209 protein-coding genes, 3 tRNA genes and 4 pseudogenes (2 of these 216 running past the window's edge) are annotated in these 226,226 nt (G+C 63.3%); 114 read left to right on the top strand and 102 right to left on the bottom strand.

Annotated elements, in window-relative coordinates; translation table 11 throughout:
• From ACVWVY_RS07400 to ACVWVY_RS07360, 9 genes and pseudogenes are all read left to right on the top strand, one after another.
• Positions 1–409: the final stretch of a glutamate-5-semialdehyde dehydrogenase gene (locus ACVWVY_RS07400; RefSeq protein ID WP_456625753.1), read on the top strand. The gene continues 884 nt to the left of window position 1, outside the view; 409 of the gene's 1,293 nt are visible here — the last part of the coding sequence; its start codon lies beyond the left edge, outside the window; it ends in the stop codon at positions 407–409.
• A 31-nt stretch (positions 410–440) separates the two neighbouring features.
• Positions 441–1,071 (top strand): annotated as a pseudogene (locus ACVWVY_RS07395) (nicotinate-nucleotide adenylyltransferase).
• Between the two features lie 225 nt (positions 1,072–1,296).
• Positions 1,297–1,650, top strand: a complete 354-nt coding sequence (gene rsfS, locus ACVWVY_RS07390; protein WP_456625752.1) for a ribosome silencing factor — start codon at positions 1,297–1,299, stop codon at positions 1,648–1,650.
• 95 nt (positions 1,651–1,745) lie between these two features.
• Complete coding sequence (gene rlmH, locus ACVWVY_RS07385; protein ID WP_247782619.1) at positions 1,746–2,228, top strand: 23S rRNA (pseudouridine(1915)-N(3))-methyltransferase RlmH; 483 nt, start codon at positions 1,746–1,748, stop codon at positions 2,226–2,228.
• Positions 2,229–2,324: 96 nt separating this feature from the next.
• A complete protein-coding gene (locus ACVWVY_RS07380) occupies positions 2,325–3,647 on the top strand; it encodes a murein hydrolase activator EnvC family protein (RefSeq protein ID WP_456632133.1) in 1,323 nt (440 codons plus the stop codon).
• The gene (locus tag ACVWVY_RS07375) at positions 3,644–5,002 is read left to right on the top strand and encodes a S41 family peptidase (RefSeq protein WP_456625751.1); all 1,359 of its coding nucleotides are present in this window, start codon (positions 3,644–3,646) and stop codon (positions 5,000–5,002) included. Before ACVWVY_RS07380 ends, ACVWVY_RS07375 begins: the two co-directional genes overlap by 4 nt.
• A gap of 222 nt (positions 5,003–5,224) precedes the next feature.
• The gene (locus ACVWVY_RS07370; protein WP_456625750.1) at positions 5,225–6,418 is read left to right on the top strand and encodes a divergent polysaccharide deacetylase family protein; all 1,194 of its coding nucleotides are present in this window, start codon (positions 5,225–5,227) and stop codon (positions 6,416–6,418) included.
• A gap of 97 nt (positions 6,419–6,515) precedes the next feature.
• Positions 6,516–7,019, top strand: coding sequence for an RNA pyrophosphohydrolase (locus tag ACVWVY_RS07365; protein WP_456625749.1), 504 nt, complete (start codon positions 6,516–6,518; stop codon positions 7,017–7,019).
• A 51-nt stretch (positions 7,020–7,070) separates the two neighbouring features.
• Positions 7,071–7,568 (top strand): RNA pyrophosphohydrolase, encoded by a 498-nt coding sequence (locus ACVWVY_RS07360; protein ID WP_456625748.1) that lies wholly within the window; start codon positions 7,071–7,073, stop codon positions 7,566–7,568.
• 373 nt (positions 7,569–7,941) lie between these two features.
• On the opposite strand, the gene ACVWVY_RS07355 is transcribed toward ACVWVY_RS07360, so the two are convergent.
• The 6 genes from ACVWVY_RS07355 to ACVWVY_RS07330 all read right to left on the bottom strand — a co-directional run bounded on the left by ACVWVY_RS07355 (position 7,942) and on the right by ACVWVY_RS07330 (position 14,862).
• The gene (locus ACVWVY_RS07355) at positions 7,942–9,609 is read right to left on the bottom strand and encodes an adenylate/guanylate cyclase domain-containing protein (RefSeq protein WP_456625747.1); all 1,668 of its coding nucleotides are present in this window, start codon (positions 9,607–9,609) and stop codon (positions 7,942–7,944) included.
• 184 nt (positions 9,610–9,793) lie between these two features.
• Positions 9,794–10,201 (bottom strand): F0F1 ATP synthase subunit epsilon, encoded by a 408-nt coding sequence (locus ACVWVY_RS07350; protein ID WP_456625746.1) that lies wholly within the window; start codon positions 10,199–10,201, stop codon positions 9,794–9,796.
• A gap of 96 nt (positions 10,202–10,297) precedes the next feature.
• Positions 10,298–11,740: a F0F1 ATP synthase subunit beta gene (gene atpD / locus ACVWVY_RS07345; protein ID WP_456625745.1), complete on the bottom strand. Its 1,443-nt coding sequence runs from the start codon at positions 11,738–11,740 to the stop codon at positions 10,298–10,300.
• 58 nt (positions 11,741–11,798) lie between these two features.
• Positions 11,799–12,677, bottom strand: coding sequence for a F0F1 ATP synthase subunit gamma (locus tag ACVWVY_RS07340; protein WP_456625744.1), 879 nt, complete (start codon positions 12,675–12,677; stop codon positions 11,799–11,801).
• A 95-nt stretch (positions 12,678–12,772) separates the two neighbouring features.
• Entirely contained in the window at positions 12,773–14,302 is a 1,530-nt protein-coding gene (gene atpA / locus ACVWVY_RS07335; RefSeq protein WP_456625743.1) for a F0F1 ATP synthase subunit alpha, read from the bottom strand.
• The gene (locus ACVWVY_RS07330) at positions 14,302–14,862 is read right to left on the bottom strand and encodes a F0F1 ATP synthase subunit delta (RefSeq protein ID WP_456625742.1); all 561 of its coding nucleotides are present in this window, start codon (positions 14,860–14,862) and stop codon (positions 14,302–14,304) included. The genes atpA and ACVWVY_RS07330 overlap by 1 nt, the downstream gene beginning before the upstream one ends.
• Positions 14,863–15,605: 743 nt before the next feature.
• On the opposite strand from ACVWVY_RS07330, the gene ACVWVY_RS07325 reads away from it, so the two are divergent.
• Entirely contained in the window at positions 15,606–16,040 is a 435-nt protein-coding gene (locus tag ACVWVY_RS07325) for a septal ring lytic transglycosylase RlpA family protein (RefSeq protein WP_456625741.1), read from the top strand.
• Between the two features lie 273 nt (positions 16,041–16,313).
• Here the strand turns inward: ACVWVY_RS07325 and ACVWVY_RS07320 are convergent, their stop codons facing one another.
• Positions 16,314–18,524, bottom strand: coding sequence for a primosomal protein N' (locus ACVWVY_RS07320; RefSeq protein ID WP_456625740.1), 2,211 nt, complete (start codon positions 18,522–18,524; stop codon positions 16,314–16,316).
• A gap of 132 nt (positions 18,525–18,656) precedes the next feature.
• Here ACVWVY_RS07320 and ACVWVY_RS07315 point away from each other — a divergent pair, with 132 nt between their 5' ends.
• Together ACVWVY_RS07315 and ACVWVY_RS07310 are read left to right on the top strand one after the other, a co-directional pair.
• Entirely contained in the window at positions 18,657–19,628 is a 972-nt protein-coding gene (locus ACVWVY_RS07315; protein ID WP_456625739.1) for a tyrosine recombinase XerC, read from the top strand.
• A 115-nt stretch (positions 19,629–19,743) separates the two neighbouring features.
• Positions 19,744–20,334 (top strand): DUF4337 domain-containing protein, encoded by a 591-nt coding sequence (locus ACVWVY_RS07310; protein ID WP_456625738.1) that lies wholly within the window; start codon positions 19,744–19,746, stop codon positions 20,332–20,334.
• A gap of 144 nt (positions 20,335–20,478) precedes the next feature.
• On the opposite strand, the gene ACVWVY_RS07305 is transcribed toward ACVWVY_RS07310, so the two are convergent.
• The 12 genes from ACVWVY_RS07305 to ACVWVY_RS07250 form a co-directional block, all read right to left on the bottom strand.
• A complete protein-coding gene (locus ACVWVY_RS07305) occupies positions 20,479–21,009 on the bottom strand; it encodes a hypothetical protein (protein WP_456625737.1) in 531 nt (176 codons plus the stop codon).
• A gap of 138 nt (positions 21,010–21,147) precedes the next feature.
• Complete coding sequence (lpdA, locus tag ACVWVY_RS07300) at positions 21,148–22,551, bottom strand: dihydrolipoyl dehydrogenase (RefSeq protein ID WP_456625736.1); 1,404 nt, start codon at positions 22,549–22,551, stop codon at positions 21,148–21,150.
• Between the two features lie 34 nt (positions 22,552–22,585).
• Positions 22,586–23,332, bottom strand: coding sequence for an SDR family oxidoreductase (locus ACVWVY_RS07295; RefSeq protein WP_456625735.1), 747 nt, complete (start codon positions 23,330–23,332; stop codon positions 22,586–22,588).
• 80 nt (positions 23,333–23,412) lie between these two features.
• Positions 23,413–24,651: a 2-oxoglutarate dehydrogenase complex dihydrolipoyllysine-residue succinyltransferase gene (odhB, locus tag ACVWVY_RS07290; protein WP_456625734.1), complete on the bottom strand. Its 1,239-nt coding sequence runs from the start codon at positions 24,649–24,651 to the stop codon at positions 23,413–23,415.
• Positions 24,652–24,819: 168 nt separating this feature from the next.
• Positions 24,820–27,780 (bottom strand): 2-oxoglutarate dehydrogenase E1 component, encoded by a 2,961-nt coding sequence (locus ACVWVY_RS07285; protein ID WP_456625733.1) that lies wholly within the window; start codon positions 27,778–27,780, stop codon positions 24,820–24,822.
• Positions 27,781–27,915: 135 nt separating this feature from the next.
• The gene (gene sucD / locus ACVWVY_RS07280) at positions 27,916–28,800 is read right to left on the bottom strand and encodes a succinate--CoA ligase subunit alpha (protein WP_426530920.1); all 885 of its coding nucleotides are present in this window, start codon (positions 28,798–28,800) and stop codon (positions 27,916–27,918) included.
• A gap of 39 nt (positions 28,801–28,839) precedes the next feature.
• On the bottom strand, positions 28,840–29,316 hold the full coding sequence (locus ACVWVY_RS07275) for a DUF1579 family protein (RefSeq protein WP_456625732.1): 477 nt from the start codon (positions 29,314–29,316) through the stop codon (positions 28,840–28,842).
• A 2-nt stretch (positions 29,317–29,318) separates the two neighbouring features.
• Positions 29,319–30,515 carry an ADP-forming succinate--CoA ligase subunit beta gene (gene sucC / locus ACVWVY_RS07270; RefSeq protein ID WP_456625731.1) on the bottom strand — a complete coding sequence of 399 codons (1,197 nt, stop codon included), beginning with the start codon at positions 30,513–30,515 and terminating at the stop codon, positions 29,319–29,321.
• A gap of 134 nt (positions 30,516–30,649) precedes the next feature.
• Positions 30,650–31,618, bottom strand: a complete 969-nt coding sequence (gene mdh / locus ACVWVY_RS07265) for a malate dehydrogenase (RefSeq protein ID WP_456625730.1) — start codon at positions 31,616–31,618, stop codon at positions 30,650–30,652.
• A 191-nt stretch (positions 31,619–31,809) separates the two neighbouring features.
• On the bottom strand, positions 31,810–32,991 hold the full coding sequence (gene zapE, locus ACVWVY_RS07260) for a cell division protein ZapE (protein WP_456625729.1): 1,182 nt from the start codon (positions 32,989–32,991) through the stop codon (positions 31,810–31,812).
• A gap of 199 nt (positions 32,992–33,190) precedes the next feature.
• Entirely contained in the window at positions 33,191–33,727 is a 537-nt protein-coding gene (thpR, locus tag ACVWVY_RS07255) for an RNA 2',3'-cyclic phosphodiesterase (RefSeq protein ID WP_456625728.1), read from the bottom strand.
• A gap of 181 nt (positions 33,728–33,908) precedes the next feature.
• Positions 33,909–34,643 carry an arylesterase gene (locus ACVWVY_RS07250; RefSeq protein ID WP_456632132.1) on the bottom strand — a complete coding sequence of 245 codons (735 nt, stop codon included), beginning with the start codon at positions 34,641–34,643 and terminating at the stop codon, positions 33,909–33,911.
• Between ACVWVY_RS07250 and ACVWVY_RS07245 the strand changes: the two genes are divergently transcribed.
• The 4 genes from ACVWVY_RS07245 (at position 34,642) to ACVWVY_RS07230 (ending at position 39,571) form a co-directional block, all read left to right on the top strand.
• Positions 34,642–35,355, top strand: coding sequence for an ABC transporter ATP-binding protein (locus ACVWVY_RS07245; RefSeq protein ID WP_456625727.1), 714 nt, complete (start codon positions 34,642–34,644; stop codon positions 35,353–35,355). The two genes, ACVWVY_RS07250 and ACVWVY_RS07245, sit on opposite strands and share 2 nt — an antisense overlap.
• On the top strand, positions 35,352–37,922 hold the full coding sequence (locus ACVWVY_RS07240) for an ABC transporter permease (protein ID WP_456625726.1): 2,571 nt from the start codon (positions 35,352–35,354) through the stop codon (positions 37,920–37,922). Before ACVWVY_RS07245 ends, ACVWVY_RS07240 begins: the two co-directional genes overlap by 4 nt.
• 242 nt (positions 37,923–38,164) lie before the next feature.
• Positions 38,165–38,956 (top strand): Bax inhibitor-1/YccA family protein, encoded by a 792-nt coding sequence (locus ACVWVY_RS07235; protein ID WP_456625725.1) that lies wholly within the window; start codon positions 38,165–38,167, stop codon positions 38,954–38,956.
• An 84-nt stretch (positions 38,957–39,040) separates the two neighbouring features.
• Entirely contained in the window at positions 39,041–39,571 is a 531-nt protein-coding gene (locus tag ACVWVY_RS07230) for an N-acetyltransferase family protein (protein WP_456625724.1), read from the top strand.
• Positions 39,572–39,717: 146 nt separating this feature from the next.
• Here ACVWVY_RS07230 and ACVWVY_RS07225 read toward each other — a convergent pair whose 3' ends face one another.
• From ACVWVY_RS07225 to acnA, 3 genes are all read right to left on the bottom strand, one after another.
• On the bottom strand, positions 39,718–40,089 hold the full coding sequence (locus ACVWVY_RS07225) for a DUF2794 domain-containing protein (RefSeq protein WP_456625723.1): 372 nt from the start codon (positions 40,087–40,089) through the stop codon (positions 39,718–39,720).
• A 501-nt stretch (positions 40,090–40,590) separates the two neighbouring features.
• Positions 40,591–41,352 carry a DUF1223 domain-containing protein gene (locus ACVWVY_RS07220; RefSeq protein ID WP_456625722.1) on the bottom strand — a complete coding sequence of 254 codons (762 nt, stop codon included), beginning with the start codon at positions 41,350–41,352 and terminating at the stop codon, positions 40,591–40,593.
• A gap of 148 nt (positions 41,353–41,500) precedes the next feature.
• Entirely contained in the window at positions 41,501–44,221 is a 2,721-nt protein-coding gene (gene acnA, locus ACVWVY_RS07215; RefSeq protein WP_456625721.1) for an aconitate hydratase AcnA, read from the bottom strand.
• 223 nt (positions 44,222–44,444) lie between these two features.
• Here acnA and ccmA point away from each other — a divergent pair, with 223 nt between their 5' ends.
• The 6 genes from ccmA to ACVWVY_RS07185 all read left to right on the top strand — a co-directional run bounded on the left by ccmA (position 44,445) and on the right by ACVWVY_RS07185 (position 47,920).
• On the top strand, positions 44,445–45,047 hold the full coding sequence (gene ccmA, locus ACVWVY_RS07210) for a heme ABC exporter ATP-binding protein CcmA (protein ID WP_456625720.1): 603 nt from the start codon (positions 44,445–44,447) through the stop codon (positions 45,045–45,047).
• The gene (ccmB, locus tag ACVWVY_RS07205) at positions 45,044–45,712 is read left to right on the top strand and encodes a heme exporter protein CcmB (RefSeq protein ID WP_456625719.1); all 669 of its coding nucleotides are present in this window, start codon (positions 45,044–45,046) and stop codon (positions 45,710–45,712) included. Before ccmA ends, ccmB begins: the two co-directional genes overlap by 4 nt.
• A gap of 91 nt (positions 45,713–45,803) precedes the next feature.
• Positions 45,804–46,535 (top strand): heme ABC transporter permease, encoded by a 732-nt coding sequence (locus ACVWVY_RS07200; protein ID WP_456625718.1) that lies wholly within the window; start codon positions 45,804–45,806, stop codon positions 46,533–46,535.
• A gap of 4 nt (positions 46,536–46,539) precedes the next feature.
• Positions 46,540–46,716 (top strand): heme exporter protein CcmD, encoded by a 177-nt coding sequence (gene ccmD / locus ACVWVY_RS07195; RefSeq protein ID WP_456625717.1) that lies wholly within the window; start codon positions 46,540–46,542, stop codon positions 46,714–46,716.
• Complete coding sequence (locus tag ACVWVY_RS07190; RefSeq protein ID WP_456625716.1) at positions 46,716–47,315, top strand: DsbE family thiol:disulfide interchange protein; 600 nt, start codon at positions 46,716–46,718, stop codon at positions 47,313–47,315. The genes ccmD and ACVWVY_RS07190 overlap by 1 nt, the downstream gene beginning before the upstream one ends.
• A 245-nt stretch (positions 47,316–47,560) precedes the next feature.
• The gene (locus ACVWVY_RS07185) at positions 47,561–47,920 is read left to right on the top strand and encodes a ComEA family DNA-binding protein (protein ID WP_456625715.1); all 360 of its coding nucleotides are present in this window, start codon (positions 47,561–47,563) and stop codon (positions 47,918–47,920) included.
• A gap of 56 nt (positions 47,921–47,976) precedes the next feature.
• Here the strand turns inward: ACVWVY_RS07185 and ACVWVY_RS07180 are convergent, their stop codons facing one another.
• Complete coding sequence (locus ACVWVY_RS07180; RefSeq protein ID WP_456625714.1) at positions 47,977–48,579, bottom strand: septation protein A; 603 nt, start codon at positions 48,577–48,579, stop codon at positions 47,977–47,979.
• 83 nt (positions 48,580–48,662) lie between these two features.
• The gene (gene ftsY / locus ACVWVY_RS07175) at positions 48,663–49,613 is read right to left on the bottom strand and encodes a signal recognition particle-docking protein FtsY (RefSeq protein ID WP_456625713.1); all 951 of its coding nucleotides are present in this window, start codon (positions 49,611–49,613) and stop codon (positions 48,663–48,665) included.
• 178 nt (positions 49,614–49,791) lie between these two features.
• Between ftsY and ACVWVY_RS07170 the strand changes: the two genes are divergently transcribed.
• Complete coding sequence (locus tag ACVWVY_RS07170; protein WP_456632131.1) at positions 49,792–50,427, top strand: RluA family pseudouridine synthase; 636 nt, start codon at positions 49,792–49,794, stop codon at positions 50,425–50,427.
• A 152-nt stretch (positions 50,428–50,579) separates the two neighbouring features.
• Here ACVWVY_RS07170 and mtaB read toward each other — a convergent pair whose 3' ends face one another.
• Positions 50,580–51,845, bottom strand: coding sequence for a tRNA (N(6)-L-threonylcarbamoyladenosine(37)-C(2))-methylthiotransferase MtaB (gene mtaB, locus ACVWVY_RS07165; protein ID WP_456625712.1), 1,266 nt, complete (start codon positions 51,843–51,845; stop codon positions 50,580–50,582).
• A 5-nt stretch (positions 51,846–51,850) separates the two neighbouring features.
• Positions 51,851–52,723 (bottom strand): diaminopimelate epimerase, encoded by an 873-nt coding sequence (gene dapF / locus ACVWVY_RS07160; RefSeq protein ID WP_456625711.1) that lies wholly within the window; start codon positions 52,721–52,723, stop codon positions 51,851–51,853.
• A 184-nt stretch (positions 52,724–52,907) separates the two neighbouring features.
• Between dapF and ACVWVY_RS07155 the strand changes: the two genes are divergently transcribed.
• Positions 52,908–53,618: a GyrI-like domain-containing protein gene (locus tag ACVWVY_RS07155; protein WP_456625710.1), complete on the top strand. Its 711-nt coding sequence runs from the start codon at positions 52,908–52,910 to the stop codon at positions 53,616–53,618.
• A gap of 5 nt (positions 53,619–53,623) precedes the next feature.
• A complete protein-coding gene (locus ACVWVY_RS07150; RefSeq protein WP_456625709.1) occupies positions 53,624–54,328 on the top strand; it encodes an SIMPL domain-containing protein in 705 nt (234 codons plus the stop codon).
• A gap of 176 nt (positions 54,329–54,504) precedes the next feature.
• Here the strand turns inward: ACVWVY_RS07150 and ACVWVY_RS07145 are convergent, their stop codons facing one another.
• A complete protein-coding gene (locus tag ACVWVY_RS07145) occupies positions 54,505–55,569 on the bottom strand; it encodes an MBL fold metallo-hydrolase (protein WP_456625708.1) in 1,065 nt (354 codons plus the stop codon).
• A gap of 516 nt (positions 55,570–56,085) precedes the next feature.
• Here ACVWVY_RS07145 and ffh point away from each other — a divergent pair.
• From ffh to ACVWVY_RS07105, 8 genes are all read left to right on the top strand, one after another.
• Complete coding sequence (gene ffh, locus ACVWVY_RS07140; protein ID WP_456625707.1) at positions 56,086–57,633, top strand: signal recognition particle protein; 1,548 nt, start codon at positions 56,086–56,088, stop codon at positions 57,631–57,633.
• 48 nt (positions 57,634–57,681) lie between these two features.
• A complete protein-coding gene (gene rpsP, locus ACVWVY_RS07135; protein ID WP_108520681.1) occupies positions 57,682–58,014 on the top strand; it encodes a 30S ribosomal protein S16 in 333 nt (110 codons plus the stop codon).
• Between the two features lie 19 nt (positions 58,015–58,033).
• Complete coding sequence (gene rimM / locus ACVWVY_RS07130; protein WP_456625706.1) at positions 58,034–58,558, top strand: ribosome maturation factor RimM; 525 nt, start codon at positions 58,034–58,036, stop codon at positions 58,556–58,558.
• 10 nt (positions 58,559–58,568) lie between these two features.
• The gene (gene trmD, locus ACVWVY_RS07125) at positions 58,569–59,288 is read left to right on the top strand and encodes a tRNA (guanosine(37)-N1)-methyltransferase TrmD (RefSeq protein WP_456625705.1); all 720 of its coding nucleotides are present in this window, start codon (positions 58,569–58,571) and stop codon (positions 59,286–59,288) included.
• 103 nt (positions 59,289–59,391) lie between these two features.
• A complete protein-coding gene (gene rplS / locus ACVWVY_RS07120; protein ID WP_057852665.1) occupies positions 59,392–59,772 on the top strand; it encodes a 50S ribosomal protein L19 in 381 nt (126 codons plus the stop codon).
• A 195-nt stretch (positions 59,773–59,967) separates the two neighbouring features.
• A complete protein-coding gene (locus ACVWVY_RS07115; RefSeq protein ID WP_276326586.1) occupies positions 59,968–60,102 on the top strand; it encodes a hypothetical protein in 135 nt (44 codons plus the stop codon).
• A 77-nt stretch (positions 60,103–60,179) separates the two neighbouring features.
• Positions 60,180–61,586 carry a 3-isopropylmalate dehydratase large subunit gene (gene leuC / locus ACVWVY_RS07110; protein ID WP_456625704.1) on the top strand — a complete coding sequence of 469 codons (1,407 nt, stop codon included), beginning with the start codon at positions 60,180–60,182 and terminating at the stop codon, positions 61,584–61,586.
• Between the two features lie 99 nt (positions 61,587–61,685).
• On the top strand, positions 61,686–61,895 hold the full coding sequence (locus tag ACVWVY_RS07105) for a hypothetical protein (RefSeq protein ID WP_456625703.1): 210 nt from the start codon (positions 61,686–61,688) through the stop codon (positions 61,893–61,895).
• 184 nt (positions 61,896–62,079) lie between these two features.
• Here ACVWVY_RS07105 and ACVWVY_RS07100 read toward each other — a convergent pair whose 3' ends face one another.
• Positions 62,080–62,370 (bottom strand): hypothetical protein, encoded by a 291-nt coding sequence (locus ACVWVY_RS07100; RefSeq protein WP_456625702.1) that lies wholly within the window; start codon positions 62,368–62,370, stop codon positions 62,080–62,082.
• Positions 62,371–62,498: 128 nt separating this feature from the next.
• Entirely contained in the window at positions 62,499–62,729 is a 231-nt protein-coding gene (locus tag ACVWVY_RS07095) for a hypothetical protein (RefSeq protein ID WP_456625701.1), read from the bottom strand.
• A gap of 215 nt (positions 62,730–62,944) precedes the next feature.
• On the opposite strand from ACVWVY_RS07095, the gene ACVWVY_RS07090 reads away from it, so the two are divergent.
• On the top strand, positions 62,945–63,169 hold the full coding sequence (locus tag ACVWVY_RS07090) for a hypothetical protein (protein WP_456625700.1): 225 nt from the start codon (positions 62,945–62,947) through the stop codon (positions 63,167–63,169).
• A 7-nt stretch (positions 63,170–63,176) separates the two neighbouring features.
• On the opposite strand, the gene ACVWVY_RS07085 is transcribed toward ACVWVY_RS07090, so the two are convergent.
• Positions 63,177–63,503: a hypothetical protein gene (locus ACVWVY_RS07085; RefSeq protein WP_456632130.1), complete on the bottom strand. Its 327-nt coding sequence runs from the start codon at positions 63,501–63,503 to the stop codon at positions 63,177–63,179.
• A gap of 109 nt (positions 63,504–63,612) precedes the next feature.
• Between ACVWVY_RS07085 and ACVWVY_RS07080 the strand changes: the two genes are divergently transcribed.
• The 5 genes from ACVWVY_RS07080 (at position 63,613) to ACVWVY_RS07060 (ending at position 66,622) form a co-directional block, all read left to right on the top strand.
• A complete protein-coding gene (locus tag ACVWVY_RS07080) occupies positions 63,613–64,011 on the top strand; it encodes a metallopeptidase family protein (protein ID WP_456625699.1) in 399 nt (132 codons plus the stop codon).
• Between the two features lie 97 nt (positions 64,012–64,108).
• A complete protein-coding gene (gene leuD / locus ACVWVY_RS07075; RefSeq protein WP_456625698.1) occupies positions 64,109–64,714 on the top strand; it encodes a 3-isopropylmalate dehydratase small subunit in 606 nt (201 codons plus the stop codon).
• A gap of 71 nt (positions 64,715–64,785) precedes the next feature.
• Positions 64,786–65,574: a hypothetical protein gene (locus tag ACVWVY_RS07070; RefSeq protein ID WP_456625697.1), complete on the top strand. Its 789-nt coding sequence runs from the start codon at positions 64,786–64,788 to the stop codon at positions 65,572–65,574.
• A 256-nt stretch (positions 65,575–65,830) separates the two neighbouring features.
• A complete protein-coding gene (locus tag ACVWVY_RS07065; protein WP_456625696.1) occupies positions 65,831–66,244 on the top strand; it encodes a DUF6455 family protein in 414 nt (137 codons plus the stop codon).
• A gap of 24 nt (positions 66,245–66,268) precedes the next feature.
• Positions 66,269–66,622, top strand: coding sequence for a c-type cytochrome (locus ACVWVY_RS07060; protein ID WP_456625695.1), 354 nt, complete (start codon positions 66,269–66,271; stop codon positions 66,620–66,622).
• Here ACVWVY_RS07060 and ACVWVY_RS07055 read toward each other — a convergent pair.
• Positions 66,619–67,497 (bottom strand): HpcH/HpaI aldolase/citrate lyase family protein, encoded by an 879-nt coding sequence (locus ACVWVY_RS07055; RefSeq protein ID WP_456625694.1) that lies wholly within the window; start codon positions 67,495–67,497, stop codon positions 66,619–66,621. The genes ACVWVY_RS07060 and ACVWVY_RS07055 overlap by 4 nt on opposite strands.
• Before the next feature lie 116 nt (positions 67,498–67,613).
• Here ACVWVY_RS07055 and ACVWVY_RS07050 point away from each other — a divergent pair, with 116 nt between their 5' ends.
• Positions 67,614–68,258: a carbonic anhydrase gene (locus tag ACVWVY_RS07050; RefSeq protein WP_456625693.1), complete on the top strand. Its 645-nt coding sequence runs from the start codon at positions 67,614–67,616 to the stop codon at positions 68,256–68,258.
• Between the two features lie 113 nt (positions 68,259–68,371).
• Here the strand turns inward: ACVWVY_RS07050 and ACVWVY_RS07045 are convergent, their stop codons facing one another.
• Positions 68,372–69,406 carry an aspartate-semialdehyde dehydrogenase gene (locus tag ACVWVY_RS07045; protein ID WP_456625692.1) on the bottom strand — a complete coding sequence of 345 codons (1,035 nt, stop codon included), beginning with the start codon at positions 69,404–69,406 and terminating at the stop codon, positions 68,372–68,374.
• 117 nt (positions 69,407–69,523) lie between these two features.
• Between ACVWVY_RS07045 and ACVWVY_RS07040 the strand changes: the two genes are divergently transcribed.
• Complete coding sequence (locus ACVWVY_RS07040; protein ID WP_456625691.1) at positions 69,524–70,327, top strand: hypothetical protein; 804 nt, start codon at positions 69,524–69,526, stop codon at positions 70,325–70,327.
• 219 nt (positions 70,328–70,546) lie between these two features.
• A complete protein-coding gene (locus ACVWVY_RS07035) occupies positions 70,547–70,930 on the top strand; it encodes a hypothetical protein (RefSeq protein ID WP_456625690.1) in 384 nt (127 codons plus the stop codon).
• A 234-nt stretch (positions 70,931–71,164) separates the two neighbouring features.
• Here the strand turns inward: ACVWVY_RS07035 and ACVWVY_RS07030 are convergent, their stop codons facing one another.
• Together ACVWVY_RS07030 and leuB are read right to left on the bottom strand one after the other, a co-directional pair.
• Entirely contained in the window at positions 71,165–71,809 is a 645-nt protein-coding gene (locus ACVWVY_RS07030) for a DapH/DapD/GlmU-related protein (protein ID WP_456625689.1), read from the bottom strand.
• A 126-nt stretch (positions 71,810–71,935) separates the two neighbouring features.
• A complete protein-coding gene (gene leuB / locus ACVWVY_RS07025) occupies positions 71,936–73,048 on the bottom strand; it encodes a 3-isopropylmalate dehydrogenase (protein ID WP_456625688.1) in 1,113 nt (370 codons plus the stop codon).
• Between the two features lie 256 nt (positions 73,049–73,304).
• On the opposite strand from leuB, the gene ACVWVY_RS07020 reads away from it, so the two are divergent.
• The 5 genes from ACVWVY_RS07020 to ACVWVY_RS07000 all read left to right on the top strand — a co-directional run bounded on the left by ACVWVY_RS07020 (position 73,305) and on the right by ACVWVY_RS07000 (position 79,571).
• Complete coding sequence (locus tag ACVWVY_RS07020) at positions 73,305–74,168, top strand: EamA family transporter (RefSeq protein ID WP_456625687.1); 864 nt, start codon at positions 73,305–73,307, stop codon at positions 74,166–74,168.
• Between the two features lie 92 nt (positions 74,169–74,260).
• Complete coding sequence (locus tag ACVWVY_RS07015) at positions 74,261–75,454, top strand: YbfB/YjiJ family MFS transporter (protein ID WP_456625686.1); 1,194 nt, start codon at positions 74,261–74,263, stop codon at positions 75,452–75,454.
• 202 nt (positions 75,455–75,656) lie between these two features.
• Entirely contained in the window at positions 75,657–77,315 is a 1,659-nt protein-coding gene (locus tag ACVWVY_RS07010) for a tetratricopeptide repeat protein (RefSeq protein WP_456625685.1), read from the top strand.
• Between the two features lie 196 nt (positions 77,316–77,511).
• Complete coding sequence (locus tag ACVWVY_RS07005) at positions 77,512–78,540, top strand: putative zinc-binding metallopeptidase (RefSeq protein ID WP_456625684.1); 1,029 nt, start codon at positions 77,512–77,514, stop codon at positions 78,538–78,540.
• Positions 78,537–79,571, top strand: a complete 1,035-nt coding sequence (locus ACVWVY_RS07000; protein WP_456632129.1) for a D-alanine--D-alanine ligase family protein — start codon at positions 78,537–78,539, stop codon at positions 79,569–79,571. The genes ACVWVY_RS07005 and ACVWVY_RS07000 overlap by 4 nt, the downstream gene beginning before the upstream one ends.
• A 21-nt stretch (positions 79,572–79,592) precedes the next feature.
• On the opposite strand, the gene ACVWVY_RS06995 is transcribed toward ACVWVY_RS07000, so the two are convergent.
• From ACVWVY_RS06995 to ACVWVY_RS06980, 4 genes are all read right to left on the bottom strand, one after another.
• On the bottom strand, positions 79,593–80,378 hold the full coding sequence (locus ACVWVY_RS06995) for a molybdopterin-dependent oxidoreductase (protein WP_456625683.1): 786 nt from the start codon (positions 80,376–80,378) through the stop codon (positions 79,593–79,595).
• A gap of 14 nt (positions 80,379–80,392) precedes the next feature.
• Positions 80,393–81,022: a cytochrome b/b6 domain-containing protein gene (locus ACVWVY_RS06990; RefSeq protein WP_456625682.1), complete on the bottom strand. Its 630-nt coding sequence runs from the start codon at positions 81,020–81,022 to the stop codon at positions 80,393–80,395.
• Between the two features lie 182 nt (positions 81,023–81,204).
• Positions 81,205–81,759, bottom strand: coding sequence for a fasciclin domain-containing protein (locus tag ACVWVY_RS06985; RefSeq protein WP_456625681.1), 555 nt, complete (start codon positions 81,757–81,759; stop codon positions 81,205–81,207).
• Between the two features lie 335 nt (positions 81,760–82,094).
• A complete protein-coding gene (locus ACVWVY_RS06980; RefSeq protein ID WP_456625680.1) occupies positions 82,095–82,856 on the bottom strand; it encodes an SDR family oxidoreductase in 762 nt (253 codons plus the stop codon).
• Between the two features lie 89 nt (positions 82,857–82,945).
• Between ACVWVY_RS06980 and ACVWVY_RS06975 the strand changes: the two genes are divergently transcribed.
• A complete protein-coding gene (locus ACVWVY_RS06975) occupies positions 82,946–84,472 on the top strand; it encodes a malonate--CoA ligase (protein WP_456625679.1) in 1,527 nt (508 codons plus the stop codon).
• A 144-nt stretch (positions 84,473–84,616) separates the two neighbouring features.
• Here the strand turns inward: ACVWVY_RS06975 and ACVWVY_RS06970 are convergent, their stop codons facing one another.
• A complete protein-coding gene (locus ACVWVY_RS06970; protein WP_456632128.1) occupies positions 84,617–85,468 on the bottom strand; it encodes a sulfite exporter TauE/SafE family protein in 852 nt (283 codons plus the stop codon).
• Positions 85,469–86,053: 585 nt separating this feature from the next.
• On the opposite strand from ACVWVY_RS06970, the gene sdhC reads away from it, so the two are divergent.
• The 9 genes and pseudogenes from sdhC to ACVWVY_RS06925 all read left to right on the top strand — a co-directional run bounded on the left by sdhC (position 86,054) and on the right by ACVWVY_RS06925 (position 96,119).
• The gene (gene sdhC, locus ACVWVY_RS06965) at positions 86,054–86,452 is read left to right on the top strand and encodes a succinate dehydrogenase, cytochrome b556 subunit (RefSeq protein ID WP_456625678.1); all 399 of its coding nucleotides are present in this window, start codon (positions 86,054–86,056) and stop codon (positions 86,450–86,452) included.
• A gap of 14 nt (positions 86,453–86,466) precedes the next feature.
• A complete protein-coding gene (sdhD, locus tag ACVWVY_RS06960; RefSeq protein WP_456632127.1) occupies positions 86,467–86,841 on the top strand; it encodes a succinate dehydrogenase, hydrophobic membrane anchor protein in 375 nt (124 codons plus the stop codon).
• A 3-nt stretch (positions 86,842–86,844) separates the two neighbouring features.
• Positions 86,845–88,701 carry a succinate dehydrogenase flavoprotein subunit gene (sdhA, locus tag ACVWVY_RS06955; protein WP_456625677.1) on the top strand — a complete coding sequence of 619 codons (1,857 nt, stop codon included), beginning with the start codon at positions 86,845–86,847 and terminating at the stop codon, positions 88,699–88,701.
• Between the two features lie 24 nt (positions 88,702–88,725).
• Positions 88,726–89,511 (top strand): succinate dehydrogenase iron-sulfur subunit, encoded by a 786-nt coding sequence (locus tag ACVWVY_RS06950; RefSeq protein WP_456625676.1) that lies wholly within the window; start codon positions 88,726–88,728, stop codon positions 89,509–89,511.
• 521 nt (positions 89,512–90,032) lie between these two features.
• On the top strand, positions 90,033–92,171 hold the full coding sequence (locus ACVWVY_RS06945) for an ATP-binding protein (protein WP_456625675.1): 2,139 nt from the start codon (positions 90,033–90,035) through the stop codon (positions 92,169–92,171).
• Positions 92,172–92,249: 78 nt separating this feature from the next.
• Positions 92,250–94,245: pseudogene (locus tag ACVWVY_RS06940) on the top strand (ABC transporter ATP-binding protein/permease).
• Positions 94,246–94,462: 217 nt separating this feature from the next.
• On the top strand, positions 94,463–95,290 hold the full coding sequence (locus ACVWVY_RS06935; protein WP_456632126.1) for an FkbM family methyltransferase: 828 nt from the start codon (positions 94,463–94,465) through the stop codon (positions 95,288–95,290).
• 42 nt (positions 95,291–95,332) lie between these two features.
• Complete coding sequence (locus ACVWVY_RS06930) at positions 95,333–95,719, top strand: VOC family protein (protein WP_456625674.1); 387 nt, start codon at positions 95,333–95,335, stop codon at positions 95,717–95,719.
• A gap of 169 nt (positions 95,720–95,888) precedes the next feature.
• A complete protein-coding gene (locus ACVWVY_RS06925; protein ID WP_456625673.1) occupies positions 95,889–96,119 on the top strand; it encodes a hypothetical protein in 231 nt (76 codons plus the stop codon).
• 680 nt (positions 96,120–96,799) lie between these two features.
• On the opposite strand, the gene ACVWVY_RS06920 is transcribed toward ACVWVY_RS06925, so the two are convergent.
• Positions 96,800–96,937, bottom strand: coding sequence for a hypothetical protein (locus ACVWVY_RS06920; RefSeq protein ID WP_456625672.1), 138 nt, complete (start codon positions 96,935–96,937; stop codon positions 96,800–96,802).
• 238 nt (positions 96,938–97,175) lie between these two features.
• Here ACVWVY_RS06920 and ACVWVY_RS06915 point away from each other — a divergent pair, with 238 nt between their 5' ends.
• Positions 97,176–98,354 carry an OmpA family protein gene (locus ACVWVY_RS06915; protein WP_456625671.1) on the top strand — a complete coding sequence of 393 codons (1,179 nt, stop codon included), beginning with the start codon at positions 97,176–97,178 and terminating at the stop codon, positions 98,352–98,354.
• Between the two features lie 155 nt (positions 98,355–98,509).
• Here ACVWVY_RS06915 and ACVWVY_RS06910 read toward each other — a convergent pair whose 3' ends face one another.
• Positions 98,510–99,466, bottom strand: coding sequence for a homocysteine S-methyltransferase family protein (locus ACVWVY_RS06910; RefSeq protein ID WP_456625670.1), 957 nt, complete (start codon positions 99,464–99,466; stop codon positions 98,510–98,512).
• Between the two features lie 229 nt (positions 99,467–99,695).
• Between ACVWVY_RS06910 and ACVWVY_RS06905 the strand changes: the two genes are divergently transcribed.
• Complete coding sequence (locus ACVWVY_RS06905) at positions 99,696–100,316, top strand: TetR/AcrR family transcriptional regulator (RefSeq protein WP_456632125.1); 621 nt, start codon at positions 99,696–99,698, stop codon at positions 100,314–100,316.
• A 24-nt stretch (positions 100,317–100,340) separates the two neighbouring features.
• Here ACVWVY_RS06905 and ACVWVY_RS06900 read toward each other — a convergent pair whose 3' ends face one another.
• The 7 genes from ACVWVY_RS06900 to ACVWVY_RS06870 all read right to left on the bottom strand — a co-directional run bounded on the left by ACVWVY_RS06900 (position 100,341) and on the right by ACVWVY_RS06870 (position 108,227).
• Positions 100,341–102,098, bottom strand: a complete 1,758-nt coding sequence (locus ACVWVY_RS06900) for an alkaline phosphatase (RefSeq protein WP_456625669.1) — start codon at positions 102,096–102,098, stop codon at positions 100,341–100,343.
• Positions 102,099–102,255: 157 nt separating this feature from the next.
• Positions 102,256–103,602, bottom strand: a complete 1,347-nt coding sequence (argG, locus tag ACVWVY_RS06895; protein WP_456625668.1) for an argininosuccinate synthase — start codon at positions 103,600–103,602, stop codon at positions 102,256–102,258.
• A gap of 112 nt (positions 103,603–103,714) precedes the next feature.
• Positions 103,715–104,473 (bottom strand): phosphatase PAP2 family protein, encoded by a 759-nt coding sequence (locus ACVWVY_RS06890; RefSeq protein ID WP_456625667.1) that lies wholly within the window; start codon positions 104,471–104,473, stop codon positions 103,715–103,717.
• A gap of 93 nt (positions 104,474–104,566) precedes the next feature.
• Positions 104,567–105,058, bottom strand: coding sequence for a hypothetical protein (locus ACVWVY_RS06885; protein ID WP_456625666.1), 492 nt, complete (start codon positions 105,056–105,058; stop codon positions 104,567–104,569).
• A 134-nt stretch (positions 105,059–105,192) separates the two neighbouring features.
• Complete coding sequence (rlmN, locus tag ACVWVY_RS06880; protein WP_456625665.1) at positions 105,193–106,410, bottom strand: 23S rRNA (adenine(2503)-C(2))-methyltransferase RlmN; 1,218 nt, start codon at positions 106,408–106,410, stop codon at positions 105,193–105,195.
• A gap of 163 nt (positions 106,411–106,573) precedes the next feature.
• Complete coding sequence (locus tag ACVWVY_RS06875; RefSeq protein WP_456632124.1) at positions 106,574–107,182, bottom strand: invasion associated locus B family protein; 609 nt, start codon at positions 107,180–107,182, stop codon at positions 106,574–106,576.
• Between the two features lie 205 nt (positions 107,183–107,387).
• On the bottom strand, positions 107,388–108,227 hold the full coding sequence (locus ACVWVY_RS06870; protein WP_456625664.1) for an SDR family oxidoreductase: 840 nt from the start codon (positions 108,225–108,227) through the stop codon (positions 107,388–107,390).
• Positions 108,228–108,348: 121 nt separating this feature from the next.
• On the opposite strand from ACVWVY_RS06870, the gene ACVWVY_RS06865 reads away from it, so the two are divergent.
• The 3 genes from ACVWVY_RS06865 (at position 108,349) to ACVWVY_RS06855 (ending at position 111,995) form a co-directional block, all read left to right on the top strand.
• Positions 108,349–109,323 carry an NADPH:quinone oxidoreductase family protein gene (locus ACVWVY_RS06865; protein ID WP_456625663.1) on the top strand — a complete coding sequence of 325 codons (975 nt, stop codon included), beginning with the start codon at positions 108,349–108,351 and terminating at the stop codon, positions 109,321–109,323.
• A 344-nt stretch (positions 109,324–109,667) separates the two neighbouring features.
• The gene (locus ACVWVY_RS06860) at positions 109,668–110,780 is read left to right on the top strand and encodes a hypothetical protein (RefSeq protein ID WP_456625662.1); all 1,113 of its coding nucleotides are present in this window, start codon (positions 109,668–109,670) and stop codon (positions 110,778–110,780) included.
• A gap of 33 nt (positions 110,781–110,813) precedes the next feature.
• Positions 110,814–111,995: a TAXI family TRAP transporter solute-binding subunit gene (locus tag ACVWVY_RS06855; protein ID WP_456625661.1), complete on the top strand. Its 1,182-nt coding sequence runs from the start codon at positions 110,814–110,816 to the stop codon at positions 111,993–111,995.
• Between the two features lie 61 nt (positions 111,996–112,056).
• On the opposite strand, the gene ACVWVY_RS06850 is transcribed toward ACVWVY_RS06855, so the two are convergent.
• On the bottom strand, positions 112,057–112,443 hold the full coding sequence (locus ACVWVY_RS06850; RefSeq protein ID WP_456625660.1) for a YkvA family protein: 387 nt from the start codon (positions 112,441–112,443) through the stop codon (positions 112,057–112,059).
• Positions 112,444–112,548: 105 nt separating this feature from the next.
• The gene (locus ACVWVY_RS06845) at positions 112,549–112,854 is read right to left on the bottom strand and encodes a 4a-hydroxytetrahydrobiopterin dehydratase (protein WP_456632123.1); all 306 of its coding nucleotides are present in this window, start codon (positions 112,852–112,854) and stop codon (positions 112,549–112,551) included.
• Positions 112,855–113,072: 218 nt separating this feature from the next.
• Here ACVWVY_RS06845 and ACVWVY_RS06840 point away from each other — a divergent pair, with 218 nt between their 5' ends.
• Both ACVWVY_RS06840 and ACVWVY_RS06835 read left to right on the top strand, forming a co-directional pair.
• Entirely contained in the window at positions 113,073–114,494 is a 1,422-nt protein-coding gene (locus ACVWVY_RS06840) for a TAXI family TRAP transporter solute-binding subunit (protein WP_456625659.1), read from the top strand.
• Positions 114,495–114,584: 90 nt separating this feature from the next.
• Positions 114,585–116,159 carry an alkaline phosphatase D family protein gene (locus tag ACVWVY_RS06835; protein WP_456625658.1) on the top strand — a complete coding sequence of 525 codons (1,575 nt, stop codon included), beginning with the start codon at positions 114,585–114,587 and terminating at the stop codon, positions 116,157–116,159.
• A gap of 50 nt (positions 116,160–116,209) precedes the next feature.
• On the opposite strand, the gene ACVWVY_RS06830 is transcribed toward ACVWVY_RS06835, so the two are convergent.
• Positions 116,210–116,590 (bottom strand): response regulator, encoded by a 381-nt coding sequence (locus tag ACVWVY_RS06830; protein WP_456625657.1) that lies wholly within the window; start codon positions 116,588–116,590, stop codon positions 116,210–116,212.
• A gap of 202 nt (positions 116,591–116,792) precedes the next feature.
• On the opposite strand from ACVWVY_RS06830, the gene ACVWVY_RS06825 reads away from it, so the two are divergent.
• From ACVWVY_RS06825 to ACVWVY_RS06810, 4 genes and pseudogenes are all read left to right on the top strand, one after another.
• Positions 116,793–117,548, top strand: coding sequence for a Crp/Fnr family transcriptional regulator (locus tag ACVWVY_RS06825; RefSeq protein ID WP_456625656.1), 756 nt, complete (start codon positions 116,793–116,795; stop codon positions 117,546–117,548).
• A 338-nt stretch (positions 117,549–117,886) separates the two neighbouring features.
• Positions 117,887–119,713, top strand: coding sequence for a translational GTPase TypA (typA, locus tag ACVWVY_RS06820; RefSeq protein WP_456625655.1), 1,827 nt, complete (start codon positions 117,887–117,889; stop codon positions 119,711–119,713).
• A 163-nt stretch (positions 119,714–119,876) separates the two neighbouring features.
• Positions 119,877–120,059, top strand: a pseudogene (locus tag ACVWVY_RS06815) (FAD-dependent oxidoreductase); the annotation flags it as partial.
• Complete coding sequence (locus ACVWVY_RS06810; RefSeq protein ID WP_456632122.1) at positions 119,971–121,137, top strand: flavin monoamine oxidase family protein; 1,167 nt, start codon at positions 119,971–119,973, stop codon at positions 121,135–121,137. The pseudogene ACVWVY_RS06815 and the gene ACVWVY_RS06810, both read left to right, overlap by 89 nt.
• Before the next feature lie 140 nt (positions 121,138–121,277).
• On the opposite strand, the gene ACVWVY_RS06805 is transcribed toward ACVWVY_RS06810, so the two are convergent.
• Genes ACVWVY_RS06805 through ACVWVY_RS06790 form a run of 4 tightly spaced genes read right to left on the bottom strand, consistent with a single transcriptional unit; the run spans position 121,278 to position 124,409 of the window.
• Complete coding sequence (locus tag ACVWVY_RS06805; RefSeq protein WP_456625654.1) at positions 121,278–121,685, bottom strand: thiol-disulfide oxidoreductase DCC family protein; 408 nt, start codon at positions 121,683–121,685, stop codon at positions 121,278–121,280.
• A 34-nt stretch (positions 121,686–121,719) separates the two neighbouring features.
• A complete protein-coding gene (locus ACVWVY_RS06800; protein ID WP_456625653.1) occupies positions 121,720–123,039 on the bottom strand; it encodes an SDR family oxidoreductase in 1,320 nt (439 codons plus the stop codon).
• A gap of 6 nt (positions 123,040–123,045) precedes the next feature.
• Positions 123,046–123,513 carry a DUF2269 family protein gene (locus ACVWVY_RS06795; RefSeq protein ID WP_456625652.1) on the bottom strand — a complete coding sequence of 156 codons (468 nt, stop codon included), beginning with the start codon at positions 123,511–123,513 and terminating at the stop codon, positions 123,046–123,048.
• Positions 123,510–124,409 carry an alpha/beta hydrolase family protein gene (locus tag ACVWVY_RS06790; protein WP_456625651.1) on the bottom strand — a complete coding sequence of 300 codons (900 nt, stop codon included), beginning with the start codon at positions 124,407–124,409 and terminating at the stop codon, positions 123,510–123,512. The genes ACVWVY_RS06795 and ACVWVY_RS06790 overlap by 4 nt, the downstream gene beginning before the upstream one ends.
• Before the next feature lie 287 nt (positions 124,410–124,696).
• Between ACVWVY_RS06790 and ACVWVY_RS06785 the strand changes: the two genes are divergently transcribed.
• From ACVWVY_RS06785 to ACVWVY_RS06775, 3 genes are all read left to right on the top strand, one after another.
• A complete protein-coding gene (locus ACVWVY_RS06785) occupies positions 124,697–125,206 on the top strand; it encodes an N-acetyltransferase family protein (protein ID WP_456625650.1) in 510 nt (169 codons plus the stop codon).
• 98 nt (positions 125,207–125,304) lie between these two features.
• Positions 125,305–125,835 carry an inorganic diphosphatase gene (gene ppa, locus ACVWVY_RS06780; protein WP_456625649.1) on the top strand — a complete coding sequence of 177 codons (531 nt, stop codon included), beginning with the start codon at positions 125,305–125,307 and terminating at the stop codon, positions 125,833–125,835.
• Between the two features lie 165 nt (positions 125,836–126,000).
• Positions 126,001–127,482, top strand: a complete 1,482-nt coding sequence (locus ACVWVY_RS06775) for a M20 family peptidase (protein ID WP_456625648.1) — start codon at positions 126,001–126,003, stop codon at positions 127,480–127,482.
• A gap of 139 nt (positions 127,483–127,621) precedes the next feature.
• Here the strand turns inward: ACVWVY_RS06775 and folD are convergent, their stop codons facing one another.
• From folD to ACVWVY_RS06760, 3 genes are read right to left on the bottom strand one after another with little or no spacing between them, the layout of a single operon-like run.
• Positions 127,622–128,506, bottom strand: a complete 885-nt coding sequence (folD, locus tag ACVWVY_RS06770; RefSeq protein ID WP_456625647.1) for a bifunctional methylenetetrahydrofolate dehydrogenase/methenyltetrahydrofolate cyclohydrolase FolD — start codon at positions 128,504–128,506, stop codon at positions 127,622–127,624.
• Between the two features lies 1 nt (position 128,507).
• The gene (locus ACVWVY_RS06765; protein ID WP_456625646.1) at positions 128,508–128,840 is read right to left on the bottom strand and encodes a DUF167 domain-containing protein; all 333 of its coding nucleotides are present in this window, start codon (positions 128,838–128,840) and stop codon (positions 128,508–128,510) included.
• Between the two features lie 41 nt (positions 128,841–128,881).
• The gene (locus ACVWVY_RS06760; protein ID WP_456625645.1) at positions 128,882–129,172 is read right to left on the bottom strand and encodes a YggT family protein; all 291 of its coding nucleotides are present in this window, start codon (positions 129,170–129,172) and stop codon (positions 128,882–128,884) included.
• A gap of 181 nt (positions 129,173–129,353) precedes the next feature.
• On the opposite strand from ACVWVY_RS06760, the gene ACVWVY_RS06755 reads away from it, so the two are divergent.
• A tRNA-Ala gene (locus ACVWVY_RS06755) sits at positions 129,354–129,429 on the top strand.
• Positions 129,430–129,541: 112 nt separating this feature from the next.
• On the opposite strand, the gene ACVWVY_RS06750 is transcribed toward ACVWVY_RS06755, so the two are convergent.
• The 5 genes from ACVWVY_RS06750 to ACVWVY_RS06730 form a co-directional block, all read right to left on the bottom strand.
• Positions 129,542–130,354, bottom strand: a complete 813-nt coding sequence (locus tag ACVWVY_RS06750) for an enoyl-CoA hydratase (RefSeq protein ID WP_456625644.1) — start codon at positions 130,352–130,354, stop codon at positions 129,542–129,544.
• A 24-nt stretch (positions 130,355–130,378) separates the two neighbouring features.
• The gene (locus tag ACVWVY_RS06745; RefSeq protein WP_456625643.1) at positions 130,379–130,885 is read right to left on the bottom strand and encodes a nuclear transport factor 2 family protein; all 507 of its coding nucleotides are present in this window, start codon (positions 130,883–130,885) and stop codon (positions 130,379–130,381) included.
• Between the two features lie 108 nt (positions 130,886–130,993).
• Positions 130,994–131,791, bottom strand: coding sequence for a glutamine amidotransferase (locus ACVWVY_RS06740; protein ID WP_456625642.1), 798 nt, complete (start codon positions 131,789–131,791; stop codon positions 130,994–130,996).
• Between the two features lie 168 nt (positions 131,792–131,959).
• Entirely contained in the window at positions 131,960–132,739 is a 780-nt protein-coding gene (locus ACVWVY_RS06735; RefSeq protein WP_456625641.1) for an SDR family NAD(P)-dependent oxidoreductase, read from the bottom strand.
• Between the two features lie 233 nt (positions 132,740–132,972).
• Positions 132,973–133,479 (bottom strand): tellurite resistance TerB family protein, encoded by a 507-nt coding sequence (locus ACVWVY_RS06730; protein ID WP_456625640.1) that lies wholly within the window; start codon positions 133,477–133,479, stop codon positions 132,973–132,975.
• Positions 133,480–133,846: 367 nt separating this feature from the next.
• Between ACVWVY_RS06730 and ACVWVY_RS06725 the strand changes: the two genes are divergently transcribed.
• Complete coding sequence (locus tag ACVWVY_RS06725) at positions 133,847–134,323, top strand: hypothetical protein (protein WP_456625639.1); 477 nt, start codon at positions 133,847–133,849, stop codon at positions 134,321–134,323.
• Positions 134,324–134,326: 3 nt separating this feature from the next.
• Here the strand turns inward: ACVWVY_RS06725 and ACVWVY_RS06720 are convergent, their stop codons facing one another.
• The 3 genes from ACVWVY_RS06720 to ACVWVY_RS06710 form a co-directional block, all read right to left on the bottom strand.
• The gene (locus ACVWVY_RS06720) at positions 134,327–135,736 is read right to left on the bottom strand and encodes a DUF5939 domain-containing protein (RefSeq protein WP_456625638.1); all 1,410 of its coding nucleotides are present in this window, start codon (positions 135,734–135,736) and stop codon (positions 134,327–134,329) included.
• A gap of 127 nt (positions 135,737–135,863) precedes the next feature.
• Positions 135,864–137,249, bottom strand: a complete 1,386-nt coding sequence (locus tag ACVWVY_RS06715; RefSeq protein WP_456625637.1) for a cytochrome P450 — start codon at positions 137,247–137,249, stop codon at positions 135,864–135,866.
• Positions 137,250–137,391: 142 nt separating this feature from the next.
• Positions 137,392–138,765 carry a hydrolase gene (locus ACVWVY_RS06710; RefSeq protein ID WP_456625636.1) on the bottom strand — a complete coding sequence of 458 codons (1,374 nt, stop codon included), beginning with the start codon at positions 138,763–138,765 and terminating at the stop codon, positions 137,392–137,394.
• Positions 138,766–138,914: 149 nt separating this feature from the next.
• On the opposite strand from ACVWVY_RS06710, the gene ACVWVY_RS06705 reads away from it, so the two are divergent.
• The 4 genes from ACVWVY_RS06705 to ACVWVY_RS06690 all read left to right on the top strand — a co-directional run bounded on the left by ACVWVY_RS06705 (position 138,915) and on the right by ACVWVY_RS06690 (position 144,505).
• Positions 138,915–140,606, top strand: coding sequence for an MFS transporter (locus ACVWVY_RS06705; protein WP_456625635.1), 1,692 nt, complete (start codon positions 138,915–138,917; stop codon positions 140,604–140,606).
• Between the two features lie 233 nt (positions 140,607–140,839).
• Complete coding sequence (locus ACVWVY_RS06700; RefSeq protein ID WP_456625634.1) at positions 140,840–141,979, top strand: TRAP transporter substrate-binding protein; 1,140 nt, start codon at positions 140,840–140,842, stop codon at positions 141,977–141,979.
• Positions 141,980–142,091: 112 nt separating this feature from the next.
• Positions 142,092–142,760: a TRAP transporter small permease subunit gene (locus ACVWVY_RS06695; RefSeq protein ID WP_456625633.1), complete on the top strand. Its 669-nt coding sequence runs from the start codon at positions 142,092–142,094 to the stop codon at positions 142,758–142,760.
• Complete coding sequence (locus tag ACVWVY_RS06690) at positions 142,757–144,505, top strand: TRAP transporter large permease (RefSeq protein WP_456625632.1); 1,749 nt, start codon at positions 142,757–142,759, stop codon at positions 144,503–144,505. The genes ACVWVY_RS06695 and ACVWVY_RS06690 overlap by 4 nt, the downstream gene beginning before the upstream one ends.
• A gap of 15 nt (positions 144,506–144,520) precedes the next feature.
• On the opposite strand, the gene ACVWVY_RS06685 is transcribed toward ACVWVY_RS06690, so the two are convergent.
• Together ACVWVY_RS06685 and ACVWVY_RS06680 are read right to left on the bottom strand one after the other, a co-directional pair.
• Positions 144,521–144,742 (bottom strand): hypothetical protein, encoded by a 222-nt coding sequence (locus ACVWVY_RS06685; RefSeq protein WP_456625631.1) that lies wholly within the window; start codon positions 144,740–144,742, stop codon positions 144,521–144,523.
• A 259-nt stretch (positions 144,743–145,001) separates the two neighbouring features.
• Complete coding sequence (locus ACVWVY_RS06680; RefSeq protein WP_456625630.1) at positions 145,002–145,283, bottom strand: hypothetical protein; 282 nt, start codon at positions 145,281–145,283, stop codon at positions 145,002–145,004.
• Positions 145,284–145,492: 209 nt separating this feature from the next.
• On the opposite strand from ACVWVY_RS06680, the gene ACVWVY_RS06675 reads away from it, so the two are divergent.
• Positions 145,493–146,527 carry a polysaccharide deacetylase family protein gene (locus ACVWVY_RS06675; RefSeq protein WP_456625629.1) on the top strand — a complete coding sequence of 345 codons (1,035 nt, stop codon included), beginning with the start codon at positions 145,493–145,495 and terminating at the stop codon, positions 146,525–146,527.
• A gap of 169 nt (positions 146,528–146,696) precedes the next feature.
• On the opposite strand, the gene ACVWVY_RS06670 is transcribed toward ACVWVY_RS06675, so the two are convergent.
• Positions 146,697–147,140, bottom strand: coding sequence for a hypothetical protein (locus ACVWVY_RS06670; protein WP_456625628.1), 444 nt, complete (start codon positions 147,138–147,140; stop codon positions 146,697–146,699).
• A 191-nt stretch (positions 147,141–147,331) separates the two neighbouring features.
• Positions 147,332–147,823, bottom strand: a complete 492-nt coding sequence (locus ACVWVY_RS06665) for a hypothetical protein (protein ID WP_456625627.1) — start codon at positions 147,821–147,823, stop codon at positions 147,332–147,334.
• A gap of 258 nt (positions 147,824–148,081) precedes the next feature.
• On the opposite strand from ACVWVY_RS06665, the pseudogene ACVWVY_RS06660 reads away from it, so the two are divergent.
• Positions 148,082–149,269: pseudogene (locus tag ACVWVY_RS06660) on the top strand (patatin-like phospholipase family protein); the annotation flags it as partial.
• A gap of 444 nt (positions 149,270–149,713) precedes the next feature.
• On the opposite strand, the gene ACVWVY_RS06655 reads toward ACVWVY_RS06660, so the two are convergent.
• The 7 genes from ACVWVY_RS06655 to ACVWVY_RS06625 all read right to left on the bottom strand — a co-directional run bounded on the left by ACVWVY_RS06655 (position 149,714) and on the right by ACVWVY_RS06625 (position 158,619).
• Entirely contained in the window at positions 149,714–153,298 is a 3,585-nt protein-coding gene (locus tag ACVWVY_RS06655; protein WP_456625626.1) for an AAA family ATPase, read from the bottom strand.
• 607 nt (positions 153,299–153,905) lie between these two features.
• On the bottom strand, positions 153,906–154,034 hold the full coding sequence (locus ACVWVY_RS06650; RefSeq protein ID WP_456625625.1) for a hypothetical protein: 129 nt from the start codon (positions 154,032–154,034) through the stop codon (positions 153,906–153,908).
• A 340-nt stretch (positions 154,035–154,374) separates the two neighbouring features.
• Positions 154,375–154,515 carry a hypothetical protein gene (locus ACVWVY_RS06645; RefSeq protein ID WP_456625624.1) on the bottom strand — a complete coding sequence of 47 codons (141 nt, stop codon included), beginning with the start codon at positions 154,513–154,515 and terminating at the stop codon, positions 154,375–154,377.
• A gap of 48 nt (positions 154,516–154,563) precedes the next feature.
• A tRNA-Thr gene (locus ACVWVY_RS06640) sits at positions 154,564–154,639 on the bottom strand.
• A gap of 93 nt (positions 154,640–154,732) precedes the next feature.
• Positions 154,733–156,511 (bottom strand): heme biosynthesis HemY N-terminal domain-containing protein, encoded by a 1,779-nt coding sequence (locus ACVWVY_RS06635; RefSeq protein ID WP_456625623.1) that lies wholly within the window; start codon positions 156,509–156,511, stop codon positions 154,733–154,735.
• A gap of 22 nt (positions 156,512–156,533) precedes the next feature.
• Complete coding sequence (locus tag ACVWVY_RS06630; RefSeq protein ID WP_456625622.1) at positions 156,534–157,739, bottom strand: COG4223 family protein; 1,206 nt, start codon at positions 157,737–157,739, stop codon at positions 156,534–156,536.
• Between the two features lie 133 nt (positions 157,740–157,872).
• Positions 157,873–158,619, bottom strand: a complete 747-nt coding sequence (locus tag ACVWVY_RS06625) for a uroporphyrinogen-III synthase (RefSeq protein ID WP_456625621.1) — start codon at positions 158,617–158,619, stop codon at positions 157,873–157,875.
• 137 nt (positions 158,620–158,756) lie between these two features.
• Between ACVWVY_RS06625 and tsaD the strand changes: the two genes are divergently transcribed.
• The 3 genes from tsaD to ACVWVY_RS06610 are packed head-to-tail and all read left to right on the top strand — an operon-like array spanning position 158,757 to position 161,228.
• Positions 158,757–159,830: a tRNA (adenosine(37)-N6)-threonylcarbamoyltransferase complex transferase subunit TsaD gene (gene tsaD / locus ACVWVY_RS06620; protein ID WP_456632121.1), complete on the top strand. Its 1,074-nt coding sequence runs from the start codon at positions 158,757–158,759 to the stop codon at positions 159,828–159,830.
• A 1-nt stretch (position 159,831) separates the two neighbouring features.
• Positions 159,832–160,812 carry an NAD(P)H-dependent glycerol-3-phosphate dehydrogenase gene (locus ACVWVY_RS06615; RefSeq protein WP_456625620.1) on the top strand — a complete coding sequence of 327 codons (981 nt, stop codon included), beginning with the start codon at positions 159,832–159,834 and terminating at the stop codon, positions 160,810–160,812.
• 2 nt (positions 160,813–160,814) lie between these two features.
• Complete coding sequence (locus tag ACVWVY_RS06610; RefSeq protein WP_456632120.1) at positions 160,815–161,228, top strand: EVE domain-containing protein; 414 nt, start codon at positions 160,815–160,817, stop codon at positions 161,226–161,228.
• A gap of 113 nt (positions 161,229–161,341) precedes the next feature.
• On the opposite strand, the gene ACVWVY_RS06605 is transcribed toward ACVWVY_RS06610, so the two are convergent.
• Entirely contained in the window at positions 161,342–162,502 is a 1,161-nt protein-coding gene (locus tag ACVWVY_RS06605) for a DNA topoisomerase IB (RefSeq protein ID WP_456625619.1), read from the bottom strand.
• A gap of 384 nt (positions 162,503–162,886) precedes the next feature.
• Here ACVWVY_RS06605 and acs point away from each other — a divergent pair, with 384 nt between their 5' ends.
• Entirely contained in the window at positions 162,887–164,839 is a 1,953-nt protein-coding gene (gene acs / locus ACVWVY_RS06600; protein WP_456625618.1) for an acetate--CoA ligase, read from the top strand.
• Between the two features lie 344 nt (positions 164,840–165,183).
• Positions 165,184–165,696: a L,D-transpeptidase gene (locus ACVWVY_RS06595; RefSeq protein ID WP_456625617.1), complete on the top strand. Its 513-nt coding sequence runs from the start codon at positions 165,184–165,186 to the stop codon at positions 165,694–165,696.
• Positions 165,697–165,744: 48 nt separating this feature from the next.
• Here ACVWVY_RS06595 and ACVWVY_RS06590 read toward each other — a convergent pair whose 3' ends face one another.
• Both ACVWVY_RS06590 and ACVWVY_RS06585 read right to left on the bottom strand, forming a co-directional pair.
• Positions 165,745–166,344, bottom strand: a complete 600-nt coding sequence (locus ACVWVY_RS06590; protein WP_456625616.1) for a thermonuclease family protein — start codon at positions 166,342–166,344, stop codon at positions 165,745–165,747.
• Between the two features lie 49 nt (positions 166,345–166,393).
• Positions 166,394–166,603: a DUF1674 domain-containing protein gene (locus ACVWVY_RS06585; RefSeq protein WP_456625615.1), complete on the bottom strand. Its 210-nt coding sequence runs from the start codon at positions 166,601–166,603 to the stop codon at positions 166,394–166,396.
• A 159-nt stretch (positions 166,604–166,762) separates the two neighbouring features.
• On the opposite strand from ACVWVY_RS06585, the gene ACVWVY_RS06580 reads away from it, so the two are divergent.
• The 3 genes from ACVWVY_RS06580 (at position 166,763) to purH (ending at position 171,691) form a co-directional block, all read left to right on the top strand.
• The gene (locus tag ACVWVY_RS06580; RefSeq protein WP_456625614.1) at positions 166,763–168,112 is read left to right on the top strand and encodes an RsmB/NOP family class I SAM-dependent RNA methyltransferase; all 1,350 of its coding nucleotides are present in this window, start codon (positions 166,763–166,765) and stop codon (positions 168,110–168,112) included.
• A gap of 160 nt (positions 168,113–168,272) precedes the next feature.
• The gene (locus tag ACVWVY_RS06575) at positions 168,273–169,988 is read left to right on the top strand and encodes a heparinase II/III family protein (protein ID WP_456625613.1); all 1,716 of its coding nucleotides are present in this window, start codon (positions 168,273–168,275) and stop codon (positions 169,986–169,988) included.
• A 110-nt stretch (positions 169,989–170,098) separates the two neighbouring features.
• Complete coding sequence (gene purH, locus ACVWVY_RS06570; RefSeq protein ID WP_456625612.1) at positions 170,099–171,691, top strand: bifunctional phosphoribosylaminoimidazolecarboxamide formyltransferase/IMP cyclohydrolase; 1,593 nt, start codon at positions 170,099–170,101, stop codon at positions 171,689–171,691.
• 147 nt (positions 171,692–171,838) lie between these two features.
• Here the strand turns inward: purH and ACVWVY_RS06565 are convergent, their stop codons facing one another.
• Positions 171,839–173,224 carry an MFS transporter gene (locus ACVWVY_RS06565; protein WP_456625611.1) on the bottom strand — a complete coding sequence of 462 codons (1,386 nt, stop codon included), beginning with the start codon at positions 173,222–173,224 and terminating at the stop codon, positions 171,839–171,841.
• Between the two features lie 129 nt (positions 173,225–173,353).
• Here ACVWVY_RS06565 and ggt point away from each other — a divergent pair, with 129 nt between their 5' ends.
• The 3 genes from ggt (at position 173,354) to ACVWVY_RS06550 (ending at position 177,489) form a co-directional block, all read left to right on the top strand.
• Positions 173,354–175,096, top strand: coding sequence for a gamma-glutamyltransferase (ggt, locus tag ACVWVY_RS06560; protein WP_456625610.1), 1,743 nt, complete (start codon positions 173,354–173,356; stop codon positions 175,094–175,096).
• A 74-nt stretch (positions 175,097–175,170) separates the two neighbouring features.
• Positions 175,171–176,067 (top strand): SDR family oxidoreductase, encoded by an 897-nt coding sequence (locus tag ACVWVY_RS06555; RefSeq protein ID WP_456625609.1) that lies wholly within the window; start codon positions 175,171–175,173, stop codon positions 176,065–176,067.
• A gap of 33 nt (positions 176,068–176,100) precedes the next feature.
• Positions 176,101–177,489, top strand: a complete 1,389-nt coding sequence (locus ACVWVY_RS06550) for a serine hydrolase domain-containing protein (RefSeq protein ID WP_456625608.1) — start codon at positions 176,101–176,103, stop codon at positions 177,487–177,489.
• Between the two features lie 122 nt (positions 177,490–177,611).
• Here the strand turns inward: ACVWVY_RS06550 and ACVWVY_RS06545 are convergent, their stop codons facing one another.
• Positions 177,612–178,277 carry a glutathione S-transferase family protein gene (locus tag ACVWVY_RS06545; protein WP_456625607.1) on the bottom strand — a complete coding sequence of 222 codons (666 nt, stop codon included), beginning with the start codon at positions 178,275–178,277 and terminating at the stop codon, positions 177,612–177,614.
• 149 nt (positions 178,278–178,426) lie between these two features.
• On the opposite strand from ACVWVY_RS06545, the gene ACVWVY_RS06540 reads away from it, so the two are divergent.
• The 4 genes from ACVWVY_RS06540 (at position 178,427) to panE (ending at position 182,283) form a co-directional block, all read left to right on the top strand.
• On the top strand, positions 178,427–179,035 hold the full coding sequence (locus ACVWVY_RS06540) for a DUF2239 family protein (protein WP_456625606.1): 609 nt from the start codon (positions 178,427–178,429) through the stop codon (positions 179,033–179,035).
• Between the two features lie 82 nt (positions 179,036–179,117).
• Entirely contained in the window at positions 179,118–180,482 is a 1,365-nt protein-coding gene (locus ACVWVY_RS06535; protein ID WP_456625605.1) for an MATE family efflux transporter, read from the top strand.
• Positions 180,483–180,585: 103 nt separating this feature from the next.
• A complete protein-coding gene (locus tag ACVWVY_RS06530) occupies positions 180,586–181,191 on the top strand; it encodes a DsbA family protein (RefSeq protein ID WP_456625604.1) in 606 nt (201 codons plus the stop codon).
• 171 nt (positions 181,192–181,362) lie between these two features.
• Entirely contained in the window at positions 181,363–182,283 is a 921-nt protein-coding gene (gene panE, locus ACVWVY_RS06525; RefSeq protein WP_456625603.1) for a 2-dehydropantoate 2-reductase, read from the top strand.
• A 151-nt stretch (positions 182,284–182,434) separates the two neighbouring features.
• On the opposite strand, the gene ACVWVY_RS06520 is transcribed toward panE, so the two are convergent.
• From ACVWVY_RS06520 to ACVWVY_RS06505, 4 genes are all read right to left on the bottom strand, one after another.
• The gene (locus tag ACVWVY_RS06520) at positions 182,435–183,019 is read right to left on the bottom strand and encodes a c-type cytochrome (RefSeq protein ID WP_456625602.1); all 585 of its coding nucleotides are present in this window, start codon (positions 183,017–183,019) and stop codon (positions 182,435–182,437) included.
• 145 nt (positions 183,020–183,164) lie between these two features.
• The gene (locus tag ACVWVY_RS06515) at positions 183,165–184,424 is read right to left on the bottom strand and encodes a PQQ-dependent sugar dehydrogenase (protein ID WP_456625601.1); all 1,260 of its coding nucleotides are present in this window, start codon (positions 184,422–184,424) and stop codon (positions 183,165–183,167) included.
• 333 nt (positions 184,425–184,757) lie between these two features.
• Positions 184,758–187,055 (bottom strand): DUF2235 domain-containing protein, encoded by a 2,298-nt coding sequence (locus ACVWVY_RS06510; RefSeq protein ID WP_456625600.1) that lies wholly within the window; start codon positions 187,053–187,055, stop codon positions 184,758–184,760.
• Between the two features lie 168 nt (positions 187,056–187,223).
• A tRNA-Gly gene (locus tag ACVWVY_RS06505) sits at positions 187,224–187,298 on the bottom strand.
• Positions 187,299–187,829: 531 nt separating this feature from the next.
• On the opposite strand from ACVWVY_RS06505, the gene trxA reads away from it, so the two are divergent.
• Positions 187,830–188,753, top strand: a complete 924-nt coding sequence (gene trxA / locus ACVWVY_RS06500; protein ID WP_456625599.1) for a thioredoxin — start codon at positions 187,830–187,832, stop codon at positions 188,751–188,753.
• A 75-nt stretch (positions 188,754–188,828) separates the two neighbouring features.
• Entirely contained in the window at positions 188,829–189,503 is a 675-nt protein-coding gene (locus ACVWVY_RS06495; protein ID WP_456625598.1) for an LON peptidase substrate-binding domain-containing protein, read from the top strand.
• Between the two features lie 11 nt (positions 189,504–189,514).
• Here ACVWVY_RS06495 and ACVWVY_RS06490 read toward each other — a convergent pair whose 3' ends face one another.
• The 3 genes from ACVWVY_RS06490 to ACVWVY_RS06480 form a co-directional block, all read right to left on the bottom strand.
• Positions 189,515–189,937 (bottom strand): PaaI family thioesterase, encoded by a 423-nt coding sequence (locus tag ACVWVY_RS06490; RefSeq protein WP_456625597.1) that lies wholly within the window; start codon positions 189,935–189,937, stop codon positions 189,515–189,517.
• Positions 189,934–190,737, bottom strand: coding sequence for a crotonase/enoyl-CoA hydratase family protein (locus ACVWVY_RS06485; protein WP_456625596.1), 804 nt, complete (start codon positions 190,735–190,737; stop codon positions 189,934–189,936). The genes ACVWVY_RS06490 and ACVWVY_RS06485 overlap by 4 nt, the downstream gene beginning before the upstream one ends.
• A gap of 66 nt (positions 190,738–190,803) precedes the next feature.
• Positions 190,804–191,154: a hypothetical protein gene (locus ACVWVY_RS06480; protein WP_456625595.1), complete on the bottom strand. Its 351-nt coding sequence runs from the start codon at positions 191,152–191,154 to the stop codon at positions 190,804–190,806.
• Between the two features lie 93 nt (positions 191,155–191,247).
• Between ACVWVY_RS06480 and ACVWVY_RS06475 the strand changes: the two genes are divergently transcribed.
• Both ACVWVY_RS06475 and ACVWVY_RS06470 read left to right on the top strand, forming a co-directional pair.
• Positions 191,248–191,784 carry a TetR/AcrR family transcriptional regulator gene (locus tag ACVWVY_RS06475; protein WP_456625594.1) on the top strand — a complete coding sequence of 179 codons (537 nt, stop codon included), beginning with the start codon at positions 191,248–191,250 and terminating at the stop codon, positions 191,782–191,784.
• A 49-nt stretch (positions 191,785–191,833) separates the two neighbouring features.
• Positions 191,834–192,031 (top strand): Trm112 family protein, encoded by a 198-nt coding sequence (locus ACVWVY_RS06470; protein WP_456625593.1) that lies wholly within the window; start codon positions 191,834–191,836, stop codon positions 192,029–192,031.
• 49 nt (positions 192,032–192,080) lie between these two features.
• Here the strand turns inward: ACVWVY_RS06470 and ACVWVY_RS06465 are convergent, their stop codons facing one another.
• On the bottom strand, positions 192,081–193,301 hold the full coding sequence (locus tag ACVWVY_RS06465) for a ubiquinone biosynthesis hydroxylase (protein ID WP_456625592.1): 1,221 nt from the start codon (positions 193,299–193,301) through the stop codon (positions 192,081–192,083).
• 134 nt (positions 193,302–193,435) lie between these two features.
• On the opposite strand from ACVWVY_RS06465, the gene tesB reads away from it, so the two are divergent.
• Entirely contained in the window at positions 193,436–194,296 is an 861-nt protein-coding gene (tesB, locus tag ACVWVY_RS06460; RefSeq protein WP_456625591.1) for an acyl-CoA thioesterase II, read from the top strand.
• Between the two features lie 2 nt (positions 194,297–194,298).
• Here the strand turns inward: tesB and ACVWVY_RS06455 are convergent, their stop codons facing one another.
• Positions 194,299–195,186: a DUF4339 domain-containing protein gene (locus tag ACVWVY_RS06455; protein WP_456625590.1), complete on the bottom strand. Its 888-nt coding sequence runs from the start codon at positions 195,184–195,186 to the stop codon at positions 194,299–194,301.
• A gap of 246 nt (positions 195,187–195,432) precedes the next feature.
• Here ACVWVY_RS06455 and ACVWVY_RS06450 point away from each other — a divergent pair, with 246 nt between their 5' ends.
• The 9 genes from ACVWVY_RS06450 (at position 195,433) to ACVWVY_RS06410 (ending at position 205,658) form a co-directional block, all read left to right on the top strand.
• Positions 195,433–195,771 carry a P-II family nitrogen regulator gene (locus ACVWVY_RS06450; protein WP_108520132.1) on the top strand — a complete coding sequence of 113 codons (339 nt, stop codon included), beginning with the start codon at positions 195,433–195,435 and terminating at the stop codon, positions 195,769–195,771.
• A gap of 91 nt (positions 195,772–195,862) precedes the next feature.
• Positions 195,863–197,170, top strand: coding sequence for an ammonium transporter (locus ACVWVY_RS06445; protein WP_456625589.1), 1,308 nt, complete (start codon positions 195,863–195,865; stop codon positions 197,168–197,170).
• 310 nt (positions 197,171–197,480) lie between these two features.
• Entirely contained in the window at positions 197,481–197,819 is a 339-nt protein-coding gene (locus tag ACVWVY_RS06440) for a P-II family nitrogen regulator (protein ID WP_456625588.1), read from the top strand.
• Positions 197,820–197,857: 38 nt separating this feature from the next.
• Positions 197,858–199,306, top strand: a complete 1,449-nt coding sequence (locus tag ACVWVY_RS06435) for an ammonium transporter (protein WP_456625587.1) — start codon at positions 197,858–197,860, stop codon at positions 199,304–199,306.
• Between the two features lie 184 nt (positions 199,307–199,490).
• Positions 199,491–199,892 carry a GFA family protein gene (locus ACVWVY_RS06430; RefSeq protein WP_456625586.1) on the top strand — a complete coding sequence of 134 codons (402 nt, stop codon included), beginning with the start codon at positions 199,491–199,493 and terminating at the stop codon, positions 199,890–199,892.
• 171 nt (positions 199,893–200,063) lie between these two features.
• A complete protein-coding gene (locus ACVWVY_RS06425; protein ID WP_456625585.1) occupies positions 200,064–201,287 on the top strand; it encodes an aminotransferase class I/II-fold pyridoxal phosphate-dependent enzyme in 1,224 nt (407 codons plus the stop codon).
• Between the two features lie 13 nt (positions 201,288–201,300).
• Positions 201,301–203,754, top strand: a complete 2,454-nt coding sequence (locus ACVWVY_RS06420; RefSeq protein WP_456625584.1) for a DNA translocase FtsK — start codon at positions 201,301–201,303, stop codon at positions 203,752–203,754.
• A 124-nt stretch (positions 203,755–203,878) separates the two neighbouring features.
• The gene (locus tag ACVWVY_RS06415; protein ID WP_456625583.1) at positions 203,879–204,703 is read left to right on the top strand and encodes an outer membrane lipoprotein carrier protein LolA; all 825 of its coding nucleotides are present in this window, start codon (positions 203,879–203,881) and stop codon (positions 204,701–204,703) included.
• 139 nt (positions 204,704–204,842) lie between these two features.
• Positions 204,843–205,658 (top strand): exodeoxyribonuclease III, encoded by an 816-nt coding sequence (locus ACVWVY_RS06410; RefSeq protein ID WP_456625582.1) that lies wholly within the window; start codon positions 204,843–204,845, stop codon positions 205,656–205,658.
• Positions 205,659–205,783: 125 nt separating this feature from the next.
• Here ACVWVY_RS06410 and ACVWVY_RS06405 read toward each other — a convergent pair whose 3' ends face one another.
• Positions 205,784–206,224 (bottom strand): cyclic nucleotide-binding domain-containing protein, encoded by a 441-nt coding sequence (locus tag ACVWVY_RS06405; RefSeq protein ID WP_456625581.1) that lies wholly within the window; start codon positions 206,222–206,224, stop codon positions 205,784–205,786.
• 51 nt (positions 206,225–206,275) lie between these two features.
• Positions 206,276–206,962: a response regulator transcription factor gene (locus ACVWVY_RS06400; RefSeq protein WP_028348340.1), complete on the bottom strand. Its 687-nt coding sequence runs from the start codon at positions 206,960–206,962 to the stop codon at positions 206,276–206,278.
• 271 nt (positions 206,963–207,233) lie between these two features.
• On the opposite strand from ACVWVY_RS06400, the gene ACVWVY_RS06395 reads away from it, so the two are divergent.
• Positions 207,234–207,803 carry a L,D-transpeptidase family protein gene (locus ACVWVY_RS06395; protein ID WP_456632119.1) on the top strand — a complete coding sequence of 190 codons (570 nt, stop codon included), beginning with the start codon at positions 207,234–207,236 and terminating at the stop codon, positions 207,801–207,803.
• Positions 207,804–207,818: 15 nt separating this feature from the next.
• A complete protein-coding gene (locus tag ACVWVY_RS06390; RefSeq protein ID WP_456625580.1) occupies positions 207,819–208,604 on the top strand; it encodes a 2-keto-4-pentenoate hydratase in 786 nt (261 codons plus the stop codon).
• A 130-nt stretch (positions 208,605–208,734) separates the two neighbouring features.
• On the opposite strand, the gene ACVWVY_RS06385 is transcribed toward ACVWVY_RS06390, so the two are convergent.
• Positions 208,735–209,424 carry a YggS family pyridoxal phosphate-dependent enzyme gene (locus ACVWVY_RS06385; RefSeq protein WP_456625579.1) on the bottom strand — a complete coding sequence of 230 codons (690 nt, stop codon included), beginning with the start codon at positions 209,422–209,424 and terminating at the stop codon, positions 208,735–208,737.
• A gap of 104 nt (positions 209,425–209,528) precedes the next feature.
• Between ACVWVY_RS06385 and ACVWVY_RS06380 the strand changes: the two genes are divergently transcribed.
• The gene (locus ACVWVY_RS06380) at positions 209,529–211,220 is read left to right on the top strand and encodes a diguanylate cyclase domain-containing protein (RefSeq protein WP_456625578.1); all 1,692 of its coding nucleotides are present in this window, start codon (positions 209,529–209,531) and stop codon (positions 211,218–211,220) included.
• A 57-nt stretch (positions 211,221–211,277) separates the two neighbouring features.
• Here ACVWVY_RS06380 and ACVWVY_RS06375 read toward each other — a convergent pair whose 3' ends face one another.
• Entirely contained in the window at positions 211,278–213,365 is a 2,088-nt protein-coding gene (locus ACVWVY_RS06375; RefSeq protein WP_456625577.1) for a M4 family metallopeptidase, read from the bottom strand.
• A gap of 272 nt (positions 213,366–213,637) precedes the next feature.
• On the opposite strand from ACVWVY_RS06375, the gene leuS reads away from it, so the two are divergent.
• Genes leuS through holA form a run of 3 tightly spaced genes read left to right on the top strand, consistent with a single transcriptional unit; the run spans position 213,638 to position 217,834 of the window.
• Positions 213,638–216,262: a leucine--tRNA ligase gene (gene leuS / locus ACVWVY_RS06370; RefSeq protein WP_456625576.1), complete on the top strand. Its 2,625-nt coding sequence runs from the start codon at positions 213,638–213,640 to the stop codon at positions 216,260–216,262.
• On the top strand, positions 216,249–216,800 hold the full coding sequence (gene lptE / locus ACVWVY_RS06365; RefSeq protein ID WP_456625575.1) for an LPS assembly lipoprotein LptE: 552 nt from the start codon (positions 216,249–216,251) through the stop codon (positions 216,798–216,800). The genes leuS and lptE overlap by 14 nt, the downstream gene beginning before the upstream one ends.
• A 5-nt stretch (positions 216,801–216,805) precedes the next feature.
• Positions 216,806–217,834, top strand: a complete 1,029-nt coding sequence (gene holA, locus ACVWVY_RS06360) for a DNA polymerase III subunit delta (protein ID WP_456625574.1) — start codon at positions 216,806–216,808, stop codon at positions 217,832–217,834.
• 111 nt (positions 217,835–217,945) lie between these two features.
• Here the strand turns inward: holA and ACVWVY_RS06355 are convergent, their stop codons facing one another.
• The 7 genes from ACVWVY_RS06355 to hemJ form a co-directional block, all read right to left on the bottom strand.
• Complete coding sequence (locus tag ACVWVY_RS06355) at positions 217,946–218,839, bottom strand: ParB/RepB/Spo0J family partition protein (protein ID WP_456625573.1); 894 nt, start codon at positions 218,837–218,839, stop codon at positions 217,946–217,948.
• A 146-nt stretch (positions 218,840–218,985) separates the two neighbouring features.
• On the bottom strand, positions 218,986–219,837 hold the full coding sequence (locus ACVWVY_RS06350; protein WP_456625572.1) for a ParA family protein: 852 nt from the start codon (positions 219,835–219,837) through the stop codon (positions 218,986–218,988).
• Complete coding sequence (rsmG, locus tag ACVWVY_RS06345; protein ID WP_456625571.1) at positions 219,834–220,526, bottom strand: 16S rRNA (guanine(527)-N(7))-methyltransferase RsmG; 693 nt, start codon at positions 220,524–220,526, stop codon at positions 219,834–219,836. Before rsmG ends, ACVWVY_RS06350 begins: the two co-directional genes overlap by 4 nt.
• Before the next feature lie 200 nt (positions 220,527–220,726).
• Positions 220,727–222,610, bottom strand: coding sequence for a tRNA uridine-5-carboxymethylaminomethyl(34) synthesis enzyme MnmG (gene mnmG, locus ACVWVY_RS06340; RefSeq protein ID WP_456625570.1), 1,884 nt, complete (start codon positions 222,608–222,610; stop codon positions 220,727–220,729).
• Positions 222,611–222,738: 128 nt separating this feature from the next.
• Positions 222,739–224,070: a tRNA uridine-5-carboxymethylaminomethyl(34) synthesis GTPase MnmE gene (mnmE, locus tag ACVWVY_RS06335; RefSeq protein WP_456625569.1), complete on the bottom strand. Its 1,332-nt coding sequence runs from the start codon at positions 224,068–224,070 to the stop codon at positions 222,739–222,741.
• Positions 224,071–224,371: 301 nt separating this feature from the next.
• Positions 224,372–225,637: a transcription termination factor Rho gene (gene rho, locus ACVWVY_RS06330; protein ID WP_108520089.1), complete on the bottom strand. Its 1,266-nt coding sequence runs from the start codon at positions 225,635–225,637 to the stop codon at positions 224,372–224,374.
• Between the two features lie 262 nt (positions 225,638–225,899).
• Positions 225,900–226,226: the 3' portion of a protoporphyrinogen oxidase HemJ gene (gene hemJ, locus ACVWVY_RS06325; protein WP_456625568.1), read on the bottom strand. Its footprint extends 120 nt past the window's final position; only the last 327 of its 447 coding nucleotides appear in the window; its start codon lies beyond the right edge, outside the window; the stop codon is at positions 225,900–225,902.

Here is a 226,226-nt window from a genome sequence, read left to right as displayed (position 1 = left end):
CGAATCCGGCTGCGAGGTGCGCGGCGACGACGCCGTGCAGAAGATCGACGCGCGCGTGAAGCCGGCATCCGACGATGACTGGGACACCGAGTATCTCGACGCCATCATCGCCGCGCGCGTCGTCGACGGTGTCGACGGGGCGATCACACATATCCAGAACCACGGCTCGCGCCACACCGATGCGATCGTGGCCGAGGATATCAAGGCCGCTGAGAAATTCCTCAGCGAGGTCGATTCGGCGATCGTGCTGCACAACGCATCGACGCAGTTCGCCGATGGCGGCGAGTTCGGCTTCGGCGCGGAGATCGGGATTGCCACCGGCAAATTCCACGCCCGCGGCCCTGTCGGCGCCGAGCAGCTGACGAGCTTCAAATATCGCGTTCACGGCACCGGGCAGACGCGGCCGTGAACACAACCCCGCGCGCGCGGTGACCCGGCTGATGCACTCGCAATCCGCCGCGCAGGCCATCCCCTTCCATACCAACGGCATGCGCATCGGCCTGCTCGGGGGCTCGTTCAATCCGCCGCACGCGGCGCATCGCGCCATCAGCCTGTTTGCGATCAAGCGCCTGAAGCTCGATCGCGTCTGGTGGCTGCTGACGCCGGGCAACCCGCTCAAGGACAACGGCCGACTGCACGACCTTTCCGAACGCGCCGATGCCGCCCGAAAAGTCGCCGACGATCCGCGCATCGATGTCAGTTGTCTCGAAGCTGTCATCGGCACCAGATACACTGTCGATACGATCATCCATTTGCGCCGCCGCGTTTCCGGCGTGCGCTTCGTCTGGGTCATGGGCGCCGACAATCTCGCGCAATTTCATCGCTGGCAGAACTGGCGGCGCATCGCTTCCGAGGTGCCGATTGCGGTGATCGACCGCCCGCCACAGAGTTTTCGCGCGCTAGCCGCGCCGTCTGCGCAGGCCCTGGCACGTTATCGCCTGCCCGAGAATCAGGCGGCCCGGCTAGCGGACCAGCACGCTCCCGCCTGGGTTTTCCTCACCGGACTGAAACTGGACATGTCGTCGACCGGCCTGCGGAACCCGGGACGGGAGCTGGAAGGCAAAGAAGTGACAGTTTAGTTCGAACCGGCGGGTGGGATTCACTGGAATATTGAAACCGTTAACCCCACATGCCTAATATGGTCCGCAACGCCGGGATTCGGCGTTCGCGATACAGTGAAAGGAATGGTCCCTGGCCACATCTGTATTGTCCAAGTCTGTTTTACCCAAGGCTCCCAGCAAGGCTCCTAGTAAGTCTGCCAAGACCCCGCGTAAAACATCGACGAAAGCTGCAGCCTTGAAGGCGCAACCCGACGCCGACAAGACGCTGAATATGATCCTCTCCCGCCTCGACGATATGAAGGCGGAAGAAACGGTCACCATCGACCTTCGCGGCAAATCCGCCTTTTCCGATTACATGATCGTCACCACGGGCCGGGCCAACCGGCATGTCGGCGCGATCGCGGAAAACGTCACGAAAGCCCTGAAGGAAAACGGTATCAGGAACATCCATGTCGAGGGCTTGCCCAATTGCGACTGGGTGCTGATCGATTCCGGCGATGTGGTCGTGCACGTGTTCAGACCCGAGGTGCGCGAATTCTACAATCTGGAAAGGTTGTGGACGCAAAACCCGGCGGCGGCAGCGATCTGAACTCTCGGCCGATGCGAATCGGCTGAGGCGCATGTAGTCTGCTTGCGCGCGCTAAAAGCGGGCGTGCCGGAAGGTGCACGCCAGAAACAGCATTCATGCGCCTTGTCGTGGTCTCAATCGGCCGGCTGAAGCAGGGCCCGGAGCAGGAGCTGGCCGAACGCTATCGCGAGCGCTTCGAGGACATCGGCCGCAAGCTCGGCTTTCGCGGCCTCGCGATCCATGAAATTCCGGAAAGCCGCGCGCGCGACACCGCGACCCGGATATCGGAGGAAGCCGCGGCGATTGCGGCGGCGATACCGGAGAAATCGGTGCTGGTGGCGCTGGACGAGCACGGCAAGAGCATCGATAGCGCGACCTTCGCCCGGCAGCTCGGCGATTGGCGCGATCAAGGGATCGCCAACACAATTTTCGCGATCGGAGGCGCGGACGGACTTTCGCCCGATTTGCAGCGCAAGGCTAAATTACGCATTGCGTTCGGCTCGGCGACCTGGCCGCATCAAATGGTCCGCGTCATGCTTCTTGAACAGATTTACCGGGCCGCGACCATTCTGGCCGGCCACCCCTACCATCGTGCCTAGGCACGGTGGCGTGAACACAGATAACGCCGAATAGACCGGATGCATTCAACACGGGACATTCACCCATTCGACACCACAGGCCGCGGCATGCCGCCGATGTCGGCTGTCTGGCTTTCACTGCACCTGCTTTCCGCAAGCCTCGCTGCGGCGGCGCTTTCGCCGGCGGTAGCGCAGTCCGCGGCGCCCGTGCAGCAAGCAGCGGCCGGTTCCCCCGATGCCATCAAGCAGCGTGAGGAGGAACTGGAGGCCACGCGCGAGCAGCAGCGCAAGGCGGCCGAACTGCAGCAAAAACTGAAGGCCGATATCGCGGCGATTGGACAGGACCGTGCCAAGCTCAACCAGCAACTGATCGACATCGCCACCCAGGTACGCACCGTCGAGACCCGCATCGGCGAGACCGAGGCGCAGCTGCGCCCGCTCGACAGCCGCGAGCAGCAGGTCAGGGCTACGCTCGATTCACGCCGCACCGAAATCGTCGAGGTGCTGGCGGCACTGCAACGCGCCGGCCGGCGCACGCCGCCGGCGCTGCTGGTCCGGCCCGAAGACGCCCTGCAATCGCTGCGCACCGCCATGCTGCTCGGATCGGTCGTCCCCGAACTGCGCGGACGTGCGGAGAAACTCGCCGCCGATCTCGGCGAGCTGGTGAGCTTGCGCCAGCGCATCGCCACCAAGCGCGACGAACTGGCGCGGGACCGCGACAGGCTGAAGGACGATTCTGTCCGGCTGGCTGCCCTGGTGGACGAGCGGCAGCGCAAGCAGAGCGCCATCGAAAAGGACGTCGAGGCTGAAGGCGCGCGCGCCATCAACCTGTCCAGGCAGGTCGAAGGCCTGCAGGGCCTGATCACGAAAATGGAGCAGGATTTGAAGAGTGCGGCCAAGGCGGCCGCGACCGCCAGCCTGCAGGGCGCCCCGGCTGCCCCGGGCGGCAGGCCCAATGTGGGGGCGCTGAAAGATCCCGCGCGGTTGAGCCCGGCGATCGCCTTTGCCTCCGCCAAGGGGCTGTTCGCCTTTCCGGTTAATGGCCGCAAGATTCGCGATTTTGGCGGTTCCGACGGCTCGGGCAGCGTGGAAAAAGGCATTTCTTTGGCAGTCCGGGCCGGGGCTCAGGTCACAACACCGTGTGACGGCTGGGTTGTTTACGCTGGGCCCTTCCGCAGCTACGGACAACTCTTGATCCTCAATGCCGGGGGCGGGTATCATGTCCTGATCGCCGGGATGGAGCGCATTTCGGTAAACATCGGCCAGTTTGTACTTACCGGGGAGCCGGTCGCGATCATGGGATCGACGTCCCAGGTTGCATCCATTCTCGCGACGACTGCGAGCCAGCCGGTGCTCTATGTCGAGTTCCGTAAGGACGGCACTCCAATCGATTCAGGCCCATGGTGGGCCGCTAACGAAGGCGAAAAGGTTCGCGGATGATGCGCAAGACTTCTGTAATTCTTCTCAGCGCCGCCACCGGTGCGGCTTTGACGCTCTTCGTCACGCAGCCTCGTTCCGTGCTGATGGGATCGAGTGCGCGTGCGGCGACCTCGGACACCTATCGCCAGCTCAATTTGTTCGGCGACGTGTTCGAGCGCGTGCGCAGCGACTATGTCGAGAAGCCCGACGACTCCAAGCTGGTCGAATCGGCGATCTCGGGCATGCTGGCCGGCCTCGATCCGCATTCGAGCTACATGGACGCGAAAAGTTTTCGCGACATGCAGGTGCAGACCCGCGGTGAATTCGGCGGGCTCGGCATCGAGGTCACGATGGAAGACGGCCTGATCAAGGTGGTCTCGCCGATCGACGACACTCCGGCGTCGAAGGCCGGCATCATGGCCAACGACATCATCACCAATCTCGACGACGAAGCCGTGCAGGGTCTCACCCTCAATCAGGCGGTCGAGAAGATGCGCGGACCGGTCAACACCAAGATCCGCCTCAAGATCGTCCGCAAGGGCCAGGACAATCCGATCGAAGTCACCCTGGTGCGCGACAACATCCGGGTCCGCTCGGTGCGCGCCCGCGTCGAACAGGACGACATCGCCTATATCCGCGTCACCACCTTCAACGAGCAGACCACCGAGGGCCTGAAGCGCGAGATCGGCACCCTCTCGAATCAGATCGGCGACAAGCTCAAGGGCTACATCATCGATCTGCGAAACAATCCCGGCGGCCTGCTGGAGGAAGCGGTCACCGTTTCCGACACCTTCCTGGAGCGCGGCGAGATCGTCTCGACCCGCGGCCGCAATGCCGAGGAAACCCAGCGCCGCGCGGCGCACACGGGCGACCTGACCAAGGGCAAGCCGATCATCGTACTGGTCAATGGCGGCTCGGCCTCGGCCTCCGAAATCGTCGCCGGCGCGCTGCAGGACCACAAGCGGGCCACGCTCGTCGGCACGCGCTCGTTCGGCAAGGGCTCGGTGCAGACCATCATCCCGCTCGGCAGCGGCAACGGCGCGCTGCGGCTCACCACCGCGCGCTATTACACGCCGTCAGGCAAGTCGATCCAGGCCAAGGGCATCGTGCCCGACATCGAAGTGCTGCAGGATGTGCCGGAAGAATTGAAAGCGCGCACCGACACCAAGGGCGAGGCCTCGCTGCGCGGCCATCTGAAGAACGACGGCGACGAGAAGACCGGATCGCAATCCTACGTGCCGCCGGACGCCAAGGACGACAAGGCGCTGAAGACCGCGGCCGACCTGCTGCACGGCATCAAGTCGACCGCGACCGCAGCACCCGCAACCGGTGACAAGGCGGCGATCGACAAGCCGGCCACCAAGGCCGCGAACTGATCGGCTTCATCGGCGAGCATTCGAAAAAAGGGCGGCCTTCGGGTCGCCCTTTTTGCTGGGCGGCCTAGAACCCCGTTCCGATGGGATCGGAAATGGGGCTCTGGATTTTGTCTTGACGCGTTTTCTTGACGCGAACCGGTTTCCACTGCGCTGGAAAACGCTCTAGCTGCCGTGGCCCTGCCCCGCCGTGGTATCGTCAGCCCCGGTGATTCGGGGAGGTCCATGACGGAAATGACCGACGATCTGAGCACACCGCTCGGACAGAAGACGGAGCGCCAGAAGCGCCGGTTCCGGCTGCCCTTCACGGCGGTGCAGGCGCTGGCTGTGCTGCTCGGTCTGTTCCTGATCGCCTTCCTCAGCATAGCCCTTTTCACCGACAACCCGTTCGGCGGCGAGCCGGTCGCCCGTATCGCGATGCGCACGCCGGCGGCGGACGAAAAGCTGCCCGCAGCTGCCTCGGGCCGCCCCGAGCCGGCTGCGAAATCTGCTCAGCAGGCGCCAACCGGCGACAGCAAGACCGTCACCATCATCGACGGCTCCAGCGGCAAGCGCCAGGATGTGGTGATCGGCAGCGATGCCGGTGACAAGTCGGGCGCCGAGCCGGCGCCGGCCATGGTCGGTATCGACCAGCGGCTCCTGGAAAAGTCCCGTTACGGCATGATCCCGGTGGTTACCGACGGCCTGAAGCCGTTCACGGTCTATGCGGCCGACGCCGACCGCACCAAGGCCGCCAAGATGCCGGTCATCGCCATCGTCGTCGGCGGGCTCGGTGTCGGCGCCGCCAAGACGGCCGATGCCATCATGAAGCTGCCACCGGCCGTGACGCTGGCGTTCACCCCTTACGGGGCCGACCCCGCCAAGCTGGCCGAGCGGGCCCGTGCGCAGCGCCACGAGATCCTGCTTCAGGTTCCGATGGAGCCGTTCGACTATCCCGACAATGACCCGGGCCCGCAGACCCTGCTCACGACGCTGACACCGGAACAGAACATCGACCGGCTGTATTGGCACCTCAGCCGGTTCCAGGGCTATGCGGGGATCGCCAATTTCATGGGTGCGCGTTTCACGGCCACAGATGCCGTGATGCAGCCGGTCGTCCGCGAGGCGGCCAAGCGCGGCCTCGGCTATCTCGATGACGGCTCCTCACCGCGCAGCGCTGCGCCGTCGCTGACGGCGGCCCAATCGATGCCCTTCGCCAAGGCCGATTTCACCATCGACGCCGTGCCGACCTCGGCCGAGATCGACCGGACGCTGGTCAAGCTGGAGACGCTGGCCAAGGAGCGCGGGCTGGCCGTGGGTGTCGCCTCGGCGCTGCCGATTTCGATCGAGCGGCTTGCCGCCTGGATCAAGACGCTCGACAGCCGCGGCATCATGCTTGTGCCATTGACAACGGCGATGCTGAAATCAAAATCAAGCTAGAGATCAAGCTGATGGCGGCGATCCGGACTTTCCCGGACCCGCGTCGGACCGACCGATTGCAGGCGGAGTTGATGCAAGCAAAGGAATCATGAGGCACATGGCGCGCTACGAGGATCTGCCTTACCGGACCTGCGTCGGCATGATGCTGATCAACGCAGCGGGGCTGGTCTTCATTGGCCGCCGCGCCGGCGGCATCGAACATGTCGATGAGACCCACGTCTGGCAGATGCCGCAGGGCGGGGTCGATCCCGGCGAGGACACCTGGGAGGCCGCGAAGCGCGAGCTTTACGAGGAAACCAGCGTCCGCTCGGTGGAGAAACTCGGCGAAGTCCCAGATTGGCTGATCTACGACATTCCACGCACGGTCGCCGGTCGCGCCTGGAAGGGCCGCTACCGCGGGCAGCGGCAGAAATGGTACGCGGTGCGCTTTACCGGCAAGGACGCCGAAATCAACGTCTCAAGCCCCGGCGGCGGACACAAGGCCGAATTCGTGAACTGGCGCTGGGAGCCGATGAAGAATCTCCCCAACCTGATCGTTCCGTTCAAGCGGCCGGTCTATGAGCGCGTGGTCAAGGAATTCTCCAACCTCGCGGGCAGCTAGCTCTTTTCGTGTTGTGCTATCGCAGCGCTCCCTCGTATCCCCTTAAACACCATGTCCGACAAACCCTATCGCCCCAACGTGGGAATCGCGCTGTTCAACCCCTCGGGCGAGGTGCTGATCGGGCGGCGCTTTCGCGACGACGGACCGGAAATCATTCTTCCCGGGTTGGAATGGCAGATGCCGCAGGGCGGCATCGACGCCGACGAGAACCCGCGCGATGCCGTCATGCGCGAACTCTGGGAAGAGACCGGGGCGGTCAGCGCAGAATATCTCGGCGAGACCGATTGGATAAAATATGAATTTCCGGCCTATGACGGACCATCCACGCATCGTCTCGCCCGGTTCCGCGGCCAGCGGCAGAAATGGTTCGCGCTGCGGTTCACGGGCCGCGACGACGAGATCGACCCGTTGACGCCGCGCAACGGCCAGCCGGCCGAATTCGATTCCTGGCGCTGGGAGCGGCTCGACCGCGTCGCCGACCTGGTCGTGCCGTTTCGGCGCGAGGTGTACCGGATGGTGGCGCGGCATTTTGCGGAATTCGCCCGCTAGATTGCATGGCCTTGCCGCGTTCGCGGCATGAGGTGCCGCCCGATACCGTCGGTGTCTGGTATCAGCGAACCTTTTGGTATCGACAGCAGACTAACAGGCTCGGCTTTGAAATAACCCGCCTCGTACGGTGTCTTGCCTCGCATGATGGAAGTGACTGTCGCCAAGCGCCGCCGGAGTTGGGAGTGGCGGGTGCACAACTCCAATGGCACGCTGCTCATGCACGGGCGCGAACGTACCCGTCCGGCTGCCCGCTACCAGGGGTACCGGAGCCTGTTCATGCTGCTGGCCATCGGTCGGAGACCCACGGCCTTCAGGGCTTCCGAGACGTTCCCAACGACAGATCAATCGAATTCTGGCGCCAGCAGGTCGTGGTCTAGTTAGGTCCGACCGAAAATGGACCGATGGCGATGACCCGACAATTGCCGTCGCGCTTGGCGCATTCGGCGAGCGCATCACTGACCGCGGCCTGCTCGGTCGCCGCTTTCAATCCCAGCCCGGGCCGGCCAGCCGCGCCGACCGCGACGGCATTCCAGCCGCTTTGCGCATCCGCCAACTGGCGGGCGACATCGTCGCGTGCATCGGCTGATATCATCGGATTGCCGGCGGCCTTGAAGAAACCGGTGACCTTCAGTGTGGCTGGAATCGGAACCACGAAATTGTCGTTGAGCGCGACGATCATGCAGGGAACCCCGGCGATTCCACCGCACGATTCGAGCGCACGCCTCGCGGCTTCCTCGACCGTTTCGAGGGCAATCGGAAAGAAAAACGTGTTGCTGGGACCAATCGCGAGCACTTTGTTTTTTCGTGCCGGCGCATAGACGTTTTCAAGACGCGTCTTGCCGGCCTCGCGGGTAAGCGGGACGTTTTTCGCGACGAAAGGTTGCTCGGTCGCGGCGTCATGCCTGATCCAGGGCAACGGCGGCATTGGCGGCCTGCCATGTGCGTACACGACGGTGTCGCCAACTGCGTAGAGTTCGCATTTTCGCGGCGACTGCGCGGTATCCGCGCGCTTCTGGCATTGCTCGATGGCGGCAGACTTCGCCGCCTCCTCGCTCGGCTGCCCGGTGACAAAAGCATTGAACCCGCCGACATTGAGCGAGAACGCCTTGAAATCGGCAGCCGGCGCGTAGTCGGAAGCGAGCGTGGCGCGGGCCTTGTCGCCAATGAAGGGAATGCTGGCGGCGGCAAGTTTTTCCGACGATACGGCTATCGGCGGCGATGCGGACGGCGCAGGCACCGCGGCCTTTGCAGCGGGCGCCGGTGAAGCGGCTGGAGCGGAAGCAGGCGTTGCCGCTGGAGCAGGCGTTGCCGGAGGCGCCGCCGCGGCCGACGGCGCCGGACCGGCGGTGGTGCTGGAGGCCACGACCTTGGGCGCCGACGTATCGAGCTTGGTGAAATAGAGGAAGCCGCCGACACCGATGGCGGCCAGACTTATCACCGTGACCGCGACCGGCCACATCCAGTTCGGTTGCGCCGCGTGCGCCTTGGCGGGCTTCTTGACCTGCGGCGTAGCGTAGGTGCCGTCCGCGCGGCGCATCGCCACCATGTAGGCATGCACCGGCGTCGGGATGTTCTTCACCTCCTGCGCACCGATATCGGCGAACTGCACCGACAGCTTGTTGACGACCTGCTCATGCACCGCGCGCGAGATACAGATGCCGCCGACTTCGGCGAGGCCCTCCAGCCTGGCTGCGATGTTGACGCCATCGCCGAGGAGGTCGCCGTCGCGTTCGACCACGTCGCCGATCGTGATGCCGATGCGAAAGGCCATCTGCCGGCTGGGCGGATAGGCCATGTTGCGGGTACGGAGACTCTCCTGGATATCGATCGCGCAGCGCACGGCTTCGACCGCGCTCGGAAATTCGGCAAGCACCGCGTCTCCGGCAGTATTGAAAATGCGGCCGCCGCCTTTGGCGATGAAATCGTCGGTTACCTGACGGTAGGACGCCAGGCGACGCAGCGTCTCCTCTTCGTCCTCGGCAACCAGTCTTGAGTAGCCGGCAATATCGGCCGCAAAAATCGCCGCGATCTTGCGTTTCATCGAGAGCAGCCTCGAACCACGGTCTGGTTGCAGCAGAATGCCGCCAGAAGTTCCCCGGCGCAACCATGGCGGTTCCGATCGGTGCCCGGGGGCGTCGCCAAAGCAAATACTGCGCAAAAAAATCAGCGCCCGTCACGGGGTGACGAGCGCTGGTGTTATCAGGGCCTTCATGGCGCCCCGGGGCTTAGTGCATAGCCGTCGAAGTGAGCTCCTGCTGGATGCTCTTGTAGTGGTCGAGCCGCTCGATGGCGCGATCGAACTCGGAGCCTTCCTTCTCGGCGAGCTTGGCCTCCATCTCGGCAATCGTCTCGGCGAACTGCGCCCGGTCGACGTCTTCCAACGAGGTAGCGACGTCGGCAAGCACGGTGAGGCCGCTCTCCGACATCTCGGCAAGGCCGCCGAGCACGATCACCTTCTGACGGGTGCCGCCGGCGCTGATGGTCAGGATGCCCGGGCGAACCGCGGCGACGACCGGCGCATGTCCGGACAGCACGCCAAAATCGCCCTCCACGCCGGGAACGTCAACCTGATCGACCTCGCCGGAGAAGGCGAGCTTTTCGGGAGAGACGAGATCGAAGTGGAAGGTGGCCATGGAAAACCTGCAAATAGCGAATTGCGAATGGCGAGCAGCGAAGGGGGCGGGAAATAGCGCTTATCTATTCGCTACTCCCTATTCGCCATTCGCCTCTTAAGCTGCTTCAGCCGCCAGCTTCTTGCCCTTCTCGACGGCTTCTTCAATCGTGCCGACCATGTAGAAGGCAGCTTCCGGCAGGTGATCGTACTTGCCTTCGCAGATCGCGCGGAAGCCCTTGATGGTGTCGGCGAGATCGACGAACTTGCCGGGCGAGCCGGTGAAGACTTCGGCGACGTGGAACGGCTGCGACAGGAAGCGCTCGATCTTGCGGGCGCGGGCCACGGCGATCTTGTCCTCTTCCGACAGCTCGTCCATGCCGAGAATGGCGATGATGTCCTGCAGCGACTTGTACTTCTGCAGCACCTGCTGAACCATGCGCGCGGTGTTGTAGTGATCCTCGCCGACGACCAGCGGGGAGAGCATGCGCGAGGTCGAGTCGAGCGGATCCACCGCCGGATAGATGCCCTTTTCCGAGATCGCGCGGCTCAACACCGTGGTCGCGTCCAGATGGGCGAACGAGGTCGCGGGCGCCGGGTCGGTCAAGTCGTCGGCCGGCACGTAGATCGCCTGCACCGAGGTGATCGAGCCCTTGTGCGTGGTGGTGATGCGCTCCTGCAGCGCGCCCATGTCGGTGGCAAGCGTCGGCTGATAGCCCACGGCCGACGGAATACGGCCCAACAGCGCCGACACTTCGGAGCCGGCCTGGGTGAAGCGGAAGATGTTGTCGACGAAGAACAGCACGTCCTGGCCCTGGTCGCGGAAGTGCTCGGCGACGGTCAGACCGGTGAGGCCGACGCGGGCGCGGGCGCCGGGGGGTTCGTTCATCTGGCCGAACACCAGCGCGCATTTGGACTTCACGTTCGGATCGGGATTCTTCGGATCGGCGTTGACCTTGGATTCGATGAACTCGTGATAGAGGTCGTTGCCTTCGCGGGTACGCTCGCCGACGCCGGCGAACACCGAGTAACCACCATGGGCCTTGGCGACGTTGTTGATCAGTTCCTGAATCAGCACGGTCTTGCCGACGCCGGCGCCGCCGAACAGGCCGATCTTGCCGCCCTTGGCGTAAGGCGCCAAGAGGTCGACGACCTTGATGCCGGTGACGAGAATTTCAGCTTCGGTGGACTGGTCGGTATAGGTCGGCGCTTCCTGGTGAATGGCGCGCCTGCCTTCGAACTTGATGGGACCTGCTTCGTCGATCGGCTCGCCGATGACGTTCATGATGCGACCGAGCGTGCCGTCGCCGACCGGAATCGCGATCGGCTGGCCGGTGTCGGTGACTTCCTGACCACGGACCAGACCCTCGGTGGTGTCCATCGCGATGGTACGCACCGTGGACTCGCCGAGATGCTGCGCCACTTCGAGCACCAGACGGTTCCCGCCGTTCTTGGTTTCGATGGCGTTCAGAATGGCGGGCAGATGTCCCTCGAACTGCACGTCGACGACGGCGCCGATGACCTGCGTGATGCGTCCGGTCTGGTTGGCGGATGTGGCCATAAACTCTCTCCTTCGAATTCTATCTAGACGACCGTCAGTTTGATCGTGCCTGTCGACGTTACATCGCCTCGGCGCCGGAGATGATTTCAATCAGCTCCTTGGTGATCATGGCCTGACGGGTTCGGTTGTAAATCAGGGTCTGCTTGCGGATCATGTCGCCGGCGTTACGGGTGGCGTTGTCCATCGCGCTCATCTGCGCGCCGTAGAACGAGGCATTGTTTTCGAGGAGCGCACGGAAGATCTGCACCGCGAGATTGCGCGGCAAGAGGCGCGTCAGGATCTCGTCCTCTTCCGGCTCATATTCGTAGGACGTGGCCGGCCCGGCATTGGCGGCGGGCGCTTCCACCTCCAGCGGGATCACCTGCTGGGCGGTCGGGATCTGCGAGATCACGGACTTGAAGCGCGAATAGAACAGCGTGCAGACGTCGAACTCGCCGGCCTCGAAGCGCGCCAGAACCTTTTTGGCAATGTCTTCGGCATTGACGAAGCCGAGCTGGCGAACCGAGCGCAGGTCGACATGCTCGATGATGCTCTTTTCGAAGGTTCGGCGGAGCTGCTCGTAGCCCTTGCGGCCGACGCAGAAAATCTTGACCTCTTTGCCCTGGTTGAGCAGCGACAGCGCACGCTCGCGGGCCAGACGCACGATCGAGGAATTGAAGGCGCCGGACAGGCCGCGTTCGCCGGTGCAGACCAGCAAGAGATGCACCTGATCCCTGCCGGTGCCGCCCAGCAGCGCCGGGGCGCCAGGCGAACCGGCGGCGGCGCTGGCGATATTGGAGATCACCGCGTCCATCTTCTCGGCGTAGGGCCGCGCCGCTTCGGCAGCGGTCTGCGCACGGCGCAGCTTTGAAGCCGCGACCATCTGCATCGCCTTGGTGATCTTCTGCGTCGCCTTGGTCGAGGCGATGCGGACCCGCATGTCTTTAAGTGAAGCCATTCTCAGTTCACCCCGGCGGTCCGGCCTCTAAGGGTCCCGACCGCAAGCCACTCTTTCGTCAGGCCCGGCAAGCGCCGGGCCTCGACGGCAAATCATCAAGCAAACGCCCTGGCGTAACCTTCGACCACGCCCTTCAGCTTGCCAGCGAGATCGTCGGAGAGATCGCGGCTGTCACGGATGCCGTTGAGGATCTCGACGTTCTTGCCGCGCAGCAGCGACAGCAGCCCGTCTTCGAAAGCGCGAATCTTGTTGAGCGGAAGCGCGTCGAGGTAGCCGTTGGTGCCGGCCCAGATCACGCAGACCTGCTCTTCCATCTTCAGCGGCGAGAACTGCGGCTGCTTCAGGAGCTCGGTCAGGCGCGAACCGCGGTTCAACAGGCGCTGCGTCGAAGCGTCGAGGTCGGAGCCGAACTGCGCGAACGCCGCCATTTCGCGGTACTGCGCCAGCTCACCCTTGATCTTGCCGGCGACCTTCTTCATCGCCTTGGTCTGCGCCGACGATCCGACGCGCGACACCGACAGACCGACGTTCACCGCCGGACGGATGCCCTGGAAGAACAGATCGGTTTCCAGGAAGATCTGACCGTCGGTAATCGAAATCACGTTGGTCGGGATGTAGGCCGACACGTCGTTGGCCTGGGTTTCGATCACAGGCAGCGCGGTGAGCGAGCCCGAGCCATGGTCCTTGCTGAGCTTCGCCGCGCGCTCGAGCAGGCGGGAATGCAGATAGAACACGTCGCCGGGATAGGCTTCGCGACCCGGCGGGCGACGCAGCAACAGCGACATCTGGCGATAGGCGACGGCCTGCTTGGACAGATCGTCATAGATGATGACGGCGTGCATGCCGTTGTCGCGGAAATACTCGCCCATGGTGCAGCCGGTGAACGGCGCGATGTACTGCATCGGCGCCGGATCGGAAGCGGTGGCGGCGACGACGATGGAATATTCCAGCGCGCCCTGCTCTTCCAGCACCTTGACGAACTGGGCAACGGTCGAACGCTTCTGGCCGATCGCGACGTAGACGCAATACAGCTTGATGTTCTCGTCCGGCTGCGCGTTGAGCGGCTTCTGGTTCAAAATGGTGTCGAGCGCGATCGCGGTCTTGCCGGTCTGACGGTCGCCGATGATCAGCTCGCGCTGGCCGCGGCCGACCGGGATCAGCGCATCGATCGCCTTGAGGCCGGTCGCCATCGGCTCGCTCACCGACTTGCGCGGAATGATGCCGGGCGCCTTGACGTCGACGCGCATACGCTTGTCGGCCTGGATCGGGCCCTTGCCGTCAATGGGATTGCCGAGCGCGTCGACCACGCGGCCGAGCAGGCCCTTGCCGACGGGCGTGTCGACGATGGCGCGGGTGCGCTTGACGGTCTGGCCTTCCTTGATCTCGCGGTCGGCGCCGAAGATCACGATACCGACGTTGTCGGTTTCGAGATTCAGCGCCATGCCGCGGGTGCCGTTTTCGAACTCGACCATTTCACCGGCCTGGACGTTGTCCAGACCATAGACACGGGCGATACCGTCACCGACGGACAGCACCTGTCCGACTTCGGTAACCTCAGCCTCCTGGCCGAAATTCTTGATCTGGTCCTTGAGGATCGCGGAAATTTCCGCGGCGCGGATGTCCATCAGCCTGCCTCTTTCATCGCGTGCTTGATCGAATTGAGTTTGGTGCGAAGCGAACTATCCACCATGCGGCTGCCGAGCTTGACCACAAGGCCGCCGATGATGGAGGGATCGACTTTCACGTTGAGCGCGACGTCCTTGCCCGTCACCGATTTCAGTGCGGCCTTCAGCGCGTCGAGATTCTTTTCATTGAGCGCTTCCGCGACGGTGACGTCGGCGGTCGCTTCGCCCTTGAACTGCGCCACCAGCGCACGGAAGGCGCGGATCACATCGGCGACTGCGAACAGCCGGCGGTTGGCGGTCAGGACTTTAAGGAATTTGGCGGTGGTGCCGGAAATTCCGGCCTTGTCGAGCACGGCATTGAGCGCCCTTGCCTGCGCATCTGCCGAGAAAACCGGGCTGCGAACGAGGCGCTTCAGATCGGCGCTTTCGTTCAGCATGGCCTCGAATTTATCGAGATCGGCCTTCACCGCGTCGATGGATTTCTCCTCGCGCGCCAACTCGAACAAGGCCGTAGCATAACGGCCGGACACTCCCGAAACGGACGGATCTTCAGCAGCCACAGACTCGCTCTTTTTTCAGCTGTCAAACTCGCAAGGGAAAAACCGTCGCCACGGGTAGCGGCGCCTAGCGATCCAAGCCCTTGGAATTCAAGCGGGACTTCGATTTTCGACCGGCACGAGATGTGCTGGGATCGTTAAAATCGCGGCTTTGCTAACATAGCGTGCGCGCAGGTGCAACATGACCGCGCGTTCAGGCGATGCCTTGTCGCACGTCAATTTTCAGGCCCGGCAGAACGCTGTTTTGACGGAGAGTTTAGAACGCTGTTCTGACGGAGAGTCGGCGCGCCCGAATTCTGGCTGCTGGCGCCGACAGCGATCCGCAGCTTCCGCAGCAGGCGCATCGGTTCCCGTCGTATTTGCATGGCGGCTATGAGGCGACATCGCGGAACGAAACAGGCGGGCCCGCTTCATTTGCCTATTACTTGCCTAAATCTTTTCGCTCCAAGCGATGACTGTATTCGTAAGTAATAAATGGTATTGCACTGGTTAAAAATTCATTAAAGCAAAAGATTACGGAATATCAGCTGATTAGTTGATCGCGGTAACAAGATATGTCAGCCCGCGACATTCTACATTTACTGCCCAATTCATGCCTCATTGCCTGACCAAACGGCACCTACGGAAACTGGGACGGGGGTTCCATTTGCCATGCATGTGGCAATACTATCTGAGGGACGAGTTTAATGTTGAATAACAACAATGTAGTGCCGGGAACTCTAACCCGGTCGCGTACGGCGCTCGCCATGATTGCCGCGACTCTGCTGGTCGGTGGCAGCATTTCCGAGGCTTCCGCCAAATCACGGCATCATCGCCACCATGCCCATCACGCCAGCAAGGCCCAGGCAGCCGGCGGCGGCTGGCTGGACGCCAATGCTTCGTTCGGCTCGCAGAGCTCCGGCCGCGGCTTCTCGGGAAAGGCCTCTTACTACGGCAATGAATCCGGCAGCCGCACCGCCTCCGGTCAGCGCTTCAACCAGAACGCCATGACTGCGGCCCACCGCTCGCTGCCGTTCGGCACCAAGCTGCGGGTGACTCATCGCGGCCAGAGCGTCGTCGTCACGATCAATGATCGTGGTCCCTTCATCAAGGGACGCGTGCTCGACCTGTCCACGGGTGCTGCCCGTGCCATCGGCCTGACCGGTGCCGGCGTCGGCCACGTCACCGCCGAGGTCATCTAAACGCACGTCACCGCGCCGGTTTCCGGTGCATCAGATCGAGTAAGCGTTGCGTAGCGTAACGGTCGAGGAACCTTCCGCGGCAACAAAGGCCTGCCGTCGCAAATGACGGCAGGCCTTTTTTGTTTCCCAGCACTCCATCCACGTCATTGCGAGCGCAGCGAAGCAATCCATGCCTCAGCAAGCGAAAAGCTGGATTGCTTCGCGGAGCCTGTCATCGGGCGCGCATTTGCGCGACCCGTTGGCTCGCAATGACGCTGAAAGAGTTTGCCTTCACTACAAAAAGCTCTGCGGATCGACGTCGACTTCGAGCTTGAGGTTGCCCTTGGTCTTCGGCCCGGCGGCCAGCCATTCGCGCAGATATTCCGACAGATCGACATTACGCAGCGACTTCACCAAAAGCCGGAACCGGTAACGGCCCTTGATGACGGCGAGCGGCGCTTCGGCCGGCCCCAGCACCTGAATGCGCTCGTCGATCGGCGCGACCGCTGCAAGCCTTCGCGCAAAACCTTCCGCGGTCGGGCGATCGCCCGCCGAAATGATCAGGCTGGCGAGCCGGCCGAACGGCGGATAGCCGGCGCGCTCGCGCGCCTCGATCTCGCTGGCATAGAACGCCTCGCGGTCGCTTGCGATCAGCGCCTTCATCACGGGATGTTCGGGCTGGTGGGTCTGCAAATACCCGACGCCGCGGCCCTGCTCGCGCCCCGCACGCCCGATCACCTGGTTGAGCAGTTGAAACGTCCGCTCGGCGGCGCGCGGATCGCCGTTGCCGAGGCCCAAATCCGCATCGATCACACCGACCAGATTGAGCCGCGGAAAATTATGTCCCTTCGCCACCAGTTGCGTGCCGACGATGATGTCGACGCGGCCTTCCGCGATTTCATTCAGCTCGCTGCGCATGGTCTCGATCGAGGTGATGAGATCGCTCGACAGCACCATGGTGCGCGCATTGGGAAACAGTGCGGCCGCCTCTTCCTGCAGGCGCTCGACGCCGGGGCCGACCGCGACCAGCGATTCCTCGGCCTGGCAATGCGGACAGATGTTCGGCCGCGGCATCGAGAAGCCGCAATGGTGGCAGACCAGGCGCTGGCGAAAACGATGATCCACCAGCCAGGCGTCGCAGATCGTGCACGCAAAGCGATGGCCGCAGGCGCGGCATAGCGTCAGCGGCGCGTAGCCGCGGCGGTTGAGGAACAACAGCGCCTGTTCACGCTTCTCGATCGCGAACTGAACCTGTTCGGCAAGCGGCGGCGAGATGAAACGGCCGCGCGGCGGCGGCGCGCGGCGCAGATCGATCGCCTCGATATGTGGCATGTGCTGGCCGCCGAAACGCGACGGCAGCGCGACGCGCTGATAGCGGCCCTTGCGCGCGTTGACTTCGGTTTCGACCGATGGCGTCGCCGACGCCAGCACGATCGGAATTTTAGCGATATGCGCGCGCACGACAGCCATGTCGCGGGCGTGATAATGCGCGCCGTCATCCTGCTTGTAGGCCTGGTCGTGCTCCTCATCGACGATGATCAGGCCCAGATCCGCATAGGGCAGAAACAGCGCCGAGCGCGCGCCGACCACGACCGGCGCCTCGCCCGCCGATATCGCCGCCCAATTGCGCTGCCGCGTGCGCGGCGTCAGTTCGGAATGCCATTCCAAAGGACGCACGCCGAAGCGCTGGGCAAACCGGTCGAGGAACTGTCCGGTCAGCGCGATCTCCGGCATCAGGATCAGCGTCTGTTTGCTGCGTCGGATGATTTCGGCAATCGCCTCGAAATAGACTTCGGTCTTGCCCGAACCGGTGACGCCGTCGAGCAGCGCGACATGGAACGAGCCATTGGCGGCGAGCGCGCGCATGGCATCTACCGCCGTGCGTTGCTGGGGAGAAAATTCCGGCTGCGCGAAGGACGGATCGGGCGCGGGCGGCGCCAAGGGCGGCGGCATCGCCTCGACAGCGAGCGTGCCCTCATCGACCAGACCGTCGACCACGCCGCCGCTGACGCCGGCTTCCCGCGCGGCTTCCGACTTGCCGTGCAACAGGCCGTCCGACAGCACCTCGATCAGCCGCCGCCGTGCCGGCGTCAAGCGCCGTGGCGGCTCGCCCACCAGCCGCACGCCGAGGCGCATCCGCTCAGGCCCGAGATTTTCGCCCATCCGCAAGGCCATGCGCAGCACCATGCCGCGCGCCGAGAGCGTGTAGTTGGCAACCCAGTCGACGAGGCTGCGCAGTTCCTCCTTCAGCGGCGGCACGTCGAGCTTTTCGCCGACATCCTTCAGGCGGTTGTGCAGGCGCGGATCGGGCTTGGCGTTTTCCGCCCACACCACCGCGACCACCTCGCGCGCACCCAGCGGCACGCAGACGACGTCGCCGGGCTTCAGCGCCATACCGCGCGGCACCCGGTAGGAATAATTCTGATTGAGCGCGACCGGCACCAGCACGTCGACGACGCGGGTCGCCGATGTGGATGAGTTGGTTTCGCTTGTGGCGTGGTCCATCGGGGAATCGGCTTGAGGTGTCCGGGGCAAGGCTAGCGCCGCGTCGCCAAGTTAGCGAACGGTAAACGAAAGAGGTGCGATATAATGGATGGAATCACCGCCTCCAAGAACCGCCTCCAAGGCATAGGGCTCATGGCCAAGCCAGTTCCGGCACCTCAACCGATCGAGCTCGACTGCGCCGATGAAGGCCTCGCGCTGGAGATGGCGCGCTGGCTGGCGCATCTGCGCGCCGAGCGGCGGCTCTCGCCCAAGACGCTCGAAGCCTATGCCCGCGACCTCCGCCAATGCCTGACTTTCCTCAGCCAGCATTGGGGCAGGAAGGTCACGCTGAAAGGATTTGCGGCGCTGGAGGCCACCGACGTCAGGGCCTTCATGGCGATGCGCCGCGCCGACGAGATCGGCAGCCGTTCGCTGATGCGGGCGCTGGCGGGCCTGCGTTCATTCGGGCGCTATCTCGAACGCGAAGGCAAAGGCAGGGTCGGCGCCCTGTCCGCCATCCGCGCGCCCAAGGTGGCCAAGAGCCTGCCGAAGCCGATCCAGATCGACGCCGCCAAGCGCTTTGCCGATGCCGACGAACGCGCCGGCGAGGAGCGCGATCCCTGGATCTGGGCGCGCGACGCCGCTGTCATGGCGCTGCTCTACGGTTCGGGGCTACGCATCTCCGAGGCGCTGGGATTGAAACGCCGCGACGTGCCCAAACCGGGCGAAGGCGACGTTCTCATCGTCACCGGCAAGGGCAACAAGACCCGGATGGTGCCGGTGCTGCAGAATGTGCTGGTCCTGATCGCCGATTACGTTGCGATGTGCCCGCATTCGCTGCCGCCGGCCGGACCCATTTTCGTCGGCGCGCGCGGCGGACCGCTTTCCCCGCGGATCATCCAGCTCACCATGGAGCGGCTGCGCGGTGCGCTTGGCCTGCCCGACAGCGCCACGCCGCATGCGCTGCGGCATTCCTTCGCAACCCATCTGCTCAGCCGCGGCGGCGATTTGCGCGCGATCCAGGATCTGCTCGGCCACGCCTCGCTCTCCACCACGCAGATCTATACCGGCATCGACAGCGAGCGGCTTTTGGCAGTGTACAAGAGCGCGCATCCGCGGAGATGAACGCCCGCACGCCCCGCCGACACACTCCCGTCACATCGATGGCCTCTTAAGCTAGCCTCTTGCGCTCGCGTTGCCGTTCGGCAATCGTGCGCCGTCAACTGGCAGGAGGGGAATCATGGGCGCAACTGAAAGCATGGAGCATGCGGAGCATGCCGAGCACGCTTCGGGCTCGAACAAGAAGATCGCGTTGCTGATCGCCGTGATCGCCTTGTTTCTGGCGCTATCGGAAACGCTCGGCAAGGGAGCGCAGACCGAAGCCATCAGCAAGAACGTCGAGGCCTCGAACCTGTGGGCATTTTTCCAGGCCAAGAGCATCCGCCGCACCGTGGTTCAGGCGACCGCCGAACACGCCAAGCTCAGCATGGGCACCGTCGGTGACGATGCTGCAAAGGCGGCGCTGCAGAAGCAGATCGACGACTGGAACAAGACCGCGGCACGCTACCGCTCGGAGCCGGAAACCGGCGAGGGTTCGGAAGAACTCGCCAAGCGCGCCAAGCACGCCGAGCACGAACGCGACGAGGCCACCGCAAAATATCACCACTACGAAATCGCCTCGGCCGCGTTCCAGATCGGCATCGTGCTGGCGTCCGCCACCATCATCACCGGCATGATCGTGCTGGCCTGGGTATCGGGCATATTGGCGGTCGCGGGCATCGCGATTACCGCGCTAGGCCTCTACGCGCCGCATCTGCTGCATCTGCATTGAGTAGACGCAGACTGTCATCACCCGCCTTGTGCGCAATTGCGCACTGGAGCGGGTGATCCAGTACGCCGCGGCGTCTCGACTCAAGAACTACCTTCTCTGGGATACTGGGTCGCCCGGTCAAGCCGGGCGACGACGACGAGGAAACTACCGCGCTTGGTGGACGCTCTTGCGAAAGCGCTGGATCAGCCGCAGCGTGCGCGATGACCAGCTGTCGCCGTTGCCACGCAGGACTTCCCGGATGCGCTGTTTGATCGGCTGGACCAGGGCTGACGCCTTGGCGCGCACCGCCAGAATAAATTCATAGACTTTCTTGAACCACGCCATCTGCAGGAGTTTTGTGCGCGTCACGTCGAAGATGAACGCGGTGACGCCGACGCCGACGAATTTTCCCAACACGATGACGACGGCCGCGCTGACCCAGTATTCATGGGCCAGCAGCCAGAGGCCGACCAGCTTCAGCGGAAACAGCGGGATCACCGGCACCGCGAATACGATCAGCGTCATCGCCGGCGACAGCGTATCGACGCGCTCGGACAGCCATTGCTTGAAGGCGCGGAGCGGGATCAGCGCGACGATGCGCTCGACGATCGGCTCGAGATGATCCCACAGCCAGGCCTCGATCAGGAAGATGACCGCGAGCAGGACCCAGAACGGCTGTAACAGGCGGCGCATCATCGATCGTGATCTCTAGCGCGCAATGACGCCCATCGGGTGGTCATTGCGCCCTGTCTCTTTGTTTAAAGCATGATCTTTCTAGGAAATCGGATACCCGCTTCTTCAATCACGCTCTACCCGGTATGTACCGGATATAGATCACATATGGATGGCGCGTTTGCCGACCGCAAGCGCGGCTTCCTTGATGGCTTCCGAGCGGGTCGGATGGGCATGGCACGTGCGTGCCAGGTCTTCGGCGGAACCGCCAAACTCCATGAGAACGCAGGCTTCGTGGATCATTTCGCCGGCCTCGCGGCCGACGATATGCACGCCGAGCACGCGATCGGTCTTCGCATCTGCGAGAATCTTCACGAAACCGTCTGTGGTCTGGTTGACCTTGGAGCGGCCGTTGGCGGTGAACGGGAATTTGCCCGAGGTATAGGCCACGCCGGCCTGCTTCAGCTCTTCCTCGGTCTTGCCGACGGACGACACTTCCGGTGTGGTATACACGACGCCTGGAATAACATCGTAGTTCACGTGGCCGGCCTGGCCTGCAATGATCTCGGCGCAGGCGACGCCCTCATCTTCGGCCTTGTGCGCGAGCATCGGCCCCGCCACCACGTCGCCGATCGCGTAGACGCCCTTCACGCTGGTCGAGAAATGCGCATCGATCTGCACGCGACCGCGATTGTCGAGCGCGATTCCGGCTTCTTTCAGCCCGAGCCCTTCGGTGTAGGGCACGCGGCCGATGCAGACCAGCACGACATCGGCTTCCAGCGTTTCCGCCGTTCCGCCCGCCGCCGGCTCGACGGTCGCCTTCAACGTATTCCCCGATGTGGCGACGGCAGTGACCTTGGCGCCGAGCTTGAACGCAAAGCCCTGCTTTTCGAGGATGCGCTGGAACTGCTTTGCCACCTCGCCATCCATGCCGGGCAGGATGCGGTCGAGGAATTCGACGACGGTGACCTTCGCGCCCAGCCGGTGCCACACCGAGCCAAGCTCAAGCCCGATCACGCCGGCGCCGATGATCAGGAGGTTCGACGGCACTTTCTCCAGCGATAGCGCGCCAGTCGACGACACGACCCGCTTCTCGTCGATCTCGATGCCTTTCAGCCGCGCAATGTCCGAGCCGGTGGCGATGACGATGTTTTTGGTCTCGACAGTCTGCGCCTTGCCGTCGCTGCCGGTGACTTCGACCTTGCCGGCGCCGAGGATCTTGCCCTTGCCATTGATGACGTCGATCTTGTTCTTCTTCATCAGGAACTCGACGCCCTTGACGTTGCCGTCGATGCCCTGCTGCTTGAAATTCATCATCGATGGCAGATCGAGTTTCGGCTCGGAAACGCTGACGCCCATCTTGGCAAAGGAGTGCCTGGCCTCTTCGAACATTTCGGAGGCATGCAGCAGCGCCTTCGACGGCATGCAGCCGACATTGAGGCAGGTGCCCCCCAGCGTCGCGTTCTTTTCGACCACGGCGACCTTCATGCCGAGTTGCGCCGCGCGCACCGCGCAGACATATCCGCCCGGGCCGGTGCCGATGACGACGAGATCGTAGGAAGCCATGATGAAGTCCTGTAGCTGAGAAACGTGTCAGGTATTACCGCCCACCCGAGACATCGAGGATGGCGCTGGTGACGTAGGAGGCCTCGTCCGACATCAGCCAGACGATGGCGTTGGCGATTTCATCGGCGGTGCCGACGCGCTTCATCGGCACCATGTGCGCCAGCCGTTGTGCGCGATCGGGTTCACCGCCGGAAGCATGAATCTCGGTATCGATCAGCCCTGGCCGGATCGCGGCCACGCGAATGCCTTCGCCGGCGACTTCATAACCGAGGCCGACGGTGAAAGAGTCCACCGCACCCTTGGAAGCCGCATAGTCGACATACGTGTTGGGCGAGCCGAGTTTCGCCGCGACCGAGGAAAGATTGACGATGACGCCGCCCTCGCCGCCCTTGCGGGTCGACATCCGCTTCACCGCCTCGCGCGCGCACAGGATGCTGCCGGTGACGTTGACCGCCATCATGCGCTGGATGCGTTCGGCCGACATGTCCTCGACCCGCGCAGAGGGCCCGACGATGCCGGCATTGTTGACGAGCGCGCCAAGCGTTCCGAATTCGTCGGCGGCCGCGAACAGCGCGAGAATATCCGCCTCGCTGCCGACATCGCATTTCACCGCAACGGCCTTGCCGTTCTTGCGCTCGATCAGCTCAACGACTTCCTTCGCCGCCGCCTCATTGCTGGCGTAGCCAACCACGACGCGAAAGCCGCGCGCAGCGGCAGCGAGTGCGGTAGCGCGGCCGATGCCGCGGCTGCCGCCGGTGATCACAACAACCTTGTCCGTCACGTCAGCCCCCACTAGTCAGCGCGCATCGATCCATGGCTCGCAGCGCCGGCTTTTCGCACCGGCGGGGAAAGCCGGCGGTGTCAGAGATCCAGCACCAGCCGCGCCGGATCTTCCAGGCTCTCCTTGACGCGCACCAGGAACGTCACCGCTTCCTTGCCGTCGATCACGCGGTGATCGTAGGACAGCGCCAGATACATCATCGGGCGGACCTCGATCTTGCCGCCGACCACCATCGGCCGCTCCTGGATCTTGTGCATGCCGAGGATACCGGACTGCGGCGCGTTCAGGATCGGCGTCGACATCAGCGAACCATAGATGCCGCCATTGGTGATGGTGAAGGTGCCGCCCTGCATCTCGTCGATCTTGAGCTGGCCATCGCGGGCGCGGCGGCCGAAATCGGCGATTCCCTTTTCGATGTCGGAGATCGACTTGTGGTCGCAGTCGCGCACCACGGGCACGACGAGGCCCTTGTCGGTGCCGACGGCGACGCCGATGTGGTAGTAGTTCTTGTAGATCAGATCAGTGCCGTCGATCTCGGCATTGACGGCGGGAATGTCCTTCAGCCCCTGCACGACGGCCTTGGTGAAGAAGCCCATGAAGCCGAGCTTCGAGCCATGCTTCTTTTCGAACACGTCCTTGTACTGCGCGCGCATCGCCATGATGTGGGTCATGTCGACCTCGTTGAAGGTCGTCAGCATCGCGGCGGTGTTCTGCACGTCCTTGAGCCGGCGCGCGATGGTCTGGCGCAGCCGCGTCATCTTCACGCGCTCCTCGCGCGCGGCGTCATCGGCGGGCGAGGGGCTGCGCACCTGTACCGAAGCGGCCGGCTGATTGACCGGGGTCGGCGCGGACGCCGCCTTCTCGATCGCGGCCAGCATGTCGCCCTTGGTGACGCGGCCGTCCTTGCCGGAGCCCGGCACGGTCGCGGCATCGATGCCGCTCTCCGTGGAGAGCTTGCGAACCGACGGCGCCAGCGGCGCATCCGATGCTGCAGTCTTCGGAGCCGCAGCAGGTGCAGCTGGTGCGGCGGCGGGAGCGGCTGCAGCCTTGGCAGGTGCGGCGGCCGGCTTCGCCGCGCTCGCCGCCCCTTCGTTGATCTGACCGAGCAGCGCGCCGACGGCAACCGTCTCGCCGTCCTTGGCCGCGATTTCGCCGAGCACACCGGCGGATGGCGCCGGCACTTCGATGGTGACCTTGTCGGTCTCGAGCTCGACCAACGGCTCGTCCACCGCGACGGCCTCGCCGGCCTTCTTGAACCAACGGCCAATGGTAGCTTCCGTCACGGATTCGCCGAGCGTCGGAACACGAATTTCAGTCATGGTCTTTTTTCCTCAATTGCTTCCACGGTCATCGTCCGCCTTGTACGCAATTGCGTACTGGGGCGGACGATCCAGTACTCCGAGACGGCCGTGATCTAAAAACGAAAAGCTCGGCGTACTGGATGCCCCGCCCCAGTGCGCAATTGCGCATAAGGCGGGGCATGACGGCTAATTCAGCGCTTCATCCAGCATCGCCTTGAGCTGCGCCTGGTGCTTCGACATCAAACCGGTGGCGGTTGCGGCCGAGGCGGCGCGGCCCGCGTAACGCGGACGCCGGTTCGGCGCATGGATCTGGTTCAGCACCCATTCGAGATAGGGCTCGATGAAGTGCCACGCGCCCATGTTGCGCGGCTCTTCCTGGCACCAGACCACTTCGGCGTTCTTGAAGCGGGCGAGTTCATGCACCAGCGCCTTCAGCGGCACCGGATAAAGCTGCTCGACGCGCATGATGTAGATGTCGTCGATGTCGCGCTTCTCGCGCTCCTCATAGAGATCGTAATAGACCTTGCCCGAGCACAGCACGACGCGGCGGATCTTGTCGTCCGGCGCAAGCTTGATCTTTTCGTCGGGCAGCATCTGGGCGTCATCATAGAGAATACGATGGAAGGTCGTGTCCTGGCCCAACTCGTCGAGCCGCGAGACCGCACGCTTGTGCCGCAACAGCGACTTCGGCGTCATCATGATCAGGGGTTTACGGATTTCGCGATGCAGCTGGCGCCGCAGCACGTGGAAGTAATTCGCCGGCGTGGTCGGATACACCACCTGCATGTTGTCTTCGGCGCACATCTGCAGGAAGCGCTCGAGCCGCGCCGAGGAATGCTCAGGCCCCTGCCCTTCATAGCCATGCGGCAGCAGGCAGACGAGGCCGGACATGCGCAGCCATTTGCGTTCGCCCGACGAGATGAACTGGTCGAACAGCACCTGGGCGCCGTTGGCGAAGTCGCCGAACTGCGCTTCCCACATCGCCAGCGCCTTCGGCTCGGCCAGCGAATAGCCGTACTCGAAGCCGAGCACCGCCTCTTCCGACAATAGCGAGTTGATGACCTCGTAATGGCCCTGGTCGTGGCCGAGATGATTGAACGGCGTGTAGCGGCTCTCGTCTTCCTGGTCGATCAGCACCGAATGGCGCTGCGAGAAGGTACCGCGCTCAGAGTCCTGTCCCGACAGCCGGACGTGGCGGCCTTCCTGCAGCAGCGTGCAGAACGCCAGCGCCTCACCGGTCGCCCAGTCGATGCCGACGCCGTTGTCGATGGCCTTGGCGCGGTTTTCCAGGAAGCGCTGGATGGTGCGGTGAACCCGAAAACCGTCCGGCACCTTGGTGATCTTGCGCCCGATATCCTTCAAAATGCTGATGTCGACGCCGGTGACGCCGCGGCGGGCCTCCTCTTCCTGGTCGGCGGACTTGAAGCCCGCCCACTTGCCGTCGAGCCAGTCGGCCTTGTTGGGCTTGTAGCCGGAGCCGGCTTCGAGCTCGGCATCGAGCCGCGCACGCCAGTCGGCCTTGGCCTTCTCGACCTCGCCCTCGGTCATCACGCCGTCGGCGATCAGCCGCTTGGAATAGATCTCGACCGTACCGGGATGCGTTGCGATCTTCTTGTACATCACCGGTTGGGTGAACGCCGGCTCGTCGCCCTCGTTATGGCCATGGCGGCGATAGCAGAACATGTCGATGACGACAGGCTTGTGGAATTTCTGCCGGAACTCGATCGCGACCTTGGCCGCGAACACCACAGCTTCCGGATCGTCACCGTTCACGTGGAAGATCGGCGCGTCGATCATCTTCGCCACGTCGGACGGATAGGGCGAAGACCGCGAATAGCGCGGATAGGTGGTGAAGCCGATCTGGTTGTTGACGATGAAATGCAGCGAGCCGCCGGTGCGGTAACCCTTCAAATCGGACAGAGCGAAGCATTCGGCCACCACGCCCTGCCCCGCGAACGCCGCATCGCCATGCATCAGCATCGGCAGCACAGAAATACGCATGTCCGGCGGATCGCCGTGCTGGTCCTGCTTGGCGCGCACCTTGCCGAGCACGACGGGATCGACGATTTCGAGATGCGACGGGTTTGCAGTCAGCGACAGGTGGATCCGGTTGTTGTCGAACTCGCGGTCGGACGACGCGCCGAGATGGTACTTGACGTCGCCGGAACCTTCGACCGCGTCCGGATTGGCGGAGCCGCCCTTGAATTCATGAAACAGCGCGCGGTGCGGCTTGCCCATGACCTGGGTCAGCACGTTGAGCCGGCCGCGATGCGGCATGCCCAAAACGATTTCCTTCACGCCGAGATTGCCGCCGCGCTTGATGATCTGCTCGAGCGCCGGGATCAGCGATTCTGCGCCGTCGAGGCCGAAGCGCTTGGTGCCGGTGAACTTGAGGTCGCAGAACTTCTCAAAGCCCTCGGCTTCGATCAGCTTGTTGAGGATCGCTCGACGGCCTTCGCGCGTAAAACTGATTTCCTTGTCCGGGCCCTCGATGCGCTCCTGGATCCAGGCCTTCTGCGCCGCGTTGGTGATGTGCATGAACTCGACGCCGAGCGTCTGGCAGTAGGTGCGCTCGCAGATCGCAACGATCTCGCGCAGCGAGCCGTATTCGAGGCCAAGCACGTGATCGAGGAAGATCTTGCGGTCGAAATCGGCGTCGGTGAAGCCGTAGGTGCGCGGATCCAGCTCTTCGCGATCGCGCTGCGCCTCGATGCCGAGCGGATCGAGCTTGGCGAAGAAATGACCGCGGATGCGATAGGCGCGGATCAGCATCAGGGCGCGGACCGAATCGCGCGTCGCCTGGTTGATGTCGGCGGTCGACAGTTCGGCGGCGCCCTTGGCCTGCGCCTTGGCGGCGAGCTTGGCGCCGACCGCCTTCTCGACGGTGGCCCAGTTGCCGTCCAGCGCCGAGGTCAAGTCGTCGCGCGGGGTGAGCGGCCAGTTGTCGCGGCCCCAGGAGGGACCCTCGGCGTTCTTCTGGACGTCGGCCGGGGTGTCTTTCAGGCTCTTGAAGAATTCCTGCCATTCGGCGTCGACCGACGCGGGGTCCTGCTCGTAGCGGGCGTAGAGGTCGTCGATGTAGGTGGCGTTGGTGCCCTGCAAAAATGAGGAGAGGGCAAATGCTGCATTCGCGTCCTGGCGAGACATGATGGCGTCCTGGTAATTTTCGCTTTGCGCGTGGAAAACGGCGCTTTAGCCGGTCCGGAAGCCCGAACCAGCTCGGTAAAGCACCTTTACCCTATTTAGGACGGATATTCCCGCCTAAAAGAACCAAGGACTGAATTAGGACTTCAACTTTTCGGCAAGGGTATGTCCGAGCCGCGCGGGCGACGGAGAGACCGTAATTCCGGCCGCTTCCATGGCCGCGGTCTTGGATCCGGCGTCGCCCTTGCCGCCGGAGATGATCGCACCCGCATGACCCATGCGGCGGCCGGGAGGGGCGGTGACACCGGCGATGAAGCCGACCATCGGCTTCTTGCGGCCGCGCTTGGCCTCGTCCTTGATGAACTGGGCGGCGTCTTCCTCGGCCGAACCGCCGATTTCACCGATCATGATGATCGAGGTGGTCTTGGGGTCGGCCAGGAACATCTCCAAAACGTCGATGAATTCGGTGCCCTTGACCGGGTCGCCGCCGATGCCGACCGCGGTGGTCTGGCCGAGGCCTTCCTGGGTGGTCTGGAACACGGCTTCATAGGTCAGCGTGCCCGATCGGGACACGATGCCGACGCTGCCGGGCTTGAAGATGTTGGCCGGCATGATGCCGATCTTGCATTCGCCCGCGGTCATCACGCCCGGGCAGTTCGGCCCGATCAGGCGTGATTTCGATCCCGACAACGAGCGCTTCACGCGCACCATGTCGAGCACCGGAATGCCCTCGGTGATGCAGACGATCAGCGGAATTTCCGCATCGATCGCTTCGCAGATCGCATCCGCAGCCCCCGGCGGCGGCACGTAGATGACGCTTGCGTCCGCGCCTGTCTTCCCGCGGGCTTCGGCAACGGTGTCGAACACCGGCAGACCGAGATGCGTCGATCCGCCTTTACCGGGAGAAGTGCCGCCGACCATCTTGGTGCCGTACGCGATCGCGGCTTCCGAATGGAACGTGCCGTTCTTGCCGGTAAAGCCCTGGCAGATGACTTTGGTATTCTTGTCGATCAGAACGGACATGATTGAGAACGCTTTCGTGGATGATCGGGAAGGATGGGTTTAGTGAATCCGCCGGTAGACGCCGGTGAGCACGTCCGCCCACCCTTCCGCATCAGGCGAGAACTGGATCTTCATGGTGTAGCTGTCGTTGTCGACGACTTCGTAGACATGGCGCGCGTTGCCGCGCAGCGAGCCGCGCACCAGGATCAACGTCTTGTCGGTCCAGCCGCCGGAGGCCGGCGCCGGCGAATAGTAGCCGAGCGAATCGTGCCAGAATAATTTGTAGTGCCGGTCGTCACGATCGTAGGTGAACACGCCATGGGTCGCGAAGGCTTCCTTGCCGTCGCGCATCTGGCGGGTGTCCTGGATCAGATAGAAGCCGTTGAGATCCATCCGCGCCACCACATGCGAGGTCGCCGGACCGCCGGCGGTCCAGCGCGACGGATAGACCGTTTCCTCGCCGGTCCACTCGCCCGCAAAGACCGCGAGCCGGCGGTGTTCTTCCAGCGGTGTCGGTGCGGCGAGATGGTCAGCCATCGCTAGCCTCCCTTGACGGCTTTCACGATTTTCTGTGCGGCATCGTCGAGATTGTCGGCCGACACCACGTTGAGACCGGACTGGCTGATGATCTTCTTGCCGGCGTCGACATTGGTGCCTTCGAGCCGGACCACCAGCGGCACTTTCAGGCCGACTTCCTTGACGGCTGCGACCACGCCTTCAGCGATGATGTCGCACTTCATGATGCCGCCGAAGATGTTGACCAGGATGCCCTTCACGTTGGGATCGGCGGTGATGATCTTGAAGGCTGCCGCCACCTTCTCCTTGCTGGCGCCGCCGCCGACGTCGAGGAAGTTGGCGGGCTCCATGCCGTAAAGCTTGATGATGTCCATGGTCGCCATGGCAAGGCCGGCGCCGTTGACCATGCAGCCGATGGTGCCGTCGAGCGTGACGTAGTTGAGATCGTATTTCGACGCCTCGATTTCCTTGGCGTCTTCCTCGGTCTCGTCGCGCAATGCTGCGACTTCCGGATGGCGGTACATGGCGTTGTCGTCGAACGACACCTTGGCGTCGAGCACGCGCAACTGGCCCTGCTTGGTGACGACGAGCGGATTGATTTCCAGCATCGCCATGTCCTTGGCGGTGAAGGCGTTATAGAGCTGCGCCACCAGCTTTTCGGCCTGCTTGGCGAGATCGCCGCTTAGATTGAGCGCCTTCGCCACCGTGCGGCCGTGATGGCCCATGATGCCGGTCGCCGGATCTACCGAGAAGGTCACGATCTTTTCGGGATTGTTGTGCGCGACTTCCTCGATGTTGACGCCGCCTTCGGTCGAGACCACGAACGCCACTTCGGAAGTTTCGCGGTCGACCAGGATCGAGAGATAGAACTCCTTGTCGATGTCGGAGCCTTCCTCGATGTAGAGGCGGTTGACCTGCTTGCCGTGCGCGCCGGTCTGGATCGTGACCAGGGTCGCGCCCAGCATCTGCTTGGCGAAGTCGTTGACCTCGGCGACGGACTTCGCGATGCGGACGCCGCCCTTGTCGCCGGCGGAGGCTTCCTTGAACTTGCCCTTGCCGCGGCCGCCGGCATGGATCTGGCTCTTCACCACCCAGACCGGGCCGGGAAGCGTCTTGGCGGCGGCATCCGAATCCGAGGCCTTCAGAACCGGCACACCGCGCGAAATCGGCACGCCGAATTCATGCAGCAGAGCCTTGGCCTGGTATTCATGGATATTCATCTGGACGCTCCCCAAAACCCCTTAGCGGCGAGTTCTACAGTTCACCGGCATTGGTAGTTGGTATACCATATACCAATAGAACTGCAACCCTGAAATCACTTTCGCCCCCGCAAAGGGGCGAAAGCCGAGTAAAATCAGCGTCCGAGCAGGTCGGGCGCGATCTTCTTGCAGGCGTCGACCAGGCCCTGAACGGCGCCGACCGACTTGTCGAAGGCTTCGCGGTCCTTACCGGCCAGCTCGATCTCGACGATACGCTCGACGCCCTTCGAGCCGATGACGACGGGAACACCGACATACATGTCCTTCACGCCGTATTCGCCGTTGAGATAGGCGGCGCAGGGCAGCACGCGCTTCTTGTCCTTCAGGTAGCTCTCCGCCATCGCGATCGCGGAAGCGGCCGGGGCGTAGAACGCGGAACCGGTCTTCAGCAGGTTGACGATCTCGGCGCCGCCGTTGCGGGTGCGGTCGACGATCTCGTCGATGCGGGCCTGCGAGGTCCAGCCCATCTTGACCAGATCAGGCAGCGGGATGCCGGCGACGGTGGAATAGCGGGTCAGCGGCACCATGGTGTCGCCGTGGCCGCCGAGCACGAAGGCGGTGACGTCTTCGACCGAGACGTTGAATTCGTCGGCAAGGAAGTAGCGGAAGCGCGAGGAATCCAGCACGCCGGCCATGCCGACCACCTTCTTGTGCGGCATGCCGGAGGCCTTCTGCAGCGCCCACACCATCGCATCCAGCGGGTTGGTGATGCAGATGACGAAAGCGTCGGGGGCATACTTCTTGATGCCGGCGCCGACCTGCTCCATGACCTTGAGATTGATGCTCAGCAGATCGTCGCGGCTCATGCCGGGCTTGCGCGGCACGCCGGCGGTGACGATGCAGACCTTGGCGCCATCGAGCGCGTCGTAGGAATTGGCGCCGGTGAGATGGGCATCGAAACCATCGACCGGGGACGACTGCGCGATGTCGAGCGCTTTACCCTGGGGAACGCCCTCCGCGATATCGAACATCACGACGTCGCCGAGCTCCTTCAGGCCGATGAGGTGAGCCAGCGTTCCGCCGATCTGACCGGAGCCAATCAAAGCAATCTTGTCGCGCGCCATGGGAAATTTATCCTTCTGAGACGAAGAGTGAGGGTGTGGATAAGGAAGTTGGATGGCTGGTTATCCCTTTCGAATGGCCGGTTCAAGTCGGGGCGTGCCCGATTCTCGGTCCTGCCTCGATTTCGGTCAGGTATGCCAGCGGATGTCATTCCGGGGCGCGATCGCGCGAACCCGGAATGACAGCGGAGAGACTACGTCTCCACCAATCCCGTGCTCGACCCGCTCGCCGCGGAATCCTTCCGGCCGTGCGGCAGGGCCAGGTAGGATTCCGAGCTCATTTCGATCAGCCGCGACGAGGTCCGCTTGAACTCGTTGGCCTCATTGCCCTCGGTCGCCAGATACAGCGACACCGGATCGGCCTCGGCCGAGGCCATCAGCTTCACGGCATTGTCGTAGAGCGTGTCGATCAGCGAGATGAAGCGCTTGGCGGCGTTGCGCTCGGGGTAATCCATGACCGGAATGCGGTCGATCAGGATGGTGTGATAGTCGTGCGCCAGCCGCAAATAGTCCGACGCGGCCAGCGGCTTTTCGCAGATATCGGCAAAGGAAAACCGCGCCACGCCGTGCGCCGAGCACGGCACATGCAGCTTGCGGCCCTTGATAGCGATGTCGCGCGACTTGCACGGCGCGTTGCCGGTCATCCTGCCCCAGGCGCGGTTGAGGACGAATTCGGCTTCCCGGTCGTTCGTCAGCCACATCTTCACGCCGGCAAGCTTTTCCAGCCGGAAATCCGTGCGCGCGTCGAGCCGCAGCACGTCCATGCGATCTGCGATCTGCGTGATGAAGGGCAGGAACAGCGCGCGGTTGAGGCCGCCCTTGTAGAGGTCTTCGGGCGCGACGTTCGAGGTCGCCACCACGACGGTGCCGAGTTCGAACAGTTTCGAGGACAGCCGCCCCAGGATCATGGCGTCGGCGATGTCGGTGACGTGAAATTCGTCGAAGCACAACAGCCAGGCCTCGTCGAAGATCGCATTCGCCGTCAGCCCGATGACGTCGCTGTCGCCGATCTCGCCGCGCGCGATGTTCTGGCGATAGCCGTAGATCCGCTCATGCACCTCGGCCATGAATTCGTGGAAATGCGCGCGGCGCTTGTGCTGGACCGGTGAGTGCTGGAAGAACAGGTCCATCAGCATGGTCTTGCCGCGACCGACCTCGCCATGAACGTAAAGCCCGCGCGGCGGCGGCTCGTCCTTGTCGGCAAACAGCCGGCCGAGCAGGCTCTGCTTGCGCAACGGCTTGTAGCTCGACAGCCGTTCCTCGAGCGCCGCAAACGCCTCGGCGGCATCGGCCTGCGCCGGATCGGCCTCGATGGCGCCGGAGGCGACGAGGGCCTTGTAATGGTCATGGAACGAGGCAGGCGGGGTGGACAGCATGGCCCCCTTTCGGCCTTAAGCGTGCGAAAATTGCAAGCCGTGAATTGGTGCTGGGGATATGCAAGTACGGCCTGTCATACCCGCGAAAGCGGGTATCCAGTACGCCGCGGCTCCTCGGCTCTATCCCAAGCGTCTCTGGTATACTGGATCATCCGCTTTGGCGGATGATCACGGCGGGGGACGTGACGCGCACCAAGCCTTACGCGCTCAGCGCGTAGGAATCCTCGACCACATAGGGCCCGCCGCCGGTGGAAGCGCGCGACGAGAACAGCACGAAGCGCGAGGCCATGAACGTCCGGCTCGGGAAATAGCCGCGTACCGAAAGATAATCGGCCACGTCCTGGCTCGACGCATCATGCAGCCGCGCCAGCGTCACATGCGGCGTGAATTTGCGGCCCTCCGGATCGAGCCCGAGCCGCTGCATCAGCCGCTCAAGCTCGGCCTGCAGCTCGATCAGCGGCCGGCACGGCTCGACGGAAGCCACCACCGCACGCGGTTTCTTGCCGCCAAAGCTCTGCAGGCCCTGCACCTTGACCTCGAACGGCTTGCGATTGATCCGAAACAGCATCGAGGCGATTTCGTTCGCCGACATGCCGTCGATATCGCCGATGAAGCGCAAGGTGACGTGATAATTTTCGGGATCGATCCAGCGTGCGCCAGGAAGGCCGCCACGCAAATTGGAAAGGCTCTGGCCGATCTCGGCCGGAATTTCCAGCCCAGCAAACAACCGCGGCATCGCACGACTCCCGATGCTTGGGCATGACCTCAAAAAGGACCATGTCCTGTAACAGCGCCCGGTGACGAATCACCGATCACTAATTCCTACCCGACTTATATGACTCTGCGAAGCACGCGCCGCGCGCAGACCGGAAAGCTACGGGGAAAACCGGCGGTAACGTTATTTGTTTGCATCTTTTTCAACTCGGTTGCCTCGAGATCGTGCCGAGAAATGCCTCCACCATAGGCAGGATATTCTTCACGATGACATCAATGCCCTCCGCGGTCGGATGCAACCCGTCGGCCTGATTGAGCTTGGCGTCGGCGGCGACACCTTCCAGGAAGAACGGATAGAGCGGTACGCCGAAGGATTTCGAAAGCTCCGGATAGATCGCGTTGAAGCGGGCGGCATATTCGCTGCCGTAATTGGGCGGGGCGAGCATGCCGCACATCAGCACGGCGATCTTGCGCGCCTTCAGCCGCGTCAGGATGTCGGTCAAGGCGGCGCGGGTGACGGCGGGGTCGGTCCCGCGCAGGGCGTCGTTGGCGCCGAGTTCGAGGATGACCGCCTCGGTTCCTTCCGGGATCGACCAGTCCAGCCGGTCGCGGCCGCCGGACGCGGTATCGCCGGACACCCCGGCGTTAATCATGTCGACCTTTATCCCCTTGTCGTCCAAGGCTTTTTGCAAGCGCGCGGGAAACGCCGCCGAGGCCGAAAGGCCAAGGCCGGCGCTTAAGGAATCGCCGAGGACGACCATTTTGACCGGCTTGTCCGGCGCGGCGGCCGGGGCTTGAGCTTGAGCTTGAGCTTGGACCTGGGCTTGGGCCAAAACCGGCCCAGCCGTCATCAAAGCCATAATCAACACGCGTATGTGCGCAAACATCCGTTTCAAGCCCTCGACCCGAGTGGCGGAAGTGCCATATGACCGAGCCATGGACAGTCTCATCGAATCCTCTTCACTGACCGGCCTCGGGCCGGACACCATTGCCATCTCCAACGTCAACCTCTCGCTCGGCTCAGGCGCCGCACGTGTACATATCCTGAAAGATATCAGCCTTCGTGTGGCATCGGGCGAGGCGATTGGCCTGATCGGGCCGTCAGGTTCGGGCAAATCGACCTTGCTGATGGTGATGGCGGGGTTGGAGCGTCCTGACAGCGGAGAGGTGGTGGTCAGCGGCACCCCGTTCAATGCCCTCGACGAGGACGCGCTGGCCCGCTTCCGTGGCCGCCAGGTCGGCATCGTGTTCCAGTCGTTTCACCTGATCCCGACCATGACCGCGCTGGAGAACGTCGCGGTGCCGCTGGAGCTCGCCGGTAACCCGGACGCGGCCGCGCGCGCGGCGCAGGAATTGACATCGGTCGGGCTCGGCGACCGCCTGCACCATTATCCGACCCAATTGTCCGGCGGCGAGCAGCAGCGCGTGGCGCTGGCCCGGGCGCTGGCGCCCGATCCCGCGATACTTGTGGCGGATGAGCCGACCGGCAATCTCGACGAGGCGACCGGCAGGCAGATCGTCGATCTCCTGTTCACCAAGCATGCCGAGCGCGGCATGACGCTGGTGCTGGTGACGCACGACACCTCGCTGGCGCAACGCTGCGACCGCGTCGTGCGACTGCGTTCGGGCCGGATCGACGGACATTCATGACCGCCATCTCTGAACCCGTTTACCGCAGCCGGGCGTCATCGCTTGCCCTGCGCTATGCGCTGCGCGAACTGCGCGGGGGCTTGCGCGGCTTTTACGTCTTCATCGCCTGCATCGCGCTCGGCGTGATGGCGATTGCCGGCGTCGGCTCGGTGGCGGCGAGCCTCAGCGAAGGCTTGACGCGCGAGGGCCGCACGCTGCTGGGCGGCGACGTTTCGTTCTCCCTGATCCAGCGCGAAGCCAAGCCGGAGGAAACAGCCTTCCTGCGCGCGCGCGGCCAGGTTTCGGTCGCGGCTGCGCTGCGGGTCATGGCCCGCGGCGGCGACGGCAAGCTGGCGCTGGTCGAACTTAAGGCCGTGGACGGCAACTACCCGATGCTGGGGCAGGTGACGCTCGAGCCCAAAATGGCCATGGCGGATCTATTCGCCGAGCACGACGGCGCGTTCGGCGCGGCCGTCGACTCCATCCTGCTGGCGCGGCTCGACCTCAAGCTCGGCGACCGCATCAGCATCGACAACGCCGCATTCCAGATCCGCAGCGTGGTCACGGCCGAGCCGGACAAGCTCGCCGGCAATGTCGGGCTGGGCCCGCGCGTGCTGGTCAGCGAGGCGAGCCTGCGCGCCACCGCATTGCTGCAACCGGGCAGCCTGGTGCGCTGGATCTACCGCGTAAAGCTGCCGGACAATGCGGCCGACGATCGCGCCGCGACCCAGTTGATCGACAGCGCGCGGAGCGCCCTGCCGGAGGCCGGCTGGTGGATCCGCAGCAGCAGCAATGCCTCGCCGCAGCTCGAACGCACCATCAACCGCTTTACCCAGTTCCTGACGCTGGTCGGCCTCGCGGCACTTCTGGTCGGCGGCGTCGGCGTCGCCAACGCGGTCAAGAGCCATATCGACCGCCGCCGCGACGTCATCGCCTCGTTCAAGGCGCTCGGCGCCACCGGCCGCGACGTCTTTACGATCTATCTGACGCAGGTGATCCTGCTCGCCGCGGTCGGTTCGCTGATCGGGCTGGCCGCCGGTGCGGCTTTGCCGTTCGTCATCGTCGGCGTATTCGGCAAGCTGCTGCCGCTGCCGGTGATTCCGGCCTTGCATCTCGACGAACTGGCGCTGTCGTTCGTCTATGGCCTGCTGACGGCGCTCGCCTTCGGACTATGGCCGCTCGGCCGGGTGCACGACGTGCCGGTTGCGGCGCTGTTTCGTGAAGAAGTCGCTCCCGAATGGCATCGCCCGCGCTGGAGCTATCTCGCGCTGATGGCCGTGGTGATTGCGCTGCTGGTCGCCGTCGCCATCGGGCTTGCCTATGACCGGCGGGTCGCGGCCGTGTTCGTCGTCTCCTCGGTGGCGGTATTCGCCCTGCTGCGCGGCGTCGCCGCCGGGTTGATGGCGCTGGCACGTCGCATGCCGCGCAGCCGCATCACCATGCTGCGGCTGGCGATCGCCAACATCTACCGGCCCGGCGCGCTGACGCCCTCGGTCGTGATGTCGCTCGGCCTCGGACTCGCGGTGCTGGTCACGATCACCCAGATCGACGGCAATCTGCGCCGGCAATTCCTGGCGGCGTTGCCGGAGAAAGCACCCTCGTTCTACTTCATCGACATTCCGACCGCCGATGCCGACCGCTTCGGTGCGTTCCTCAAGAAAGTGGCACCGGAATCGACCATAGAGGACGTGCCGATGCTGCGCGGGCGCATCGTCGGCGCCCGCGGCGTCCAGGCCGACGAGCTCAAGCCGTCGCAGGATTCCGAATGGGTGCTGCAGAGCGACCGCGGCCTGACCTATACCAACGAAGTCCCCAAGGGCTCCAAGGTCGTCGAGGGCGAATGGTGGAGTGCGACCTATAGCGGCCCGCCACTGGTCTCGATCGAGAAGAAGATCGCCGACGGGCTGAAGCTCAAAATAGGCGACGAGATCGTGGTCAACGTGCTCGGCCGCGACATCCCGGCCAAAATCAGCAATCTGCGCAACGTCGACTGGCAGGGGCTCGGGATCAATTTCGTGCTGGTGTTCTCGCCCAACGCCTTCAAGGGCGCGCCGCACAGCCACGTCGCGACCCTGTCGGAGGCCCGTCCGGACCCGGCCGGCGACGCCCGGATCATCAAGCAGGTGGCGGAGGCCTTCCCGACGGTGACCAGCGTGCGGGTCCGTGAGGCGCTGGAAACCATCGGCACCGTCGTCACCAATCTCGTGCTCGCCATCCGCGGCGCCAGCGCGGTGACGCTGATCTCGGCGATCCTGGTGCTGGGCGGCGCGCTCGCGGCCGGCCACCGGCACCGGGTCTATGACGCGGTCATCCTGAAGACGCTCGGCGCGACCCGGGCACGCCTGCTCGGCGCCTACGCCCTGGAATACCTGATGATCGGCCTCGCCACGGCGGTTTTCGGCGTGATCGCGGGTTCGATCGCGGCCTGGCTGATCGTGACCCGGCTGATGACGCTCGGTTTCATCTGGCAGGCCGGCAGCGCCGCAGGCGTGGTCGCCGCCGCCCTGGTCGTGACGGTAGGGCTGGGGCTCGCCGGAACGTTGCTGGCCTTGAACCAGAAGCCGGCCAGCGTGTTGCGGAATTTGTGACAATTTGTAGCGCCGGAAAGGCCGGGTTAACGCTGCTTTTGCTAGGGAATGACGGCAGAAGCGACATTCAGCCGCGCGTGGAAGCTTGCTTCGAATGTGTTAGTTTCCCACATATCAGCCAAGATCAGTGGCCGGGTTCATGACGTAAAATTGACGTCGGCAGATCAGGGCATCTGGGATAGAAATCTAACCGGCGCCGCAAACCCCTTGCGCTCCGCCGGGCAACCAACGGGAATTCGACCATGTCGGACCTAGACCGTAATTACACTTCTCCTTTCGGCCGGGCCGCCGGGCGCGTTGATGCCGCGACCGTCGATGCCGGTCTGCGCTCCTACATGCTGCGCATCTATAACTACATGAGCATCGGCCTGGCCATCACCGGCCTTGCGGCGCTCGGCATCTACATGGCCGCGGTGGCGGACCCAGCGGCTTCCGATGCAGTCCGTATTGGCAAGTTTTATCTGACGCCATTTGGCTATCAGATGTACGTCGGGCCGCTGAAATGGCTGTTCATGCTGGCACCGCTGATCATGGTGTTCGCGATCTCGGCCGGCATCAACCGGCTGCGGCCCGCGACCGCTCAGATGCTGTTCTGGGTGTTTGCGGCGCTGATGGGCATCTCGCTGTCGTCGATCTTCCTGGTGTACACGCACACCTCGATCGTGCGGGTGTTCTTCATCACCGCGGCGTCGTTCGGTGCATTGAGCCTCTACGGTTACACCACCAAGCGTGACATGACCGGCATGGGCTCGTTCCTGATGATGGGCCTGTTCGGCATCATCATCGCCAGTGTGGTCAACATCTTCCTGGCCAACGGCGTCATGGGCTTCATTATCTCCGTCATCGGCGTGCTGGTGTTCGCTGGGCTCACCGCCTATGACACCCAGCGGCTGAAGAACGACTACATCTACGGCTACGCCTCTCAGGGCGGCGATATTGCGGAGAAAGCGGCGATCACCGGTGCATTGTCGCTCTACCTGAACTTCATCAACCTGTTCACGCTGCTCTTGCAGCTGCTCGGCCAGCGCGACTAGTCGCTACCGACCAGGTTCGAGTTGAAGCCCCGGCCTTGCGGCCGGGGCTTTTCTTTTGGTCGCAGGGAAAATATTCTGTCGGCCATGTCCCCTCCCGATATCCGGCCCGCCACCGAGGCCGACCTCCCCGCCATCACTGAAATCTACCAGCACGCAGTGCGCTACGGCACTGCGACGTTCGAGCTGACCCCGCCCGATCTCGCCGAGATGACCCGGCGGTTCAGGGCGCTGACGGACGATGGCTTCCCCTATTTCGCGGCCTCAGTCGAAGGCCGCGTGATCGGCTATGCCTATGCCGGCCCTTATCGGCCGCGGCCTGCCTATCGTTTCACGGTGGAGAATTCGGTCTATCTGCAACCCTCGACCCACCGCCGCGGCATCGGCCTGCAACTGATGCAGCGGCTGATCGCCGAATGCGAGGCGCGCGGCTACCGGCAAATGATCGCCGTGATCGGCGATTCCGCCAATGCCGGCTCGATCGCCGTTCACACCAAATGCGGTTTCCAGATGATCGGGACGCATCGCGATGTCGGCCTCAAGTTCGGCCGCTGGCTCGACACCGTGATGATGCAGCGCGCGCTCGGTGAAGGCGGAACGACGGTGCCGAACAATTGAGATTTGTAGGGTGGGCAAAGCCACCGGGTCGCGCGAATGCGCGCCCGATGACAGGCTCCGCGTGCCCACCATCAGGTAGCGATCCTGGGAGAGATGGTGGGCACGGCGCAAGTGCGCCTTTGCCCACCCCACGGCTACGGGATCGCCTAAACCAGCGCCAGCTTGCGGTCGATCACCAGCAGCACGCGTTCGAGTTCGTGGCCGCGGCGCAGGATCAGACCGGTCGCCGAGATCACGCTGTACATACCTTGCTTGCGCGCGAGCCGCGGATCCTTCTCGATGCGGTAGATCGGAACTTCGGAGGCACGGCGGAACACCGAAAACACCGCGCGGTCTTTCAGAAAGTCGATGGCGTAGTCGCGCCATTCGCCATCGGCGACCATGCGCCCATACAGATTGAGGATACGGTTGAGTTCGAGACGATTGAACGTGACCCGATTTGGCGACGGGGCTGCAGTGGCGGGGCGCGCCACTGCGCGGCTCTCGCTTGGATCGGTGTCCTCCGATATCGAGCTCATGGAGCGCCTCCTGTCATCTCAGGCATGCTCTCGTTCCGAAAACCGGTCCCACTTTTCCGGGAGCATGCCGAGCTTTACATGATCGCGCTAACCGCAGGACGCCGCAAGGGGGTTGTAAATACGAAGGAAACTGCGTGGAACCACCCCAACGCAGCCGGAAGCATCGATTCACGGGATCGTTAGCGGAATCTTATTGCTGCCCCACTTCCGCCAACCGCCCGCCCCGCTGGGTTGCGAAAAGATAATCCTGCGTTGGCCCGGTCCTTTCGGTTCCGGATTCCTCAGCCCCCAGCCCCCCGGGGCCGTCGGGATCGGGCCTGTTCGCAGAGGGAGTTAATCCCGATACTGGGCCAACGAAAGTTGGTCCTTTTTCTTTTGTGGCGACGGCTCTAACGCCAAACGACATCAGCTGCCGTTCCAAGCCGCGTCAAACGCGAGCACTGACGTGCCCATCAGGAAAACTTAACCGCCTAATCAGCGCAGCATCGCAGCCAGTGCTGACTAGCGCAGCTCCGTATAGGCCGCGCCGAGCATCGCGCCCGGCTTGTCGCGACTGCCGTCCTGGACATAGACGACCGCGGCGTCGACGCCATCGCGGGAAATATTTTCCAGCGGAATGGTCCAGCTTCCCGCACCTCCGTTCCAGTCGCCGACCTTCACGAGACTGCGCACCACGTTGTAGTAGGTGATTTGTTGGCCGCGGTTCTCGCCGCGCCCGATCGAAATCGGCACCGCTCGCGAGACCGAGCAAAGCCAGACTTCGCCGCGACCCGTCGCCGCCACTTTGCTCGGCTCGACCGAGACGTTGATCAGTTTGTCCGACAACGTCATCGTCACCGGCACCGACATCACGCCCTCGGCCTTGCTCGTGTTCCTGATGGCGCCGTCGATGGCGTCGCGATCGCTGCCGATCACCTGCGCCGAGCCGTTGACGATCATCTGCGGCGTGTAGAGGTTGCGGTCGCCGCGCGCATGCGAATAGGCTTTCTGACGGGCGCTGAAACGCGAGTCCGCCAGCGTGTCCTTCCAGCCGAGATAATCCCAGTAGTCGATCGGCATGCTCAGCGCGATCACGTTCGGATCCTTGGCGAGCTCGCCGACGATCTTGTCGGCGGGCGGACACGACGAGCAGCCCTGCGAGGTGAACAGTTCGACCACGGCGCGCGGATCGGCATGGGCCGGGCGGATGACGGCGATGATCGCGCAGACGCTGAGCGCACCGGACCACCGCGATATGCCGCTATAGGCCATCATCGCTGTCATAGGCCGAACCGTCCGTCCGTATTTTTACTGGGCATGGTTTGATATCCTGAAAAGCGTGCCCCAGACGCGCGAAAGCGGCCTTTTCATAGGCCGCCTTCTTCCTGCTCGCTACTCACTTCGCAGTGAGGCACTGATCACAAATCCGCGTTTAAGCCGCGAGTTTGCGCAGCACATAATGCAGAATGCCGCCGTTTCGGTAGTACTCGAGCTCGTCGAGGGTATCGATGCGGCACAACAGCGGCACGCGCTGCAGCGCGCCATCGCCGGAGACGATCTCCGCCGTCAGGGTCTGACGCGGCTTCAGGTCGCCCTGCAGGCCGCGGATCGTCACCTTCTCGTCGCCCTTCAGGCCCAGCGACGTCCACGACGTCCCGTCTTCGAAGGTGAGCGGCAACACGCCCATGCCGACCAGGTTGGAGCGATGGATGCGCTCAAAGCTCTGGCAGATCACGGCGCGGACGCCGAGCAGCCGCGTGCCCTTGGCGGCCCAGTCGCGTGACGAGCCGTTGCCGTACTCGGCGCCGGCGAACACCACCAGCGGCACGCTCTCCGCCTGGTACTTCATCGCCGCGTCGTAGATCGACATCTGCTCGCCGTCGGGCCAGTGCTTGGTGAGGCCGCCTTCCGGAATATTGCCGTCGGCGCCCTTCAGCATGAAGTTCTTGATGCGGATGTTGGCGAAAGTGCCGCGCATCATGATCTCGTGATTGCCGCGCCGCGTGCCGTACTGATTGAAGTCGGCGGGGCGCACCTGATGCTCGCTCAGGAATTTTCCGGCCGGCGAAGTCAGCTTGATCGAGCCCGCGGGCGAGATGTGGTCGGTCGTGATCTTGTCGCCGAACATCGCCAGAATCCGCGCATCGACCACGTCGACGACGGGATCGGGCTGCTTCTTCATGCCTTCGAAATAGGGCGGGTTCTGCACATAGGTCGACGACATGTTCCAGCGATAGGTCTCGCTGTCGACCGTCTTGATCTTGCGCCAGTTGGTGTCGCCCTTGAACACGTCGGCATAGCGCTTCTTGAAGATCGTCGCTGTCACGAACTTCTTCATGTAGGCGTTGATTTCCTTGGTGGTCGGCCAGATGTCCTTCAGGAACACCGGCTTGCCGTCCTTGCCGGTGCCAATCGGCTCGACCGCGAGATCCTTGGTCACGGTGCCCGCCAGCGCGTAGGCCACGACCAGCGGCGGCGACGCCAGATAGTTCGCCTGCACGTCCGGCGAGACGCGTCCCTCGAAGTTGCGGTTACCCGACAGCACGGCCGCGGCGACGACGCCGTTGTCGTTGATGGATTTGGAAATGTCTTCCTGCAGCGGACCCGAGTTGCCGATGCAGGTGGTGCAGCCGAAACCGATCAGATTGAAGCCGACCTTGTCGAGATCGGTCTGCAGCCCGGAATTGGTGAGATATTCCGCGACCACCTGGCTGCCGGGCGCCAGCGAAGTCTTCACCCACGGCTTGGCCTTCAGGCCCTTGGCGGCAGCGTTGCGCGCCAGCAGACCCGCACCGATCAGCACACTCGGATTGGAGGTGTTGGTACAGGAGGTGATCGCCGCGATCACCACGTCGCCATGGCCGATTTCGAAATTGTGATTGTCGACTGCGTAGCGTTTATCTGCTTCGCCGGGCTTCTTGTACTCACCCGCGAGCGCGGTGGAGAAACCTTCCGCGACCGCCGGCAGCGCGACGCGGCCTTCGGGGCGCTTCGGGCCGGCCATCGACGGCACGACATCCTTGAGATCGAGCGTCAGCGTTTCCGTGAACACGGGGTCGACCGATTTCGCGGTGCGGAACAGGCCCTGGGCCTTGGCGTAAGCCGAAACCAGCGCGACGCGATCCGCCTTGCGGCCCGAGGTCTTGAGGTAATCGATGGTCGCGGCATCGACCGGGAAGAAGCCGCAGGTCGCGCCATATTCCGGCGCCATGTTGCCGATGGTCGCCTTGTCAGCCACCGAGAGGAAGTCGAGGCCGGGACCGAAGAACTCGACGAACTTGCCGACCACGCCCTGCTTGCGCAGCATCTGCGTCACGGTCAGCACGAGATCGGTCGCGGTGACGCCTTCCTTGAGCTGGCCCTTGAGCTTGAAGCCGACCACTTCCGGCAGCAGCATCGACAGCGGCTGGCCGAGCATGCAGGCTTCCGCCTCGATACCGCCGACGCCCCAGCCGAGCACAGCGAGGCCGTTGACCATTGTCGTGTGCGAGTCAGTGCCGACGAGCGAATCCGGATAGGCGACCTCGAAGGTGCCGGTCTTCTTGCCGACCGTCATCTTCTCCTTCTTGGTCCACACCGTCTGCGCGAGATATTCGAGATTGACCTGATGGCAGATGCCGGTGCCGGGCGGCACCACGGAGAAATTCGAAAACGCCTTCTGTCCCCACTTCAGGAATTCGTAGCGTTCCTGGTTCTGCTTGTATTCCTCGACCACGTTCTTGCCGAACGCCTTGTTGTCGCCGAAGAAGTTGACGATCACGGAGTGGTCGATGACGAGATCGACCGGCACCAGCGGGTTGATCTTCTCGGCATCGCCGCCGAGCGCCTGCATCGCATTACGCATCGCGGCGAGATCGACCACCGCCGGCACGCCGGTGAAATCCTGCATCAGGACGCGCGCCGGGCGGAACGCCACTTCGTGCTCGAGTTTACGCTTCCTCAACCATTTCGACACCGCAATGATGTCGGCCTTCTTGACCGTGCGGTCGTCCTCGTTGCGCAGCAGGTTTTCCAAGAGCACCTTCATCGAATAGGGCAGCTTGGAAATTCCCTTCAGACCGTTCTTCTCGGCGGCGGGCAGGCTGTAATAAACGTAGGTCTTGCTGCCGACCTTGAGGGTCTTGCGGCATTTGAAGCTGTCGAGCGAGGTCATGTCAGGAATCCCAAATTCTAGTTATACCCAGCAAGGGTATTTAAACACCATCAGCGTAAGGCTGGCCTATTGGCTTGCAGCCGCCGATTGTGTGCTGCATCAAGTTCCGGGCTTATAGAATCTTTCTAGAAGCGCCGCCACACCGACAAGCGTGCTGCAGCAATGCGGACCCACAAATTCTGACGCGGTACCCATCAATTTCAGAGGGCTGTGACGAAGCAAAATGCGGCTCTCGGGGCGCCAAATCGACTGTATCAGGGGCGGCCGTGGCGTGTTCGCCGGCCTCGATTTCGAAGCCTCTTCCGGGCAGGCCCTGGCCGTGGTCGGGCCGAACGGCTCCGGCAAGACCTCGCTGTTGCGCCTGATTGCGGGCCTCCTGGTGCCGGCGGGCGGGTCTGTCGGCCTGGAGGGCGGCGATGCCGAGCTGACCTTGCCGGAACAATCCCACTATCTCGGCCATCGCGACGCGCTGAAGCCTGCGCTGAGCGTGGCGGAAAACCTGTCGTTCTGGGGAGATTTTCTCGGGGGCGCGGCCGGTGACATTGGCAAGTGCCTGTCGGCTGTGGGGCTCGGCCATGCCACGCATCTGCCGGCGGCGTATCTCTCGGCCGGCCAGCGGCGGCGGCTGTCGATCGCCCGCCTGCTCGTGGTGCGCCGGCCGGTCTGGCTCCTCGACGAGCCGACCTCGGCGCTCGATACCGCCGGACAGGGCTTGTTCACCGGCGTCATGCGCGACCACCTCGCCAGCGGCGGCATCATCATCGCCGCCACGCATACTCCGCTCGGGATCGAGACGAAGGAACTGCGGATGGGGGCAGCGGCATGACCGCCCTCGCCGCACTGATTCGCCGCGACATCAAAATCGCCGTTCGCGTCGGCGGCGGGGCGCTGATCGGCGTGTTGTTTTTCCTCACGGTCACGGTGCTGATGCCGTTCGCGCTCGGGCCGGATCTGGCGCTCTTGACGCGGCTCGGACCCGCGATCCTCTGGCTCGGCGCGCTGCTGGCGAGCCTGCTCACGCTGGACCGCCTGTTCACGGCCGACCACGAGGATGGCTCGCTCGACCTGATCGTGATGGGCCGGACACCGCTGGAACTGGCCTGTGCCGCGAAAGCCCTGGCCCACTGGCTTGCCGCCGGCGTGCCGCTGATCGTGGCAACCCCTGTACTGGGGCTGCTGCTCAATCTCGACGCCACCGCAACCTCGGCGGTGGCGCTGACGCTGCTGGTGGGAACGCCGGCGCTGACGTTTACGGGAATGATCGGCGCAGCGCTCGCCGTGACACTCCACCGCGGCGGGTTGCTGCTCGCAGTGCTGGTGCTGCCGCTATCGATCCCGGTACTGATCTTCGGTGTCGCCGCCTCGCAGGCGGCCATATCAGGCCCGCTGTCATTTGGAACACCGTTTTCGATCCTCTGCGCGCTCTCGCTGGTCAGTCTCGTCGTTGGACCGTTCGCGGCCGCGGCCAGCCTGCGCCACGGCCTGGACTGAACGAAATTGACGCCGATCAACTCTCGCGGAGGCCATGTGAAACGAACCGAGCCGCATTGCCTGCCCCGCCGCTGACGACTATCAGGATGCCATGACGCTGATCGACCTCGCCAATCCCACCAAATTCCTGTCGCTGACGGCGCGCGTGCTGCCGTGGCTGGCGGGCGCAACCGCGATCCTGCTGTTGATCGGCTTCTATCAGGCGGCGATGGCGCCCGACGATTATCAGCAGGGCGCCACCGTCAAGATCATGTTCATCCACGTGCCGAATGCGTGGCTTTCGATGTTCGTGTGGGGCGTCATGAGCATTGCCGCGCTGGGCACGCTGGTATGGCGGCATCCGCTCGCCGACGTCGCGGCCAAGGCCGCAGCGCCGATCGGCGCGGCATTCACGTTTCTCGCGCTGGTCACGGGTTCACTGTGGGGACGGCCGATGTGGGGCACCTATTGGGAATGGGATGCGCGGCTGACCTCGGTCTTGATCCTGTTCCTGATGTATCTCGGGCTGATGGCGCTGTGGCGCGCGGTGGACGATCCTTCGCGGGCGGCGCGGGCCGCCGCCGTCCTGACGCTGGTCGGCGCGCTCAACCTGCCGATCATCAAATTCTCGGTCGACTGGTGGAACACGCTGCACCAGCCGGCGGCCGTGCTGCGCATGGGCGGCACATCGCTCGACAAGGCGTTCCTGATTCCATTGCTGGTGATGGCGGTCGGCTTTTCGCTGCTGTTCGTCACCCTGCATCTGGCGGCGATGCGCAACGAGATCCTGCGCCGGCGCGTGCGCAGCTTGCAGATGATGCAAGCCAGCCAGCAGGCGGCGTGACGCGATGTCGCTCGGTCCCTATGCCTCCTTTATCGTGACGTCCTACACGCTGGTGGCAGCGGTCGTGGTGCTTCTCATCATCTGGATCGCCATCGATTATCGCCTCCAGAAGGAGCGCCTGCGCGAACTGGAGGCCAGCGGCGTGACCCGGCGCTCCGGCCGCCAGGCGACGGACATCTGATGAGCGCGCCGCCCACAACATCCGATGGACCGCCGCGCCGCTGGCGCTGGCTGGTGGCGCTGCCGCTGATCGGCTTCATGGCCATTGCCGCGCTGTTCCTGCTGCGGCTGTATGGCGGCGATCCCTCAAGAATCCCATCCGCCCTGATCGGCCGCCCGGCGCCGCAGACCACGCTTCCGGCGCTGGAAGGCCTCGCCAATAACGGCGTGCCGGTACCCGGGCTCGATCCCGCGGCCTTCAAGGGCAAGGTCTCGATCGTCAATGTCTGGGCGTCCTGGTGCGTGCCATGCCACGACGAGGCGCCGCTGTTGACCGCGCTGGCCAAGGATACGCGGCTGCAGATCGTCGGTATCAACTACAAGGATTCGCCCGATAACGCCCGCCGCTTCCTCGGCCGCTACGGCAACCCGTTCAGCATGGTGGGCGTCGACGGCAACGGCCGTGCCGCGATCGAATGGGGCGTCTACGGCGTGCCCGAGACGTTTGTGGTCGGCCGCGACGGCACCATTGTCTACAAGTTGGTCGGGCCGGTGACGCCGGCCAATCTCGACAGCGTGCTGAAGGTCGAGATCGAGAGGGCGTTGAAGACGGGTGGTTAGCCACCGACCTCATCCTGAGGAGCCGCCAACGGTTCGCGCGAATGCGCGCCCGATGACAGGCTCCGCGGCGTCTCGAAGGATGGGCCATGGGCCTCATGGTTGGAGACGCGCGAAGACGCGCTCCTCACCATGAGGGACAAATAATTCCGCGCTTTTATCTGCCGTTCATTTTAGAGCCATGGCGCCGCCATGAATTCGCAGCTAGCTTGATGGCGTTACTTGAACCGTCCTTGGAGGGACACCCTATGCGTCATTTCACGCTCGCTTCTGTTCTCGCCACCGCGCTCACTCTCGGCCTCATGTCGGCGACCCCGTCGATGGCCCAGGGCACGCAGCCTGCGACCAAATCCGACAGCAAGATGGCGCCCGCGCCAAAGGCTTCGGAGTCGAAGATGGCGCCCGCGCCGAAGGCCGAGCTGCTCGATATCAACTCGGCGACCGCCGATCAGCTCGACGCGCTGCCGGGTGTCGGCAAGGCCTATTCTGCCAAAATCATCGCGGGCCGGCCGTACAAGGGCAAGGATGAACTGGTGCAGAAGAGCATTCTTCCGCAGGCGACCTACGACAAGATCAAGGACAAGATCATCGCCAAGCAGAAGAGCTGACCTTCGCTACAGCGAACGCATCGGCGCGATCCGCGCCGGTGCGTTTTGCTTTTTGACTAGCCTTTGCTCACATCGCCCGCTTCCGCCTCGCTCGCCTCGAGCGTGGCCGGCTCCAGATGATAGCGCTTGATCACCGGCATCTGGGTGATCGCAAAGATCATCGTCAGCGGCGTCACGCCGAACACCTTGAAATTGACCCAGAAGTCGGTCGACTGGGTGCGCCAGATGAATTCGTTCAAGATCGCCATCGCAAAAAAGTACAGCGCCCAGCGCATGGTCAGGATGCGCCAGCCCTTCGGCGTCAGGTTGAACATCTGATCGAACAGGATCGCGATGAAGGAGCGGCCGAACAAAAGACCGCCGCCGAGGATCGCGGCGAACAGGCCGTAGATGATGGTCGGCTTGACCTTGATGAAGGTCTCGTCGTGCAGCACCAGCGTCAACGTGCCGAACACGAGCACGATGACGGCGGTGACGATCGCCATCATGGGCACATGCCGCACCACCACATAGGAGGCGATCATTGCGGCCACGATCGCCACCATGAAGGCGCCGGTCGCGACAAACAGGTTGAATTTGGCGTTGGCCACGAAGAACACCAAGAGTGGACCGAGCTCGGTCACGAGCTTGAACACCGGATGCGGCTGGGTCTTGTCCATCGTTTCACTTGATCTTTCGTTTGGGCATGATCTTTCCGAAAACCGGTTCCCACTTTGCGCTAACGCGGCCCTTCGGGTCGGGATCACGCCCCTTCAATTCCTGCAATCGCGTTCGCGAAATCCCGCGCGGTGAACGGCGCGAGATCGTCGATGCCTTCGCCGACGCCGATGAAGTGCACCGGCAGTTTGAATTTCTCCGCCAGCGCCACCAGGATGCCGCCGCGCGCGGTGCCGTCGAGCTTCGTCATCACGAGACCCGTGACGCCAGCGGTACGATGAAATGCCTCGACCTGCGACAGCGCATTTTGTCCCACCGTGGCATCGAGCACGAGCAGCACCGCATGCGGGGCTGACACATCGACTTTCTTGAGGACGCGAACGACCTTTTCGAGCTCGTTCATCAGCTCGGCCTTGTTCTGCAGGCGGCCGGCGGTATCGACCAGCAGCACGTCGATATTCTGCTCCTTCGCCGCGGTCAGCGCATTGAAGGCGAGGCTTGCCGAATCCGAACCCTGCGCGCCCGCAATGACCGGCGACTTGGTGCGCTCGCCCCAGATTTTCAATTGTTCGATCGCCGCGGCGCGAAACGTATCGCCGGCCGCCATCATGACCTTGCGGCCTTCGGCACTCAATTTTGCGGCAAGCTTGCCGATGGTGGTGGTCTTGCCCGAGCCGTTGACGCCGACCACGAGAATGACGAACGGCTTTTGAGCCGAGTCGATCTCCAGCGGCCTGGCAACCGGCGCCAGCACCTTCTCGACCTCGGTCGCGACCACCGACTTCACTTCATCCGCCGAAATCGCCTTGTCGTAGCGGCCGGCGCCGACCGCGTCCGCAATCCGTACCGCCACGGCGGTGCCGAGATCGGCGCGCAACAGCACATCCTCGATATCGTCGAGCATGGCGCGGTCGAGCTTGCGCTTGGTGACGAGGTCGGCAACGGCGGAGCCTAGCGAACTCGAGGTCCGCTTCAGGCCGCTCGAAAGCCGCCGCCACCAGCTCAGTTTGGGGGTTCCGGGAGTGGTATCGCTCATGTCGGGGACGTGTTAGCGGTTTCGCGCCATGAGCGGAAGTCACAACAGATCCATTGATGTTCCCGGGCCATCCCTAGATGTGCCCGGGGCATCCTTTGATGTTCCCCGGACATCCCTTGATGTCCGTGGATTAACGGCAGAAGAAATCCAGGCCCGCGTGCTCCACCGCGACGGGCTGATGCTGGTCATCGACAAGCCGGCCGGGCTGCCGGTGCATCGCGGCCCCAAGGGCGGCGCCAATCTGGAAGCGTCCTTCGACGGCTTGCGATTCGGCCTGCCGCGGCCGCCGGTGCTGGCCCACCGGCTCGACAAGGATACTTCCGGCTGTCTGGTGCTGGGACGCCATCGCAAGGCCACCGCTTCGCTCGGCCTGTTGTTCAAGCACGGCAAGATCGGCAAGACCTATTGGGCCGTGGTCGAGGGCGGGCCTGCCGAGGACGAAGGCACCATCGACATGCCGCTCGGCCGGCTCAACGTCGAGCGCGGCTGGTGGCAGAAGCCGGATCCGGACGGGCAGAAGGCCGTCACCAACTGGAAAGTGTGCGGCCGCAGCGACGGCCTCGCCTGGCTCGCGCTGGAGCCCGTCACCGGCCGCACCCATCAACTGCGCGTGCACACGTCGGCGATGGGCTGGCCGATCGTCGGCGACAACATCTACGGCAACGGACCTCGTTTTGGCGAGCCGATCCTGCATCTGCACTCCCGCGAGATCGTGATTCCGATTTCGAAGAACAAGGAACCGGTCCGCGTGGTGGCGCCGGCGCCGGAACATATGCGCCAACGGCTCAGCGTGTGCGGGTGGAACGGGGAGTAGCGGTGCGTGGGCGAGAGCGGCATCCCAACCACCACTGTCATCATCCGCGAAGGCGGATGATCCAGTATTCCAGAGACATCTGTGATGAGCCTAGGGGCCGCGGCGTACTGGATCGCCCGGTCAAGCCGGGCGACGACAGCGGATTTTGCGGCTCACACCGTCAATCGCGCGCTATCATGTCCACTGATCGCAAACGCCCGCACGGCGCCCGGTGTCTCGCCACTGATCGCAACAGGCAGGAAATGCTCCGTCCTTCCCTGCGTCGCGCTCTCGATCAAGACGTGACGCGTCGCGCCCACTTCCGCCGCGAGCCGCTTCCGTAACGCCGCCTCACCCACCGCGCGCAACCGCTTCGCGCGCTCCTTTATCTCACCGCCCGCCACCTGCGGCATCCGCGCGGCCGGCGTGCCGGGTCGCCTGGAATAGGGAAACACGTGCAGGAAGGTCAGATCGCATTCGTCCACCAAGTCCTGCGAGCGCGCGAACATGTCTTCGGTCTCGGTCGGAAAGCCTGCGATAATATCCGCGCCGAGCGTGATGTCAGGGCGCAGCCGTCGCACCTGGGCGCAGAACGCGATCGCATCCTGGCGCGAATGCCGCCGCTTCATCCGCTTCAAAATCATGTCGTCGCCGGATTGCAGCGACAGGTGCAGATGCGGCATCAGCCGCTCATCATCCGCGATGACATCGAGCAGATCGCGATCGGCCTCGATGGAATCGATCGATGAAATTCGTAACCGCTTCAGTTCCGGTACATGCCGCAGGATTTGGCGGGTCAATTGCCCGAGCTTCGGCGTGCCTGGCAAGTCGGCCCCGTAGCTCGTCAGATCGACGCCGGTCAGAACGATCTCGGCATGGCCGCGCTCGGCCAGCGTACGAACCTGATCTACCACCGCACCCATCGGCACCGAGCGCGAATTGCCGCGGCCGTAAGGAATGATGCAGAAGGTACAGCGGTGATCGCAGCCGTTCTGCACCTGCACGAATACCCGCGGCAGGCCGGCCTTGAAGCCATCGAGCAGATGCGGCGCCATCTCCTTGACCGCCATGATGTCGGCGACCGCGATCTTTTCGCTTGTCTCGACCCCAAAGCCCATGTTGAACGCCACGCGCGCGTCACGCCAGGCGTCACCGCGCACCTTGTCGTCATTGCCGACGACGCGATCGACCTCGGCCATTTCGGCGAACATTTCTGCTTGCGTCTGCGCCGCGCAGCCGGTGACGACGATGCGCACATCCGGCCGTTCGCGCTTCAGCCGACGGATCGACTGCCGCGCCTGCGCCACCGCCTCGTTGGTGACCGCGCAGCTATTGATGACGACGGTATCGGAAAGTCCGGCGCGCTCCGCCTCGCGGGCGATCACCTCGGATTCGAAGGCGTTGAGACGGCAGCCGAAGGTGAGGACGTCGACGCTCATTGCTCTCAGGCGAGGCTGGCGAACAGCGCCGGATCGAATCGCCCCTCATATTCGAAATCGGCGGTGCCGGTCATCAGCACATGGTCGTCGCGCTCGCGCCATTCGATCCCAAGCTTGCCACCGGGCAGCGTGATCTCGACCGACCTGTTGGCGCGCTTCAGCCGCGCTGCCGCGACCGCGGTCGCACAGGCGGCCGAGCCGCATGCCTTGGTCAACCCGGCACCGCGCTCCCAGGTGCGGATCGTGATGTGATCGCGGTCGACAATATGCGCGAGCGTAATGTTGGCGCGGTCCGGGAAAATCGGGTGGTTCTCCAGCAGTGGCCCGAAGCGTTCGAGGTCGAAGGCGTTGACGTCGTCGACCCAGAAGATCGCGTGCGGATTGCCCATGTTGACCACCGACGGCGAATGCAGCACCGGCGCATCGATGGGACCTACCTGCAGTTCGATATAGCGGGTGTCGCGAAATTCTTCCGCCAGCGGAATATCCTGCCAGGCAAATTTCGGCGCACCCATGTCGACGGTATAGAGATCGGGCGCCGGGCCCTGCCAGCAATTGAGGAGGCCCGCGCGGGTCTCGAAGGTCACGGCGGTCTGGCCGGTCTTCTCGAACAGCCGGCGTACCACGCAGCGCATACCGTTGCCGCAGGCGCCGGCTTCCGAGCCGTCATTGTTATAGATGCGGATGAAGGCCTCGGTGCCCGATAGCCGGGGCGGCTGCAATACCATCAACTGGTCATAGGGCACGCCCGCAGGCGAGGCGACCGCCCGCGCGTCTTCCGGCGTCACGGCGGCCTTGGAATCGCGCAGATCGACCACGACAATTTCGTTGCCGATGCCATTCATCTTGGCAAATGCGTGGTTGGCCAGCGTGCTCATCGAATTTCCCAAATTCTGCCTGCCTTATATGGCGAATGTTGCCGCATTGCCTAGTGCGCAGGGGCACATGACGCATCTGTCATGGGACGAAAGCGGATCTTGCGTGTTAGAAAATGGCACCATCCTGGCGGGCGCGGACGGGGATATGCCGCCGCCAAGGTGGGGTGGATGGAGATTACCTGAAATGAACCGTATCAGCACTTTCCGTGCGGCCCTGGTCGCGCTCTCCATGGTTGCATTTGGCGGGGCCGCCCTGGCGCAATCGCCGGCACCCTCAGCCTCGCCGGCCCCAAGCCCGTCGGCTGTGCCCAGCCCCGCACCATCGGCGGTGCCGGTCCCGCCGCCGGCTGAAACCAAGTCGCCGGCGGATGCCCCCACGGCGGAAAAGGCCCCGGCGCCCGCGCCGCCTCCTCCCGCCGCCAGCGTCCAGACCGCCGACCCCTTCGGCGAGGAGTTCGCACTCCAGCCCAAGAAAGTGGTGGTCATCAAGGGCACCGCCAACTGGGATGCCGCGTTCGACACCCTGATCGATGCATTCAAGGCGCTGACCACCCTGCTCGACAAGCAGGGCATCAAGGCCACGGGCAATTCGATGATCGTCTACACCTCGACCGACGACACCGGCTTCACGTTTCTCGCCGAAATCCCGGTCGACCAGGAGCCGAAGAACCTGACCAAGGACATGAGCATCGGCAAGTCGCCCGAGGGCAAGGCGTTGAAGTTCGTCCATCGCGGCTCCTACGACAACATGGACAACACCTATGAGGCGATCACCAACCACCTCGACGACAAGAAGCTCGAGGCCAAGGATACTTTCATCGAGGAATACATCACCGATCCCCTGAAGACGGCGGAAGACAAGCTGGTGATCAACGTCTACGTGCCGCTGCGGTGAGACGGATGAAGCCTCTGCTCGCCTTTGCCGTTGTTAGCGCCACGTGGCTCGCCGCGCCCGCGCTGGCGCAGACAATGCCACCGCCCGCGATTTCCGTGACCGGCGAAGCGACCGTGTCGGTGGCGCCCGATCAGGCCCAGATCGACGGCGGGGTGACGTCGGACGCCAAGACCGCGCGCGAGGCCTCGGATGCCAACAACGCGGCGATGGGCAAGGTGCTGCTGGCGCTCAAGGGCGCCGGCATCGACGAAAAGGACTACCAGACCTCGCGGCTGTCGCTGCAGCCGCAGTTTGCGAATTCGTCCAAAGTCTCGGAGCGCGCAGCAGGCATCGTCAGTTTCCGCGCCAGCAACCGTGTCACGGTCAAGATCCGCGATGTGACCAAGGTGGCGAACGTGATCGACGTGCTGGTGGGCGCCGGCGCCAACGACATCGGCGGCATCAATTTCACGGTGACGCAGGCCTCAAAGCATCTCGACGAAGCCCGCGAGAAGGCAATCGCGGACGCCCGCCGCAAGGCGGAGATCTACGCCAAGGCCGCCGGCGTGACGCTCGGTGATCCCATCAGCATTTCCGAGGAAGGCGCGCCCACGCCGATGCTTCGCAGCAAGATGGCAGCTCCCATGGCCGCCGGCGCGCAGGTCGCACCGGGCGAGGAGACGCTGTCGGTGACGGTGAGCGTGTCCTGGGCGATCAAGGCCGCGCAGTAGCCGCCGTCGTCCCTGCGAACGCAGGGACCCATACTGCGTGATGTCGCGATGACCGCGGTGGCAGAAGCTCTGCGTCGCCCAACACCCGTTCTCGCTTGCTGAACCGAAGTCGTCTTCCAGCGTGCCCAATCCTTCGGCCGCAGCGTATGGGCCCCTGCGTTCGCAGGGGCGACGGATCAGATCTCGACCACCTGCCCCGGCTTCAGCGCCGCGAACCGCTCCGGCGGAATCTTCGCCTCCTTGAGCGCATCGGCCAGCGCGTTCACCGGCGCGTCGATCGCCTCATCCGTCAGTTGGAACGTACCGTGATGATGCGCCAGCGCTTGCTCCGCACCGCAGTCCGCGAGCGCCTTGACGGCATCGGACGGATTCATGTGCTGGTCCTTCATGAACCAGCGCGGCTCGTAGGCGCCGATCGGCAATATCGCGAGTCGCAGCGGGCCGTGCTTCTCGGCGACGCGGCGGAAATGCTTGCCCTCGCCATAGCCGGAATCGCAGACGATGTAGATTTTCCCCGCCGGCGTCTCCAGGACGAAACTCGCCCACAGCGCCTTGTTGCGGTCGAACAATCCGCGCGCCGACCAGTGCCGCGTCGGCACCAGCGTCACCGCGATGCCGTTGCCGAGCTCGACGCGATCCTGCCAGTCGAAGCCCTCGGCTTTGATGCTACTATCCGTGTCGCGCATGGTGACGTCGTTGCCGAGCGGCGTGATCACGCGCGGCGAAAATTTTGCCGTGAGCTTCGACAGCGTTGCGATATCGAGATGGTCGTAATGGCCGTGGCTGACCAGCGCGACGTCGATCTTGGGCAGCGCGTCGAAGGCGATCCCGGGATCGTTGTGCCGGTGCGGGCCGGCAAAGGAAACCGGCGAGGCCCGCATCGACCACACGGGATCGACGAGGATGTTGAGGTCCCGTGTCTGGATCAGCCAGGTGACGTGGCCGACGAACGACAGCCGCACCTTGTCGCCGCTGACGCGCGGCGGCGGCGTATCGCTATGGGCATTCGGCACCCAGTCCGGCCAGCTTGCGCGCTTGCGGTCGGTGCCGAACTGCCAGCGCAACACCTCCCCCAATGATTTCGGCGGCACCCCGTCGGGATCGAAGAAGCGTGTGCCGTCGAAATGATCGGAGACGGGACCGTCATAGGTTTTCATGTTGCTGATCCAGATCGAGGGAACGCCGACGGCCGCGGCGGCCCCGGCGAGCACTCCAAAAACGTGGCGGCGAGTGACGGGCACGGATCACGAAGGGCGGGAGAGAACTGACGACATGGGGCGTTATATGGCGTGTGCAAGTTCAACTTGGAACCTGCGGCAAGAATACTGCGCGCCGCCAAACGGTATCTTCAGAAATGCAATTCTTCCAATGGCTTACGCGGAGGCCGGGGTCATTTCGGCCCAGTTTCTCCTTGACTTCCGCCTCTTCCGGGCGTTTAACCCCCGCACTTTCTCGGAAAGACGTTCTTTTCGACCCGCCGCCCGGCCCTTGAGACCGGAGGCCAACGCCCGACAGCGCGATGCGCCCTCGGGCGCAAAAGTGTTTGGACGATCGTCTTGGCGCTTAGCGCCGGGACACATAACTGGCCGTCGTACCCCGCGAAGGCGGGGTATCCAGTACGCCGCGGCTTCTCGGTTGAAACGAGTTGCTCTGGAATACTGGATCACCCGCTCCAGTGCGCAATTGCGCACAAGGCGGGTGATGACAGGAGTAGATGGATCAATAGCGCCCGCAAGGGCAGCAACAGGACAACGGCATTGTTCGACAATCTGTCGGAACGGCTTGGCGGGATACTCGATCGTCTGACGGGGCGCGGCGCGCTGTCCGAGAAGGACGTCGACGCTGCAATGCGCGAGGTGCGCCGCGCGCTGCTCGAGGCCGACGTTGCGCTCGAGGTCGTCCGCAGCTTTATCGACCGCGTTCGCGAGCAGGCGATCGGCGCCACCGTCGTCAAGTCGGTGACGCCCGGCCAGATGGTGGTCAAGATCGTCCATGACGAACTGGTCGCCACGCTTGGTTCCGACGGCCAGACCATCGATCTCAATGCGGTGCCGCCGGTCGCCATCATGATGGTCGGTCTCCAAGGCTCCGGCAAAACCACCACCACCGCAAAGCTCGCCCGCCGCATGACCCAGCGCGACAAGCGCAAGGTGCTGATGGCCTCGCTCGACATCTACCGCCCGGCGGCGATGGAGCAATTGGCCGTGCTGGGGCGCGACCTCGACATTCCGACGCTGCCGATCGTGGCCGGTCAGAAGCCGGCGCAGATTGCCAAGCGCGCGCTCGAAGCCGGCAAGCTCGGCGGCTACGACGTGGTGCTGCTCGACACCGCCGGCCGCACCACGCTCGACGAAGAAATGATGAGCGAGGCGGCCGAGATCAAAACCACGGCCAATCCGCATGAAGTGCTGCTGGTCGCGGATTCCCTCACCGGCCAGGACGCGGTCAATCTCGCACGCGCCTTCGATCAGCGCGTCGGCCTTACCGGCATCGTGCTGACGCGGGTCGACGGCGACGGCCGCGGCGGCGCGGCGCTGTCGATGCGCGCCGTCACCGGCAAGCCGATCAAGCTGATCGGCACCGGCGAAAAAACCGACGCGCTGGAAGATTTCCATCCGAGCCGCATCGCCGGCCGCATCCTCGGCATGGGCGACGTGGTGTCGCTGGTCGAACGGGCGGCGGCGAATATCGACGCCGAGAAAGCCGCGCGCACCGCCGAGCGGATGCGCAAGGGCCAGTTCGACCTCACGGATATGCGCGAGCAATTGCTGCAGATGGCGAACATGGGCGGCATCAGTGGCCTGATGGGCATGATGCCCGGCGTTGCCAAGATGAAGAACCAGATCGCGGCGGCCGGGATCGACGACAAGATCATCAAGCGCCAGGTCGCGGTGATCGATTCGATGACGCGCCAGGAGCGCAAGAATCCCGACATTCTCAAAGCCAGCCGCAAGAAGCGCATCGCCGCCGGCGCCGGCCTGGAGGTCCAGGAAGTCAACAAGCTGCTGAAGATGCACCGGAACATGGCCGACATGATGAAGGCGATGGGTTCGGGCAAGCGCGGCCCGATGGCCGGCATCGCGCAGGCGATGGGCTTTGGCGGCGGCATGAAGCCGCCCTCAGCCGAAGAGATGAAGGCGATGGCGGAAAAGATGCAGGGCGGCGCCGGAGGCGGCCTGCCGAATTTGCCGAAGGATCTTCCCGTTGGTCTCCGTCAGGGCCTGCCGAATGTACCGGGCCTCACCGGCTTGAGCGGCAAGCCGACGCTGCCAGGCCTCGGCGGCTTCCCGGGAAAGAAGAAGTAATCGCGACCAATTCCCCCACACGAATCCAACCACACTCAGGAGAACTAAATGTCAGTCGTTATCCGCCTCGCTCGCGCAGGCACCAAGAAGCGTCCGGTCTATCACGTCGTCGTCGCCGACTCGCGCTTTCCCCGCGATGGCCGCTTCATCGAGCGTCTCGGTCATTTCAACCCGCTGCTGCCGAAGGACAATGAGTCGCGGCTGAAGCTCGACATGGACAAGGTGAAGTCCTGGCTCGCCAAGGGCGCGCAGCCGTCGGACCGCGTGACCCGCTTCCTGGATGCGGCCGGCATCGTCAAGCGCCCCGCCCGCAGCAACCCGGAAAAGGCCGTGCCGCGCAAGGAGCGCAAGGCGCGCGCCGAAGCCGCCGCGAAGGCTTAAAGCGTAGCGGCGCACGACGGTGGCTGCACCGATTTGCGTCGCCCGTATCGGCGCCGCGCATGGCGTGCGCGGCGCGGTGAAACTGTGGACGTTCACCGAGGATCCGCTGGCCGTAAAACATTACGGCCCGCTGACGACCAGGGACGGCGCGCGCCAGTTCGAGGTGACGCACGCCCGCGAGGCCAAGGATCATCTGGTGGCGACGATCAAAGGCATCGCCACCCGCGAGGATGCCGAACGGCTCAACGGCCTCGAGCTCTATATCGCGCGCGAAAAACTGCCCGAAACCGATGAGGACGAATATTATCACGCCGACCTGATCGGGCTTGCGGCGGTCAATGCCGCCAACGAGCCGCTCGGCCGCGTCACGGCGATCCATAATTTCGGCGCCGGCGACATCATCGAGATCGCGCCCCCGCAAGGGCCGACCATGCTGCTGCCGTTCACCAATGCGGTCGTGCCGACGGTCGATCTGGCCAATGGCCGCGTGGTGATCGAACTGCCGCAGGAAATCGAAGGCGACGACGCCCCGACGCTCACGTGATGGGTTTGATATGACCTGGCGCGCCACCGTTCTCACGCTCTTCCCCGAGATGTTTCCCGGGCCGCTCGGCGTCAGCTTGGCGGGCAAGGCGCTGGCGTCGGGTCTGTGGGCGCTTGAGGCGCGCGACATCCGGGATTCGGCCACCGATAAACATCGTAGCGTCGATGACACTCCGGCCGGCGGCGGTCCGGGCATGGTGCTGCGGGCCGACGTGCTGGCGGCGGCGATCGATGCCGCGGATGCTGGGCAAGACCGGCCTCACCTTTTGATGAGCCCGCGGGGTCGGCCATTGACCCAGTCACGGGTTAAGGAACTCGCCGCCGGGCCCGGGCCCCTGGTCGTCTGCGGGCGGTTCGAGGGGGTCGATCAGCGGGTCATCGAAGCCCGGCACCTCGAGGAAGTCTCGATCGGAGATTATGTGCTGTCAGGTGGCGAGATCGCCGCGATGGCCCTGATCGACGCCTGCGTGCGGCTTTTGCCGGGAGTGATGGGCAAACAAGCCTCGGGCGAGGACGAAAGCTTTTCCGAAGGACTACTGGAATACCCCCAATTCACCCGCCCGCAGGAGTTCGAGGGCCGTGGCATCCCGGAAATCCTGATCTCGGGGGACCATGCCAAGGTGGCGGCCTGGCGAAAGGCCGAAGCCGAAGCCCTGACCCGGGCGCGGCGGCCGGATTTATGGGCCGCGAGGGCCGGCCAAAAAGCCACAAAAAGAACGACAGACGGGTGACAAGCGCGGCCCGATGCCTTATACGAGCGCCAAATCCGCGCAATGGCAGGATAGATGGACGTCGCGCAGCCCGCTGCCGGGCGCGCCGCCGATGGAGATTTCAATGAACCTCATTCAACAGCTCGAAAAAGAGCAATTCGAAAAACTGTCGGCGACCAAGTCGATCCCGGAATTCGGCCCCGGCGACACCGTGATCGTCAACGTCAAGGTGGTCGAAGGCGAGCGCACCCGCGTGCAGGCCTATGAAGGCGTTTGCATCGGCCGTTCCGGCGGCGGGCTCAACGAGAGCTTCACCGTCCGCAAGATTTCCTACGGCGAAGGCGTCGAGCGCGTGTTCCCCGTGATGTCGCCGATGATCGACTCGATCAAGGTGGTGCGCCGCGGCAAGGTCCGTCGCGCCAAGCTTTATTACCTGCGCCAGCTGCGCGGCAAGTCGGCCCGCATCGTCGAGAAGCAGGACCGCGCGACTGCCGTCGGCGAGTAATTTCATCCTCCTCTGGATGTGACGAAAAGCGCGGGCTCAGTCCCGCGCTTTTTTGTTGCGCTTCCCCGTCATTGCGAGCGCAGCGAAGCAATCCATACCTCCCAAGCGGGTCAATGGATTGCTTCGCTTCGCTCGCAACGACGGTGGCAACAAACGCATATCGCGCTTAGATGCTTCATGTGTTATGAGACTGGAATGGTTCTAGATCGTACCAGCGCCGCCTTCGGCACCGCCCGGCTCGTCGTCATCGACGACCGCTCGCGCCTGCCCGGCCGGTTCTTCGGACGGTTCGCGACTTCGGCGACGTCAGAGCTTACGCGCGCAGCTTGATGCTGCGCCGACGTCCGTTGCTTGCGCGTATCCGCGCTTGACCGCTCACACAGAATTTCATTTTGGAGCTGACGCTCATGTCCAAACCGACCACGCTGTACGACAAGATCTGGAACGATCATCTGGTGCACGAAGCCGAGGACGGCACCTGCCTGCTCTATATCGATCGCCATCTGGTGCACGAGGTGACCTCGCCGCAGGCGTTCGAAGGCCTTCGCGCCACGGGGCGCAAGGTTCACGCGCCGGAGAAGACGCTGGCCGTCGTCGATCACAACATCCCGACCACCGACCGTTCGAAACCGAATCCCGATCCTGAGAGCATCGAGCAGATGCGCGTGATGGCGGAAAACGCCAGGGAATTCGGCGTCGAATATTTCAACGAGCACGACAAGCGTCAGGGCATCGTCCACGTGATCGGCCCGGAGCAGGGCTTTACGCTGCCCGGTACCACGATCGTCTGCGGTGACAGCCACACCTCCACCCATGGCGCGTTCGGCGCGCTGGCGCACGGCATCGGCACCTCAGAGGTCGAGCATGTGCTGGCGACACAGACGCTGATCCAGAAAAAAGCAAAAAACATGCGTGCGGTGGTCGACGGCAAATTGCCCGACGGCGTTACTGGCAAGGACATCATCCTGGCGATCATCGGCGAGATCGGCACCGCCGGCGGCACCGGCTACGTGCTGGAATATGCCGGCGACGCCATCCGTGCGCTCTCGATGGAAGGCCGCATGACCGTCTGCAACATGTCGATCGAGGGCGGCGCCCGCGCCGGCCTGATCGCGCCGGACGAAAAAGCGTTCGAATTCCTGAAGGGTCGCCCCAAATCGCCGAAGGGCGCCGACTGGGACGCCGCGATGCGCTATTGGGAAAAGCTGCGCTCGGACGAAGGCGCGCATTTCGACCACGAGATTCGGCTGGACGCTGCAAAACTGCCGCCGATCGTGACCTGGGGCACCTCCCCCGAGGACGTGGTGTCGATCTCGGGCTTCGTGCCGGATCCCGACAAGATCGAGGACGAGGCCAAGCGGCTTTCAAAACATCGCGCGCTGAAATATATGGGCCTGACCGCGGGGACGAAGATCACCGACATCAAGCTCGACCGCGTCTTCATCGGCTCCTGCACCAACGGCCGCATCGAGGATCTGCGCGCCGCCGCAAAGGTCGCCGAGGGCAAGACCGTCAACGCCCATGTCAATGCGATGATCGTGCCGGGTTCGGGCATCGTGAAGGAGCAGGCGGAAGCCGAAGGCCTCGACAAGATCTTCATCAAGGCCGGCTTCGAATGGCGTGAGCCAGGCTGCTCGATGTGTCTCGCCATGAACCCCGACAAACTGTCGCCGGAAGAGCGCTGCGCCTCGACCTCGAACCGCAATTTCGAGGGCCGCCAGGGCTTTAAGGGCCGCACCCATCTGGTGTCGCCGGCCATGGCCGCGGCGGCGGCGATTGCCGGGCATTTCGTCGACATCCGGGAGTGGCGTTAACCTTCCTTTGCCTAGATAGCGAGGCGTTCCGGAAACGCCGCGTTAACACGCAAAGCGCAGACTGGCCCTTGCGAAGAGCTTTTCGCGAGGGACCCGGCCGTGACGGACAAGCCTGAATTTGTCGATATGATCAGCGAGGCGACGCACCAGCTGCGTCGCCGCTCGATGCCGCGGATCGTCGATCTTCCGACAGCGCCGAAGGAAACCTCGCGCCTCAGTCACTGGCCGCCGGAGCACTGGCAACAGTGGCGGATGGAGGCGCTGACGCCGTGGAAGATCAAGCCGTGGCGCGGCAAGGATTGGGATTGAGCAGCGAGATTCTGCCGCTAATGAAAACAGGCGCCCGACCGGGCGCCTGTTTCGTTTCAACTCACCAATAGCGGATTCCGTAGTAGCGGTGGCGCCAGTGGTGCCGATGCGACGGAATGCGTTGACCGCAAAGATGAACGCGCAAAAGCAAAAGAGATTTGCGGTTGACCGAAGTTGTGTACGCTCACCACCAGACCGGACCAAACCCGATGCCGAAGGTGAACGGCGCCGGTGAATGATAAGGATATGGCCGATAGTAGACAGGCCGATCGTAATAGGTGGGACGGTAGTACGGGCGAGAATAGCCGGAGTGACGATGGTAGCGCCTGACAGAGCGGTGCGCGCTGAAATCGGTGGCGTCGGATGTGCCGGCACTTTGCGCCTTCGCCTGCGACGCCGCGGCGACCGGACTGATCGCGGCCGCTCCGGCAACGAGCGCGCCAGCGACCAGGGCCGCCCCGATCAAACTCCTCATGACGGACTCCTCGTCGATCCAGATGCCAGTGATAACGGACAGCAATCTCGCCAGTTTCAAGGCAATCCTTCAAATCGAAACAGGCCCGCAATGAACGGGCCTGCTCGATCGCCGCTAAGCTCTCGCGCTCACCAGCGATGCCAGTGGCGATGATGGTGATGGCGATGATGCCAGCGGTGCCACCGATGATGGTGACGATGCCGCCAATGCACTTCCGTGGTCGCCAGCCTGGCGTCGTCCTGAACCGCCGCGGCGGCGCCGGGATTGCTGAGCGACAGCGCATTGGCGCGCTCGGCCGGAGCTGCGAGCGCCAGCAACGCGCCAACGGCGACGAGCCCCAAAATCTTCGTGAACTGCATGAATGCTCTCCTTGGGTCGGGTGTCACGTCTGCGCCGAATCGCTCGCCGCAACGCTGCATGCAATCTGACGCCCGCGACTTGAATGGGTTCTGAATGAATGCGCCACGAAGATGAACGCAGACAGCACGCGGCGCGGCTTTAGAATTTTCCCGCCGCCAAACCTGGCGTAGACTGACGCCGTATCTTCGACAGCGCCCTCTGTATGGAGATTTCCATGACATCATTTCGCACACGCGCACCATTATCGCGCGCAGCGCCGGCGGTAACCGCAATCGCCGTGGCCGCAGTGTGGAGCAGCGCCGCGCTAGCGTCGCAAGGACCCGGCAGCGGCATGGGGACGGCAAGCCCCCTCACCCAGACGGCGATGGCCATTCTCGTCTATGGTCTGGTGACGATCATCGTCGGCGCCGGATTGATCGGCGCGGTACGCAGGCGCTAGCGGCGAGCTAACCGGGCCGCCAGTAGCAGTTCATGCGGGGGGTGATCACCGTGCCGCTCGGCCGGTACTCCTGCACGTAATGCGCGGTGCAATCGCGCACGGCATTGGGGCCGGGGTTGTACCGCGGGTAGACGTCGGGCACCCATTCCTCCTGCCGATAAATCGGCACGCGCCGCAACGGCCGCCGGCGCTGCGCGGACACATCCGTGACCGCCGCCCGCGGCGCCGCAGCGACCCGCAGCTCCGGCGATGCCGTCTGCGCCTGCGCCATCGAACCTGACAGCAAGAACCCGGCAAAAGCAGCCCAAATTGCGACCGTCACAATCCGCTTCATCTCAAGTCCACCCACGCCTGATTCCCCGTACGGTCACCGATTGGCGCGCCGAGGTCAACTCCGCAAAACCAGTATGCGCCGGGGTATAACACACGCTAAATACGTCCTGATGTGGACCGAAGCAAAAGCCCCCTCGCTCGCCGAAATGGAAGCCATGGCGCACGAGGTGTTCGAGCGTCTGCCCAAGACGTTTCGCACCCTGTGCCAGGGCGTGATCATCCGCGTCGACGATTTTCCGACCGACGAGGTTCTGGACGAGATGGAGGCGCAAAGTGAATTCGACCTGCTCGGCCTGTTCCAGGGCATCGGCCTGCCGCAGCAGAGCACTCAGGACGTCGCCCGCCTGCCCAACATGGTCTGGCTCTACCGGCGGCCGATCCTCGATTACTGGGCCGAACACGAGGAAACGCTGGGCCATATCGTCCGCCACGTCCTGATCCACGAGATCGGGCACCATTTCGGGCTGTCGGACGCCGATATGGAGGCGATCGAGGCGGGTGCCGGCTAGGCTGCGCAGGCTAGGATTGCGCAAATTGGCCTTTTGCCGGGGCCATATTCGCGATAAATCAGCGGCCTGTCCCACCTTCAACCGGGAAGTGCGATCGATGGAAAAGTTCACCACACTGGAAGGCGTAGCTGCCCCCCTGAAGATCATCAACGTCGATACCGACATGATCATTCCGAAGCAGTATTTGAAGACCATCAAGCGCACCGGCCTCGGCAAGGGGCTCTTCTCCGAGCAGCGCTACAAGGATGACGGCAGCGAGAACCCGGACTTCGTCCTCAACCAGCCCGCCTATCGCAACACCAAGGTGCTGGTCGCCGGCGACAATTTCGGCTGCGGTTCGAGCCGCGAGCACGCGCCGTGGGCGCTCCTGGATTTCGGCATCCGCTGCGTGATCTCGACCTCGTTCGGCGACATCTTCTACAACAACTGCTTCAAGAACGGCATTCTGCCGATCCGCGTCACCCAGGAAGACCTCGACAAGCTGTTCGACGACGCCGAGCGCGGCGCGAACGCGACGCTGACCATCGATCTCGCCAACCAGGAGATCCGCGGCCCCGACGGCGGCAAGGTGAAGTTCGAGATCGATCCGTTCCGCAAGCACTGCCTGATGAACGGCCTCGACGACATCGGCCTGACCATGGAAAAGAAATCGTCGATCGACGATTACGAGGCGAAGCTGAAGAAAGAGCGCGCCTGGGCGTGATCGCGTTACCTGATCCTGTTACGAGAGCCCCGATCATATCGGGGCTCTTTCGTTAAGCGGAGGCGACGCGGATGCGGCCTGACGTCGTCACTTTCTGGCACGGCCGGCTCGACGGGCTGCGGCTGACCTGCCTGCGGTCGCAAGTCGCCGTGGGCCACAAGGTCACTGTCTACAGTTTCGATCCATTGCCGGGCCTGCCCGATGGCGTCGGCAATGCCGAGGCCGAGGCGATTCTGCCGCATTCCTTTTCCGAACGGCTGCGCCCGCCGCAGCCGGACGGAAGCTGGCGCGACTGGACCATTTTGCAGTTCAGCGATTTCTTCCGGATGCGGCTGATGGCCGAGCGCGCCGGACTGTGGCTCGACGCCGACGTGCTGCTTCTGAAGCCGATCGAGATCGATCCCGCAAAACCTTATTTCGCGTGGGAGCGCCGGCGCCAACTCGGCAATTCCGTGCTCTACCTGCCATCAGGCGATCCGATCGTGCGCGCGTTCGAGGATCTGATGGAGCAGGAGGATCTGACGCCGGACTGGCTGGCGCTGCGTCATCGCATCACCTTCATGCTGCGCCAGTTACGACACCGCTCGAGCCGCCTCTCCGACATCCGCGTCGCCATCTACGGCCCGGCCGCGCTGACCGCGCTCGCGCGCCGTTCGGGTGAATTGCAGCACGCGCTTTCGAAGCAATCCTTCTACGCTGTCCATGCCGAGCCGAAACTGTTCTTCGAGCCGACGGATTTTTCAGGCCTGCTTGCCAATCCCGAGATCGTCGGGCTGCACATTTCGCCAAAGGGTCGCGGCGGTGAAAAGCCGGTTCCCGGCAGCCTTTATGCCTGGGCGGCGGAGAAGTTCGGCAAGTAGCGGCTGCCGCGCCTCTCCCTGCTCCCTTTGTGGGAGAAGGTGGATCGCTGGCGCGAAGCGGCAGCGAGACGGATGAGGGATCTGTCTCCACGGAGAGAACCCCCTTATCCGGCGCTGCGCGCCACCTTCTCCCACAAGGGGAGAAGGAAGAAGGAGCGAGCCGCTTACATCCCCATCCCAATTTGATCCAGCGCAACGACGCGCGCGTGATCTGCGCTCACCTTGGGTCATTACAGCACCCCAAGGGAGCCGTGCCATGACCGTTCAGGAGAAGCCCTATCCCGTCGTCAGCCTCGTGGTCGACGTCTTCGGCGAATGGCTGAAACACCGGCGCGAGCTGAAGGAAATGCGCGAGATGGATGCCGCCAATTTCGACCGGATCGCGAGCGAATTGCGGATGTCTTCCGCCGATCTGGAGGCGCTGGTTCGCCAGGGACCGCATGCCGCCGACGAACTGCCGAAGATGCTGACCGCGCTCGGCATCGACCAGGAGGATCTGGCGCGGAGCGAGCCGCTCGTGCTGCGCGACATGGAGCGCGTCTGCTCCCTGTGCAACCACAAGCGCCAGTGCGACCGCGATCTCGCCGCCGGCACCGCCGCTGCGCATTATGAAGAGTATTGCGGCAACGCCGACACGATCGACGGTCTCGGCCCGCGGGTGAAGCAGTAGGACCTGCTGCAGGAGTTGCCGAAAATGGCGCGTTCCACCTGGCTGCACATCTTGATCGCAGCTTTCGGTGCGCTCGCGGTGCTGCTGTTCGTGCGGCTGCATAATGCGAACGGCGCTCCGCTGCCGTCAGACAGCGTCTCGGCCGGGCATCGTCTCGCCGAGGCCTGGTGCAAGAATTGTCACGCGATCGAGGCCGCGACCGCAGGCGCGAGGGGTCGCGGGCCGGATTTCGTCGCGATCGCCAACCGGACCTCGACCACGGCGCTGTCGTTGAAGGTATTCATGAAGACGAGCCATCACCGGATGCCCAATCTCATCATCACGCCCGGTCAGGCCGATGATCTCACGAATTATATCCTGAGCCTGAAGCGCGATTAATGCCCCATCGCCGCGATCGCATCCGCAATCGCGATCGTCCGCCGCGCCATGTCGGTGTGCAGCCGCTCCACCATCCGCCCATCGAGCTGGATGGCGCCGCGTGAGGCGTTTTCCGGCTTTTCGAATGCCGCGATGATCTTGCGCGCCTGTTCGACCTCCTCGGCCGGCGGCGTGAAGATGGCGTTGCAGGCCTCGATATGACTCGGATGGATCAGCGTCTTGCCGTCGAAGCCGAGATCGCGAGCCTGCGCGCACTCGGTCGCAAAGCCGTCGATATTGCTGATGTCGCTGTAGGGGCCGTCGAGAATTTCGAGCCCGTGGGCACGCGTCGCCAGGATGCAGTGCGTGATCATCGGGATCATCGCCGCGCGGCCCGGCTGCATGCGGATCCGCGTCTCCCGCGAGATATCATTCGGCCCGAACACGAAGCCCGCGAGGCGGATTTCCGAATCCTTCGACGCTGCGGCGAGCTTGTCGGCGTCCAGCACCCCGCGCGCGGTTTCGAGCATGGCCCAGACCCGGATCGACATATCGGCGTTGATGTCGCTCAGGCGGTTGGCGATGGCGTTGAGATCGGCCACGGTGGAAATCTTGGGAACCAGGATGCCGTCGGGACGGGCCTTGCCGGCCATGGTGACGTCGTCGACCCACCAGGGCGTATCGAGGCTGTTGACGCGGATCAGCACCTCGCGCTTGCCGAACCCGCCGGCCGCAATCGCCTTGGCGATCTGGTCGCGGGCGACAGCCTTGGCGTCCGGCGCCACCGAATCCTCGAGGTCGAGAATGATGCCGTCGGCGGGCAGGTTGGGCGCCTTTTCCAGCGCCCGAGCGTTCGATCCCGGCATAAACAAGAGGCTGCGGCGCGGACGGATCATGGGCTGGTTCCTCTGGAGGCTTCGAACCTCACGCCCTAACATTTCAAACCCGGGTCCGAAAGCCTTGTTCCCGTCATCGGCTTATGGTTAGCCATGCCGGATACAGACAGGACACCATGGCTCCATTCCCGCAACATCTGCTCGACGGCTACCGGGCCTTCACCTCGCAGCGGCTGCCGACCGAACAAACGCGCTACCGGGAACTTTCCGAGCGCGGCCAGTCGCCCGCCGTGATGGTGATCGGCTGCTGCGATTCCCGCGTCTCGCCGGAAGTGATTTTCGACGCCGGCCCCGGCGAACTCTTCGTGGTCCGCAACGTCGCCAATCTTGTGCCGGTTTTCCAGCCGGACGGCGGCGCCCATGGCGTGTCGGCGGCGCTGGAGTATGCCGTACAGGTGCTGCGCATCAAGCACATCGTGGTGCTCGGCCACGCGCAATGCGGCGGCATCCGGGCCTTCATCGACGATATCGATCCACTGTCGCCGGGCGATTTCATCGGCCGCTGGATGGCGATGTTCATCAAGCCGGGCGAAAAGGTCCGCCAGCGCGAACAGGAGTCCCGGCAGGATTTCACCACGCGGATCGAGAAAGCCGCGGTGTTCCGCTCACTCGAAAACCTGATGACGTTTCCGTTCGTGCGCAGCCGCGTCGAGCGCGGCGAGATGGAATTGCACGGCGCCTATTTCGGCGTCGCCGAGGGCTCGCTGTTCGTGCTCGACCCGGAAGCGAAGGAGTTTCGCAGCGTCAGAGATGGCGGATAGCGATTGGGTGCGTAGGGTGGGCAAAGGCGCACCGCGCCGTGCCCACCATCTATCCTCGACCGACGCGCTGAATGGTGGGCACGCTTCGCTTTGCCCACCCTACGAATTCTCCGTCAGGCCGCCTTCTTCTTGGCGGTGATCAGCTTGCGGTTGATCAGGCACTCGGCGATCTGGATCGCGTTCAGCGCAGCACCTTTGCGCAGATTGTCCGACACGCACCACAGCTGCAGGCCGTTCTCGACGGTGTTGTCCTCGCGAATGCGGCTGATGTAGGTCGCGTCTTCGCCCGCCGCCTCATACGGCGTGACGTAGCCGCCGGGCTCGTGCTTGTCGATGACCAGGCAACCTGGCGCGTTGCGCAGGATGTTGCGCGCCTCATCGGCGGTGATCGGGTTCTCGAACTCGATGTTGACGGCCTCCGAATGGCCGACAAACACCGGTACGCGCACGCAGGTGGCGGTAAGCCTGATTTTGGGATCAAGAATCTTCTTGGTCTCCATCATCATCTTCCACTCTTCCTTGGTGTAGCCGTCCTCCATGAACACGTCGATCTCGGGGATGACGTTGAAGGCGATACGCTTCGGGAATTTTTTGTTGATCAACTCGCTGTTGGTGTAGATGGCCTTGGTCTGCGAGAACAATTCGTCCATCGCATCCTTGCCGGCGCCCGAAACCGATTGATAGGTCGCGACCACGACGCGCTTGATGGTGGCCTTGTCATGCAGCGGCTTCAGCGCGACCACGAGCTGCGCGGTCGAGCAGTTCGGATTGGCGATGATGTTCTTCTTGGTGAAGCCGGCGACCGCATCCGCATTGACCTCGGGCACGATCAGCGGCACGTCCGGATCCATCCGCCAGGCCGACGAATTGTCGATCACGACCGCGCCGGCGGCGCCGATCTTGGGCGACCATTCCTTCGACACCGAGCCCCCGGCCGACATCAGGCAGATGTCGACATCTGAGAAGTCATAGTGCTCGAGCGCTTTGACCTTCAGGGTGCGGTCGCCATAGGACACTTCGACGCCGACGCTGCGGCGCGAGGCCAGCACCACGACCTCGTCGGCGGGAAATTTGCGCTCGTCGAGAATGTTGAGCATTTCGCGTCCGACATTGCCGGTCGCACCGACGACAGCGACTTTGTAACCCATCGTTCACTCTCCGAGGAAAAATGCCGCCCCGCCGCGTCAAGCGGAAAGGGGGAAGGCAGCGCTTCTATGCGAGAAACGCCGATATGACAACGTTTGACGGCTGTGTTTGGGCGTTTGATGCATTCGGTTCCGGCCAGAACGGCCAATTCCTACTATACGCTGAGCATACGACCGGCGCTGGCAAGCTTCGTTGACGAGGTCTGCGGCACGTTGGCCCGGCTCTGCGCCTATCTGATGACGCTGGCGCTGATGGCCATTTGCGGTATCGCGCTATGGGAACATTTGCCCGATGCCACGGCGATGGAGGCGTCGCCCAAAAGCTGGAGCCAGGCCGGACGCACAGCGCCCGCCTTCGCGGTAAGCCAGCTTATTTTCCCCGGTAAGACAGAGACTTACGAAGTTCTTCGGCATCCCGAGGGCGGCCGCAAGGACGTCTTCCGCTGGAGCGGCATCGGCGGCACGCCGGTCGCCGAACTCGAAATCTATCGTCCGGGTGAAGAAATCGACCAGGTCGGCTCGGCGGCCAGCTACCTTGCGCTAAGGATGGACCCGGCTGGCCCGCGCGAGCTGGAGGCGGCGGGAATCATCGACAGCAAGTTCGGCGCCGTGACCCTGTTTCGCCGCGTTGGCGGCACCGAGGCCGCCCGCGCCTGCCTGCGATTTTTCAAGCATGGCGATGAGCCGAAATTCCGCCTCTCTGGCTGGTCGTGTCTGGGCGAGGATTTGCCGGCCCGCCGCGCCGCGATCGGCTGCATGCTGAACCGGCTGATCCTGCTGACGGCCGGAAACGATGCAAAACTGGCGGAATTGTTCGCCCATGCCGAAGTCCGGCGCAGCGATTGCGCGACTTCGGGCGCGCCGGCCTTGTCGGCGGATTGGGTGATGAGCGCCGACAATCCGCATTTGCGCGGCACCCTTTAGTCCGCCGTGTGTGGGACCTGCTTCCGCAGCCCCTGACAATTGTGGCGACAAGCAGCCAAGACACTGGTTTTCATGAAACTTTTTCGCTGCGCGCCGCATTATTCCGGCGCGGTGTGGCGCAATTGACCTAGCGACGATGGTCCCGCCATGGCTACAATGCCGGCAATCAGATTTGGCGATCGGCCAGCCCCCGCAAGGGTGGACAATGACGAGGATGCAATGACCCGAAAATTCCCCGCTGCGAGCAAGCTCGCGATGTTGCTTGCTGCGGCTGCCCTCGTCGCGCTCGGCTCGGCTTCCGCCAGCGCCCAGTCCAAGCAGCAGAAATATGACCGGGACGGCCGTCCCTATTACGGGGCGAACGGTCCCAACCGGTCGTACCAGCAGGGTCCGCGCACGCGCGTCTTCGTGACCACGCGTTCCTGGCTCGATGCCGGCACGGAAGTGCTGCCGGGCGACCGCAAGTTCCAAGACTACGCCTTCCCGTCGCCGTACGGGTACCCAACCTTCGCGCGCGAAAACCTCAACCGCCCAATCGACCGCCAGCCGCTTAACCCGCCGTCGGATCTGGGCGGCCAGCCGACCCAGTTCCCGCTGTATTGAGCAGCTTCGCCTGACGAAAAAAATGCCCGGTCGAGACCGGGCATTTTTTGTGACGTTCAAACGTTAGACCCTCATGGTGAGGAGGCGCGCAGCGCCGTCTCGAACCATGTGGCCCGGCTGGTGCCATTCATCCTTCGAGACGCGCGAAGACGCGCTCCTCAGGATGAGGTCTGGTAGGGAATGCGTGGGAAGCGACAGTGAGCGCGCTTGCCGCGTCCGCATCCACCTTTCGATCTACCGACCCGCAGCAAGAGCCGGGTCGTAGCGCTCGCAAAACTGTTCGATCGCCTCGGAGCGGAAATCGCTCAGGCGTTCGAAGATGATCTCATCCGGCCAGTCCCACCAGGCGATGCGGCGCAGGCTTTCGGCGACCGCATCGGGAAAGCGCTGGCGGATCGGGCGTGCCGGAACGCCGCCAACTATCGTGTAGGGCGGCACGTTGCGGCTGACGACGGCGCCCGCGGCAATGACCGCACCGTCGCCGACTGTCACGCCCGGCAGCAGGATGGCGGCATGCCCGATCCAGCAATCGTTGCCGACGATCACCCGGTCGCTGCGGCGCTCGGCAAAGAAGTCGCGGTCACGGGTCGCCGTCGCCTCGTAATATTCCGGGCAATAGGTGAAGCGATGCTGGGACGGACGGCCCATCGGATGGTTCGGCGCGCCGATCCGGACTGAATTCGCGATCGCCGTGAACTTGCCGATCACGGCGTCGGCGACCTCGCAGTTCTCGCCGAGATAGGAGTAATCGCCGAGCGAGGCATATTCGATGCGCGTGTTGCCCAGGACTTCGCAACGCCGGCCGATCTTCGCCTCGCGCAGGCGCACCGTTTCATGGACGATGGTTTCCGCGATCTTGGGTCGATGCGAATTGTCCATGAACCGGCTCCGATGAGTTCAGACCGTAGGGTGGGCAAAGGCGCAACGCGCCGTGCCCACCATCTATCGACGAATCGTGACAATGGTGGGCACGCTTCGCTTTGCCCACCCTACGATTCCGGGGCCTCAGGCGTGCAGCTTCTGCAATTCCTTCAGGATCGCCTCGCCCATCTGCGTGGTGGAGGCAGAAGTCGTGCCCTCTGACTTGATATCCGCGGTACGCAGACCGCTGGCGAGCACGGCTGCGATCGCCGCATCGACCTTGTCGGCCAGCGTGCCCATGTCGAAGGAATAGCGCAGCGCCATCCCGAACGAGGAGATCATCGCGATCGGATTGGCGAGGCCTTGGCCGGCGATATCGGGCGCCGAACCGTGCACCGGCTCGAACAGCGAGCGGCGCTTTTTGGTCTTGGCATCGACTTCGCCAAGCGAGGCCGAGGGCAGCATGCCGAGCGAGCCGGTCAGCATTGCCGCGATGTCGGACAGCATGTCGCCGAACAGATTGTCGGTGACGATGACGTCGAACTGTTTTGGCGCCTTCACCAGCATCATGCCGCCGGAGTCGGCGAGTTGATGTTCGAGCGTCACGTCCTTGTATTCGCGCCCATGCACCGCCGTCATGACCTCGTTCCAGAGCACGCCCGACTTCATGACGTTGCGCTTTTCCATCGAGGTCACCTTGTTGCGGCGCTTGCGCGCCAGGTCGAAGGCGACGCGGCCGATGCGCTCGATCTCATAGGTGTCGTAAACTTGCGTGTCGATGGCGCGCTTCTGGCCATTGCCCAGATCGGTGATGGTCTTGGGCTCACCGAAGTAAACGCCACCGGTCAATTCGCGCACGATCATGATGTCGAGGCCTTCGACCGCCTCGCGCTTCAGGCTGGAGGCATCCGCCAGCGCCGGATAGCACACGGCGGGGCGCAGATTGGCGAACAGGCCGAGATCCTTGCGCAGGCGCAGGAGACCAGCCTCGGGGCGCACCTCGTAGGGAACGCTGTCCCACTTCGGGCCGCCGACGGCGCCGAAGATGATGGCGTCCGCTGCCGTGGCCTTGGCCATGTCGCCTTCCGAGATCGACACCTTGTGCGCGTCATAGGCGGAGCCGCCGACCAGGCCCTGCTCGGTCTCGAATGACGCGATGCCCTGCTTGTTCAGCCAGTCGATCAGGCGCTGCACCTCCCCCATCACTTCGGGGCCGATGCCGTCGCCGGGGAGAAGCAGCAGTTTATGGGTCGCCATGGTCGTTTACCTCAGGACTGGTGATTGTTTCGTCATTGCCGGGCAAAAGCGCGAAGCGCGTCTCGCACAAATGACCCGGCAATCCAGCACTTGAAGACGATGGATGTCCGGGTCGAGCCCGGGCATGACGAGCGAAGGAAATCCGGGCGGAGTGCTAAAGCGCCGGAAGCGGATTGGCAAGGCGCAGAAAACAGGGCCAGAATGGCCCGGAAAGAGCACCCCGCAAGCCCCTCAAGAAGGCACCAAGACGGACCTCATGACTTTAGCCATTATCTACGCCTTTGCCTCGGCCGGCTTCCTGGGCGCCGGGGTCGTTCTGGCGCAGCTCGGCTTGCGGACCGTCGAGCCGCTCTCGGGGGCCGCGATCAGCGTTCCGACCTTCACCTTGCTGTTCCTCCTGCTGTCGCCGCTGATCCTGCAAGGCGAGCCCGTGGTCTGGCGCGCCTTGCCGGTCTTCATGGCGATCGGCCTGTTCTTCCCGGCCGCGCTGACGCTCCTGACCTTTGCATCCAACCGGGCGCTCGGGCCCGTCATCACCTCGACGCTCGGCAACCTCGCGCCGCTTTTTTCGGTGACGGTGGCTGTGGTCCTGCTGCAAGAGCCGCTACATCCGCCGCAACTGCTTGGCCTCGTCGTCGCGGTCGCGGGTGCGGCTGTCATCACCGTGACCCGCCCGCGCGACCTCGGCCATTGGCGCAGCTGGGCGCTGTTGCTACCGCTCTGCAGCGCGCTGGTGCGCGGCGCAACGCCTCCGATCATGAAACTCGGGCTTGAGGTCTGGCCGAGCCCGCTCTGGGCCTGCCTGATCGGCTACGTCATGTCCTCCCTGGTGGTGTTGACGGTGCAACGCGTTCGCAAAGGCAGCTTTCTGGTGCAGGCGCCGCGCGCGGGCCGGTTCTGGTTTGCGATGACCGGAATCAGCAACGGGCTCAGCGCGCTCAGCCTGTTCATCGCCATCCGCAACGGCCCGATCACGCTGGTGGCGCCGCTTGCTGCAATCTATCCGCTCGTCACGGTGGGGCTGAGCGCGATGTTGCTCAAGCACGTTGCGATCACCGCACGCATTGTGGCGGGGACCGCGCTGACGGTACTCGGCGTAGCCCTGGTGCTTATTGGCTGATCCCGTTGCGGGATTGGCAACACACCGTTGCTCCCTGTGCAGCTGTGCAACGGCCGCTTTGCCTGCCAGAATGACCGCTGCCGGAGAATTCTGTGAAAGCTCCCGACCAACACACCTACGCGCACCCTGCGTGGCTGATCCTCATTCTGTCGCTCGCGCCAACGATCGGTCTCGGAATCGGCCGCTTCGCCTATGCGCTGGTGCTGCCCGACATGCGCGACGCGCTCGGTTGGTCCTATTCCGCCGCCGGCTTCATGAACACGATCAACGCCGTCGGTTATCTGGCGGGCGCGTTGCTTGCCTCACGGATGATCAGGCGCTTCGGGCTGCCGCGAACGGTCCGCTGGGGAACGCTTGCCGCCGTCGCCTCGCTGGCGCTATGCGCCGTGTCAGGCAATTTTTTCGTGCTGAGCTTTGCGCGATTGCTGGCGGGTGTCGGCGCGGCGGGCGGGTTCGTCGGCGGCGCGGCGCTGGCCGCCACGATCGCGCAGACGCGCCCCGAACGCGCCAACTTCCTGCTCAGCCTGTATTATGCCGGGCCGGGGCTCGGCATCCTCTCATCGGGGCTGATCGCGCCGTTCGTGCTGCAGGGCTTTGGACCCGGATCGTGGTGGATCGTGTGGTGGGCCATGACGCTGCTCTGCGCCGTCCTGATCCTGCCGCTGTTGCTGGCGCCGCTCGGCAGTGGTGCCGCGATCGACCGCGCGGCGCCGGCCAAATTCTCCATCCGGCCGGTGCTTGTCTATCTGATCGGCTACTTCCTGTTCGGCGCCGGCTACATCGCCTACATGACCTTCATGATCGCCTATGTGCGCGACGCCGGCGGCGGCGCGGCGGCACAAAGCGCGTTCTGGAGCCTGATCGGCCTCAGCGCATTTGTGACCCCCTGGGTGTGGCGGCGCGTGCTGGCGCTCGACCGCGGCGGCCTCGCCACCACGATCATCCTCGGCGTGAATGCTGTCGGCGCGGCGCTGCCGATCTTCGGACACTCGGTATGGCTGCTGGCGCTATCGGCGCTGGTGTTCGGTGTCGCGTTCTTCGCGGTGGTCGGCTCCACCACCGCCTTCGTCCGCTTCAACTATCCGCCGCAGGCCTGGCCGACCGCGATAGCAGCCATGACCATTTCATTCGGCATCGGCCAGACGCTGGGACCAATCGTGGTCGGCGCGATCACGGATGCGGTGGGCAGCCTGTCGTTCGCACTCAACATTTCCGCTGCGATGCTGGCGCTAGGTGCCGTGCTGTCGGCGTTTCAGAAGAGGGTGGCGCAGAAAGCTTCACCGTGAAGCGAGATCTACCCCACGAGTCGTCCCTGCCTCGTGTGCAATTGCGCACGGGCGCAGGGACGACGAGGGAGTTTAGGCCGATCAATTTCTGCTGAGTGACAACCGCATGCGGCAGCTTGTAGCCCCAGGTAATATCGGCCTGTGCTAGACTGCCTGCCCGGTACGGTCGCGAAACCCAACACGATCCTGGAGATGAAACGGCATGACCTATTTCGATCTCGGGCCATATAGCCGCAAGGTCACCACGTCTTCGCCCGACGCCCAGCTTTGGTTCGACCGCGGCCTGAACTGGCTGTTCGGGTTCAACCACAGCGAAGCGATCAAATGCTTCCAGAAAGCGCTGAAGCACGATCCCGAGTGCGCCATGGCGCACTGGGGCATCAGCTACGCCTCGGGCCCCAACTACAATCTGCCGTGGGTTCGCTACGACCCGCTTGGCCGGCAGATGGCGCTGTCCGCATCCTACGATGCGATGCAGGCCGCACTTGCGCACGCCGGAAAAGCCAGTCCAGTTGAGCAAGCGATGATCGAGGCCCTCGCCGCGCGCTATCCCCAGCGCGAAGCGATCGAGGATATGTCGGCCTGGGACAAGGCCTACACAGGGGAAATTCGCAAGATATTTGCAGCATTTCCCGACGATCTCGAGGTCCGGGCGGTCTTTGCCGAGTCAATCATGAACGAGACGCCGTGGCAGATGTGGGACCTGCCCTCCGGCAAACCTGCCGAGGGAGCGGGCACCGAGGAATGCAGGGCGGTGCTGGAATACGCTTTCGACAGAATCCCGGCGGCATGGGATCACCCGGGCCTCTTGCATCTCTATGTCCACCTGATGGAGATGTCGCCATTTCCGCAGCGCGCATTGCGGGCCGGTGATCGGTTGCGCGAGATCGTCCCGGACTCCGGTCATCTCATCCATATGCCGACGCATCTCGATGTGCTGTGCGGACACTACAATGACGTCCTCGTTCACAATCAGAAGGCGCTGGCGACCGACCGCAGGTTCCTCGCCTATTCGGACGATCCGGGCGTCTACCTGGTCTACGTCATCCACGACTTCCACTTCGCAATCTACGGCGCCATGTTCCTTGGCCAGTACACGCCCGCCATCGCGGCCGCCGAGGAATTGATCGCCACGATACCCGAGGCGGTACTGCGTATTGAATCGCCTCCGATGGCGGATTTCCTCGAAGGCTACCTGACGATGAAGCAGCACGTCCTGGTGCGCTTCGGCAAATGGCGCGAAATCATCGAACAGGAGCTGCCCAGGGATCGAAACCTCTACTGCTCGAATGTCGCCATGATGCACTACGCCAAGGCGGTCGCGCATTCGGCGCTTGGCAATGTCGCCGAGGCCGAGACGGAGAAGGCGTTGTTCTTGGCGGCGAAGACCCGGGTGCCCGAGAGCCGCCGCGTCCACAACAACCTTGTCGTTCACCTGCTTGGTGTGGCCGAAGCGATGCTCTACGGCGAATTGGAATATCGCAAGGGCAAGCATGACGCGGCTTTCACGCATCTGCGTCGATCGGTCGAGCTCAGCGACGAGCTGCCCTATGACGAGCCGTGGGGATGGATGCAGCCGACCCGCCATGCGCTGGGGGCGCTTCTGCTCGAGCAGGGACGCATCGAGGAAGCCGAGGCGGTGTACCGCTCCGACCTCGGCCTTGACGGCAAGTTGAGCCGCGCCTGCCAGCATCCGGACAATCTGTGGTCGCTACACGGGCTGCACGAATGCCTGGTCCGCCGCGGAGAAAAGGTCGAGACAGCTCTGATCAAACAAAGGCTCGACCTGGCGCAGGCGCGGGCGGAGATTCCGATCAAGGCATCCTGCTTCTGCCGCCGGATGGACATGGCGGCCGCGTAGCCGTTCGCGGCGCCCGTTGGACGCGGCTTCAGGCGAACATCAATGAAGCCCCCCGTCGCGTCGCTGCGCCGGCATTGAACCTCTGTTTACGATATCGACGCATGAACAACGGAACACCGCGAAGACTGGGCGGTTGTTGCCGGCGGAGTCTTATGACACCATCCGAATACCGATTATTGAGACTTTTCAGAGCCCTATGCCCCGCCGGAAATTTGCCTGGGAAAAATTGTCGGACGACCAGTTGCTCAAGCAACGCCTCAGCAGCCTGAGGGTTGCCGTCGACGGCACGTGGCTGGAAGATTGCCTCAACACTCTCCACGAAGAGCTCGAAGCGCGGGATATCCGGTTGCGGCCACACACATGGGTGTCGAGCGAATGGTTCAGCCCGGCTGGCGTGCCCGGTGTTGCCATCCCGTTCTATCTCACCCATCCCCGCCTGATGAAGCTCGAGAAAAAAATGATGCTCGACGTCGAGGGCAGCACCTGGTCCGAGTGCATGGCTATCCTCCGTCACGAGACAGGCCATGCCATGCAGCATGCCTACCAGCTGCAACGCCGCCGGCGTTGGCAGCAACTGTTCGGCCCATCCTCGAAACACTATCCGCGTTACTATCGCCCCAACCCGGCAAGCCGGAATTATGTCCAGCATCTTCGGCTTTGGTACGCACAGAGTCATCCGGACGAGGATTTTGCGGAAACCTTCGCAGTATGGCTGAGGCCACGTTCGAAATGGCGGACGCGCTATGCCGGCTGGCCGGCGCTGAAGAAGCTCGAATATGTCGACGAACTGATGCACGAAATCGCCGGGAAACGACCGCTTGTCACGACGCGGGAGCGCGTCGATCCGCTGCATGAACTCCGCGAGACGATCGGCGAACACTATCAAAAGAAGCAGGCGTTCTACGCATTCAAGGCGCCGAAAACTTACGACCGCGACCTGTCCCGGCTGTTTTCCTCCGATCCGCGACATCGCCGGGAGCAGGCAGCTTCTCTCTTCATCAGGCAGCACCGCGCTCAAATCAGGCAGCTGGTCGCGCGGTGGACGGGCGAGAACCAGCTTACGCTCGATGCCGTTCTCGACGACATGATCTCCCGATGCCGCGAACTCGATCTGCGTGCCGTCGGCCCCAAGCAGAAGCTTGTGATCAATTTCACCATCCTGTTGACCGCCAAAACCATGCATGCGCTGTTTGGCCCGTCGCGGCGGAAATGGATCGCGTTATGAGACACCTTCGCGTTCTGGTGCTCATGCATCCGGACTTCGTACCACCCGACTCGACCGACGGATACTCCGTGCGGGAAATCAACGAATGGAAAACCGAGTACGACGTCGTAAGCACCTTGCGTGCGGCCGGCCACGAAGTGCGCCCTCTCGGCATACAGGAAGAAATCAAGCCGGTGCGCGAAGCGATCGAGGGTTTCAAGCCGCATGTGGTGTTCAACCTGCTCGAGCAATTTCATCACGAGCCGGTGTATGACCAACACATTCCAAGCTTGCTCGAACTGATGCAGGTGCCATACACCGGGTGCAACCCGCGCGGCCTGATCCTTGCGCGCGGCAAGGATCTGTCCAAGACGCTTGTGCACCATCGCCGGATCGCGGTGCCTGCCTTCGCCGTGTTTCCGATGCGGCACAAGGTGAAACGGCCGGCGCGTCTTGCACTGCCGCTGATCGTCAAGAGCTTGAGCGAGGATGGATCGCGGGGCATTTCGCAGGCGTCCATCGTCGACACCGACGAGAAGCTTGCCGAGCGCGTTACGTTCGTTCACGAGCGCGTCGGAACGGCCGCCATCGCCGAGCAATTCGTCGAAGGACGTGAGCTCTATGTCGGTGTGCTCGGCAACAATCGATTACGGGTTCTGCCGGTTTGGGAGTTGAAATTCGGCAGCATGGGCGGCCAGAGCGCGCGGCGCATCGCCACCGAAAAGGTCAAGCACGACACGGATTATCAGGAGCGGGTGGGAATTGAAGACGGGCCGGCCAAGGACCTTGCGCCGGAGCTGCAAGCCCGTATTCAGCGAATAGCAAAACGCATCTACCGGACGCTGGGCCTCGATGGATACGCGCGCATCGACTTTCGCCTTTCTGCCGAGGGCACGCCGTATTTCATTGAAGCGAACCCCAATCCCGAAATCGCAAAGAGCCAGGAGTTTGCTCTGGCGGCCAAGCACGATGGACTCGATTATCCCGACGTGCTGCATCGTATCCTTGCCCTCGGAATAAGCCGGGCAAAGGCAGGCGTATCCGTCGGCTGAAAGACGCAGGAAAGCCGCGGGTTAACTCCCGCTGAACGAATTATACCCCTGGTCTTCCCAGAAGCCGCCCTTGTACTCGTTGGTGACTTCCATCGACATCACGTATTTCGGATTCTTGAAGCCGAGCTTGGTCGGCACCCGGATCTTCATCGGGAAGCCATAGGCGCGCGGCAGGATCTCGTCACCGAACTTGAAGGTCATCTGGGTCTGCGCATGCAGCGCGGTCGCCATGTCGAGCGGCGAATTGTAACCATCCTTGTCGGCGCACTGGAACCAGACGTATTTCGCGCGGGTATCCGCCCCGATCACTTTCAGGAAATCGCGCAACGACGTGCCGGTCCAGCTTCCGATCGCGCTCCAGCCTTCGACGCAGATATGGCGCGTGATCTGCTTGACCTGCGGCAACTGATAAAGCTCTTCCAGCGTCCAGGATTTCTTGTTCTCGACCAGACCGCGCACTTCCAGCTTCCAGGTATTGCCGTCGACCGTGGGCGCTTCCTCGAGGTCGTAATAGGCGTTGAACGGGAACGGCTTGGTGATGTCCTTCTCCGAGAAAGTCGGCGCCATCGCATTGGGGTTGAAGATCAACGCCTGCACGCCGTCGTTGAACTTCGAAACCTGCTTCAGCATCTCTTCGGCCGAAAAACTGTCGGTCACGTCGCAGCCGGTCAGCAGCGTCAGCGCGCCGAGGCTGGCGCCGCCCGAGATGAAACGCCGGCGGCTGAGATCCGGCATCGTCTTTACCGCGTCCCGGATGAGGAGCGTCTTGTCGACGCCGGGGATCAGGAGGTTGCGCATGCGGCCCATCGTCAGACTCCTTGTTAGCGGCCGATGATCATGGCGCGCAGGCTCTTCGGCACCAGAAGAGCGAGCGCGACATGAACCACCATGAAGGCGACGATCGCCGCCATGCAGAAGAAGTGGACGTAACGTGCGGCGTCGTAACCGCCGAACAGCGCCGTCAGGTATTGCAACTGCACCGGCTTCCAGATCGCCAGGCCGGACAGCACGATGAGAATGCCGATGATGATGATGCCGGCATAAAGCAGCTTTTGCACCTGATTGTACTTGGTCAGATCGTCATGCGAGAGCTTGCCGGTCAGCGCCGCCTTGGTATCCGAGATCACGCCCTCCGGCGTGATCGGCAGCAGCTTCTTGCGGAAGCGGCCGGTGGCAAGACCCACGGTCAGATAGATCAGGCCGTTGACCATCAACAGCCACATCGCGGCGAAATGCCAGAGCAGCGCCCCGCCGAGCCAGCCGCCCAGCGTGATGCTCGAGGAGAAGCGGAAATCGAACAGCGGCGAGGCGTTGTAGATCTGCCATCCCGACATGATCATCAGGACCATCGCGAAGGCGTTGGTCCAGTGCAGCGCCCGCACCCAGGCCGGCTGGATGACCTTGGCCTTGGTTGACGCCGTGTGTTCGTCGCTGACTGTGAGGGCCGACATATCCGTTCCCCGCTTGAAATTGGGTATTTGATTTATACGCCCGGAACCGGGCCAGCGTTACTGCCATGACGCTATCAGATCGATGCATGGCGCCTATCGAATTCACAAAAAAGCGAGCCGGGTTGCCCCGGCTCGCCCAGCCACACACGCCCTGTTGGGACCAGTCAAGGCGCGTGGGAAGCTCAGGATGCCGGCATCAGCACGGTGTCGACCACATGGATCACGCCGTTCGACTGATTGACGTTCGAGATCGTGACCATCGACTTGCCGCCCTTGGCGTCCACGATCCAGACCTTGCCGTCATCCTTCTTGACGGTCAGCTCTTCGCCTTCGGCGGTCTTCAGCTTCATGCCGTCCTTGAGGTCGGACGCGGCGAGCTTGCCGGGCACGACGTGGTAGGTGAGGATCTTGGTCAGGGTCGCCTTGTTCTCAGGCTTCACCAGCGTGTCGACGGTGCCGGCCGGCAGCTTGCCGAAGGCGGTGTTGGTCGGCGCGAACACCGTGAACGGGCCCTTGCTTTCGAGGGTTTCGACCAGGCCGGCAGCCTTCACCGCGGCAACCAGCGTGGTGTGATCCTTCGAGTTGACGGCGTTCTGGACGATATTCTTGGAGGGGAACATCGCCGCACCTCCGACCATCACGGTCTTTTCCTCCGCGCTGGCGGGCGCGGTGATGGTGGCGGTGAAAGCCAGTGCGCTGAACACGGCGGCGGACAGCAGTGCAATACGTTTGGACATGGAATCTTCTCCCGAGGATTGCGTTGGCCGGCGGGGCTTCCGCCGGTACTGAAAACAACGACGCCAGGTCGATTGACCGGGTTGATTTCGTCGTCGTTGGGCCGAGCTACGGGAGGTTTTTCGGCCGGTTTCGCGGAATAAATTATCGTGATGGCTGAAACTTTTGAGGGGGCCGGCCGTGTGGCGGCCCAGCCCGGGCCTCGGTGTCGTCCCTGCCAATGCAGGAACCCATACCGCGTGACCTCTCAGTAAGGCGTTGTGGCTGACGCCTTTCGCAAACTGCAGCCTGTGGTGATGGGTCCCCGCTTTCGCGGGGACGCTTAGGAGAGTGTGCGTTAATCCCTGTTATGCGGCGTCTGGATGAACCCGCGATTATGCGTCGGGCTGATCAGGATCTCGTTCATGCACACGCGCGGCGGCATGCTGGCGACGAAGGCGATGGTGCGGCCGCAATCTTCCGGTTGCAGCATTTTCGCCTGCTCCTCTTCTGATGGCACCACCGGGCGCAATTTGAGGATCGGGGTCGCCACCTCACCGGGCGACAGGCAGCAGGCGCGCAGGCCGTTGACGCATTCGTCCATGTTGAAGGAATGGGTCAGCGCCAGCACCGCGTGTTTTGTGGTGGTGTAGGCCGGGCCCGGCATTTTCGAGACGTGACGGCCGGCCCAGGACGCGACGTTGATGATGCAGCCATCCTGCTGCTTCCGCATCGCCGGCAGCACCGCGCGCATGCAGTAGAGCACGCCGTTGAGATTGACCTCGACGAGCTTGTCCCAGCCTTCCAGTTCCATGTCGGCCCAGCTTCGCTTCGGCACGTTGATGCCGGCACTGTTGACCAGCAGGTCGATCCGGCCGTGCTTGGACAGGATCTGGTCGGCGGCCTCGTTGACATTGGCCTTGTTGCTGACATCGAGCTGGATCGCCTCGGCCTTGCCGCCCTTTTTGGTGATGTTGGCGACCACGCGTTCGAGTTCTTGCTTGCGGCGGCCCGAAATCACCACCGTCCAGCCATCGGCTGCCAGGAATTCCGCCCCGGACTCGCCGATTCCGCTGCCACCGCCGGTCACCCAGGCCACGCGTTTCCCGCTATTTGTCATGCAAACTGTCTCCGTTGCTTTATGAAGGTCGTTCTTGCTATTCCAGCCGGCGAAATTCCGCTGGCCAGCGCCCTCCTGGGGAATGTTGCATGAACACCACCGCCAACGCCAACCTGTTTTCCCGCCTGTTCGATACGCTCGACGATCCGAACCGGCTCGCGATCGAAATGCTCGACGGCACGCGCATCAGCTATGGCGATCTGATCGGCCGCGCCGGCCAGATGGCGAATGTGCTGGTTGCGCGCGGCGTCAAGCCCGGTGACCGCGTAGCAGCCCAGACCGAGAAATCGGTGCCGGCGCTGGTGCTGTATCTTGCGACCGTGCGCGCAGGCGCGGTCTATCTGCCGCTCAACACCGCCTACACGCTCAACGAGCTCGACTACTTCATCTCCGACGCCGAGCCTGCGCTGGTGGTGTGCGACCCCTCGAAAGCGGACGGCATCGGCGCGATCGCGGCCAAGGTGAAGGCAAAAGTCGAAACGCTGGGGCCCGACGGCAAGGGATCGCTGACAGATGCCGCCGCCAAGGCCGAAGCGGCGTTCGCGACGGTCGCGCGCGCCAATGACGACCTCGCCGCCATCCTCTACACCTCGGGCACCACCGGCCGCTCCAAGGGCGCGATGCTGACGCACGACAATCTGGCGTCAAACTCCCACAGCCTGGTCGACTACTGGCGCTTCACGGACAAGGACGTTCTGATCCACGCGCTGCCGATCTATCACACCCACGGCCTGTTCGTGGCGAGCAACGTCACCCTGTTCGCCCGCGCCTCGATGATCTTCCTGCCGAAACTCGATCCTGAAATGATGATCAAGCTGATGTCGCGCGCGACCGTGATGATGGGGGTGCCGACTTTCTACACGAGGCTATTGCAGAGCCCGGCACTGACGAAGGAATCCACCAAGCATATGCGGCTGTTCATTTCGGGCTCCGCGCCGCTGCTCGCCGACACCCACCGCGAATGGTCCGCACGCACCGGCCACGCCGTGCTCGAACGCTACGGCATGACCGAAACCAACATGAACACCTCCAATCCCTATGACGGCGAGCGCGTGCCCGGCGCGGTCGGCCATCCGCTGCCCGGCGTTTCCGTGCGTGTGACCGATCCCGAAACGGCTAAGGAGCTCGCGCGCGACGAGATCGGCATGATCGAGGTCAAGGGCCCGAACGTGTTCAAGGGCTACTGGCGGATGCCTGAGAAAACAAAATCGGAATTCCGCGACGACGGCTTCTTCATCACCGGCGATCTCGGCAAGATCGATCCCAAGGGCTATGTGCACATTCTCGGCCGCGGCAAGGATCTGGTGATCTCGGGCGGCTTCAATGTGTACCCTAAGGAAATCGAGAGCGAGATCGACGCCATGCCGGGCGTGATCGAATCCGCCGTGATCGGCGTGCCGCATGCCGATTTCGGCGAAGGCGTCACCGCGGTGCTGGTCTGCAACAAGGGCGCCGACGTCACCGAAGCGGGTGTGCTGAAGGCGCTCGACGGCCGGCTGGCGAAGTTCAAGATGCCGAAGCGCGTGTTCGTGGTCGACGAACTGCCGCGCAACGCCATGGGCAAGGTGCAGAAGAACATTTTGCGGGATACCTACGCGAAGATTTACGCGAAATAGTTCAGTCGTCCCTGCGAACGCAGGGGCCCACAGCCACCGGCCGCAATTGTATTGCAGGGATATCTGCCGTTCTGCCTTATCGATAGATCACGCGGTATGGGTCCCTGCGTTCGCAGGGACGACGACGTTGGCGACGGCCGCCTGCTAGAGCAGACTAATCACAAACCGGCTGCCGACGATGAAGAGATACGCGCCGAAGGCCATCTCCAGGTTCCGCTTCGACATCGCATGCGCGGCGCGCACGCCGAGCGGCGCGGTCAGGAGGCTGGTTGGCATCACGAGCACAGCCCCGATCAGTGAGACGTAGCCGATCGCAAACGGCAGCTGCAACGCCGCGACATCGGGAAAACGCGCCGCCGCCGGCCAGCCGGCATAGACGTAGCCGAGCGCGCCGGGGATCGAGATCAGGACGGCGAGCGCCGACGAGGTCGCGACCGCCTGATGGATCGGCCGGCCGTAGAATGTCATCAGCAGGTTCGCGAACAGGCCGCCGCCGACGCCCATCAGCGTCGAGAGCAGCCCGATGACGAAGCCATAGAGCCGCATCAAGGGCCCGGTCGGGATCTCGTCGCCTAATTTCCAGCCGTCGCGCGCCAGCAGCAGCCGGGCGGCGGCCGACCACGCCACCATCACGAACACGATCTTGAACAGCCGCTCCGGCGCGTAGCGCGCGGTGACGCTGCCGGCGACCACCCCGATCACGATCGGCAGCCACCAGCGCCTGAGGATGTCCATGTCGACCGCGCCGCGGGCGTAATGGGCGCGAAACGAGGCGAGCGAGGTCGGGATGATGATCGCAAGCGAGGTGCCGATGCAGAGCGGCATCCGCACCTCCAGCGGCACGCCGGCCAGCCGGAAGCATTCGTAGAACACCGGCACCAGGATGGCGCCGCCGCCGATCCCGAAAACGCCGGCCAGAAATCCCGACAGCGCCCCGACCGCGATCAGCAGCAAGGCGAGTTCGATGAGCTCTTTGGGATCGAGGCCGGCCATCATGTCTTTGAGCATCCCACGTCCAGGATTCGCCACCCGCGCATCTGCATGGGCCACCCGCGCGACTTAGCTGCTTCAAGGCGAACCGCGAAATCCGCATATCCGGTCGGCTCTGGATGAATAGCCTCGGCGCGCTCGCAGCCTTCGCGATGGAGGGCCGGAATCGTGCGCGGCCCGTCGCGGCGGGCCGAGGCCGATCTGGCCGCCGGGCACCCGGTGCGCCTGTTCGCCGGGCACGGGCCGGCGCCAGTACCATTGCACCTGATGTTTTAGCCGTGCGGCTGGCCTCGCCGCAGGTTGCGCCTTCGTAGATTGCCTCGTCGAGCGCTGGCGCGGCATCGATCCGTTCGGCGCACAGCCCCGCGCCAGCCGATAAACAGAATCATTATTCAATTCTTAAACCATGCCAAATGGCCGTGGTATACCAAGCCGCTGATCTTTCGCGCTTCGTCGCCTCCTAGTAATGAACGTTGGTTCGATTCCGAGCGATTTGATCGTTGCGCGGACTGATTCGACTCCGTAAATAGAATTCATCTACCGCGCATCCCCATGGGCCGGCCGCGGTTCCATACAACATAAAGCCGCCGAATGACCGCCAGGATCGAACGACCGCTATCGCCCCATTTGTCGACCTATCGCGTCACCCTGACGATGGCGCTTTCCATCATCCACCGCGCCACGGGAATCGCGCTCTATTTCGGCACCCTGCTGCTCTCCTGGTGGCTGATTGCCGCGGCATCCGGCCCCGGGGCCTACGCCAACGTCCAGGCCTTCACCGGCAGCATCATCGGCAAGCTGATTCTGTTCGGCTACACGTGGTCGCTGCTGCATCATTTGTGCAGCGGTATCCGCTACTTCTTCTGGGATCTGGGCTACGGCTTCAAGGCCAATGAGCGCGAGGCGCTGACCTGGGGCGCGCTGATCGCGGGCATTTCGTTGACCGTCCTGGTCTGGATCATCGCCTACACGGTCGGAGGCGGACGATGAGCGACCCTCGTTCGATGCGCACGCCGCTCGGTCGCGTCCGCAATCTCGGTTCCTCGCATTCCGGCACTACCGATTTCTGGCGCCAGCGTCTCACGGCGGTGGCGATGGCGCTGCTGATCGTGCCCGTCATCGTGATCATCCTGATGCTGATCGGCCGCAACCAGGCCGGCGCGGCGCAGATCCTCGGCTCGCCGCCGATCGCGATCATCCTGGCCCTCTTCATCATCGCCAGCAGCTGGCATATGCGGATCGGCATGCAGATTGTGATCGAGGACTACGTGCACAACGAGAAGATCAAGCTCGCCAGCGTGATGGCGAATAATTTCTTTTGTATCGCGGTGGCTCTGGCGTCGATCTACGCGATCCTCAAATTGTCATCGGGAGTTTAACCCATGGCTGCACAAGGTAACGGCAAGGCCACCAACGGCAGTGGCGGAACTGCAAGTGGTCCTGCCACCAACGGAAAATCCTATCCGATTGAGGACCACACCTACGACGTCGTGGTGGTTGGCGCCGGCGGCGCCGGCCTGCGCGCCGTGGTCGGCTGCTCCGAAGCCGGCCTGCGCACCGCCTGCATCACAAAAGTATTCCCGACCCGCTCGCATACGGTTGCAGCGCAAGGCGGCATTTCGGCTTCCCTTGGCAACATGCATCCGGACGACTGGCGCTGGCACATGTACGACACCGTCAAGGGGTCGGACTGGCTCGGCGACCAGGACGCGATCGAATACATGGTGCGCAACGCGCCGGAAGCCGTCTACGAGCTCGAGCATTGGGGCGTGCCGTTCTCGCGGACTGAGGACGGCAAGATCTACCAGCGCCCGTTCGGCGGCATGACCATGGACTACGGCAAGGGCCAGGCGCAGCGCACCTGCGCCGCCGCCGACCGCACCGGCCACGCCATGCTGCACACGATGTACGGCCAGGCGCTGCGCCATTCGGCCGAATTCTACATCGAGTTCTTCGCCATCGACCTGATCATGGACGACCAGGGCGTCTGCCGCGGCGTCATCGCGCTCAAGCTCGACGACGGCACGCTGCATCGTTTCCGCGCGCAAACGACGATCCTCGCGACCGGCGGCTACGGCCGCGCGTATGCTTCCTGCACCTCGGCACATACCTGCACCGGCGACGGTGGCGGCATGGTGCTGCGCGCCGGCCTGCCGCTGCAGGACATGGAATTCATCCAGTTCCACCCGACCGGCATCTACGGCTCGGGCTGCCTCGTCACCGAGGGCGCCCGCGGCGAAGGCGGTTATCTCGTCAATTCCGAGGGCGAACGCTTCATGGAGCGTTATGCGCCCTCCGCCAAGGACCTCGCCTCGCGCGACGTCGTCTCGCGCTCGATGACGATCGAAATCCGCGAAGGCCGCGGCGTCGGCAAGAAGAAGGATCACATCTACCTGCACCTCGATCATCTCGATCCCAAGGTGCTGAACGAACGGCTGCCGGGCATTTCCGAATCGGCGAAGATTTTCGCCAATGTTGACGTCACCCGCGAGCCGATCCCGATCGTGCCGACGGTGCACTACAACATGGGCGGCATTCCCACCAATTATCACGCCGAAGTGCTGACCAAGAAGAACGGCGACGACAATGCGGTGGTGCCCGGTCTGATGGCGATCGGCGAAGCCGCCTGCGTGTCCGTGCACGGCGCCAACCGCCTCGGCTCCAACTCGCTGATCGACCTCGTGGTGTTCGGCCGCGCCGCCGCGCTACGGCTGGCGGAGAAGCTGACGCCGAACGGCAAGCAGCCGGACCTGCCGGCGGGTTCTTCCGATCTGGCGCTCGGCCGGCTCGACCACTACCGCTACGCCTCCGGCGGCACGCCGACCGCAAAACTGCGCGAGGGCATGCAGCATGTCATGCAGAGCAATTGCGCGGTGTTCCGCACCGGCGAGATCCTGCACGAAGGCCAGAACCTGATCCACAAGGTCTATGGCGGCATCGGCGACGTCGCCACCACCGACCGCTCGCTGGTCTGGAATTCCGACCTAATCGAAACGCTCGAATTCGACAATCTGATCGTACAGGCCGTGGTGACGATGGACTCGGCGGCCAACCGCACCGAAAGCCGCGGCGCCCATGCCCGCGAGGATTTCTCGGCGCGCGACGACAAGAACTGGATGAAGCATACGCTGGCGTGGATCGACAATGGCGGCAAGACCACGATCGATTACCGCCCGGTGCACGACTACACGATGACGAACGACGTTCAGTACATCCCGCCGAAGGCGCGGGTGTATTGAGAACGACAGCGAAGGCTTGCAAGCATGGCTGAATTCACACTTCCCAAGAACTCAAAAATCACCGGCGGCAAGGCCTGGCCGAAGCCGGCGGGCGCGACTGAGACGCGCGAGTTCAGGGTCTATCGCTGGAATCCGGACGACGGCAAGAACCCGAGCATCGATACCTATCACGTCGACACCAGCGACTGCGGTCCGATGGTGCTGGACGGCCTGATCTGGATCAAGAACCACGTCGATCCGACGCTGACCTTCCGCCGCTCCTGCCGCGAGGGTGTCTGCGGCTCCTGCGCCATGAACATCGACGGCCAGAACACGCTGGCCTGCACCAAGTCGATGCACGACGTCGCCGCCGGCGGCGCGGTCAAGGTCAACCCGCTGCCGCACCAGCCGGTCGTGAAGGACCTGGTGCCCGACCTGACCAATTTCTACGCGCAGTACGCTTCCATCGAGCCGTGGTTGAAGACCACCACGCCGACGCCGCAGAAGGAATGGAAGCAGAGCCACGAGGATCGCGAAAAGCTCGACGGCCTCTACGAATGCATCCTGTGCGCCTGCTGCTCGACCTCCTGCCCGAGCTACTGGTGGAACAGCGACCGCTTCCTCGGTCCGGCCGCGCTCCTGCAGGCGAACCGCTGGGTGACGGATTCCCGCGATGAAGCCACCGGCGAACGGCTCGACAACCTCGAAGACCCGTTCAGGCTCTACCGCTGCCATACCATCATGAACTGCGCCAAGGCCTGCCCGAAGGGCCTGAACCCGTCGGAAGCCATCGCCGAGCTCAAGCTGAAGATGGTCGAGCGCCAGATCTAGGCAGAGATGCCGTAGCCCGGATGAGCGCAAGCGACATCCGGGGCAGCTTTAGCCGGTTGTGAGAATCCCGGATTGCGCTCCGCGCCATCCGGGCTGCGCGGCGGAAGCTAAGGCCCGCCCAAGAAGCTGCGTCGCAGCTTGTCCGCAAGCCAGAACGCAAAAATAGCAGCGAACGAGAGAACGAATAATTCTCCGGTCAGCACAAAAGCCTGTTCTGCCACTGACATGAGTCCCTCCCTGGCTGATTGTTCGTCCACCGGTTGATGCCGGCGCACGACTGCCGGGTGGCAGCCCTCGATACATTGCCTGCAACCGCCAACCCGACATTGCGATGGATCAAATCAGGAACCGTCACCGTCCCCCGGGCCGCTCGACGACCGCATGGATGCCGTCCCGGGCATTTGCAATTTGAAGCAAATCAGGCGCGACAAGATCGGCGCGGCAAGCCATCGCAGTTCCATCGACGGGACTTTGTTCCCAATCGAAGATTGCGTTAAGCTCGGTGCGGAGCCGGAGCGAACGTGCCGACCGCGCAACGCAATTCGCTGAGACTGCTGCAATGGATGATGGTCGCTTCGCTGGCCCTTCCGTTGGCGCTGTTTGCATTTGCATCCACCGCCTCCTGGGTCTCGATCCGCGAAACCGCCGACCGCGAGATCGAACGCGCGCTGGATGTCGCCCACGAACATGCGCTGAAAGTATTCGAGACCATCGACCGCAGCCTGTCGGAGATCGCCGAGATCGTCCGCGACGTTCCCGATACCGACATCGTTGCGCGCGAGCAATTGCTGCATCTGCGGCTGAAGCAACTGGTCGCTTCGCTGCCGCAGGTGAAATCAGCCTGGATTTTCGACGCCAAGGGCCACGCCCTCGTCAACAGCCTGGTCGTGCCGGCGCCCGAGATCGATTTTTCCGACCGGGACTATTTCAAGGCCCACGTGGCCAGCGATATCGGAACCTTTATCGGTGAAGCGCTGAAGCCGCGGCCGCCCTATCAGGGCGCTGCGTTCTTCGGCGTCAGCCGACGGCGCCCGAGCGAGGACGGCAGCTTCGGCGGCGTGCTGCAGGCTTCCGTGTTCCCGGAGTATTTCGAGAATTACTACGCCCGGATCGGCCGCGAGACCGGCAGCTACTTCGCGCTCGGCCGGACGGACGGCACCGTGCTGGCGCGTTTCCCCGCCATCGACCGCGACATCCGTCTCGACCCCAGGGGTCCGATCGGGAAAATAATCGCCGCCCACCCAACGGCCGGCCTCATCACCGTGACGTCGCCGACCGACGGCGTCGAGCGCCGCCTCGGCTACCGGCGGCTTGCCGAATACCCGCTCTATGTCGGCGCCGGCCTCGAGACCTCGGCGATACGCGCGCGCTGGCTGTCCACCATGAGTCAGCATCTGATCTTCGGCGCGCCAGCCACTGCGCTGCTGTTTGCTCTGCTGGGGCTCGCCTTGCGCCGGACGCGGCATCTTCATTTCGAGGCTGAGAAGCGGCAGGTGGCCGAGGATGCACTGAAGCACGGCCAGCGGCTGGAGGCGCTGGGCCAGCTCACCGGCGGCGTCGCGCACGACTTCAACAATCTGCTCACGGTGATCCGAGCTTCCGTGGACCTGTTGCGGCGGCCCGACCTGCCGGAGCCGAAACGGCTGCGCTATATCGAGGCGATCTCGGATACGGTGACCCGCGCCGCCAAGCTGACAGGGCAATTGCTGGCCTTCGCCCGGCGGCAGACGTTGAAGCCGGAGGTGTTCGAGGTCGGGCGAAGCGTGCAGACGCTGGCCGAAATGATCGGCACCCTGATCGGTTCGCGCGTCGAGATCGTCATCCTCGGCCCGGAAGAACCGTGCTTCGTCAACGCCGACGCCGGCCAGTTCGAGACCGCCATCATCAACATGGCCGTGAACGCGCGGGATGCCATGGAGGGACGTGGACGGCTGACGATTGCGGTGGGAATGGCGGCCAGCCTGCCCAACGCCGCGCCCCTGTCGCAAAATCCCTATGGCTATGTGGCCGTATCGGTCGCCGACACCGGCAGCGGTATTCCGCCGGATCAGTTCGAACGTATCTTCGAACCGTTCTTCACGACCAAACAGGCCGGCCATGGCACCGGGCTTGGCCTGTCGCAGGTATTCGGATTCGCCAAGCAATCCGGCGGCGAAGTAGCCGTCGCCAGCGAAGTGGGCAAAGGCAGTATTTTCACGCTGTACCTGCCGCGCACCGCCGACAGCGGGAAATCGCGAAAGTTGCCGGCGGATGCGCCGGCGATCGATGGAAGCGGAATGTCAGTGCTCGTCGTCGAGGACAATGCCGAGGTCGGACGATTCACCACCGACGCGCTGGCCGAACTCGGCTACGCTGCCAAGCTCGTCGGCAACGCCACGCATGCGCTCGAAGAACTGGCGGTCGATGCTGACCGCTTCGACGCGGTGTTCACGGACGTCGTGATGCCCGGGATGACCGGCATCGAACTGGCCCAGGAAATCCGGCGCCGCCATGCCGACCTGCCGGTCGTGCTGGCCAGCGGCTACAGCCACGTATTGTCGGAACACGGCAGCTACGGTTTCGAGCTGCTGCAAAAGCCCTACTCGATCGAGCAGCTCTCCCGCGTGCTGCATCGGACAGGCCGCCTGCGAAAAGTGAGGCGCGCCGACGAAGCGATTTGAATTGGTTTCCCGTCGTTGCGGAGACGCGAGCAGCCGGAGCTGCCCGGGAACCATCTGATTTTCTTTGCGTTACCGGCCATGATCAAATCCGATGCAAAGTCCAAACCGCGCGGTAAAAAAGCCGGCGTGAAGAAGCCCGCTGAGTCCGAAACGAAATCGGAATTCGTGGAAGTCACCGCCGAAGGCGGTGAACACGTCGAACCGCCGCCGCCGGAGGTTGTCGAACCGGATCCTGAATTATCGCCGGAAGAAGCCGAGCAGGCGCGCAAGGATTATCTGCTGACGCGGTTCTGGATCAGCGCGCGCGGCTATTGGGGCAGAAGCGGCGACCGGCTGGCGTGGCTGTTTACGATCGGGCTGCTGCTCCTGATCGTCGCCAATGTCGGCTTTCAATACGGCATCAATGTCTGGAATCGCGCGATCTTCGACGCCATCGAGAAGCGCGATTCCGCCACCGTTTATTATCTCGCCGCAGTGTTCTTTCCGCTCGCGATCGGCAGCGTGCTGCTCGGCGTGGCGCAGGTGTTCGCCCGCATGGGCATCCAGCGCCGCTGGCGCGCCTGGCTGACAAATTCGGTGATATCGCGCTGGCTGGCGAGCGGCCGTTACTACCAGCTCAACCTCGTCGGCGGCGATCACCAGAATCCGGAATATCGGATTGCCGAAGATCTGAGGATCGCGACCGACTCGCCGGTGGATTTCGTTGCCGGCGTCACCTCGGCATTGCTGTCGGCCGCGACCTTCATCGTGGTGCTCTGGACCATCGGCGGCGCGCTGACGGTGACGCTCGCGGGGTCGACGATCACCATTCCCGGCTTTCTCGTCATTGCCGCCGTGCTCTACGCCGCGATCGCCTCGGGCTCGATCATGGCGATCGGACGCAGCTTCGTGCAGGTGTCCGAAGACAAGAACCAGGCCGAGGCCGAATACCGTTATGCGCTGACGCGCGTGCGCGAGAACGGCGAAAGCATCGCGCTGCTCGGCGGCGAGGAGGAAGAGCGCGACGGCATCGACAAGACCTTTACAAAGGTTCTGCGGCAATGGGCGCGGCTCGCCGGCCAGCACATGCGCACCACGCTGGTGTCGCAGGGATCGAGCCTGATCGCGCCCGTGGTTCCGCTGCTGCTTTGCGCGCCGAAATTTCTCGACGGCAGCATGAGCCTCGGACAGGTGATGCAGGCGGCTTCCGCCTTCACCATCGTGCAGACTGCGTTCGGCTGGCTGGTCGACAATTATCCGCGGCTCGCCGACTGGAACGCCTGCGCACGCCGCATCGCTTCGCTGATGATGTCGCTCGATGGGCTCGAGCGCGCCGAGCAGGGCGACGGCATCGGCCGCATCAAGCGCGGCGAGACCGAGGGCGACGCCATGCCTGAGCCTCAACGATCTCTCCGTCACGCTCGATGACGGCACCGCGGTGGTCGGCGAAACCGAAGTGGTGATCGGGCCCGGCGAGCGCCTGCTGGTAGCCGGCGAGTCCGGCACCGGCAAGAGCACGCTGGTCCGTGCGCTGGCTGGGCTGTGGCCATGGGGCGGCGGCAGCGTCAACTTTCACCCCGACCGCCGGCTCTTCATGTTGCCGCAGAAACCCTACATTCCGTCCGGCACGCTGCGGCGCGCGATCGCCTATCCCGGTGCGGCTGACGACTGGACCGTCGAGGGGATCGGCGAGGCCCTGCACAAGGTCGGCCTCGATCATCTGAAGGAGAAGATCGAGGAAGACGGGCCGTGGGACCAGACGCTGTCAGGCGGCGAAAAGCAGCGGCTGGCGTTTGCGCGTCTCCTGCTGCACAACCCCGACATCGTGGTGCTCGACGAGGCGACGTCGGCGCTCGACGAAAAGAGCCAGGACAAGATGATGGAGATCGTCATCCGGGAGCTGCCGAAAGCGACTATCGTCAGCGTCGCCCACCGCGTAGAGCTGGAGGCGTTTCACAGCCGCAAGATCGTGCTGGAACGGCGCAAGGGCGGCGCCAAACTGGTCAGTGACATCGACCTGATCCCGCGCAAGGGCAAACGCCGCCTGCTCGGCCGCTTCCTGCGCCATCGCAAGGCCACGAAGAAGGCGGCGTAGCATTTCCGGTCACATTTCGCCGTCATCACCCGCGAAGGCGGGTGATCCAGTATTCCAGAGAAGGCGGTTATAGAATCGAAAGGCCGCAGTGTACTGGGTACCCCGCCTTCGCGGGGTATGACAGCCGAGGGGATGATGCGCCTAACCACCCTCAGAGCCTCGTTGGAGTCGCGTGCAAAACCGGCTATGCATGCGCCGCTTCACCGAGGACACAGGTTTGACGCCCGACAACGACCCTTCGCCCGCGCCGTTCGGCGCATTCGCCCCGAATGCCGCACAGGCCGCGATCATTTCACTGGCCCACCGTTCGCGGCTGAAGCGCGGCGCCTTTCGGCCCATGCTGTCGCGGCTGGTGAATCTGCTGCGTGCGGGTCCGGTCGACGTGCCATACCAGGGCGCCTCGTTCCGCTTCTACCATCAGGCCAGCGCCACCGAGCGCGGCGCGCTGTTCAATCCCGCCTACAATATCGAGGAGCTGGATTTTTTGCGCGCGCATGTTCCTGCCGGCGGCGTCTTCATCGATGTCGGCGCCAATGTCGGCACCTATGCGCTGGCGCTGGCCCGTCACGTCGGCGCCGCCGGCAAGGTGATCGCGATCGAGCCGCATCCGGTCACCCATGCGCGGCTCGCTTTCAACAATGCCGCCTCCGGCACCACCCAGGTGCGGCTGGTCGCAGCCGCCGCCGGCCCTGACGATGGCGAATTGCTGATCGAAACCGATGGCGACAATCTCGGCGCCAGCCACATCGTGTCGGGCGAGGCCTCCGGCAAGGCGATCAAGGTGCCGTCGCTGCGGCTGCAGCGCATCCTCGAAGAGGCCGGAGTTTCGCATGTCGACGCGCTCAAGATCGATGTCGAAGGTTTTGAGGATCGCGTGTTGACCGGCTTCTTCGCCAACGCACCGCAGGCATTGTGGCCCCGCGCGATCGTGATCGAGCATCTGTCAAAGGACGAGTGGCTGGGAGATTGCATCGCCGACATGCGCGCGCGGGGTTATATCGAGACCGGCAAGACCCGCAGCAACACGCTGCTGGCGCGAGGCTGAACATCCTTTGCCCGGCCATTGTTCAAACCGCAGGAGAGCTTGATGATCGACCACGTCGGATTTCCGGTTTCGGACTACGAACGCGCCAAGGCCTTCTATCTGAAGGCGTTGGCACCGCTCGACTACACCCTCGTGATGGAAGTCACGCAGGAGGAACACGCCCACGATTCCGCCGCGGGATTCGGCGTCAACGGAAAGCCCGATTTCTGGATCGGCGGCGAAGGCGGGTTGGACAAGCCGTTGCATGTCGCGTTCGTGGCGAAGGACCGGGCCACGGTGGACGCATTCCACAAGGCGGCCATGGCCGCCGGCGGGCGCGACAACGGCGCGCCGGGAATTCGCGCGCACTACCATCCGAACTATTACGGCGCGTTCGTGCTCGACCCCGACGGCCACAATATCGAAGCCGTCTGCCACGCGCCGGCCTAATCGCGTCTTCAAGCGAGAGCCTGCCCCGGACTTGATCCGGAGTGGCGCCCGGTTCGCGTCAGGAAAGCGGGTCACACTGAAAACTTATCGGTTCCATTGGTGAGGCGCGCGGGAACTCCGCGCGGGCCTCGCCGTTGTTGTTCCCTGAGTTGAAACTTCGGGAGACGTGATGCCGATTGAACCGCCGGAGATACCGCCGGCGACACCGGGACAACCGACCGAGCCGCCGCCGGAGATCCCGCCGGGCAATCCTCGCCCGGAGGCGCCACCACCGTTACGTGAACCTGGTCAGCCACCACAACCGCAAGAGTTGCCCGGCAAGACGCCGGATGAGCTGCCGACACGCGGACCGAACGGCCCCCGCACGCCGAATCCCGCCACCGATAGGGGGTCCGCATGAACGCACTGCCTGAACGCGCAATGAATAAGGATGCATGCAACCCATTGCGAAAATGAAATAAAAAGCATCCGACCATTTGTAGGTCGCCACAATCCGGCCTAATGATTAGCCGTTCAATCGACCAACTGACATGCCAATGAAGCCCGATCCGTTGCCGTCAGGCCTATTCCGGGGACCAAGGACACCATGACAAACCTTCGCATCCTGCTGCTCGCCACGACTGCCTTGACGGCGACGCAACTCGCGACCTCCGCATCGCATGCGCAGACCGCACCGCTCGTCGTGGCGCAAGCCAGGGAAGAAGGCGCCCCTGGCGCCAAGAAGGAGGCGCCGCCGAAGGGTGCGCCGCCGCCGGCTGCCGCACCGAAGGCACCGGCTCCTCCGCCACCCCCTGCCGCTGCACCTCCACGTCCGGCAGCCCCTCCGCCGCCACCGCCTGCTGCGGCTCCGCCACCGCGTCCAACGCCACCCCCGCCGCCTCCGGCGGCTGCGCCTCCTCCGCGTCCGACGCCACCGCCGCCCCCGGCTGCCGCGCCGAAGGCGCCGACTCCGCCCCCGCCACCCCCGGCGGCTGCACCTTCGCGTCCGACGCCGCCGCCGCCTCCTCCACCGGCAGCCGCGCCTGCGGCGCCGAAGCAACCGGCCGCACCGACGACACCACCCCCGCCGCCGCCTTCATCTCAGAAGGCGACGCCATCACCCGTGCCGCCGCCGCCACCGCCCCCGCCGGCTGGTGGTGTCAGGCAGCCGCCGGCACCCGCCACCACGCCGGCTCCAACAGCGCCGCCGACCGCCGCCCCGCCACCTGGCGGAAGCACGACGGCGCCTCCGCGTCCCGGCGCACCGACGACGCCTCCGAGTGCGGGCGCCCCGACGACAACGCCGACCGGACGACCCGGCGCGCCCGCCACACCACCGGCTGCCGGTACGACGCCGCCTCCGGCTGCTGGAGCGCCGCCCGCTGGCGCCCCGCCTACGGCAGGTGCTCCGCCGCCCGGCCAGCAAGGACGTCCAGGCGTTCCGCCCGGAACGGCCGCTCCGGCCGCACCGACAACTGTGCCTGGTGCACCCAGTGCCGCACGGCCGCCCACGCCTCCCCCCGGGGCCGCCGCACCAAGCGTCGTCCCGGGCTCGGCAGCCGCAGCGCCGCCGCCCGGCAGGGCGCAATTCGCTCCGCCGACGGTTGCACCCGCGTTCCGGGCCGCACCCACGGTCACAACGCCACTACCGCCACCGCCACAGCCACGGCGTGAAAACCTGACGCCGCTCGCGATCGGCGCGGGCGTCGTCGCAGGCGCCGTGGTCGGCGCGACCATCGCCAACATGCACAGCCAGCGACGGGAGGTCAGCGAGGGCGGCCGCACGGTCTACTATGAGCCGGACCGCGTCATCATCCGTGACCCGAGCGGACAGCAATACGTCCGCGGCAACGATCTCTATCGCTTCCGCTATGGTGCGCGCGACATCCAGACCCAGACCGTCGGCGGCGAAACCCGCACGGTCGTGATCCGGCCGGATGGCAGCGAGATCATCACCGTGGTCGGCAGTGACGGGCGGCTGCTCCGCCGCATCCGCCGCGACGACCGTGGCCGTGAGATCATCATCATCGACAACAGCTACCGCGATCCGCTAGCCGTCGGCGGCTTCTATGTCGATCTGCCGCCGCCAGTGGTCAACATGCCGTACGACCGCTACATCGTCGCCGCGGACGAAGCACCCCCGGAAGTGATCTACGAAACCCTGAGGGCGCCGCCGGTGCAACGGATCAACCGGCGCTACTCGCTCGACGAAATCCGCTACAGCCCCAATGTGCGGATGCAGATGCCGAGCATCGACGTCAACTCCATCAACTTCGCGACCGGTTCGTGGGAGATCCCGCCGGACCAGGCGACGAAGCTGCAGGTGATCGCCGACGGCCTGAACCAGGCGATCCAGGCCAACCCGCGCGCAGTGTTCCTGATCGAAGGTCACACCGACAAGGTGGGCTCCGACGTCGACAATCTGTCGCTGTCGGACCGCCGCGCGGAATCCGCCGCAACGCTGCTGACGCAGCAGTTCAACGTGCCGGCGGAGAACCTGACCTCGCAGGGTTATGGCGAGCAGTATCCAAAGGAGCAGACCGACGGGCCGAGCGAGATCAACCGGCGCGTCACCATCCGTAACATCACGCCGCTGCTCAACGGCGGACAGGCGTCGCTGCCGCCGCCCCCGCCCGGCACCGCGCCGCCGCGCTGAGCGCGGGCCATCACCAAATGAAAATGGCCGGGAGCAATCCCGGCCATTTTTTTGAGCTTCTCGTTTTGAGGCGTTTTCTACCGCAGATAAGTCTAGGCAGTCTGCACAAGCTTGATTGCTACGCGAACCGGCACTTCGCTCGAAAACGCGATTCGTCAGGCGCTGAGTGCGCGTGGTGGCACACAGGCCTCGCAAATCGCCCTGGCGTGCCGATGATCGGTGCCGCAGCAGCCACCAAGAATACGCATCTTCGGGAACGCACCTCTGAGATTGAGGTAACGCCGCCCGAGGTCGGACGGATCTCCCGAATCCAAAGTTACGGATTCGTCGAGCTCGGCGTGGCTCTTCGTCGAGGCATTCGCCCTGACGCCATGGATGCGCGCCGTCCAGGCTTCGCCCGCCTTCAACGCATCCTCAAAATGCGTTGGATGCGCGCAGTTGATCAGGAAGTATTCGGGCGCTCCATCCGTCTCGCGATCGACGGTCTCGATCGCCTCGCGCAACGTCTCTCCCTTCACCAGACGGCCATTGGTCTCCACGGTGAATGCGATGGCCGCCGGAATCCGCTGCGCCCGCGCCGCGCGTGCGATACCGACCGCTTCATTGATGCCTGTGAGCGTATAGGCCGTGACCATGTCGGCACCGCCCTCGACGAAGGCGGCGATCTGCGCCTGATGATAGGCCTCGGCTTCGTCGGCTTCCATATTGCCCGCCTTGTAGCCATCGCCGCGCGGGCCAATCGCGCCGCTGATCACGCAGGGTGCGCCCGGCCGCTCCCAGCCGGCGCGCAACTCCTCGAGGAATGCGATCGAGCGGGCATTGATCGCCTTGAGCGCGGACGCGTCATAGCCGAGCTTGGTGCCCCAATCCGGATTGGCGCGCCACGTCGGGCTGTCGAGCACGAAACCGACCCCATGCTCGCGCGCGACCGCGAGATAGCTCGCGTAATACTGCTTCAACTGCTGCCGGCCTTCGGCGCTGTCGAGCAGCACGAAGGCGGCGAAATGCGGCAGCTCGATTCCCTGGTGAAAAATAAGCGTCGTTTCCATGCCGCCATCGGTGAGGAAAATGCCACCGCGCCGTTGTGGAAGATCGTCTCTGTATTTGGCCATCTCAACATCTCCGGAACTTTTCCATGCCGTCGATAGGTCTCCCCTGCCCCAGTCTGGGTCGGGCGATGTTGGTGCCTCATAGTGTCGCGGCTTCCTAGCCGGCTCGTGGTGCTGATGAACGCGAAACTGCAAAATGGTATAAATTCAAATGGTTTGCGGTTGCGGCGCGAAACCGCCGCATCGCCGGCAATGGAGAAACCGTACCGTGAGTACAGTTTTCGAGAAGCGGATGGGAAAGGGCGAGGCAACGCGCGAGCGAATTCTCGAAATCGCGGAGGCGGCCGTTCTCGCCAAGGGATTTGGCGCCACCTCGATCGAGGAAGTGATCGCGGAGGCCGGCCTCACCAAGAGTGGCTTCTTCTACCACTTCAAGGACAAGAATGCGCTCGCCCATGAAATGCTCCGCCGATATGTCGCGACCAACGATCGGCTGTTCGACGAAATCTTCGCGCGCGGTCATCAGCTCTCCGACGATCCGCTGCAGGCCTTCCTCATTTCACTGAAGCTGCTCGCAGAAACGATGGCCGACTTGCCGAGCGGGCATCCGGGCTGCCTGATCGCGAGCATCTGCTATCAGGAACGGCTGTTCGATCGCGAGGTTCGCGAGTTGACTGCGCAATCCGTGCGCGACTGGAACGCGCGCTTTCGCAAGATTCTTGACGGCATCGCCGCGGTGTATCCGCCGAGAGAGCCGGTCGACCTCGACGATGTCGCCGACATGCTGTCCTGCATCGTCGACGGCGCCATCATCATGTCGAAGACGCTGAACGATCCGAGCCGCCTCGAACGGCAGATCCTGATCTTTCGAAGCTGCGTCAAACTGATGTTTACTGCGCCGTCGGTCTCCTGACGCGCAACCAGCGCTGCCGCGAAGCTACGGTCCGGCCGCCGCGAGCCCAAGTGCGTCGGCCATGACACGGAAGACTTCGGTATTGTCCATCGAGCCGCGCACCCGATCGCTCCCCGGCCCGGTGGCGGTCAGGATGACGTCCTCGCCGGAATGCACGCTGGCGCCGATCATCGCCGGCAGGTTGCCGAAGCGCAGCACGACGCCGGGAACATCCTTGTACTTGTCGTTGGCCTTGAAGCTCTCAGCCTGATCGCCCTTCGCGGTCGGCTCGTTCGGATTATCGAGCTTGGGGCGAAAGGTCTCGTAATGGTCCGGCAGGCTGGCGGAGAAGATGGCCAGGCGCTTGCTGACGTCGACGCGCGATGGATAACCCTCGGCATCGGGCGCCGGATAGTTGGGAAATCCAGCCTTCTCATACACACCGACGCGCTCACGCAGCGGCACGTTGGGCGTCGTGCTCATATCGTCATTGATGGTTCCGACCAGGCTGTTCGGGTGATTGTGATCCGCCAGCACCAGGATCAGGGTGTCATCACCGCGAGCGCGCGCCCAATCACGCGTCAGGCGAACGGCGTTGTCGAGCATGATCGTGTCGTAGACCGCGCGCTCCATGTCCAGCAGATGCGCATATTTGTCGATCATCCCGGACTCCACCATCAGGAAGAAGCCGGCCTCGTTCCGTGTGAGCACGTTCAGCGCAGCCTGCACCTGTTCGGTCAGGTCGGGTTGCTCGGGAAACTTCGCGACGCCGCCGCCCTTGAGAAACTTGCGGTCCAGCGCGCCATCCATGTTGCCGGCAGCAAAAAGCCCCAGCAATCGGCGCGTGTCCGATTTTGCCCCCGACGCTTCCAGCTCGGACTTTGTCATCGTCACTTGATAGCCGGCGTCGCGAAAGCGGGCGATGTAATCGATGTCATCCTTGCGTTTGGAGCCGCTTGCTGCCTGCGGCAGGAAATTCGCAGCTCCGCCGCCCATCAGGACGTCGGGCTTGGCGGCAAAATATTGCGCGACGATCTCGTCATAGGCGGCGCGGCGGCGGGTATGCGCCACCATCGCTGCCGGCGTAGCATCCTCGATTTCGGTATTGGTGACGATGCCGATCGCCAGGCCGAGCCGCCGCTTCGCCAGGCTGGTGATGGTTTCGACCCTGGGATCGTCGAGCGGACTTGCGGTTCGGTCCGCATAGACGCCCATCGCGTTGACGGCAGTCTTGTGGCCGGTGGCGTAGGCGCTGGCCGCATTCGCCGAATCGGTGATGATGGAATCGGAGCCTGCAGTAGCGACGAGGGCCATTTGGGGCATGTCATCGATGGCAAGCTTGCCGAGGCTCTTTCCTTCCGCGATGCCCTTGGACAGCAGCCGCGCCGCAATGCGATGCGAGGGCGACATGCCGTCGCCGATGAACAGGATTACGTTCTTCGCCTTGCGCGGGCCTGTATCGTAGACGGTCCATGTCACCTTGCGGCTGCCCGCGCCGTCACCGGCCTCGACAATGACAGGGCCGGGCGCGGTCAGCGCGACATCGCGGAGCAGCAGCGCCGACTGGTCCTTGCCGTCCTCACGCTCGACGAACGTTCCGGCCCGGCCGAACGCGGCGGCGTAGTCCTGGCCGTTGACCGTTACCTTCAGCTTCGCCGGATCGACCTTGTCGGGAAATTCGACCTTGAAGTCGAACTGCGCGCCGGCAAGGATTTCGGCGCGGTCGATGGGGTAGATCGTCTGGGCGCCGGCGGCCGACGCGCAAACCAGGATGACGAGAGTGACGATGGCAGGCTTGATCATGATCGAGGCTCCGGGCGGGCATAATCCATCGGCAGCCGTGGCGGCCGCTGCGAAGGAAAATGAAGGCGGGCAAATCTACCCGCTCCGGATGACGTGTCCATTACGGGGCCGGCTCGTCGCCCCGGCGCAGGCCGGGGCCCATATCAACCCGCGCAGATCAGCCCTTGTCGCTCTTGTCGTTACCAAGCTTGAAGATCTCGGAGCCTTCCCCGCTCGAGAGCAAGCCTGTCTTGCCGTAGAGATCAAGCTTGGCGCGGGTATCTGAAATGTCGAGGTTGCGCATCGTGAGCTGGCCGATGCGGTCCGCCGGCGTGAATGCTGCATCCTCCACCTTCTCCATGCTCAGCCGCTCCGGCTGATAGGTCAGGTTGGGACTCTCGGTATTGAGGATCGAGTAGTCGTTGCCGCGGCGGAGCTCGAGCGTCACCTCGCCGGTGATGGCGCGCGCCACCCAGCGCTGGGCGGTTTCGCGCAGCATGAGGGCCTGGGAATCGAACCACCGTCCCTGATAGAGCAGCCGGCCAAGGCGCATGCCGCTGATGCGGTATTGCTCGATGGTGTCTTCGTTGTGGATTCCCGTGACCAGGCGCTCGTAGGCGATGTGCAACAGCGCCATGCCGGGCGCCTCGTAGATTCCCCGGCTCTTCGCCTCGATGATCCGGTTCTCGATCTGGTCGCTCATGCCAAGGCCATGCCGGCCTCCGATGGCGTTGGCTTCGAGGAACAGCGCAACCGGGTCAGCGAACGTCTGGCCGTTCAGCGCGACCGGCTGGCCCTCCTCAAAACGCACGACGACCTTTTCGGCCTTGACGACACAGTCGTCGCGCCAGAACGGCACGCCCATAATTGGATTGACGATCTTGATGCCGCTGTCGAGCTGCTCGAGATCCTTGGCTTCGTGGGTAGCACCGAGCAGATTGCTGTCGGTCGAGTAGGCCTTTTCCGCGCTCATCTTGTAGGCGAATCCATGGGCGGTCATGAACGCCGACATTTCCGCGCGGCCGCCCAGTTCATCGATGAACAGCTGGTCGAGCCAGGGCTTGTAGATCCGCAAGCTCGGATTGGTCAGCAGGCCATAGCGATAGAACCGCTCGATGTCGTTGCCTTTGTAGGTCGAGCCGTCGCCCCAGACGTTGACGCCGTCCTCCTTCATGGCCGCGACCAGCATCGTGCCGGTAACGGCGCGGCCAAGCGGCGTGGTGTTGAAGTAGGCGATACCGCCGGTAGAGACATGGAAAGCGCCGGACTGGATGGCGGCAATGCCTTCGTGGACCAGTTGGGTGCGGCAATCCACCAGCCGGGCTTTTTCGCCGCCGAACTCCAGCGCCTTGCGCGGAATCGCGTCGTAGTCGGCCTCGTCGGGCTGGCCGAGATTGGCGGTATAGGCAAAGACGCGCGCGCCCTTTTGCTTCATCCAGAGCAGCGCCGCGCTGGTGTCGAGGCCACCCGAGAAAGCGATGCCGACTTTTTCCCCTTTGGGCAGGCTTTTCAGAATCGTACTCATGGAGCTTCCAATCGGTCGGAATGGCGGATGCCGTTTGCGGCTTGAGGGCGCGAATAACAAATTTCGCGCTGGGGGGCACGCGTTTAATAGCGTCTCACGGGATCAACTCGACTTACTGGGCGCGCCCACGCCAGCGCTGCAGCAGCCGGTAGCCGGGCCAGCCCCAGCGCGCCAGTGCCGCCTCGACCTGCGCGTCCGAAAACCTCGTCGACGGCCAGCGGTAAATCCAGGCATAGCAGAGCCAGATCACGAAAAAGCTGACAAGGCCCGCGGCGGCGACGTCGGTAAAAAAGTGCCCGCCGAACGCCATCCGCAGCACGGAAGTTACGACCCCGAACGCGGTCGCCGCCACATAGGCCAAAGGCCGCCACGCCGGCGGCGTCAGGGCCGCCGGCGCATAGGTCCAGAACGCGGTGGCGCCCTCGCCCGAGAAGAACGAGCAGTTACGTCCGCACTCCCCGCGCGGATCCCACCACGGCACAAACTGCCAGGGCCCGTTGAACTCTGTCACCACCACCGGTCGCGGCCGCCCCCAATAGCTCTTGAAGGTGAGGTTGGTCAGCACGACGGCGGAGAGCAGGATGGTGACCAGCAGAAACACCGCCGCGCGTCCCGGGACCAGCATCGACCGGTCCGGCCGCACCAGCTTTCCCACGATGGCAATCAGCGCCGGCAGCGCCAGCGCCCAGGCGATCCACATCGCGCCATCGCGCGCGACCGCGGCAAGCCCGCTCTGCTTCAGCGGAAACGATGCGCTCGTGGAATCGTAGAACAATGCCGCCAGCTTCAGGTCGAGTTCGGGGAAAATCCCGAACAGCAGTCCGATGACGAGCGATAAGCTCAACGCGATAACAAGTCCGGTCCGGTTCATGGCGCGGGGTTTAGCCGAGGCGGTTGGGGATGAAAAGGCTCACGCTGATCTCCCTTCGCCCCTTTGTGGGAGAAGGGAAGAAACAAGAACGCGTCACGCCTGCGGTCGTGAGTGCGACGGCAATGGCGGCGGTGGCCGCAAGGGAGGCCGAGGTTCGCGCCAGGCGCCGGCGGATCGGCCCGCGATCATCCAGTAGATCAGGCCGGCCACGATGCCCGCCCCGGTCATGATCTCGAGATGGCGGCGCACGATGCCGTCGAAACGCAGCGTCTCGGGATCAAACGGAATGAGGCCGAGATAGCAGGCTGCGCCTACGATTGCGCCGCCGACCGCATAGGCCAGCACGCTGCGGATATAAAAGGCCTCGGTGATCAAAACCACGATCAGCGCCGGCAGCAGCGCAAAGCCGGACAGGAAGATGAAGCCGAAGCCGAGCAGGACATTGATCGAGCTCTCATCGATCGCCCCGCCGCCAAGATCGCTGAATTCCGGATACAGCACCGCGCCGACCACGATCATTCCCGCCACAAGGCAGGCGGCGAGAAAAGCAAAGAAGACGACGAAGAGGCGGCCGATTAACGCCATGCTCACACACCGTCATTGCCTGCGACAAACGCGAAGCATTTGCGCAAGGGAGCGAAGCGACGAAGCAATCCATGCCTCGGCAAGCAGAGGCATGGATTGCTTCGCTTCGCTCGCAATGACGGCACTGAACATCCTCAATCCGTCATCGCCATGGCACGCAGCGCCTGGCGTTCGCGCGCGCTGAGCTTTTCGGTCTCCGACTTCAACTGGCCGCAGGCGGCGAGGATGTCGCGGCCGCGCGGCGTGCGGACCGGCGAGGAGTAACCGGCATTGAAGATATATTCGGAGAATTTTTCGATCTGCTCCCAGTCCGAGCACTCATACGTTGTGCCCGGCCACGGGTTGAACGGAATCAGATTGATCTTGGCCGGAATGCCCTTGAGCAGCTTTACCAAGAGCTTGGCGTCCTCCATGGAATCGTTGACGCCCTTGAGCATCACATATTCGAAGGTGATGCGCCGCGCGTTCGACGAGCCCGGATAGTCGCGGCAGGCCTGCAGCAATTGTTGAATCGGATATTTGCGGTTCAGCGGCACCAACTCGTTGCGCAACTCGTCGCGCACCGCATGCAGCGAGATCGCCAGCATGACGCCGATCTCGTCGCCGGTGCGGATGATGTTGGGCACCACGCCCGAGGTCGACAGCGTGATGCGGCGGCGGGAAATTCCGATGCCTTCGTTATCTGCAACGATCAGCAGCGCATCGCGCACCGCGTCGAAATTATAGAGCGGCTCGCCCATCCCCATCATGACGACGTTGGTGACGAGGCGGCTGCCGGTCGGCGTCTCGCGATCGGCCCAGTCGTTGAGGCGGTCGCGCGCCACCATGATCTGGCCGACGATTTCGCCGGCCGTGAGATTGCGCACCAGCCGCTGCGTGCCGGTGTGGCAGAACGAGCAGTTCAATGTGCAGCCGACCTGCGAGGAAACGCACAGCGTGCCGCGATCGGTTTCGGGAATGTAGACGCACTCGACTTCATGCGCCCTCTGGAACGCGTCACCGCTCGGCAGGCGCAACAGCCATTTGCGGGTGCCGTCGCTGGAAATCTGCTCAGCCACAACTTCGGGGCGGTCGACGGTAAAATGCTGCTCTAGTTGCGCACGCATTTCCTTCGAAATGCTGGTCATCTCGTCGAATGCCGTGGCGCCGCGGACATACATCCAGTGCCAGAGCTGCTGCGTGCGCATCTTGCGCTGCGCGGGCGCAACGCCGATCTCGCCCAGCCGGTCGGCGATCTCGGTACGCGACAGGCCGACCAGCGAAGGCTTTGCCGGCGGCACGTAGGTTTCGAGCGGGATCTTCTCGAGGGGAGCCTGAGCGGAGGAACCGATCTCGATTGAAGCGACAGTCATTGTGTTTCTATTCTTGAGATACGTGGGGTCGGCAAAGCGAAGCGCGCCCACCACAAGCGTTAACGGTGGGCACGACGACAGCGCCTTTGCCCATCCTACAAAGTAGCACTCAAATAGGCCTTCCAGGGCCCGCAAACAACGTCATTCTGGGGCTTAAACGGGCCTAGCGCTTGCAATCCTGCGCCAGCCGGTCGAGCGCCTGGGCCAGCCCCTTCAGCGAGAAGACGTCCGTGGTCTCGGTGCCCTTGGCTGAAACGCCCTTGACGGTGACTTCGGCGGATTTGCGCATGGCGCTGACCATCTGCTCTTCCTCCGCGGCGTTCTTGATCCAGAGCCCGTCGCCCTGGGTATACATCGCATAGGCCGAGCCGCCGACCTCGAGAGACGATTCCGAACCCGGCTTCAGCGCGTATCCGATCATGATCGAAACTTCGTTGACGACTCTTTCGGCCGGACGCGTCGAGACGAAAGCGTAGGCGGGATCGCGCGGACGATTCGGCGGATTGGTTTTAGATGACGACGGCTTCGCCAACGCAAAGCAAACCTTCCTGCCGTTCGGTGTCGCCGTGTAAGCGCCCCAGGTACCGAACTGACCGATCAAGGTGGGCTCCGCACCGCCGGCGGCTGCCGCGGCGGCAGGTTCCGCAGGTTTGGCCGTCGGCTTTGCCGCGGGCGCAGGCGCAGACTTGGCCGCATCCTTGGCGCCCTTCGACGCAGTGCCCTGTGCTTGCGCGAGGGATGACACCCCACACAACGCCGCAATCGCAACCAGAAATGTCAGTATTCGCAACACGGACAACTGGTTCCCTCATCATTGTGACTGGAAGATGGCCCGAGAGCGCATCGCGCCGCCGGGGGATGGATAGCCGGGAAATGCTTTTTTGGGAAGGCAGTTGCAGCGTTGCTCACCGCTGTGGCGGCGCTTCGTCGCAAGGTCCTTTGACTCCGTTTGGCGAATCAAAACGCAGGCTTTGGTTTCAGCCCTTGGGACGAGCTTCGCGCTGCTTTTGCCACTGCGCATCGGTCCATTGCAACAGATCCTCGGCACCGGAACTTCGCAAATGCGCGCCGCCATCCTGCACCACCATCTCGCCATTGATGTAACCGGCCCGATCCGAAATCAGAAAGCTTGCCAGGTCGGCAAGTTCGCCATGCTCGCCGGCGCGGCCAAGCGGATTGCGTTGCGCCCAGCCTTCGTCGCGGCCCTCGGGGCGGAGTTGGCCGGAAGCCCCCGGCGTCGGAAACGCGCCGGGCGCGATCGCGACCGTGCGCACACCCTTGGGTCCCCATTCCACCGCAAGGCTTTTGGTCATCGCGAGCACCGCGGATTTCGCCATCGCCGAAGGCACCGTGAAGGCGCGGCCGGTGATCGTCGAGGTCGAGAGGATGCTCAGCACCACGCCGCTGTGCTTGGCTTCGATCCACCGCCGGCCCGCGGCGAGCGTGCAATACATTGTACCGTGCAGTGTCGGCGCCAGGATCGCATCCGCCGCCCGCGACGACAGATGTTCCGTCTGCGCGATGAAGGTCGCGGCGGCATTGTTGACCAGCACATCGAGCGGCGCCTCGCGCCAAATGTCTTCCATCATGGCATCGACCGCCACGCTGTCGCGGATATCGCAGCCGACCACGCCAACCTTGCCGCCGAGTTCGCTGCGCATCCCCGCCGCCGTCGTCTCCAGCAATTCGAGCCGGCGGCCGCAAATGATCAGCTCGGCGCCGAGCTCGACGAAGCGGTGCCCCATCGCAGCCCCGAGCCCCGAACCGCCACCGGTGACCAATATCCGCTTTCCCGCCAGCAGGCCCTTTTCAAACATCGTTTGAATCCCCTTGAACCACCATGAAGCCATGCATCCGAATCGGATTGTAGCCCGGCTTCAAATCCGGCAAGAAGTTGCCAGCCTCTTATACTCTCGGCCCGAAAAATCAGGTGCGCCCATGAAAGCCATTCTCTGCTCGCAATATTGCCAACCCGACGACCTCGTGCTCGCCGACGTGCCAGATCCGGTGGCCGAACCGGGACAGGCCGTGATTGCGATCAAGGCCGCGGCGCTGAACTTCTTCGACATCCTGATGATCCAGGGCAAGTACCAGATCAAGCCGCCGTTCCCGTTTTCGCCGGCGGCCGAAGTTGCCGGCGTGATCGAAAGCGTCGGCGCCGGGGTCACCGACCTGAAGGTCGGCGACCGCGTGGTGGCGTCCTGCGGCCACAATGGCGCGCGCGAAAAGATCGCGTTGCCCGCAAGCTCTATTGTGAAAATTCCAGACAATCTGGATTTCGATCGCGCCGCAGGCATCATCATCATCTACGGCACGGCGCTGCACGCGCTGGAAGACCGCGCCAGCCCGAAGCCCGGTGAGACGCTTGCGGTGCTGGGCGCGGCCGGCGGCACCGGACTTGCGGCCTGCGAACTCGGCAAGCTGATGGGCCTGAAGGTGATCGCCTGCGCATCGTCGGACGAGAAGCTCGAATTTGCCAAAGCCCATGGCGCCGAGCTGACGCTGAACTACAGCAAGGAAGACCTGAAGGAGGGCTTGCGCCGGCTCACGGGCGGCAAGGGCGTCGACATCATCTTCGATCCGGTCGGCGGCACGTACGCCGAAGCCGCATTGCGTTCGATTGCCTGGGAAGGTCGCTTCCTGGTGATCGGCTTCGCCGCGGGCGACATTCCGAAGATGCCGCTCAACCTCGCGCTGCTCAAGGGCTGCGACATCCGCGGGGTGTTCTGGGGCGCGTGGACCAGGGTCAATCCCGAGAAGAACCGCGCCAATTTGGAAAAGCTCGTGAGGTGGACTGCGGAAGGCAAGATCTCCTCGCATGTCGATCGCACTTTTCCGCTGGCGCAAACCGCCGAAGCGCTGAAGGTGCTCGCCGGCCGCCAGGCGATGGGCAAGGTGATCCTGCATCCCTGAGAGGAGATGCCGGATCATCTGTTGAATTGTCGTCCGCTTCTATAAGCGCTAACGGCCCGTGCGATACGCGGGCCGCAGAGCTGTGTCGCAATGTGACGAATGCCTCCAATGTCACGTCACCGAGATAATATTCGGTAACAATGCGTGTTCCAAAATCCTCTGATGCCGCTTCTTCGCCTCAATCTTACCAAGATATCTCCCAATTCGCCGCCTCCACCGTCGTTTTTTGAACCCATTCCGTGTGCGACTTTAACCATGTGTTAAGGGGCTCCTGTACGACAGCAAGAGCAAGAAGTAGGTGCAGGGGACGCCCGTTGTTGCGTTCAGTAGTGGGGAAAATCACCATGGCGGAGAATACCAGACCGACCCAGTCAAGAGATCCGTTTGACCGGTTCGACGAAGCCATCAGCGATCCTCGGTTGTATGAAGCCGATCAATCTCGATACGAGCAGCTACGAGCGCAGCTGCGATATGAGCCGCAGCATGAGCTGCAACCTCAGTATGAGCAGCCCCAATACGAGCAACCTCAATACGAGCAGCCCTTTGCGCTGTCGTTTGAGCGGACGGATGTGCTGCCGGAGGAGCTCCCGCCACACGAGGCGGTACCGCTTTTCCTCTCCAACTACGAGGAGGAGTCCCATCAGCAGCTTTCCGAATATACTTTCGCCGGCGGCAACCGACGCTTCGGCAGCGGCGGGCTGAAGAAAGCGCGCGCGGGGCGCATCGTAACCGGCGTCGTGGTGGTGTCGGCGATCGCGGCCGTTCTCGCGCTGTTTTCCATCGATTCGACGCGCGCCGTCATCTTCAACGCCTCGCTCGGCGGTGGTGGCGGCAGTGCGCCGCCGCCCGCTCAGCTTGCTGCGGCCGTGCCGGAACCCGCGCAGTCGCCGCGCATTGCCGCGCCGCCGCTGGCCGCCGAACCGACCGGTGCGGAGGTTGCGGCCGCCCGCCGGACGCAGCCCAACGCGGTGGCGTCGGCATCGCCGTCGCGTGACGAAATTGCCGCCGCCTATCAGAGCGCACTCAAGGGCAACAAGGTCGCAGTGCCTGAGCCGGTGGCGCGCGAAGCGTCCCGCGAAGTCGTCGCTGCGATTAGTCCGGCGGCCCCGGTTGTCGCGACTGCTCCGGCGGTTCGTGAGCCCGTTCCGGTGACGCGTGAGGCGGTTCCGGCAAGGCGCGTCGATCCGGACGAGCTTGCCGCGCTGCTGAAGCGAGCGAAGAACCTGCTTGCGATCGGCGACATCACCTCCGCCCGACTGCTGCTCGAACGGGCCGCGGACGCGCAGGAGGCGGAAGCCGCGCTGATGCTGGCGGGAACGTTTGATCCGCAGGTGCTGGGCAGCCAGGATTTGCGGAGCGTCACACCTGACCCAGCGGCGGCGAAGGTTTGGTACCAGAAGGCGGCCCAACTCGGTTCGGCCGACGCGAAGCGGCGACTCGGCCAATTGCAGAACTAGTTAAATACTCAAGACCAGCGCAAAAGGAACCCAATGCGACACTTACTGGGAATGGCAATGCTTGCCATGACAGTGGCATGCAATACTACGGCGGCGAAGGCCGCTGAGACGGAATACGATCCGGCCAAGGTTAGCGAGAGCCTGAAGGCAATTTTTCAGTTCGGTTCGGTCGCCACCAAGCAGGCGCTGAACGCCAACACAGTCACGCTGATCTCGGGAACGATCGGCGGCACCTACGTGCAGTTCGGTGCCGATCTCGCTTCCGTGCTCGACGACGGAAACAAGTTGCGCGTACTTCCGATCGTCGGGCGCGGTTCTGTGCAGAGCGTCGCCGACATCCTTTTCCTGCAGGGCGTCGACCTCGGCATCGTGCGAGCCGATACGCTCGACTATCTCGAGAAAAAGGGCTTCGCGAAGGACATCAAGAAGCAGTTCACCTACGTGACCAAGCTCTACAATGAAGAGATGTACGTCATCTCGTCGAAGTCGGTCACCAACATCAGTCAGCTCAACGGCAAGAAGGTCAGCGTCGACCTTCCCAACGGCGGCACCTTCGTGACCGCCGCGATCGTGTTCGAACGGCTCGGCCTCAAGCCGAATTTCCTCTACATCGAACAACGCATCGCGATGGAAAAAATGCGGGCCGGCGAGATCGACGCGGTGATTGCCGTCGGCGGCAAGCCCTATAAATCGGTCAGCGCCTTCAGCGACGACCGCTTCCATCTGGTTCCGGTCGAATATTCGCGGCCGCTGCAGACCGACTATCTGCCCGCGACGTTGACGTCGAAAGACTATCCCAACCTGATCGCGGAAGGCCAGAAGGTCGATACCATCGCCGTGCCTGCGGTGCTCGCCGCGTATAACTGGGCGCCCAATACCGACCGCTATCGCAAGCTGTCGCTGTTCGTGGATGCGTTTTTCACGAAGTTCCCGACGTTCCAGAACCCGCCCTTCCACCCGAAGTGGAAGGAGGTCTCGCTGTCGACGCCGTTGCCCGACTGGCAGCGGCTGCCGGTCGCCGAGCAATGGCTCAAGAGCCACAACGTCGAGGCCGTGACGCGCAACAGGTTCGATGAATTCCTGAAACAGAGCCCGGCGACCGCGGCCAGCGTCAAGACGGACGCGGACAGGGAAACCCTGTTCAAGCAGTTCCAGGCCTGGGAAGCCGAGCGAGGCGCGAGGGCGCAGGTTCCTCACCCGCCGGCGCAGCGCTAGAGAAAACGCGTCAAATCAAAAATCCAGAGCCCCGTTCCGATCGAACGGGGCTCTTCGCTATTCAATCCGTCGCTTCAGCAGTGTGGATCCCGCGCTTCAGCGCAGCGCGGGCGGCATCGCGATGCTCCTGCGTGATGTGGCCCGCGACCAGGCGCAGAGCGGTGGCCAGGACAGCGGCATCGTCGGTAAAGCCGAGCAGCGGCAGCATGTCCGGCATGAAATCGAACGGCAGGATGAAATAGGCGACGGCGCCGAGCAGCGCCGCCTGCACGTGGCGCGGCGTCTGCTTGTCGAACGCACAGTAATAGGCTGCGAGCAGGTCTTCGGCGAAGGGAAGCTGCGCCACCACCTGCTTGAACTTGGTCCAGAAGCGACGGCGCACGCTTTCACGGTCCTGCGCCAGCCGGTCGGCCGGTTCGAAACCCACGGTGTGATCGGACGATGCCATCGCGGCGCTCCTCGGAACCCGGCGCGGCAGATCGCCGCGGCCGACTGTATGATTCAAGAATTGGGGATGTCCGCCCCGCCCTGCAAGATCGCGGGCCGCGCCGATTCAGGTGACGCCAAATTGCCTCGCGATCGCATTCATCGCTTTGGCCAGATCGATGTCGAGCCGGGTGACGCCGCCGGCGTCGTGGGTCGCCAGCACCACTTCCACCGTCTTGTAGACGTTCTTCCATTCCGGATGATGGTCGCTCTTTTCCGCGACCAGGGCCGCGCGGGACATGAATCCGAAGGCTTCGTTGAAATCCTTGAAGGTGAAGGTCCGCCCAATCGCCTCGCGTCCAGGCGTATCGGACCAGCCGGAAAGTTCCGCCAGCGCCGAGTTCCGCGCTTCCGCCGACAACCGTTCCGCCATGATCGCCTCCCCGTTTGATGCGTACGCCACCCTAACACCGAAGGCCGCTTCGGGGATCCCTCTGCCCCCGATGGGGCGCCAGGCGCGTCCAATGGCGGCCGCGACGCCGGTAACCATGACGGAGATGTAATCCCGGTTCGGCGGCAAATTTGCTAAATTAGCGGTACGAGCGTTGGCGTCCGCGTGGAACTGCACCTCCAACGACCATCCAGGGATTGATGACCGACGGCCCTCATTCTGCGGAAAAGCCGGCCCCACCCTCGCCCCGATCCGCGAAACAACGGCTGACATTCGTCACGCTGGCCGGCGCGCTGGCCATCGTCGGCGCGCTGGTCGCCGGCTATTACTTCGCCATGCGACCGGTGACCCTGCGGATCGCCGTCGGCCCGGCCAACAGCGACGACCTCAAGGTCGTTCAGAACCTGACGCAGGCCTTCAATAACCAGCGAAACAGCGTGGTCCGGCTCCGCCCGGTGCAGACCGATGGCGCGCTGGCGAGCGCCAATTTGCTCGGCGAAGGCAAGGCCGATCTTGCCATCATCAGGGGCGATCTCGATGTGCCGAAGAATGCGCAGGCCGTAGCGACGCTGCGCAAGAACGTCGTGGTGCTGTGGGTGCCGCCGGCCGTCAAGATCAAGGGAAAGAAGGCCGCGCCCGCCATCACGAAAATCGGCCAGCTCACCGGGCGCCGCATCGGCGTCGTCGGCCGCACCGAGGCCAACGTCAATCTGCTCAAGGTGATCCTGCGGCAATACGGCGTCGATCCGGCAAAGGTTGAGATCGTCCAGTTCCCCGCCAACGAGGCCGCCGAGGCCATTCGTCACCAGAAGGCGGACGCCTATCTCGCCGCCGGCCCGGTCAGCAGCAAGATCACGACGGACGCGATCGCAGCCTCCGCGCGCGACGGCGGCACGCCGAAATTCCTCGCGATCGATTCGGCCGAGGCGATTGCGCAGAACCATCCCGCCTACGAGGCCTCCGAAATCCCGGCCGGAACTTTTGGCAGCGCGCCGAGCCGACCCGAGGAAGAGATCAAGACGATCAGCTTCTCGCACCACATCGTGGCGCGCAGGGGTATTGCGGAATCGACCGTCGCCATCTTTACGCGGCAGTTGTTTGCGATCCGCCAGACGCTGAAGAACGAATTTCCGCTGGCCGCCAAGATCGAAACACCCGATACCGACAAGGACGCCACGATCCCCGTTCATCCCGGCGCCGCGGCCTTTGTCGACGGCGAGGAAAAAACCTTCCTCGACCGTTACAGCGATTACATCTGGTGGGCGTTGATGGCGCTGTCGGCGATGGGTTCCGCCGGCGCCTGGTTCGCGGGATATCTCAAGAAGGATGATCGCAGCGTCAACACCTCGCAGCGCGACCGGCTTCTCGACATGCTGACCGCCGCCCGCCAATGCGATTCGATCGAAGAACTCGACCAGATGCAGTCCGAAGCGGACGCCATTCTGCGCGACACGCTGCAATGCTTCGAGCACGGCGCGATCGAGGAAGGCACGTTGACCGCGTTCAACATCGCGATCGAGCAGTTTCACAACGCGGTGGCAGACCGCAAGGCGCTGTTGATGAGCATGCCGCAAAACCTGCAACGGGCGAGCGCGCAATTCCGCGCGGCCGGCAACGCCTGATCTGCAAATCCGGTAATCGAACCGTCATGAATTCTTTCTAGGTCTGTCGGTGCTATCATCGCACCCGCGCCAGAACCGAAAGAGGCTCGCATGACGTTCAGGATTTCCCGCAATGATCACCGCGGAATTTCGCGGCGCCGCTTCCTCGCCACCGCAGGCGCCGGCGCCATCAGCGCCCTTGCAATGCCTTATCTCAGCCGCGCCGCCGACCGGCCGGTCGTTACCTCCGGCGTGCAATCCGGCGATATCGGGGCTGATGGCGGCGTGGTGTGGGCGCGCGCCGACCGCCCCTCGCAAATGCTGGTCGAAGTCGCCACGTCGGAGTCCTTTGCCGGCGCACGGGCCTTGCCGCCGATCGCGGCACTGCCCGAAAGCGACTTCACCGCGAAAATGCTGCTGGAAAACCTGCCTGCCGGACAGGAGATTTTCTACCGTGTCCGGTTTCGCGACCTCGCGCATATCGGCATCGAAAGCGAGCCCGTGGTCGGACGTTTCCGCACCGCGCCGGCCGATCGCCGCGACGTCAGTTTCGTCTGGGGTGGCGACGTTGCCGGACAGGGCTGGGGCATCAACCCTGACGACGGCGGCATGTTCACCTTCGCCACCATGCGCAAGCATCACCCGGATTTCCTGCTGCACTCCGGCGACACCGTCTATGCCGACGGACCGATCAAGAGCGAGGTGACGCTTCCAGACGGCAAGGTCTGGAAGAATCTCACTACCCCAGAGAAGGCGAAGGTCGCCGAAACGCTCGACGAATTCCGCGCCGCCCACAAGTACAATTTCATGGACGAGCATTTGCGCGCGTTCAACGCCGAAGTGCCGGTCTTTGTGCAATGGGACGACCACGAAGTCACCAACAACTGGTCGATTTCCAAAGAATTGCCCGCAGCCTACAAGGAACGCAACATCAGCCTGCTCGCCGCCCGCGCGGCGCGCGCGTTCCACGAAATGTATCCGATGCGCGAGAGCATCGCGGAGCCGGGACGGGTCTATCGCACGCTGAATTACGGCCCGCATCTCGACGTGTTCATGCTCGACGAGCGCAGCTATCGCGGCCCAAATGGAGCGAACCAGGAGACGGCCTATGGGCCGGAAAGCTTCTTTCTCGGGCCGGCCCAACTCGCCTGGCTGAAGCGGGGGCTGATGAATTCGCGCGCCACCTGGAAGGTGATCGCATCCGACATGCCGCTCAGCATCATCGTTTATGACGATGCACCCAACAAGAAGGGCTCGGAGGCCGTTGCGCAGGGCGACGGGCCGCCGCGCGGCCGCGAACTGGAGATCGCCGACCTCCTGCGTTTCATCAAGACATCAGGCGTGGTCAACACCGTGTGGCTGACGGCAGATGTGCACTACGCGGCCGCGCACTACTACAATCCCGACAAGGCGCAATTTCAAGAGTTCGACCCGTTCTGGGAGTTCGTCGCCGGGCCACTGCACGCCGGCACGTTCGGCCCGAACGAACTCGACAACACCTTCGGTCCCGAGGTGAAGTTCATCAAGGCGCCGGGGCTCGACAAACAGAACCTGCCGCCATCGGCCGGCATGCAGTTCTTCGGCCACGTCAGGATCGACGGCGCCAGCGGGCAGATGACCGTGACCTTGCGCGACCGCGCCGACGTGGCGCTGTGGTCGACCACGCTCGATCCCAAGCCTGTGTAGTTGAGCCTGTGTAGTTGAGCCGGTGTAGCTGTTGCGACGGCCGCGACCGCTCAAGGCCTGCTGCAGCCGTTCTTCAGGAGCACCCGCAGCGCATCGGTCGAATAGGGCTTGGGCAGCCGCGGCTTTGCCGCGAATGCCGCCGGAAGCCGGGCGTCGGCGCCATAGCCGGTAACGAAGGCAAACGGAATCTTGAGCGCCTCCAGCCGTTCGGCCACGGCAAAACTCTTCTCGCGGATGAGGCTGACATCGAGCAGCGCGAATTCCGGCGGCCGGTCGGCGATCATGTCGAGCGCTTTGGCCACGTTCGCGGCGGTCCGCACCGTCTTCACGCCAAACCCCAAAATCGTGTCTTCGAAATCGAGCGCGATGATTGGATCGTCTTCGACGACCAGCACATCGTTGGGCATGGCGTCGGAGGAGGCGGTGTCCATGTTTCTCGCCAGTTCAAGGTTCAGCATTTGATCAGAGGTCCAGGCCGAAGCCGCGGAAGGCGCAAGACCAGCCGACGCCCGTCAAGCGCATCGCCGGTTCCGGAACTGAAACCACCACATGTTAGTTCTATCGTCTGTCCACTAGTGAACACATAAACGAGATCGGATCGATTATTGTGCTCTGGCGGGAACGGGAACCTCAATGATTTCGAAACAGGATGACACGACCGGCGGGCGCCCGTTCAACAATCTGCTGCGCCGCCTGAACGACGCCGATTTCGGGTTGATCGAACCGCACCTCGTCCCGGCCGACGCCGCTCCGAACGACCTGCTCTACAGCCCCGGCGACCACGTCGAGACCGTGCACTTCCCCTGCGGTCCCAGCCTCGTGTCCTACATGGTGACCAACGAGGACGGCCGCGATGTCGAAACCATCCTGATCGGCCGCGAAGGCGCCGTCGGGGGCATCGTCAGCCAGGGCTATCTCCCCGCCTATACCCGCATCACCGTCAAATTCGCCGGACCGTTCGTGCGGCTGCCGGTCGGCAAGCTCGAGGCGGCGAAGTCGAAATCACTTACCCTGAGCAATATTTTCGCCCGTTACGCCGACTGCATGCTGGCCCAGATCTTCCAGTCCACCGCCTGCAATGCCATCCATTCGATCGAGCAGCGCACGGCGAAATGGATCGTTTCGGCGATGGAACGCGCCGACGGCGACGAGGTCGTGCCGCTGACCCATGAGCAATTGGCGACCCTGCTCGGGGTCGGCCGCTCCTATACCAGCCGGGTCATTCAGACCTTCAAGGCGGAAGGTACGCTGGAGACCCGGCGTGGCTCGATCCTGGTCCGTAACCCCGAGGCCATGCGAAACCGGTCCTGCCGGTGCAACGAGGCGGTCAAGGCCCACTTCGAAGAGGTCTTGCGGGGGGTCTATCCCGACCCCGAAAAGGGCAATTAAGGCCGGCGAGGCGTCCAAAATCAGCTAACCAAATGCCAAACAAACCATTGTTTTTTGGTGTTTTCTGAATATATTGCGCCGCAACGCGTAAGGTGTGCCCGGTCCTTTTGGCCGGGCTTCCTTTTTGGGGGGAAAGCGCCCCCGGAGCATGATCCGGAAAAGTGAGTAACGGTTTTCCGAAAAGATCTTGCTCAAACAAAATAGACGGAGCGGGATGACGGTTCGAAGAAGCGTCATCACGCGCCAGTATTCCAGGTTTTAGAGCGCGATCCGGAAAAGTGGGTCCCGGTTTTCCGGTGAGATCGCGCATCCACCTTTGCACGACCAGAAGAAGAGCCATGAACCTTCGTAACGTCGCCATCATCGCCCACGTCGACCACGGCAAGACCACGCTGGTTGACCGCCTACTGCAGCAATCCGGCACCTATCGCGAGAACCAGAAGGTGACGGAGCGCGCGATGGACTCCAACGATCTGGAGCGCGAGCGCGGCATCACCATTCTGGCCAAGGCCGCCTCGGTGCAGTGGAAGGACACCCGCATCAACATCGTCGACACCCCCGGCCACGCCGATTTCGGCGGCGAGGTCGAGCGCATCCTGAACATGGTGGACGGCGCGCTGGTGCTGGTCGACGCGGCCGAAGGTCCGCTGCCGCAAACCAAGTTCGTGGTCTCCAAGGCGCTCAAGGTCGGGCTGAAGCCGATCGTGGTCATCAACAAGGTCGACCGTCCCGACGCGCGGCCGACCGAAGTCATCAACGAGGTGTTCGACCTGTTCGCGGCGCTGGACGCCAGCGAGGAGCAGCTCGATTTCCCGATTCTGTACGGATCGGCCAAGCAGGGCTGGATGGCCGACAGCCCGGATGGCTCCCACGACGCCGGCATGCAGCCGCTGTTCGACCTGATCGTGCGCCACGTCGCGCCGCCGACCGTCGAGGAAGGCCCGTTCCGGATGATCGGCACCATTCTCGAAGCCAACCCCTATCTCGGCCGCATCATCACCGGCCGCATCTCCTCGGGTTCGATCAAGCCGAACCAGGCCGTGAAGGTGCTCGGCGCCGACGGCAAGACGATCGAGCAAGGCCGCATCACCAAGATCCTCGCCTTCCGCGGCATCGAACGCACCCCGCTTGAGGAAGCCGACGCCGGCGACATCGTCGCCATCGCGGGCCTCACCAAGGGCACCGTCGCCGACACCTTCTGCGATCCCACGGTCGAGACGCCGCTGGTGGCGCAGCCGATCGATCCGCCGACGGTTTCGATGTCGTTCATCGTCAACAACTCGCCGCTCGCCGGCACCGAAGGCGACAAGGTGACCTCCCGCATGATCCGCGACCGCCTGCTGCGCGAAGCCGAGGGCAATGTCGCGCTGCGCGTGGTCGAGGCCACCGACAAGGATGCGATGGAAGTCTCCGGCCGCGGCGAATTGCAGCTCGCGATCCTGATCGAGACCATGCGCCGCGAAGGTTTTGAACTCTCGGTGTCGCGTCCCCGCGTGGTGCTGCAGAAGGACGAGGCCACCGGCCAGTGGAAGGAGCCGATCGAGGAAGTCGTGATCGACGTCGACGAGGAGCATTCCGGCGTCGTCGTGCAGAAGATGAGCGAGCGCAAGGCCGAGATGATCGAGATGCGCCCCTCCGGCGGCAACCGCCTGCGGCTGGTGTTCTACGCGCCGACCCGCGGCCTGATTGGCTACCAGGGCGAACTGCTGACCGACACCCGCGGCACCGCGATCATGAACCGCCTGTTCCACGGCTACGCACCCTACAAGGGCGACATCCAGGGCCGCCGCAACGGCGTCTTGATCTCCAACGATCAGGGCGAAGCGGTGGCTTACGCGATGTTCAAACTGGAAGACCGCGGCCCGATGATGATCGAGCCGGGCTGGAAGGTCTACAAGGGCATGATCGTCGGCGAGCACACCCGCGACAACGACCTCGAGATCAATGTGCTCAAGGGCAAGCAGCTCACCAACATCCGCACCACCTCCAAGGACGAAGCGGTGCGCCTGACGCCGCCGATCCGGATGACGCTGGAAAAGGCGCTGGCCTATATCGAGGACGACGAATTGGTCGAAGTGACCCCGAAGTCGATCCGCCTGCGCAAGAAGTTTTTGGACGCCAACGACCGCAAGCGCGCGGAAAAGGCCAAGGAAGCGGTGGCGTAAGCCAGTCCTGTCATGCCCCGCGAAGGCGGGGCATCCAGTACGCCGCGGCCTCTCGAGTCATCACGAATGCCTCTGGAATACTGGATCACCCGCTTCCGCGGGTGATGACAGCCATGCTTAGGGTGGCTTTAGCGTGCAAAACGAACATGCTAGAGGCAAGGGCATGTCTTCCCTCCCCTCCTCAGTCGATGTCGCCATCATCGGCGCCGGCGCCGCCGGCCTCGGCGCCGCGAATGCGCTGAAGAATTCCGGCCTCTCTGTCCTCGTGCTGGAAGCGCGCGACCGCGTCGGCGGCCGGGCGCACACCATCATGGCCTCGCCTGACGTCACCATTCGACGTCGGCTGCGGCTGGCTGCATTCGGCGGACGAAAATTCCTTCGTCAAAATCGCCGAACAACTGAATTTCGAAATCAACAAGTCGCTGCCGCCCTGGCGCGACCGCGCCTATGGCAAGGCGTTTCCGCAGGACGACCGCGACGATTTCATCCGCGCGCTGAACGCGTTCTACGATCGTGCCGAGCAGGCCGCGATCGAGGCTGAACAGAGCGGCCGCGACGGCCCCGCCAATGTTTGCCTTGAACCCGGCAACCGCTGGAACCCGATGATCGATGCGATCTCGACCTACATCAATGGCTGCGAACTCGATTCCGTCTCCCTTCTCGACATGGATGCCTATGAGGATACCGACCTCAACTGGCGCATCCGGCGCGGCTATGGCGCGCTGATTGCCGCCTATGGCGCGACATGTCCGCTCGCGCTCAATTGCGAGGTGACGCTGATCGATCACTCCGGAAAGCGCGTCCGCATCGAGACGTCGCGAGGCACGCTGACCGCCGACAAGGTCATCGTCACCGTGCCGACCAATTTGATCGCCGACGAGGCCATCCGCTTTCATCCGCCCTTGCCGGCAAAAGTCGACGCCGCGCGCGGCCTGCCGCTCGGCCTCGCCGACAAGGTGACGCTCGCTTTGGACGAGCCGGAGGCGCTGCCAAAGGAAGGCAATCTGCGCGCCGCCACCATGCGCACCGCAATGGGCACGTATCACATCCGCCCGTTCGGCCAGCCCTGCATCGAAGGTTTTTTCGGCGGCCGTTTTGCGCAATCGCTGGAAGACGCCGGCGAAGGCGCCCTCGCCGCGGAGAGCATCAACGAGATCGTCTCGATCCTCGGCAACGATTTTCGCCGCAAGCTGAAGCCGCTGGCGGAATCGCGCTGGGCCCATGATCCCTTCGCACGCGGTTCGTATTCGCACGCGCTGCCGGGGCACGCGGGGGATCGGGCAATACTGGCCGCGCCCGTCGATGGGCGATTGTTCTTTGCGGGAGAAGCGACGTCGCCGGGGTTCTTCTCGACCGCGCATGGGGCGAGGGACAGCGGGGAAAGAGCGGCGGGAGAAGTGTTGGCTACCCAGGCTAAGCGGTGAGCCCCCGCATCGTCATTGCGAGCGAAGCGAAGCAATCCATGCCGCGGCAAGGTGAGAGATGGATTGCTTCGTCGCTTCGCTCCCTTGCGCAAACACTTCGCGTTTGTCGCAGGCAATGACGGGTGAGGCGACTTCCGTCCTTACTCCATCACCCGCGCCCGCATCTCCGCATCCGGCACGAAGCACTCGTCATACTTCCCGAAAATCCGGTACCGATTGCGCGCAACGAGGCTGTAGAGCACGTCGCGCAGCGGCTTCGGCACGGCGAACAGGATTCGTACCCAGCCCCATCCCGGCAACAGGCTCAGCACGGTTAACGCCGCGTCGGATTTCAGCCACGCCACCCCGCCATGCACCACGGCATTGGTGTCGGGATCATCGGGATCGATCCCGAACGCCTGCGCCAGCCGCGTGCCGTAGGGTGACTGGATCGCGGTGAAGCGGAATTTTCGCGCGACGTCACGCGTGGCGACGAAGCGGACCCAGCGCGAGCAGAAGATGCAGACGCCGTCGTAGAGGATCACGTCATCGTCAGGCCAATGGCTCATGCACACTCTTTGTTTCACGTGTTTTCTTAAGACGCTATCTATTATCCAGCGTCAGCAGCGCCACCAGCATCAGCACGACGGCGGGGCCGGTCTTCACCAGCGCGCCGAGCGGCTCGAACCATAGGTCCGGCGTCAGGATCGCGGCGCCGAGCATATAGCCGAGCGACGCGACGATGCCCGCCATCAGCCCCAATGCCGCGGTGCGGCGGAACGCGATCAGCACGCCGATGCTCATATCCATCAGGCTGGTGCCGATGGTGATGGGGGCAACCAGCCACGGCGGAAAGCCGTGGCTGCTCAAAATCCCGGCCGCGGCGTCATAGGAAATCACCAGCGCAATGAAGCCCGAGACGACCCAGAACACCACGAGGCTTGCGATCATCAGCGCCTTGATAGGGAACAGCCGGGCAAACCATTTGTCCTGAATGGTCGCCGGGCGTTTTCCGGCCGTCTGTTCAATGCGCTTCGGCACGATGCCGGTCGCGGCCATCCAGTCGGCGGGATCGCCGCTGACGCCCCGGCGCAGCTCCGCGATTGCCGTGGTTCGCATCGGCGGCATCCAGCCGAGCCGGTTTGCGAGATCGCCGAGCCGGGCGCCGAGATCGAGCAGGAACGCCGGCACGACGACGCGCCACCATCTGCCGGTGCCGAACACCTCGCGGAATTGATCGATCACGTCACCGAGCGTGACCGGCTGCTCCTGCATCAGGTCCCACGTCACAGCGTTCGCCTCGCCGGGATCGCGCGCCGCAAGCCAGGCGATGGTCGCGGCAATGTCTTCCATGGCGACCGGCTGGAAGGGCGCAGCCCGCTCAGTGGCCGGAAGATCGAGCGGAAACGCCGCCAGCGAGCGCACCATCGCGCTGCCGCCATAGGCCGCAAGCGCCACCACGAAGCCCGGCCGCAGGATCGTGAACGCGATGCCGGATTCCGCGATCAGCCGCTCGGCCTCGCGTTTGGTGGTGCTGAAGGCGGTGCGGTCGGACTCGGGCGTGCCGGGAATCGAGATATGCACCAGCCGGATCGCACGGTCGCTGTCGCGGATCGCCTGCAACAACCGCGCGACGAAATCGCGATGCACGGCGGCGGTGTCGCTGCCGGGGCCGTCCTGCAGCACGCCGAGGCAATTGACGACGACATCGATGCGGTGATCGCGCAGCAGCCGCGCCAGCGTGGCTGCTTCCATCGACATGACCGGCAGTTCGAGATCGAGCGGCCCGCTCTTCTGCGAGGCGGATAATCTTCGGGCAACGCCCACTACGGAAAATCCCCGTGCGCGCAGGTCGTCGGTCACGAAGCGGCCGATCAGGCCGGAGGCGCCGAGCACGAGGATTTTTCGATTACCGGCGTTCATGCTTGCCTAAAGCGGTTTGGCGATCATCAACCAGAGAATAGCCATGACAGCGCCAAAACCGGGAATCCCGAACAGAAACCAGCGGTGGAAAAGTGCGAAATAGCGCGGCGGCAACTTCTGGTTCTGCTCAGCCGCCTTGGCCGCGAGATCACGCATTTCGATCTGCATGAAGATGACCGGCACCCAGAACAGCCCGGCGACCGCATAGAGCCCGAGCGAGGTCACCAGCCAGCGTTCGCTCCACGCGGTAGAGGACAGCCACATCAGCACGCCGCCGCTCACCGGCTGCAGCAGCACCGCCGTCAGCGTGAACAGCATGTCCGCGATCACGACGGTCGCGGCCGTCCGCGCGATGAAGGCCGCGTCCCGGCTGCGATGGGCCATCAGCATGAAAAACGCGATACCCGCGCCGGTGCCGAGAATGACGATCGCGCCTGTTACATGCAGGTATTTGACGAGGAAATATAGCGTCATCGCTTCTTCGCCGAGGTTGGCAATCGCGCCTTCAGGGCGCGATCGAGTTCGCTTGCCGCCAGTTTTACCCCACCCTCGGTTTCCACCAGCCAGTGCCCCTCGCTGCCATAAGCCGGCAGCACCCGAAAATCGGCCTTGCCACCGGCGCCCCGAAACGCGTCGACCATTTGGCGCGACAGCGCAGGCGAGAAATAGCTGTCATTGGCGGCCACCAGCCAGGTCACCTTCACGCGCGCGGCCTTGCCGAACTCGCCCGCCGCGGCCATCAGCGTATGCGGCGCGCAGACCCGGTTGGGAAAATCATTGGCATGCCCGCCGCGCCCCGGCGCGAACGCGACGATGGCGGCAATGTCCTTTGGATCTTCGCTGGCCAGCGCCAGCGCGCCCCAGGCGCCGGCCGAATGACCGGTCACGACCATGCCCTCGGGGCGGATGAAGGGTTGCTTGCGCAGAAGGCCGGCTGCGGCAGCGATCTCATCCGCCGTGACGCGGCCAGATTTGGCGTAGTCAGCCTCGTCGCAGCCGCCTTGATCTTCGAGGTATTTTCCGCCCGTCGCGCCATGGCCCGGACGCTCGGGGACCAGCACGGCAAAACCGCGCGCCACCAGCCAGGCGGCGAGCGCGCGGTATTCGGGCTGCGGCATTTGCGCTCGTCGCAGCACGTTTTGGGTGGTGGCGTGCGCGATCACGGCAAGCGGAAACGGCCCCTCGCCGGGCGGCCGAAACAGCACCGCATGCGCCGCGGTGACGGGATCGGGAGACGGTACCAGCCATTGCTGCAGCCGGTGAGGCTCGCCCTCCGCACCTTGCGCGCCAAGGGCAGGCTGCGCGGATGCGGCCTTCACACCGAGCGCGACAACGAGAACCAGCGCAAAAAGCAGGTTTGGCGGATGCATGAGGGGTCCGACACAGCCGAGGGAGGGCGCAATCCGAGGTCACCAACAGAATACCGCCGGCGAATCAAATCCAGCGCATTTTTCCGTGAACGGAATTTGGGGAGGCGTTTCCCTCGATGATTCTGACAACCATTTCGCCCGCAATCATCGGCAAATACCGGTTAAGGACAGCACCGTTGTCCTCTTTCGATACATACGACCGTAAAACTGATGCAGGAAATCCACAGGTTAACCGATAATTAACGATGGACCTTGAAGCCGGCCCGCCGACTTGCTTTGATTAGCTCATGAGCACAACCCTGATAGAGGTTCGACCGGCCAAGGCTGCGGATGCAGCCGCGGTGGCGTCTACCCATGATGAAGCCTGGCGGTCCGCCTATCAGGGTATCATTCCCGGCGCCGAGCTCGAGAAACTCATTAACCGTCGCGGCCCGCAATGGTGGGACAGCGCGATCCGCAAGGGTAGCCGCGTCAGCGTGCTGGTGTTCGGCGACAAGGTCGCAGGCTACGCTAATTACGGCCGCAACCGTGCTCGCAGCCTGCATTTCGAGGGCGAGATCTACGAGCTCTATCTGCGTCCGGAATTTCAGGGCCTCGGCTTCGGCCGCCGCCTCTTCACATCAGCCCGGCGCGATCTGATGCAGAGCGGGCTGAAGAGCATGGTGATCTGGGCGCTATCCGACAACGATCCCGCGACGGAATTCTACCGCGCGCTCGGCGGCCGCATGGTGGCACGCTCCTCGGAGAAGTTCGGCCCCAAGTCGCTCGACAAGGTCGCTTTCGCCTGGACCAATTGAGCCTAATTGAGGCTTTCCCCTGCTTTGCTGCGGGTTTAAACGGACCCTGACGCGTGCCTGATTTCCAGGCGTGCCCTTAACGCAAAGCGGAGTCTGACATGCGTATTGACGCCATCCCGATCGGAGTAAATCCGCCGCACGACGTCAACGTCATCATCGAAGTGCCCGTTGGCGGCGAGCCGATCAAATATGAGATGGACAAGGAAGCCGGCACGCTGGTGGTCGACCGCTTCCTCTATACGGCGATGCGCTATCCCGGCAATTACGGGTTCATCCCGCACACGCTGTCCGGCGACGGCGACCCCTGCGACGTGCTCGTCGCCAATACCCGTGCGATCGTGCCGGGCGCCGTGATGAGCGTTCGCCCCGTCGGCGTATTGCTGATGGAAGACGAGGCCGGCGGCGACGAGAAGATCATCGCGGTGCCTTCCTCGAAGCTGACCCAGCGTTACGACAAGGTCAAAACCTACAGCGACCTCCCCGACATCACGCTGCAGCAGATCCAGCACTTCTTCGAGCACTACAAGGATCTCGAAAAGGGCAAATGGGTGAAGGTACTGCGCTGGGGCGACGCCGAGGACGCCCGCCGGCTGATCCTGGAAGGCATCGAACGGGCGAAGAAGAAGTAGGCGCCCCAAGGCCGTCATTGCCTGCGGCAAACGCGAAACGGTTGCGCAAGGGAGCTCGCGACAAAATTGCAAAGCAATTTTGCGCGGAAGCGACGAAGCAATCCATTTTACCGCTTGTTTCGCCATGGATTGCTTCGCTACGCTCGCAATGACGGGGGAAACACCATGCGCCGGCTGATCCGCATCATCCGCAACATCCTGCTGCTCGCGATCGCCGTTATCGTCCTCCTCGCCAGCGTATTGGCATTCAACACCCTCACCCACGGTTCGCGGCAGCTGCAGGTGGCGGCCGTGCCGCGCGCCGAGGTCGACGCCCAGGCAGCGGCCAAGCGCCTGGCCGAAGCGATCCGCTTCCGGACGATTTCGAGTTACGAAAAGCCCGACCAGCATGCCGAAGCGCTGCGCGGCATGCAGGCCCATATCGAAAAGAGCTTTCCGGCATTTCACGCCGCCGTCAAACGCGAAATCGTCGGTCGCTACAGCCTGCTCTACACCTGGGCAGGCACCGACCCGAGGGCGCAGCCGATCGCGTTCCTTGCGCATCAGGATGTCGTGCCGGTGGCGCCAGGCACCGAAAAGGACTGGCAACAGCCGCCCTATGACGGCGTAATATCAGACGGCTTCATCTGGGGCCGCGGCTCCTGGGACGACAAGGGCAACCTCTATTCCATCCTGGAGGCTGCCGAAGCCATGACCAAGGCCGGCTTCCGCCCCAAGCGCACGATCTATTTTGCATTTGGTCATGACGAAGAGACCGCAGGCACCGCCGGCGCCAAATCGATCGCGGCACTGCTCGCCTCGCGCGGCATCCGTCTCGACTTCGTGATCGACGAGGGCCTGTTGATCACCGAAGGCATCATGAAGGGCCTCGACAAGCCGGCGGCACTGATCGGCGTTGCCGAAAAGGGCTATGCCACGCTGGTCTTGAACGCGCAGGCCGTGCCCGGCCATTCCTCGATGCCGCCGCGCGATACCGCGATCGGCATGATGAGCGCGGCGCTGGCGCGGCTGGAGGATCACCGCTTGCCGATGCAGGTCCGCTCTACCGTCGCGGAGATGTTCGACACGTTGGCGCCGGAGATGTCCGGCTTCAACCGCGTGGTGCTGTCGAACCTCTGGCTGTTCAAGCCGCTATTGCTGCGCGAATTCGCAAATAGCGGGCCCAGCGAGGCGATGGTGCGCACCACCACGGCGCTGACGATCTTCAACGCCGGCGACAAGGATAACGTACTGCCCGGCAATGCCGAGGCGACGGTCAATTTCCGCCTGATTCCCGGCGACACGCAGAAGAGTGTGATCGATCACGTACGCGGGACGATCGCCAACGATCGCATTTCGATCAAGCCGTTTCCCGGCAATACCGACCCGCCGCCGGTGACGGCGACCGCAAGTCCGTCGTTCCAAATGCTCAACCGCACCATCCGGGAAATCTATCCGGACGTGATCGTCGCACCTGGCCTGATGGTGGCCGCCACCGACTCGCGCCACTACACAGGGATTACCGACACGATTTTTCGCTTCTCGCCGGTGCGCGCCAATTCGGAAGATCTGAAGCGTTTTCACGGCACCAATGAGCGCCTTCCCGTCGAAGGCTATGCCGACATGATCCGGTTTTATCGGCGGTTGATCGAGAACGCGGCGGGGTGACCTCTCCGCCGTCATTGCGAGCGATGCGAAGCAATCCACGCCTCGGCGCGGGGAGAGATGGATTGCTTCGCGGAGCCTGTCATCCGGCGGCGCTTCGCGCCGACCGGGTGGCTCGCAATGACGAGGAGAGAGCGCAGGCTCACACGCCCGGCGTCGCCAGCCGGTGAATCGCACAGGCCGCGCGCAGCGTATTCACCAGCAGACACGCCACCGTCATTTGCCCGACACCGCCGGGCACCGGCGTGATCGCGCCGGCGACCTCGGCCACCTCCTTGAACGCGACGTCACCGACCAGCCGGGTCTTGCCATCGGCCAGAGGCAGGCGGTTGATGCCGACATCGATCACGGTGGCGCCTGGCTTGATCCAGCCGGCGCGCACCATCTCGGGCTTGCCGACGGCGGCATAGACCAGATCGGCGCGGGCGCAGAGTTGCGGCAGATCCTTTGAGCGCGAATGCGCGATCGTCACCGTCGCATTCTCATTGAGCAGCAATTGCACCAGCGGACGGCCGACCAGGTTGGAGCGGCCGATCACGATCGCATTCATGCCTTCCAGCGAGGCATGCACACTCTTGGTCAGGATGATGCAGCCGAGCGGCGTACATGGCGACAGCGCGGCAAAACCACCGGCGAGCCGGCCGGCATTGTTCGGGTGCAAGCCGTCGACATCCTTGGCCGGGTCGATGGCGTTGATGACGGTTTCGGTGTGGATCGATTTCGGCAACGGCAATTGCACGAGAATGCCGTGCACCGCGGGATCGCCGTTGAGCTTTGCGATCAGCGCCAGCAGATCGGCCTGCGCGACGTCTTCGGGCAATACGTGCTCGAACGACGCCATGCCGGCTTCCTGGGTCTGCTTGTGCTTGCTGCGGACATAGACCTGGCTGGCCGGATCGCTGCCGACCAGCACCACGGCAAGGCCCGGCGTGAGCTGATGCTCGCGCTTGACCCGGGCAACCTCTTCCGCGACGCGGGCGCGAAGCTCCGCTGCAATGACTTTTCCGTCGATAATGCGTGCCGTCATCTCAATCTTTCGTCTTCTCTATCTGTGCGGCTGCCGCCTTCCGGAGCGTTTCGCCGAGAATCCTGGGATCGCCGTCGACGGCGACCTGCTTGAGGCGCGAGGTCGTGCCCGACAGAATTTTTACCTTGGCCTTCGGCACGCCGAGCACTTTCGCCAGCAGCTCGGTCACCGCACGGTTGGCCTCGCCGCCATCGGCGATGGCGCGGACGCGAACCTTGACCACGGAGCGGCCGTTGGCGAGCGTTTCAATTCCGTCGATATCGTCGCGGCCGCCGCGCGGCGTCACCCGCAGCGCGACGCTGATGCCTTCGGTGGAATAGCGCCAGGGATCCATAGGACATCCATCAGGCATCCATCGGCTATCGGCGCCTGCGATCAGATGACGTTGGGATAGATGTAATAAAGGATCACCCGCTGGATGAACATGATGAGCAGGATCAGGATGATCGGCGAGATATCGAGCCCGCCCAGATTGGGCATGAACCGGCGGATCGGCGCCAGCGCCGGCTCGGTAATCCGGTAGAGGAACTCGGCCACCGCCGCGACGAACTGGTTGCGCGTGTTCACGACGTTGAAGGCGATCAGCCAGGACAGGATGGCCGAAGCGATCAAAAGCCAGACATAGAGGTCGAGGACGATGATGATGATGTCGAGGACAGCGCGCATGTGGAGGGGGCTCGCAGGTGGGGTACCAGCTAGATACCGGTTCATCCCCCCGCAAACAAGGGAAGTTCCCGGCAAAATGACGCCAAAATCGGTGCTTTAACCGTTCTTGACTTGGCCTTGGGCCGGACTGTAAATGGCGCCGATTGTCGATCGCTTCGGGTCCTCTCGAGGCGGTCGCGATGGGGCCATAGCTCAGCTGGGAGAGCGCGTCGTTCGCAATGACGAGGTCGGCGGTTCGATCCCGCCTGGCTCCACCAGCCTTCGCAGGCTGCGCCTGCTTCGGCTAGGCAAGCCTCCATCGTAGCGAAGGCTGCCTCGCCATAGTCCGAAGGGCGACGGCGGGCCTAGGCAAGCCCCCTACCCTCCCCCTCACTTCCCCGTAAACCTTGGCGCCCTCTTCTCCACAAAACTCGCCACGCCCTCCCGGAAATCGCTTCCCTTCAGCGCGACCTGCATTTCGCGGTTGGCGTCGATGGTGGCTTCCGCCAGCGTCTGGAACGGCACGTCGTAGAGCTGGCGCTTGATCACCGAAATCGCGCTGGGCGAGACGAAATCGGCCAGATCGCGCGCATAAGCATAGGTCTGCTCGCGCAACAGGTCCGGCGGATAGAGGCGGTTGACCAGCCCGATCCGCAGCGCCTCCTCGCTTGAGACCCGCCGCGCGGACATCAGCAAATCGAGCGCGTTGGCGTGACCGACGATGCGCGGCAGCATCCAGCTGATGCCGTGCTCGGCGATCAGCCCGCGGCGCGCAAACGAGGTGGTGAAGACGGTGTTGTCGGCGGCAAAACGCAGGTCGCAATACAGCGCATGAACCAGGCCGATGCCGGCGGTGGCGCCGTTCAGCATGCCGATCACGGGCTTTGGGATCGCCGGATAATAAGCGTAGCGCGTCTGCCAGTCCGCCCGGCGGTTCATGTCGAACGGCGGGGTGTTCTCGCCGCGCCGGATCTCGCTGGGATCGATGGCTTGCAACGCCTCCATATCCGCGCCGGCGCAGAAGGCGCGCCCGGCGCCGGTGAGCACGATGACGCGGACGTCGTCATCGCCGGCCGCCGCCTCCATCGCGCGGCGCACATCACGCTCCATGGTCGCGGTCCACGCATTCATGCGGTCCGGCCGGTTGAGCGTGATGGTCGCGATCTTGTCGCTCACCTCATAGAGAATATGCTGATAGGTCACGGCGATCTCTCCCTGTTGTTCTTGTCATCGACGTTTCGCGCGCGAGCCTTTCGGGCGCGCCAGATAATCTAACGTTTCCGGCCGCTCCTTGAGCCATCCGGTCCAGCGCCGGAATACTTTTTCCATCCGCGACGGTTCGACGCCGAGCTGCGCCATCGCAACCCCACCATTGACGGATTCCCGGTATTCGGCGATCAGCCCGTCACGCAGGATGAAGCGGCTGATGCCGTCGATCACCACGCGCCGGTCCTTGAACTGCGGAATCGTCGACGTGAAGCTCGACAGCCACCAGGCATAACCCTGGTGACCGTCGAACACCGGATCGAACATTTCCCAGCGATAGTCGGTGGCGTCGCGATGAAACAGGTTCTGCATCATATCCGCGATGTCGGCGCGGCCTTGATGCGGGCCGTAGATGTAGTCGTGATAGACGGCGTCTTCGGTGAAATGGCTGGCGAAGCGCGCGCCATCGCCCGACTCCGCCGACAGCGTGAAATCACTGAGGAGCCGCGCGAACTCGTCGCCAGTCATGTCGCCTCCCATTTGCCTGCTGGTGTCCGCAGGCTTCAGGCGGCGACACTATCACATCCCGGAATTTTGAAAGACGTTTGGGGCGCGCAGGGAAATTCCGCGTGGCGGCTATTCGGCGGCATCCAGCATGATCGCGCGCGGCGCGCATGCGATCCAGCCCGCAATGAAACTTTTCAACCACGCCCGCTCGATCACGTCGTGCACCGCGCGGCCTTCGAAGTGAAGGTGACGCAGCTGCGCGCCCGGCTGCTCCATGCGGACGCAACCCCGCGTGGTCCAGCGATGCATCATGGCGTAGGTCACGTCGGGATGGAACTGGAAGCCGAATGCGTGACCGTGCTGATACGCCTGCACCGGAAAGTCGTCGCCTTCGGCAAGCAGTTTTGCGCCGCGAGGCAGTTGAAATCCCTCGCCGTGCCAGTGGTAGACGCGCTCCGGCCAATCCGGGCAGAGCGCACGCCCCGCCTCCGTCGGACGGATCGGATAGTAGCCGACCTCCACCCGCCCTTCGTGATGCGGCGCGACCTGCGCGCCCAATTGCTTGGCAAGCATCTGCGCGCCCAGGCAGATGCCGAGAAACGGCCGCTGCTCACGCAGGGGAACTTCGATCCAGTCGATTTCGCGACGGACATAATCGTCGGAGTCGTTGGCGCTCATCGGGCCGCCAAAGATGACCGCGCCGGCATGCTGGCCCAGTGTTTGCGGCAGGGGATCGCCGAACCGCGGACGCCTTATGTCGAGGGGAAAGCCGAGCGCCCGCAGCGCATTGCCGACCCGTCCCGGGGTCGAGGTCTCCTGATGGAGAACGATCAGGACCGGCAGCGAGGCGGCGGCGGCTGAAGCAACCGCCCTCGGGCCCGGAAAAGGCAGAATATTTTCGTCATTTTTGCCCGACCGGAACGACATCGACGTTGCTCTGGCGCCTCAAACCCAAACCATACGCAAGTGAGTATTAATTTGGCGTGAGCTCACGCACACTCGCGAAAATCTAAAAGCAAGTCGCGGGCCAGATACGGTCTCCGCCGCGCGTTCCTGGCACGCGCGCGCTTTTCCCCGCAAAAATACGTGGTTTTTTCAGCGCTGGCGGAGCTGGAGACGGCCGACGGCGCCCAGGATAAAGGAGCGCGGGAAGAGCCGGAGCAGGAACGGCACGATCTTGATGCCGATACCGGGCATCACTGCCCGCTTGTTCGCCATCAATCCGTGATAGGCCTGTTGCGCGACGTCGGCGGGCAAGACCTTTAGAACGGCCGAATCGAAACCGGGCTTGAACCCGGCGCGCGCCTGGAATTCCGACGGCACCGGACCGGGGCAGAGCACCGTCACGCGCACGCCATGCGGCGCCAGCTCGGCCCGCATCGCCTCCGTGAACGACAGCACATAGGCCTTGGTGGCGTAGTAAACCGCCATTCCCGGCCCCGGCAGAAAGCCGGCGATCGAGCCGACATTGAGCAAGCCGCCGCGGTTGCGAATCATTTGTTCGGAGAACCGCAGCGACAGATCGGTCAATGCGCAGATGTTGACCGCGATCATGTCGAGCTGATCGGAGCGATCGCGCTGGACTGCCCTGCCAAACAGGCCGAAGCCGGCATTGTTGACGACGTACTCCACTTCCAGGTCGGCCGCGGCCAGAGCTTCGGCAATCCTGTCGCAGGAATCAGGCTGCACGAGGTCGCAGGGAATGACGATCGGAGCCGCGCCGCCCGCAGCCGTGATTTCAGCCGCCAGCGCTTCCAGGCGATCGGCGCGGCGCGCCACCAGCGCCAGACGATGGCCATGGGAAGCAAAAACGCGCGCCAGCTCGGTGCCTATTCCCGCCGATGCACCGGTAATCAGCGTCACACGTTCGGTCACGATCGAATGCTCTTAAATCAATTGCAGGTAGCCGCTAGCGGCAGAACGAGAGCATAGGCGCACAGTGTGACGCAAGCCATGTGCATGGGTACATGCCATGCACAGTTACGCCCCCCGGCAATCGAAGTTCAATATTTTCAGGCCTATCGCGCCTGTTCGCCGCCGATGGTGCGGCACATTAAAGTTTCGTCATCTGCCGTGACGCACAATTCACGAGTGTAACGGCGCCGCGGTTATGTCGCCGCGTCGGCCGTTTTCGATAGGTCCTCGGACGAGGCCGGTTGCCGCTGCTCCGCCACCTTGTGCTTGAGATCGATCCGGTCGCGCGATGAAATACCGAGCAGATCGGCCGCGCGCCAGACGACGTTATCCTCGAACTCGCTGACCTGGCCATCCGCATATACCAGCTCCCACATCATCTCGATGATGCGCAGCCGGCCCTCCTCATTGACCGAACGCATGATGACGCTGGTGAAGTGATAGAGATCGACCGCCTCGCCTTCGGCACGCGTAGCCTGCGCGATCAAATGATCCGCGGTACCGGGATCGAGCTTGAAGCGGCTTTCGATCAGACTATGCAATTTGCGCTTCTCAACCGCGCTCGGCTCCCCATCGAGCGAGACGACGTGAACCAGCAGCGCAGTGGCCGCCAGGAGATATCCGGTATCGTCGAACGCGAGATCCGGATCCGCACTGGGTGCAACGATGTCGGCAATGAATTGGCGCAGTCCGTCGAGCATCAGTCTACCTGCGAGGTGGTGAAAGTCTGTCGATCGAATATGGGTTGAAAATTCGGCCTCCGCAATCCACGCAACAAATGCCCGGCAGCGCCAGCGGATTAAATCGGCGTCATCTTGGACGTGACGGAAAATACCTGCGTCGAAACGCGAGTGCACGCACGCCAATCGCAGCGATTGCGAACCGTCGCTTGCCGGTGGGTCGCTCAAGTCCAGCAACCGTGCCGCTTGGAAAGAAGCGGCTTGCCGGCCAAAAGCCGGGCCGCGCGATTCGCCGCAGGCCACGCGGCCAACATCCAATTGCAAGTCATTCGCATTTGCATTAAAAGAGAACTCGTTGTTTTAACGAGAGATTTTCGAGAAAACGCTCATGACCTCCTTCCGCTTCGCACTTGGCGCTGCCGTTGTGCTCGGAATCGCTTCGGGCGCTGCACTGGCGGCGGGCGACCTGTCGCGGCAGACGCCGATCGAGGTGACGGTCGATCTCGGCTCGCCCGGCAAACATGAATTCACGCCGAAGCAGCTGAAATTTGAAACCGGCAAGCTCTACAAGCTGATCCTGCGCAACACGAGCAGCGATCCGCATTACTTCACCTCGCATGCGTTCTCGCAGATGGTGTTCACGCGCAAGGTGCAGGTGACGCAGCAGCAGAACGGCAAGGCCGTCACGCTCGCCGAATTCAAGGGCGCGATCCGCGAGATCGAGGTTTATCCGGGACAGTCAGCCGAGTGGTGGCTGGTGCCGGTCGCGGCCGGCCGGGCCAGCGACCTGCGCTGCGACATCAAGACCAGCGACGGCAAGACCCACGCCGAACTCGGCATGACCGGCGAAATCGTGATCGAGTAGCAATCAGGGTATCTCGTACACCACGATCTTGTCGGCGATGCCGCGCAGCGCGGCTTCCTTCTGGATCGGCCTGATCGCCTCCTTCTGAAGGATCGTGGCAACCGCCGCCGAATCAATCACCGGGCCGGTGATGTGGATCTCCTGCGAGGTCGAAAGGCTCTGCACCCGAGCGGCGATATTGACGGTCTGGCCGAAATAATCCTGCCGCTCGTTGAGCATCACCGCCAGGCACGGGCCTTCGTGGATACCGATCTTGACCATCAGGTCCTCCCTGCCGCGCTCGACATTGAGTGCGGCCATCGCCGCGCGCATGCGCAATCCCGCGACGATCGCATGTTCCGGCCTGATGAAGGTCGCCATCACGGCGTCGCCGATCGTCTTCACCACCGCGCCCTTCTCGGATGCGATGATTTCGAGTAGCGCATGGAAATGCGCCCGCACCAGATCGAAGGCGGCGAGATCGCCGACCCGCTCGTAGAGCGCCGTGGAGCCCTTCAGGTCAGTGAACAGGAACGTCAGCGACGTGATCTTCAGGCGCTGATCGACGTTGAGGTTATCCGCCTTGAAGACGTCGCGAAACGTCTGGTTCGACAGCATCCGCTTGGCGGTCAGGATCGGCTTGCGCTTGCCGAGCAGCTCATGGAGCGTGTCGTTGGCGACCCAGACCGCCGGAAGCACCCGGTGGTCGGTCTGGTTCTCAAGCGACAAACGCAGCGGCCCGGGACGCATCACGGTCGTGCCGGTCGGCGCGTGCAGCTTGTTGAAGACGATGGAAAACTGCTGGCGCTCGCGGGTCGGCTCGCCCTGGATATCCAGAAAATGCGCCGAATGCGTCACCGGCTCGAACACGATCACGAACTGATTGGGCAATTGCAGCGACAGCACCGCCTTCTCGCCCGCCGGCAGTTCGATGGCCTCGAGCGAAACCTCGTCGATCAGACGTGTGATCGATTCTTCGCTCAGGTCCATCCCCGAGCTCCAGAACATCTGGCGGTTATATTCCCAGATCGGCAGCGTGTTGGGATCATGCGCCGCGATGCGCCTGACGCGGGGACTGACGGTGAAGGAAACCTCCACACGGTCGTCGACGGATGCCTCGTAGCCCTGGGCGCATAACGCGCAATTGTAGTCGTCGTGCCGAAGCGATTTCAGGGTGTTGTGCGCGCCGAGCACGCCGCCGCAGCCGGGGCACAGGACATTCCAGCTGAGATCGAACAGCCCGAGGCGCGCGGAATGCAGGAAGGCCGAGATGACCTTTTCCTCGTCGAGCCCGTTCCGCGCAGAAAAATCCAGCAGGTTGATCCGGTTGAGATCGCGATCCTCGCCCTTCGCGATCAACTGCGAAATGGCATCCACGACCGCGGGATCGGCGGTCTGCCGCAGAACTGAGAACTGGGCCTGGGTATTGCTCATGCTGACAACCTAGATGACGTTGGCGAAGCGACTCCGCAAGGTACTCTCTGTCGTTTGGCACGTTCTGTTCGCGCGAACCGGCGATCGATCCTGATCAGGTCGGGGGAAGGCTTTCGCCTCAAAGACACTACCGGGGCGTGATGGCAAACATCGGCGAACGGTCAGGCTGCGTCGTCACTACGCCGATCGGCATCACGGGCTCCTTATCGACCAGCGCGACGCGAAACGCGCCGATCATCTTCGCCAGTGCCAGCGTTGCCTCGACCAGCGCGAAATGCGCGCCGATGCAGACGCGTGCACCGACGCCGAACGGCAGATAGGCAAAGCGATCGGGCGGCGTGCCGGTCATGAAGCGGGACGGGATGAAGGCGCTCGGCTCGCGCCAGAGCTTCTCGTGCCGGTGCAGCAGCCACGGCGCGATCAGGATGACATCCTTCTTCTTGACCGGAAGCCCCGCGATCGTGTCCGGCCCGCTGGCGGCACGGGCAATCAGGAACGCCGGCGGATAAAGTCGCATGGTTTCGTCGATCACCGCGCGGGTGAATTTCAGACGCTCGATATCGAGCGTGCCGTCGACGGTTGCACTCTGCACCTCGTTGGCGACCTCCTGCTGTGCCGCAGGATCGAGCGCCAGCAAATAGAGCGCCCAGAACAGCGCCGTTGCCGTCGTCTCATGGCCGGCCAGAATCATGGTCGCGATCTGATCGCCCAACTGGTCATCAGTGAAGGCCTCGCCGGTTTCCGGATCGCGCGCGTCACCCATCAGGTCGAACAGGTCGCGCGCAGGCGCACCCTCGTTCTTGCCGGCGGCGCGGCGTTCAGCCATCAGCATGCCAACGAACGCCGTCCAGCGCTTGCGGAAGCGGGCGCGGGACAAATCCTGCGGGCTCGGCCAGTTCAGCGGCAGCACCAGATCAAGAAAATGCGGACGCGCCAGCCGCTCGCCATACTCCATCACGAAGTCGCGCAACGCAGCGCCATGGCGGTCCATCCCGAACGAAAACATGGTGCGGCCGGCGATCTCCAGCGTCATCCGCTGCATGGCTTCGCGCAGGTCGACGGGCGCGTTGCTGGCGGCCCTGAGCTTGGCAACCGTCTCGTCGGTTGCCGCCAGCATGTGCGGAACGAGCGTCGAGACCGCCCGCGGCGTGAAGGCCGGCGCCAGCGTTCGGCGCTGATGTTTCCACGCGCGTCCTTCGGCAATCAGCAGGCCCTGGCCTAATATCGGACGTAACACCCGGAAGCTCACCGGCGTGCGCGTATAGTTCTCGAAATTGTCGACCAGCACGTGTCGGATCGCATCAGGCACGTTGAGAATGAAACTGCCACGCCCGAAAAAACGGCCCTGGACGATATCTTCTTCATAGGCCCGCTGGCCCCACATGCCGATAGGGCTGATGCGGATCGCCTTCAACCGCCCGAACATCGTCATGTCTTCGGGCGCCCGTGGCGGGCTTGGCGGCACCAGCGGCACCCGTGCGACCGGCATGTCGTAGGCTTCGGCTATGCTCATGGGTGCCACTTTCGTAGCCCGGATGAGCGCAGCGATATCCGGGATGTACCGAAGTCCCGCATATCGCTTCGCTCATGCGGGCTACTGCTCTAGCTATGTCTTTCGAACCGGGCTTCACAATGGCACGGCGGTCCACACAGAGTTAGTAAGTCAGTTCGGCAACCGCAATGCGGTTTTCCGACGCCGGCCAGGCCCGCGCCACGATACGTTCTGTATTGAACATTGATATCACCGCCCGGCCAACCTCCTCCGCCGGAAGGCGCAAGGTTGTGACCGAATCGGTCGGTACGCCGGATTTCACGTCCTTTGGCTCCTTGCCGTCGATCAGCACCACATCCCGCGGCAAGCCGAAATAGCCGCGCGGGCGCGACATCAGGACCACGGCACCCGCGCCCGCATCGGCCGGCCCGAGCGGTCGGGCGGCGCGCAGATGCACGACGTCGGAGGAGCGCGGAAATGGCGAGCGATAAAGATGCGTCGTGGGAGAGCCGGCCGATGCCAGCACTATTTCGAGATACCAGGCCGGCTCGACCTGCGCCGGGCCCCAGCGGCCGTCGGCGCCGGTTTGCGACGAATGGATTGGACCGCCGATGCGTTCGCCGGTGTCGGCGGAGACGCGATAGATTTCGACTGTTGCGCCCGAGACCGGGCGGTTGGTGACCACGCCGCCCGGCGTGCCCGTGACGAGCCCGCTCAGTTTGACTTCCGCTTCCGGCACGATCTCGATGCGTGACGGCTCCTGGCCTGCGATGAATTTATAGATCTCGCGAAACGCGCGTGGATGAAATGCGATCTCGCGATGATCGAGCGCGCCGAGCACGAGATTGGTCGCGCCCTTCAGCGCTGGCCCTTCCGTGGTCACGCCGGTCGGCGTGCCGGGCTTGCCGACAAACCGCGCGTCGGCTTGCGCATATTTGTCGATGCCGTCGCTGCGCAAGGTGAGGAACGCCGTGCCCGGCGTCACCTCGCTCTCACCTTCGTTCAAGCCGCGCAGGAACGGACCGCGGCCGTTGAACTCGCCGCCCGGACCATCGTCCCAATCATAGATGCCGTGGTTTGGGACACCGCACAGCACGGCATGGCTAATGTCGGCGCCGCCGCCATTCTTGATGTAGTTGCGGATCGAATAGCCGCCGCGCGAATTGCCGACGAGCGCGACGCGCGACGCGCCAGTGCGACGCTGCAATTCCTTGACGGCCTCGCCGAGCTCGCGGCGCTGGTCTTCGGTCGAGGAACGGTTTGCCTGCTCCACTTTGTCATCGGTGCGCGCCAGCGGATCGGTGAAACTGATGGCGAGCATCCGGTCCCGCGGCACACCGTTGGATTCCATGCGCCATAATGTGGTGATCCAGAGCGCCGCATGGTCGCCATTACCATGCACGAACAGGACCGGCGGAACCGCCGCCAGCGCCGTCTGCGCCCGTACCTGCAGGCCAAAGAGCGGAAGGCCGAGTGAGCCCGCCAGCAACGGCAAAGCTCCCGCACTCTTCAGGATCGACCGCCGCGATAGCCCCATTTCGAAACCTCCCGTTGCTTTTCAGTACCTTAGCTGTGCTGTAGCACCGCCGAAAGCGGTGTAACGACTGGACAGGCCAGGGTTTTCGCAGGCATCACTTTAAATTCGAATGGAATCAAGCCGGTGACAGAACGCCAACGGAACCGATCATGACCGACCAGCCGAAACGCCCGCGTCTTGCGACTGAAGGCATCACAGCGCCGCTGCGGCATGGGGTGTTCCGGCGTATCTGGCTCGCCAGCCTCGTATCCAACCTCGGCATATTGATCCAGGGCGTCGGCGCGGCCTGGGCGATGACGCAGATGACCTCTTCCGCCGACAAGGTCGCGCTGGTGCAGACCGCGCTGATGCTGCCGATCATGCTGATCGCGATGCCGGCCGGCGCCATTGCCGACATGCACGACCGGCGCGTCGTCGCGATGGTCTCGCTCGCCATTGCGCTGGTTGGCGCAACGGTGCTGACCGTGCTGGCGTGGCTCGGCCTCGTGACGCCGAATATCCTGCTGGCGCTGTGTTTCGTCGTCGGCAGCGGCATGGCGCTGTTCGGGCCGGCCTGGCAGGCCTCGGTCAGCGAACAGGTGCCGGCGGAAACGCTGCCGGCGGCGGTCGCGCTCAACGGCATCAGCTACAACATCGCGCGCAGCTTCGGGCCGGCGATCGGCGGCATCGTGGTCGCGACCGCGGGCGCCGTGGCGGCGTTCGCCGTCAATGCGGTGCTGTACCTGCCGCTGATGACGGTGCTGTTTCTGTGGAACCGCACCCACGAACCGTCGCGCCTGCCGCGCGAACGTCTTAACCGCGCCATCGTCTCGGGCGTGCGCTACATCGCAAACTCCCCGTCGATCCGCATCGTCCTGATCCGGACATTGGTCACCGGCTTGATCGGCGGCTCGGTCTCGGCGCTGATGCCGCTGGTCGCCCGCGACCTGCTGCATGGCGGCGCGCAAACTTACGGCATCATGCTGGGGGCCTTCGGCATGGGCGCGGTGTTTGGCGCGCTGAATATCGGCGAGGTGCGCCGGCGCATGAGCGGCGAAGCCGCGGTGCGCGCCTGCGCGATATCGATGGCCGGCGCGATCGCTTCGGTCGCCCTGAGCACGAACGCCATCTTGACGGCGGTCGCCCTGGTGCTCGCCGGCGCGGTGTGGATGCTGGCGGTCGCGCTGTTCAACATCGGCGTGCAGCTCTCGGCGCCGCGCTGGGTCGCAGGGCGTTCGCTGGCGGCTTTCCAGGCTTCGATCGCCGGCGGTATCGCCCTGGGAAGCTGGGGCTGGGGACACCTCACCGACATTGCCGGCGTGGAGATTGCGCTACTGGTTTCGGCCGGTCTGATGCTGGTATCGCCGCTGCTTGGAATCTGGCTGCGCATGCCGCCGGTCGGCGCGCGCAACGAGGATGCCACCGACGTCCTTGCCGATCCCGAGGTGCGGCTGTCGCTGACCGGCCGCAGCGGGCCGCTGGTGGTCGAGATCGAGTATCGCGTCGCGCAGGACAGCGCGCGCGCGTTCCACAATGTGATGCAGGAAGTGCAGCTCAGCCGCCAGCGCAACGGCGCCTATGGCTGGTCGATCGCGCGCGACATCGCCGACCCGGAATTATGGACCGAGCGCTACCACTGCCCGACCTGGCTGGATTACCTGCGCCAGCGCAGCCGCCCGACGCAATCCGAGCGCGCCCTGCACCAGCGCGCGATCGACTTTCATCTCGGGCCCGAACCGATCCGCGTCCGCCGCATGCTGGAGCGGCCGTTCGGTTCGGTCCGCTGGAAGGAAGATACCCCCGACCGCGCCGCCAACGAGGTCTTGCCGGTGGTCGCGACCGCGGCGGGCAGCAGCACCTGATTTTAGCGACGGAGTGCGATCGCGCGGTGCTCCCGGCTGGCCGTTAACCAATCGGGCCGCCGGCCGGCGCCATGGTGGTGCTCTTTGGGATGCTCATGGGTTGCCGCCCACGACCGCGCCGCAACGCCGCACTGGTATAACGTATCCTTGCCAAAGCTCGGGCCCGGCCCGTAGAGTTCGCGTCAACCAACAACGGCCGGCCGTCCAAGGACCGGTCCAACCGGGAGGACTTCATGACCAAACCAACCAAGGACAAGACTTCGACGCGCCGCCGCTTCCTGAAAGTGGCTGCAGCGGGGGCTGCCGCGGCAGTTGCCGCTCCGACCGTCGTCAGCGCCCAGGGGCCGATCAGCATGCGCTGGCAGAGCACCTGGCCGTCAAAGGACATTTTCCACGAATACGCCCTCGACTACGCCAAGAAGGTCAACGACATGACCGGCGGCGATCTCAAGATCGAGGTGCTGCCGGCAGGCGCCGTGGTGCCCGCCTTCGGACTGCTCGATGCGGTATCCAAGGGCGTGCTCGACGGCGGCCATGGCGTGCTCGTCTATCACTACGGCAAGCAGACCGCGCTGGCCTTGTGGGGTTCGGGACCGGGCTTTGCCATGGACGCCAACATGCTGCTGTCCTGGCACCGCTACGGCGGCGGCAAGGAGCTGCTCGCCAAGCTCTATGAATCGATCGGCGCCAACGTCGTGTCGTTCCCCTACGGGCCGATGCCGACGCAGCCGTTCGGCTGGTTCAAGAAACCGATCGCCAAGGCCGACGACATCAAGGGCCTGAAGTACCGCACCGTCGGCATCTCCATTGACGTGTTCACCGCGATGGGCGCGGCCGTCAACGCGCTGCCCGGCGGCGAAATCGTCTCCGCCATGGACCGCGGCCTGCTCGACGCGGCCGAGTTCAACAATGCCACCTCGGACCGCGTGCTCGGTTTCCCCGACGTTTCCAAGGTCTGCATGCTGCAGAGCTATCACCAGAACGCCGAGCAGTTCGAGATCACCTTCAACAAGGACAAATACAACGCGCTGCCGGAGAAGATGAAGGCGATCATTGCCAACGCCGTGGACGCGGCTTCGGCGGACATGTCCTGGAAGGCGATCGACCGCTACTCCAAGGACTATGCGGAGATGCAGAGCAAGGACAACGTCAAGTTCTACAAGACGCCCGACGCCATCCTGAAGCAGCAGCTCGAAGTCTATGACGAGGTGGTCAAGAAGAAGTCGGCGGAAAATGCGCTGTTCAAGGAAATCCTGCAATCGCAGCTTGCATTCGCCAAGCGGACGACGCAGTGGGAGCAGGACACGGTGGTAAGCCGCAAGATGGCCTATGATCATTATTGGGGCGCCAACGGCGCAGCCAAGAAGATCTGACGCCACTCTGAAAATGCTCTAAATTAGCAAAGCACTGTCCGGGAACGCCCGGATGGTGCTTTGTACTGTAAGATATTTTGAAAAATTCCTCGCCCCAAACGGTCGCACCGCCATGAGCGTCCAGAGTTTCCTGCACACGATCGACGGCATCAGCACCTGGGTCGGCAAGGCCACCGCGTGGCTGATGATCGTGCTGATGAGCGTCGTCTGCATCGAAGTGTTCAAGCGCTACATCATGAACATGCCGACGTCCTGGATCTTCGACCTCGACAACATGCTGTACGGGTCGCTGTTCATGCTGTGCGGTGCCTACACGCTGGCGCAGAACGCCCACGTCAGAGGCGACTTCCTCTATTCCTCGATGCAGCCGCGCACCCAGGCAACGCTCGACCTCGTGCTCTACATCGTGTTCTTCCTGCCCGGCATCGCAGCGTTGGTCTATGCCGGCTACTTCTACGCAGCGGACTCCTGGCGTATTGCGGAACACTCGAACGTCACCGCGGACGGCCCGCCGGTCTACCATTTCAAGTCGGTGATCCCGATCGCCGGCGCGCTGATCATGCTGCAGGGCGTTGCCGAGATCGTGCGCTGCGTGGTTTGCCTGAAGACCGGCGAATGGCCGAGCCGGCTGAAGGACGTCGCGGAGATCGACGTGATCGAGGAACAGCTCGCGCATAGCGAATATGTCGATGAGGAATCGCGCAAGATGGCGATCGAGGGCGCGGCGCGCATCGATGAAATGGCGCGTCAGCGCGGAATGGGCGGAGACGTGCAAACATGAGCGATCCCGCACTCGGCCTGCTGATGCTGGCGCTTATCGTCGTCGTCATCATGATGGGTTTTGCCACGGCCTTCACGCTGATGGGCCTCGGCATGTTCTTCGGCTTCATCGCGTTCTACGATCCGTCGCACAACTGGACGCAGAACCGCGTCTTCGACCTGATGGTTCAGCGCACCTATGGCGCGATGACCAATGACGTCCTGATCTCGATCCCGCTGTTCGTGCTGATGGGCTACGTGATGGAGCGCGGCGCGCTGGTCGACAAGATGTTCTATTCGATCCAGCTTGCATTCCGCCGCATGCCGGCTTCGCTCGCGGTGGCGACCCTGATCGTCTGCACGTTCTGGGGAATCGCGAGCGGCCTGGTCGGCGCCGTCGTCGTGCTGATGGGCGTCATCGCCTTCAACCCGATGCTGCGCGCCGGCTACGACGTCAAGCTCGCCTCCGGCGTCATCACGGCGGGCGGCACGCTCGGCATCCTGATCCCGCCCTCGGTGATGATCATCGTCTACGCGGCCGTTGCCGGCCAATCGGTCGTCAAGCTGTATGCGGCCGCGATGTTCCCGGGCTTCTTCCTGGCGTTCCTTTATCTGGTCTACGTCATCGGCTGGGCGCTGATCAATCCGAAGATCGCGCCGCCGCTGCCGGAGGAGCAGACCCGCGTCAACGTGCCGGCCTGGATCAAGCAGTTCGAGACGCTGTATTCGCCCAACATGTTCGTCGGCCTGCTCAAGGCACTGATTTCGCCAGCGCAAGCGAAGACCCTGGAGGCCGACGGCAAGCCGATGACCTATGGGGCGGTGCTGAAGAATTTCATCATCGCCCTGGTGCCGTTCCTGATCACCGCGATCACGCTGGCCACCGTGTGGTGGTACGTCGTGATCCATCAGCAGGCCGGCGCAGCCTCCGGGCCAGTTGAGGGGCTGCAGCAACTCGGCAGCGCGGCGGCGACGCCGGAAGCGACGCCCGCCGAAAAAGGTCCGGACTTCCAGTTCTATCTCTGGTTCGGGATCAGCGCCGCCGTGTTGTTGCTGTGGAACGCGCGTTCCTATTGGCGCATGAACGGCGAGCGCTTCGAGGTGCTCAAGCTCCTGACGTCGTCGGTGATGCCGCTCGGCATCCTGACCGTCATCGTTCTCGCGGTCATCCTGTTCGGCATCACGACCGCGACGGAATCGGCTGCGGTTGGCGCGGCCGGCGCCTTCATCCTGGCGTTCCATGCCCGCACGCTCGACTGGAAGCGCACCAAGGAAGCGGTGTTCCTGACCGCGAAGACCACGGCCATGGTGTGCTGGCTGTTCGTCGGCTCCGCGCTGTTCTCGGCGGTGTTCGCGATTCTCGGCGGACAGGCGCTGCTGGAAAGCTGGGTGCTCTCGCTCAACATGACGCCGGTACAGTTCATGATCCTGTCGCAGGCCATCATCTTCGTGCTGGGCTGGCCGCTGGAATGGACCGAGATCATCATCATCTTCGTGCCGATCTTCCTGCCGATGCTCAAGCACTTCGGCATCGACCCGATCCTGTGGGGCGTGCTGGTGTTCGTGAACCTGCAGGCCGCGTTCCTGTCGCCGCCGGTCGCGATGTCGGCGTTCTACCTCAAGGGCGTGGCGCCGAAGCACGTCACGCTGAACCAGATATTCGCCGGCATGATGCCTTACATGCTGATCGTCATCGTCTGCATGGTGATCATGTATCTGTGGCCCGGCATGACGTTGTGGCTGCCGAACTATCTTTACGGCGGCTGAGCCCTCGGAAGCTTCTTACTGCCCGTGGCTCGCCAGCTTCTGCTGGCAGGCCTTGCTGATCTTGGCGCGGTTCTGCTTCAGGCAGGCCAGAATGATCTGATCGCCATCCTGCATCTGCGCCCGGCAATACCGTGAGACGTCGCGCGCGCACTCGTCATGCCCCTCTTTTTTTTGTGTCTGTGCCGACGCGCTCGAAGCCATCAGGATCAGGGGAATAACGAAAAGGATCTTGGTCATTTGCTATGCCTTTAAACGAGAACGCAGTCCGGGCGTTCTATAGCGTTTTCCAACGAAAGCCAGTCGGGCTCGATCCGGTGGACACCGGTTCACGTCAAGAAAACGTGTCAGAATGGGAATCCGGTCACCGAAATTCGGCCGGCAACGCATTTGTGAACGGCGAACCGAGGGCCGTGGCCCTGGTGGAACGCCCCAAAAAGCGAAAAACGCCTGCGTCGCATCGACGCAAGCGTTCCCGAGAGCCAAACAAATGAGCCGGTTATTGCGCGGCGAGCTTGCCGGACTTTTGAGACGCGAGCTCGCGATCCATGACACCGCGGCAGCCCACGCTCAGATCGGTGCGATGCTTCATCATGCAGGCCGTGATCTTCGGGATATTGGGAATTTCCGAACTGCAGAGGCGGAACGCGTCGCCGGTGCACTGCTGCTGCGCTTCAGAGCTGAAGGCGAAGCTCGCGGTCGACGAGACGGCGGCGAAAGAGGTGGTCAAGGCCAGCACTAAACTGACCTTGCGAACGGTAGTGAAGAAGGCTGCGGTCATTTTCGGCTCCTGTTGGCCCAGTTACGTGGACCGGCTGTTGATGGTTGCAACATGCGCCAGGAACCGAGCGCCGACTGTGACTGACGTCACTAAGCTTTAAACCCCTCATCTTCTTCGCCTAACCAGCGTCTGTTCGGGAGACGTTAACACTTTGTTGGCACTAATGCTCCGTTGCGTGTGTGTACCCCGAGTATCTGGAAAGAGTAGCGATGCGTAATGCGTTGGGCCTGATGCTGGCCAGTGTAGTGACGGCGCTGGTAATCACCGGCGTTTGGTTCTGGACCTCCTCGCCGCGGGCCGATGCGGCCCCTCCTCAAACCGTCGCCGCCCGCAAGGCCGAGCCGTTACCCGCGCCGGCCGCGGCAAAGCTTGCGCCAAAGGACGACGTCGAGATCACGGCTTCTCTCTCCAAGCCGGCCCCCGCCCCCGCGCCCGTTCCCGCAGCCCAGCCGGCGCGATCGGCCTGCGCCAATCCCGATGCACTCGGCGTCAGCCGCATCGTCGTGATCGACACCACAGGCGGTCCCGGCTTCGGCTTCCTGCAATACAAGCAGTTCGATTTCCTGACCGACAAGGAAGTCGTGCTGACCTTCGACGACGGTCCGTGGCCGACCACGCCCGCCGTGCTGAAGGCGCTCGCGGAAGAATGCACCAAGGGCCTGTTCTTTCCGGTCGGCAAGCACACCACTTATCATCCGGAGATTCTCAAGCAGGTCTTTGCCGCCGGCCACACCGTTGGCTCGCACACCTGGTCGCACGCCCATCTCGACGGCAAGAAGATGACCGAGCCGCAGATGAAGGAAGAGATCGAGAAGGGTTTTAGCGCCGTGAAGATGGCGATCGGCGCCGCACCCGCGCCGTTCTTCCGCTTCCCAGGCCTCGGGCACACGCAGCCCGCGCTCGGCTATCTCGCGTCGCGTAACATCTCGATGTTTTCAGTCGACGTCGATTCCAACGACTTCAAGTCGTCGGGTCCCGACCAGGTCATTCAGAACGTCATGACCAAGCTCGACAAGCAGGGCAAGGGCGTCATCCTGATGCACGATCTGCAGAAGCACACGGCGATTGCGTTGCCGACGCTGCTGCGGCGCCTGAAGGCCGGCGGTTACAAGGTCGTGCAGATGAAGGCCAAGGAGCAGCTCGAAACCCTGCCGGAATACGATGCGATGCTGGTGAAGGACCAGAAGGTGCCGGCGGTTGCCAGCCGCCCGATCAGCAGCGTGGTGCAGACGGTTTCGCAGTAAGAATTGGCGTTTACGGACGCGCCTCAACCAAAACCGTCATGGCCGGGCCTGTCCCGGCCATCCACGTTTTTAAGCTGCGGCGAAGAAAGACGTGGATGCCCGGCACATCCAGCGCGAAGACGCGCTTCGCGCTTTTGCCCGGGCATGACGAAAAGACGTACACCTATACTTACCAATAGATGCCGTGCCGATGCAGCGCCATGATGATGCGCGCCCGGATGCCGAAGCGCATGCGGTGCTGGCCGGCCCCCCTCTGCATCATCGCAGCTCTCCGGGCCGACGCTCCGCCAGCTCCGGCACTCTGAGGGCGATTGGCGTACCGCTGCATGCCGGCCTGCCGGTGCTTCATCCTCTGGCCGTAGCTCGCCGCGGGCCTGCCCGTCTCGGATCTGGTGGTCTCGGGCTTGGTCGTATCCGCCTTGGGCTCGACGGCCGCCGGCCGCTCGACATATCTTGGCGCTTCCGCAGCTTCCGCGCTTTTCGATGCATCCGTGGCTCTGGCGGGTGCCGGAGCGGCCTGCGCCTCGCTGCCGGCCAACGACAAGCTCCGATCGCCAGCCTGAGCTGCGGCGGAGGCCAAAACGAATCCTGCAATCAGAATGAATTTACGCATGTTTGTATCTCCCCTTGAGGTCGAGGCGGAGACTATGCAGGGCAGCCGGTTGTCGATGTGAGACAGATCACGCAAGCGCGTGCCGATGGACCGCGAGCGCGAACCTGTTCGAGGGATCTGGAAAGCGGGTGCGCAACTGGAACGAGGCGGCTCAATGAGCCGCCTCTTCAGTTCATATCAAGCGCGTGCTGCTATTGGCAGCGATACATCTGGCCGTCGTCGAGTTTTGTGAGGCCCCCGGGCTGGCACCTGATGAAGTTGCGCCCCGAGTAATCCTCCCAGCCGGTATAGCCGTAGTAAGGGCTGCCTCCGGCATAAGCCCTCACTGCGTAGTGAGGTTGACCAAAGCTGGGATCATTCTGGGCTGCGTAAGCGTTGCCCCATGTGGTGCTTTGTCCTCCCCAGTAGGCAGGTGCAGTCGCCGCGGCGACAACGCCGGCCGTGGCGACCGCAGCCGCGCCTGCGACACCGGCGCCATACCCGTATCCATACGCGGCCCGCCGGTTCTGCCGCCGCGCGACACCCGCAACGCTCACGGGGGTCAGCGGACGCCCGACCCGCGCCTGCGCGCTCTCGACTGATAACGAGGCGCCTTGTTGCTCGGACCAGCCGACGGAGAGCAGCGTCGCACAAGCAAAGGTCGAAACTGCCGCCGTGATTTTGATCAGTTTTCTTTGCGTCATGAGTTTCTCCACTAACTGTCTGCCCCATTCGGCGATGCCAGTTCGCAGTCAAACCAATGCGCGATCTTCGTGCCGCTGATCGGAGGCGGATCGGGCTCAGGTGGAAAGCAGTTTGCGCTCGACGGAAACGGCCGTTTCGGTGGAGAGGCCATATCGGAGGCGCGCGGGTCAGTTCTCGGAGAACCCTCCGTCATCTTGCGCAGGATCAAATCAGAAAGCAGCACGAAGTGCTATTGCCCTAACGTGCCACAATAGGTCATGCCCGCTGTCCTGGTGGCACGGTTGCTCGCGTGGCATCAACAGCGGAAGCCGCGACGGCATAACGCTACTCTTGCTTGCCCTAGCTCACTCCGCGTGGCCGGGTTCTTGAAAGCGGAAGTACGCCAATGCGATCAGCAGGTCCGGCGTGAATCGATGCCGTCCGCCGCGCCGTCGCATGCCTGGTGTTTCGCAATGCTAAACCGGATCTGCGTGGCCCGCGCCTGCGTACGCTTTCCAATGGTTGCAAAAAGGACTAGCCTCTCCCCCTTCGTGCAATTCAATAATCAGATCGGAGCACAGCACACAGCAAATTTAGGGGAGGAACCAATGGTCAAAAGAGCCATTACGCTCGGCGGTGGTGGTCCAGCGGCCGGGCTGCACATCGGGGTTCTGGAAGCTCTTGCCGCTGCCGACATAAAGTTTGATGTGTGGGCATTGTCCTGCATCGGCGCCTGGGTTGGCATTGTTTACAATCAATTCGGCGATGACGTTGAAAACAAAAAAAAAGTTGAAAACACAGACAGGGCCGAACTGACCTATCAGTTCTTCAAGAATGGCGTGTTTCGAGACGATGAAGGCTATGAACACTTTCCGATCAATAAGGTATTTGGAACGGATTGGCGCAGCAACACGAAGGCTCTGAATAAGTTCATAGCCAATCCTGATAACTATGAGGATTTCGCATGGGATCCGTACAGAATGATGGATTCCTTCCAGGAATCGATGTCACTTTTCTTCGATCACATGCCTGGCCGCGACAAGAAGTTCAAGAAGCTGGACGAAGGCGACGTGAATGGATGGATCCTTAATCAAGCGCTGGCGCCCAATCCCTTCGTTCGTTATTTGACGTCTATGATGTACTTGTCCGATGTCACTGGTCTGGCCAAGATCAACTATCCCGACAGCGAATTTATGAAGAGCATCAAATTCGAAAACCTGTTCGAGAAGAGGGCAGGAGATAAAGACGAAACGGAAAAGAAGCCTCTCATTTTTCACAATGCCTGGAATCTTGATAAGCGGGAACTTGCACTATTTTCCAATAAGCGAATTAAGGACAAGGCGTATCGAGGCGCCATCAATGCAACGACTATGTGCGCGTGTTCGGCTCTTCCCTTCATCGAGCAAACGGTAAAGATCGGCGGAGATACCTACTGCGAAGGTGCGCTGGTCGATACCGTCAATTTCCATAGCTTGATCGAGGAGCATGGGAATGAGCTCGACGAAATATGGGTGAGCCGGATTGTCGATTCTCAGCAAGTTCGCAAACCGAAAAACCTTCATGACTCGCTGGCAAATCTCTGTGAGTTATTTGCAGCGACCGTAGGCGAGGATGACGTCAAGCTCTTTAAATATCACCTCAAGGAAGAAAAGCGGTGGAAAGGCACCGTCATCGAGATTCACGTTCCGGCGCACATCGATTTCAAATGGAATCATGAGAATCTGAATAAAGGGCGCGAGCTGGGAAGAGCCGCGGCGGAGGACGCAATCGCAGCTCACAGAGCTGCGGGCGTCAAAATTGCGGCCAAAAACGACGAGGTACGGTTCATAAACGAGAACCCGAAGAAAGAGAAAAAGGTGCGGGCACAGCTGGATGAATGGTGCAAGCGCGAGGGAATAGACAGAGAGCTGCTAATAAAGGCGATTCTCAAAGCCAAGCCCAAGAGCGATCCGAACATTCTGGCTGAAAAGATAAATTGGTTCGTCGACGCCAAGGGCGAACGAGTGCAGCCGGACGATAAGGGAGAATTTCCAGTGAGCTCGGTCCCGTATGTCGTCTTTGCGAGGCGCAATGTCGACGTGAGGAAAGCCTATGGCGAACTTGATCCGGGACCTGGATTGGACAGACTGTAGTCCAAGTCGAATTATCGCAGGCGGTCGAGCAGAGCCTTTGCCTGCTTTAGATCCTGCGTATCGAAACCCTCGGTGAACGAGGCGTAGATCGGCGCGAGGAGATTGAGCGCGTTCCTCGCGCCTGCCGCAATCGATCCACAGCGCGGCAATGTCCGTCGCGGCTCGAAGTTCAAGCGTCCTGGCGTGTTGGCTTCTTGCCGTGCTCAATGCCCGGTCGAACAGCGCCTGCGCCTCGGCTTCGACGCCTGGGCCACCGCGGGCGACCAGCACCTTTGCCTTTAGCCGATACAGTTCGGCTTCCAGAATTCGTTCGCTGTTGCGGCTGGTCGCCGCGAGACCGCGCTCGATCAGTTCCAGTGCGGCCTCGTAGTCGCGGCCATTCAACAATGGCGGGCACAACAGCGCGTCGAGCGCAGTGGTGGTCACCTGATAACCGGCGCTGCGATATTCGTCCAACGTTGCACGGATGTCGGCGAGTGCGCCGGGTGAAGGATCGAGCGATGCCACGCATATGCCCCGAATGGCGCGCGCCAGGCGCCATTGCCGGAATCCGTGCTCCTCCGACAGCGCGATGCAGCGCTCGGCATGACCTTGCGCGATCAGAAACTCGCCGCGAAGAGCATGCAAAAGGCAAGCATAGTAGCTGGCATACGCCTGCGAATGCGGATGATTTATAGCATCGGCGCGCCGAATGGCAGCGTCCATGCGCAGGATTGCCGTATCGGCCTGGCCGAGCAGCCAGAGCGCCCACGACATCAGCGCCAGGTCGGCCACGCCGGCATCCTGGCCGGCCGAACGCGCCGCGAGCCTGTGCTCTTCGCTGCTCGCCTCGAACGCTTCGTAGGCACGTTCGATCACCTCACGCGCGCCGGTGAGTTGTCCCATGAAGAGGCGGATCATCCCCTGCCCGCGCATCGCGTTGAGCAACGTCGGTCGATCGTCGCGCGCTTCGACGAGTTGGAGCAGGGCCGCGATCGTTTCCTCAGCCAGCGGCAACTCACCGCGCATGACGCTCGCGGTGGTCAACCAGAACATCACCTGGTGTTGCTCGGGAGCGTCTCCAAGGCGCTCGCACAGCTCACGCGCGCGGGCAAAGGTTGCCATCGCCTTGTTCGAGGCCGGTCCTTGCGTAGCGATCAGGCAGGGCCCGAGAGCGAATTGGAAGTCAAGTTCCAACCTGTCCTTTCCTGCGCCGTCAGGCAGATGGTTGGAGGCCTCGATACCTCGTTGCAAATGTTCGATGGCCTCAAGGTTAGCCGAGCGCATGGCGGCCTTCTTGCCGGCCTGCAGCCAATATGCCTCCGCCTTCTGGAACAGCCCCGCCTCCGTCAGATGGTGCGCGAGAGTTTCGGGTTGAGCCTCCACGATTTCCGGGAATCGTTGCTCGAAGGCGTCCGCGATCGTGGCATGCAGCGCTGCGCGTCTGTCCTTCAGCAGTCCCGAGTAGGCGGCGTCCCGCACAAGCACGTGCTTGAAGGTATAGACCGCCTGGGGTATCTCGCCCCGGCAGAATATCAACTCCGACCGAACCAACTGGGAAAGCGCCTCCTCAAGTCGCTCTTTTGGCAACCCGGCCACGGTGCTCAGCAGTTCGTAGGAGAACTCGCGACCCACCACAGCGCCGATCTGAGCCACCTCCCTCACCGGAGCCAATCGATCGAGCCTCGCCAACAACGATGCGTGCAATGTCGTCGGAATCGCCATCGAGGGCAGAGGACGGTTGAGGACGTAGTGATTGTTCTGCTCATGCAGCAGCCCGGTTTCGAGCACCGTCTTGGTCAGTTCCTCCACGAACAGGGGCACGCCATCGGTGCGGGCGAGGATCTGCTCCATTACCTCTTCCGGGAGCGTCTTGCCGGCGGTGACGCGCTCGATTAATGCCGCCCCGTTGCGTCGGTTCAGCCGCGTGAGCGAGATCGTCGTCACATGCGCATGACCTGGCCAGGGCGGCGTGAACTCTGGCCTCGCGGTGATGAGCAGCAGCACCCGAAGCCGCGATACCTGTTCCAAGGTCATCGTGAGCAGCTCCAGCGACGTCGGATCCGCCCAATGGACATCCTCCACAATGGCGAACACGGGCTGTCGCGCCGCCAAACCATCGAGCTGGGTCAAGAGCGCCGCCAATGTCATCTCCTTGCGCTTCTGCGGGCTCAGCTCTGGAATGCGGTAGCGGTCACTGGGTGGCAGCGACAGAAGGTTGGCCAGAGGTAGCAATACGCGGTCGGCATCCGCCCGCACGAGCAGAGCCTCAAGCTTGGCGAACTTCTCTGCGGGCGGGTCGCTCCGCTCGAACCGGGCAGCGCGTTCGAGCTGGCGGATGAATGGATAGAGCGCACTATTAGTGTGGTGCGCCGAGCAGAACTGGCGCACCGTGATGTGCGGTTCGGCCTGGAGCCGCTCGTCAAGCGCCAGCGCAATGTGCGATTTGCCGATCCCGGGTTCTCCGGTGAGCATCACCGCGCAACCTTCGCCACGCCTGGCGTGCTGCCAGCGACGCAACAGCATCTCGATTTCCTCGTCACGCCCGATTGGCGGCGCCAATCGGGTTTTGTGCTGTGCCTCGAAGCGGCTTTCCACTTCGGTCGTTCCCAGGACCTGCCAGGCCGGGATTGGCTCCGCCCATCCCTTAAGCGCGACAGGGCCGAGATTGCGGAATTCGAAATGCCCGTCCGTGAGCCGGTGCGTACTCTCGGAAATCAGCACGGTACCGGGTTTGGCGAAGGTCTGCAGGCGCGCAGCCAGGTTCGGCGTCTCGCCAATGACCGTCTGCTCCTGAGCCGAGCCTTCGCCGGTCAAATCGCCCACGACCACCAAACCGGTAGCGATGCCAACGCGAACCTGTAGCTCGGTGGGGGGATTGGTCGGGAGGCTTGCCACGGCATCGACCAGCGCCAGCCCGGCGCGTGTCGCCTGTTCGGCATCATCCTCGTGCGCCTGGGGATAGCCGAAAAAGGCGAGCACGCCATCTCCCATGTACCGCGCGATAACACCTTCATTCTGGGCAACAACCGCTGCGATGCAGCGGTGATAGGTAGCCATTACGGCCCGCAAGTCCTCCAGATCAAGGCGGGCCGAAAGTGCCGACGAGCCGACCAAATCGCAAAACATGACTGTGAGTTGACGCCGCCCGGCGTTGTCTGTGGACGCCGGCTTGGTGCCCGTTCGAGGTGCTCGCGGAAGCTCTCCCTGAAGTTCTACGATTGCGCGCAGCATCTTGCGGCGATGCCCAAGCAGGACGCCCAGGTCCTTTAAATCCTGCTCCGTGAGATCTCGAACGACCGAGAGGTCGATGGCGTTTTCGCGGAATCGCTCGGCGTACTCGCCCAAGCCGATCGATGCTAGCCACTCTGCAATACCTGTCATGGCACACCTGTGGGCTGACAATAGCACATTGGAGCGGCATGCGGCACACCCTGGGATTGCAGGACCGTGCGGCGGAGAGGATTTGAAGAACTGTCATCAGCGCGAAACGACGCTGCCACTGGCCTGCAGCTCACGGCATCGGTGCGCCCAACTAATCTTCATCCGCACCCGCTTGTCCCAAACGTCGGCGCGGGCGTAAGCGCGACGAACGCTATCACGCAAATGATGAACTCGTTGAGAACCGGCAAGACCGGTTCTCGGTGAACAATACCCGCTTCATTGAACGCTAACTCAAAGTGAGCCAGACCGTTCGAAGCAGTTCGTCGCCATCGCGAGACGACTGGCGGTGGGCCGGATGTGCGCCGGACGTTCCTGACGACTTGTTCTGGGACGCTGTCGGACAAGTCGGCCGGCTACTCGCGCGCGACCGTCCTGCATGGCAAGAGCTGATCGCCGAATCGCGGCGGCTGATCCTTGCCAGCCGACCTCCGGCTTAGCACAGCAGACTCGCCCATGCGCTGGCCCCCGTCGACCGGCACATGGCAGCCTGCAGCGGGCGGACTCACCGGCGGGCTTCCTTGCGTTACGACGGGGCATCTGCCGCCGGTCAGGTATCGGGCGGAAAGTAGTGCCGCAGGCCCAGCCGCACCGCGACGTAGAGCGCGACAACGATCGGAAGACCGACAATCAGGATATCCATCCAGTTGATGTCGCTGCTGCCCACCCGCAGGTTCATCCAATGAGTAGCTATTTGTTAACTAACCGCAGGATCAAACTGCGTGGGTATTTCGTTACGATTCGCACGAGCCGGGGGACCAAGCGATGCACGCAACAGACGATCTGAAAATCGGAAAATGGTACCGGCTGAGTTTCCCAGGCATCGCGGCTTGCGTGATCAAACCGCCGGCTAGTGTCAAAACCGGGAACTACCCTTACCTCGTTGAGAGCCTCATCTTGAGAAGTCGTTGGTGGGTCAACGAACGTGGCGAGCCGGACAATATCTTTTCGCCGAACTTGATAGTTGCCACTTCCGGTAAGGGTGAGATCGAAAGCGGGGTTGGCACCTCTATTCAAGTTCAAGTATCCGGCGGGAAATAGAATCGCAGCGCCAGGCGCACGGCGATGTAGAGGGCGACAACGATCCCCAGGCCGATCATCAAGCTATCCATAACGACACCCCGCCCGCCGCAACCGGTTTGCAGAAACAGTGCAGACACGGGGCTTTTTCGGAGATCGTCGGAAGTCGGCTAAGTGCTTGAAAAGGCTGGTGCCGCAAACAGGACTCGAACCTGTGACCCCGTCATTACGAATGACGTGCTCTACCAACTGAGCTATTGCGGCGGACCGAACGCAGCGCTCGGCGTGAGCCGGAAACGCCCGCACCTGATATCGGGCACGGCCCCGATTGGCAAGAAAAACGCGGGGCTTGAAACCCTAGTTGCCGCCCCAGCGTGACAAAAATCCCCGCCAGCCGCCGGCCTGGGCCTTGGGCGGGCCGATTTGTTCCGCGAATTCGTCCGCTGGGCCATCCTCGTCGACCCCGGGATCATCAGGCGCCCGAATGAGGGGAATCACGGCCGGAATCGGGGTCGGAACGGTCTTCGGGATATCCTGCCGCGAACGGAACAGCGGGGCTGGCTGGCTTGGTGCCGGTTCCGCCGGCTTGGGCGGGGCCGGCGTTGGCGCGGCGACCGGCTCCTCGGGGAGGGCCGCCTCAATGGGGGCCGCCTCAGTGACAGCAGCCGGCGGCGGTGCATTGTCCTGCTCGGCGGCCGGCGCAGAAGATGAAGCAGCGGCCGGCACGGGCGCGATCGGCTCAGCGGCCGGTTCGGTCACGTCCTTTGGCGCCTCGAGCACGACGGCCCGGCGCGGGGTCGCCAGCATGGCTTCCTCGAAGGCTGAGGATTCGATCGCGCCAGCCTTGTCGGACGGAAGTGCTGCGACCGGCGTCTGCCACTGGAAGGCGTCCAGCCGCCCGGTAACCGGGGAGACCGGCCGCCAACGATCGCTGACATAGCCGTCCGCGGTCCAGGCCGGATCATGCAGCGCGCGCACCGCGCGCAAGGTCCATGCCCGTGCGCGGCCGCTATCGCCATGTTCGGTGCGCTCGATCTCCGCCATCAACAGCGCGACGCGCTGCGTTGGAGCTGCAATGAAGGGCGCCAGCGCCTCACGCGCTTTTGCAAACTCGGACGCGTCGATCGCGGCGCGCGCAATCGCCAGCGCGCCCTCGATGTGTCCGGACATCTTCGCCGCGAGCGTCTCCACCCGCACCAGCCGTTGCCGCGCGGAATCGCCGAGCTTCACATGCGCGTAGGCATCGGCCAAATCCGGATGCGGCTGCGCCAGCCACGCCGTCTCGACCAGGCGCATCGAACGCCGGATCTGATGCGCTTCGCTTTCGAACTTGCTCGCCAGCACCGCGGCCGGCACCAGCGTCGGCGCCAGCTTGACCGCCTCCATCACGCTCTCGCGCGCCAGATCGCGATCGACCTTTTCGAGCTCCAGCGCGCGCGCCGTCAGCAGCACGCCACGTTGCCGGCGATAGGTCGCCTTGTCGATCAGCCCGGCCGATTGATTGTTGTCGAGGATTTTCAGCGCGCCGGCCCAGTCGCCCTTGGCGCAGCAGAAGCCGAGCACCGCATGCGACGCCCATGACGATGAGGGCGACAGTTTCAGCGCTTCCTCGGCGACCATCACGGCCGCCACCGGATCATCAGAACGCTGCGCCTCGATGAACAGGCCGCGCAGGCCCAACAGCCGCGTGTCTTCGCGTTCGGCCATGGCGCGGAAAGCGCGCTGCGCGCCTTCGCGGTCGCCGTCGAGCTGCGCCGACTGCGCATGCAGCAGCAACGCCAGCGGATCGTGCGCCGCATGTTTGCGGGCCGCGTCGGCATGGACGCGGGCCGCGGAGGAATCGCCATGGCCGATCGCCAGCAGTCCTTGGGTGATCGCATGCCGGCCGCGGGCCAGACGCCGTTCGCGCCGGCTCTTCCGCATACGCGCCGGCGTGCGCCACATGCCACGCAGGATCGCCCAAATCATCATCGCCGCAACGACGACGATGCCCAGCACCAGCACGAACACCGGCAGCGTGGTCTGAACGCGATAGCCGCCCCACGACAGCACGACATCGCCGGTCTGTTCGGCAATCCAGGCTGCGCCGGCCGCTCCCAGCGCGATCAACAACAGAAACAGAATGATCCGGATCATTGAAAACCTTGTTGCGAAATCTCTATTGCGCCGGTTTGCCGAGTGCGGCCATGGCGTCGGCCGCAAATTGACGGGATGCGGCCAGCGCGGCATCGCGCGCGTCGGCCCGTTCAAGCCAGGATTGCGCCGCGGCACGATCGGCCGGCTCCAGCGTCTTCAATTCGCGTCGCGCCTCGTTGGCATCATTTCGCAACGCCGCCGCGGTGATCCGCGCCACCACGGCGCCGCGATCAGTTCCGGCAGTATCGGTGCGTTCGATCTTGACGAGTTTGGCGGCGCCTGCCTGCAGGCGCTCGACGATGCCCGTGCCGGTCGTGGCGGTGCTCTGCTGGACGGCGGGCGACAGTTTTGGCACCAACGCCAGCAGTTCCGTGCTCAGCCTGCCGGCGTTCGGCACGCCCTTCTCGGCGAATTGATCGAGCGGCTTCAACGCCTCGGGATTGGGCGCCAGCGGTTTGGCGGCGGCGAGCGCAACCGGATAGGGTTCGCCGATCCGGACCAGCACATCGAGCAGCGCGGCCGCCACCAGGCGGCGCAGCGGCATGTCGTCGGCAGGCTTTGCGTCGGCCTTGGTATCGGCAAGCTTGCTGCCTTGCTGCGCGATCTCGGCGCCCTGCGCCCGCATCAGGCTCTCGATCTTCGCGATGCGTTCATCGATCCCGGAGAGATCGGGCGACGCGGTGCCTTCGCTGCGCGGCGCGGATTTCACCTCGTTGACGGCGGACGCGAGCTTCTCGCCTTGCACCCGCGTTGCCGCGAGCTCAGTGCGCAACGCCGCGACGGTTTTTTCAAGCGCCTCGGTGCGCGCGGCAGAAGCGGGATCGGGTACGGGCTTGCCGACCTTTGGCTCCAGTCCGGCGACACGGGCGGTGAGACCGTCGATGGCGGCACTGAGCTGCGGGGCAGGCGGCGCGGACGCGGGTTGAATCGCGGGCCAGCCCAGCATCCAGCCGACGCCAATCACCAGCGCTGCGGCAGCCGCGCCGGAGACCGGCGCGACGATCCAGGGCGAGACAGGCCGGGACGGCGCCGCCTCAACCGGCGATTCCTCAACGGAAGCTTTGGCGACCTCGGGCGCGGCCTCAGCCACGGGCTCGGGCGATGTCTCAGCAGAGCTCTTCGTCTCGCTCGACACGTCGGTCGCCTCGAGGTCGATGGTCGGCGGCTCGCGCTTCGGCCGGCTCGAATCGGGCAGCGATCCAGTGTCTTCGGGCCTGTCATCGACCATCACAGCGGTTCCCTTGAATGGTTAGATTCCGGAACTTAGCAGAATCGGGACGTCTTAGAGCATGATACGGCGATGGCGGCACCGGTTTTCCGATAAGACCATGCTCAGACTTAAAGATTAAAGCCCGAAAGGATTAACTCGACCGGGGTTGCAACGCCCGGCCCAGCACTTCGAACAGGGCATTTTCGTCCGGCGAAGCCGCCGCCGTAACCTGGGTCGCGCCGGCGTCCCGCAAGACCGCGGCGACCGCCGCCGAAATGCAGCACTGCGGCAGCGCCAGTGCCGAGATTTCGACGCCCCCGGAGCGCGCCGCCTCCAGGAATGCGCGCGCGCTGCGCCGTGAGTAATGCAGCACGGCCTCGATCTCATGCGCCACGAAAGCGTCACATATGTCCCGAGGCAGACTGGGCGCGGGCACCATCCGGTAGGTGGTCTGCGTCACCACCGTAAAGCCGTTCTCGCCGAGTTCGCTCGCCAAGTCGCGCGCGAGATCGGCGCCTGCAAGGTACAGGATCGGGCTTGTCTTCCTCAGTCGCTTCGATTTCGCGCTGGCCAGCACCAGATCGCGCAACGCGCCGGCATCGCCCTTTGACGCGATCACCTCGCCAAACCCGGCATCGCGCGCCGCGGCTGCAGTATTTTCGCCGACCGCAAACAGGGGCAGCTTCAGAAGCCGGCTACTGGCCAGATTCGCCGCGATGGCACGCAACGCGTTGGCGCTGGTGACGATGACGGCGCCATAGGTCGCCTCCGCTTCGTCCTGGAACGGCACCGGCTCGAACCGCAGCATCGGCGCGCGCAGGACGTCGAACCCTCGCGCGCGCAGCGCCTTGGCCGTCGTCTCATCGTCAGGGCTTGGCCGCGTGACGAGAACGGTCATATTTCAAATCTCCGCCAACACGATTTCGGCACGCTTACGCGATTGCACGCCGTCACCTCGTAATGCTACCCGGTTACGGAAGCGTTGCGATAGCGCAACGGTTGAAATAAGGGATCAAATTGGACAACGAGACGCCGATGCTGGTGCTGGGTATCGAGACCACCTGCGATGAAACCGCGGCCGCCGTGGTGGAACGCCAGGGCGACGGCAGCGGCAAGATTCTGTCCAATATCGTGCACTCGCAGACCTCGGAACACGCCCGTTTCGGTGGCGTGGTGCCGGAGATCGCGGCGCGCGCCCATGTCGACCTGCTCGATGGCATCGTCGGGCGGGCGATGAAAGAAGCCGACGTCGGCTTTGCGCAATTGTCGGCGGTGGCCGCCGCTGCAGGGCCCGGCCTGATCGGCGGCGTGATCGTCGGCCTCACCACGGCGAAGGCGATTGCCATGGTGCACGATACGCCGCTGATTGCGGTCAATCACCTCGAGGCCCACGCGCTGACGCCGCGGCTCACGTGCGCGCTCGCCTTTCCCTACTGCCTGTTCCTTGCGTCCGGCGGGCACACCCAGATCGTGGCGGTGGTCGGCGTCGGCCAATATGTCCGGCTTGGCACCACCGTCGACGACGCGATGGGGGAAGCTTTCGACAAGGTCGCCAAAATGCTGTCGCTGCCCTATCCCGGCGGACCGGAGGTCGAACGGTCAGCGGCGAGCGGCGACGCCAAACGGTTCGCCTTTCCGCGGCCGATGCTCGGGCGGCCGGATGCGAATTTCTCGCTGTCGGGATTGAAGACGGCGGTCCGCAACGAAGCCAACCGCATGATGCCGCTGGAACCGCAGGACGTCAGCGATCTCTGCGCCAGTTTTCAGGCGGCGGTGCTGGACTCGACAGCCGACCGGCTGAGCGTCGGCCTGCGCCTGTTTCACGAACAGTTCGGCCCGCCCCGCGCGCTGGTCGCGGCCGGCGGCGTCGCGGCCAATCACGCCATCCGCGGCGCGTTGCAGGACGTTGCCGCGAAAGCGCAGACCACGCTGATCATCCCGCCACCCGCGCTGTGCACTGATAACGGCGCGATGATCGCCTGGGCCGGCGCGGAACGGAAGGCGCTGGGGCTGACCGATACGATGGACGCGCCGCCCCGCGCGCGCTGGCTGCTCGACGCCAACGCGACAGCGCCGTCCGGCTACACCAACACGCGCGCGGGATTCTGACATGGCGTCCTTTCATTCAGTCGCGGTGATCGGCGGCGGCGCATACGGTACCGCGCTCGCATGTGCCGCGGTGCGTGCCGGCCGCGACGTCGTGCTGTATGCGCGAGACACCGAGGGCGCCGCGCAGATGAACGCGACGCGAAAGAACCCAAAGCTACCCGGCGTGAGCATTGATGCGAGTATCGGCGTCACCGCCGACATCGCCATGGCGGCGCGCGCGGACATCATCCTGCTTGCGACGCCCGCGCAGAATTTGCGCGAAGCCGCGACGACGCTTGCCCCGTACCTCAAGCCTGCAACGTCCGTCGTCGCCTGCGCCAAGGGCATCGAGCGCGGCACGCACCGCTTCATGACCGAGGTCATTGCCGAGACCATGCCGGAAGCCATCCCTGCGATCCTGTCGGGACCGAATTTCGCCGACGACGTGGCGCGAGGCTTGCCGACCGCCGTGACGCTTGCCGCAAAGGATGAAAGGCTGGCGAGCGATCTGGTGCAGGCGCTGGGCTCCGCAACTTTCCGGCCTTATCACACCACGGATGTCCGCGGCGTCGAGATCGGCGGCGCGGCCAAGAACGTGCTGGCGATCGCCGCCGGAATCGTCGAGGGACGAAAACTCGGCGCCTCGGCGCTGGCAGCGCTCACCACGCGAGGTTTCAGCGAACTTGCACGCCTGGGCCGCGCCTGCGGCGCGCGCAGCGAAACCCTGGTGGGCCTTTCAGGCCTCGGCGACCTGATCCTGAGCTGCTCGAGCCTGCAATCGCGCAACTTTGCTTTCGGCATTGCGCTCGGCCGCGGCGAAGCCCCGAACCGCGACAAGCTCGCCGAAGGCGAGTTCACAGCACCCGTCCTGATCGAACTGGCCGCTTCGCAGAACGTCGATATGCCGGTATCAACTGCGGTCGCGGCGATCCTGAGCGGCAAAGTGACGATCGACGCGGCGATCGAAGGCCTGCTGACGCGGCCGTTCAAGGCGGAGGAATGACGATGGCATATTGGCTGGTGAAATCCGAACCCTCGGTCTGGTCGTGGGACCAGCAGGTCGCGAAGGGCGCAAAAGGCGAAGCCTGGACCGGCGTGCGCAATTTCACTGCACGCCAAAACCTCGTCGCCATGAAGAAAGGCGACAAGGCCTTCTTCTATCACTCCAACGAGGGCAAGGAGATCGTCGGCATCGCGGAAGTTATCAAGGAAGCCTATCCCGACCCCTCCGACAAAACCGGAAAGTTCGTCTGCGTCGACATCAAGGCGGACAAGCCGCTGAAGACACCGGTGACGATGGCCGCGATCAAGGCCGACAAAAAGTTCGCCGACATGGCGCTGGTGAAATATTCGCGGCTGTCGGTGCAGCCGGTGACGGCGGAAGAGTGGAAGACGGTTTGCAAGATGGGCGGGATGTAGCGGCGACGCGCAGTGCCGTAGGGTGGGCAAAGCAAAACGTGCCCACCATCTATCTACTCGCGGTATCCTGAATGGTGGGCACGCTGCGCTTTGCCCACCCTACGGCGTTGTCGTTACGCCGCCGCGGCCGTCACCACCTCGGCCAGCAGCGCTTCGCGCTTGGCTTGGGTGCGGTAGCCCTTCATCGTCGCCGCAAAACGTTCGAGGATGCCGTCCTCGAACGCGGTGACGATGGTGTCGTGGACATAGCTCTTGCGGCAGATCGCGGGCGTATTCGACAGTTCGTCGGCGGCGGCGCGCACCGCATCCAGCACCTGCTTCTTGCGGCCGCGCTCGCTCGCTGCGGGCGTTATCCGCGACAGCGATTCCAGCACCACGGCGGATGCCATCAGGGTCCGGAAATCCTTCAGCGAAATCTTGATGCCGGCGATCTCGCGCAGGAAAGCGTTCACGGTCGTGGTCGAGACCGTGCGAACGGTGCCCGAATTGTCGCGATACTGGAACATGCGCTTGCCCGGCACGGTGCGCAGGATGCCGATGGCGCGCACCAGCTTGGCGGCGTCGCATTCCTTGCGCACGGCCTTGCCGCCCTTGGCCTTGAAGGTCAGGACGAAGCTGTCGTCTTCCAGCGTGACGTTGGACTTCAGCATCGTGGTCGCGCCGCGGGTGCCGTTGAGGCGGGCATAGGATTCATTGCCCGGCCGGATCGCGGTACGCGCAATCAGCTCGATCACCGCCGACAGCGCGAATTCACGCGTCGGTTCGTCGCCGGACAGGAACGCCGAGACCTTGCGGCGGATCTTCGGCAGCGCGCCCACCAGCCGCGCCAGGCGATGCGCCTTGCGCTGCTCGCGGACCTTTTCCCAATCGGCATGATAGCGGTACTGCAACCGCCCGGCCGCATCGATGCCGACGGCCTGCAGATGCGAACTCGGATCGGCCGAATAGCGCACGTCGCGATAGGCCGGCGGCACCGCCATCGAATGCAGGCGACGGATGGTGCCGGCATGACGGATTTGCGTGCCGTTGGCGCGATGGAATGAATAGCCCTTACCGCGCTTGATGCGGCGAATGGTCAGCCCGTTCTGGTCGCCGAGCTTGAGGCCGAGTTCCTGCGCCAGGTCTTCGACAGAGGTCTTGGCGACGATGTGCGGCTTTGCCTTGACGGTTTCCTTGACGGTGTCCTTGGGCAGTTGCCCGAGCGCCTCGGCCAATGCAACGGCAGGATCGGCGGAAACGGGCCGCGTAGCCTCGAAACTCTGCTGATCCATCATGACCGTTATCGCCTTGCTCCACCTGTCTGTCGGCAATGCCTGTTATTATAGCTTGGTTCCGGAGAGCCGTCCGGCCCCGGGCAGGCCATTTAGGGGGTAACGGCCGGCTTTGCGAGTCCCGATTCCGTCATTTACGGTAACAAAATACCTGTCATGGGAGCCATTCGGAGATAGCGTTGATTTTTGCCTCGGCGAGATCGTGAACAATATCCAAAAAATGACGGTGGTTTGATCGGTGACAAGGCCAGGAACCGGCTGACCAACCAAGGTCGCAGACGTTTGCGCCTTGTCCGGGCATCGTCCCGCGACGCATAATCGTTGCAACAATCAGGACGGCTTGCGGCCACCAGCGCGTGCGGCGCCGCAACGAGTGGGAGGGTAAAAATGTCCGAGAAAATTTACGACGTATCTGCCGATTGGGCCAAACGTGCCTATGTCGACGACGCCAAATACCGCGAGATGTATGCCCGCTCCGTCAGTGATCCCAACGGCTTCTGGGCCGAGCAGGCCAAGCGCCTCGACTGGATGAAGCCCTTCCACAAGGTCGAGAACGTCTCCTTTGCCCCCGGCAACATCTCCATCAAATGGTTCGAGGACGGCGTCCTGAACGCCGCCTGGAACTGCATCGACCGCCATCTCGACAAGCGCGGCGACCAGACCGCGATCATCTGGGAGGGCGACGATCCCTCGCAGTCCAAGCACATCACCTACCGGCAGCTGCACGACGAAGTCTGCAAGATGGCCAACATCCTGCGCACGCGGAACGTCAAGAAGGGCGACCGCGTCACGATCTACCTGCCGATGATCCCTGAAGCGGCCTATGCGATGCTGGCCTGCGCGCGGATCGGCGCCATTCATTCGGTGGTGTTCGCCGGCTTCTCACCTGACAGCCTCGCCCAACGCATCACCGACTGCCAGTCCAAGGTCATCATCACCGCCGACGAGGGACTGCGCGGCGGCAAGAAGGTGCCGCTGAAGGCCAATGTCGATGCCGCGATTGCGAAAGCCGGCGGTGTCGATTGGGTCGTCGTCGTCAAGCGCACGGGTGCCGCCGTCGACATGAGTCCTTCGCGCGACCTCTGGTACCACGACGCCGCCAAGATGGTGACCACGGAATGCCCGTGCGAGCATATGCATGCGGAAGACCCGCTGTTCATCCTCTACACGTCAGGCTCGACCGGCCAGCCCAAGGGCGTGCTGCACACCACGGGCGGCTATCTCGTGTTCGCGGCGATGACGCATCAATACGTGTTCGATTATCACGATGGCGATATCTACTGGTGCACCGCCGACGTCGGCTGGGTCACCGGCCACAGCTACATTCTCTACGGACCGCTCGCGAACGGCGCTACCACGCTGATGTTCGAAGGCGTACCGAACTATCCGGATAATTCGCGCTTCTGGAACGTCATCGACAAGCACAACGTCAACATCTTCTACACCGCGCCGACCGCGATCCGCGCGCTGATGCAGTCAGGCGACGAGCCGGTGAAGAAGACCTCGCGCAAGAGCCTGCGGCTGCTGGGTTCAGTCGGCGAGCCGATCAATCCGGAAGCATGGGAGTGGTATCACCGCGTCGTCGGCGACGCCCGCTGCCCGATCGTCGATACCTGGTGGCAGACCGAAACCGGCGGCATTTTGATCACGCCGCTGCCCGGCGCGACCAAGCTGAAGCCGGGTTCGGCGACGCGGCCGTTCTTCGGCGTGGTGCCCGAGATCGTCGACGCCGACGGCAAGGTGCTGGAAGGCGAAACATCCGGCAATCTCTGCATCGCCAAATCATGGCCGGGGCAGATGCGCACGGTCTATGGCGATCACGCCCGTTTCGAGCAGACTTATTTCTCGACGTACAAAGGCAAGTATTTTACCGGCGACGGCTGCCGCAGGGATGCCGACGGCTTTTACTGGATCACCGGCCGCGTCGACGACGTCATCAACGTGTCGGGCCACCGCATGGGCACCGCCGAGGTCGAAAGCTCGCTCGTCGCACATGAAAAAGTGTCGGAAGCGGCCGTGGTCGGCTATCCCCACGACATCAAGGGCCAGGGCATCTATGCCTATGTGACCCTGATGGCCGGTACCGAACCGACCGAGGAATTGCGGAAAGAGCTGGTGGCCTGGGTGCGCAAGGACATCGGCCCGATCGCTTCGCCCGACCAGATCCAGTTCGCGCCGGGCCTGCCGAAAACCCGTTCCGGCAAGATCATGCGCCGCATCCTGCGCAAGATCGCCGAGGACGAACCGAGCAGCCTCGGCGACACCTCGACGCTGGCCGACCCTGCCGTGGTCGACGACCTCGTGCAGAACCGGCAGAACAAGAAGAGCGCGCCGGCGTAGGCCGCCATCGCTTAATATTGCCCGGCTTCCTTGCCCCGAAACGCGGGGCAAGGAGCGGCGAATTCCGGCAACACGCCCGGCGGTACAAGGCAATCAGGCCCGCGCTCACGCACTTGTCAGTAGGGAGCCCGCTTCGGCGGGCTTTTCGTTGTCATGTGTTGTTTTCAGGTCATTTACTTTGATTTGAACATTTTCTTTGTTCCCCCCGTCAAACCAGTGTCGGGCCAGAGGTGGAAAACACCCGGTTAATCCGCGCGGTGAAAGATGCGAGGTGAGACGGCAGGCTGCGTTTGGCAGCGGGCAACTGATCCGCCCCGGAAGGGGCAGGCAAAGTGGGGCTGAAAATGTCGGTAAAGATTGCGGTGGCGCTGGCCGCCACCATTGGTATGGGAATTGTGATGTCGTCGCAGGCCGAAGCACGGCCTGAAATGGTGGGCATTAGCGGCGACTACACGCCGGGCACGATCGTGGTGAAGACCCACGAGAGGCGGCTTTATCTGATCCTCGATTCAGGCCGCGCCATGCGCTACCCGGTCGGCGTCGGCAAGACCGGCAAGCAGTGGGCAGGCACCACGCGGATCGACGGCAAGTACCTCCACCCGGCGTGGTCGCCGCCGAGCGAAGTCAAGCGCGACAAGCCTGGTATGCCTGATGTCATTCCCGGCGGCTCGCCGAGCAACCCGATGGGCGTCGCAGCGATGACGCTGGCCGGCGGCGAATACGCCATTCACGGCACCAACAGGCCGGGCTCGGTCGGCGGCTTCGTATCCTATGGCTGCATCCGCATGCTCAACGACGATATCTCGGATCTCTATCACCGCGTATCGGTCGGAACGACCGTGACTGTCACGCGCTAAGCTTACGGATCCAAATTGGCACAAGAGCCGCGCGATTGCGCGGCTCTTTCATTTGAGCGGCGCTTGTCCTGCGTTCGCACACCAGCCGCTGCGATGACCGCCGCCGTAGCTGCGGGCATGACCCGCGGCGAGCATCGCCGTCGAAACATTTCCGGTGCGCCTGGTTACAACGTCGGCGACGACGCGGCCGCTATATTTGTCCGGCCCGATATTGAAGATCCTGACGTCGCCTTCGCCGAGCATTGCGCGCAACGCACCCGTCGCGGCCTCGGCCATCTGCAGTTCCTGCGGGCAGGACGCCTTCAATTCAGGCGCGTCGATGCCGCGCAGACGCACCCGTGTGTTGAGGTCGAGACCAGGCTCCAGGTGAACCCGCGCTTCGAACGTATCCCCATCGATCGTGCGGATGACGTCGACGGGATGACGCGTGTCCGAACTTCCCGCCCGCTTCCACACCATCTCGGCATCGCGCGCCGCCGGGCTGTCGGCTGAACTCGGCAACGACCGTCGTACCCAGTCCCGCACCGGCAGCATCGTCGCCGCCGCCACGCCGAAAACGAATACCCACGGCAGCGCCGCCGAAAACCAGCGGCGCCAGGAACCCCGGCGCGGGGGCCGATATGCATCTATTCTGTTGTATCGGGGCATTTTCCCCGACTAAGGGCTGAGTCGGGGCATCCGGCAAGAGCTCACGCCCTCAAAAATCCGAGGCGATCCCTTTGCGCTCCCAATCGCCATAGCGGGTCGGTTCCGGACCCTTCGGACCCTGGAATTCCTTCTGCCGCGTGGTGGCGCTGGCCTCGGCGGCCTTGCGACGGGCTTCGGCCTCGGCCAGCGCGCGCTCGGCGGCGGGCGTCAGCTTCTTGCGTTCCGCGGTTTGCGCGGGAGATGAGGGACTATCGGTCATCGCAATTCTCCCATAGCACAGGGATGGGCGCACAGATGGCATCACAATCGTGAAATTGTCGGCGGCGATTCTTACATTTGGCATATTCGCATGCCAAATGGACTTTCATTCCAATGGCATAAGCCAGAACCTTTCCGCTTTCCGAGACGTTGCTGCTTCATGCCCCCTTCAAGATTCGCAGTACCTTCCGAAGTGCCGGGTCTCGCGGCGCGGCGGATCGCGGCTGACATTCTCGACGGCGTGCTGCACAAGCATCGCACCCTCGACGATCAGCTCGACGGCGCCGGCGCGCATCCGGGCCTGAAGACACTGGCCGATCGCGACCGCGCCCTGATGCGGCGGCTGGTGGCGACGATCCTGCGGCGGCTCGGCACGCTCGGGCATTTGCTGTCGCGCCTGCTCGATCGCGGCATCCCGACGGATGCGCCGCGCGCGCAAAGCGCGCTACTGATCGGTGCGGCACAGATTCTCTGGATGGATGTGCCCGATCATGCCGCCGTCGATCTCTCGGTGCGGCTGGTGCAATCGGACCGACGCGCCGCGAAATATGCCGGCCTCGTCAACGCGGTGCTGCGCCGTTGCGCCCGCGAGGGGCAACCGCTGATCGACGAAGTCAAATCGCAGAACCTGGACATTCCGCCGTGGCTGCTGGCGCGCTGGATCGGCGCCTATGGCGAGACCACCGCGCGGCAGATGGCGCTCGCCATCGGCCATGAACCGTCGCTCGACATCACCGTGAAAGCAGACGCGGCGCAGTGGGCGAGCCGCCTGCACGGTGAAACGTTGACGACCGGCACGGTGCGCACCTTGCTGCAGGGTTCGGTGACCATGCTGCCCGGCTTCACCGAGGGGCAGTGGTGGGTGCAGGACGCCGCCGCCGCGCTGCCGGCGCGGTTGTTCGGCGACGTCGGCGGCAAGACCATTGTCGATCTCTGCGCCGCGCCCGGCGGCAAAACCGCGCAACTGGCGCACGCCGGCGCGCGCGTGACCGCGGTCGACCGCTCGCCGGCGCGCATGGCGCGGCTGCGCGACAATCTGGCGCGGCTTTCGCTGCAGGCCGATGACGTCGTGACCGATGCCGCCGAGTGGCCCGGTCAAGGCAATGGCGGCGTTGACGGCGTACTGGTGGACGCGCCCTGCACCTCCACCGGCACCATAAGGCGTCACCCCGACGTGGCCTGGCTGCGGCAGGAGGCTGATATTGCCGCATTGACGGCCTTGCAGAAGCGATTGCTGCAACGGGCGGTCGCGCTGCTCAAGCCGGGCGGAACGCTGGTCTATTGCACCTGTTCGCTCGAGCCGGAGGAAGGTGAACAGGCCATCGCTTCCCTGCTGGCCACCGAATCCGGCATGCGCCGCGCGCCGGTCGAAGCCGACGAAGTCGCCGGTCTCAGCGAAATCCTGACCGCAAACGGCGACTTGCGGACCCTGCCCAGCCATTTGCCCCATGCCGACCCCCGGCTCGGCGGGCTGGATGGATTTTACGCCGCGCGGCTGGTCAAATCCTGATTTTAAACCGCAATTGCCCGGTCTTCGGGTGATTCGCGCCTGTTCAAGATGGTGTCACGGCGGCGTTTCCGGATTAAAAGGATTCGCCAGAATACCCCTCCCTCCCTAAGCAAGGCACGGCGTGTCGGTCGCTCAACGCAGACGCATATCGACGCTTATCATGAGCCGCTCGGCGCGGACCGTGATCGCGCGAGCGACCGGGGCGACGGTGGCGGTGTCGCGGCTGTGGCCGGGCCGTGCCGACCGGCTGATCATTGCACCGCACGACCTGCGCACCGCCGACGCCACCCGCGCCGCCGAGATCTATGCCGGCCGCTTCGTGTTCGCCGGCAAGATCGTCACCTGCCATGGCCGCTCGATCTTCGATCTCGAACCGCCGTCGGAAGATTGGGAAGTCGCCCTGCTCGGCTTTGGCTGGCTGCGGCACCTTCGCGCCGCCGACACCGCGCTGACCCGCGCCAATGCCCGCTCACTGGTCGACGACTGGATCTCGAACCCGGGGCGCAAGCGGCCGCTCGAACGCCGCCCCGACGTGCTGGCGCGCCGCGTGATCTCGCTGTTGTCGCAGGCGCCGCTGGTGCTCGGCGACACCGACGGAAAATTCTATCGCAAATACCTGCGCGGGCTGACCCGCGAGATTCGCTATCTACGCTACGCGATGCTCGACATCGCCGACGGCGTGCCGCGGCTGCAGGTCCTGATCGCGCTTTGCTACGCCTCGCTGTGCCTGGCCAATCAGGCCCGTCACATTCGTTCCGCCACGCGACGGCTTTCCGACGAATTGCAGCGGCAGATCATGCCCGACGGCGGGCACATCTCGCGCAATCCCGGCGCGCTGGTCGAACTGCTCAGCGATCTGCTGCCGCTGCGGCAGACCTTTGCCGCCCGCAACATCGCCCCGCCCCCGGCGCTTTTGAATGCGATTGATCGCATGATGCCGATGCTGCGCTTCTTCCGTCACGGCGACGGCAGCTTTGCGCTGTTCAACGGCATGAGCAACGCGCCCTCGGATCTGGTAGCCACCCTGCTCGCCTATGACGACACCCACGGCGTGCCGATGGCGAACATGCCGCATACCGGCTTCCAGCGCCTTGATGCCGGCGCCACGACCGTCATCGTGGACACCGGCCCGCCGCCGCCGCCGAATATCAGCCAGGAAGCGCATGCCGGCTGCCTCTCGTTCGAATTGTCGTCCGGGCCGAGCCGGATCGTCGTCAATTGCGGGATGCCCTCGACCGGCCGGGACAATTGGCGCAGCTTTGCGCGCAGCACGGCGGCGCATTCGACCCTGACCTATCATGACACCTCCTCGTGCCAGTTCATCGAACTGTCGGCGATGAAGCGCCTGCTGCAGGGCGCACCCGTAGTCAACGGCCCGGTCAATGTGGAAAGCTACCGCGAGGCGATGGCCGACGGCGATCTCCTGACCACATCGCATGACGGCTATCTCGCACGATTCGGCGTCGTGCATCGCCGGGTGCTGATGATGTCCCAGGACGGCGGCAGGCTCGACGGCGAGGACACCATCTCGCCGGCGCCGGGGGCACGCATCAAGGGCGACGGGACCGATTTTGCCCTGCGGTTTCATCTGCATCCTGCGGTGAAGGCAAGCCGCCTCAGCGATGCGCGCGGCGTCATGCTGGTATTGCCCAACCGCGACGTCTGGACCTTCGAGGCGCTCGACGACAAGGTCGACCTCGAGGACAGCGTGTTTCTGGCCGGCAATGACGGCCCCCGCCGCACCGCCCAGATCGTGATCCGCCAGGATTCCCGCCACGCCTCCTCGGTCCGCTGGAGTTTTGTTCGCTCAACCACGTCGGCGGCCGGCACGACGGCCCGGCGCAACGCTAGGCGCGAGCCGGAACTGCCGCTGTAGGCCCGCGGCCGGTCACGAGATTTCCACACGTGGATTTGGCGGGTTTCTGGCCGGTTTCATGGCCGGCAAAACCATGCTACCGGGCTGGCTTACCAGCCTAGGAACCCCCTATGACCGACCATCCGCGCCGTGTAACCCGCGCCCTGTTGTCCGTTTCCGACAAGACCGGCCTGATCGAATTTGCCAAGGCGCTCGCTCGCCATGGCGTCGAGCTCGTCTCCACGGGCGGCACCGCGAAGGCGATCGCGGCGGCCGGACTGCAGGTCAAGGACGTCTCGGAGCTGACGGGCTTTCCCGAAATGATGGACGGCCGGGTCAAGACGCTGCACCCCAAGGTGCATGGCGGCCTGCTCGCGATCCGCGACAACAAGGAACATGCCGACGCCATGAAGGCGCACGGCATCGCGCCGATCGACCTGCTCGTGGTCAACCTCTACCCGTTCGAGGAAACCGTCGACAAAGGCGCGGGCTACGAAGACTGCATCGAGAACATCGACATCGGCGGTCCCGCGATGATCCGGGCGGCCGCGAAGAACCACGACGACGTCGCCGTCGTGGTCGAAGCGCAGGACTATCAGGCTGTGCTCGACGAACTCGCCGCCAACAAGGGCGCAACGACGCTGTCGCTGCGCCGCCGCCTTGCCGCCAAGGCCTATGCGCGCACCGCCGCCTATGACGCCGCGATCTCGAACTGGTTCGCCCTTCAGCTCAAGAACGACGCGCCGGATTTCCGCGCCTTCGGCGGCAGATTGATCCAGTCGCTGCGCTATGGTGAGAACCCGCACCAGACGGCGGCGTTCTATTCGACGCCCGACAAGCGGCCCGGCGTTTCCACCGCGCGGCAGTTGCAGGGCAAGGAACTGTCCTACAACAACATCAACGACACCGACGCGGCCTATGAATGCATCGGCGAATTCGACCCGGCGCGCACCGCGGCCTGCGTCATCGTCAAGCACGCCAATCCCTGCGGCGTCGCCGAAGGTCCCGACCTCATCACCGCCTACGCCCGCGCGCTGGCCTGCGACTCCACCTCCGCTTTCGGCGGCATCGTCGCGCTCAACCGGACGCTCGACGCGGAGTCGGCGCGCGCCATCACCGAGATATTCACCGAGGTGATCATCGCGCCTGATGCCACCGAAGAAGCGATCGCGATCGTCGGCGCAAGAAAGAACCTGCGTCTGTTGCTCGCCGGCGGATTGCCCAATCCGCGCAGCATCGGCCTGACGGCGAAGACGGTTGCCGGCGGGCTCCTGGTGCAGAGCCGCGACAATGCCGTGATCGACGACATGACGCTGAAGGTCGCGACCAAGCGTGCGCCGACCGACGCCGAACTGCGCGATCTCAAATTCGCGTTCCGTGTCGCCAAGCACGTCAAATCGAACACCATCATCTACGCCAGGGATCTCGCCACCGTCGGCATCGGCGCCGGCCAGATGAGCCGGGTCGATTCCGCGCGCATTGCCGCGCGCAAGGCGCTGGATGCCGCGGCCGAACTGAAACTGGCCGAACCGCTGACCAAGGGCTCGGTCGTTGCGTCAGATGCGTTCTTCCCGTTCGCCGACGGCATGCTGGCCTGCATCGAAGCCGGCGCCACAGCGGTGATCCAGCCCGGCGGCTCGATGCGCGACGAGGAAGTCATCAAGGCTGCGGACGAGCACGGCATCGCGATGGTGTTCACGGGCGTGCGGCATTTCAGGCATTGAGCCTCGTCGTCCCTGCGAACGCAGGGACCCATAACCACCGGCTTGCATTGTTGAAGAAGGACGTTTACCCGCGCGCCAAATAATGTCCGCCGCGGCGTATGGGTCCCGGCTCGCGCTTCGCTTGGCCGGGACGACGGCGAGAGAAAGTCACTCCCTCACGCGCGTCAGCAGCGCCAGGCCCGCAAGGAAAAACACCACAAGCATCGCCATGCCGGCCTTCTGGCTCGCGGTATATGCCGTAATCGCGCCGATCAGCAGTGGACCGATGAACGACGTCACCTTCCCGGTAAGTGCAAACAACCCGAAATATTGCGCGATACGATCCTTCGGCGCGAGACGAATCAACAGCGAGCGCGACGCCGCCTGCAGCGGACCGCCGGCGGCACCAATCAGGCAGCCCAGCACGAGATAGGCGCGCTCGGCGGCGCCCGAGAACAGCGGGCCGCCCGGCACCGGCGGCGCGACCTTCACGAACAAAATCGAATCCTTGTCGACCAGCAGGATCGCAGCGAGCGCGAACAGAAGGATTAGCAAGCTGCCGGCGATGACGCGCTTGGGTCCGAGCCTGTCGTCGAGCTTACCGCCAAGCCACGCGCCGAAAGTTCCGGCGATGGCCAGCAGAATCCCAAAACTTCCGATCTGGATCGTATGCCAGCCGAACGTGCCGGCGGCGTAGATACCTCCGAACGCGAACAAGGACACCAGCCCGTCCGTGTAGATCATGTTGGCAAGCAGGAATGTCGCCAGCGATTTCTGCTTCGGCAGTTCGCCGAGCGTCCGCTTCAGCCCGCTCAATCCTTCGCGCAACGCCGCGCGGATCGGACGCTTTGCCGGATAATCGGGCGTGAACAGGAACATCGGCAACACGAAGATCATGAACCAGATACCCGTCAGCGGGCCGGTAATCCGATCGCCCTGATGGGATACGGGATCGAGACCGAACAGCGGCGCCAGGCCAAACAGCGTACGCCCGGTATCGGGGTTCGCTGCCAGAAAGCCGAGCACCAGGATGAGGCTGAGGATGCCGCCGATATAGCCGGTGGCCCATCCGGTGCCGGACAACCGCCCGATTCGATCCGGCGGCACCAGCGTCGGCATCATCGCGTTGTTGAAGACAGTGGCGAATTCGACGCCCACGCTCGCGATCGCATAGGCCAGCAGCAACGACGGGATCACGCTGGGATCTCCCGGCTTTCCGAACCACATCAGCGAGGCGCCGATCACCAGCAGCGAACCGAAGCCGGCGATCCACGGCTTGCGGCGGCCGCTGGCGTCCGCAATCGCGCCCAGCACCGGCGACAGCAGCGCGATCATCAGGCCGGCGGCCGCGGTAGCAAATCCCCACAATGCCTGGCCCTGCGCCGGATCCGGCGCGACGAAACTCGCGAAATAGGGCGCAAATACAAAAGTGGTGATCAACGTAAAATAAGGCTGCGCGGCCCAATCGAAGAAGATCCAGCTGATGACGGCGGCGCGGCGCGGATATTCCCGCGGCAGATCAGCGCCGGCTGCCTCGGAAGCGATCACCGTCATGTGAGGAATTTCCCTGAAAAGTCCCTCGGGGCATTTTGCCCGTTGAGTCCAAACCCATATAGCATGCGTTCATCGGCGCTGGGGGCTGTTGCCAGGCGTCACACAGGCTCCAACTGCGGCGGATTTTCGATGGCGGTCTTTTCAATCCGGTGGCGCCGAGTAGCTGCCACATTCGTACTTGCGTTCGCCTGCGGCGCGACGGCCTTTGCGCAGGAGCGCCGCTCTTATGCGCCCCCCGACCTCGCCACCGTTCGCGCCATTACGGCCGAGCATGGTTTGGTGGTGGCGCAGGAAAGGCTCGCCGCGCAAGTCGGCGCCGATATCCTCAGGCAGGGCGGCAATGCGGTCGACGCCGCGGTCGCCACCGGCTTTGCGCTTGCCGTCACCTATCCGCGCGCCGGAAACATCGGCGGCGGCGGCTTCATGGTGATTCATTCGGCCGCGCGCAACGAAGACGTCGCCATCGATTATCGCGAAACTGGACCGGCCGCGATCACGCGCGACATTTTTCTGGGACCGGACGGCAAACCGGATAGCGATAAATCGCGCAATTCCGCGCTTGGTATCGGCGTGCCCGGCACGGTAGCCGGGCTGGCAGTGGCGCTGGAGAAATACGGATCCGGGCGTTTCACGCTTGCGCAAATCCTCAAGCCCGCCATCGAACTGGCGCGCGACGGTTTTGCGGTCGCCGACGACATGGCCGACACGCTGCCGGACATGTATCGGCGAATGGGGCGCTGGCCGAATTCGGCAAAGGCGTTCTCACGCAGCGACGGCACCCCGCTGCAAGAGGGCGACCGGCTGATCCAGTCCGATCTCGCGGCAACGCTCTCCACAATTGCCGAACAGGGACCGCGCGGATTTTATGAGGGACCGGTCGCCGAACGGCTGGCAAAGGCCGTCCGCGACGGCGGCGGCCTCATGACGGTGGACGATCTCAAATCCTATGAGGCTGTCGTCCGCAGCCCGGTGCGTGGCAATTATCGCGGCTACGACATTGTCTCGATGCCGCTGCCCTCCTCCGGCGGCACCGTGCTGTTGCAGTCGCTGAACATTCTCGAAGGATTTACGATGGCCGACATGAAGCAGGGCTCCGCGCCTTCGCTGCACGTCATGATCGAAGCCATGAAGCGCGCTTACGCCGACCGCGCGCGCTATCTCGGCGATCCCGCCTTCGTCAACGCGCCGGTCAATGTCCTGATCACCAAGGATTACGCGGCCCGACAACGCGCAACCATCGACCTTGAACGCGCAACGCCGGCGGCCGATGTACTGGCAGTGAGCCCGCGCGAGGGCAGCAACACCACGCATTATTCGGTCGTCGATTCCAGCGGCAACGCGGTCAGCAACACCTACACGCTGAATTTTCCCTATGGCGTCGGCCTGGTCGCCGAGGGTACCGGCGTGCTGCTCAACAACGAGCTCGACGACTTCACCGCCGCACCCGGCGCGTCGAACGCTTTTGGCCTGGTCGGGTTCGAAGCCAATCTGCCCGGCCCGGGAAAGCGGCCATTATCGTCGATGTCGCCGACCATCGTGCTGAAGGACGGCAAGCCGGTGCTGGTCACGGGTACGCCGGGCGGCAGCCGCATCATTTCCGCGGTGCTGCAGGTCGTGGTCGACGTGCTCGACTACAAGATGGACGTCGCCGCCGCCGTGGCGGCCCCGCGGGTCCACCATCAATGGATGCCCGATGAAGTGCGTGTGGAACGCGGCTTTGCCGACGAGGTGTTGGCCGACCTGAAGGCGAAAGGCCACAAGGTGATCGAGCCGCTCGGCCAGACCTCGGTCAATTCGATCGCCGTCACGCCGGGCGGCCTGCTTGGCGCACCCGATCCGCGCACAAGGGGTGCGGCGGCGGTGGGGCAGTGAAGCGATGACGGCTGACGGTGATTTGTCATATAAATCACAGCCAACGACCTGAAGTGAAACCGGGAGCGAGCCCAATGACATCTCTCAAAGGCAAGACGCTTTTCATCTCGGGCGCCAGCCGCGGCATCGGACTGGCCATCGCACTGCGTGCCGCGCGTGACGGCGCCAATGTCGCGATTGCGGCGAAGACCGCGGAGCCGCATCCGAAACTCAAGGGCACCATCTACACCGCGGCGGAGGAAATTCGCGCCGCCGGCGGCAAGGCGCTGCCGGTGCTGTGCGACATCCGCGAAGAGGCGCAGGTGATCGCCGCGATCGAGCAGACCGTCGCCGAATTCGGCGGCATCGATGTCTGCGTCAACAACGCCAGCGCCATCAGCCTGACCAACTCGCAAGGAACCGACATGAAGCGGTTCGATCTGATGATGGGCATTAACACCCGCGGCACCTTCATGGTGTCCAAATATTGCATCCCGCATTTGAAGAAGGCGGCCAATCCGCACATCTTGATGCTGTCGCCGCCGCTCGACATGAAGGCAAAATGGTTCGAGCATTCCACCGCCTACACGATGGCCAAGTTCGGCATGAGCATGTGCGTGTTGGGGCTGTCGGGTGAATTGAAATCCGCCGGCGTCGCGGTCAACGCGCTGTGGCCGCGCACCACCATCGCCACCGCCGCGGTCGGCAATTTGCTCGGCGGCGAGGCCATGATGCGCGCCAGCCGCACGCCCGAGATCATGGGCGATGCCGCGCACGCGATCCTGACCAGGCCCGCGCGTGAATTCACCGGGCAGTTCTGCATCGACGACAAGGTACTTTACGCCAGCGGCGTCAGGGATTTCGAACACTATCGTGTCGATCGCTCGGTGCCGTTGATGTCGGATTTCTTCGTCCCCGACGACGACGTGCCGCCACCCGGCGTCACCGTGCAGGCGCTGCCATCGGTGGGTGCCGCGCAGACGTCGCGTTAGGCGCTTGCCGGCTGATCGTTCCGGGCGAGGCATATGAACTTGCGGAAATGGAGCGTTGCGACCATCGCGATCTTGCTGGCCGCAATGGCGGGAGTGAGTGCCTATTTCCGGCCCGATCGTGCTATTCGCGTCGCCACCGGCGTCGTCGCGCACAATGTCTGTTCCAAGACCTTCGTCTCGGGGCTCGACCCGCAGGCTGTGTTCTCGGAAACCATTGAGCGCGACGGCCTTCGCCGTCTGCGCGGGGTGCTACGGTTGCGGGTCGACCGCACCGCGCGATCGGTCGATGCGTCCGCAGCGGGGCTGCTTGGCAGCCGCGCCCTGTTTCGCGAGGGGCTGGGTTGCGTGCTGCAGGACGGGTCGAACGAGCCTTACGTTCTCAAGAGCGACATCGAGGCGCTGAAAATTCCAAAGGCGCCGCCGCTTCTGCCCGAGATTGCCGGGCCTGACATCGTGCAGCCGTCAGACCCCGCATTGAGGGCCGCCCTCGACCATGCCTTCGAGGAGCCGGCCGAGCCACCGTTCCGAAGAACCAAGGCGGTGGTCGTCGTGCATGACGGCAAGGTGATCGCCGAGCGTTATGCGGGCGCAATTGGCGTCGACACGCCGCTGCTCGGCTTCTCCATGACCAAATCGGTGATCAACGCGCTGATCGGCATTCTCACGCAACAGGGCCTGGTGACGCCGTCGATGCCCGCCCCGATTCCGGAATGGCGCGGCGACCTCAGGCGCGAGATCGAAGTCGAGCATCTCCTGCGCATGACGACGGGCCTGGCGCTCGACGAGACCAATAGCGGTTTCGATCCGGCCAGCCAGATGGTCTATCTGTACGACGACATGGCGGGCTTCGCGGTCAACGCCGCAGTCGTGGCCCCTCCCGGCACGCGCTGGGCTTACTCCAGTCCGACGACGCAGCTATTGGCGCGCATCGTTCGCGATGCCGTCGGCGGGCCGGAACAGACATTGGCGTTCGCATGGCGCGAATTGTTCAATCCGCTCGGCATGCGCAACGTGACACTGGAGTTCGACGCCTCGGGGACGCTGCAGGGCTCGACCTACATGCTGGCAAGCGCGCGTGACTGGGCAAAATTCGGCCTGCTCTACCTCAATGACGGCATCGTCGGCGGCAAACGCGTGCTGCATGAGGACTGGGTGGACTTCTCCGCCGCGGCGACGCTGGGCACCGATTACGCCGCCGGCTTCTGGACCAATCGCAGCGAGCACCCCAACGCCAAGGGCCGGGTGCGGCTAGGTATCCCGCGCGATGCCTTCTTCGCGTCGGGCGACCTCGGCCAGCGCATCGTGATCATGCCGTCACAGCGCCTCGTGGTCGTTCGTCTCGGCGACAGCGTCGATCCGACCGGCGATATCAGGGGCCTAGGCCGGCTGGTGAAGGAAGTAATCGCGGCGGTGCAGCCCTGAAGCATCATTGCCTGCGACAAACGCGAAGCGTTTGCGCAAGGGAGCGAAGCGACGAAGCAATCCATTCCACAGCTTGCCGAGCTATGGATTGCTTCGCTGCGCTCGCAATGACGGAGAAGCCGTCAGCGCCCGATCACATACGGCCCGCCCTTTTCCAGCGCGCGCGCATAGGCCGGCCGGGCGTGAATACGTTCGAGAAACGCCATCGCTTTGGGATGACCCACCTCCAGCCCGCCGCGCGCCGCAGCGGCCTCCAGCGGAAAGCTCATCTGGATGTCGGCGCCGGTGAACTCGTTGCCGGCGAACCACTCGCTTCTTGCCAGTTCGCTTTCCCAGTAATCCATGTGCTGCTTGAGCTGCGGATTGACCAGCGTGGTCAGCGCCGTGTTGGACACCTTGCGCACCAGCGGTCGCAGCAAGGCCGGCGCGCGCTTCGGCATCAGCGTGAACAACAGCTTCAGCAGCAGCGGCGACATCGCCGAGCCTTCGGCATAGTGCAGCCAATAGGTGTAGCGCAGCCGTTCCGGCGTGTTCGGCGGCGGGATCAGGCGGCCATTGCCATAGGTGCCGATGACGTATTCGCAGATCGCGCCGGACTCGGCGATGGTGTTGCCGTTGTCGGTGATGACCGGCGATTTGCCGAGCGGGTGAATGGCGCGCAGCTCCTTGGGCGCCCGCATGTCCGGCTGGCGCTGATAGCGGACGATTTCGTAGGGGACCTCGAGTTCTTCGAGCAGCCACAGCACGCGCTGCGAGCGGGAATTGTTGAGATGATGAACCGTCAGCATGGTGTTCCCTTCAATTGGCCGCCGTTGGTGCCAGCCGGGCGGGGCAAAGTCGAGACGGCCTGAAGTGCAGCGCTATATTTACCCGGGTGATATTGACAATCCAATTTATCCGGGTAAATATAGCCAACCGAAAATCCCGAGAAGCTCCAATGCCCGACAAGACCCGCCCCCATTTCACGGCCTTCATGGGCCCGCAACGCCTGGCGGCGGGCCCCCTTGCCGAGGTCGCAATTGCGGTCATGCAGGCTTCCCGCAAGCCTGCCGCGGCGCCGATCATCATCTTCAGCGACGCGACCGGCCAGCCGATCGATCTCGATCTTCGCGGCACCGAACGCGAAATCATTACCCGCTTGCCTCAACCCGCCTCGCCTCCGGAGGTCGAAACCGATGAGACGGCGTCAGCGGAGCCGCGTGGGCGCGGGCGTCCCAAACTGGGCGTTGTCGCGCGCGAGGTGACATTGTTGCCGCGCCATTGGGAGTGGCTTGGGGCGCAGCCCGGCGGCGCATCGGTGGCGTTGCGAAAGCTGGTGGAAGAAGCGCGCCGCGCCAATGGTGATGCGGATCGCGCCCGCGCGGCAAGGGACGCCGCCTATCGTTTCATGTCCATCATGGCCGGCAATCTTGCAGGCTTCGAGGAAGCCTCGCGGGCATTGTTCGCCGATGACCGGCGGCGATTCGTCGGTCTCGTCGCCGGCTGGCCCGACGATATCCGCGACCACGTCGTCAAACTCGCCTTCAGCGACCGCGCCGAGCCATAGGCGCGCGTCGCCTCTAGCCGAGTTTCCAAAACCTCTCGCCCGCCACCGCTCCGGTGCGCGGCAATGATCCGTCGCGTCTTCAATGGGAACAACCATCGTGTCCAAACCTCCCTCGCTCCGTAAGACCTTCCTCATCTTCCTCGCGCCCCTGATGCTGAGCAACGCGCTGCAATCGCTGTTCGGCACCGTGAGTAATGCGCTGCTCGGTCAGTTGATCGGGGTCGACGCGCTGGCGGCCGTCTCGGTGTTCTTTCCCGTGATGTTCTTCCTGTTCGCCTTCGTCATGGGCCTCAGCACCGGCGCAACCGTCCTGATCGGACAGGCCTGGGGCGCGGGCGAACGTCACAAGGTGAAGGCGGTTGCCGGCGCGACGCTGGCGATTGGTCTGCTTCTCGCCACCACTGTGGCGCTATTTGGCGGCCTGTTCAGCCGGCAATTGATGATCGCGCTCGCCACGCCGCCCGATATCCTCGACCAGGCGAGCGCTTATGCGCGCGTCATGCTGCTGACGATGCCGCTCGGCTTCGCATTCCTGCTGACGACCGCGATGCTGCGGGGCGTCGGCGACACGCTGACGCCGCTGGTGGCGCTGGCCTTGTCGACCGCGATCGGCCTGATCCTGACGCCACTCCTCATCCGCGGCTGGTTCGGACTTCCCGCCGCCGGCGTGACGGGCCCGGCATGGGCGTCGGCTATTTCCACCGCGCTGACGCTGGTCGCGCTCGGCCTATATCTGCGTCACAGGAAGAGCCCGCTGGCGCCGGACGCCGAATTTCTGCGCGTGCTTCGGCTCGATGGCGCGCTGCTCGGGAAAATCCTGGGCATCGGTATCCCGAGCGCGGTCGGCATGGTGGTGATGGCGATCGCCGAACTGGTGCTGCTCGGCCTCGTCAACGGCTTCGGTTCCGATGCCACCGCGGCCTATGGCGCCGTCAACCAGATCATGGGCTATGCGCAGTTCACCGCGATATCGATTTCGATCTCGGTTTCGATCCTCGGCGCGCAGGCGATCGGCAGCGGCCATGCCGACCGGCTGGACGCCATCGTCCGGACCGGCCTGCTCCTCAATCTCATTCTGACCGGCGGTCTGGTGGCGTTGATCTATCTGTTTCCCCGCGCGGTGCTGGGCATCTTCATTACCGACACCGCCGTGCTCGAACTCGCGAAAAGACTGCTCATCATCGCCTTGTGGAGTTCGGTGCCGTTCGGCATGGCGACCGTGTTCTCGGGCGCGATGCGCGCAGGCGGCGTGGCCTTGGCTCCCATGCTGCTGTCGATCTTCGCCATCGCCGCCATCGAAATACCCGCTGCCGTGATCCTGAGCCGGACCATCGGGCTGGAAGGGGTCTGGGCCGCCTATCCGATCGTGTTCTGCGCCATGTTCGTCCTGCAATTCGGCTACTACACACTGGTCTGGCGTCGCCGCCCGCTTCGGCGGATGGTGTGACGTCGGGCAAGTCGCGCATTTCCACGGTATTACGATCGTCATAATACCGTGGACGCGACGCCTGCCTTGCGCCACAATGCGCCAAAATATCGGGGAGACTGTCGTGAGCTCAAATCCGCAATTCCTGTTCGATCTCGGCAGCCCCAATGCCTTCCTGAGCCACGAAGCGATACCGGCGATCGAAAAGCGCACGAACGTGAAGTTCGAATATGTGCCGATCCTGCTCGGCGGCATCTTCAAGGCCACCAACAACAAGTCGCCTGCCGAAACGCTCGCCGGCATCAAGAACAAGCGCGAATTCCACGCGCTGGAGACCGAGCGCTTCGTGAAGCGCTTTGGGGTCAAGCCCTATGTCTGGAATCCATTCTTTCCGGTCAACACGCTGAACCTGATGCGTGCGGCGGTCGCGGCCCAATTCGAAGGCGTGTTCGAGAAATATGTCGATGCCGCCTTCCATCACATGTGGGTCGAGCCGAAGAAAATGGATGACCCCGAAGTCGCGACCAAGGCGCTGGCCTCGTCCGGCCTCGATGCCGCAAAACTGCTGGCGCGCTCGCAGGACGCCGATGTAAAGGCCAGGCTGATCGAGAATACGCAAAACGCCGTCGAACGCGGCGCGTTCGGCTCACCGACATTCTTCGTCGGCAAGGAAATGTTTTTCGGCAAGGAACAGCTTCGCGAAGTCGAGGAAATGGTCTCGGGAAAGTAGCCGCCCGCCGCAAGCCGTTCGACGAGGCATGGCAGACAAACGATAGTGAGTGGCAAATAGCGAACGGTCGGTGGTAATGGTGGCCGGGAATTTTCCGGCTCGGAATCCGGCAACTCGCTTTTCGGCTCCCGCCAGGACCAGCAACAAAACAACAATAAAGGAAGTTCATCCATGCGTATTCTCGTGGTCGGCGCCGGCGCCATCGGCGGCTATTTCGGCGGCAGGCTGCTTCAGGCCGGCAACGACGTGACGTTCCTGGTCCGGTCGAAGCGCGCTTCCGAACTCGCAAGCGCAGGCCTCGTCATCAGGAGTCCCGCCGGCGACGTGACGCTCAAGAGCCCGCCGACGGTGCAGGCCGACAAGCTCGCCGAAAAATTCGACGTCGTGTTGTTGAGCTGCAAGGCGTTCGACCTTGAAGACGCGATCAAGTCCTTTGCCCCCGCAGTCGGGCCGAAAACGGCGATCATCCCGCTGCTCAACGGCATGCTGCATCTCGACGTGCTGGACAAGAAATTCGGGGGCGACCGCGTGCTTGGCGGCCTCTGCGCAATCGCGGTGACGCTCAACGACGCGCGCGAGGTGGTCCAGCTCGCGCCGATGCAGTCGCTCAATTTCGGCGAACGCGATGGCTCCATGTCAGACCGGGTGCGTGCGATTGCGAACGTGTTTGAGAGCGGCAAGTTCGGCGCGGTGGCCAGCGAGCACATCATGCAGGACATGTGGGAGAAGTGGGTTTTCCTCGCTTCGCTCGCCGCGTCGACCAGCCTGATGCGCACTTCGGTTGGCAACATCCTCGCGGTCGCCGGCGGCAAGGATTTCCTGCTCGGCATGCTCGACGAATGCAGCGCGATTGCAAAGGCGTCGGGCCACGCGCCGACCGGCCCGTTCTTCCAGCGCACCAGCGGCTTGCTGACGACCGAGGGCTCGCCGATGACCGCCTCGATGTTTCGCGACATCAAAGCGGGCCTGCCGGTCGAGGCCGACCATGTGATCGGCGATCTCGTCGCCCGCGCCGACGCGGCGAAGATCCCGGTGCCGAAGCTGCGCATCGCCTATACGCATCTCAAGGCGTATGAGAAGCAGCGCGGGTAAGATTCGGTGTCGTCCCTGCGAACGCAGGGACCCCTAACCACCGATGCTGATTGTTAGGGCAGACCGACCACACCGCCCAAAATAGAAGGGCCGCGGAGTATGGGTCCCTGCTCCCGTGCGCAATTGCGCACTAGGCAGGGACGACTGGTTCTTACAAATGCGCGAGATAATGCGCGAGCGCCTCGATCTCTTCCTCGCTGAGAGGGTAGGCGACATCCGCCATCGCCGCCATGGCGCCGCCGGCCCGCACGCCCGATTTGTAATCCCCCAGCGCCTTCACGAGATATTCCTCGCGCTGGCCGGCAATGCGGGCGACCGCCTTGGTGCCGGCGAAGGTTTCCATGTGGCATGAAGCGCAGCGCCGGCCGACCGCCGCTTGCGCGCCCTTGGCTGAAAGGTCCGGATTGTCGTCGGGCTTGGGTGCCTTGGGCGGCGGAAGCGAGGCGTAATAGGCGCCGAGGTTGCGGATGTCCTCGTTGTTGAGCTGCTCGACGATCGGCTGCATCTGCTCGTTCTTGCGGGTGCCGGCGCGAAAGAACACGATTTGCCACTGAATGAAGAGATCGGGCTGGGCCGCGAGCGAGGGAATGTTCTCCATCTGCGAAATGCCGCCCTCGCCGTGGCAGCCGACGCACAGCTCGGCCTTCTCCTTGCCGGCCGCGATATCGGCCGCGCGGACAGGCGAACCGCAAACGATTGCGACCGCCAACCCGATCCCGACCAGTACATTTCGCATGTGAACTCCTCCGCACCGCACCCCAAACAACAGGGGCTGCGGCCACCCGTTCCCGGATAACCGCAGCCCCCGATTTTTGTTTGACGCGTTTTCTTCACGCGAACCGGTACCCACTTCGCTCGAAAACGCTCTAGCCGTTGACGTCCTACTTCTTGTAGCTGATGCGATAGATGGCGCCGGCCCAATCGTCGGCCACCAGTATCGAGCCGTCCTTGGCGAGGATGATGTCGTTCGGACGACCGAGATAGCCCGTGTCGCCCTCGAGCCAGCCGGAGGCAAGGATCTCCGACTTGGCATTCTTGCCGTCCGCATCGACAATCACGCGCTTGATGCGGGCGCCCTGGTACTTGGCGCGGTTCCAGGAGCCGTGCTCGGCGATCAGGATGTTGTTCTTGTACTCAGCGGGGAATTGGTCGCCGGTATAGAACTTCATGCCGAGGGGCGCCACGTGCGCGCCGAGATTGACCACGGGCGGCGTGAACTCGGAGCACTTGTGACCCATCGCGAATTTCGGGTCCGGCATATCGCCCTGGTGGCAATAGGGATAGCCGAAATGCTCGCCGATCTTCGAGATCATGTTGAGCTTGTCGCTCGGCATGTCATCGCTGATCCAGTCGCGGGCGTTCTCGGTGAACCAGTATCGCCCGGAACGCGGATCGACGTCGCCGCCGACGCTGTTGCGGACGCCGAGCGCCCAGATCTCGGCGTTGCCGGTCTTGGGATCGACGCGGCGGATCTGCGAGAGGCTGGTCGGTGGGAGCCCGATGTTGAAGGGTGGTCCGAACGGCATATAGAACCAGCCATCCTTGTCGACGGCGATGTATTTCCAGCCATGCGGGACGTAGGTCGGCATGTCGTCATATACCACCTTGCCGGCGCCGAGATTGTCGATATTGGCTTCGGCGTTTTCGTATTTGATCAGCCTGTTGATCGCGACGACGTAGAGCGAGCCGTCGAGAAAGGCGAGGCCGGTCGGCATGGTGAGGCCTTTGAGGACGGTCTTGACCTCCCTCTTTCCGCCAGTCTCTTTGATCGCATAGACGTTGCCGAGGCCGAAGGAGCCGACAAACAGCGTGCCCTTGTCGCCCCAGGCCATCTGCCGCGCTTCCAGCACGTTGGAGGCGTAGACTTCGATACTGAAACCTTCCGGCAGCTTGATCTTCTTCATCATCGCCGCAAGTTCGGCGTCGGAGGCGCCGGTCGGCGGACCGGATGGCGGCGCCTGGCCCTTCTGGGCCTCGGTCTCGTCGCCGAGGAACCAGTCCGGCGGCGGGTTGGCCCAGAAGTCCTTGGTGCCGGACTCGTACTTCTTCAGGGCCCTCTGCTGCGCGCTGGCCTGGCTGACCCCCGCGACAACGAGGACGGCTGCGAGCGCAAGAATGGATCGATTGAAAGCCGATTTCATCGCGTCACTCCCTATGCAGCCTGGCGGCTGCGCCTGTTATTATTTTGAGACGTTGAAGAGGCGACTTGGTCTGGTGAAGTAGACAGACCGCCAGATCGTAGCACATCCGCCGCGGGAGAGAAGCGCAGGGCGCCCAGCTTCATTAGATCAATGCAAATTGTGAGACGGATTGATAACCAGCCGCGTTCGCAGGGCGCCCACTGCACCGCAATATTCGAGGCGAGCGACCGCGGCCCTTCTTCGTAAGCGCGTGGGTGGGCGGGCTTCCACAGCAGAGGCAGACCTTGCGTGTATTCATGCTCGGTGGGAACAGGCTCGATCGCCTGGTGCGGACTAATTCCGAGCAGCTTGCACCCCGTCTGACCGCCTTATTTCCCGCTTCACCGTCAGTTTCGCTGCGCCTTTGTTGTTTCGATAAAAGAGATCATAGAGCCCGGGAATGCCGAGCACGGAATCATTGACGAAGATGAACAGCTCGCCTTCGCGGGTGGGCCTGATGGTGGCTTCGATCACGGAATCAGTAGGATCAGGATCCAGAAAAACCTCCTCCCCGCCGATGTCGCCATAGCGCAGAACGATCCGGAACCAGTCCTTGGTCAATTCGCGGCGCAGCGGCACTCCAAGCCCAAGCAGGATTCGCTGATTCCAGGTCGGCTGGTCAGCCGGTGAGAAGCCGCCGAACGGGACTTTGATGCCGGCATCGTACCAGGTCTCCGATAGCACCGGCTCGACCTTCACCGAATATTTCGCTCCGCCGCCATCGAGACGAATGCCCGTCGGCTTGCACAGATCGGACGTCTTGAATACGACGGGCGGCGCAGTCTCGCCCTTGGCGAGATCTTTCGCTCCCGTGCTCGGCGTGCAGGTAAGACCGGCAACGTCCTGGGCGTTGTAAAGCAGGCGGTTGACGAGGGCCAACCCGATATAGACGAACAGCAGGGCAAAGAACGCAGGCGCCCACCTGCGCTTCATTCCCTCATGCAGTGCAATGTAAGATTTACTGCTGCGAAGCCGGTAGACGAAATCATCGGGCAAGCCCGACGGCGCGGAAGAGGTTTTTCGCCAGATCGCTCCCATGCGGTCGTCGACGCGGGATGCTATGCGCATTCCCCACAGATTGAAGAACGCAACCAGGCCGGCAAGCAGCAGGAATGAAAACGGCGCGCGGGCATAGCCGTCGACCCATGTGGACGCGAAGCCCGGCAGAAACGCCCCGACAAAGCGAATGATGTCCGAGACCCATCGGATTGGGCTCGTGAATTCGTCGGAGCGCGTGGCGCCGCTGATCAACGGAAACGCCAGCAGCCAGGCGGTGGCGCCGACGGAAGCGAAATAGATGACGCGACGTTTCCAGATTTCGTTCCAGACGTGTTCCTGTGCGTCCGCGCGCGTCTTGGCCGCATCGATGGTCTCACACCCAAATTGATCCGGCGTGACGATCTCACCGTCGGCCTTCACGATGTCGTAGACGGCGGGCAGGCCGATGGGCGCATAGGCGTGCGCATGGTTCCGGATTCGCCTGAACACGCTTTCGTGGATTTTCGGACGTTCGATCGCCACTTCGTCGTCTTCTTTTTTCGAGTATCGGTAATTGCAAAGTTGCACGAGCTTGCGTGGACCGTAACGGTAATAGGCGCCGAGGCCCGCGCGCGGATCGTAGATTCGCCCGTCCTTGTCCGCGCGCGAAGTGGCATTCTTGAACGCATCCGGATAGGCAGGCGGATCGCTGGTTTCAGATTTGAATTTCAGACCGCAGTGCCGCGCTTCATTGAGCATCCAGACCAATGGAATGTAGGCCAGCGCATCGTCAGGGTACCCACCGCCTACGTTGGAATGCACGCCTGCGAACCAGACCTGACTGAGTTGCTCATCGGCAATGTTGCGCTTTTGGCCGGGATCGAATTCCGGCGGCGGAACGACTTTTTCATCCCATAGTTCGGGATGAAACGTGGTTCGTGCTTCGTCGAGCGCAAGCGCCTGGCATGCGCGCATGACGTATTTGCGATTGAGCGTGTGATTGGGAAGTTCGAGCGGAACGATCCACCGGCTGACCCCTCGCGTCATCTCGTCCATCGGCAGGCCATAGGCGGCCACCGTATCCCACACCCCCACGAAACGGATGTGCTTGACCGCGCGATTGTCGCGCTTGTCGTACTTGATCGGGAAGAGGAAGTTGCGAATGGCCCGGTACCAGTCCTCGGGATGCCAGGGCAACAGGGTATGGTAGCGCTCGGCGCGATATTGCCGGTAGGCCGCGATGGCCTTCTTGTCGAGTTCGCTTTCGTTGTCGGCGGACACCAAGCCTTGATTGAGAATCAGGCCGATGACGACGCGGATCGTAAATGCACCTCGGCTGAAGCCGAAGCCGTAGAGGTTGTCGCTTTCGTCCTTGTAGTTGCGGCAAGCAAATTTGTAGATGTCGATGACATTCCGTTTCAGGCCAAAGCCGAACGCGCCGCCAAGGATCGCCCACGGCTTGAATGTCGAAGTACCGACGCCGTCGTCGTAGAAGGCGACCTGATCGTTTCCAGAAAGGTCCAGCGCCTCGAAGGTACGCCAGACGTTCGTGCGCCAGACCTTGGCCGCTGAATTGCCGGTGCCGTCGGACAGCAAAACAATGTTTCGCCCCATGAAATTGCTCCCGCCGAGTGATGAAACGACACTACAATCTCTGGTCACAGAGCATTGCACGCTCCCCTCGAATGAAAGGAGAGCTGGATCACATCGGGGACCAAAAAACGACAAGGCCGCCAAAAGGCGGCCTGTCATCGATCCGGGAATTTGCCATGAGAGAAAATCTGGAGCGGGCGAAGGGGCTCGAACCCTCGACCCCGACCTTGGCAAGGTCGTGCTCTACCACTGAGCTACACCCGCATCCGAGATGGCGGCGAACGCGCGCCGTCAACGGCAGACGTATGACAAATGCGGACCGCGAATGCAACAGTCCGGATGCGATCTCGCGCCACACAGATCATCCGACTTCATCAACAAAAGGGAGCGAATCGACCCGAAACAGCGCCGAAACGGGGTTTGCTAGCCACTTATGCCCCAAGCCGGGAACCAAAGCTCCCGCCACCCAGTGTGAAGCGGGGGCGATTCGAGCTATTTTCGCGCGAGGCTCCAAACGCCTCGCGTCAATTCGCCCCACGCCCAATCGCAATCGAAGGTCCCTTGGCTTGCCCGGACGGGGGCATCGGTGCTCCCGGCGAGTTCCGCTTGCGGAAGGCGCCTGCCGATTGAATTTTGTGACCTAGCCGCCATCTAGCGAATGAGGAACTTCGCCCCCAGCCGTGCTAGAACGGGCCCGAATTCCAGGACGCCTTCTAATTCCGAGACTTCTAATCCAAGACACCTTCTCGAGACACCTTCTCAAGACATCTTCTCAAGACATCAGGCGAGGATACCGTGACGATAGTTGAGCAGGGCGGCGGCCCGGCGCCGCAGGCAGCACCCGATCTGATCAAAGAGACGACCACCCAGACCTTCGTGAAGGACGTCATCGAGGAATCGAAGCGCCAGCCGGTGCTGATCGACTTCTGGGCGCCCTGGTGCGGACCCTGCCGCCAGCTCACGCCCATTCTCGAAAAGGCGGTCCGCGCGGCCAAGGGCAAGGTCAAGCTGGTCAAGATGAATATCGACGAGCATCCGGCCATCCCCGGCCAGATGGGCATTCAGTCGATACCGGCCGTGATCGCGTTCGTGGGCGGCCAGCCCGCCGACGGCTTCATGGGCGCGGTGCCGGAGAGCCAGATCAACGCCTTCATCGACAAACTCACCAAGGGCATGACGGCGCCGGGCGAGCCGAATATCGCAGAGATCCTGCAGGAGGCCGAGGCCGTGCTGGCGGAAGGCGACCCTGCCGCGGCGGCCCAGATCTACGCCGAGATACTGGGTTTCGATGCCACCAATATCGCGGCGATGGCGGGGCTGGCGAAATGCTACGTGACGTCAGGCGCGATCGAACAGGCCAAGCAGACGCTGGCGATGGTGCCGGAATCGAAGCGCACCGACGCTACGGTCAAGGCGGTGCAGGCCTCGATCGATCTTGCCGAGCAGGCCCAGGCGGTTGGCCCGGTGACCGAGCTGGAACAGAAAGTCGCCGCGAACCCGCTCGACCATCAGGCGCGATTCGACCTGGCGACCGCGCTCAACGCCCAGGGCAACCGCGCCGAGGCGACCAATCAGTTGCTCGAAATCGTCAAGCGCGATCGCAAGTGGAACGATGACGGCGCGCGCAAGCAGCTGGTGCAGTTCTTCGAAGCGTGGGGCGGCGCCGACGAGTCCACCGTCGATGGACGCAAGCGGCTGTCGACGATCCTGTTCTCGTAGATCGTATTCAGCGAAGCAGAGCATGGTTTTGTGAAGAGAATGCGCACCGAACCAGCGAACTGACCGGGACAGCCAATGCCGATCAATGCCGAATACCGCGGACCCGGCGAGCTTCCCGAAATCATTCCGGTGTTTCCGTTGCCGGGCGCGCTGTTGCTGCCGCGCGGCCAGATGCCGCTCAATATTTTCGAGCCGCGCTATCTGGCGATGGTGGACGACGCGCTACGCGATGGTCACCGGCTGATCGGGATGATCCAGCCGGATATTTCGCATAGCAGGGACGAGGCAAAGCCGGAGCTGTTCCGGGTCGGCTGCGTTGGCCGCATCACGCAGCTCGCCGAATCCGGCGACGGCCGCTACATCCTGGAACTGACCGGCGTCTCCCGCTTCAAGGTGGTCGAGGAAATCTCAGGCCTGACCGCGTACCGGCAATGCAAGGTGGATTTCTTTCCCTATGCCGACGATTTCGTTGCGCGCAGAGGCGAAGAAGCCGTCGACCGCACGGCCTTGCTCGAAGTGCTTACCGATTTTCTCGAGGCCAACAATTTGAAGGTGGATTGGGAAGGTATCGAGAGCGCGCCGAACGAGGCGCTGGTCAACGCGCTCGCCATGATGTCGCCCTACGGTCCGGCCGAGAAGCAGGCGATGCTGGAAGCGCCCGACCTGAAAACCCGCGCCGAGATCCTGATCGCGGTGACCGAAATGGACCTCGCCAAGAAGCGCACCAGCGGCGACACGGGATTGCAGTAGGACCGCTCGTCTCAACCGCCGGTGGGAACGATCAGCGTCTCGCCCGTTGCGACCAGCGACATCTCGCCCTGTTCATTTTCAGCGAACAGCTCTGCCCTGGCAAAGATCTGCTTGCGGCCGGCCTTCACCGTGGTGCCTTTCGCTACAAACGTCCGGCCGACGGCAGGTCGGAGACAGTTCATCGAAAAGTGCGATGCCATCACGCAGCCGGCGTTGCTAGCCGCCGCAAATCCGCAGGCGGTATCGAGCAGGGCCGCGATCATTCCGGCGTGGAGATAGCCGGAATATTGCGTGAAGCCGTCATTCCAGGGCATCCGGATTTCGGCGATGCCGTTCTCGGCGGTAAGGACTTCGAATCCCGCCTGCCGGTTCAATCCGGCCGATGCGTTCGCAGCGATCAGATCGGACAGCGTGAGCGCCGGGTTCGTGTTCACGGGTTGCTCCAGTTCGGCATGCGCTTTTCAAGATTGGCCCGCACCGCCTCGATTTGATTGGCGCTGCCGAGCAACGCCTTCTGCTCCATCGTTTCGGCGGTGAGAGCCTGCTCGGCGTCGCCGGCGGCCGCTTGATTGAGCAGCCGCTTGGCGGCACGGATCGCGTGCGGGCTGAGGGCCGCAATCTCGCGGGCCGTGGCCAGGGCAGCGGCCCGGGGATCCGCTTCCAGTCGCGTCGCGAAGCCGTACCCGATAGCCTCCTCGGCCGAAAAGATGCGCGCGGTATAGGTCAGCTCGCGCACCACATCTTCGCGCGCCAGATGCCGCATCAACTGCGTGCCGGCCATGTCAGGCACCAATCCCCACTTCGCCTCGATAATGCCGAGGCGCGTGCCTGGTGCGACGTATCGCATGTCGGCGCCGAGCGCGAGCTGGAAGCCACCGCCCAAGGCAATGCCGTGAATGGCCGCGATCACGGGAACGGGGATCTCGCGCCATAGCCAGACGCAGTGTTGGACGAAATTGGCGATACCGTGCGTACGCTGGTCAAGCTGCGGGAACGGCAGCAGGTTGCCGCCGTTTGCCACCGCGGCCATTCTTTCGACGTCGAGCCCGGCACAGAAAGCGCGTCCCTCGCCGGACAGCACGACGGCACGCAGGTCTTGGTCAAGCTTCAGACGTACCCCCGTTTCGGCGATCGCGGTGAACATGTCGGCATCCAGCGCATTCATCTTGTCGGCGCGGTTCAACCTGACATCGGCAACGCCATTCTCGATGGTGACCTTGATCCGTTCCTCCATGGCCTTTCTCCTTCGACCTACCCAGAACATGGGCATCTCCGTTTTCACGGCGGCGCCGGATAGCGCCTAGTATCCCGCGGCGGCCAGCACGACGACGGCGCCGAGCGCCTTCCAGCCAAAGCCACGGCCGCGCGACCACCAGGCATTCGCAGCGCAAGCGAAGGTGTAGATCGCGATCACAGTGATGACGATCCAGTGCCGCGCGCTTTCCGATCCGAACGTGGGCGCCGCGATCAGCAGCACCGCGCCGCCGATCCACGCCACCGTGCCGGCCTGCCACACCAGTCGGATCAGGGTCCGCAAACTCTCGGGCTGGATGGTCGCCTTCGCGAACACCTTGGTTTCCCCGAGCACGCCGTGAATCAGGGACACCGCGATGCCGGCGACGCCGGCGCATTGCAGGATGATGTCGCGCATCGAAGGACCTCCATACAGTAGTGTATGGTTATGGCTTGCCGGCTGGTACCTGTCAATACAGTAGTGTATGGTGGGATGACGCAAGGCAGGAACATGGTCGATCAACTTTCGGCGAAGGACTGGCTCGACCAGGGTCTCAGGACGCTGGCGAAAAGTGGATTCACGGCGCTGAAGGCGGAACCGCTGGCGAAGGCGATGAGGGTGTCGCGCGGCAGTTTTTACTGGCATTTCGCGGATATTTCCGCGTTCCATGCCGCGATCCTCAAGCAATGGCGCGAGATCGCCGCCGAACAGATCATTGCCGACGTCGAGGCGGCATCCAGGGACGAAAACCCGCTGGCTGTATTGTTGCGCCGGGTGTTCCGCGAAAAATTGCTGCTGGAGAACGCGGTCCGCACCTGGGCCAGCGTCGATCCCGCGGCGCGCGCCGCGGTGCAGGCGATCGATCGCCGTCGGCTCGGCTATATCGAGGGCCTTTTGACGCAGTCCGGACTGTCGGCCGAAGTCGCCCGCGCCCGCGCGCAAATCCTTTATTGGGCGTTCCTCGGCTTCGCGCTGTCGGACCAGCCGCTGCCGAAAGCGCAGCAACAGGCCATGCTCGACGAGATGCTGCGGATGGCCGCGCGATGACAAGTTCCGCTGTGATGTGCTAAGCACCCGTCGAGCCGGAGACCCCCTGATGAACGCCTCGACCGAACGCCTCGACAGCACCGTTGACCCGAAACTGCTGGAAATCCTGGTGTGCCCGATCACGAAGGGACCGCTGGAATTCGACGCCTCCCGTCAGGAACTGATCTCGCGTTCCGCCAAGCTTGCCTACCCGATCCGCGACGGCATCCCGATCATGCTGCCGGAAGAGGCGCGGAAGATCGAGTGACGTCGCAAGACATCACGCGGAGCCCGGATGGCGCGTAGCGGAATCCGGCCTACAGCGCCTCGCCCTTCAACAGCCGCGGGATTTCGCCGGACAGTCCCGCAGCCTGGCGGATGAACAGGCCCTTCAGCGGCGGCGCGCGATCGACGAGGCCAAGTCCCATATCGCGTACGGTACGCAGCAGCGTCGATTCGTTCGAGAACAGAAAATTCAGCGAATTGGTGGCGAGCCCCATCGCCATGGTGTCGAAGCGCCGCCAGCGCTGGTAGTGGTCGAGCACGTCGGCCTGCCCGGGATCGATGCCGAGCCGGGCCGCATCGACCACGACTTCGGCGAGCGCCGCGACGTCCTTCAGGCCCATGTTGAGGCCCTGCCCCGCGATCGGATGAATGACGTGCGCAGCGTCGCCGACCAGCGCCAGCCGCTCGGCGATGAACGAGCGCGCGACGAAATAGCCGAGCGGAAAGGCGCGCGGCTTGTCGAGCGCCTTGATCTCGCCGAGGTGCAGCCCGAAGCGCTTCTCGAGTTCATCGTGGAATTCAGCTTCACCGAGCGCGGTGATACGTGCGGCCTCGGCGCGATTCTCGGTCCACACCAGCGACGAGCGCTTTCCGGTCAGCGGCAGGATCGCGAACGGACCCGCCGGGAGAAAATGCTCTTCGGCGCGGCCGTGGTGATCCCGCTCGTGACCGACGGTGACCACGATGCCGGATTGATCGTAGTCCCAGCCATGGGTGGCAATGCCGGCACGCTCGCGCAGTTTTGAGCGCGCGCCGTCGGCGGCCACCAGCAGGCTCGCCTCGATGACATTGCCGTCGGCAAGCGTCACGGTGACGCCGTCGGAACGTGAATCGTAGGTCGAAACCGCCGTGGCCCGGAGATCGACTCCTTCCGCCTCGGCACGCGCCGCCAGCGCATCGATCAGCCGGCGGTTTTCAACCATGTGGGCGAAGGGTTCGCCGGGTTCGACATTGCCGGCAAAGGTCAGGAACACCGGGCGGGTGGCATCCTCCAGTTTGGAATCGGTGACGACCATATCGAGGATGGCTTGCGAATCCGCGGCCACCTGATCCCAGACGCCGAGCGCCTCGAACAACCGCCGGCACGCCGCCACAATGGCGGTCGCCCGCGGATCACGGCTCGGCCGCACCGCCAGGGCCGGATCGGCCACGATGATGGGAATTTCTGCGCCAAGGCCCTGACGGAGCGCCAGCGCCAGCGCCAGCCCGGCAAAGGCGCCGCCGCAGATGACAATGCTTCGCTGTGCCGCCATGCGATCCCTTACCCGGTTACTTCGTCAGACTACGCTTGCTACCTGATAATAGCTGGGCGAAACAGGGCCGAGAAACAAGGTACTTAACGCCCCAGGCGCGATCGTTTGCGGCCGGGATCGATTGAAAGCACAGCATGTCCAAGGGCCTGATTGACCTGATTTCCATCCTCGATCTCGAACAGCTCGAGGTGAACCTGTTCCGGGGCAACAGCCCGAAGACGGGCTGGCAGCGGGTGTTCGGCGGCCAGGTGATCGGGCAGGCGATGGTCGCGGCCTGCCGCACCGTCGAGGGCCGCCTGCCGCATTCGATCCATTGCTATTTCATCCTGCCCGGCGATCCGCAGATCCCGATCATCTACCAGGTCGAACGCCTGCGCGACGGCAAGAGCTATTCGACCCGCCGGGTCACCGCGATCCAGCATGGCAACGCGATCTTCTCCATCATGGTGTCGTTCCATGCGGAAGAGGAAGGCGCGTTCAACCATCAGGACAAGATGCCGGATGTCCCGCCGCCGGAAAAACTCACGGCGGAAGAAGTGTCGAAGCAGCCGCTGTTCAAGGAGATGCCGGAATTCATCCGCCGCTATTATGAATCCGACCGACCGATCGAGCTGCGCCCGGTCGAGCTCGGCCGCTATTTCGGCCAGAAGATCGACGACGGGCGCATCCATGTCTGGATTCGCACCGCGGCCAAGCTGCCCGACGATCCGGCGCTGCATTTGTGCGCGCTGGCCTACGCGTCGGATTTCTCGCTGCTCGATGCGGTGATGGCGCGCTACGGCCGCACGCTGTTCGACAAGCGCATGATGCCGGCAAGCCTCGACCACGCGATGTGGTTTCACCGGCCGTTCCGCGCCGACGAATGGCTGCTCTACGCACAGGACTCGCCGAGCGCGCAGGACGGCCGCGGATTGACCCGCGGCCTGATCTTCAAGCCCGATGGCACGCTGGTGGCGTCGGTGGCCCAGGAAGGCTCGGTGCGCCAGCGCAAGTGAGTTTAGCCGTTGGCCGATGCGCCTCGCTCGGCCAAAACGGTCTGCGACGCCAGCCAGCCCATCATCCAGCGATACACCCACGGAATCGGGATGATGAAGAACGATGCGACTGCGGCCACGATCGCACGCCAAAGAAATTCCAGGCCGCTGCCGATGAAGAGAACTTCGCGCCGCGTGCCCTGGATGTTCCGGCAAAGCCACCGCATCCAGGCCACGTAAACCCAGGCCCAGCCGATGATGGTGATGACGGAGATAGCCGCAAGAATGGTCCAACCGAGGTAGGCCCAGACCGAGCCGGAGAAACTGAGCTCGAGTGGCTGCCCGTTGGACGCAAGATTCGCGATGAACCATTTGAGAAACAACCAGTACAGGGCCATCTGGACGAGGATCATCAGATTGCTGAGCAACTGGCTGCCGATCAGGCTAACGCCGATCATGAGGACGACGAAGCCAAAAAACCAGGGAACGATCGTCATCGCCTCGCCCTCGAAGCTGAGGTTCGGCCGTCCCGGCACGCGCACGCAGGGGACGATCCACTTGATGTACCAGATCAAAACCCATGGTGCCGGGATGATGAAGATCAAACCGACCACGAGCACCAGGGTACGCCAGGTAAACTCCAGGATCCCGAAGTCGATCGACAGCGGACCTCCGCTATAGCTCCCGCCCATTGGCGGCGGGCCACCGGGGTACGGCACGGAGGGCGGGCTCGATCCCCCGGGGACCAGGCCGGGAATGTCTCCGGCCCGCTGCCAGCCCGACATCCCCTCAGTCCAGACCAGCGTGTCCGCTCCAATCGTGCCCCGGGTCATGAGGTCGCGAAGCTGCGCCTCCGGATAGGGGCCCTGTTGCTGGCCGCTGGATGCATAAAACCACGATCGGTTCGACATTTTAGTCCCTTGAGCCGTGGAGAGGGGGAAGCCAGCCGGGCGGCTGGCGGTGGAAGTGCATTTTGGCGGACGATCCCGCCGCCTGTACAGTGAAGGACGTCACCAGCTCCAAATGTTTTCCCCTTCTTCCTGCAACTTTTTTGTGCCAACTGCCCAGAAAGATGCCAGATTTGCGTCGGCAGCGAGCCGCCGGGCGGCCAGTCTGCCGTGTGCTCAAAAAATATCCAGGGAAATGAAGGCCTGACCATGAAACTCGTCGTCGCGATCATCAAACCCTTCAAGCTTGACGAGGTGCGTCAGGCGCTGACGGCCATCGGCGTCCACGGCATGACGGTAACCGAGGTCAAGGGCTACGGCCGCCAGAAGGGCCACACCGAAATCTATCGCGGCGCAGAATACGTCGTGAACTTCCTGCCCAAGCTCCGAATCGAAATCGCCGTCGCCTCCGACGTCGCCGAGAAGGCGGTCGAGGTCATTACCGCGAACGCGCGTACCGGGCAGATCGGCGACGGCAAGATCTTCGTCACGCCGATCGACCACGCCTTGCGAATCCGTACCGGCGAGACGGATAGCGACGCGCTCTGAGACATCGCGAAATTCAAGGCGCGGCGGCAACGACGCCGAACGCGACAAGCCAAGAAACGACAAACGACACGACAACAGCCGGGGGAATTCCATGGGGGCACCATCGTATCGTGCAGCGAGGAATGCTGCGCTCATCACTCTTGCGGCGAGCTCGCTCGCGACGCCGGCCCGGGCCGCCGAGACGTCCACCATCAATGCCGCCGATACCGCGTGGATGATCGTCGCCACCGCGCTGGTGTTGATGATGACGATACCCGGCCTGGCGCTGTTCTATTCCGGCATGGTGCGCAAGAAGAACGTGCTGGCGACGATGGCGCAGAGCCTCTCGGCCGTCGCGATCATCTCGATTCTCTGGGTGGCGTTCGGCTATTCGCTGGCCTTTGTCGGCGATGGTCCCTGGATCGGCACGCTCGATCGCTGGTTCCTGATGGGAATGACGATGGAGAGCATCAACCCGGCGGCGAAGACGATACCGGAAGCGCTTTTCATGCTGTACCAGATGACGTTTGCGATCATCACGGTGGCACTGGTGGCAGGCGCGGTAGCGGACCGGATGCGGTTCTCGGCCTATCTGCTTTTTTCCGCCGGCTGGTTCACGTTCGTCTATGTGCCGCTCGCACACTGGGTGTGGGGTGGCGGTTTCCTCGGCACCATGGGCGTGCTCGATTTCGCCGGCGGCCTCGTCGTGCATCTTTCCGCCGGCATCGGCGGCCTGGTTGCCGCAACCGTGATGGGCCGGCGTCAGGGCTATGGCAGCGAGAACCTCGCGCCGTTCGACCTGTCGCTCGCCGTGATCGGCACCGGATTGTTGTGGGTCGGCTGGTTCGGCTTCAATGGCGGATCGGCGCTGGGCGCGAACTCGCGCGCGGTGATGGCGATCACCGCGACACATCTGGCCGCCTGCGCCGGCGCGCTGACCTGGGCCGCGATCGAATGGGCGACACGGCGCAAGCCGTCGGTGCTCGGCATGATTTCGGGCGCCATCGCAGGTCTTGGCACCATCACGCCGGCCTCCGGGTTCGTGGCGCCGTGGCACGGGGTCGTCATCGGCGTCGTCGCGGGAACGCTCTGTTTCTGGGCCTGTACCTGGCTCAAGCAGCGCTTCAAATATGACGACTCGCTCGACGTGTTCGGCGTCCACGGTATTGGCGGATTGACCGGCACATTGCTCGCCGGCGTTTTCGCGGTGAACGCGATCGGCGGCACCGCAGGCCTGATCGAGGGCAATGCGCAGCAGGTCCTGATCCAGCTCTACGGGATCGCCGCCACGCTGGTGTGGTCCGGCGGCATCACCTTTGTGCTGCTCAAGCTGGTGGGCGTGTTCGCGCCGCTGCGAGTGTCGGTGCAGCAGGAACTCGAAGGCCTCGATATCTCGCAGCACGGCGAAGCGCTGCAATAGGCCGCCCACCCCGTTACCATTTTCTTGCACTGCCGCTGAGCAGCGATCTGTATCGCTGCTCAGACCTGCCCATTATTTGAGCAAACCTGACTACACTTTGGGCGCGACGGATTGGCGCAGGAACGTGCAATTCCCGCAACGGGCGAAAAGGGCCGGATTCATAATCTGTTAGGGAGCGGTCCCGATCTGGCACGGCATTTGATTCTAAGGGTCCTGGCTGTGCCCGCGTAGTGAACATCTCCGCGAGGTGAATCTCAGTCGAGAACGCCCGGTCCTCGTCTGAACCGGGCCCAAGCGGGGATTAAGACCCATGAAAATTGTTATGGCGATCATCAAGCCATTCAAGCTCGAAGAAGTCCGTGACGCCCTGACCGCGATTGGCGTTCACGGTCTAACGGTGACGGAAGTCAAAGGTTACGGTCGCCAGAAGGGGCATACGGAAATCTATCGCGGCGCCGAATACGCCGTGAGCTTCCTGCCCAAGATCAAGATCGAGGTCGCTGTCGCCTCGGATCAGGTCGACAAGACCATCGACGCCATCACAACAGCTGCCAAGACCGGCCAGATCGGCGACGGCAAGATCTTCGTCATCAGCCTCGACCATGCGGTGCGCATCCGCACGGGCGAGGCAGATGCCGCGGCCCTCTGATTTCGCGCTCAAACCATACCACTCAGGAGTAAAACCAAATGACGTTTAAACGTCCCTATAGCGCGGGATTGGCAGCCCTCGCAGTCGGCCTGTTCGCGGCGACCGCTGCCTACGCCGAACCAACCGTCAACAAGGGCGACAACGCCTGGATGCTGACATCGACCGTGCTGGTGCTGTTGATGACCATTCCCGGCCTGGCGCTGTTCTATGGCGGTCTCGTCCGTTCCAAGAACATGCTCTCGGTCCTGATGCAGGTGTTTTACACCGTCTGCATCGTCACCCTGCTCTGGGCGCTCTACGGCTACAGCCTCGCCTTCACTGGTGGTTCCGACTTCATCGGCGGCTTCTCGAAAGCCTTCATGATGGGCATCACCACAGACTCGAAGGCAGCGACCTTCTCGGTCGACGCCAACATCTCGGAACTGGTCTATGTCTGCTTCCAGATGACGTTTGCGGCGATCACCCCTGCCCTCATCGTCGGCGCCTTTGCCGAGCGCATGAAGTTCTCGGCGATCGCGCTGTTCATCCCGCTCTGGGTAACCCTGATCTACTTCCCGATCGCGCACATGGTCTGGTACTGGCCCGGTCCGGACATGATCCAGGATGCCGCCAAGGCGCTCGCCGCAGCTGCTGACGGTGCCGCGAAGACCGCGGCGCAGGCCAAGCTCGACGAGATCAACGCCGACGCCGGCTGGATCTTCAAGAAGGGTGCGATCGACTTCGCCGGCGGCACCGTGGTGCACATCAACGCCGGTATCGCCGGTCTCGTCGGTGCGCTGCTGATCGGCAAGCGCGTCGGCTACGGCAAGGAGCTGATGGCCCCGCACTCGCTGACCATGACCATGATCGGCGCTTCGCTGCTCTGGGTCGGCTGGTTCGGCTTCAATGCCGGATCGAACCTGGAAGCCTCCGGCGGCGCCGCGCTCGCCATGACCAACTCCTTCGTTGCAACTGCAGCGGCGGCGATGGCCTGGATGTTCGCGGAATGGATCGTCAAGGGTCATCCTTCGGTGCTCGGCGCGTTGTCGGGCGCGGTGGCAGGCCTCGTGGCCGTCACCCCAGCGGCCGGCTATGCCGGTCCGATGGGCGCGATCGTGCTCGGCCTCGTGGTCGGCGTGGTCTGCCTGTTCTTCTGCACCGTGGTGAAGAACTCGCTCGGCTATGACGACTCGCTCGACGTGTTCGGCGTCCACTGCGTCGGCGGCATCATCGGCGCGCTCGGCACCGGCATCCTGGTGAACCCGGCCCTCGGTGGTGCTGGTATCATCGACTACACCGCCATTCCGCCGAAGGTCGCCGATTACGACTTCGCGGCGCAGATGGTCTCGCAGCTCTGGGGCGTCTGCACCACGCTGGTGTGGTCGGGCATCGGTTCGGCGATCCTCTACAAGGTGGTCGACGTGATCGTCGGTCTGCGCGTCAACGTCGAAACCGAGCGTGAAGGCCTCGACGTCACCGAGCACACCGAGCGCGCCTACAACATGTGAGTTCTCCCGGGATGCGGTCCCCCAAGGGCCGTATCCACAACTCCGGTTCGGGCACATACCCGGCAATGCCCTGACCGTTGAGGGGCTCCAGCGCAAGCTGGGGCCCCTTTCTTTTTGCTAAAAAGAGATTGCAAAATCCGGCACCAGGCGCCGAAAATGGCGGCAACCAAACCGGGAGGACGTCATGAAACTCGAAGGCGGATGTTATTGCGGCGCGGTGCGCTATGTCGCCGAGGGCGAGCCGGCGTTGCAGGCGCAATGCCATTGCCGCGAATGCCAGTTCATCACCGGCGGATCGCCCAACCTGTTCGTGGTGATGCCGCTCGACGGCTTCAAGTACACCAAGGGTGGGCCGAAGCAATTTGCACGCAAGGACCTGGAAAAGCCGGTGACGCGTGAGTTCTGCGCCGAATGCGGCACGCATATGGTGACGCGGCCGCAACGTCCGGTCGCGGTGGTGAAGGTCGGGACGCTCGACAATCCCGCCCAGATCACCCCGCAGATCGCGATCTTCACGATCGACAAGCAACCCTTCCACCACATCCCCGAGGGCATGCCGAGTTTCGAGCGCATGCCGCAGCGGTAGCCCGGTTGCGAACTTCGCCAGCCAGCGATTGAAGCTCGAAAAGCGACCAAAATCGTCGACGGGACCGATGGTTAATCGCGTCTTAACCTCGCCGTATCTATGGTGGTTTGATGTGTTTGCGGTCTTGGGGTAAGTCCCTCGGCCGCGATTGAAAGTGCTGGCGTTTCAGACATGGCAATGACCGCCTCTTCCGGCGTGGCGCAGGGCGCCGGCAGCTTGTCTGCCGGGCAGGCCGAGCGCTCGCCCTTTATCCGGACCACCGAGCTGCTGTCCCCCTATCAGCCCGCCAAGCCGTTGATCACGCTGTCATTAGGCGAGCCGCAGCACCCGGTGCCGGATTTCGTCGGGCCGGTTCTGGCAAAGCATATCGCCGAATTCGGCCGCTATCCCCTTGCCCGCGGCATCGAGCCGTTCCGCCGCGCGGCCGCGAACTGGCTGTCGAGCCGGTTTCAACTGCCGCGGCCGATGGACCCCGAAAGCGAGATTCTGGTCTTGAGCGGCAGCCGCGAGGGGCTGGTGTTCGCAGCGATTGCCGCGGCCCGTTATGTCGGCCCGCGCAAGGGCAAGCCCGCGATCCTGATGCCCAACCCGTTTTATCCGGCCTATGGCGCGGGCACCCGTGCCGCTGGTTGCGAACTGATCTACCTGCCGACGACGGTTGCCAACGGATTCTTGCCGGATCTCGATGCGCTCGACGAGGCGACGCTGGCCCGTACCGTCGCATTCTTCATCGCCTCACCGGCCAATCCGCAAGGCGCGGTCGCCTCGCGCGACTACTTCATCCGCCTGAAGAAACTTGCCGACCGCCATGGCTTCATGATCCTGAGCGACGAATGCTATTCGGAGATCTACACGAGGCAGGCACCGGGCAGCGCGCTGGAATGCGCCGGGCCCGACTTCACCAACGTCGTGGCGTTCCAGTCGCTGTCGAAGCGCTCGAACCTGCCCGGCATGCGCGTCGGATTTGCCGCCGGCGACAGGAAGTTTCTCGCGGCCTATCACGAATTACGCAACGTCGCGGCGCCCCAGGTGCCGGTGCCGCTGCAGCATGTGGCGGTCGCCGCCTATAGCGACGAAGCGCATGTCGAGGAAAACCGCAGGCTCTACCGCATCAAGTTCGATCTCGCCGACCAGATTCTCGGCAGCCGCTACGGCTATGTGCGGCCCGCCGGCGGCTTCTGCGTCTGGCTCGACGTCTCCGAGCGCGGCGGCGACGAGGCTGTGGCGGTGAAACTCTATCGGGATGCGGGTGTCCGCGTGATCCCCGGAAGTTATCTGTCACGGCCGCAGAACGACGGCTTCAATCCCGGCGCAGGCTATATCCGCCTTGCACTGGTCTCCGATAGTGAATCAACGGCCGAGGCACTGCACCGGCTGGTCGAAATTCTGGATTAGTCGCAGGGCCCCCATGAGCATGCCAGCGATCGAACGTGTCATTCCCCTGGTCGGCCACCTGCCGGTCTCGATCCGCGACGCCCTGGCGCGGCGCCTGCGCGAACTCACGGGCCTCAGCCTGATCGCGCTGTCCGGCGTGGCGGCGGCGGCGTTGATGACGTGGTCGGTACAGGACCCGAGCCTGAGCCACGCGACGTCGCGTCCGATCCGCAACGTGCTCGGCTATCCCGGCGCGATCGGCGCCGATCTCCTGATGCAGATTCTCGGCCTCGGCGCGATCATGCTGATCCTCCCCGTCGCGGTGTGGGGCTGGCGCATGCTGACCCATCGCACCTTCGACCGCGAAGCGCTGCGTCTTGGATGCTGGATTCTCTGCGCGGTGCTCGCGGCAGGCTTTGCAAGCTGCTGGCCGCATGGCGGCGCGTGGGCGTTGCCGACCGGCCTTGGCGGCGTCGTCGGCGACGCGCTGGTGCGGGCGCCGGCCGTGGTATTCGGTCCGGCCGGCTTCACCTATCGTCTCGTGCTCGGCATCATCCTGTTCGCGGCGATGTGCACGGCCTTCCTGTTTGCCAGCGGCTGGGGATCGCGCCCGCGAGAGGAAGAACTCACGCCGATCGAGGACGATGACACGCCCTTCGTGGAAGAAGAGGACCGCAGTTCGGTTTCGCTCGGCTGGGTGTATCACGCGCTGATGAGCCTGAAGGCGCGGCTCGCCTGGCTGATGAGCGCGGCCTACCGATCGCTGGTATCGAGTTCGCCGCCGCCTCGCCGAGCCTCGTTCGAACGTCAGGAACCGACCCTCCGCGGTCGCGCTGCGCCGGCACTGGCCCCGCAGGACGAGGAGGACGAAGAAGAAGAAGAAGAGGAAGAGGAAGAGGAAGACGAGGAAGAAGAAGCTCCCGCGGCCCGCGCTTCGCGCAAGAAGGCCGCGCCGCGCGCACCGGCCCGCAAATCCGAAAAGTTCGAGCTGCCTTCCGTCTCGGTGCTGACGGCGCCCAAGGCGTCGGACCGGCAGCCGCTCAGCAAGTCTGAGCTGGAGGCCAATTCGCGCGCGCTGGAAGGTGTGCTCGGCGATTTCGGCGTCCGCGGCGAGATCGTCAAGGCCAATCCCGGTCCGGTCGTGACGCTTTACGAACTCGAACCGGCGCCCGGCATCAAATCCTCGCGCGTCATCGGCCTTGCCGACGATATCGCCCGCTCGATGAGCGCGCTCTCGGCCCGCGTCGCCGTGGTTGCCGGCCGCAACGCCATCGGCATCGAACTGCCGAATGTGCATCGCGAAAAGGTTTACTTGCGCGAATTGCTCACCGCGAAGGACGAGTCGCACGCGAAGCTGCCGCTCTGCCTCGGCAAGAACATCGGCGGCGAATCCATCATCATCGATCTCGCGCGCACGCCGCATATGCTGATCGCCGGCACCACCGGCTCCGGCAAATCGGTCGCAATCAACACCATGATCCTGAGCCTGGTCTACCGCTTGCGGCCGGATCAGTGCCGCCTGATCATGGTCGACCCAAAAATGCTCGAACTCTCCGTCTATGACGGCATCCCGCATCTGCTGACGCCCGTCGTGACCGATCCGAAGAAGGCGGTGGTCGCGCTGAAATGGGCCGTGCGCGAGATGGAAGAGCGCTACAAGAAAATGGCCAAGCTCGGCGTGCGCAACATCGACGGTTATAACCAGCGCCTCGTCGAAGCGAAGGGCAAGGGCGAAGACCTGACGCGCACGGTGCACACCGGCTTCGACAAGGAAACCGGCAAGGCGATCTACGAGGAAGAAAAGCTCGACCTCGATCCGCTGCCCTACATCGTCATCATCGTCGACGAAATGGCCGACCTGATGATGGTGGCCGGCAAGGATATCGAAGGCGCGGTGCAGCGCCTGGCGCAGATGGCGCGCGCCGCCGGCCTGCATGTCATTCTTGCCACGCAGCGTCCCTCGGTCGACGTCATCACCGGCACCATCAAGGCGAACTTCCCGACCCGTATCTCGTTTCAGGTCACCTCGAAAATCGACAGCCGCACCATCCTCGGCGAAATGGGCGCCGAGCAGCTGCTCGGCCAGGGCGACATGCTCTATATGGCCGGCGGCGGACGCATCAGCCGCGTGCATGGGCCGTTCGTCTCCGACGAGGAGGTCGAAAAGGTTGTGCGTCACCTCAAGACGCAGGGCCAGCCGGAATACCTGGAAGCGGTCACCGCCGAAGAGCCGACCGACGAGGACGGCGCGGTATTCGATTCCACCGGCATGGGCGGCGATGGCGGCGGCGACCTGTTCTCGCAGGCGGTTGCGATCGTCAAGCGCGACCGCAAGGCCTCGACTTCCTACATTCAGCGCCGGCTGCAAATCGGCTATAACCGCGCCGCGTCGTTGATGGAGCGGATGGAACTCGAAGGCATCGTCGGGCAGGCGAATCACGCCGGCAAGCGCGAAATTCTGGTCGAGGAGGAGGAGGGCGGCTTCTAGATGCCGGCGCTGAATGTGGATTCGCTGCAACGATTTTCACGGAAAAACGATATCTCCTTTGCTCGAAAGCACGATAAAATGGCTGGCAGCGGGACGCCTCGTTGAATAGAGATCCGAATACCTGATGACACATCAACCTACCCATCGCGGGCTGCGCGCCGGACTGGCCCTTTTGATCGCCACGTCCCTGGCAGGTTTCGCGTCGCCGGCTTTCTCGCAGACCGTGCCGACCCCGAAGCCCGCGCCGGTTCCGAAGCCTGCGCCCAAGGCCCGCGACGGCAGCGTGCAGATGAGCGCGCAGGACAAGTCGCCGACGACCACCGGCGCCACCCAGGCGCCGCCGAACCCGGTGATTCCCGACCCGCACCGCAATGTCCCGGCAAATGTTTTTGCCACCTTTGACGCCAACCAGAAGGCGCAGGCTGCCCGGGTGAGTTCCTATCTGTCTTCGCTGCAGACGCTGGTCGGAAATTTCGTCCAGGTCGCGTCGGACGGCAGCAAGACCAAGGGCGATTTCTACATCCAGAAGCCGGGCAAGCTGCGTTTCGAATACGATGCGCCCAGCCCGATCGCGATCATCGCCGACGGCTCGTCGCTGGCGGTGCGGGATACCAAGCTTGCGACCCAGGACATCTATCCGCTATCGCAAACGCCGCTGCGCTTCCTGCTGTCGGACCGGATCGATCTGTTGAAGGACACCAACGTCGTCAACGTCATGGCCGATGACGTCTACATCAGCGTAACCATCGAGGAGAAGCAGGCCCTGATCGGCACCAGCCGGCTAATGCTGATGGTCGGTGTCAAGGACGGCCAGCTCAAGCAATGGACGGTGACCGACCCGCAGGGCTACGACACCACGATTGCGGTCTACAATGTGGACTCGACCAAGAAGGTCGACCCCGGCCTCTTCAAGATCGACTTCACCAACTACACGACCCCCGCAAATTAGAGCGTTTTCGAGCGAAGTGGCTCCCGGTTCGCGTGAAGATAACGCGTCAAAACAGTAAGCTCTGAACGGCGCGCCTTCTCCATTCTTTCTGTGGAGAGACGAAAATCCGTGCCGGAAGCCGTGGTAATACACGGCCCTCATGCGGTTTTCCCTGACAACGTGGAATATCAATTCGGTGCGCCTGCGCATCGACATCGTCGCCAAATTCCTCAAATCGGCACGGCCGGACGTGCTGTGCCTGCAGGAAACAAAATGCATCGACGACGCTTTCCCGTTGAAGCGATTCAAGCGTCTCGGCTATGAGCATGTCGCACTGAACGGACAGAAGGGCTATCACGGCGTCGCCATCGTTTCGAAATTGCCGTTCGAGGCCACCGATATCAGAACCTTCTGCGACAAGATCGATTCGCGTCACATCTCGGTGGCGTTCGGCGAAAAGGCGCAGCTCGCAAAGCCGCTGGTGCTGCATAATTTCTACGTGCCGGCCGGCGGCGACATTCCCGATCCCGCGCTCAATCCGAAGTTCGATCACAAGCTGAAATTTCTCGACGAGATGAAGGCGTGCGAACCGCTGCATCCGCGCGGCGACGATCGCCACATCCTGGTCGGCGACCTCAATGTCGCGCCATATGAGAACGACGTGTGGTCGCACAAGCAGCTCCTGAAGGTCGTCTCGCACACGCCGATCGAATGCGAGAAGCTCCTGGCCGCGCAGGCCCATGGCGAATGGTTCGACGTCGCGCGCGAGCGGATCCCGCTTTCGGAAAAGGTCTATACCTGGTGGAGCTACCGCGCCGCCGACTGGACGGTGGGCGACCGTGGCCGGCGGCTCGACCACATCTGGGTCTCGCGCGCGCTGAAGGATGGGATCAGCGATTTCAAGATCACCCGCGACGCCCGCGGCTGGGAGCGCCCGTCCGACCACGTGCCGGTAACGGTGACGCTGGAAGTGTAGGGCATTCCACGCTCACTGACCCTCATCCTGAGGAGCGGCGTCTTCGCCGCGTCTCGAAGGATGCAGGCCCGTCTGTGGCCTCATGGTTCGAGACGGCGCTACGCGCCTCCTCACCATGAGGATCGTCAAATACTCAGCTTCGCGCCGGCCATCAAAATATCGCTGGCGAGCTGGCTGGTGCGGGTGGCGAGTTCGTCGCGCAGGCGGCGCGCCGCTGCCGGATCGCTTTCGAGCACGCGTTGAAACAGGCTGCGCGCTACCCGGATGACCGAGGAATGATCGAGCGCGACCGCGCTCGACGGCCGCTTCATGGCGACGATCAGCGCCAGTTCGCCGATCAGGGAGCCGGGGCCCGCAACGACTTCGGCGCCGCCGTCCTCGACGCGGATCGTGCCGCGCTGAACGATATAGCCCGCATCCGCCTCGTCGCCGGCGTTGAACAGATAATCGCCGGGCGAGAAATCGCGCTGCTCCGAGCCGATCGCCAGCATGCGCAGAGCCGCCGTTCCCAACAGGCGCAATGTCGGGACCCGCTCGAGCAGGGCTACATCATCTTCGATCGACATGGACCTGTGACCGGGATGCGCGAAAATTACGAAACGTGGCTGCGAATCGTATCACGGCACCAGCTTGTAGCCACCGGCTTCCGTCACCAGGATTTCCGGATTGGCGGCATCCTTCTCGATCTTCTGCCTGAGACGGTAGATATGGGTTTCCAGCGTGTGCGTGGTAACGCCTGAATTGTAACCCCAGACTTCCTGCAGCAACGTCTCGCGCGACACCGGCAACTGGCCGGCGCGATACAGGAAACGCAGGATCGCGGTTTCCTTCTCGGTCAGCCGCACTTTTCTGGCATTGGCGGCGGTCAGCATCTTGGAGCCGGGCCTGAAGCTGTAGGGGCCGACGGAAAACACCGCGTCCTCGCTGGCTTCGTGCTGGCGAAGCTGCGCCCTGATCCGGGCGAGCAGGACGGCGAACCGGAACGGCTTTGCGACGTAATCATTGGCGCCCGATTCGAGCCCCAAAATGGTATCCGAATCGGTATCGTGGCCGGTCAACATGATGATCGGCGCCTTGAAGCCACCCTTGCGGAGGCTGCGCACGACTTCCCTTCCATCGGTATCCGGCAAGCCGACATCCATCAGCACCAGATCGGGAGAATTGGCTTTGGCGGCGCTGGCGCCCTTGGCGCCGGTATCGACTGCGGAAGCTTCGAACTCTTCATGCAGCGATAATTGCTCGACCAGTGTGTCGCGCAGATCGGTGTCGTCATCCACGATCAGGATCTTGCGGGCATTGGGCATAGGATACGATCCTCTTGAGGGCAGGCGGCGGACACAGGTGGAAGCGTCTCAAGCCGGGTCTTGGTGTCGATGACAACCCCGATTCGCGCGCAAATTTTGCGAGCAAGCGAGATCGTCAGGTACTGATTCGCATCAGGTAAGAAATTGTTACAGATTCACAAGGCGAACCGCAGTCTATCCCAAATTTGAGGCGCGTTTGGAGGAATGTCCTGTAATGGCGTCAATAGCGCAATTGTCGCCGGACAGGCAACGGCAGGATTCGGGCGTCGGCATGGAAAGTAACGCCATTTCAATCACTTATCAGACAGCCGCGCGTGATCGGCCGCTGGCGGCAATCCGCGTCCACAGGGCTGCCGGCGACCCCCGCCGGGGTTGGCTGACGGCGGACGGCTGGACCGTGCCGGTGGCGCTGGGCCGCGGCGGTATCCTCGCCAACAAGCGGGAAGGCGACGGCGGCACCCCGAGGGGCACGTACCATCCGCTGCAATTGTGGTGGCGCGCCGACCGCCATCCTCGACCGCGGACCTATCTGCCGGTGCGGCCGATCCGGCCCGAGGACGCCTGGTGCGAGGACCCCCGGGACCGCCGTTACAATCAGCCCATCCGTCTGGTCCGCGACCAGCCCGGCGATCGGCTGACGCGCGAGGACCATCTTTACGATTTCATCGTCGAGATCGATCACAACGCCGGCCCACGGGTCGCCGGGCGCGGCAGCGCCGTATTCCTGCATCTGGCGCGTCCCAATTTCTCGCCGACGGCGGGGTGCGTTTCGATGACGAAATCCAGCATGCTGCGGCTGTTGCGGCGAATGAGCCCGCAGACGAAAATCACGATCGGCTGACGGGGAATCAAAACAATGCTCGACAACAACGCGATAACAGCCGCATCAAGGACGCTGCACGGCCATTGGCGCGCCGGCACCAAATTTTCCGGCCTCGACGAATCTCTGCGGCCGCGCGATCGCATCGAGGCCTATGCGATCCAGGCTGAAATCGAAAAATATTCCACTGAAAATCTGTTCGGCTGGAAGATCGCGGCCACCAGCGAGGCCGGACAAAGGCACATCAACGTCGACGGCCCGATGGCCGGGCGCATCCTCGCGGAGACCGTAATCCCCGATGGCGGAACGGCTTCGATGGCGGGCAACGAAATGCGCGTCGCCGAACCCGAATTCGCCTTTCGCATGCGCGTCGATCTGCCGGCGCGTCCCACGCCCTACACGATGCAGCAGGTCCTCGACGCAGTCGACACGCTGCATCCGGCCATCGAGATTCCGGATTCGCGGTTTGCCGATTTCGTCAGCGCCGGCGCCGCCCAGATCATTGCCGACAACGCCTGCGCCCATCTGTTCGTGCTCGGTCCGGCGACAAGTGCAGACTGGCGCTCGCGCGACCTCGTCGAGGAACGGCCTGTCATCACGATGCGCAGTCAGCAATTCACCGGTCACGGCAAGAACGTGCTCGGCGATCCCCGGATCGCACTGACCTGGCTCGCCAATGAACTGCGCCAGCTTGGCGTGACGTTGAAGGCGGGGCGCGTCGTCACCACCGGCACATGCCACGCCCCGCTGCCGATTCAATCGGGTGATTTTTGCGCGGCTGATTTCGGTGTGCTCGGAAAAGTGTCGGTGGGGTTCAGGTAGGCTCTCTCCCCGTCATTGCCTGCGACAAACGCGAAGCGTTTGCGCAAGGGAGCGAAGCGACGAAGCAATCCATCCTTTCTCTGCCGCGAGATGGATTGCTTCGCTTCGCTCGCAATGACGGGAGAGATCTTTACCGCGTCCCGAAAATCGCCGAGCCTACGCGCACATGCGTGGCGCCGAGCTGAATCGCTACCGCGAAATCGGCGCTCATGCCCATCGACAGGTTTTTCAGTCCGTTGCGCGCGGCGATCTTGGCCGTCAGCGCGAAATGCGGCGCCGGCGCCTCGTTGACCGGCGGGATGCACATCAAGCCGGAAATAACCAGACCGTATTTGTCGCGGCAGCTTGCGATGAAGGCATCGGCCTCACCGGGCGGGATACCGGCCTTCTGCGGCTCCTCGCCAGTGTTTATTTGAATGAACAATTCCGGCCGTTTGTTCTGGGAATTGATTTCCTTGGCTAACGCTTCGCAAATGCTGGGACGGTCGACTGAATGGATGGCGTCGAACAGCGCCACGGCTTCCTTTGCCTTGTTGGATTGCAGCGGCCCGATCAGATGCAACGCAATTCCGGGACAGGCCGACACCAGCGCCGGCCATTTCGCCTTGGCTTCCTGCACGCGATTTTCGCCGAAGACGCGCTGGCCAGCATAGATAACGGGCGAAATGGCTGCTGCTTCAAACGTTTTCGACACCGCGATCAGCGTCACCGATGCGCGCTCGCGGCGCGCTTCCTTGCACGCGCGGGCGATGTCCTGCTCCACCTGAGCCAGACCGTTTGGTAAAGACTTTGTTAGCGGCGTCGCCATCTCTCGCTTCATGTCCTGATTTCGGTCGGAAGTTTTACGGCATTTCCTCGAATTTTACCAAGTTCGGGAAAGGCTTTTTGAACCCTTCGCCGTACCTTGCTTTGTGGGGGGCAGGGATGTCTGGCGTTACTTTCAACCGCAATCGGGTCAAACTCAAGAAGCTTCTGGGAATCCGCGCGCGGCTTGCCATGCTGGCCGTGATGCTGGTGGCGCCCTTGATGCTGGACCGCGTCCGCTCGCTCGAAGACACCCGCGCCAAGCAGATCGCCATAGCTTCGGAAGAATACGCCAACATCACCCACCATAGCGCCCAGACCCAGCGCGAGGTGATCTCCTCCGTCGAGACGATGCTGAAATCCGCCGCCTATATCCGCGCTTCCAGCGGCATCGGGCGCAGTTGCGAAATCCTGCGCGCCAGCCTGCCCGCCAACCTGCCCTGGATCCGCAGCATCATGCTCGTGAGCAAGGAAGGCGTTGTGCAGTGTTCCACGCTGAACATTCAGGTCGGCATGAACATCGGCGATCGCGACTATTTCAGGAAGGCGCAGGAAACCCGCGATTTCGTCTTCAGCGACTACCTGTTCGGCAAGACCAACAACCGGCCGATCATGATGGCGGCCTATCCGGTCTCCGCGATCAATCCGGAGGAAGATTCGGTAGCGGTCGCCGGCATCAATCTCGACTGGCTGTCGAAGATCATGGCGAACTTCAGCGGACGGCCGGGCATTTCAGCGCTGCTGATCGATAGCACCGGCGTCGTGCTGGCGGCACCACCCGACCAGGCCAGCATGATCGGCCGGCCGCTCGACAACGTGCCGCTGCTGTCGGCCATCACCTACAAGGCGCTCAGCTCCAACTCCGATACGGGCTCGCTTTCCTTTGCCGCTACCGACGGCTCCAAGCGCACCATCAGTTTCGCGCGCATTCCGGGGACGCAATCGCGCCTGATCGTCAGCATCGACGAGGACAAGGTGACGACCGCGATCAATCGCGACATCCGCACCGCCTATCTGCAATTGGGATTCGTCTGCGTGTTCGTGCTGCTCGGCGCGCTGATCGGGGCGGAGAAGCTCATCATCAATCCGATCGAGCTCATGACCGGCATGGCCAGGCGGTTCGGCGAAGGCGACTGGTCGGCCCGCGTCGCGCGCAGCCGCCTGCCCTCCGAGTTCATGCCGCTGGCCCGCGCCTTCAACGCGATGGCCGCCCAACTCAGCCAGCGCGAGCGCGAACTGGTCGCCACCAATGACCGGCTCACCGTGATGGCCTCGATCGACATGCTGTCGGGCCTCGCCAACCGCCGCGGCTTCCAGAGCCGGCTCGATTTCGAATGGATGAAGGCGCAGCAACATCATAGCGAGTTGTCGCTGTTGATGATCGATGTCGACCACTTCAAGCTCTACAACGACACCTACGGCCACCCCGAAGGCGACGCCTGCCTCACCCGGATCGGCGAAGCATTGTCCGGCGTCGCCGCCGACACGATGGGCTTTGCCAGCCGTTATGGCGGCGAGGAATTCTGTCTCCTGCTGCCGAACACCAGCCCGCAGAGAGCGCTCGAAATCGGCGAAACCGTTCGCACGACCGTGCAAGGCCTCGGGCTGCCGCACATCACCTCCAGCCACTGCACCGTCACCGTCAGCGTCGGCGTGGCCGCGACGCTTCCGAGCGACACACAGACCCCCGGCGACCTGATCGAGGCTGCCGACGCCGCCCTTTACGCCGCCAAACACCGCGGCCGAAATACCGTGGTCGAGCACGGCTTTGCCAAGCCGGTGGACGAGGCCGGGATGGCGCTGGCGGGGTAAAGGCCGCCGATGACACGCACACTAAGCGTGCGGTGACCGGGTCGGATTAATCTAATCCTACGATCCGACATCGATGCCAACATCGTGCCACGCGTCCTTGATCGAGGACCATTCCTTGCTTTGCTTTCCAAACATTGCTTCCGCTTTCGCGAGGGTCGTGCGAGCGAACTTTCGAAAATCGTCGTCCGATTTGCTCGCAAGCAAAGCTTCGTACCAAACCTTGCCCGGCTTTTCCCACGCAAAACCACCGATTTTGGTGGCCGCAAGATAGAAAGCGTGATTCGGTATTCCCGAGTTGAGATGGGCTCCGCCAGAGTCTTCTTTCACATTTTTATAACCCGCCATGGTGCTCGGCTGCGGATCTTTACCGAGCAGCGGATCGTCATACGCCGTCCCTGGCGCTTTCAGCGAACGGAGCGCCACCCCCTTGATGTTTGGAGCAAGTATGCCGTCACCCATGAGCCAGTTAGCCTGATCCGCTGTCTGCCGGAGTTTCCATTGCTCCACCAGAGTGCCGAAGACATCGGAAATGTGATTACTCAAAGCGCCAGATTGCCCCTTATAAGCGAAAGCGGCGCTATGTTCCGTCACCCCGTGCATCAGTTCGGAAGCGGCAATCTTTAGATTTGAGAAGGTCTTGAATATCGCTCCGTCGCCGTCTCCGATGACGAGCCTCTGCCCATCCCAAAATGTGTTATTGTACAGTTTTCCGTAGCGGACCACGATCCTGACTTCGGTTCCTTTTCCATCGTAGGAATCCCGGCCGTACTCCGACTTCCAAAATCTAAGAACCGTGCCGACGTGTTCGTACATTTCATCGACGACCGCGTCTCCGGTGGCCGGATCACCCTCCGATCGCGCGAGGTTGCCAGGCAGCACGGTCAAATTTTTGGCATTGAACACTTTTCGCGATGCAGGCGATACCGCGACTTTTAGGATGACCTGACTAGAAATGAAGGTTCGCCGCTCCTCGAATTCCTTGAGAGTTTCCTCGGCCTTCGATGCGACTTGCTTCCGGTATTCGATCAACTCCGTATCAAGAGCTACCAGCTTTTTTTGGAGGGCCGAGATGTCGCCTTCAAACTTCGTCAAGATTCCCGACGCCTGTGATTGAACTTGTTTGGTCGCAATCTCCGTAATCGAATCAATACTATTCTTCACGTCTAAATATGTTTTGAAGCCCAGTACCGCCAACAGCGCTGCAACACCTCCGATCATCCATTTCCCTCGATCGATGATGCTCTGCGTGGCATTGTTGGCTGTTTCAATGGTGATTAGTTTCTGAAGGCGCTCCACTGAAAGTTTGTCGAGCAATTCGTCGGGCGTGGGATCACGCTCTGTTGGCATCGGAGATTTGGTCATTCTTTTATCTCGCTCTTGCGCATCGGAAATGTGCTTATTCAAAGCACCCGATTGTCCCTCATAAGCGAAAGCAGCGCTATGTTGCGTCACCCCGTGCATCGGTTCGGAAGCGGCAACCTTTAGATTTGAGAAGGTCTTGAATATCGCTCCGTCTCCGATGACGAGCCTCTTCCCATCCCAAAGTGTATTATTGTACAGTTGTCCGTAGCGGACCACGACCCTGACTTCGGCGCCTTTTCCGTCGTAGGAATCCCGGCCGTACTCCGACTTCCAAAATCTGAGAACCGTGCCGACGTGTTCGTACATTTCATCGACGACCGCGTCTCCGGTGGGCGGATCGCCCTCCGATCGCGCGAGGTTACCAGGCAGCGCGGTGGTATTTTTGGCGTTGAACACTTTTCGCGATGCGGGCGATATTGTGATTCTTAGAGTGACTTGACTGGAAATGAAGGTTCGCCGTTCCTCGAATTCCTTGAGAGTTTGCTCGGCCTTCGATGCGACTTGCTTCCGGTATTCGGTCAACTCCGTATCAAGAACCTGTTTGGTAGCTACCTCAGTCATCGACTGGACGCTTTTCTTCACGTCCAAATATGTTGAGATGCCCAGCACCGCCAACAGCGCTGCAACACCTCCGATCATCCATTTCCCTCGATCGATGATGCTCAGCGTGGCACTGTTGGCCGTTTCAATGGTGATCAGTTTCTGAAGGCGCTCCAATGAAAGTTTGTCGAGCAATTCGTCCGCCGAGGGATCACGCCCGGTTGGCATCGGAGAATTGGTCATTCTCTTATCTCGCTCTTGCGCAGTCGATCACCGGCCGGAATTGCAACAAGGCTTGACGTCCAGAACCATATTCTACTGAAAATACACCGCACAGAAAACATCGTCTTGGGCGTGCCCGGTTCCGGGCAAACAAGCCTTACGGGACGGCTGACGCCCACCCGAGATGTCGCGCCAGATCGTTCCCTCCCCAACCCGTTGACCCCGCAACCGCTTTTGTGGCCTAGTCCGCCGTCCTCTGGACGGACCCGAATCCACAAAAGCCCAGCGATTCCATGACCTCCGAACGTTACAACGCCCGTGATTCCGAGCCGCGCTGGCAACGCCAGTGGGACGAAAAGGCGATCTTCGCCTCGAAAAACGACGATCCGCGGCCGAAATATTACGTGCTCGAGATGTTCCCCTACCCGTCCGGGCGCATCCATATCGGGCATGTCCGCAATTACACTCTGGGCGACGTGCTGGCGCGGTTCATGCGCGCCAAGGGGTTCAACGTCCTGCACCCGATGGGCTGGGACGCGTTCGGCCTGCCGGCCGAGAATGCCGCGATCGAGCGCAAGGTCGCGCCGAAAGCCTGGACCTACGACAACATCGCCGCGATGAAGAAGCAGTTGCGGTCGATCGGCCTGTCGCTGGACTGGTCCCGCGAATTCGCGACCTGCGACCCCAGCTACTACAAGCATCAGCAGAAGATGTTCCTGGACATGCTGCGCGCGGGCCTCGCCGAGCGTGAGAAGCGCAAGCTCAACTGGGATCCGGTCGACATGACCGTGCTCGCCAACGAGCAGGTAATCGACGGCCGCGGCTGGCGCTCGGGCGCGATCGTCGAGCAGCGCGAAATGAGCCAGTGGGTCTTCAAGATCACGAAGTACTCGCAGGAACTGCTGGATGCGCTTGATAGCCTGGACCGCTGGCCCGACAAGGTCCGGCTGATGCAGCGCAACTGGATCGGCCGCTCCGAAGGCTTGCTGTTGCGCTTCGCGCTCGATCCGGCCACGACGCCATCAGGCGAATCCGAGCTGAAGATTTTCACGACGCGGCCCGACACGCTGTTCGGCGCAAAATTCATGGCGATCGCGGCCGACCATCCGCTGGCGATCGCGGCGGCTGCGAAGAATCCGAAGCTTGCCGAATTCATCGCGGACGTGAAAAAGATCGGCACCGCGCAGGAAATTATCGACACCGCCGAGAAGCAGGGTTTTGACACCGGCATCAAGGCGGTTCATCCGTTCGATCCGAGCTGGAAGCTGCCGGTTTACGTGGCGAATTTCGTGCTGATGGAATACGGCACCGGCGCGATCTTCGGCTGCCCGGCGCACGACCAGCGCGACCTCGATTTCGTCAACAAGTACAATCTCGGCAACGTCCCGGTGGTCTGCCCCGAGGGCCAGGACCCGACGACGTTTGTCATTACCGACACCGCCTATGACGGCGACGGCCGCATGATCAATTCCCGCTTCCTCGATGGCATGACCATCGAAGAGGCCAAGGAAGAGATCGCAAAACGGCTGGAAAATGAGACGCGCGGCAACGCGCCGGTCGGCGAGCGGCAGGTGAACTTCCGCCTGCGCGACTGGGGCATTTCACGCCAGCGCTACTGGGGCTGCCCGATCCCGGTGATCCACTGCCCGAAATGCGATGTGGTGCCGGTGCCCGACGACCAGTTGCCGGTGGTGCTGCCGGAGGACGCCACCTTCGACAAGCCCGGCAACGCGCTCGACCACCATCCTACCTGGAAGCACGTCACCTGCCCGAAATGCGGCGGCAAGGCCCAGCGCGAAACCGACACCATGGACACCTTCGTGGATTCGTCCTGGTACTTTGCGCGCTTTACCGACCCCTGGAATGAGAAAGCGGCGACCACGCCTGATGTGGCGAACCGGATGATGCCGGTCGACCAGTATATCGGCGGTGTCGAGCACGCGATCCTGCATCTGCTCTACAGCCGCTTCTTCACCCGCGCGATGAAGGCGACCGGCCATATCGGCATGGACGAGCCGTTCGCCGGCATGTTCACGCAGGGCATGGTGGTGCACGAGACCTATCAAAAGGCGGACGGCTCTTACGTCACGCCGGCCGAGGTGAAGGTCGAAGCCGGCGGCAACGGCAAGCGCGCCATTCTGCTGGCAACCGGCGAGGACATCACGATCGGCCCGATCGAGAAGATGTCGAAGTCGAAGAAAAACACCGTCGACCCCGACGACATCATCGCGACTTATGGCGCCGACGTCGCGCGCTGGTTCATGCTGTCGGACTCCCCGCCCGACCGCGACGTGATCTGGAGCGACGAGCGCGTCCAGGGCGCCTCGCGTTTCGTGCAGCGGCTGTGGCGGCTGGTGAACGAATCGGCCGAGATCGCCAAAATGGCCCCGGCCGGCCGGCCGGCCTCGTTCGGCGCCGACGCGCTCGGCTTGCGCAAGGCCGCCCATGGCGCGCTGGACAAGGTGTCATCAGGGATCGAGCGGCTGCATTTCAACGTCTGCCTCGCCCATATCCGGGAATTCGCCAACGCCCTGGCCGAGGTGCTGGCCAAAGGCGGCCAGCCGTCGCCCGACGTCGCCTGGGCGGTCCGGGAGGCCGCCGTCATCCTTGTTCAATTGGTTTCCCCCATGATGCCGCATCTGGCCGAGGAGTGCTGGCAGGTCCTGGGGCAGTCCGGGTTGATTTCGGAGGCCAACTGGCCCCAAATCGAACGCGATTTGCTGGTTGAAGACACGGTGACGCTGGTGGTCCAGGTCAACGGCAAGAAACGGGGTGATGTTACCGTGCCACGGGTCGCCCAAAATCGGGAAATTGAGGCTGCCGTTTTGGCGCTCGATGCGGTAAAACTCGCTCTCGGCGGCAAGGCCGTCCGCAAGGTAATCGTAGTTCCCATGAGGATCGTGAATGTCGTTGGCTAGGACCCGGATCGCCGTCCGGCTCATCGCCGTCGCCGCCCTGGCGGCGCTCACGGCCGGCTGTTTTCAGCCGATGTATGCCGAACGTAATGACGGCAATCCCGGCCTGCGCGAAAAGCTGATGGGCGTGGAAATCCCGCCCGTCGACAAGCCAAACGCGTCCCGCGAAGCGAGGATCCAGGTGGAGATCCGCAACGCGCTGGCGTTCAAGCTCTACGGCAACGCCACCGGCATGCCGCCGACCCATAAGTTGGTGCTGCGCTTCGGCAGCTCGCGTTCCTCGCTGATGCTCGACCCGAACACCGCTTTGCCGTCGAGCGAAAACTACGGCATCGACGCGCAGTACAATCTGATCGACCTTGCGACCAACAAATCCGTCATGACCGGGACGACCTTCTCCCGCGTGTCGTACGACATTCCGGGCAATCTGCAACGCTTCGCCCGCGCCCGCGCCTTCCGCGACGCCGAGGATCGTGCCGCCAACGAGATTGCGGAAAACATTCAGACCCGGCTGGCGTCGTTCTTCTACGCCGGCACCTGACCCCGTTGGTCGCGCTCCGCGGAAAAGAAATCGACGCTTTTCTCGCCCGGCCCGATTCTGGCCGCCCCATCATCCTGCTTTACGGCCCGGATGCCGGCCTGGTCCGCGAGCGCGCCGACGCGCTGATCGCCTCCGCCGTCGACGACCCCAACGATCCCTTCTCGCTGGTACGATTGGACGGCGACGAACTGTCGGCCGAGCCGTCGCGGCTGGTCGACGAGGCTATGACGATACCGATGTTCGGCGGCCGCCGCGCCATTCGCGTGCGCGCCGGCTCCCGCAGTTTCGCTGGCGGAGTCGACACGCTGGCCGATATGCCCTTGAAAGATTGCCGCATCGTGATCGAGGCCGGCGAGCTGCGGCCGGAATCGCCGCTGCGCAAGGCCTGCGAGCGGGCCAAGACCGCGGTCGCCATCGCCTGCTATCCCGATACCGAACGCGACCTTGCCCGATTGATCGACGAGGAATTGCGGATTTCCAATCTGCGCATCGCCGCTGACGCGCGCGCCGTGCTGATGTCACTGCTCGGCGGCGACCGCCAGGCCTCGCGCAACGAGCTTCGCAAGCTGGCGCTCTATTCCCACGGCAAGGGCGAGATCGCGCTCGACGATGTCATGACCGTCGTCTCCGACGCGTCCGAGCTGAAGCTGGACCCGATCGTGGATGGCGCCTTTGCCGGCAAGCCGGAGCTGGTCGAAAGCGAGTTTGCCAAGGCGATGGTCGCCGGCACCTATCCCGGCGTCATCATCTCCGCCGCACAGCGCCAGGCGGCATGGCTGCACAAATCGGCGCTTGCGGTGGCCGACGGCACGCCGATCTCGACCTTGCTCGAAAGCGGATATCCGCGCCTGCATTTCTCACGCAAGGGCGTCGTCGAAATCGCGCTGCGAAATTTCAGCGTGGCGCGGCTGGCCGCCATCATCGATCAGCTCGGAACCGCCGCGCTCGACATGCGCAAACAGGCATCGCTGGCGTCGGCGATCGCGCAGCGCACGTTGCTCTCGATCGCGGTGAATGCGAAGCGGCGGGGGTAGCTCTTCTCCCTCGCCTGCTCTCCCTTCGCCGTGCGGCTGACGTGCCGGTGCGCGGAGCGCGTCGGATACAAAATCGCGAAAACAACCCCATGCAAAGTAGGCGCGCCCCCGTCAGCCGCCCTTCGCCAAACGCCGCATCACCTCGTCGAGCTGTTCGAGGTTGCGATAGCTGATCTGGACGGAACCGCCGGGGTCGCGGTGGCTGACGGTCACGGCAAGACCGAGCGCATCGCTGACGCGCTTCTCCAGCGCAATCGTGTCGGGATCTTTTGTCTTACCGCCGCCGCCGCCGGCGGCCCGCGCCTTTTGCGGCTTGCGTTCCGGAACGCCCTCTTCATGCGCCAGCGCCTCGGTCTGGCGTACGTTGAGACCCTCCTCGACGATGCGTTTCGCCGCGGCCAGCGGATCGGGCACGCCGATCAGGGCGCGGGCGTGGCCTGCCGTCAATTGGCCGTTGGCGATAAAAGCCTGCACCTCCGCCGGCAGCTTCGTCAGCCGCATCATGTTGGCGACGTGGCTGCGGCTTTTGCCGACTTCCTTGGCGATGTCTTCCTGGCTGCGTTTGAATTCATCGGCCAGCGCGTGATAGCCCTGCGCCTCTTCCATCGCATTGAGGTCTTCGCGCTGCACGTTCTCGATGATCATGATCTCGAGCGCGTCAGAGTCGCTGACTTCGATCGGGACGATCGGCACCTCATGGAGGCTGGCGAGTTGCGCGGCACGCCAGCGCCTCTCGCCCGCGATGATTTCGAAGCGATCCTGCGACCCCTTTACCGGCCGAACCACGATCGGCTGGATCACGCCATGCTGCTTGACGGAGGCCGCGAGCTCGCCGAGCTCGGCATCGGAAAAGGTCCGGCGCGGGTTGCGCGGATTCGGTTTCAGGAACTCGATCGGCACCTTGCGCTGATTGCGCGGCCGGTCGACATGTGCGGCCTCGCCGCCGACATCCCCGATCAGACTTGCAAGACCGCGGCCCAGTCGTGAACGCGTTTCGTCGGCCATCGCCGCCAACTCCCTAGGATTCACTTACGCTACTCCGGAACAGAATTCGGTTGACCGCAGGGTGGGCAAAGCGAAGCGCGCCCACCGATTTTCGCGACAGGCAATGGTGGGCACGGCGAAGACGCCTTTGCCCACCCTACGCCCGACTAATGCGTCCTCAGCTCGCGCTCGCGCTGGATCACTTCCGTCGCCAGCTTCAGATAGGCTTCGCTGCCGACACATTTGAGGTCATAGACAAGCACCGGCTTGCCGTAGGACGGCGCCTCGGAGATGCGCACGTTGCGCGGGATCATGGTGTCGTAGACCTTGCCGCCCATGAACTGCCGCACGTCGGCGACGACCTGGTTCGACAGGTTGTTGCGCGAATCGAACATGGTCAACACGATGCCGTGGATCGACAGGTTCGGATTGAGGGTCGAGCGCACCTGCTCCACCGTCTGCAGCAATTGCGACAAACCTTCGAGCGCGAAGAACTCGCATTGCAGCGGCACCAGGATCGCATCCGACGCCGCCATCGCATTGACGGTGAGGAGGTTGAGCGACGGCGGGCAATCGATCAGCACATAGGTGTACTCGGTGTCCGGCGCCGCGTTCTTGTTCAGCGCGGCGATCGCGTCGCGCAGCCGGAACGCACGGCCGGGCGTCGTGCCGAGTTCGAGTTCGAGGCCCGACAGATCCATGGTCGAGGAGGCGATGTGCAGCCGCGGCACCGCAGTGGCAACCACCGCTTCACGCAGCGGCGCTTCGCCGATCAGCACGTCATAGGTCGAGCAGTTGCGGGTGCGGCGATCGATGCCGAGACCGGTAGAGGCATTGCCCTGCGGATCGAGATCGACGATCAGCACGCGCTCCCCAATCGCGGCGAGTGCCGTGCCCAGATTGATCGCTGTAGTCGTCTTGCCGACGCCGCCCTTTTGGTTGGCGAGCGACAGGATGCGTGGATGGGGCGGTGGAGTAGGGTCCCTATCCTCTTGATATAGCTCATCTAATTCGTTCATGCCCGATCGCCATATGTGATCGCGGAGGGGTTGCGCCGCTCGATCCGATCGAGTTCGACGATCCAGCCGTGCCCGCCCGTGCGGCTGGAATGGAGTCGCGGTTCAATATTCCAATATTTAGTGGCTTCGGTCAATTCAGCCTCTACATCTTGGCCCTTGAGAAACAGCGCCTTCGCGCCGCCGCTCACAAACGGTTCCGCGAAACCGACAAGCTGATGTAATGGAGCCAGTGCCCGCGCAGTGACGCAATCGACGTGGCTGCCGATTCTATCCACACTATCCCCGATTCCAACCAAATGCACGGTCGCAGCCGCGGAAGTTACGCGGACCGCTTCGCGCAGAAAGGCCGCCTTCTTGGCGTTGCGTTCGACCAGGTGAACATTGGCGCCCGGCGTTTCCACCAGGGCGCAGGCAAGTACCACGCCAGGGAAACCGCCGCCGCTGCCGAGATCGACCCAGACCTTCGCTGACGGAGCCAGATCCAAGAGCTGAAGCGAATCGGAGACGTGGCGGGTCCAGAGATGCGGAAGCGTCGACGGCGCGACGAGATTGGTCTTGGCCTGCCACTCCACCAGGAGATCGACGTAGCGTTCCAGCCGTGCCGCCGTTTCAGGTGAAACGGGGGTGAGGGCGAGAGCTGTCGCCTTGTCGCTGGCGGAAGGAATATCCGCCGGTTGGATTTTGCCCATGTTTGGAAATGCTGTCTGTTGAGGTCGTCATTGCGAGCGAAGCGAAGCAATCCATTTCGCAACTTGCTGAGGCATGGATTGCTTCGTCGCTGCCGCTCCTCGCAACGACGGTAGAAGGCCCCCTCTTAAAGCAGCAATCGCAGGATGGGTGGAGCAAAGCGATACCCATTCTACATCAACGTTTCACGTGAAACAGATTCTTAAGCCGTCGCCTTTGAGGTCTTCCGGCGCGCTTCCCTGCGAAGGTAGGCTGCCAGGATACCCAGCGCCGCCGGCGTCAAACCGTCGAGCCGGCCCGCCTGCCCCACTGTCCGCGGCCGCGCCGCCTCAAGCTTGCCGCGCGCTTCGTTGGAAAGCCCGGGCACATCGGTATAGTCGATATCGGTCAGGACCAACCCCTCGTCGCGCCGGAAGGCATCGACGTCGGCGGTCTGGCGCTTGAGATAAACATCGTACTTGGCGTCGATCTCGAGATGCACGGCGATGGATGGATCGACGGCCGACAGCTCCGGCCAGATGCCGCGCAACACGTCCCATTCGATCTCAGGATAGGCCAGCAACTCAAACGCCGAACGCCGATGGCCATCCCGGTTGAGAGCGAGGCCGTGCCTGGCTGCTTCGTTGGGGGTCATCGACAGCGACTTGGCCAGTGCCTTGGCCGCAGCCAGCGCAGCCATCTTGTCGCGATGCCGCTCTGAGCGCGCCTGCCCTACGCAACCCAACGCGATCCCCTTATCGGTCAGGCGCTGATCGGCATTATCAGCCCGCAAGGTCAGGCGATACTCCGCCCGCGATGTGAACATCCGGTACGGCTCGGTGATTCCGCGGGTCACGAGATCGTCGATCATCACACCGAGATAGCCGTCCGCGCGATCAAACACGATTGGGTCGGCGCCTCCGGCTGCCAACGCTGCGTTCAAACCCGCAACGATCCCCTGCGCCGCCGCCTCCTCATATCCAGTCGTGCCGTTGATCTGTCCGGCCAGGAAGAGACCCGGAAGGCGCTTGGTCTGCAAGGTCGGCTCGAGCTCGCGAGGGTCTACATGGTCGTATTCGATGGCGTAGCCGGGCCGGACCATCTTCACCCGCTCGAGCCCGGGGATGGTCGCAAGGATCGCGAGCTGAACCTCTTCCGGCAGTGAGGTCGAGATGCCGTTTGGATAGACCGTGGAGTCGTCCAGCCCTTCCGGCTCCAGGAAGATCTGATGTCCATCGCGGTCGCCGAACCGGACGATCTTGTCTTCGATCGAAGGGCAATAGCGCGGACCGCTGCTCTTGATCTGGCCGGAATACATCGGCGAGCGATGCACATTGGCCCGGATGACGTCATGGGTAGCCGGCGTGGTCCGGGTGATGCCGCACTGGATCTGGGGCGTCGTGATCCGGTCGGTCATGACCGAGAACGGCTCTGGTGGATCATCGCCGGGCTGCATTTCGACGGATGACCAGTCGATGGTCGTGCCATCGAGCCGCGGCGGCGTACCGGTCTTCAATCGTCCGAGCGTGAAGCCGACCCTTTCGAACGAGGCCGAAAGCCCCATTGCCGGCGCCTCCCCGACCCGTCCAGCCGGCCAGTTCTTCTCGCCGAGATGGATCAGACCTCGCAGAAAGGTCCCGGTGGTGATCACCACTGCTCCGGTCGAAAGCTCACGACCGTCGCCCAAGCGAATTCCCGTGACCCGGCCGTTCGAGACGATCAGCTCATCCGCCTCGCCTTCGATCACGCTGAGATTGGCAGTCTCCCGGATCGCGGTCTGCATGGCGGCGGCGTAAAGCTTGCGGTCCGCCTGGGCGCGCGGTCCGCGGACAGCCGGACCCTTGCGGCGGTTCAGCATCCGAAACTGAATGCCCCCGGCGTCAGCCACCCGGCCCATCAAACCGTCCAAGGCATCGACCTCGCGGACCAGATGGCCCTTGCCGAGACCGCCGATGGCGGGATTGCAGGACATGGCTCCGACGGTGGCGAAACGGTGAGTCACCAAGGCAGTCTTCGCGCCCATCCGCGCAGCGGCACTTGCGGCTTCGCAGCCGGCATGTCCACCGCCGATGACGATGACGTCGAAAGAGTCCGCTTGGGAAAGCATGCGGGACTTCTATCCCGGAGTTGTTGGACCCGAAAGCAGAAGTTTGAGGAAAGTGTTTCACGTGAAACACGGCTTGCGCCTGGGCCCATGTTTCACGTGAAACATGGTTAGCGAAAGGTAAGGAAACTTCACTTACCTACACAGAACTCACGAAAGATCACGTCGAGAATGTCTTCGACGTCCACTCGTCCGAGTAACCTTCCCAGTGAATGTGCCGCCGTCCGGAGTTCTTCCGCCGCCAGTTCTTCGCCCTGCCCGATCACCGCGATACAGCGCTGTAGCGAAGCCGCCGTCTCCTGCAGCAGTTTCCGTTGCCGGGTCCGGCTGATCAGTCCGCCCTCGGTGCCGCCAAAGTAGCGCTGGGCGAAACCCACCAATGCCGCGATCAGCTCCGGCACCCCATCGCCGCGGCCCGCGGAAATCTGAAAGACACGGCCTTCGGCCGACTCACCCAATGGCCGACCGGCCGTATCGAGATCGATCTTGTTGCGCACCAACCAGACCGGCGCGGTCCCCTCGCCCTGGGTCTCGACTCCTGACAAGTCCGCCAGCCAAAGCACGAGGTCCGCATCCGCCGCACGCGCCCGGGCACGACGGACACCCTCCTGTTCGACCGGGTCGTCCGTCTCACGAATCCCTGCGGTGTCGATCACCGTCACCGGATAGCCGTCGAGATCGAGCTGCACTTCGATGACGTCGCGCGTGGTGCCGGCATGCGGCGACACGATCGCGACCTCGCGGCGCGCGAGCTGATTCATCAGTGTCGACTTGCCGACATTCGGCGGCCCGGCGATCGCGACGACAAGACCATCGCGGAGCCGTTCGCTCCGCCCCTGCCCGGTCAGCACTTCCTCGATCTCGGCCAGCAGCACTTTGACCTTCGCCATCGCCGGCGCGATCAATTCCGCCGGCACGTCGCCCTCGTCCGAAAAATCGATCCCGGCCTCGATCAGCGCAGACGCTTCGATGATCCGCGCGCGCCAGTCGCGCGCCCTGTCGCCAAGCAGTCCCTTCAATTGGCGCAACGCCTGGCGGCGTTGCCGATCGGTGTCGGCATGGATGAGATCGTCGAGACCTTCGGCCTCCGTCAGATCGAGCTTGCCGTTCTCGAAAGCGCGCCGGGTAAATTCGCCGGGCTCGGCCGGGCGGACATCTTCGAATCCGGACAGCGCCGTGAACAAAGCCGCCAGCACCGCGCGCCCGCCATGGACGTGAAATTCCGCGACGTCTTCTCCGGTCGCGCTGGCCGGACCCGGAAACCACAGCACCACCGCGTCGTCGATCGGCCGCTGGCCGACATCCCCAAGCAGCGCGCGGGTGGCCATTCGTGGCGCCGGCAATTTGCCGGCAAGCGCCGTCACGATCTTCCCGGCCTGCGAACCCGAGACGCGCACCAAGGCAATCGCGCTCGGCGCCCGGCCCGACGACAATGCAAAGATGGTCTGATCCCGCGGATGCATGGGCCTATTTGTGCGGGAGGTTTTGAAAAGGCAACGCGATTCGAGTCGGGGCCTGGACGTGCAGGCGATACCGCGGGTCTACCGCGGACAGGGTGCCGCAAAAAATGCTGCAAAATCCGGAGAAGCACCCTCCCCCGACCCTCGGATCCAAATAAGTAATATAAAATTCAATATCTTACATGGTTAATCAATCACTAATGCCGATTTCCCGATGCTGTATTCCCATTGCAACGACGCCCGCAGCATAAAAAAAAGGCGCCCCGCTTCCACGAGGCGCCCTCTTCAGCCCTGGCCTGATGGCTCAGGTGTTCATGGAGTCGAAGAACTCCGAGTTGTTCTTGGTGTTGCGAAGCTTGTCGAGCAGGAAGTCGATGGCGTCCATGGTGCCCATCGGATTGAGGATCCGGCGCAGCACGTACATCTTCTTCAGCAGTTGCGGATCGGTGATCAGCTCTTCCTTGCGGGTGCCGGAGCGCGAGATGTCGATCGCCGGGAAGGTCCGCTTGTCCGAGACCTTGCGGTCGAGGATCAGTTCGGAGTTACCGGTGCCCTTGAATTCTTCGAAGATGACTTCGTCCATGCGGCTACCGGTATCGACCAGCGCGGTGGCGATGATCGTGAGCGAACCGCCCTCCTCGATGTTGCGCGCAGCGCCGAAGAATCGTTTCGGCCGCTGCAGCGCGTTGGCGTCGACACCGCCGGTCAGCACCTTGCCGGATGACGGCACCACGGTGTTGTAGGCGCGGCCCAGACGCGTGATCGAGTCCAAGAGGATCACGACGTCGCGGCCGTGTTCGACCAGACGCTTGGCTTTCTCGATCACCATCTCGGCGACCTGGACGTGACGCACCGCCGGCTCGTCGAAGGTGGACGACACCACCTCGCCCTTCACCGAGCGCTGCATGTCCGTGACTTCTTCCGGACGCTCGTCGATCAAGAGAACGATCAGATAGCATTCGGGATGATTGGCGGTGATCGAGTGCGCGATGTTCTGCATCAGCACGGTCTTGCCGGTGCGCGGCGGCGCGACGATCAGGGCGCGCTGGCCTTTGCCGATCGGGGCGACGATGTCGATAACCCTTGCTGAAAGGTCTTTGCGCGTCGGGTCTTCGAGTTCGAGGCGGAAGCGCTGGTCCGGAAACAGCGGCGTCAAATTGTCGAAATTGACCTTGTGCTTGGATTTTTCCGGATCTTCGAAATTGAGGGTGTTGACCTTCAGCAGCGCGAAATAGCGTTCGCCTTCTTTCGGGCTGCGGATATGGCCTTCGATGGTGTCGCCGGTGCGAAGGCCGAAGCGGCGGATCTGCGACGGCGAGACGTAGATGTCGTCAGGGCCGGGCAGGTAGTTGGCGTCGGGCGAACGCAGAAAGCCGAAGCCGTCGGAGAGAACCTCAACGACGCCTTCGCCGATAATGTCGATTTCCTGGATCGCGAGCTGCTTGAGGATGGCGAACATCAGCTCCTGCTTGCGCATGGTGCTGGCATTTTCGACCCCGTTCTCTTCCGCGAACGAGACGAGCTCGGCCGGCGTTTTCGATTTGAGGTCCTGGAGTTTCATTTCCCGCATTGGGGTGGTCCTGTGGAGTGTACTTTAGGGAAGGGGTGCGAGGTGGCTTAAAGAGATAGCGGACACGAAAAATTGGAAGGTCCGCAGGTCTAAGCAAGGAAAGCGCCGGTGAGGCTTCAAACCTGATGCGGCGGCCGGTCTCCAATGAAGAAACCGAAACGCAGCCACATCCGCCTGCGTGGGGTGGGATTTCGACAATATAGAAAATCGGCCGCTGCTTCGCAAGCAGGAGAGAAACCGCCGGATCGACGAAAAGCTCGGGCTAGAACGGTTTCACAATCACCAGTATCACGATGAGGATCATCAGGGCGGTAGGCACCTCATTGATAATACGATAGAATTTCTGGCTTCTGGTATTCCGGTCGGCGGCGAAATCCTTGACCAAACGGGAAAAAAAGCCGTGGACACCCGACAGGATCAGCACCAGCGTCAGTTTGGCGTGAAACCAGCCGGACGTGTACCAGTGCCCGCTCCAGGCCAGATAGAGCCCGGCCAGCCAGGTGATCGTCATCGCAGGGTTGATGATGGCCTTCAGCAGGCGCCATTCCATCACCTTGAAGGTCTCGGACTGCTTCGATCCGACCTCGGC

The organism is Bradyrhizobium sp. URHC0002 (genome assembly GCF_054059515.1).
Note: the sequence above shows the minus strand (reverse complement) of the source record. Positions and strands in the feature narration are given on the sequence as shown.

What these genes read in the sequence shown, in the direction of transcription:
- ACVWVY_RS07355 (WP_456625747.1), bottom strand. Translation starts at nt 9,609, where the DNA reads ATGAAACGCAAGATCGCGGCGATTTTTGCGGCCGATATTGCCGGCTAC.
- ACVWVY_RS06420 (WP_456625584.1), top strand. Translation starts at nt 201,301, where the DNA reads ATGAGCATGCCAGCGATCGAACGTGTCATTCCCCTGGTCGGCCACCTG.
- ACVWVY_RS07040 (WP_456625691.1), top strand. Translation starts at nt 69,524, where the DNA reads ATGCATTCGGTTCCGGCCAGAACGGCCAATTCCTACTATACGCTGAGC.
- ACVWVY_RS06390 (WP_456625580.1), top strand. Translation starts at nt 207,819, where the DNA reads ATGCTCGACAACAACGCGATAACAGCCGCATCAAGGACGCTGCACGGC.
- tsaD (WP_456632121.1), top strand. Translation starts at nt 158,757, where the DNA reads ATGCTGGTGCTGGGTATCGAGACCACCTGCGATGAAACCGCGGCCGCC.
- ACVWVY_RS06520 (WP_456625602.1), bottom strand. Translation starts at nt 183,019, where the DNA reads ATGCGAAATGTACTGGTCGGGATCGGGTTGGCGGTCGCAATCGTTTGC.
- ACVWVY_RS06585 (WP_456625615.1), bottom strand. Translation starts at nt 166,603, where the DNA reads ATGACCGATAGTCCCTCATCTCCCGCGCAAACCGCGGAACGCAAGAAG.
- ACVWVY_RS06725 (WP_456625639.1), top strand. Translation starts at nt 133,847, where the DNA reads ATGACCTCCTTCCGCTTCGCACTTGGCGCTGCCGTTGTGCTCGGAATC.
- ACVWVY_RS06410 (WP_456625582.1), top strand. Translation starts at nt 204,843, where the DNA reads ATGCGGTTTTCCCTGACAACGTGGAATATCAATTCGGTGCGCCTGCGC.
- ACVWVY_RS07155 (WP_456625710.1), top strand. Translation starts at nt 52,908, where the DNA reads ATGAACCGTATCAGCACTTTCCGTGCGGCCCTGGTCGCGCTCTCCATG.
- ACVWVY_RS06870 (WP_456625664.1), bottom strand. Translation starts at nt 108,227, where the DNA reads ATGTTTGAAAAGGGCCTGCTGGCGGGAAAGCGGATATTGGTCACCGGT.
- ACVWVY_RS07375 (WP_456625751.1), top strand. Translation starts at nt 3,644, where the DNA reads ATGATGCGCAAGACTTCTGTAATTCTTCTCAGCGCCGCCACCGGTGCG.
- ACVWVY_RS07100 (WP_456625702.1), bottom strand. Translation starts at nt 62,370, where the DNA reads ATGAGGAGTTTGATCGGGGCGGCCCTGGTCGCTGGCGCGCTCGTTGCC.
- ACVWVY_RS06575 (WP_456625613.1), top strand. Translation starts at nt 168,273, where the DNA reads ATGAGCCGCTCGGCGCGGACCGTGATCGCGCGAGCGACCGGGGCGACG.
- ACVWVY_RS07360 (WP_456625748.1), top strand. Translation starts at nt 7,071, where the DNA reads ATGTCCGACAAACCCTATCGCCCCAACGTGGGAATCGCGCTGTTCAAC.
- typA (WP_456625655.1), top strand. Translation starts at nt 117,887, where the DNA reads ATGAACCTTCGTAACGTCGCCATCATCGCCCACGTCGACCACGGCAAG.
- ACVWVY_RS06605 (WP_456625619.1), bottom strand. Translation starts at nt 162,502, where the DNA reads ATGATGGATCAGCAGAGTTTCGAGGCTACGCGGCCCGTTTCCGCCGAT.
- ACVWVY_RS06385 (WP_456625579.1), bottom strand. Translation starts at nt 209,424, where the DNA reads ATGAAGCGAGAGATGGCGACGCCGCTAACAAAGTCTTTACCAAACGGT.
- acs (WP_456625618.1), top strand. Translation starts at nt 162,887, where the DNA reads ATGTCCGAGAAAATTTACGACGTATCTGCCGATTGGGCCAAACGTGCC.
- ACVWVY_RS07055 (WP_456625694.1), bottom strand. Translation starts at nt 67,497, where the DNA reads ATGATCCGTCCGCGCCGCAGCCTCTTGTTTATGCCGGGATCGAACGCT.
- dapF (WP_456625711.1), bottom strand. Translation starts at nt 52,723, where the DNA reads ATGAGCACGCTGGCCAACCACGCATTTGCCAAGATGAATGGCATCGGC.
- ACVWVY_RS06485 (WP_456625596.1), bottom strand. Translation starts at nt 190,737, where the DNA reads ATGGAGGAACGGATCAAGGTCACCATCGAGAATGGCGTTGCCGATGTC.
- ACVWVY_RS07315 (WP_456625739.1), top strand. Translation starts at nt 18,657, where the DNA reads ATGGCCAAGCCAGTTCCGGCACCTCAACCGATCGAGCTCGACTGCGCC.
- ACVWVY_RS07190 (WP_456625716.1), top strand. Translation starts at nt 46,716, where the DNA reads ATGAGCGCGCCGCCCACAACATCCGATGGACCGCCGCGCCGCTGGCGC.
- ACVWVY_RS07045 (WP_456625692.1), bottom strand. Translation starts at nt 69,406, where the DNA reads ATGGGTTACAAAGTCGCTGTCGTCGGTGCGACCGGCAATGTCGGACGC.
- rsmG (WP_456625571.1), bottom strand. Translation starts at nt 220,526, where the DNA reads ATGGGCAAAATCCAACCGGCGGATATTCCTTCCGCCAGCGACAAGGCG.
- ccmD (WP_456625717.1), top strand. Translation starts at nt 46,540, where the DNA reads ATGTCGCTCGGTCCCTATGCCTCCTTTATCGTGACGTCCTACACGCTG.
- ACVWVY_RS06515 (WP_456625601.1), bottom strand. Translation starts at nt 184,424, where the DNA reads ATGAAATCGGCTTTCAATCGATCCATTCTTGCGCTCGCAGCCGTCCTC.
- ACVWVY_RS06720 (WP_456625638.1), bottom strand. Translation starts at nt 135,736, where the DNA reads ATGAGCAATACCCAGGCCCAGTTCTCAGTTCTGCGGCAGACCGCCGAT.
- ACVWVY_RS06745 (WP_456625643.1), bottom strand. Translation starts at nt 130,885, where the DNA reads ATGACTGGCGACGAGTTCGCGCGGCTCCTCAGTGATTTCACGCTGTCG.
- ACVWVY_RS07060 (WP_456625695.1), top strand. Translation starts at nt 66,269, where the DNA reads ATGGCGCGTTCCACCTGGCTGCACATCTTGATCGCAGCTTTCGGTGCG.
- ACVWVY_RS06550 (WP_456625608.1), top strand. Translation starts at nt 176,101, where the DNA reads ATGAACTTGCGGAAATGGAGCGTTGCGACCATCGCGATCTTGCTGGCC.
- ACVWVY_RS07220 (WP_456625722.1), bottom strand. Translation starts at nt 41,352, where the DNA reads ATGACAGCGATGATGGCCTATAGCGGCATATCGCGGTGGTCCGGTGCG.
- ftsY (WP_456625713.1), bottom strand. Translation starts at nt 49,613, where the DNA reads ATGAGCGATACCACTCCCGGAACCCCCAAACTGAGCTGGTGGCGGCGG.
- ACVWVY_RS07180 (WP_456625714.1), bottom strand. Translation starts at nt 48,579, where the DNA reads ATGGACAAGACCCAGCCGCATCCGGTGTTCAAGCTCGTGACCGAGCTC.
- lptE (WP_456625575.1), top strand. Translation starts at nt 216,249, where the DNA reads ATGTCGTTGGCTAGGACCCGGATCGCCGTCCGGCTCATCGCCGTCGCC.
- purH (WP_456625612.1), top strand. Translation starts at nt 170,099, where the DNA reads ATGACCGACCATCCGCGCCGTGTAACCCGCGCCCTGTTGTCCGTTTCC.
- ACVWVY_RS06840 (WP_456625659.1), top strand. Translation starts at nt 113,073, where the DNA reads ATGACCGACGGCCCTCATTCTGCGGAAAAGCCGGCCCCACCCTCGCCC.
- ACVWVY_RS06985 (WP_456625681.1), bottom strand. Translation starts at nt 81,759, where the DNA reads ATGTCCAAACGTATTGCACTGCTGTCCGCCGCCGTGTTCAGCGCACTG.
- ACVWVY_RS06665 (WP_456625627.1), bottom strand. Translation starts at nt 147,823, where the DNA reads ATGACGCAAAGAAAACTGATCAAAATCACGGCGGCAGTTTCGACCTTT.
- ACVWVY_RS07185 (WP_456625715.1), top strand. Translation starts at nt 47,561, where the DNA reads ATGCGTCATTTCACGCTCGCTTCTGTTCTCGCCACCGCGCTCACTCTC.
- ACVWVY_RS06465 (WP_456625592.1), bottom strand. Translation starts at nt 193,301, where the DNA reads ATGGCGGCACAGCGAAGCATTGTCATCTGCGGCGGCGCCTTTGCCGGG.
- ACVWVY_RS06405 (WP_456625581.1), bottom strand. Translation starts at nt 206,224, where the DNA reads ATGTCGATCGAAGATGATGTAGCCCTGCTCGAGCGGGTCCCGACATTG.
- folD (WP_456625647.1), bottom strand. Translation starts at nt 128,506, where the DNA reads ATGACGGCACGCATTATCGACGGAAAAGTCATTGCAGCGGAGCTTCGC.
- ACVWVY_RS06655 (WP_456625626.1), bottom strand. Translation starts at nt 153,298, where the DNA reads ATGACAGGTATTGCAGAGTGGCTAGCATCGATCGGCTTGGGCGAGTAC.
- ACVWVY_RS07305 (WP_456625737.1), bottom strand. Translation starts at nt 21,009, where the DNA reads ATGATGCGCCGCCTGTTACAGCCGTTCTGGGTCCTGCTCGCGGTCATC.
- ACVWVY_RS06835 (WP_456625658.1), top strand. Translation starts at nt 114,585, where the DNA reads ATGACGTTCAGGATTTCCCGCAATGATCACCGCGGAATTTCGCGGCGC.
- lpdA (WP_456625736.1), bottom strand. Translation starts at nt 22,551, where the DNA reads ATGGCTTCCTACGATCTCGTCGTCATCGGCACCGGCCCGGGCGGATAT.
- ACVWVY_RS07230 (WP_456625724.1), top strand. Translation starts at nt 39,041, where the DNA reads ATGTCCCCTCCCGATATCCGGCCCGCCACCGAGGCCGACCTCCCCGCC.
- ACVWVY_RS07035 (WP_456625690.1), top strand. Translation starts at nt 70,547, where the DNA reads ATGACCCGAAAATTCCCCGCTGCGAGCAAGCTCGCGATGTTGCTTGCT.
- ACVWVY_RS06565 (WP_456625611.1), bottom strand. Translation starts at nt 173,224, where the DNA reads ATGACGGTGATCGCTTCCGAGGCAGCCGGCGCTGATCTGCCGCGGGAA.
- ACVWVY_RS06675 (WP_456625629.1), top strand. Translation starts at nt 145,493, where the DNA reads ATGCGTAATGCGTTGGGCCTGATGCTGGCCAGTGTAGTGACGGCGCTG.
- ACVWVY_RS06845 (WP_456632123.1), bottom strand. Translation starts at nt 112,854, where the DNA reads ATGGCGGAACGGTTGTCGGCGGAAGCGCGGAACTCGGCGCTGGCGGAA.
- acnA (WP_456625721.1), bottom strand. Translation starts at nt 44,221, where the DNA reads ATGACCTCGCTCGACAGCTTCAAATGCCGCAAGACCCTCAAGGTCGGC.
- ACVWVY_RS07065 (WP_456625696.1), top strand. Translation starts at nt 65,831, where the DNA reads ATGACCGTTCAGGAGAAGCCCTATCCCGTCGTCAGCCTCGTGGTCGAC.
- sdhC (WP_456625678.1), top strand. Translation starts at nt 86,054, where the DNA reads ATGACCGCCAGGATCGAACGACCGCTATCGCCCCATTTGTCGACCTAT.
- ACVWVY_RS06995 (WP_456625683.1), bottom strand. Translation starts at nt 80,378, where the DNA reads ATGGGCCGCATGCGCAACCTCCTGATCCCCGGCGTCGACAAGACGCTC.
- ACVWVY_RS06445 (WP_456625589.1), top strand. Translation starts at nt 195,863, where the DNA reads ATGGGGGCACCATCGTATCGTGCAGCGAGGAATGCTGCGCTCATCACT.
- ppa (WP_456625649.1), top strand. Translation starts at nt 125,305, where the DNA reads ATGCGTATTGACGCCATCCCGATCGGAGTAAATCCGCCGCACGACGTC.
- ACVWVY_RS06795 (WP_456625652.1), bottom strand. Translation starts at nt 123,513, where the DNA reads ATGACGCTATATTTCCTCGTCAAATACCTGCATGTAACAGGCGCGATC.
- mnmG (WP_456625570.1), bottom strand. Translation starts at nt 222,610, where the DNA reads ATGCTTTCCCAAGCGGACTCTTTCGACGTCATCGTCATCGGCGGTGGA.
- ACVWVY_RS06900 (WP_456625669.1), bottom strand. Translation starts at nt 102,098, where the DNA reads ATGATCAAGCCTGCCATCGTCACTCTCGTCATCCTGGTTTGCGCGTCG.
- ACVWVY_RS06350 (WP_456625572.1), bottom strand. Translation starts at nt 219,837, where the DNA reads ATGAACGAATTAGATGAGCTATATCAAGAGGATAGGGACCCTACTCCA.
- ACVWVY_RS07310 (WP_456625738.1), top strand. Translation starts at nt 19,744, where the DNA reads ATGGGCGCAACTGAAAGCATGGAGCATGCGGAGCATGCCGAGCACGCT.
- ACVWVY_RS07350 (WP_456625746.1), bottom strand. Translation starts at nt 10,201, where the DNA reads ATGGCCACCTTCCACTTCGATCTCGTCTCTCCCGAAAAGCTCGCCTTC.
- atpA (WP_456625743.1), bottom strand. Translation starts at nt 14,302, where the DNA reads ATGGACATCCGCGCCGCGGAAATTTCCGCGATCCTCAAGGACCAGATC.
- sdhD (WP_456632127.1), top strand. Translation starts at nt 86,467, where the DNA reads ATGCGCACGCCGCTCGGTCGCGTCCGCAATCTCGGTTCCTCGCATTCC.
- ACVWVY_RS06510 (WP_456625600.1), bottom strand. Translation starts at nt 187,055, where the DNA reads ATGGGGCGAAACATTGTTTTGCTGTCCGACGGCACCGGCAATTCAGCG.
- ACVWVY_RS06685 (WP_456625631.1), bottom strand. Translation starts at nt 144,742, where the DNA reads ATGACCAAGATCCTTTTCGTTATTCCCCTGATCCTGATGGCTTCGAGC.
- ACVWVY_RS06380 (WP_456625578.1), top strand. Translation starts at nt 209,529, where the DNA reads ATGTCTGGCGTTACTTTCAACCGCAATCGGGTCAAACTCAAGAAGCTT.
- ACVWVY_RS07085 (WP_456632130.1), bottom strand. Translation starts at nt 63,503, where the DNA reads ATGAAGCGGATTGTGACGGTCGCAATTTGGGCTGCTTTTGCCGGGTTC.
- ACVWVY_RS06480 (WP_456625595.1), bottom strand. Translation starts at nt 191,154, where the DNA reads ATGCGCGACATCATCCTGCAATGCGCCGGCGTCGCCGGCATCGCGGTG.
- ccmA (WP_456625720.1), top strand. Translation starts at nt 44,445, where the DNA reads ATGCGGCTCTCGGGGCGCCAAATCGACTGTATCAGGGGCGGCCGTGGC.
- ACVWVY_RS07000 (WP_456632129.1), top strand. Translation starts at nt 78,537, where the DNA reads ATGAGACACCTTCGCGTTCTGGTGCTCATGCATCCGGACTTCGTACCA.
- ACVWVY_RS06455 (WP_456625590.1), bottom strand. Translation starts at nt 195,186, where the DNA reads ATGTCGAACCGATCGTGGTTTTATGCATCCAGCGGCCAGCAACAGGGC.
- ACVWVY_RS06695 (WP_456625633.1), top strand. Translation starts at nt 142,092, where the DNA reads ATGAGCGTCCAGAGTTTCCTGCACACGATCGACGGCATCAGCACCTGG.
- ACVWVY_RS06595 (WP_456625617.1), top strand. Translation starts at nt 165,184, where the DNA reads ATGTCGGTAAAGATTGCGGTGGCGCTGGCCGCCACCATTGGTATGGGA.
- ACVWVY_RS06535 (WP_456625605.1), top strand. Translation starts at nt 179,118, where the DNA reads ATGGGAACAACCATCGTGTCCAAACCTCCCTCGCTCCGTAAGACCTTC.
- mdh (WP_456625730.1), bottom strand. Translation starts at nt 31,618, where the DNA reads ATGGCGCGCGACAAGATTGCTTTGATTGGCTCCGGTCAGATCGGCGGA.
- ACVWVY_RS06950 (WP_456625676.1), top strand. Translation starts at nt 88,726, where the DNA reads ATGGCTGAATTCACACTTCCCAAGAACTCAAAAATCACCGGCGGCAAG.
- panE (WP_456625603.1), top strand. Translation starts at nt 181,363, where the DNA reads ATGCGTATTCTCGTGGTCGGCGCCGGCGCCATCGGCGGCTATTTCGGC.
- ACVWVY_RS07340 (WP_456625744.1), bottom strand. Translation starts at nt 12,677, where the DNA reads ATGGCTTCACTTAAAGACATGCGGGTCCGCATCGCCTCGACCAAGGCG.
- ACVWVY_RS06990 (WP_456625682.1), bottom strand. Translation starts at nt 81,022, where the DNA reads ATGTCGGCCCTCACAGTCAGCGACGAACACACGGCGTCAACCAAGGCC.
- ACVWVY_RS07005 (WP_456625684.1), top strand. Translation starts at nt 77,512, where the DNA reads ATGCCCCGCCGGAAATTTGCCTGGGAAAAATTGTCGGACGACCAGTTG.
- ACVWVY_RS06580 (WP_456625614.1), top strand. Translation starts at nt 166,763, where the DNA reads ATGCCCCCTTCAAGATTCGCAGTACCTTCCGAAGTGCCGGGTCTCGCG.
- ACVWVY_RS06885 (WP_456625666.1), bottom strand. Translation starts at nt 105,058, where the DNA reads ATGGCGTTAATCGGCCGCCTCTTCGTCGTCTTCTTTGCTTTTCTCGCC.
- sucC (WP_456625731.1), bottom strand. Translation starts at nt 30,515, where the DNA reads ATGAATATCCATGAATACCAGGCCAAGGCTCTGCTGCATGAATTCGGC.
- rho (WP_108520089.1), bottom strand. Translation starts at nt 225,637, where the DNA reads ATGCGGGAAATGAAACTCCAGGACCTCAAATCGAAAACGCCGGCCGAG.
- ACVWVY_RS06545 (WP_456625607.1), bottom strand. Translation starts at nt 178,277, where the DNA reads ATGCTGACGGTTCATCATCTCAACAATTCCCGCTCGCAGCGCGTGCTG.
- ACVWVY_RS06765 (WP_456625646.1), bottom strand. Translation starts at nt 128,840, where the DNA reads ATGGATCCCTGGCGCTATTCCACCGAAGGCATCAGCGTCGCGCTGCGG.
- ACVWVY_RS06970 (WP_456632128.1), bottom strand. Translation starts at nt 85,468, where the DNA reads ATGATGGCCGGCCTCGATCCCAAAGAGCTCATCGAACTCGCCTTGCTG.
- ACVWVY_RS06975 (WP_456625679.1), top strand. Translation starts at nt 82,946, where the DNA reads ATGAACACCACCGCCAACGCCAACCTGTTTTCCCGCCTGTTCGATACG.
- ACVWVY_RS06740 (WP_456625642.1), bottom strand. Translation starts at nt 131,791, where the DNA reads ATGTCGTTCCGGTCGGGCAAAAATGACGAAAATATTCTGCCTTTTCCG.
- ACVWVY_RS06710 (WP_456625636.1), bottom strand. Translation starts at nt 138,765, where the DNA reads ATGGGGCTATCGCGGCGGTCGATCCTGAAGAGTGCGGGAGCTTTGCCG.
- ACVWVY_RS07115 (WP_276326586.1), top strand. Translation starts at nt 59,968, where the DNA reads ATGGTTCTAGATCGTACCAGCGCCGCCTTCGGCACCGCCCGGCTCGTC.
- ACVWVY_RS06905 (WP_456632125.1), top strand. Translation starts at nt 99,696, where the DNA reads ATGGGAAAGGGCGAGGCAACGCGCGAGCGAATTCTCGAAATCGCGGAG.
- mtaB (WP_456625712.1), bottom strand. Translation starts at nt 51,845, where the DNA reads ATGAGCGTCGACGTCCTCACCTTCGGCTGCCGTCTCAACGCCTTCGAA.
- ACVWVY_RS07240 (WP_456625726.1), top strand. Translation starts at nt 35,352, where the DNA reads ATGACCGCCATCTCTGAACCCGTTTACCGCAGCCGGGCGTCATCGCTT.
- ACVWVY_RS06890 (WP_456625667.1), bottom strand. Translation starts at nt 104,473, where the DNA reads ATGAACCGGACCGGACTTGTTATCGCGTTGAGCTTATCGCTCGTCATC.
- ACVWVY_RS06855 (WP_456625661.1), top strand. Translation starts at nt 110,814, where the DNA reads ATGCGACACTTACTGGGAATGGCAATGCTTGCCATGACAGTGGCATGC.
- ACVWVY_RS06470 (WP_456625593.1), top strand. Translation starts at nt 191,834, where the DNA reads ATGAACGCCTCGACCGAACGCCTCGACAGCACCGTTGACCCGAAACTG.
- ACVWVY_RS06415 (WP_456625583.1), top strand. Translation starts at nt 203,879, where the DNA reads ATGACACATCAACCTACCCATCGCGGGCTGCGCGCCGGACTGGCCCTT.
- ACVWVY_RS06705 (WP_456625635.1), top strand. Translation starts at nt 138,915, where the DNA reads ATGACCGACCAGCCGAAACGCCCGCGTCTTGCGACTGAAGGCATCACA.
- ACVWVY_RS06425 (WP_456625585.1), top strand. Translation starts at nt 200,064, where the DNA reads ATGGCAATGACCGCCTCTTCCGGCGTGGCGCAGGGCGCCGGCAGCTTG.
- ACVWVY_RS06355 (WP_456625573.1), bottom strand. Translation starts at nt 218,839, where the DNA reads ATGGCCGACGAAACGCGTTCACGACTGGGCCGCGGTCTTGCAAGTCTG.
- ACVWVY_RS06435 (WP_456625587.1), top strand. Translation starts at nt 197,858, where the DNA reads ATGACGTTTAAACGTCCCTATAGCGCGGGATTGGCAGCCCTCGCAGTC.
- ACVWVY_RS06475 (WP_456625594.1), top strand. Translation starts at nt 191,248, where the DNA reads ATGGTCGATCAACTTTCGGCGAAGGACTGGCTCGACCAGGGTCTCAGG.
- ACVWVY_RS07250 (WP_456632132.1), bottom strand. Translation starts at nt 34,643, where the DNA reads ATGGCTCGGTCATATGGCACTTCCGCCACTCGGGTCGAGGGCTTGAAA.
- rlmN (WP_456625665.1), bottom strand. Translation starts at nt 106,410, where the DNA reads ATGACTGTCGCTTCAATCGAGATCGGTTCCTCCGCTCAGGCTCCCCTC.
- ACVWVY_RS07020 (WP_456625687.1), top strand. Translation starts at nt 73,305, where the DNA reads ATGACTTTAGCCATTATCTACGCCTTTGCCTCGGCCGGCTTCCTGGGC.
- ACVWVY_RS06860 (WP_456625662.1), top strand. Translation starts at nt 109,668, where the DNA reads ATGGCGGAGAATACCAGACCGACCCAGTCAAGAGATCCGTTTGACCGG.
- ACVWVY_RS06910 (WP_456625670.1), bottom strand. Translation starts at nt 99,466, where the DNA reads ATGGCCAAATACAGAGACGATCTTCCACAACGGCGCGGTGGCATTTTC.
- ACVWVY_RS07150 (WP_456625709.1), top strand. Translation starts at nt 53,624, where the DNA reads ATGAAGCCTCTGCTCGCCTTTGCCGTTGTTAGCGCCACGTGGCTCGCC.
- odhB (WP_456625734.1), bottom strand. Translation starts at nt 24,651, where the DNA reads ATGACTGAAATTCGTGTTCCGACGCTCGGCGAATCCGTGACGGAAGCT.
- ACVWVY_RS06730 (WP_456625640.1), bottom strand. Translation starts at nt 133,479, where the DNA reads ATGCTCGACGGACTGCGCCAATTCATTGCCGACATCGTTGCACCCAGT.
- ACVWVY_RS07225 (WP_456625723.1), bottom strand. Translation starts at nt 40,089, where the DNA reads ATGAGCTCGATATCGGAGGACACCGATCCAAGCGAGAGCCGCGCAGTG.
- ACVWVY_RS06650 (WP_456625625.1), bottom strand. Translation starts at nt 154,034, where the DNA reads ATGAACCTGCGGGTGGGCAGCAGCGACATCAACTGGATGGATATCCTG.
- ACVWVY_RS06715 (WP_456625637.1), bottom strand. Translation starts at nt 137,249, where the DNA reads ATGAGCATAGCCGAAGCCTACGACATGCCGGTCGCACGGGTGCCGCTG.
- ACVWVY_RS06805 (WP_456625654.1), bottom strand. Translation starts at nt 121,685, where the DNA reads ATGAGCCATTGGCCTGACGATGACGTGATCCTCTACGACGGCGTCTGC.
- ACVWVY_RS06590 (WP_456625616.1), bottom strand. Translation starts at nt 166,344, where the DNA reads ATGCCCCGATACAACAGAATAGATGCATATCGGCCCCCGCGCCGGGGT.
- ACVWVY_RS06850 (WP_456625660.1), bottom strand. Translation starts at nt 112,443, where the DNA reads ATGGCATCGTCCGATCACACCGTGGGTTTCGAACCGGCCGACCGGCTG.
- zapE (WP_456625729.1), bottom strand. Translation starts at nt 32,991, where the DNA reads ATGCTGTCCACCCCGCCTGCCTCGTTCCATGACCATTACAAGGCCCTC.
- ACVWVY_RS07275 (WP_456625732.1), bottom strand. Translation starts at nt 29,316, where the DNA reads ATGGCTGACCATCTCGCCGCACCGACACCGCTGGAAGAACACCGCCGG.
- ACVWVY_RS06450 (WP_108520132.1), top strand. Translation starts at nt 195,433, where the DNA reads ATGAAACTCGTCGTCGCGATCATCAAACCCTTCAAGCTTGACGAGGTG.
- ACVWVY_RS07285 (WP_456625733.1), bottom strand. Translation starts at nt 27,780, where the DNA reads ATGTCTCGCCAGGACGCGAATGCAGCATTTGCCCTCTCCTCATTTTTG.
- ACVWVY_RS06700 (WP_456625634.1), top strand. Translation starts at nt 140,840, where the DNA reads ATGACCAAACCAACCAAGGACAAGACTTCGACGCGCCGCCGCTTCCTG.
- rplS (WP_057852665.1), top strand. Translation starts at nt 59,392, where the DNA reads ATGAACCTCATTCAACAGCTCGAAAAAGAGCAATTCGAAAAACTGTCG.
- ACVWVY_RS06760 (WP_456625645.1), bottom strand. Translation starts at nt 129,172, where the DNA reads ATGCGCGCTGTCCTCGACATCATCATCATCGTCCTCGACCTCTATGTC.
- ACVWVY_RS07095 (WP_456625701.1), bottom strand. Translation starts at nt 62,729, where the DNA reads ATGCAGTTCACGAAGATTTTGGGGCTCGTCGCCGTTGGCGCGTTGCTG.
- ACVWVY_RS06690 (WP_456625632.1), top strand. Translation starts at nt 142,757, where the DNA reads ATGAGCGATCCCGCACTCGGCCTGCTGATGCTGGCGCTTATCGTCGTC.
- thpR (WP_456625728.1), bottom strand. Translation starts at nt 33,727, where the DNA reads ATGCCGCGGTTGTTTGCTGGGCTGGAAATTCCGGCCGAGATCGGCCAG.
- ACVWVY_RS07080 (WP_456625699.1), top strand. Translation starts at nt 63,613, where the DNA reads ATGTGGACCGAAGCAAAAGCCCCCTCGCTCGCCGAAATGGAAGCCATG.
- ACVWVY_RS06395 (WP_456632119.1), top strand. Translation starts at nt 207,234, where the DNA reads ATGGAAAGTAACGCCATTTCAATCACTTATCAGACAGCCGCGCGTGAT.
- ACVWVY_RS07070 (WP_456625697.1), top strand. Translation starts at nt 64,786, where the DNA reads ATGCGGCCTGACGTCGTCACTTTCTGGCACGGCCGGCTCGACGGGCTG.
- ACVWVY_RS07380 (WP_456632133.1), top strand. Translation starts at nt 2,325, where the DNA reads ATGTCGGCTGTCTGGCTTTCACTGCACCTGCTTTCCGCAAGCCTCGCT.
- ACVWVY_RS07170 (WP_456632131.1), top strand. Translation starts at nt 49,792, where the DNA reads ATGCTGGTCATCGACAAGCCGGCCGGGCTGCCGGTGCATCGCGGCCCC.
- ACVWVY_RS06495 (WP_456625598.1), top strand. Translation starts at nt 188,829, where the DNA reads ATGCCGATCAATGCCGAATACCGCGGACCCGGCGAGCTTCCCGAAATC.
- ggt (WP_456625610.1), top strand. Translation starts at nt 173,354, where the DNA reads ATGGCGGTCTTTTCAATCCGGTGGCGCCGAGTAGCTGCCACATTCGTA.
- argG (WP_456625668.1), bottom strand. Translation starts at nt 103,602, where the DNA reads ATGAGTACGATTCTGAAAAGCCTGCCCAAAGGGGAAAAAGTCGGCATC.
- ACVWVY_RS06785 (WP_456625650.1), top strand. Translation starts at nt 124,697, where the DNA reads ATGAGCACAACCCTGATAGAGGTTCGACCGGCCAAGGCTGCGGATGCA.
- ACVWVY_RS06825 (WP_456625656.1), top strand. Translation starts at nt 116,793, where the DNA reads ATGATTTCGAAACAGGATGACACGACCGGCGGGCGCCCGTTCAACAAT.
- ACVWVY_RS06540 (WP_456625606.1), top strand. Translation starts at nt 178,427, where the DNA reads ATGCCCGACAAGACCCGCCCCCATTTCACGGCCTTCATGGGCCCGCAA.
- leuB (WP_456625688.1), bottom strand. Translation starts at nt 73,048, where the DNA reads ATGGCGACCCATAAACTGCTGCTTCTCCCCGGCGACGGCATCGGCCCC.
- ACVWVY_RS06790 (WP_456625651.1), bottom strand. Translation starts at nt 124,409, where the DNA reads ATGCATCCGCCAAACCTGCTTTTTGCGCTGGTTCTCGTTGTCGCGCTC.
- ACVWVY_RS06430 (WP_456625586.1), top strand. Translation starts at nt 199,491, where the DNA reads ATGAAACTCGAAGGCGGATGTTATTGCGGCGCGGTGCGCTATGTCGCC.
- ACVWVY_RS07365 (WP_456625749.1), top strand. Translation starts at nt 6,516, where the DNA reads ATGGCGCGCTACGAGGATCTGCCTTACCGGACCTGCGTCGGCATGATG.
- ACVWVY_RS07090 (WP_456625700.1), top strand. Translation starts at nt 62,945, where the DNA reads ATGACATCATTTCGCACACGCGCACCATTATCGCGCGCAGCGCCGGCG.
- ACVWVY_RS06925 (WP_456625673.1), top strand. Translation starts at nt 95,889, where the DNA reads ATGCCGATTGAACCGCCGGAGATACCGCCGGCGACACCGGGACAACCG.
- ACVWVY_RS06375 (WP_456625577.1), bottom strand. Translation starts at nt 213,365, where the DNA reads ATGACCAATTCTCCGATGCCAACCGGGCGTGATCCCTCGGCGGACGAA.
- trmD (WP_456625705.1), top strand. Translation starts at nt 58,569, where the DNA reads ATGACCTGGCGCGCCACCGTTCTCACGCTCTTCCCCGAGATGTTTCCC.
- ACVWVY_RS07235 (WP_456625725.1), top strand. Translation starts at nt 38,165, where the DNA reads ATGTCGGACCTAGACCGTAATTACACTTCTCCTTTCGGCCGGGCCGCC.
- ACVWVY_RS07030 (WP_456625689.1), bottom strand. Translation starts at nt 71,809, where the DNA reads ATGGACAATTCGCATCGACCCAAGATCGCGGAAACCATCGTCCATGAA.
- ACVWVY_RS07370 (WP_456625750.1), top strand. Translation starts at nt 5,225, where the DNA reads ATGACGGAAATGACCGACGATCTGAGCACACCGCTCGGACAGAAGACG.
- ACVWVY_RS06930 (WP_456625674.1), top strand. Translation starts at nt 95,333, where the DNA reads ATGATCGACCACGTCGGATTTCCGGTTTCGGACTACGAACGCGCCAAG.
- ACVWVY_RS06775 (WP_456625648.1), top strand. Translation starts at nt 126,001, where the DNA reads ATGCGCCGGCTGATCCGCATCATCCGCAACATCCTGCTGCTCGCGATC.
- mnmE (WP_456625569.1), bottom strand. Translation starts at nt 224,070, where the DNA reads ATGCATCCGCGGGATCAGACCATCTTTGCATTGTCGTCGGGCCGGGCG.
- rpsP (WP_108520681.1), top strand. Translation starts at nt 57,682, where the DNA reads ATGTCAGTCGTTATCCGCCTCGCTCGCGCAGGCACCAAGAAGCGTCCG.
- ACVWVY_RS07200 (WP_456625718.1), top strand. Translation starts at nt 45,804, where the DNA reads ATGACGCTGATCGACCTCGCCAATCCCACCAAATTCCTGTCGCTGACG.
- ACVWVY_RS07050 (WP_456625693.1), top strand. Translation starts at nt 67,614, where the DNA reads ATGGCTCCATTCCCGCAACATCTGCTCGACGGCTACCGGGCCTTCACC.
- ACVWVY_RS06615 (WP_456625620.1), top strand. Translation starts at nt 159,832, where the DNA reads ATGGCGTCCTTTCATTCAGTCGCGGTGATCGGCGGCGGCGCATACGGT.
- ACVWVY_RS06440 (WP_456625588.1), top strand. Translation starts at nt 197,481, where the DNA reads ATGAAAATTGTTATGGCGATCATCAAGCCATTCAAGCTCGAAGAAGTC.
- ACVWVY_RS06830 (WP_456625657.1), bottom strand. Translation starts at nt 116,590, where the DNA reads ATGGACACCGCCTCCTCCGACGCCATGCCCAACGATGTGCTGGTCGTC.
- ACVWVY_RS06865 (WP_456625663.1), top strand. Translation starts at nt 108,349, where the DNA reads ATGAAAGCCATTCTCTGCTCGCAATATTGCCAACCCGACGACCTCGTG.
- ACVWVY_RS07010 (WP_456625685.1), top strand. Translation starts at nt 75,657, where the DNA reads ATGACCTATTTCGATCTCGGGCCATATAGCCGCAAGGTCACCACGTCT.
- rlmH (WP_247782619.1), top strand. Translation starts at nt 1,746, where the DNA reads ATGCGCCTTGTCGTGGTCTCAATCGGCCGGCTGAAGCAGGGCCCGGAG.
- ACVWVY_RS06680 (WP_456625630.1), bottom strand. Translation starts at nt 145,283, where the DNA reads ATGACCGCAGCCTTCTTCACTACCGTTCGCAAGGTCAGTTTAGTGCTG.
- ACVWVY_RS06625 (WP_456625621.1), bottom strand. Translation starts at nt 158,619, where the DNA reads ATGACCGTTCTCGTCACGCGGCCAAGCCCTGACGATGAGACGACGGCC.
- ACVWVY_RS06630 (WP_456625622.1), bottom strand. Translation starts at nt 157,739, where the DNA reads ATGGTCGATGACAGGCCCGAAGACACTGGATCGCTGCCCGATTCGAGC.
- ACVWVY_RS06610 (WP_456632120.1), top strand. Translation starts at nt 160,815, where the DNA reads ATGGCATATTGGCTGGTGAAATCCGAACCCTCGGTCTGGTCGTGGGAC.
- sdhA (WP_456625677.1), top strand. Translation starts at nt 86,845, where the DNA reads ATGGCTGCACAAGGTAACGGCAAGGCCACCAACGGCAGTGGCGGAACT.
- ACVWVY_RS07320 (WP_456625740.1), bottom strand. Translation starts at nt 18,524, where the DNA reads ATGGACCACGCCACAAGCGAAACCAACTCATCCACATCGGCGACCCGC.
- ACVWVY_RS06400 (WP_028348340.1), bottom strand. Translation starts at nt 206,962, where the DNA reads ATGCCCAATGCCCGCAAGATCCTGATCGTGGATGACGACACCGATCTG.
- leuD (WP_456625698.1), top strand. Translation starts at nt 64,109, where the DNA reads ATGGAAAAGTTCACCACACTGGAAGGCGTAGCTGCCCCCCTGAAGATC.
- ACVWVY_RS06635 (WP_456625623.1), bottom strand. Translation starts at nt 156,511, where the DNA reads ATGATCCGGATCATTCTGTTTCTGTTGTTGATCGCGCTGGGAGCGGCC.
- ACVWVY_RS07325 (WP_456625741.1), top strand. Translation starts at nt 15,606, where the DNA reads ATGATTGCCGCGACTCTGCTGGTCGGTGGCAGCATTTCCGAGGCTTCC.
- ACVWVY_RS06980 (WP_456625680.1), bottom strand. Translation starts at nt 82,856, where the DNA reads ATGACAAATAGCGGGAAACGCGTGGCCTGGGTGACCGGCGGTGGCAGC.
- ACVWVY_RS06670 (WP_456625628.1), bottom strand. Translation starts at nt 147,140, where the DNA reads ATGCGTAAATTCATTCTGATTGCAGGATTCGTTTTGGCCTCCGCCGCA.
- ACVWVY_RS06555 (WP_456625609.1), top strand. Translation starts at nt 175,171, where the DNA reads ATGACATCTCTCAAAGGCAAGACGCTTTTCATCTCGGGCGCCAGCCGC.
- ACVWVY_RS06800 (WP_456625653.1), bottom strand. Translation starts at nt 123,039, where the DNA reads ATGAACGCCGGTAATCGAAAAATCCTCGTGCTCGGCGCCTCCGGCCTG.
- tesB (WP_456625591.1), top strand. Translation starts at nt 193,436, where the DNA reads ATGTCCAAGGGCCTGATTGACCTGATTTCCATCCTCGATCTCGAACAG.
- ccmB (WP_456625719.1), top strand. Translation starts at nt 45,044, where the DNA reads ATGACCGCCCTCGCCGCACTGATTCGCCGCGACATCAAAATCGCCGTT.
- atpD (WP_456625745.1), bottom strand. Translation starts at nt 11,740, where the DNA reads ATGGCCACATCCGCCAACCAGACCGGACGCATCACGCAGGTCATCGGC.
- ACVWVY_RS07245 (WP_456625727.1), top strand. Translation starts at nt 34,642, where the DNA reads ATGGACAGTCTCATCGAATCCTCTTCACTGACCGGCCTCGGGCCGGAC.
- sucD (WP_426530920.1), bottom strand. Translation starts at nt 28,800, where the DNA reads ATGTCCGTTCTGATCGACAAGAATACCAAAGTCATCTGCCAGGGCTTT.
- leuS (WP_456625576.1), top strand. Translation starts at nt 213,638, where the DNA reads ATGACCTCCGAACGTTACAACGCCCGTGATTCCGAGCCGCGCTGGCAA.
- leuC (WP_456625704.1), top strand. Translation starts at nt 60,180, where the DNA reads ATGTCCAAACCGACCACGCTGTACGACAAGATCTGGAACGATCATCTG.